The organism is Methanohalophilus levihalophilus (assembly GCF_017874375.1).
GTDB lineage: Archaea > Halobacteriota > Methanosarcinia > Methanosarcinales > Methanosarcinaceae > Methanohalophilus > Methanohalophilus levihalophilus.
In genome coordinates this window covers 287499-515484 of record NZ_JAGGLK010000002.1, presented here as the reverse complement: position 1 = coordinate 515484, position 227986 = coordinate 287499, and the positions used below count along the sequence as shown (strand labels likewise).

General features: G+C 43.1%; 254 protein-coding genes, 5 tRNA genes and 2 pseudogenes (2 of these 261 only partly in view). 115 read left to right on the top strand and 146 right to left on the bottom strand.

What is annotated here, in order from left to right; translation table 11 throughout:
- The 19 genes from J2755_RS06405 to J2755_RS06315 form a co-directional block, all read right to left on the bottom strand.
- Positions 1–658: the 5' portion of a hypothetical protein gene (locus tag J2755_RS06405; RefSeq protein ID WP_209681071.1), read on the bottom strand. The gene continues 2 nt to the left of window position 1, outside the view; the window shows 658 of its 660 coding nt (coding positions 1–658); its start codon is at positions 656–658; its stop codon straddles the left edge of the window (only 1 of its three bases is visible, at position 1).
- Positions 655–2106, bottom strand: coding sequence for a hypothetical protein (locus J2755_RS06400; protein ID WP_209681070.1), 1452 nt, complete (start codon positions 2104–2106; stop codon positions 655–657). The genes J2755_RS06405 and J2755_RS06400 overlap by 4 nt, the downstream gene beginning before the upstream one ends.
- Positions 2106–2438 (bottom strand): hypothetical protein, encoded by a 333-nt coding sequence (locus J2755_RS06395; protein ID WP_209681068.1) that lies wholly within the window; start codon positions 2436–2438, stop codon positions 2106–2108. Before J2755_RS06395 ends, J2755_RS06400 begins: the two co-directional genes overlap by 1 nt.
- On the bottom strand, positions 2435–4627 hold the full coding sequence (locus J2755_RS06390) for a phage tail tape measure protein (protein WP_209681065.1): 2193 nt from the start codon (positions 4625–4627) through the stop codon (positions 2435–2437). The genes J2755_RS06395 and J2755_RS06390 overlap by 4 nt, the downstream gene beginning before the upstream one ends.
- A gap of 1 nt (position 4628) precedes the next feature.
- Complete coding sequence (locus tag J2755_RS06385) at positions 4629–4859, bottom strand: hypothetical protein (protein ID WP_209681063.1); 231 nt, start codon at positions 4857–4859, stop codon at positions 4629–4631.
- A gap of 32 nt (positions 4860–4891) precedes the next feature.
- Positions 4892–5251 carry a hypothetical protein gene (locus tag J2755_RS06380; protein WP_209681062.1) on the bottom strand — a complete coding sequence of 120 codons (360 nt, stop codon included), beginning with the start codon at positions 5249–5251 and terminating at the stop codon, positions 4892–4894.
- A gap of 2 nt (positions 5252–5253) precedes the next feature.
- Positions 5254–6048, bottom strand: coding sequence for a hypothetical protein (locus J2755_RS06375; RefSeq protein WP_209681060.1), 795 nt, complete (start codon positions 6046–6048; stop codon positions 5254–5256).
- 4 nt (positions 6049–6052) lie between these two features.
- Complete coding sequence (gp17, locus tag J2755_RS06370; RefSeq protein WP_209681058.1) at positions 6053–6433, bottom strand: tail completion protein gp17; 381 nt, start codon at positions 6431–6433, stop codon at positions 6053–6055.
- Positions 6430–6861 (bottom strand): HK97-gp10 family putative phage morphogenesis protein, encoded by a 432-nt coding sequence (locus J2755_RS06365; protein ID WP_209681056.1) that lies wholly within the window; start codon positions 6859–6861, stop codon positions 6430–6432. Before J2755_RS06365 ends, gp17 begins: the two co-directional genes overlap by 4 nt.
- A 4-nt stretch (positions 6862–6865) precedes the next feature.
- Positions 6866–7138 (bottom strand): hypothetical protein, encoded by a 273-nt coding sequence (locus J2755_RS06360; protein WP_209681054.1) that lies wholly within the window; start codon positions 7136–7138, stop codon positions 6866–6868.
- The gene (locus tag J2755_RS06355; protein ID WP_209681052.1) at positions 7138–7491 is read right to left on the bottom strand and encodes a hypothetical protein; all 354 of its coding nucleotides are present in this window, start codon (positions 7489–7491) and stop codon (positions 7138–7140) included. The genes J2755_RS06360 and J2755_RS06355 overlap by 1 nt, the downstream gene beginning before the upstream one ends.
- Positions 7492–7493: 2 nt before the next feature.
- The gene (locus tag J2755_RS06350) at positions 7494–7856 is read right to left on the bottom strand and encodes a hypothetical protein (protein WP_209681050.1); all 363 of its coding nucleotides are present in this window, start codon (positions 7854–7856) and stop codon (positions 7494–7496) included.
- A gap of 18 nt (positions 7857–7874) precedes the next feature.
- Positions 7875–8051, bottom strand: a complete 177-nt coding sequence (locus J2755_RS06345; RefSeq protein ID WP_209681048.1) for a hypothetical protein — start codon at positions 8049–8051, stop codon at positions 7875–7877.
- Between the two features lie 9 nt (positions 8052–8060).
- Positions 8061–8927: an encapsulin gene (locus J2755_RS06340; RefSeq protein WP_209681046.1), complete on the bottom strand. Its 867-nt coding sequence runs from the start codon at positions 8925–8927 to the stop codon at positions 8061–8063.
- A 10-nt stretch (positions 8928–8937) separates the two neighbouring features.
- The gene (locus J2755_RS06335) at positions 8938–9393 is read right to left on the bottom strand and encodes a gp53 minor capsid family protein (RefSeq protein ID WP_209681044.1); all 456 of its coding nucleotides are present in this window, start codon (positions 9391–9393) and stop codon (positions 8938–8940) included.
- Positions 9393–10379 (bottom strand): hypothetical protein, encoded by a 987-nt coding sequence (locus tag J2755_RS06330; RefSeq protein WP_209681042.1) that lies wholly within the window; start codon positions 10377–10379, stop codon positions 9393–9395. Before J2755_RS06330 ends, J2755_RS06335 begins: the two co-directional genes overlap by 1 nt.
- Positions 10380–10592: 213 nt before the next feature.
- On the bottom strand, positions 10593–11318 hold the full coding sequence (locus tag J2755_RS06325) for a hypothetical protein (RefSeq protein ID WP_209681041.1): 726 nt from the start codon (positions 11316–11318) through the stop codon (positions 10593–10595).
- A gap of 15 nt (positions 11319–11333) precedes the next feature.
- Positions 11334–11873, bottom strand: a complete 540-nt coding sequence (locus tag J2755_RS06320; RefSeq protein ID WP_209681039.1) for an NYN domain-containing protein — start codon at positions 11871–11873, stop codon at positions 11334–11336.
- Between the two features lie 6 nt (positions 11874–11879).
- Positions 11880–13262 (bottom strand): hypothetical protein, encoded by a 1383-nt coding sequence (locus tag J2755_RS06315; protein WP_209681037.1) that lies wholly within the window; start codon positions 13260–13262, stop codon positions 11880–11882.
- Between the two features lie 212 nt (positions 13263–13474).
- On the opposite strand from J2755_RS06315, the gene J2755_RS06310 reads away from it, so the two are divergent.
- Positions 13475–13702: a hypothetical protein gene (locus J2755_RS06310; protein WP_209681035.1), complete on the top strand. Its 228-nt coding sequence runs from the start codon at positions 13475–13477 to the stop codon at positions 13700–13702.
- Positions 13703–13828: 126 nt separating this feature from the next.
- Here the strand turns inward: J2755_RS06310 and J2755_RS06305 are convergent, their stop codons facing one another.
- The 4 genes from J2755_RS06305 to J2755_RS06290 all read right to left on the bottom strand — a co-directional run bounded on the left by J2755_RS06305 (position 13829) and on the right by J2755_RS06290 (position 16539).
- Positions 13829–14704 carry a minor capsid protein gene (locus tag J2755_RS06305; protein WP_209681033.1) on the bottom strand — a complete coding sequence of 292 codons (876 nt, stop codon included), beginning with the start codon at positions 14702–14704 and terminating at the stop codon, positions 13829–13831.
- Between the two features lie 12 nt (positions 14705–14716).
- Complete coding sequence (locus J2755_RS06300) at positions 14717–15943, bottom strand: hypothetical protein (RefSeq protein WP_209681031.1); 1227 nt, start codon at positions 15941–15943, stop codon at positions 14717–14719.
- Positions 15944–15949: 6 nt separating this feature from the next.
- Positions 15950–16147 carry an SHOCT-like domain-containing protein gene (locus J2755_RS06295; RefSeq protein WP_209681030.1) on the bottom strand — a complete coding sequence of 66 codons (198 nt, stop codon included), beginning with the start codon at positions 16145–16147 and terminating at the stop codon, positions 15950–15952.
- A gap of 212 nt (positions 16148–16359) precedes the next feature.
- A complete protein-coding gene (locus J2755_RS06290; protein ID WP_209681028.1) occupies positions 16360–16539 on the bottom strand; it encodes a hypothetical protein in 180 nt (59 codons plus the stop codon).
- A gap of 300 nt (positions 16540–16839) precedes the next feature.
- Here J2755_RS06290 and J2755_RS06285 point away from each other — a divergent pair, with 300 nt between their 5' ends.
- The 6 genes from J2755_RS06285 (at position 16840) to J2755_RS06260 (ending at position 21419) form a co-directional block, all read left to right on the top strand.
- Positions 16840–17346, top strand: coding sequence for a DUF2115 family protein (locus J2755_RS06285; RefSeq protein WP_209681448.1), 507 nt, complete (start codon positions 16840–16842; stop codon positions 17344–17346).
- 83 nt (positions 17347–17429) lie between these two features.
- Complete coding sequence (locus J2755_RS06280; RefSeq protein ID WP_209681026.1) at positions 17430–18008, top strand: TetR/AcrR family transcriptional regulator; 579 nt, start codon at positions 17430–17432, stop codon at positions 18006–18008.
- Positions 18009–18123: 115 nt separating this feature from the next.
- Entirely contained in the window at positions 18124–18927 is an 804-nt protein-coding gene (locus J2755_RS06275) for a DUF1638 domain-containing protein (protein WP_209681024.1), read from the top strand.
- Positions 18928–18965: 38 nt separating this feature from the next.
- Entirely contained in the window at positions 18966–19805 is an 840-nt protein-coding gene (locus J2755_RS06270; RefSeq protein WP_209681022.1) for a DUF1638 domain-containing protein, read from the top strand.
- 30 nt (positions 19806–19835) lie between these two features.
- Entirely contained in the window at positions 19836–20810 is a 975-nt protein-coding gene (locus J2755_RS06265) for a radical SAM protein (protein ID WP_209681020.1), read from the top strand.
- A 129-nt stretch (positions 20811–20939) separates the two neighbouring features.
- Positions 20940–21419 carry a DUF2115 family protein gene (locus J2755_RS06260; RefSeq protein ID WP_209681018.1) on the top strand — a complete coding sequence of 160 codons (480 nt, stop codon included), beginning with the start codon at positions 20940–20942 and terminating at the stop codon, positions 21417–21419.
- 90 nt (positions 21420–21509) lie between these two features.
- Here J2755_RS06260 and J2755_RS06255 read toward each other — a convergent pair whose 3' ends face one another.
- The 3 genes from J2755_RS06255 to J2755_RS06245 form a co-directional block, all read right to left on the bottom strand.
- Positions 21510–22367, bottom strand: coding sequence for a DUF1638 domain-containing protein (locus J2755_RS06255; RefSeq protein WP_209681016.1), 858 nt, complete (start codon positions 22365–22367; stop codon positions 21510–21512).
- A gap of 160 nt (positions 22368–22527) precedes the next feature.
- Positions 22528–22785 carry a nitrate/nitrite transporter NrtS gene (gene nrtS, locus J2755_RS06250; RefSeq protein WP_209681015.1) on the bottom strand — a complete coding sequence of 86 codons (258 nt, stop codon included), beginning with the start codon at positions 22783–22785 and terminating at the stop codon, positions 22528–22530.
- Positions 22786–22828: 43 nt separating this feature from the next.
- Complete coding sequence (locus tag J2755_RS06245) at positions 22829–23590, bottom strand: winged helix-turn-helix domain-containing protein (protein WP_209681013.1); 762 nt, start codon at positions 23588–23590, stop codon at positions 22829–22831.
- Between the two features lie 192 nt (positions 23591–23782).
- Here J2755_RS06245 and J2755_RS06240 point away from each other — a divergent pair, with 192 nt between their 5' ends.
- The 5 genes from J2755_RS06240 (at position 23783) to J2755_RS06220 (ending at position 26904) form a co-directional block, all read left to right on the top strand.
- Positions 23783–24493 carry a flavodoxin family protein gene (locus J2755_RS06240; RefSeq protein ID WP_209681011.1) on the top strand — a complete coding sequence of 237 codons (711 nt, stop codon included), beginning with the start codon at positions 23783–23785 and terminating at the stop codon, positions 24491–24493.
- Between the two features lie 71 nt (positions 24494–24564).
- Positions 24565–24759: a hypothetical protein gene (locus J2755_RS06235; RefSeq protein WP_209681009.1), complete on the top strand. Its 195-nt coding sequence runs from the start codon at positions 24565–24567 to the stop codon at positions 24757–24759.
- Between the two features lie 39 nt (positions 24760–24798).
- The gene (locus tag J2755_RS06230) at positions 24799–24972 is read left to right on the top strand and encodes a hypothetical protein (RefSeq protein ID WP_209681007.1); all 174 of its coding nucleotides are present in this window, start codon (positions 24799–24801) and stop codon (positions 24970–24972) included.
- A 15-nt stretch (positions 24973–24987) separates the two neighbouring features.
- Positions 24988–26202 (top strand): bifunctional 3,4-dihydroxy-2-butanone-4-phosphate synthase/GTP cyclohydrolase II, encoded by a 1215-nt coding sequence (locus tag J2755_RS06225; protein ID WP_209681005.1) that lies wholly within the window; start codon positions 24988–24990, stop codon positions 26200–26202.
- A gap of 204 nt (positions 26203–26406) precedes the next feature.
- Positions 26407–26904: a flavodoxin family protein gene (locus tag J2755_RS06220; protein ID WP_209681003.1), complete on the top strand. Its 498-nt coding sequence runs from the start codon at positions 26407–26409 to the stop codon at positions 26902–26904.
- A gap of 219 nt (positions 26905–27123) precedes the next feature.
- On the opposite strand, the gene J2755_RS06215 is transcribed toward J2755_RS06220, so the two are convergent.
- The 13 genes from J2755_RS06215 to J2755_RS06155 all read right to left on the bottom strand — a co-directional run bounded on the left by J2755_RS06215 (position 27124) and on the right by J2755_RS06155 (position 36239).
- Positions 27124–27330 carry a hypothetical protein gene (locus J2755_RS06215; protein ID WP_209681001.1) on the bottom strand — a complete coding sequence of 69 codons (207 nt, stop codon included), beginning with the start codon at positions 27328–27330 and terminating at the stop codon, positions 27124–27126.
- 2 nt (positions 27331–27332) lie between these two features.
- Entirely contained in the window at positions 27333–28637 is a 1305-nt protein-coding gene (locus J2755_RS06210; RefSeq protein WP_245312739.1) for a DNA-packaging protein, read from the bottom strand.
- Positions 28582–29016: a hypothetical protein gene (locus tag J2755_RS06205; protein ID WP_209680999.1), complete on the bottom strand. Its 435-nt coding sequence runs from the start codon at positions 29014–29016 to the stop codon at positions 28582–28584. Before J2755_RS06205 ends, J2755_RS06210 begins: the two co-directional genes overlap by 56 nt.
- Positions 28989–30221, bottom strand: a complete 1233-nt coding sequence (locus J2755_RS06200; RefSeq protein WP_209680997.1) for a site-specific DNA-methyltransferase — start codon at positions 30219–30221, stop codon at positions 28989–28991. The genes J2755_RS06205 and J2755_RS06200 overlap by 28 nt, the downstream gene beginning before the upstream one ends.
- Before the next feature lie 31 nt (positions 30222–30252).
- Positions 30253–30429 (bottom strand): hypothetical protein, encoded by a 177-nt coding sequence (locus J2755_RS06195; protein WP_209680995.1) that lies wholly within the window; start codon positions 30427–30429, stop codon positions 30253–30255.
- Complete coding sequence (locus J2755_RS06190) at positions 30426–33326, bottom strand: TOTE conflict system archaeo-eukaryotic primase domain-containing protein (RefSeq protein WP_209680993.1); 2901 nt, start codon at positions 33324–33326, stop codon at positions 30426–30428. Before J2755_RS06190 ends, J2755_RS06195 begins: the two co-directional genes overlap by 4 nt.
- A 42-nt stretch (positions 33327–33368) precedes the next feature.
- Positions 33369–33761, bottom strand: a complete 393-nt coding sequence (locus tag J2755_RS06185; protein WP_209680992.1) for a hypothetical protein — start codon at positions 33759–33761, stop codon at positions 33369–33371.
- Positions 33758–34762, bottom strand: coding sequence for an ATP-binding protein (locus J2755_RS06180; RefSeq protein WP_209680990.1), 1005 nt, complete (start codon positions 34760–34762; stop codon positions 33758–33760). The genes J2755_RS06185 and J2755_RS06180 overlap by 4 nt, the downstream gene beginning before the upstream one ends.
- Before the next feature lie 2 nt (positions 34763–34764).
- On the bottom strand, positions 34765–34992 hold the full coding sequence (locus J2755_RS06175) for a hypothetical protein (protein WP_209680988.1): 228 nt from the start codon (positions 34990–34992) through the stop codon (positions 34765–34767).
- A complete protein-coding gene (locus tag J2755_RS06170; RefSeq protein ID WP_209680986.1) occupies positions 34992–35291 on the bottom strand; it encodes a hypothetical protein in 300 nt (99 codons plus the stop codon). Before J2755_RS06170 ends, J2755_RS06175 begins: the two co-directional genes overlap by 1 nt.
- A gap of 115 nt (positions 35292–35406) precedes the next feature.
- On the bottom strand, positions 35407–35553 hold the full coding sequence (locus J2755_RS06165) for a hypothetical protein (RefSeq protein ID WP_209680984.1): 147 nt from the start codon (positions 35551–35553) through the stop codon (positions 35407–35409).
- Positions 35550–35888 (bottom strand): hypothetical protein, encoded by a 339-nt coding sequence (locus tag J2755_RS06160; protein ID WP_209680982.1) that lies wholly within the window; start codon positions 35886–35888, stop codon positions 35550–35552. The genes J2755_RS06165 and J2755_RS06160 overlap by 4 nt, the downstream gene beginning before the upstream one ends.
- A 192-nt stretch (positions 35889–36080) precedes the next feature.
- Positions 36081–36239 carry a hypothetical protein gene (locus J2755_RS06155; RefSeq protein WP_209680980.1) on the bottom strand — a complete coding sequence of 53 codons (159 nt, stop codon included), beginning with the start codon at positions 36237–36239 and terminating at the stop codon, positions 36081–36083.
- A gap of 131 nt (positions 36240–36370) precedes the next feature.
- Here J2755_RS06155 and J2755_RS06150 point away from each other — a divergent pair, with 131 nt between their 5' ends.
- Positions 36371–36718, top strand: coding sequence for a hypothetical protein (locus J2755_RS06150; RefSeq protein ID WP_209680978.1), 348 nt, complete (start codon positions 36371–36373; stop codon positions 36716–36718).
- A gap of 57 nt (positions 36719–36775) precedes the next feature.
- Complete coding sequence (locus J2755_RS06145; protein ID WP_209680976.1) at positions 36776–37105, top strand: hypothetical protein; 330 nt, start codon at positions 36776–36778, stop codon at positions 37103–37105.
- A 71-nt stretch (positions 37106–37176) separates the two neighbouring features.
- Here the strand turns inward: J2755_RS06145 and J2755_RS06140 are convergent, their stop codons facing one another.
- From J2755_RS06140 to J2755_RS06120, 5 genes are all read right to left on the bottom strand, one after another.
- Complete coding sequence (locus tag J2755_RS06140) at positions 37177–40248, bottom strand: type III restriction-modification system endonuclease (RefSeq protein ID WP_209680974.1); 3072 nt, start codon at positions 40246–40248, stop codon at positions 37177–37179.
- Positions 40249–40259: 11 nt separating this feature from the next.
- Positions 40260–42131, bottom strand: a complete 1872-nt coding sequence (locus J2755_RS06135) for a site-specific DNA-methyltransferase (RefSeq protein WP_209680972.1) — start codon at positions 42129–42131, stop codon at positions 40260–40262.
- 29 nt (positions 42132–42160) lie between these two features.
- Positions 42161–42823: a DUF4391 domain-containing protein gene (locus J2755_RS06130; RefSeq protein ID WP_209680970.1), complete on the bottom strand. Its 663-nt coding sequence runs from the start codon at positions 42821–42823 to the stop codon at positions 42161–42163.
- Positions 42820–46092: a helicase-related protein gene (locus tag J2755_RS06125; RefSeq protein ID WP_209680968.1), complete on the bottom strand. Its 3273-nt coding sequence runs from the start codon at positions 46090–46092 to the stop codon at positions 42820–42822. The genes J2755_RS06130 and J2755_RS06125 overlap by 4 nt, the downstream gene beginning before the upstream one ends.
- Positions 46093–46171: 79 nt before the next feature.
- The gene (locus J2755_RS06120) at positions 46172–49231 is read right to left on the bottom strand and encodes an ATP-dependent helicase (RefSeq protein ID WP_209680965.1); all 3060 of its coding nucleotides are present in this window, start codon (positions 49229–49231) and stop codon (positions 46172–46174) included.
- Positions 49232–49472: 241 nt separating this feature from the next.
- On the opposite strand from J2755_RS06120, the gene J2755_RS06115 reads away from it, so the two are divergent.
- Positions 49473–49877 (top strand): hypothetical protein, encoded by a 405-nt coding sequence (locus J2755_RS06115; RefSeq protein WP_209680963.1) that lies wholly within the window; start codon positions 49473–49475, stop codon positions 49875–49877.
- A gap of 20 nt (positions 49878–49897) precedes the next feature.
- On the top strand, positions 49898–50590 hold the full coding sequence (locus tag J2755_RS06110; RefSeq protein WP_209680961.1) for a hypothetical protein: 693 nt from the start codon (positions 49898–49900) through the stop codon (positions 50588–50590).
- Positions 50591–51659: 1069 nt separating this feature from the next.
- On the opposite strand, the gene J2755_RS06105 is transcribed toward J2755_RS06110, so the two are convergent.
- The 5 genes from J2755_RS06105 to J2755_RS06085 form a co-directional block, all read right to left on the bottom strand.
- Positions 51660–52280, bottom strand: coding sequence for a GbsR/MarR family transcriptional regulator (locus tag J2755_RS06105; RefSeq protein ID WP_209680959.1), 621 nt, complete (start codon positions 52278–52280; stop codon positions 51660–51662).
- A 68-nt stretch (positions 52281–52348) separates the two neighbouring features.
- Positions 52349–52615 (bottom strand): carboxymuconolactone decarboxylase family protein, encoded by a 267-nt coding sequence (locus J2755_RS06100; RefSeq protein ID WP_209680957.1) that lies wholly within the window; start codon positions 52613–52615, stop codon positions 52349–52351.
- Positions 52608–52958, bottom strand: coding sequence for a winged helix-turn-helix domain-containing protein (locus tag J2755_RS06095; protein ID WP_245312737.1), 351 nt, complete (start codon positions 52956–52958; stop codon positions 52608–52610). Before J2755_RS06095 ends, J2755_RS06100 begins: the two co-directional genes overlap by 8 nt.
- A 404-nt stretch (positions 52959–53362) precedes the next feature.
- The gene (locus tag J2755_RS06090) at positions 53363–53593 is read right to left on the bottom strand and encodes a hypothetical protein (RefSeq protein WP_209680955.1); all 231 of its coding nucleotides are present in this window, start codon (positions 53591–53593) and stop codon (positions 53363–53365) included.
- 51 nt (positions 53594–53644) lie between these two features.
- A complete protein-coding gene (locus tag J2755_RS06085) occupies positions 53645–53956 on the bottom strand; it encodes a GNAT family N-acetyltransferase (protein WP_209680953.1) in 312 nt (103 codons plus the stop codon).
- A 232-nt stretch (positions 53957–54188) separates the two neighbouring features.
- Between J2755_RS06085 and J2755_RS06080 the strand changes: the two genes are divergently transcribed.
- Complete coding sequence (locus J2755_RS06080) at positions 54189–54668, top strand: GyrI-like domain-containing protein (RefSeq protein ID WP_280954382.1); 480 nt, start codon at positions 54189–54191, stop codon at positions 54666–54668.
- 86 nt (positions 54669–54754) lie between these two features.
- A pseudogene (locus tag J2755_RS11345) lies at positions 54755–55690 on the top strand (DNA adenine methylase).
- A gap of 58 nt (positions 55691–55748) precedes the next feature.
- Here the strand turns inward: J2755_RS11345 and J2755_RS06065 are convergent.
- On the bottom strand, positions 55749–56114 hold the full coding sequence (locus J2755_RS06065) for a DUF1641 domain-containing protein (protein WP_209680938.1): 366 nt from the start codon (positions 56112–56114) through the stop codon (positions 55749–55751).
- A gap of 10 nt (positions 56115–56124) precedes the next feature.
- Positions 56125–57312, bottom strand: coding sequence for an NAD(P)/FAD-dependent oxidoreductase (locus J2755_RS06060; RefSeq protein WP_209680936.1), 1188 nt, complete (start codon positions 57310–57312; stop codon positions 56125–56127).
- 192 nt (positions 57313–57504) lie between these two features.
- Here J2755_RS06060 and J2755_RS06055 point away from each other — a divergent pair, with 192 nt between their 5' ends.
- Positions 57505–57702 (top strand): hypothetical protein, encoded by a 198-nt coding sequence (locus tag J2755_RS06055; protein WP_209680934.1) that lies wholly within the window; start codon positions 57505–57507, stop codon positions 57700–57702.
- Here J2755_RS06055 and J2755_RS06050 read toward each other — a convergent pair.
- From J2755_RS06050 to J2755_RS06035, 4 genes are all read right to left on the bottom strand, one after another.
- Entirely contained in the window at positions 57694–57900 is a 207-nt protein-coding gene (locus J2755_RS06050; RefSeq protein ID WP_209680932.1) for a hypothetical protein, read from the bottom strand. The two genes, J2755_RS06055 and J2755_RS06050, sit on opposite strands and share 9 nt — an antisense overlap.
- A 14-nt stretch (positions 57901–57914) precedes the next feature.
- Positions 57915–59156 (bottom strand): 3-isopropylmalate dehydratase large subunit, encoded by a 1242-nt coding sequence (locus tag J2755_RS06045; protein WP_209680930.1) that lies wholly within the window; start codon positions 59154–59156, stop codon positions 57915–57917.
- A gap of 181 nt (positions 59157–59337) precedes the next feature.
- Positions 59338–59715, bottom strand: coding sequence for a transcriptional regulator (locus J2755_RS06040; RefSeq protein WP_245312735.1), 378 nt, complete (start codon positions 59713–59715; stop codon positions 59338–59340).
- Between the two features lie 130 nt (positions 59716–59845).
- A tRNA-Ile gene (locus J2755_RS06035) sits at positions 59846–59922 on the bottom strand.
- Positions 59923–60081: 159 nt separating this feature from the next.
- On the opposite strand from J2755_RS06035, the gene J2755_RS06030 reads away from it, so the two are divergent.
- Both J2755_RS06030 and J2755_RS06025 read left to right on the top strand, forming a co-directional pair.
- Positions 60082–60153, top strand: a tRNA-Ala gene (locus J2755_RS06030).
- A 137-nt stretch (positions 60154–60290) separates the two neighbouring features.
- The gene (locus J2755_RS06025; protein ID WP_245312733.1) at positions 60291–60998 is read left to right on the top strand and encodes a hypothetical protein; all 708 of its coding nucleotides are present in this window, start codon (positions 60291–60293) and stop codon (positions 60996–60998) included.
- Between the two features lie 114 nt (positions 60999–61112).
- Here the strand turns inward: J2755_RS06025 and J2755_RS06020 are convergent, their stop codons facing one another.
- The 3 genes and pseudogenes from J2755_RS06020 to J2755_RS06010 form a co-directional block, all read right to left on the bottom strand.
- Positions 61113–61547 carry a flavodoxin domain-containing protein gene (locus tag J2755_RS06020; protein ID WP_209680928.1) on the bottom strand — a complete coding sequence of 145 codons (435 nt, stop codon included), beginning with the start codon at positions 61545–61547 and terminating at the stop codon, positions 61113–61115.
- A 98-nt stretch (positions 61548–61645) separates the two neighbouring features.
- Positions 61646–61774, bottom strand: a pseudogene (locus J2755_RS11590) (type II toxin-antitoxin system HicA family toxin); the annotation flags it as partial.
- Positions 61775–61856: 82 nt separating this feature from the next.
- The gene (locus tag J2755_RS06010; protein ID WP_245312731.1) at positions 61857–62033 is read right to left on the bottom strand and encodes a type II toxin-antitoxin system HicB family antitoxin; all 177 of its coding nucleotides are present in this window, start codon (positions 62031–62033) and stop codon (positions 61857–61859) included.
- Positions 62034–62162: 129 nt separating this feature from the next.
- Between J2755_RS06010 and J2755_RS06005 the strand changes: the two genes are divergently transcribed.
- The 4 genes from J2755_RS06005 to J2755_RS05990 all read left to right on the top strand — a co-directional run bounded on the left by J2755_RS06005 (position 62163) and on the right by J2755_RS05990 (position 65407).
- Entirely contained in the window at positions 62163–63065 is a 903-nt protein-coding gene (locus J2755_RS06005) for a Fic family protein (RefSeq protein ID WP_342591060.1), read from the top strand.
- A 137-nt stretch (positions 63066–63202) separates the two neighbouring features.
- Positions 63203–63775 carry a hypothetical protein gene (locus tag J2755_RS06000; RefSeq protein WP_209680924.1) on the top strand — a complete coding sequence of 191 codons (573 nt, stop codon included), beginning with the start codon at positions 63203–63205 and terminating at the stop codon, positions 63773–63775.
- A 39-nt stretch (positions 63776–63814) separates the two neighbouring features.
- The gene (locus tag J2755_RS05995) at positions 63815–64207 is read left to right on the top strand and encodes an OB-fold nucleic acid binding domain-containing protein (RefSeq protein ID WP_209680922.1); all 393 of its coding nucleotides are present in this window, start codon (positions 63815–63817) and stop codon (positions 64205–64207) included.
- Between the two features lie 39 nt (positions 64208–64246).
- Positions 64247–65407 (top strand): nucleotidyltransferase family protein, encoded by a 1161-nt coding sequence (locus J2755_RS05990; RefSeq protein ID WP_209680920.1) that lies wholly within the window; start codon positions 64247–64249, stop codon positions 65405–65407.
- Positions 65408–65412: 5 nt separating this feature from the next.
- Here J2755_RS05990 and J2755_RS05985 read toward each other — a convergent pair whose 3' ends face one another.
- Positions 65413–67101 (bottom strand): radical SAM protein, encoded by a 1689-nt coding sequence (locus J2755_RS05985; protein WP_209680918.1) that lies wholly within the window; start codon positions 67099–67101, stop codon positions 65413–65415.
- Positions 67102–67372: 271 nt separating this feature from the next.
- A complete protein-coding gene (locus tag J2755_RS05980) occupies positions 67373–67756 on the bottom strand; it encodes a nuclear transport factor 2 family protein (protein ID WP_209680916.1) in 384 nt (127 codons plus the stop codon).
- A gap of 100 nt (positions 67757–67856) precedes the next feature.
- Between J2755_RS05980 and ilvD the strand changes: the two genes are divergently transcribed.
- Positions 67857–69518, top strand: coding sequence for a dihydroxy-acid dehydratase (gene ilvD / locus J2755_RS05975; protein ID WP_209680915.1), 1662 nt, complete (start codon positions 67857–67859; stop codon positions 69516–69518).
- A 221-nt stretch (positions 69519–69739) separates the two neighbouring features.
- Here the strand turns inward: ilvD and J2755_RS05970 are convergent, their stop codons facing one another.
- From J2755_RS05970 to J2755_RS05965, 3 genes are all read right to left on the bottom strand, one after another.
- Positions 69740–70132 carry a DUF2283 domain-containing protein gene (locus J2755_RS05970; RefSeq protein ID WP_209680914.1) on the bottom strand — a complete coding sequence of 131 codons (393 nt, stop codon included), beginning with the start codon at positions 70130–70132 and terminating at the stop codon, positions 69740–69742.
- Between the two features lie 193 nt (positions 70133–70325).
- Positions 70326–70454 carry a hypothetical protein gene (locus tag J2755_RS11455; protein ID WP_280954381.1) on the bottom strand — a complete coding sequence of 43 codons (129 nt, stop codon included), beginning with the start codon at positions 70452–70454 and terminating at the stop codon, positions 70326–70328.
- Between the two features lie 326 nt (positions 70455–70780).
- The gene (locus tag J2755_RS05965) at positions 70781–71902 is read right to left on the bottom strand and encodes a hypothetical protein (RefSeq protein ID WP_209680913.1); all 1122 of its coding nucleotides are present in this window, start codon (positions 71900–71902) and stop codon (positions 70781–70783) included.
- 167 nt (positions 71903–72069) lie between these two features.
- Between J2755_RS05965 and J2755_RS05960 the strand changes: the two genes are divergently transcribed.
- Positions 72070–72666: a methyltransferase family protein gene (locus J2755_RS05960; RefSeq protein ID WP_342591059.1), complete on the top strand. Its 597-nt coding sequence runs from the start codon at positions 72070–72072 to the stop codon at positions 72664–72666.
- Between the two features lie 14 nt (positions 72667–72680).
- On the opposite strand, the gene J2755_RS05955 is transcribed toward J2755_RS05960, so the two are convergent.
- From J2755_RS05955 to mtxX, 5 genes are all read right to left on the bottom strand, one after another.
- A complete protein-coding gene (locus J2755_RS05955; RefSeq protein ID WP_209680911.1) occupies positions 72681–74390 on the bottom strand; it encodes an ATP-binding protein in 1710 nt (569 codons plus the stop codon).
- A gap of 176 nt (positions 74391–74566) precedes the next feature.
- Positions 74567–75121 (bottom strand): hypothetical protein, encoded by a 555-nt coding sequence (locus J2755_RS05950; protein WP_209680910.1) that lies wholly within the window; start codon positions 75119–75121, stop codon positions 74567–74569.
- Positions 75122–75196: 75 nt separating this feature from the next.
- Positions 75197–76129 (bottom strand): tetrahydromethanopterin S-methyltransferase subunit H, encoded by a 933-nt coding sequence (mtrH, locus tag J2755_RS05945; protein WP_209680909.1) that lies wholly within the window; start codon positions 76127–76129, stop codon positions 75197–75199.
- Positions 76130–76143: 14 nt separating this feature from the next.
- Positions 76144–76731 carry a tetrahydromethanopterin S-methyltransferase subunit A gene (locus tag J2755_RS05940; RefSeq protein WP_209680907.1) on the bottom strand — a complete coding sequence of 196 codons (588 nt, stop codon included), beginning with the start codon at positions 76729–76731 and terminating at the stop codon, positions 76144–76146.
- A gap of 3 nt (positions 76732–76734) precedes the next feature.
- Entirely contained in the window at positions 76735–77574 is an 840-nt protein-coding gene (gene mtxX / locus J2755_RS05935; protein ID WP_209680905.1) for a methanogenesis marker protein Mmp4/MtxX, read from the bottom strand.
- Positions 77575–77659: 85 nt separating this feature from the next.
- Between mtxX and J2755_RS05930 the strand changes: the two genes are divergently transcribed.
- From J2755_RS05930 to J2755_RS05905, 6 genes are all read left to right on the top strand, one after another.
- The gene (locus tag J2755_RS05930) at positions 77660–79111 is read left to right on the top strand and encodes a replication factor C large subunit (RefSeq protein ID WP_209680903.1); all 1452 of its coding nucleotides are present in this window, start codon (positions 77660–77662) and stop codon (positions 79109–79111) included.
- A 92-nt stretch (positions 79112–79203) separates the two neighbouring features.
- On the top strand, positions 79204–80550 hold the full coding sequence (locus J2755_RS05925) for a dihydrolipoyl dehydrogenase family protein (protein ID WP_209680901.1): 1347 nt from the start codon (positions 79204–79206) through the stop codon (positions 80548–80550).
- A 193-nt stretch (positions 80551–80743) separates the two neighbouring features.
- Positions 80744–81205, top strand: coding sequence for a PepSY domain-containing protein (locus J2755_RS05920; protein WP_209680899.1), 462 nt, complete (start codon positions 80744–80746; stop codon positions 81203–81205).
- A 117-nt stretch (positions 81206–81322) separates the two neighbouring features.
- Positions 81323–81541, top strand: a complete 219-nt coding sequence (locus J2755_RS05915; protein ID WP_209680897.1) for a hypothetical protein — start codon at positions 81323–81325, stop codon at positions 81539–81541.
- A 70-nt stretch (positions 81542–81611) separates the two neighbouring features.
- Positions 81612–81821, top strand: a complete 210-nt coding sequence (locus tag J2755_RS05910) for a hypothetical protein (RefSeq protein WP_209680895.1) — start codon at positions 81612–81614, stop codon at positions 81819–81821.
- A gap of 42 nt (positions 81822–81863) precedes the next feature.
- Positions 81864–82157 (top strand): ArsR/SmtB family transcription factor, encoded by a 294-nt coding sequence (locus J2755_RS05905; protein ID WP_209680893.1) that lies wholly within the window; start codon positions 81864–81866, stop codon positions 82155–82157.
- A 42-nt stretch (positions 82158–82199) separates the two neighbouring features.
- Here J2755_RS05905 and J2755_RS05900 read toward each other — a convergent pair whose 3' ends face one another.
- Complete coding sequence (locus J2755_RS05900; protein ID WP_209680891.1) at positions 82200–82607, bottom strand: ArsR family transcriptional regulator; 408 nt, start codon at positions 82605–82607, stop codon at positions 82200–82202.
- A gap of 242 nt (positions 82608–82849) precedes the next feature.
- Between J2755_RS05900 and clpB the strand changes: the two genes are divergently transcribed.
- From clpB to J2755_RS05885, 3 genes are all read left to right on the top strand, one after another.
- Entirely contained in the window at positions 82850–85522 is a 2673-nt protein-coding gene (gene clpB, locus J2755_RS05895) for an ATP-dependent chaperone ClpB (RefSeq protein WP_209680888.1), read from the top strand.
- 773 nt (positions 85523–86295) lie between these two features.
- The gene (locus J2755_RS05890) at positions 86296–86769 is read left to right on the top strand and encodes a hypothetical protein (RefSeq protein WP_209680886.1); all 474 of its coding nucleotides are present in this window, start codon (positions 86296–86298) and stop codon (positions 86767–86769) included.
- A 13-nt stretch (positions 86770–86782) separates the two neighbouring features.
- Positions 86783–86872: transfer RNA gene (locus tag J2755_RS05885), tRNA-Leu, on the top strand.
- Between the two features lie 200 nt (positions 86873–87072).
- On the opposite strand, the gene J2755_RS05880 is transcribed toward J2755_RS05885, so the two are convergent.
- From J2755_RS05880 to artA, 3 genes are read right to left on the bottom strand one after another with little or no spacing between them, the layout of a single operon-like run.
- Positions 87073–87756: an archaetidylserine synthase gene (locus tag J2755_RS05880; protein WP_209680884.1), complete on the bottom strand. Its 684-nt coding sequence runs from the start codon at positions 87754–87756 to the stop codon at positions 87073–87075.
- A gap of 4 nt (positions 87757–87760) precedes the next feature.
- Complete coding sequence (locus J2755_RS05875) at positions 87761–88384, bottom strand: phosphatidylserine decarboxylase (RefSeq protein ID WP_209680875.1); 624 nt, start codon at positions 88382–88384, stop codon at positions 87761–87763.
- Positions 88385–89203, bottom strand: coding sequence for an archaeosortase A (gene artA / locus J2755_RS05870; RefSeq protein WP_209680873.1), 819 nt, complete (start codon positions 89201–89203; stop codon positions 88385–88387). It abuts the gene before it with no gap.
- Positions 89204–89268: 65 nt separating this feature from the next.
- Between artA and J2755_RS05865 the strand changes: the two genes are divergently transcribed.
- The 5 genes from J2755_RS05865 (at position 89269) to J2755_RS05845 (ending at position 93654) form a co-directional block, all read left to right on the top strand.
- On the top strand, positions 89269–89685 hold the full coding sequence (locus tag J2755_RS05865; protein ID WP_209680871.1) for an NUDIX domain-containing protein: 417 nt from the start codon (positions 89269–89271) through the stop codon (positions 89683–89685).
- Complete coding sequence (locus tag J2755_RS05860) at positions 89663–89977, top strand: transcription factor S (RefSeq protein ID WP_209680869.1); 315 nt, start codon at positions 89663–89665, stop codon at positions 89975–89977. The genes J2755_RS05865 and J2755_RS05860 overlap by 23 nt, the downstream gene beginning before the upstream one ends.
- A 69-nt stretch (positions 89978–90046) precedes the next feature.
- Complete coding sequence (locus J2755_RS05855) at positions 90047–90784, top strand: DNA polymerase sliding clamp (protein ID WP_209680867.1); 738 nt, start codon at positions 90047–90049, stop codon at positions 90782–90784.
- Between the two features lie 4 nt (positions 90785–90788).
- Positions 90789–91868: a DNA primase regulatory subunit PriL gene (gene priL / locus J2755_RS05850; protein WP_209680865.1), complete on the top strand. Its 1080-nt coding sequence runs from the start codon at positions 90789–90791 to the stop codon at positions 91866–91868.
- Between the two features lie 217 nt (positions 91869–92085).
- Positions 92086–93654 (top strand): hypothetical protein, encoded by a 1569-nt coding sequence (locus J2755_RS05845; protein WP_209680863.1) that lies wholly within the window; start codon positions 92086–92088, stop codon positions 93652–93654.
- A 415-nt stretch (positions 93655–94069) separates the two neighbouring features.
- On the opposite strand, the gene J2755_RS05840 is transcribed toward J2755_RS05845, so the two are convergent.
- From J2755_RS05840 to J2755_RS05825, 4 genes are all read right to left on the bottom strand, one after another.
- Positions 94070–94852, bottom strand: a complete 783-nt coding sequence (locus J2755_RS05840; protein ID WP_209680861.1) for a sulfide-dependent adenosine diphosphate thiazole synthase — start codon at positions 94850–94852, stop codon at positions 94070–94072.
- Between the two features lie 55 nt (positions 94853–94907).
- Positions 94908–96359, bottom strand: coding sequence for a homoserine O-acetyltransferase MetX (metX, locus tag J2755_RS05835; RefSeq protein ID WP_209680859.1), 1452 nt, complete (start codon positions 96357–96359; stop codon positions 94908–94910).
- Complete coding sequence (locus J2755_RS05830) at positions 96356–97660, bottom strand: O-acetylhomoserine aminocarboxypropyltransferase/cysteine synthase family protein (RefSeq protein ID WP_209680857.1); 1305 nt, start codon at positions 97658–97660, stop codon at positions 96356–96358. The genes metX and J2755_RS05830 overlap by 4 nt, the downstream gene beginning before the upstream one ends.
- Positions 97661–97956: 296 nt before the next feature.
- Positions 97957–98283: a transcriptional regulator gene (locus J2755_RS05825; protein WP_209680855.1), complete on the bottom strand. Its 327-nt coding sequence runs from the start codon at positions 98281–98283 to the stop codon at positions 97957–97959.
- A gap of 210 nt (positions 98284–98493) precedes the next feature.
- Here J2755_RS05825 and J2755_RS05820 point away from each other — a divergent pair, with 210 nt between their 5' ends.
- Together J2755_RS05820 and larE are read left to right on the top strand one after the other, a co-directional pair.
- Positions 98494–99228, top strand: a complete 735-nt coding sequence (locus J2755_RS05820; protein ID WP_209680853.1) for a HesA/MoeB/ThiF family protein — start codon at positions 98494–98496, stop codon at positions 99226–99228.
- Positions 99225–100031 (top strand): ATP-dependent sacrificial sulfur transferase LarE, encoded by an 807-nt coding sequence (gene larE, locus J2755_RS05815; RefSeq protein ID WP_209680851.1) that lies wholly within the window; start codon positions 99225–99227, stop codon positions 100029–100031. Before J2755_RS05820 ends, larE begins: the two co-directional genes overlap by 4 nt.
- A gap of 7 nt (positions 100032–100038) precedes the next feature.
- On the opposite strand, the gene J2755_RS05810 is transcribed toward larE, so the two are convergent.
- Positions 100039–101358, bottom strand: a complete 1320-nt coding sequence (locus tag J2755_RS05810) for a cobyrinate a,c-diamide synthase (protein ID WP_209680849.1) — start codon at positions 101356–101358, stop codon at positions 100039–100041.
- Between the two features lie 70 nt (positions 101359–101428).
- Between J2755_RS05810 and moaA the strand changes: the two genes are divergently transcribed.
- On the top strand, positions 101429–102340 hold the full coding sequence (gene moaA / locus J2755_RS05805) for a GTP 3',8-cyclase MoaA (RefSeq protein WP_209680846.1): 912 nt from the start codon (positions 101429–101431) through the stop codon (positions 102338–102340).
- Entirely contained in the window at positions 102340–102489 is a 150-nt protein-coding gene (locus tag J2755_RS05800) for a hypothetical protein (RefSeq protein WP_209680844.1), read from the top strand. Before moaA ends, J2755_RS05800 begins: the two co-directional genes overlap by 1 nt.
- 2 nt (positions 102490–102491) lie before the next feature.
- On the opposite strand, the gene surE is transcribed toward J2755_RS05800, so the two are convergent.
- Both surE and J2755_RS05790 read right to left on the bottom strand, forming a co-directional pair.
- On the bottom strand, positions 102492–103280 hold the full coding sequence (gene surE / locus J2755_RS05795; protein ID WP_209680842.1) for a 5'/3'-nucleotidase SurE: 789 nt from the start codon (positions 103278–103280) through the stop codon (positions 102492–102494).
- Positions 103281–103444: 164 nt separating this feature from the next.
- On the bottom strand, positions 103445–103717 hold the full coding sequence (locus J2755_RS05790; RefSeq protein ID WP_209680840.1) for a hypothetical protein: 273 nt from the start codon (positions 103715–103717) through the stop codon (positions 103445–103447).
- Positions 103718–103960: 243 nt separating this feature from the next.
- On the opposite strand from J2755_RS05790, the gene alaS reads away from it, so the two are divergent.
- The 3 genes from alaS (at position 103961) to J2755_RS05775 (ending at position 108294) form a co-directional block, all read left to right on the top strand.
- A complete protein-coding gene (alaS, locus tag J2755_RS05785) occupies positions 103961–106744 on the top strand; it encodes an alanine--tRNA ligase (protein ID WP_209680839.1) in 2784 nt (927 codons plus the stop codon).
- Positions 106745–106825: 81 nt separating this feature from the next.
- Positions 106826–107893: a response regulator transcription factor gene (locus tag J2755_RS05780; RefSeq protein WP_209680838.1), complete on the top strand. Its 1068-nt coding sequence runs from the start codon at positions 106826–106828 to the stop codon at positions 107891–107893.
- Between the two features lie 170 nt (positions 107894–108063).
- Positions 108064–108294 (top strand): ferredoxin, encoded by a 231-nt coding sequence (locus J2755_RS05775; protein WP_209680837.1) that lies wholly within the window; start codon positions 108064–108066, stop codon positions 108292–108294.
- Between the two features lie 57 nt (positions 108295–108351).
- Here the strand turns inward: J2755_RS05775 and J2755_RS05770 are convergent, their stop codons facing one another.
- Together J2755_RS05770 and J2755_RS05765 are read right to left on the bottom strand one after the other, a co-directional pair.
- On the bottom strand, positions 108352–108720 hold the full coding sequence (locus J2755_RS05770; protein ID WP_209680836.1) for a carboxymuconolactone decarboxylase family protein: 369 nt from the start codon (positions 108718–108720) through the stop codon (positions 108352–108354).
- A 206-nt stretch (positions 108721–108926) separates the two neighbouring features.
- Positions 108927–109580: a peroxiredoxin gene (locus J2755_RS05765; RefSeq protein ID WP_209681438.1), complete on the bottom strand. Its 654-nt coding sequence runs from the start codon at positions 109578–109580 to the stop codon at positions 108927–108929.
- Between the two features lie 354 nt (positions 109581–109934).
- On the opposite strand from J2755_RS05765, the gene J2755_RS05760 reads away from it, so the two are divergent.
- A complete protein-coding gene (locus J2755_RS05760) occupies positions 109935–112526 on the top strand; it encodes a valine--tRNA ligase (protein WP_209680835.1) in 2592 nt (863 codons plus the stop codon).
- Between the two features lie 18 nt (positions 112527–112544).
- On the opposite strand, the gene J2755_RS05755 is transcribed toward J2755_RS05760, so the two are convergent.
- From J2755_RS05755 to thiD, 3 genes are all read right to left on the bottom strand, one after another.
- A complete protein-coding gene (locus J2755_RS05755; RefSeq protein ID WP_209680834.1) occupies positions 112545–113180 on the bottom strand; it encodes a MarC family protein in 636 nt (211 codons plus the stop codon).
- A 41-nt stretch (positions 113181–113221) separates the two neighbouring features.
- Positions 113222–114301 carry a mechanosensitive ion channel family protein gene (locus J2755_RS05750; RefSeq protein WP_209680833.1) on the bottom strand — a complete coding sequence of 360 codons (1080 nt, stop codon included), beginning with the start codon at positions 114299–114301 and terminating at the stop codon, positions 113222–113224.
- Between the two features lie 252 nt (positions 114302–114553).
- Positions 114554–115882, bottom strand: coding sequence for a bifunctional hydroxymethylpyrimidine kinase/phosphomethylpyrimidine kinase (gene thiD, locus J2755_RS05745; RefSeq protein WP_209680831.1), 1329 nt, complete (start codon positions 115880–115882; stop codon positions 114554–114556).
- Positions 115883–116043: 161 nt separating this feature from the next.
- Between thiD and J2755_RS05740 the strand changes: the two genes are divergently transcribed.
- The 6 genes from J2755_RS05740 to J2755_RS05715 all read left to right on the top strand — a co-directional run bounded on the left by J2755_RS05740 (position 116044) and on the right by J2755_RS05715 (position 119269).
- Positions 116044–116262 carry an LSm family protein gene (locus J2755_RS05740; RefSeq protein ID WP_209680829.1) on the top strand — a complete coding sequence of 73 codons (219 nt, stop codon included), beginning with the start codon at positions 116044–116046 and terminating at the stop codon, positions 116260–116262.
- A gap of 80 nt (positions 116263–116342) precedes the next feature.
- Positions 116343–116513 carry a 50S ribosomal protein L37e gene (locus J2755_RS05735; protein ID WP_209680827.1) on the top strand — a complete coding sequence of 57 codons (171 nt, stop codon included), beginning with the start codon at positions 116343–116345 and terminating at the stop codon, positions 116511–116513.
- Between the two features lie 24 nt (positions 116514–116537).
- Positions 116538–117947 (top strand): amidophosphoribosyltransferase, encoded by a 1410-nt coding sequence (gene purF / locus J2755_RS05730; RefSeq protein ID WP_209680825.1) that lies wholly within the window; start codon positions 116538–116540, stop codon positions 117945–117947.
- A gap of 40 nt (positions 117948–117987) precedes the next feature.
- Complete coding sequence (locus J2755_RS05725) at positions 117988–118536, top strand: M23 family metallopeptidase (RefSeq protein WP_209680823.1); 549 nt, start codon at positions 117988–117990, stop codon at positions 118534–118536.
- 65 nt (positions 118537–118601) lie between these two features.
- Positions 118602–118760, top strand: coding sequence for a hypothetical protein (locus tag J2755_RS05720; RefSeq protein WP_209680821.1), 159 nt, complete (start codon positions 118602–118604; stop codon positions 118758–118760).
- Between the two features lie 50 nt (positions 118761–118810).
- Complete coding sequence (locus J2755_RS05715) at positions 118811–119269, top strand: bifunctional nuclease family protein (RefSeq protein WP_209680820.1); 459 nt, start codon at positions 118811–118813, stop codon at positions 119267–119269.
- 8 nt (positions 119270–119277) lie between these two features.
- Here J2755_RS05715 and dinB read toward each other — a convergent pair whose 3' ends face one another.
- Complete coding sequence (dinB, locus tag J2755_RS05710; RefSeq protein WP_342591058.1) at positions 119278–120441, bottom strand: DNA polymerase IV; 1164 nt, start codon at positions 120439–120441, stop codon at positions 119278–119280.
- A gap of 54 nt (positions 120442–120495) precedes the next feature.
- Between dinB and J2755_RS05705 the strand changes: the two genes are divergently transcribed.
- Positions 120496–123060: a TIR domain-containing protein gene (locus J2755_RS05705; protein WP_209680817.1), complete on the top strand. Its 2565-nt coding sequence runs from the start codon at positions 120496–120498 to the stop codon at positions 123058–123060.
- A 197-nt stretch (positions 123061–123257) separates the two neighbouring features.
- On the opposite strand, the gene J2755_RS05700 is transcribed toward J2755_RS05705, so the two are convergent.
- On the bottom strand, positions 123258–123398 hold the full coding sequence (locus tag J2755_RS05700; protein ID WP_209680815.1) for a zinc ribbon-containing protein: 141 nt from the start codon (positions 123396–123398) through the stop codon (positions 123258–123260).
- A gap of 103 nt (positions 123399–123501) precedes the next feature.
- The gene (locus J2755_RS11540; RefSeq protein WP_209680813.1) at positions 123502–124875 is read right to left on the bottom strand and encodes a cryptochrome/photolyase family protein; all 1374 of its coding nucleotides are present in this window, start codon (positions 124873–124875) and stop codon (positions 123502–123504) included.
- A gap of 93 nt (positions 124876–124968) precedes the next feature.
- Between J2755_RS11540 and J2755_RS05690 the strand changes: the two genes are divergently transcribed.
- The gene (locus J2755_RS05690) at positions 124969–125787 is read left to right on the top strand and encodes a tryptophan-rich sensory protein (RefSeq protein WP_209680812.1); all 819 of its coding nucleotides are present in this window, start codon (positions 124969–124971) and stop codon (positions 125785–125787) included.
- Here J2755_RS05690 and J2755_RS05685 read toward each other — a convergent pair.
- Positions 125776–126909 (bottom strand): DUF4367 domain-containing protein, encoded by a 1134-nt coding sequence (locus J2755_RS05685; protein ID WP_209680810.1) that lies wholly within the window; start codon positions 126907–126909, stop codon positions 125776–125778. The genes J2755_RS05690 and J2755_RS05685 overlap by 12 nt on opposite strands.
- Positions 126910–127017: 108 nt before the next feature.
- Positions 127018–127680 (bottom strand): endonuclease III, encoded by a 663-nt coding sequence (nth, locus tag J2755_RS05680; RefSeq protein WP_245312728.1) that lies wholly within the window; start codon positions 127678–127680, stop codon positions 127018–127020.
- Between the two features lie 83 nt (positions 127681–127763).
- Here nth and J2755_RS05675 point away from each other — a divergent pair, with 83 nt between their 5' ends.
- The 3 genes from J2755_RS05675 (at position 127764) to J2755_RS05665 (ending at position 130720) form a co-directional block, all read left to right on the top strand.
- Positions 127764–129200 (top strand): dicarboxylate/amino acid:cation symporter, encoded by a 1437-nt coding sequence (locus tag J2755_RS05675; RefSeq protein WP_394357558.1) that lies wholly within the window; start codon positions 127764–127766, stop codon positions 129198–129200.
- A gap of 84 nt (positions 129201–129284) precedes the next feature.
- Positions 129285–130187, top strand: coding sequence for a mechanosensitive ion channel family protein (locus J2755_RS05670; protein WP_209680806.1), 903 nt, complete (start codon positions 129285–129287; stop codon positions 130185–130187).
- A 239-nt stretch (positions 130188–130426) separates the two neighbouring features.
- On the top strand, positions 130427–130720 hold the full coding sequence (locus J2755_RS05665) for a hypothetical protein (RefSeq protein WP_209680804.1): 294 nt from the start codon (positions 130427–130429) through the stop codon (positions 130718–130720).
- 143 nt (positions 130721–130863) lie between these two features.
- Here J2755_RS05665 and porB read toward each other — a convergent pair whose 3' ends face one another.
- The 6 genes from porB to J2755_RS05635 all read right to left on the bottom strand — a co-directional run bounded on the left by porB (position 130864) and on the right by J2755_RS05635 (position 135852).
- Positions 130864–131742 carry a pyruvate synthase subunit PorB gene (gene porB, locus J2755_RS05660; protein ID WP_209680803.1) on the bottom strand — a complete coding sequence of 293 codons (879 nt, stop codon included), beginning with the start codon at positions 131740–131742 and terminating at the stop codon, positions 130864–130866.
- On the bottom strand, positions 131739–132953 hold the full coding sequence (porA, locus tag J2755_RS05655; protein ID WP_209680802.1) for a pyruvate synthase subunit PorA: 1215 nt from the start codon (positions 132951–132953) through the stop codon (positions 131739–131741). The genes porB and porA overlap by 4 nt, the downstream gene beginning before the upstream one ends.
- On the bottom strand, positions 132953–133213 hold the full coding sequence (gene porD / locus J2755_RS05650) for a pyruvate synthase subunit PorD (RefSeq protein WP_209681424.1): 261 nt from the start codon (positions 133211–133213) through the stop codon (positions 132953–132955). Before porD ends, porA begins: the two co-directional genes overlap by 1 nt.
- Positions 133213–133758, bottom strand: a complete 546-nt coding sequence (locus tag J2755_RS05645) for a pyruvate ferredoxin oxidoreductase subunit gamma (RefSeq protein ID WP_209680801.1) — start codon at positions 133756–133758, stop codon at positions 133213–133215. Before J2755_RS05645 ends, porD begins: the two co-directional genes overlap by 1 nt.
- Positions 133759–134451: 693 nt before the next feature.
- A complete protein-coding gene (locus J2755_RS05640; protein WP_245312726.1) occupies positions 134452–135360 on the bottom strand; it encodes a tRNA dihydrouridine synthase in 909 nt (302 codons plus the stop codon).
- Between the two features lie 72 nt (positions 135361–135432).
- Entirely contained in the window at positions 135433–135852 is a 420-nt protein-coding gene (locus tag J2755_RS05635; RefSeq protein ID WP_209680799.1) for a DUF1284 domain-containing protein, read from the bottom strand.
- Positions 135853–136051: 199 nt separating this feature from the next.
- On the opposite strand from J2755_RS05635, the gene J2755_RS05630 reads away from it, so the two are divergent.
- From J2755_RS05630 to J2755_RS05615, 4 genes are all read left to right on the top strand, one after another.
- Positions 136052–136264, top strand: a complete 213-nt coding sequence (locus J2755_RS05630; RefSeq protein WP_209680798.1) for a hypothetical protein — start codon at positions 136052–136054, stop codon at positions 136262–136264.
- A gap of 130 nt (positions 136265–136394) precedes the next feature.
- Positions 136395–136949 carry an AAA family ATPase gene (locus J2755_RS05625; RefSeq protein WP_209680797.1) on the top strand — a complete coding sequence of 185 codons (555 nt, stop codon included), beginning with the start codon at positions 136395–136397 and terminating at the stop codon, positions 136947–136949.
- Positions 136936–137361, top strand: coding sequence for an RNA-binding domain-containing protein (locus J2755_RS05620; RefSeq protein ID WP_209680796.1), 426 nt, complete (start codon positions 136936–136938; stop codon positions 137359–137361). Before J2755_RS05625 ends, J2755_RS05620 begins: the two co-directional genes overlap by 14 nt.
- Positions 137362–137372: 11 nt before the next feature.
- On the top strand, positions 137373–138140 hold the full coding sequence (locus J2755_RS05615; RefSeq protein WP_209680795.1) for a sugar phosphate isomerase/epimerase family protein: 768 nt from the start codon (positions 137373–137375) through the stop codon (positions 138138–138140).
- A 25-nt stretch (positions 138141–138165) separates the two neighbouring features.
- Here J2755_RS05615 and J2755_RS05610 read toward each other — a convergent pair whose 3' ends face one another.
- From J2755_RS05610 to J2755_RS05580, 7 genes are all read right to left on the bottom strand, one after another.
- Positions 138166–138762 (bottom strand): DUF4352 domain-containing protein, encoded by a 597-nt coding sequence (locus tag J2755_RS05610; RefSeq protein ID WP_209680794.1) that lies wholly within the window; start codon positions 138760–138762, stop codon positions 138166–138168.
- Positions 138763–138829: 67 nt separating this feature from the next.
- Positions 138830–139000 carry a ribbon-helix-helix domain-containing protein gene (locus J2755_RS05605; protein WP_209680793.1) on the bottom strand — a complete coding sequence of 57 codons (171 nt, stop codon included), beginning with the start codon at positions 138998–139000 and terminating at the stop codon, positions 138830–138832.
- Between the two features lie 96 nt (positions 139001–139096).
- Positions 139097–139363: a DUF3303 domain-containing protein gene (locus tag J2755_RS05600; RefSeq protein ID WP_209680792.1), complete on the bottom strand. Its 267-nt coding sequence runs from the start codon at positions 139361–139363 to the stop codon at positions 139097–139099.
- 109 nt (positions 139364–139472) lie between these two features.
- Positions 139473–139546, bottom strand: a tRNA-Lys gene (locus J2755_RS05595).
- Between the two features lie 77 nt (positions 139547–139623).
- A complete protein-coding gene (locus J2755_RS05590; protein WP_209680791.1) occupies positions 139624–140100 on the bottom strand; it encodes a DUF4184 family protein in 477 nt (158 codons plus the stop codon).
- A gap of 11 nt (positions 140101–140111) precedes the next feature.
- Positions 140112–141938, bottom strand: coding sequence for an ATP-binding protein (locus J2755_RS05585; RefSeq protein ID WP_209680790.1), 1827 nt, complete (start codon positions 141936–141938; stop codon positions 140112–140114).
- On the bottom strand, positions 141928–143181 hold the full coding sequence (locus J2755_RS05580; RefSeq protein ID WP_209680789.1) for a DNA double-strand break repair nuclease NurA: 1254 nt from the start codon (positions 143179–143181) through the stop codon (positions 141928–141930). The genes J2755_RS05585 and J2755_RS05580 overlap by 11 nt, the downstream gene beginning before the upstream one ends.
- A 177-nt stretch (positions 143182–143358) precedes the next feature.
- Here J2755_RS05580 and J2755_RS05575 point away from each other — a divergent pair, with 177 nt between their 5' ends.
- Both J2755_RS05575 and thsA read left to right on the top strand, forming a co-directional pair.
- Positions 143359–143532 (top strand): DUF5350 domain-containing protein, encoded by a 174-nt coding sequence (locus J2755_RS05575; protein ID WP_209680787.1) that lies wholly within the window; start codon positions 143359–143361, stop codon positions 143530–143532.
- A gap of 174 nt (positions 143533–143706) precedes the next feature.
- Entirely contained in the window at positions 143707–145344 is a 1638-nt protein-coding gene (gene thsA / locus J2755_RS05570; RefSeq protein ID WP_209680786.1) for a thermosome subunit alpha, read from the top strand.
- Between the two features lie 198 nt (positions 145345–145542).
- Here thsA and J2755_RS05565 read toward each other — a convergent pair whose 3' ends face one another.
- The 4 genes from J2755_RS05565 to J2755_RS05550 all read right to left on the bottom strand — a co-directional run bounded on the left by J2755_RS05565 (position 145543) and on the right by J2755_RS05550 (position 148550).
- Entirely contained in the window at positions 145543–146010 is a 468-nt protein-coding gene (locus J2755_RS05565; RefSeq protein WP_209680784.1) for a putative immunity protein, read from the bottom strand.
- A 98-nt stretch (positions 146011–146108) separates the two neighbouring features.
- Positions 146109–146882, bottom strand: coding sequence for an exodeoxyribonuclease III (locus J2755_RS05560; protein ID WP_209680782.1), 774 nt, complete (start codon positions 146880–146882; stop codon positions 146109–146111).
- Positions 146875–147429 (bottom strand): TOBE domain-containing protein, encoded by a 555-nt coding sequence (locus J2755_RS05555; RefSeq protein ID WP_209680780.1) that lies wholly within the window; start codon positions 147427–147429, stop codon positions 146875–146877. The genes J2755_RS05560 and J2755_RS05555 overlap by 8 nt, the downstream gene beginning before the upstream one ends.
- 5 nt (positions 147430–147434) lie before the next feature.
- Entirely contained in the window at positions 147435–148550 is a 1116-nt protein-coding gene (locus J2755_RS05550) for an ORC1-type DNA replication protein (RefSeq protein WP_209680778.1), read from the bottom strand.
- 144 nt (positions 148551–148694) lie between these two features.
- Here J2755_RS05550 and J2755_RS05545 point away from each other — a divergent pair, with 144 nt between their 5' ends.
- From J2755_RS05545 to J2755_RS05525, 5 genes are read left to right on the top strand one after another with little or no spacing between them, the layout of a single operon-like run.
- Positions 148695–149021 carry a DUF134 domain-containing protein gene (locus J2755_RS05545; protein ID WP_245312723.1) on the top strand — a complete coding sequence of 109 codons (327 nt, stop codon included), beginning with the start codon at positions 148695–148697 and terminating at the stop codon, positions 149019–149021.
- A complete protein-coding gene (locus J2755_RS05540; protein WP_209680776.1) occupies positions 149018–149857 on the top strand; it encodes an Mrp/NBP35 family ATP-binding protein in 840 nt (279 codons plus the stop codon). Before J2755_RS05545 ends, J2755_RS05540 begins: the two co-directional genes overlap by 4 nt.
- Before the next feature lie 23 nt (positions 149858–149880).
- A complete protein-coding gene (locus J2755_RS05535; protein ID WP_209680775.1) occupies positions 149881–150579 on the top strand; it encodes a DUF169 domain-containing protein in 699 nt (232 codons plus the stop codon).
- On the top strand, positions 150576–151298 hold the full coding sequence (locus J2755_RS05530; RefSeq protein WP_209680774.1) for a prenyltransferase/squalene oxidase repeat-containing protein: 723 nt from the start codon (positions 150576–150578) through the stop codon (positions 151296–151298). Before J2755_RS05535 ends, J2755_RS05530 begins: the two co-directional genes overlap by 4 nt.
- A gap of 59 nt (positions 151299–151357) precedes the next feature.
- Positions 151358–151789: a polymer-forming cytoskeletal protein gene (locus J2755_RS05525; protein ID WP_209680773.1), complete on the top strand. Its 432-nt coding sequence runs from the start codon at positions 151358–151360 to the stop codon at positions 151787–151789.
- 8 nt (positions 151790–151797) lie between these two features.
- Here J2755_RS05525 and J2755_RS05520 read toward each other — a convergent pair whose 3' ends face one another.
- The 3 genes from J2755_RS05520 to J2755_RS05510 form a co-directional block, all read right to left on the bottom strand.
- Positions 151798–152556: an ABC transporter ATP-binding protein gene (locus J2755_RS05520; protein WP_209680772.1), complete on the bottom strand. Its 759-nt coding sequence runs from the start codon at positions 152554–152556 to the stop codon at positions 151798–151800.
- Entirely contained in the window at positions 152556–153341 is a 786-nt protein-coding gene (locus J2755_RS05515) for an ABC transporter permease (RefSeq protein WP_209680771.1), read from the bottom strand. The genes J2755_RS05520 and J2755_RS05515 overlap by 1 nt, the downstream gene beginning before the upstream one ends.
- Positions 153342–153417: 76 nt before the next feature.
- Complete coding sequence (locus J2755_RS05510; protein WP_209680770.1) at positions 153418–154419, bottom strand: ABC transporter substrate-binding protein; 1002 nt, start codon at positions 154417–154419, stop codon at positions 153418–153420.
- A gap of 169 nt (positions 154420–154588) precedes the next feature.
- Between J2755_RS05510 and J2755_RS05505 the strand changes: the two genes are divergently transcribed.
- A complete protein-coding gene (locus J2755_RS05505; protein WP_209680769.1) occupies positions 154589–155119 on the top strand; it encodes a helix-turn-helix domain-containing protein in 531 nt (176 codons plus the stop codon).
- 50 nt (positions 155120–155169) lie between these two features.
- On the opposite strand, the gene J2755_RS05500 is transcribed toward J2755_RS05505, so the two are convergent.
- The 6 genes from J2755_RS05500 to J2755_RS05475 form a co-directional block, all read right to left on the bottom strand.
- Complete coding sequence (locus tag J2755_RS05500; RefSeq protein ID WP_209680767.1) at positions 155170–158718, bottom strand: S-layer protein domain-containing protein; 3549 nt, start codon at positions 158716–158718, stop codon at positions 155170–155172.
- A gap of 22 nt (positions 158719–158740) precedes the next feature.
- Positions 158741–159733, bottom strand: coding sequence for a thiamine-phosphate kinase (gene thiL, locus J2755_RS05495; protein WP_209680765.1), 993 nt, complete (start codon positions 159731–159733; stop codon positions 158741–158743).
- Between the two features lie 17 nt (positions 159734–159750).
- Positions 159751–160638 carry a DUF4349 domain-containing protein gene (locus tag J2755_RS05490; RefSeq protein ID WP_209680763.1) on the bottom strand — a complete coding sequence of 296 codons (888 nt, stop codon included), beginning with the start codon at positions 160636–160638 and terminating at the stop codon, positions 159751–159753.
- A gap of 57 nt (positions 160639–160695) precedes the next feature.
- Positions 160696–161508, bottom strand: a complete 813-nt coding sequence (locus tag J2755_RS05485) for an anaerobic ribonucleoside-triphosphate reductase activating protein (protein ID WP_209680762.1) — start codon at positions 161506–161508, stop codon at positions 160696–160698.
- A complete protein-coding gene (gene nrdD / locus J2755_RS05480; protein ID WP_394357561.1) occupies positions 161486–163714 on the bottom strand; it encodes an anaerobic ribonucleoside-triphosphate reductase in 2229 nt (742 codons plus the stop codon). The genes J2755_RS05485 and nrdD overlap by 23 nt, the downstream gene beginning before the upstream one ends.
- Positions 163715–163882: 168 nt before the next feature.
- A complete protein-coding gene (locus J2755_RS05475; RefSeq protein ID WP_209680757.1) occupies positions 163883–164134 on the bottom strand; it encodes a glutaredoxin family protein in 252 nt (83 codons plus the stop codon).
- A gap of 258 nt (positions 164135–164392) precedes the next feature.
- On the opposite strand from J2755_RS05475, the gene radB reads away from it, so the two are divergent.
- The gene (radB, locus tag J2755_RS05470; RefSeq protein ID WP_209680755.1) at positions 164393–165112 is read left to right on the top strand and encodes a DNA repair and recombination protein RadB; all 720 of its coding nucleotides are present in this window, start codon (positions 164393–164395) and stop codon (positions 165110–165112) included.
- A 12-nt stretch (positions 165113–165124) separates the two neighbouring features.
- Here the strand turns inward: radB and J2755_RS05465 are convergent, their stop codons facing one another.
- The 10 genes from J2755_RS05465 to J2755_RS11340 all read right to left on the bottom strand — a co-directional run bounded on the left by J2755_RS05465 (position 165125) and on the right by J2755_RS11340 (position 173578).
- Positions 165125–165853: an RAD55 family ATPase gene (locus J2755_RS05465; protein ID WP_209680753.1), complete on the bottom strand. Its 729-nt coding sequence runs from the start codon at positions 165851–165853 to the stop codon at positions 165125–165127.
- Between the two features lie 106 nt (positions 165854–165959).
- Complete coding sequence (locus J2755_RS05460; protein WP_209680751.1) at positions 165960–166355, bottom strand: hypothetical protein; 396 nt, start codon at positions 166353–166355, stop codon at positions 165960–165962.
- Positions 166355–166990, bottom strand: coding sequence for an NTP transferase domain-containing protein (locus J2755_RS05455; RefSeq protein ID WP_209680748.1), 636 nt, complete (start codon positions 166988–166990; stop codon positions 166355–166357). Before J2755_RS05455 ends, J2755_RS05460 begins: the two co-directional genes overlap by 1 nt.
- Positions 166975–167796: an adenosylcobinamide-GDP ribazoletransferase gene (gene cobS / locus J2755_RS05450; RefSeq protein WP_209680746.1), complete on the bottom strand. Its 822-nt coding sequence runs from the start codon at positions 167794–167796 to the stop codon at positions 166975–166977. The genes J2755_RS05455 and cobS overlap by 16 nt, the downstream gene beginning before the upstream one ends.
- On the bottom strand, positions 167793–168371 hold the full coding sequence (gene cobZ / locus J2755_RS05445) for an alpha-ribazole phosphatase CobZ (protein ID WP_209680744.1): 579 nt from the start codon (positions 168369–168371) through the stop codon (positions 167793–167795). The genes cobS and cobZ overlap by 4 nt, the downstream gene beginning before the upstream one ends.
- Before the next feature lie 10 nt (positions 168372–168381).
- Entirely contained in the window at positions 168382–169380 is a 999-nt protein-coding gene (locus J2755_RS05440) for a cobalamin biosynthesis protein (RefSeq protein WP_209680742.1), read from the bottom strand.
- Positions 169377–170834: an aminotransferase class I/II-fold pyridoxal phosphate-dependent enzyme gene (locus tag J2755_RS05435; RefSeq protein ID WP_209680740.1), complete on the bottom strand. Its 1458-nt coding sequence runs from the start codon at positions 170832–170834 to the stop codon at positions 169377–169379. Before J2755_RS05435 ends, J2755_RS05440 begins: the two co-directional genes overlap by 4 nt.
- A 150-nt stretch (positions 170835–170984) precedes the next feature.
- A complete protein-coding gene (locus J2755_RS05430) occupies positions 170985–171740 on the bottom strand; it encodes a tRNA (adenine-N1)-methyltransferase (RefSeq protein ID WP_245312717.1) in 756 nt (251 codons plus the stop codon).
- Entirely contained in the window at positions 171740–172972 is a 1233-nt protein-coding gene (locus tag J2755_RS05425) for a hypothetical protein (protein WP_245312715.1), read from the bottom strand. The genes J2755_RS05430 and J2755_RS05425 overlap by 1 nt, the downstream gene beginning before the upstream one ends.
- Before the next feature lie 171 nt (positions 172973–173143).
- Complete coding sequence (locus J2755_RS11340) at positions 173144–173578, bottom strand: HD domain-containing protein (RefSeq protein WP_245312714.1); 435 nt, start codon at positions 173576–173578, stop codon at positions 173144–173146.
- Positions 173579–173669: 91 nt separating this feature from the next.
- Here J2755_RS11340 and J2755_RS05420 point away from each other — a divergent pair, with 91 nt between their 5' ends.
- Together J2755_RS05420 and J2755_RS05415 are read left to right on the top strand one after the other, a co-directional pair.
- A complete protein-coding gene (locus J2755_RS05420) occupies positions 173670–174689 on the top strand; it encodes an S-methyl-5-thioribose-1-phosphate isomerase (RefSeq protein WP_209680730.1) in 1020 nt (339 codons plus the stop codon).
- A gap of 84 nt (positions 174690–174773) precedes the next feature.
- Complete coding sequence (locus tag J2755_RS05415; RefSeq protein ID WP_209680728.1) at positions 174774–174947, top strand: preprotein translocase subunit Sec61beta; 174 nt, start codon at positions 174774–174776, stop codon at positions 174945–174947.
- A 9-nt stretch (positions 174948–174956) separates the two neighbouring features.
- Here the strand turns inward: J2755_RS05415 and J2755_RS05410 are convergent, their stop codons facing one another.
- Positions 174957–175244, bottom strand: coding sequence for a signal recognition particle protein Srp19 (locus J2755_RS05410; RefSeq protein ID WP_209681418.1), 288 nt, complete (start codon positions 175242–175244; stop codon positions 174957–174959).
- A gap of 109 nt (positions 175245–175353) precedes the next feature.
- Here J2755_RS05410 and glmM point away from each other — a divergent pair, with 109 nt between their 5' ends.
- Entirely contained in the window at positions 175354–176697 is a 1344-nt protein-coding gene (gene glmM, locus J2755_RS05405) for a phosphoglucosamine mutase (protein ID WP_209680726.1), read from the top strand.
- Between the two features lie 2 nt (positions 176698–176699).
- Here glmM and J2755_RS05400 read toward each other — a convergent pair whose 3' ends face one another.
- Positions 176700–177272, bottom strand: coding sequence for an endonuclease dU (locus J2755_RS05400; protein WP_209680724.1), 573 nt, complete (start codon positions 177270–177272; stop codon positions 176700–176702).
- A 33-nt stretch (positions 177273–177305) separates the two neighbouring features.
- Positions 177306–178589, bottom strand: coding sequence for a proteasome-activating nucleotidase (locus tag J2755_RS05395; protein WP_280954379.1), 1284 nt, complete (start codon positions 178587–178589; stop codon positions 177306–177308).
- Positions 178590–178674: 85 nt separating this feature from the next.
- Here J2755_RS05395 and J2755_RS05390 point away from each other — a divergent pair, with 85 nt between their 5' ends.
- The 3 genes from J2755_RS05390 to J2755_RS05380 are packed head-to-tail and all read left to right on the top strand — an operon-like array spanning position 178675 to position 180433.
- Positions 178675–179163, top strand: a complete 489-nt coding sequence (locus J2755_RS05390; RefSeq protein WP_209680721.1) for a multiprotein bridging factor aMBF1 — start codon at positions 178675–178677, stop codon at positions 179161–179163.
- Positions 179164–179176: 13 nt separating this feature from the next.
- Positions 179177–179989, top strand: coding sequence for a pyrroline-5-carboxylate reductase (proC, locus tag J2755_RS05385; protein ID WP_209680719.1), 813 nt, complete (start codon positions 179177–179179; stop codon positions 179987–179989).
- A 54-nt stretch (positions 179990–180043) separates the two neighbouring features.
- Positions 180044–180433 carry a DUF356 domain-containing protein gene (locus tag J2755_RS05380; RefSeq protein ID WP_342591069.1) on the top strand — a complete coding sequence of 130 codons (390 nt, stop codon included), beginning with the start codon at positions 180044–180046 and terminating at the stop codon, positions 180431–180433.
- A gap of 54 nt (positions 180434–180487) precedes the next feature.
- Here the strand turns inward: J2755_RS05380 and J2755_RS05375 are convergent.
- The 4 genes from J2755_RS05375 to J2755_RS05360 form a co-directional block, all read right to left on the bottom strand.
- Positions 180488–180562: transfer RNA gene (locus tag J2755_RS05375), tRNA-His, on the bottom strand.
- A gap of 69 nt (positions 180563–180631) precedes the next feature.
- Positions 180632–181405, bottom strand: a complete 774-nt coding sequence (locus J2755_RS05370; protein ID WP_209680718.1) for a sulfide-dependent adenosine diphosphate thiazole synthase — start codon at positions 181403–181405, stop codon at positions 180632–180634.
- 73 nt (positions 181406–181478) lie between these two features.
- The gene (locus tag J2755_RS05365) at positions 181479–182951 is read right to left on the bottom strand and encodes a sensor histidine kinase (protein WP_209680715.1); all 1473 of its coding nucleotides are present in this window, start codon (positions 182949–182951) and stop codon (positions 181479–181481) included.
- Positions 182952–182991: 40 nt separating this feature from the next.
- The gene (locus J2755_RS05360) at positions 182992–183360 is read right to left on the bottom strand and encodes a response regulator (protein ID WP_209680713.1); all 369 of its coding nucleotides are present in this window, start codon (positions 183358–183360) and stop codon (positions 182992–182994) included.
- A 235-nt stretch (positions 183361–183595) separates the two neighbouring features.
- Here J2755_RS05360 and J2755_RS05355 point away from each other — a divergent pair, with 235 nt between their 5' ends.
- Together J2755_RS05355 and J2755_RS05350 are read left to right on the top strand one after the other, a co-directional pair.
- Complete coding sequence (locus tag J2755_RS05355) at positions 183596–184702, top strand: AAA family ATPase (RefSeq protein ID WP_209680711.1); 1107 nt, start codon at positions 183596–183598, stop codon at positions 184700–184702.
- Positions 184703–184723: 21 nt separating this feature from the next.
- The gene (locus J2755_RS05350) at positions 184724–185023 is read left to right on the top strand and encodes a hypothetical protein (RefSeq protein ID WP_245312712.1); all 300 of its coding nucleotides are present in this window, start codon (positions 184724–184726) and stop codon (positions 185021–185023) included.
- Here the strand turns inward: J2755_RS05350 and J2755_RS05345 are convergent, their stop codons facing one another.
- Together J2755_RS05345 and rnz are read right to left on the bottom strand one after the other, a co-directional pair.
- Positions 185024–185746, bottom strand: coding sequence for a hypothetical protein (locus J2755_RS05345; RefSeq protein WP_209680709.1), 723 nt, complete (start codon positions 185744–185746; stop codon positions 185024–185026).
- 55 nt (positions 185747–185801) lie between these two features.
- On the bottom strand, positions 185802–186722 hold the full coding sequence (gene rnz, locus J2755_RS05340; protein ID WP_209680707.1) for a ribonuclease Z: 921 nt from the start codon (positions 186720–186722) through the stop codon (positions 185802–185804).
- Positions 186723–186868: 146 nt separating this feature from the next.
- On the opposite strand from rnz, the gene J2755_RS05335 reads away from it, so the two are divergent.
- Genes J2755_RS05335 through J2755_RS05325 form a run of 3 tightly spaced genes read left to right on the top strand, consistent with a single transcriptional unit; the run spans position 186869 to position 188956 of the window.
- Positions 186869–187246 (top strand): 30S ribosomal protein S8e, encoded by a 378-nt coding sequence (locus J2755_RS05335; RefSeq protein WP_209680705.1) that lies wholly within the window; start codon positions 186869–186871, stop codon positions 187244–187246.
- 28 nt (positions 187247–187274) lie between these two features.
- Positions 187275–187766: an Lrp/AsnC family transcriptional regulator gene (locus J2755_RS05330; RefSeq protein ID WP_209680703.1), complete on the top strand. Its 492-nt coding sequence runs from the start codon at positions 187275–187277 to the stop codon at positions 187764–187766.
- A gap of 17 nt (positions 187767–187783) precedes the next feature.
- A complete protein-coding gene (locus J2755_RS05325) occupies positions 187784–188956 on the top strand; it encodes an aminotransferase class I/II-fold pyridoxal phosphate-dependent enzyme (RefSeq protein WP_245312710.1) in 1173 nt (390 codons plus the stop codon).
- A 3-nt stretch (positions 188957–188959) separates the two neighbouring features.
- Here J2755_RS05325 and J2755_RS05320 read toward each other — a convergent pair whose 3' ends face one another.
- Positions 188960–189334: a helix-turn-helix domain-containing protein gene (locus J2755_RS05320; protein WP_209680701.1), complete on the bottom strand. Its 375-nt coding sequence runs from the start codon at positions 189332–189334 to the stop codon at positions 188960–188962.
- A 118-nt stretch (positions 189335–189452) separates the two neighbouring features.
- On the opposite strand from J2755_RS05320, the gene J2755_RS05315 reads away from it, so the two are divergent.
- A complete protein-coding gene (locus J2755_RS05315; protein ID WP_209680699.1) occupies positions 189453–190136 on the top strand; it encodes a DUF5591 domain-containing protein in 684 nt (227 codons plus the stop codon).
- A 2-nt stretch (positions 190137–190138) separates the two neighbouring features.
- Here the strand turns inward: J2755_RS05315 and cobD are convergent, their stop codons facing one another.
- Positions 190139–191614 (bottom strand): threonine-phosphate decarboxylase CobD, encoded by a 1476-nt coding sequence (cobD, locus tag J2755_RS05310; protein ID WP_209680697.1) that lies wholly within the window; start codon positions 191612–191614, stop codon positions 190139–190141.
- A gap of 341 nt (positions 191615–191955) precedes the next feature.
- Between cobD and pylS the strand changes: the two genes are divergently transcribed.
- The 5 genes from pylS to mtbA all read left to right on the top strand — a co-directional run bounded on the left by pylS (position 191956) and on the right by mtbA (position 197263).
- Positions 191956–193182, top strand: coding sequence for a pyrrolysine--tRNA(Pyl) ligase (gene pylS, locus J2755_RS05305; RefSeq protein ID WP_209680695.1), 1227 nt, complete (start codon positions 191956–191958; stop codon positions 193180–193182).
- A 4-nt stretch (positions 193183–193186) separates the two neighbouring features.
- Positions 193187–194242, top strand: coding sequence for a methylornithine synthase PylB (gene pylB / locus J2755_RS05300; RefSeq protein WP_209680692.1), 1056 nt, complete (start codon positions 193187–193189; stop codon positions 194240–194242).
- A gap of 1 nt (position 194243) precedes the next feature.
- Positions 194244–195323, top strand: a complete 1080-nt coding sequence (pylC, locus tag J2755_RS05295; protein ID WP_209680690.1) for a 3-methylornithine--L-lysine ligase PylC — start codon at positions 194244–194246, stop codon at positions 195321–195323.
- Between the two features lie 13 nt (positions 195324–195336).
- Positions 195337–196116 (top strand): 3-methylornithyl-N6-L-lysine dehydrogenase PylD, encoded by a 780-nt coding sequence (gene pylD / locus J2755_RS05290; protein ID WP_209680688.1) that lies wholly within the window; start codon positions 195337–195339, stop codon positions 196114–196116.
- Positions 196117–196234: 118 nt separating this feature from the next.
- Positions 196235–197263, top strand: a complete 1029-nt coding sequence (mtbA, locus tag J2755_RS05285) for a methylcobamide:CoM methyltransferase MtbA (protein ID WP_209680686.1) — start codon at positions 196235–196237, stop codon at positions 197261–197263.
- Between the two features lie 44 nt (positions 197264–197307).
- On the opposite strand, the gene J2755_RS05280 is transcribed toward mtbA, so the two are convergent.
- Positions 197308–198105 (bottom strand): undecaprenyl-diphosphate phosphatase, encoded by a 798-nt coding sequence (locus J2755_RS05280; protein ID WP_209680684.1) that lies wholly within the window; start codon positions 198103–198105, stop codon positions 197308–197310.
- A 130-nt stretch (positions 198106–198235) separates the two neighbouring features.
- Here J2755_RS05280 and J2755_RS05275 point away from each other — a divergent pair, with 130 nt between their 5' ends.
- The 6 genes from J2755_RS05275 to J2755_RS05250 are packed head-to-tail and all read left to right on the top strand — an operon-like array spanning position 198236 to position 201946.
- Positions 198236–198655, top strand: coding sequence for a NifB/NifX family molybdenum-iron cluster-binding protein (locus tag J2755_RS05275; RefSeq protein WP_209680682.1), 420 nt, complete (start codon positions 198236–198238; stop codon positions 198653–198655).
- A gap of 1 nt (position 198656) precedes the next feature.
- Positions 198657–199019, top strand: coding sequence for a NifB/NifX family molybdenum-iron cluster-binding protein (locus J2755_RS05270; protein WP_209680680.1), 363 nt, complete (start codon positions 198657–198659; stop codon positions 199017–199019).
- A gap of 8 nt (positions 199020–199027) precedes the next feature.
- A complete protein-coding gene (locus J2755_RS05265) occupies positions 199028–199858 on the top strand; it encodes an ATP-binding protein (RefSeq protein WP_209680678.1) in 831 nt (276 codons plus the stop codon).
- Positions 199855–200718, top strand: coding sequence for an ATP-binding protein (locus tag J2755_RS05260; protein WP_209680676.1), 864 nt, complete (start codon positions 199855–199857; stop codon positions 200716–200718). Before J2755_RS05265 ends, J2755_RS05260 begins: the two co-directional genes overlap by 4 nt.
- The gene (locus J2755_RS05255; protein WP_209680674.1) at positions 200715–201287 is read left to right on the top strand and encodes a DUF1847 domain-containing protein; all 573 of its coding nucleotides are present in this window, start codon (positions 200715–200717) and stop codon (positions 201285–201287) included. The genes J2755_RS05260 and J2755_RS05255 overlap by 4 nt, the downstream gene beginning before the upstream one ends.
- Positions 201287–201946, top strand: coding sequence for an MBL fold metallo-hydrolase (locus J2755_RS05250; protein ID WP_209680672.1), 660 nt, complete (start codon positions 201287–201289; stop codon positions 201944–201946). The genes J2755_RS05255 and J2755_RS05250 overlap by 1 nt, the downstream gene beginning before the upstream one ends.
- Before the next feature lies 1 nt (position 201947).
- Here the strand turns inward: J2755_RS05250 and J2755_RS05245 are convergent, their stop codons facing one another.
- Positions 201948–203360, bottom strand: a complete 1413-nt coding sequence (locus J2755_RS05245; RefSeq protein WP_209680670.1) for an MBL fold metallo-hydrolase — start codon at positions 203358–203360, stop codon at positions 201948–201950.
- 110 nt (positions 203361–203470) lie between these two features.
- Between J2755_RS05245 and J2755_RS05240 the strand changes: the two genes are divergently transcribed.
- The 3 genes from J2755_RS05240 to J2755_RS05230 all read left to right on the top strand — a co-directional run bounded on the left by J2755_RS05240 (position 203471) and on the right by J2755_RS05230 (position 205547).
- The gene (locus J2755_RS05240) at positions 203471–203755 is read left to right on the top strand and encodes a ferritin family protein (protein ID WP_209680668.1); all 285 of its coding nucleotides are present in this window, start codon (positions 203471–203473) and stop codon (positions 203753–203755) included.
- 100 nt (positions 203756–203855) lie between these two features.
- Positions 203856–205079: an MgtC/SapB family protein gene (locus tag J2755_RS05235; RefSeq protein WP_209680666.1), complete on the top strand. Its 1224-nt coding sequence runs from the start codon at positions 203856–203858 to the stop codon at positions 205077–205079.
- 42 nt (positions 205080–205121) lie between these two features.
- Positions 205122–205547, top strand: a complete 426-nt coding sequence (locus J2755_RS05230) for a metal-dependent transcriptional regulator (RefSeq protein WP_209680664.1) — start codon at positions 205122–205124, stop codon at positions 205545–205547.
- Between the two features lie 2 nt (positions 205548–205549).
- On the opposite strand, the gene J2755_RS05225 is transcribed toward J2755_RS05230, so the two are convergent.
- Positions 205550–206203, bottom strand: coding sequence for a TfuA-related McrA-glycine thioamidation protein (locus tag J2755_RS05225; RefSeq protein ID WP_209681410.1), 654 nt, complete (start codon positions 206201–206203; stop codon positions 205550–205552).
- Positions 206204–206223: 20 nt separating this feature from the next.
- The gene (locus tag J2755_RS05220; RefSeq protein ID WP_209680662.1) at positions 206224–207504 is read right to left on the bottom strand and encodes a YcaO-related McrA-glycine thioamidation protein; all 1281 of its coding nucleotides are present in this window, start codon (positions 207502–207504) and stop codon (positions 206224–206226) included.
- A gap of 178 nt (positions 207505–207682) precedes the next feature.
- Here J2755_RS05220 and J2755_RS05215 point away from each other — a divergent pair, with 178 nt between their 5' ends.
- Both J2755_RS05215 and J2755_RS05210 read left to right on the top strand, forming a co-directional pair.
- Positions 207683–207829 carry a hypothetical protein gene (locus J2755_RS05215; protein ID WP_209680660.1) on the top strand — a complete coding sequence of 49 codons (147 nt, stop codon included), beginning with the start codon at positions 207683–207685 and terminating at the stop codon, positions 207827–207829.
- 42 nt (positions 207830–207871) lie between these two features.
- On the top strand, positions 207872–209050 hold the full coding sequence (locus J2755_RS05210) for a cysteine desulfurase (protein WP_209680658.1): 1179 nt from the start codon (positions 207872–207874) through the stop codon (positions 209048–209050).
- 7 nt (positions 209051–209057) lie between these two features.
- Here the strand turns inward: J2755_RS05210 and purL are convergent, their stop codons facing one another.
- Together purL and J2755_RS05200 are read right to left on the bottom strand one after the other, a co-directional pair.
- Positions 209058–211205, bottom strand: coding sequence for a phosphoribosylformylglycinamidine synthase subunit PurL (gene purL, locus J2755_RS05205; protein WP_209680656.1), 2148 nt, complete (start codon positions 211203–211205; stop codon positions 209058–209060).
- Between the two features lie 77 nt (positions 211206–211282).
- The gene (locus J2755_RS05200; RefSeq protein WP_209680655.1) at positions 211283–211633 is read right to left on the bottom strand and encodes a DUF192 domain-containing protein; all 351 of its coding nucleotides are present in this window, start codon (positions 211631–211633) and stop codon (positions 211283–211285) included.
- 79 nt (positions 211634–211712) lie between these two features.
- On the opposite strand from J2755_RS05200, the gene yciH reads away from it, so the two are divergent.
- The 5 genes from yciH (at position 211713) to J2755_RS05175 (ending at position 215584) form a co-directional block, all read left to right on the top strand.
- Entirely contained in the window at positions 211713–212021 is a 309-nt protein-coding gene (gene yciH, locus J2755_RS05195) for a stress response translation initiation inhibitor YciH (protein ID WP_209680654.1), read from the top strand.
- Between the two features lie 164 nt (positions 212022–212185).
- A complete protein-coding gene (locus J2755_RS05190; protein WP_209680653.1) occupies positions 212186–212545 on the top strand; it encodes a transcriptional regulator in 360 nt (119 codons plus the stop codon).
- Positions 212542–213759: an Nre family DNA repair protein gene (locus J2755_RS05185; protein ID WP_209680652.1), complete on the top strand. Its 1218-nt coding sequence runs from the start codon at positions 212542–212544 to the stop codon at positions 213757–213759. Before J2755_RS05190 ends, J2755_RS05185 begins: the two co-directional genes overlap by 4 nt.
- Before the next feature lie 98 nt (positions 213760–213857).
- On the top strand, positions 213858–214895 hold the full coding sequence (locus tag J2755_RS05180; protein WP_209680651.1) for an inorganic phosphate transporter: 1038 nt from the start codon (positions 213858–213860) through the stop codon (positions 214893–214895).
- On the top strand, positions 214892–215584 hold the full coding sequence (locus J2755_RS05175) for a TIGR00153 family protein (protein ID WP_209680650.1): 693 nt from the start codon (positions 214892–214894) through the stop codon (positions 215582–215584). Before J2755_RS05180 ends, J2755_RS05175 begins: the two co-directional genes overlap by 4 nt.
- Positions 215585–215590: 6 nt before the next feature.
- Here J2755_RS05175 and J2755_RS05170 read toward each other — a convergent pair whose 3' ends face one another.
- Together J2755_RS05170 and purC are read right to left on the bottom strand one after the other, a co-directional pair.
- Complete coding sequence (locus tag J2755_RS05170; RefSeq protein WP_209680649.1) at positions 215591–217036, bottom strand: phytoene desaturase family protein; 1446 nt, start codon at positions 217034–217036, stop codon at positions 215591–215593.
- 85 nt (positions 217037–217121) lie between these two features.
- Positions 217122–217847, bottom strand: coding sequence for a phosphoribosylaminoimidazolesuccinocarboxamide synthase (gene purC / locus J2755_RS05165; protein ID WP_209680648.1), 726 nt, complete (start codon positions 217845–217847; stop codon positions 217122–217124).
- 156 nt (positions 217848–218003) lie between these two features.
- On the opposite strand from purC, the gene J2755_RS05160 reads away from it, so the two are divergent.
- The 4 genes from J2755_RS05160 to J2755_RS05145 all read left to right on the top strand — a co-directional run bounded on the left by J2755_RS05160 (position 218004) and on the right by J2755_RS05145 (position 221436).
- Positions 218004–218258, top strand: coding sequence for a DUF2164 family protein (locus tag J2755_RS05160; RefSeq protein ID WP_209680646.1), 255 nt, complete (start codon positions 218004–218006; stop codon positions 218256–218258).
- A 188-nt stretch (positions 218259–218446) separates the two neighbouring features.
- Complete coding sequence (gene nikR / locus J2755_RS05155) at positions 218447–218869, top strand: nickel-responsive transcriptional regulator NikR (RefSeq protein ID WP_209680644.1); 423 nt, start codon at positions 218447–218449, stop codon at positions 218867–218869.
- Between the two features lie 338 nt (positions 218870–219207).
- The gene (locus tag J2755_RS05150) at positions 219208–220338 is read left to right on the top strand and encodes a UDP-N-acetylglucosamine--N-acetylmuramyl-(pentapeptide) pyrophosphoryl-undecaprenol N-acetylglucosamine transferase (RefSeq protein WP_209680642.1); all 1131 of its coding nucleotides are present in this window, start codon (positions 219208–219210) and stop codon (positions 220336–220338) included.
- 69 nt (positions 220339–220407) lie between these two features.
- Complete coding sequence (locus J2755_RS05145; RefSeq protein ID WP_209680640.1) at positions 220408–221436, top strand: lysylphosphatidylglycerol synthase transmembrane domain-containing protein; 1029 nt, start codon at positions 220408–220410, stop codon at positions 221434–221436.
- Here J2755_RS05145 and J2755_RS05140 read toward each other — a convergent pair.
- Positions 221429–222403: a phosphatase PAP2 family protein gene (locus tag J2755_RS05140; RefSeq protein ID WP_209680639.1), complete on the bottom strand. Its 975-nt coding sequence runs from the start codon at positions 222401–222403 to the stop codon at positions 221429–221431. The two genes, J2755_RS05145 and J2755_RS05140, sit on opposite strands and share 8 nt — an antisense overlap.
- Positions 222404–222633: 230 nt before the next feature.
- On the opposite strand from J2755_RS05140, the gene J2755_RS05135 reads away from it, so the two are divergent.
- The 4 genes from J2755_RS05135 (at position 222634) to J2755_RS05120 (ending at position 226238) form a co-directional block, all read left to right on the top strand.
- Positions 222634–223566 carry a UDP-N-acetylglucosamine 3-dehydrogenase gene (locus J2755_RS05135; protein WP_209680638.1) on the top strand — a complete coding sequence of 311 codons (933 nt, stop codon included), beginning with the start codon at positions 222634–222636 and terminating at the stop codon, positions 223564–223566.
- A 34-nt stretch (positions 223567–223600) separates the two neighbouring features.
- Complete coding sequence (locus tag J2755_RS05130) at positions 223601–225031, top strand: nucleotide sugar dehydrogenase (RefSeq protein ID WP_209680637.1); 1431 nt, start codon at positions 223601–223603, stop codon at positions 225029–225031.
- A gap of 16 nt (positions 225032–225047) precedes the next feature.
- Positions 225048–225944, top strand: a complete 897-nt coding sequence (locus J2755_RS05125; RefSeq protein ID WP_209680636.1) for an NAD-dependent epimerase/dehydratase family protein — start codon at positions 225048–225050, stop codon at positions 225942–225944.
- Positions 225945–226058: 114 nt separating this feature from the next.
- Positions 226059–226238, top strand: a complete 180-nt coding sequence (locus tag J2755_RS05120; protein WP_209681409.1) for an MM0924 family protein — start codon at positions 226059–226061, stop codon at positions 226236–226238.
- A gap of 47 nt (positions 226239–226285) precedes the next feature.
- Here J2755_RS05120 and J2755_RS05115 read toward each other — a convergent pair whose 3' ends face one another.
- Positions 226286–226489: a TRAM domain-containing protein gene (locus J2755_RS05115; protein ID WP_209680635.1), complete on the bottom strand. Its 204-nt coding sequence runs from the start codon at positions 226487–226489 to the stop codon at positions 226286–226288.
- A 242-nt stretch (positions 226490–226731) separates the two neighbouring features.
- Between J2755_RS05115 and J2755_RS05110 the strand changes: the two genes are divergently transcribed.
- Positions 226732–227986: the 5' portion of a CDC48 family AAA ATPase gene (locus tag J2755_RS05110; RefSeq protein WP_209680634.1), read on the top strand. Its footprint extends 974 nt past the window's final position; 1255 of the gene's 2229 nt are visible here — the first part of the coding sequence; the start codon lies at positions 226732–226734; the stop codon falls past the right edge of the window.

Genomic DNA, 227986 nt, shown 5'->3' with positions numbered 1-227986 from the left:
AATCATCCACCTCCATGAACCATGATCCATTCAAAATCGTTCCTCCATTGTTCAATTCATCACCCTCACGTGATATGTTCCCTACTACTGTTCCCGTGTTTATCTGCCCTAATGGAGAACCTGATTTTACCGTGGTCATCCCACTGTCCACCGTATCTCCTGTCATCGCTACTTGCCTTTCTACTTCTGTGTCTTCGCAGTACACGATCTTACTCATAAACGACTTGCTGGACAGCACACTTCCATCCTCGTAAGCCCCGCTAAAAGTAGAACCATCGTAGGTCTTGAGCCTGAATGTTGGATCATTGCTGCTCCATATCTCCAGTTCCCAGTAGTAGCTGCCTGGTGTCATTGGGTCAAATATCCAGTGAAGCACCTCTTCCTGGTCAACTTCCTTGAAGATAGTCTCGACATATTTCACTCCCTTTGCCGGAGAATCGTAGAGCCTTGCTACTAAATTCTTCCCACCTGCATCGTGTACCACTATTTTGATGCGACCAAAATAGTGTTCTGCCGTGAACGCTTGGCCAAAGCTGGTTGTGGTTTCGTCCCATGCTGCTGTACCGCCTGTCCTTGTCTCTAGTTCCACTCCTGTCTCTGGTCTGACCTTGACATATGCCAAGTCTTGCTGTGAGCTTGTTATCTTGCCTACGCTCATTCTTCAGTGCTCCTTGTGAAAACTATCTTCTGTCCAGTTGGTACTTCGAATATCAGATCCTTGCCTGTGCTGGATGTCTTTACCTTAAACCCATTCATGTCCAGATCCTCTTCGGCAGGGTTACTGAAACCACCACCTCCCCCGGATACAATTACACGTTCATTGTTGATGGGGAGAACAATACTCTCACCAGAACCAAGCACTTTTGCAGTGATCGTACCTCCTCTGTTTAATGCAACAGATGCCGAGGATCCAGATTCAGGGAGTGTAGCCACACCGATCTCTGTGGATGCTTGCGATGCCAGCACGTCCATGACAATAGATTCTGTAATGTCCACGCTATTGGGTGACACCGAGTAGCCTTTCAGCCTGCTGTGGCTCAGGTCCCTGTCTGGAACACAAACAATGTGCACTTCAGAGGATGTGGCGGTTTTTAGGTGAGAAATCTCAACTATCCTTACCCAGTTGACCCCGGTCATACCTACTGTGTAAAGTACATCTGTATATTCGGTCCAGCCATCGAACTTGACAAGCTGATACAGTTCAAGATCATGTCTTTTTGTAAGGGTTGCAGAGATCCTCTTTACAGGAAAATTGAATAAAGCGTAAAGCTCAGAAGCACGTTGGTCTGCACTGGCCTGGCTGGTGACGTATGGAGATGGGTATTCCATGTACTCTCTGGGCTTTGCTGTCCCGTTTGTGACATTGGAACTTTCCACTACACCAGTATACCAATTGCCGGAGGAATCACACCCTTTGGCGATAATCCTATTGTACTTGTCGTCGGAGGAGTTAGCCACCGTGATCTCAAGAATATCATTGTCCGTTTTCTCAAGTACTGCAGGCAATGGCAGGTCCAGACCATCTGTATCATCATCGATCTCTCCTGACCTGATGAAATATGCACTGGTAATCCAATTTGGTGATTGTTCGGTTCCTGCATTTCGCCACTTGACCTCGAAAATACAATTATAGTATTCTGCAATCTCTGCGATGGCATCAAGTTTTGAAGTATCTGGATTGAAGATGAATTCCTTTTTTGTAATAGCAGAATCGGGAGAACGTATCTTGTATGGTTCCACGCCTGTCACTGTGGCCCAGCTGCTTCCACCAAGCAAGTCCTCGATATAGACGATGATACTATCTGTATCGGCCAGTACCAGTTGTGACTCGGGCACAAACTGGCGAGATAAGAACCAGCGGAGGTCATAGGCATATATGTCAACTGCTTCTTCCACCAGTTTCAGATCATATGATTCATCCGGGGCCGTGATGCCACAAAACACTGCTTTGTTGTTCCCGGATTGGTCTTCCAGCTCAATAAGCACATCTGAATAGTTGACAGGGATGGAAACATCTACTATATGTGATTCAAGTTGCCAGAAAGCGTCCTTGATGGTTTTTGAAACCTTTAGAGATTCAAGCGGATATGCGTTCAAATCAACCATTATGCAGTATGCCTCCCAAAACTGATTGTGTACGTATACTTTCCACTGCCCATGATCAGTTCCTTATACTTGAGCGGAGGAACAATGTAGCAGCTAGTGTACGAATCGGAGTCAATTACCAGTGTACCTGGTGAGCCGAGTTTTCCAAGCAGCGTGGATATCTCGGAAAAGTCTTCTGTGTAGCACTCAAAGGTCCTGGCGAACTTCTGCTCAGGAGATGCCTGGATGTACGTTTTCCCGGAAAGCAAGGTCGTTTCCTTGAAAGGCGAATCAACCGAAATTTCCGTATCCCTTATCACAGATACAGGTGAACCATCGAAAGTAACGATCATATGCCATACCCCCGTTGAACACGTTTTTGCCTGTTGTATTTCTCCAGGTCACGGACAAACTTCTCGAAGGGGTAATCTGCAGAGAGGTTGACATTCTGGACCACGAACTCATCTCCTGCATATGTATTATTAGTGGTACTTGTGCTTGTAGAGAAAGATCCAGCTACATTGGTTAAACCCGAGGCCAGCACTCCATCCATATTTCCAATGGACTTTTTGAGAGGAGATACAAAGAACGCATCCCAGTTTGGTAACTCGGATAATGGCCCAACTTCTGCAGGACTATGAGGGAGGTATCTGGAAATGCCTGAAAATACGTCTGAGACCGTAAATGTCAACGGATTTACCATCGACTTTATTCCGTTGATGAAGTTCTGTATCAGGTCCTTTCCTGAACGATAGAAGCTGCTACCAGCGGATGAGAATATTGAAAGTATAGGCTCAAATGCACTCGATATTATGGAGTACAAGAAATCCAGACTATTCTTGGCAATATTCTGCAATGTCTGCCATGCACCTGACCAATCTCCCGTGAGTATTTGTGCAAATAATAGAATTAGGTTGAGTATCTGGCCAAGCACGTATTCAAACGTTTTCAGAACCAGAGGCATCCAGACCATTACATTATCGACTACATGGTCTGCAATGTATGAGACCAATGTCCCGAGAGCAGATACTATAACAGCCACCGCAGATGTGATCGTATCTCCATTCTCTGTCCACCAATCACTTATTTTGTTCATGGCATTGGACACAAAGTCCTGTACGATGGAAATGAGCGGCTCAACCGCAGTACGGATGTTTGCCAGTGTATCCATGACCACTGGAGATACTTTGTCCCAGCTCTTCCATATCAGAATAGCACCCAGTGCAAGAGCAGCGATCGCTATTCCTACTGGACCTGTTATAATCGCAACTATACTACTCAAAGCCCCAGCCAGACCGGCACCACCGAGGAAGGTTGTTATTGTTCCGATAGCACCAATAGCAGAACCTGCTACAATCAGCACTGGTCCAATGGCTGCAGCTATAGCTGCTACTGCTACAATGACCTTGAGTATTGGTTTTGGAATTCCAGATATAATGTTGAGTATCTCAATGAAGGCACTGACCAGTGGCATGAGCCCTTCGGCAACTACATCACCGAAAGTTATCATCACGTCTTGAAGTGCGGATTTGAGCTCACGTATAGCTCCTCCTGGTCCACCTTCCATTTCCTCTGCCATTTTAGCTGCAGCACCAGCGGAGTTCTCGAGCAATCTTGTTTGATTATGAATGGCATCTGACCCTACCGATAACAATGCAATCATACCAGGTCCTGCTTCCTGACCAAACAGTGCCATTGCATCTGCTGTGGACAGACCAACATTGCTCAGTCTGGAAATAATATCCGTGAATGACTGTGTGGTGGGATTCACATCTGCAAGGGTTAGCTGGTATTTCTCCAGCACTCCGGCAACTTCAGTGGTTGGATCTGCAAGTCTTGTCAATGCACCTCGTAGTGCAGTACCTGCACGACTTCCCTGAACACCTGCATCTGACATCTTTCCGATGATGGCAGCAGTTTCCTCCATGGATATCCCCATGGCTGCTGCAAGGGGAGCAACATAGGACATTGCCTGTCCAAGTTGAGTAATATCGGTGTTAGAGGAAGCAGACGCTTTGGCAAGGACATCTGCCACCCTTCCAGCTTCACTTGCTTGCAGGTTAAAGCCAGTAAGCACATTTGATGCGATATCTGAAGCAGTACCAAGGTCTATAGCTCCTGCTGCAGCAAGGCTAAGCATATCGTCGATGGATTCCATTACCTCTGAAGTGGAGAAACCCGCCATCGCAAGATACTGCATACCTTCGGCAGCTTCACTTGCAGAGAAACGGGTCGTTCGGCCAAGTTCCCTTGCAAGATCAGTCATCTGCTTGAACTCATCACCAGTAGCTCCAGATATGGCTTTGACCTTTCTCATGGAATCATCGAAAGAGGAAGCTGTATGGAAAGCCACGGCTCCAAGCCCAAGGACAGGAGCAGTAACATATGTGGAGAGTGTTTTTCCGGCAGAGGTCATTTGCTTACCAGTTTCTTGGAACTTCTTTCCCATCTGGCTGGCCTGTGAACTCACCTCATCAAATGCCTTCTTGATCTGGCTCACATCTCCGATGATCGAAACAATGAGTTCACCGATGGAAGTCATATCAACCTCTTTTTATCTTGTTACCGTATAGCTCGTAGAATCGTTTCAGGTCTGGTCTATCACCAGAATCCGTTTCTGAGACTTTTTCCTGTCCATTCAAAGCATCTCCAAGCACACCCCAGAAAACCCTGGCCTGCATCTCAACTGCATGGATTCCTTTTTCGTAATAGAGCATGACCTGGTCCGTGGACATGTGGTCCAGAAGATGGCTAGGGGTGGCCCATGAATACATGATCCCCATCTGGGCAAAGATGTCCCCGATGGTCACTGACAGTTTTTTTCTGTATCCTCTGCAGGCTTAATCTCCTCCAGTTTCTGGATGATCGGTTCCAGGACGAACTTTGAGAACTCAACAAGGGTGAACATATCCACATTATCCATGAGCCAGTCAGCGGTTATCTTTGGATTCGAACGCTGACAGGCAGTTGCAACCACCTCGACAAAAATCTCGATGTTCTTGCCGTTCTCGAGATTTTGTATCTTCTCAGGAGAGTCAGTCATATCGATGAGCTTCAGGGTTGCACGTGTTGAGAATACTGAAACATCAACTTCCTCTCCTCCTATCCTTGCAACCCGCTTCACCGGTGCAATAGTATCGAAGTCCTTCATGATATCAGAGCTCATGTTCAGACCCCCTGCTCATCGTAGATCTCATACAGTTGGTCACCTGCTGTTCTGCTAACATCCAGCACTCCTTTCATCTTCAGATGTGGCATTGCAGGATCATCGCCGTCGTCTGCAGGGAATTCAATGTTCTGACCTTCATTGACCGTGGCCTTGTAGAGTGTGATGCGGAAGATCTTATCGTTCTCATCGGTGTTGGTGATGCGAACCACACGGTCTGATATCGAGGTCTTACCACCGCTTGTAAGAGTGGCAGCAGAGCTGGGAGTATAGGAATAATCTACCTTGATACCTTCACCGTCAGAGATGACGGTAGAATCTGATATCCTGGCAATGCAAGTGTGCCCATCACTGTCGACTGCTATCACGTAATCAGTGTTCCTGACAGCTGGATTGTCGGATGCATCCGTGACTACAATGGAACTAACCTCTGTTCCATCGCCGTTCCTATGATCTAGCCTTATAAAACCGGTGTCTTCGAGGATGTGCACTTCATCGATCACGGATATAGGAGTCCCTGCAACGGTTGCATATGCATCCAGGTTACCTCTTATGGTGTTCAAGTTCTCCAAGTTAACTTCCATCATATCGCATTCGATATATGCGACATGTTCTTTGATGCCAACCTTCACAATACCGGCGTTATCGGATTTGACCTCGACATCCTCCCATTCTTCCTTGAATACTGCATTGCGAATGGCGCCGATATTGATAAGCGATCCTATGGATGTGCCTATCTCCAGTTTTCCGGATCCGAACCGGATGGAATTCGAGTTCTGTACGGTTGTTTGTGCCATGTTATTACCTCATGTGTATAATCTTGAAATCTATTGGAACGTGAAAAATACCGGAAACATCTTCTATGGCATCATGAGACTCCAGGTACGCTATTTGTTTGATGGGATTTCCATCGGCCACTCCTTTGTACCTGTTCAGATAATTGATGATGGCATCTGAGAGTTGCTGAACCTGAGCATAAGTCCCGGACCAGCAGGAGATCTGATATCTTGGAGTGGCAAACCCGGTTACATGATCAATTGGATTGCTAATCTTGTGGATTGATATCGCTGGCATTTGACAATCAAGCGGTAATCTCAGCGGGTAGATCCTGTTGCTGACAAGATCAGCCACTGAAGTATCCTGCAATACAAGATTTCGAAGAGCGCCATGAATAGATGTCATTTGTACTTCCTGATAACCTGCTGAAGCTTGAGGTTGATCGCCTTTTCAATCTCGTCGGTGTTCTCATCCAGAGCAGGCCTGAGGAACGGTCGTGGTTGCTGATGGTATCTCCGTCCAAGGGAATCGGTATCATTGAATCCCTTCTCAAGACGCATTGCATAGTTCATGGTGGAGCCGATCATCACCTCACATCGTTCGTTCGACTTTTCAACAGACACAGGGTTGACCTCTGCAAGGTTGCGGAACAGGTTACCTGTTATCCTGTGTGGGAAATCATCCCCTCCCTTTCTGGAATTCTCCTGGGCAGCCCTCACAACAACATCTCCCCCTGCAAGCACACTTTCCTCTAGGACGTCGGCAATGTCCTTGCCCAGCTCCTGCAGGTTCTTCTGCAGCTTTTCCATTCCTTTAACCTTGAACTGGAACATGTCATCACCAGATTATCTGTACAATTATCCCTGCCAGCTGCAGGATCACAACCACCGCCAGTCCGAGGAAAGCATTCCTTCCCAGCCAGCGGTTCTGACGTTCTTCCAGCACACGGATACGTTCTTCATGATCCTCGATGGAGCACTTCTCAAGAACTTGGATTCTCTTCTCGTGGTCATCGAGCTGACAGCTCATCTTGTCAATGCCTGCACGAACGTGCTTGACATCGTTGTGTGTCTCAATTATCTTGTCATAGGTGTCAGAATCGATCTCCATTATTCCACCGCCTTGAGCTTGCATTCGTAATGATGAACAGTAGAGTTGAACAGCCGGGTGATCGGTGTGACAGACAATATCTCATAAGAATGGGAATAACCAGGAACCGTGCTGCTGATGGTATCGCCTGTTTCCACAACAACACCAGAAGGCAGTATCACAGAAACCTCTGAAACACTATGCTCCCCACTTTCAAGCACATCTATTCGGCTAGGATCAGCGGAGACCAGAAAACGACACGAAGATAATGTACTATTCTCTGCATATACAGGAGAACCGTATTCGTCTGTCCCCATCTGGGTCCTTGAAATAATGGTGCATTCGTGGATCAGACCAATGTTATGGATGGTCATTCCTATTCCTCGCTGTTCACCGTTTTGATACCACTTCTGCCATATGGGATTGAGAAAGCCCGGTGCTTGTATCTGTTGATGTATGAAGTAGCCTTCTCACGATGAATCTGTATATCTGCATCAACATCGTTCGACTGCTGTTCGGACCCCAGTTTGACCTGCTTTGCAAGTTCACCGGTGTACTTCATTCGTTCCAGAACAGTTGCAGCTGACAGATGTACGCAGGCTATGTTCAGTGCAGGTTCCGTGCTCTCCGTACTCACACCGGTTTCAAGAGATATCTCTGCCGATGTGTGAGTTATGATGGCAAGTATATCATCATCCGTTACGGATTCCGGAGAGACAATTGTTTTAACTTCTGACACCGAGCATAGCATCTAGCTTCACTTTCCAGCTGTTTTTCTCTTAGGAGTTCTTTCGTCTTCGAGTACCACAAGGGTATTACCCATCATTTCAGCTCTCTCTGCAGGGATCTCGAACATATCTCCCTGCCTGAACTTCATCTCCTTTCCATCGAGATCGATGGCAAGATTTTTCACGTTGACTTGGACCTTGACCATGTTCTCACCTCAGATAGCACTGGTCTTGCAGATAGCTACGTCCTGTTTTATTCTCAGGATACCTGCACTGTAGACACGACCGTTGAGATCACCAGTGTCTGGGTGCTTTGAATCCACACCATGCTCTGTCTTGAAATCGGATGTCATGTAAAAATCGACATAGGGCTCTCCGACGTTCTCTGTGGGACTGACAAGTCCTGTACCTGCGGTCAGTGTGTTGGTACCGAATACCTGGCCGCCGTTGAGCATGTCCAGGATGTCTGGCATTTCCTTGATACCGTTTGCACTACGGCTGGCCATTAGCTGCCTGCGCTGTGTGGTTGCAAGTACCCAGTTGAATGAAAGACTGTCAACAGGAATGCCATCATCGTCCATGAGCTCATAGACACCTGCCAGTGCATCGGTGGCATTTCCATAGGTTCCAAAGTCCTTGCTTACTGCATAATCGTTGCCAGCTCCCTGGTAAAGTCCATTCATATCATAATTTGTACCGTCATTGCTGACACCCATCATGATAGCCGCATTTTCTGCCTTTGCCGCCTTGTACGCTGCAGAGATGGAAGATGCTTTATCGACATCCACTCCGCTTCTAAGCCAGCTCTCATAAATGCGCCTGTCAACCGTGTAGTCCTTCCAGTAAACAGGTATCTTTGAGTTGGTTAGGGACACTTCGATCTTATCTTCGTTCCCGTCCCGGAAACCATATGATACGTATCCGTCACTGACGTCTGTTATTCTACCCCAATCAACAGAAGTTATACCAAATCCCTTCTCCGAGGTCACATGTACCAGTTTCCTTCCAATAAGTGCGTTCCTGAGAGCAGGGACAAGGGAGGAGTCTATTTCTTTTGAGAATGTTGCGAGTGCGTTTGTCATGTTTTTCACCTCATATGAGACTCAGTACCACGATATCTGCAGCAGCTGAGCTTGCATCCACTGATTCCTCAGCGATTGCCACGATCTCGTCTGTTCCAACAATACCTGCTGCAAGTTCTCCATTTGCAGCTGCCTTAAGACGTGCACTTTTGGTTACGTTCTGGCCCGATGCAAGTCTGCCAACAATCAGGAAACCGCCTCCATAGAGAACAGCGGCCATGTCATCCTGTACGTAGACGGTATCCACATCTGTGGGCATGAATACCGGATTGGTCTGCTCGTATCCGAGCCATCCCAGTGTAGCACCAGCTGCGGTATTGACAATCATATCATCATCGTTGGTACCTTTCTTGACCAGACGACCTGGGTACATGTTTGTGGCAGTTTCGATTTTAAGCTCCTGTTCCAGAGGCTTACCACCGGCTACTATTTTGTTTGCCGGTTTCACAACACCTGAGTATGCCATTATTCCACCACCCATTCATTCTTGGTGCTGTCCCATCTGCCGACAGTACCCATGCCTGTTGAACTTGGGTACTTGATGTTCTCTGCCGTTGCTCCAAGCTTTATACTTCCCAGGTCCTCTGCAAGCTTCTCGATATCGGATGCTGTCAGATGCTGGTAGTCCTCGTCTTTTGTCTCGAGGTTCAGATCCTTCCTGGCAGCAGTGAGACTATCCATTGCATTGGCTCTCCTCTGCTCTTCCTTGTATGCTACAATCTTGGCAGTGGCTATCTCATCGGCTTTGCTTGCCACCAGTTCCTGCACTTTTTCCAGGGGAATGGATGTGGCCTTATCCTTTTCATAGGAGGCCACCACTTTTTCGAGGTCATCTACCTTCGTTTCAACTTCTGCTTTAGCAGCTTTCAAATCCTCGATATCTTTATCTTTGGCTGCATTGTCCTTTTCGAGCTCAGCAAGTTTTTCATCTGGTGAAGGGTCTCCACCGTTGTTAGGATCGTTTTTGTTATCTGTCACAGGATCACCTGATGCAATGATTTTGAATTGATGAATGTTACGTACTGCTACCTTTCCTTCCTCGGCAGCTGCAATGTTCCAGGTTGCCTGCTCCCACGCAGGATTCTGGACAAGAGTCAGGGACCTGGCCTGGACTCCACTGGCCCAGTTATCATCGATAGAATCTGCCAGAGAATAGATACTCCACGCGTTTTCCCAGGTCCCATCCTGAATCTTTCTCTCTGCCACCGAATCGGTTACTGCTGCTCTTGCTTTGATCTCAGATCCTTCACGCCAGGCATCGACAACCCTGCCAATCTCAGCATTCGGATCCTCAGAAAAGTCACATTCGTGTGGAGCATCCCGTGGGCAAATCCGAAGCACAGAACCTTTGAGAGAAGAGATGGCATTCTCTGCTTCCGAAAGAGGAATACCCCATCCGTTTTTGTTTATCTCACCGAGTGGAAATGCAGTACCTTCAATAGTGATAGCCATCGGAATTAAAGTACAAATACAACGGGTATAAAAAGATTATACAATACTAGCGACACAAAGATACTATAATAATTGGTTTAATAGGGTTATTAACTGGACAGGAATGTGTTTCTTTTTGATTAGGAGAGTCTCATTGGAGCAGAAAAAAGAATGATGATGATATTGCACTCAATAGGTTTAATTGGGAACTGTTCCCACGTTTGAACCTCTAGATTATGCATCCATAAAGAATTGCTGATACCATTTTTCATTGTTTTCATAATATCCAATACATACAGATTCCAGAGAATCCATTTCTATGTCTTCAAACATCTTGCTTATTTGTGGAAGATAGACTTCTGTCTGCTTATCGTACAGAAATATAATTCTAGGCAGTACATCAGGATTCTGATAATTTTTTCTGACCATTTCGGAGAAAGAGCGTTTAAATCTCTCTACCTTATCTACAATTATTTCAGGAGCTGTTTTTGTTTCAAACTCAATGATATTAGTAACAGTATATGATGAGTTTGTACTATTGTCCTTTTTACAATATATTATATCAGGTAGTATCAGCCTTGTATCCCTATTACATGGATATGGCAAGCTATTACTGCCTATGGCTTTTTTCCAATCTATTTGCTTGGATTTTTTTGCGACTGTATATCTAATATTTTTAAGAACATCGTTATGCGAAAGCTGGTTTGTTACGCCGTTGCAATCACCGATTTTTCCATTAAGAGTAACTGTAGCTTTGTAAGGAAGGCATTCCCTTTTTAGTGAGTGGGGAAGGTTGTGCTTCCTGCACCAGAAGTACTGTGGGGTTTCAGAGTTTGTTTGATCTAGGTCGATGTACTGCTTATGATCTCTCCATGTTTGTGTCTTTGGTCTATGCCACACTACTTTGTTCTCTGTGCTGCACAACGAGCAAGCATAGTACATTTTCTCATTGAGTTCCATGTTATTGTTCTCCTTTTATTTATTATCAAAATACTCTTCTCTGCGATGCATTATTACATAATCCAGATATTCTGCATTATCAGAGTTTGAACATTCGTCGATCATAAACTGTGCTGTAGTATCCTGAATCCCAATCACCACAATTTTCTTTTGGGAACTATGCTGAGATATATGTCTGATGACTGGCACATAATCCTTATCACCGCTTACCAGGATGAACGTATCAACTTCAGGCTTCTCATAAAGTGTTTTCATCATATCGCAGATAATCATGGGATCAGCAAGACTTTTTTTGTTGCCATCGGGAAAACCAAAAGATGGTGAATATACCGTTTCCATCCTCATGTTATACAACCTGTATGGAATTCGCTGATTTTCACTTCGGGTAATGTCCAAGTATATTTTACTTGACACGATGTGGCCATACTTTTTGCATTCATCCATTAATATGCCAAAATCATAATGACAATTTAGGGCCTCAAAGCAGCCGATATTTATGTTATCGTGATCTATAAATACGGCAATGTTTCGGTGTTTTGTTATGACATCGCTCATCACAGATCACTCACGTGTACTTTCAAAATAATTCAGACAGATTTCAGAGATAAAGGCCTTGTTTGATCTCTTATCTTTAGCCAAGTCAATAATCATTGAAACCGCCTTGGGCATGGATACTGTAATTACTTCAGAGTCATTTTCCTTTATCTTGAGCATCTCGGCCAGAGATTTAGATACGCAATCGATTATTTCATATATTTCTAGTTCTTGAGAGTATTTTGATGCACTTTCATAATCGTCGTCCGAAAGAGCTTCCCTGAGAATTTTTGATTTTTCATCTACATCAAATGAAAGTGGAAGTAGCTCGCTTTCAGAAATCAAAGTTCTATAGAGTATCTCTCTTGTGGCTTCAACATTTTCCAATTCCACACCATTGAACAGTAATTTATTTTTGTTGAAATCAACTTCATATATACCCAAACTTACTGTAGCACCTTTTCCAAGAATATCATTAACTATATTTTGAAACTTGCCAAAGTCTTTCGAAACAACTGTCCAATTGCCATTTTTTTCGATAGGTGTGATATTGATAATTTCGTCAAAAAATTCTTCCATTACATCTTTACTAGAATAAAGATATTCATTATTCTCTTTAATTGAATTAGCCACATCGAGTGAGCCTTCGTACATAAGATTTAGAACTTCTTCCCTATCCGATAGGCTCTCTATTAATGAATAAAGAATATTATATTCTATTTCACATTTTATTACTTCAGAGTCAAAGTTAAATGTGCATGTTATGAACGGATCAATATAAGGTTCCACATGGATTTTTATAAATTTATCAGTAATGCTCAAAGCATACTCCTCATTGAGCTGTTCCTCAGAGCATTTCTTTAGAATTATTTCTCTAAAATATTTAAGGATATAATCATGGTGCCGAGTTCTATCAACTCCTGATACATGCAAATCAAAAAATGTATTGAATGCCCTGCTGGATGTTTTTGCTTTGTTCCAATCCAAAACCAGTTTTTTCAATGATTCGTTTTTATTTTTTTCAATCTCAGGGAATGATTGCAATTCAGCAAGTGTTGAATTAATGGATGGAACCAATATTTTCTTTAAAATATCGGAAATCGTTTCATCGTTCCTTGCTGCAATAGATATTATCCGTAGATACATTGGGAAAGGAACCCTATATGACTTCGATATAATGTTGGCATCAATTGAAGACTCTTTTAGAAGAATCTTTGCTGATTTTATGAGTTCATTTGCATCCATGAATTTCTGCTCTTTAAGGAGTTGATCGATATGTTCCTTCAAGTTGTGATCGTTTGTCAGGATAATCTTTCCATTTGAATGCTTTAGGGAGGAATTTGTCAGGAAAGCCATCAATGCTGCAAGGTCTTGCTCTAAGGTTTCATATTCCCTTCTTATGTTTATCATATAATCACCTACAAATCATTACAAATGTCTAATTTCACATGTTAGTTACATATCTTAATTACAAAATTTAATTACATGCTTATAGTATATAATGTTTTTGTAAAAAACGGTTGGGAAATTGAGTTAGATAAAAAATGTAGAGAGAGTATAAAGTAATTATTATATGTTACATGAACTAATACCTTTAAATTACAGAGTAAGATAGTATTCTCATGATTGTAAAACATGGACGTGTAAATACGAAAAATAAAGTTGACATGGAAATCCCTCCTGAAATAAAAAGAAAAGCAAGGGAATTGGGTTGCCATCAAGGTGTAACCTATGTACACAAGGAAATTTCCACCCGCTGTCCATCTGGTACGGAAGTATCTCTAAGTTCAAAGTTCTGTCATTCGTGTGGAGATAAATTGATTGACACGTTTCCAACTGAAGTATTTTAAAATTAATCGACTTTGTATAAATCTTCAAGGGCCGAAATCTAACTTTTTGTATCAATCTATTGATTTATTCATACATACTAACTTGCCGAATATGTATCACAGAACTTTTTAAGTACATAAGTATCGCTAAATAATTATATATAGACCATTTTCAATCAGAATTCTCTTTTCAATATCCTTGTCCAGGATGAACTGGGATATCCGGTATTTATCATTGAACTGGTCAATGTTCTCGAAAGCCTTCTCTACAACTTTCTCATCAGTCAATTCCTTAAGGAACTCCCCTTCTTGATTCATCTGATGAAGAAAGTCGCGGTTTTCGAATTCTGCGTCAGGATCAATTTCTCGAGTAACTGGAACTAATTTTAGTCCTGATCGGCAGTGGTGATGCAATGGAGGTCTGTACTTTTCTAGAGAATCAGATGCCGTTGAGAATATCGTACCATGTAAAATCCTGCACCGAACACTTGTCCTGTCATCAAGTTCAGCATCGAACTCAACATATTCAACTCCACGTTGACGATATCGGTACACCGTTGTATGGGTGGCGACATCTGCAGTGAAGGTCCTGGCAAATCTAACTGCCTTGTATCGCTCCCCTTCCCAGAGGTCTACTATCCTTTTGGCCAGCTGGTTGGGATGCATCGTATAGATTGCTTCATCTTTGAGCATCTGGACGATAGATTCTACAACATTATCTGCCAGATTTGTGGATATCCTTACAGCTTCTTCTGTCAACACATATGAATCTTCAAGTGCAGCTGCAGAGATTTGTTTCAGTTGATTGTCAGCATACAGCAATGATTGTTTGATGATCTCGGTGATGATATTATCCAGTTGCTTTACATAGGTCTTTGATCCAAATTCCCTACGGACATTGTGGACAAGCTCTCGCTTATAGTCCATGGTCCTTAATCTGAATACTCTCTCCATGGTGCGTTCTAAAAGCGAGATAAGCTGAATCTCGACTCGGATTAGTTCTGGAGATTTCAGGAGTGACATCCTTTCACCTGATTATTCCCCGTCCACCGGGAATCCTCCCCACTTGAGAATCTGCTCTCTTGTGAGGACTCCACTATTGTACCATTCTATCACATCACGGGATTCCAGCTGTGGTCGGCTAAGCTCCTCGAACTCTATCCATACAGAATCTTCATTCTTGTTCATGAGTCGAAGACGCATATTGATGGCACTGTTGGCTATATTCCGGACAATATGTTGTAGACCTTCCAGGACAACCATACGGTCTTCTTCGGACACATATCCGGCAGCATAGGTTGATCCTTTTGTATCGCCCATACTTAGAGGGGATTGCAGTAGGCCTATCTGGATATCTGTTTCCAGTGATTTCTTGAATGACATGACGTCTAGGGATCCCTTTGCATCAACAGGAATTATATCCAGACCCACTGCAGCGATATCTTCGTTCTCCGAGAGGTACTTGTGCTCATCAAGCCAAGCGTCTATGACCTTCTGAGCATCCTCAATGCTGACAATCTCCTGCTCAACCAGTTTCTCCAAAAGCTTGAAGTCAATAAGATACCTGCCATTGCCATATTTCTTCACAAATGAAACATATCCGTGGTTGATGTTCAGCAGGTTCCGGATACTGAGTTCAATGGGTTCCATCATGGAAGCACCGTAAATGCCGTATGTATCTCGCTTGAGAGGATCTTTTTGAACAGTATCCCAGGCATTATAAGATCCGCAAACCACATCGCTGATCTTCAAGATCTTCCTTTTGGCCTTGTCACTTTCATTGATAACAACAAACCCGGTGGGAGGAGTGAGAATCTCCTTTGGATTCATTTCTCCAACAGTAAAATCCTCCGGGAGGATAGTTGTGTTCTGCATAAGCAGGGGTATCAGGGAGAAAGTCTCTGCATTCCCGTTGGGTAGTGCCACATATATTCCATCCCTGCAGAGAAGCCTGGCAAGTGTCTGCACCTGCTCAAGGAAGTTGACCTTGGTGGACCATCGCTCAAAATCTTTAATGATCTTGGAACCGGTTCCATCAAACTGCATACCTTTTACCAGGGAAAGTGCCAGTTTGTTCAGAGATGTGGAAACATGTGGAGTGCAGGTTGAAAGCTGCTGGTAGTACTTGAAACGGTTATCAGTATCGAAGTTCTGATAGCCTCCGAACTTGGTAGATTTGTCTGTTCTTTTGATACCTGCAGAGGCCATGAGGGTGATTGGCTTAGTATTTGGGCCATTAATTGTGGCATTCAGAAGGACCATGATACCTCACAGATGGTTCTTGATCAGAGTCTTTGCTTCTGCAGCAGTGATCTTACCATCTTCCAGTGACTGCAGAATCTCGTAGACGAAGCATTTCCGCTCTTCTGCGGTCTTGTTTTTCCACCAGATTTTTGCCCTTATGGCTATGCCGGTTCCGATTCCTATCAGGAAGGTAGCTGCTTCAGTTAAATATGATTCTATCATGGTTTTCTGCTCCTAGGTTCATGTTGGCCACACCACTCATCGGAGGGAACTACCGGAAAACCAAGCTTCGCAACTGGAGACTCTCGTCTGCAAAAACCATATGTAATTGTCGTTGGTTTGAAAAATGTGCATGTAGAACAGGTCTCACTCATGCAGTAGAATCAGAATGCTGCAACTATATAAATTTAATACACTTTCCACAGGTGGGGAACTTACATATCTTCGTTCTCTATGAGTTCAGAATAGTTAGGATCGACCACAAACAGAGAACCACATGTTTTGCAATAGTATGATTTTCTCCCAGAAGGAAGGCGGATAAGATTGGGATGATTGTATTCGCATCTTGCAAAGAGTTTCTCGCCTTCAATTTCTACGGTTGCAATCCAGGTCATTTTGTGTTTCTCCTGAGCATATCTTCTCAGTAAAAACAGTACGCTTCGACCTTATATATATTGTATGATGCGTATTTTCTTATACCCCAACATAATAAATAACGTGGAAGAGAAAGATTGGAAACGTGGAAGAGGCTTGTCGCAGACGGCTGATTTTATTATCTTTATAACTATCCTTTTTGTCGTATTCAATGGAAATTCAGGAGACAAATATAGGCGATAGATAAGAGACAGGACAGACAGACACAACGGACAAATTAAAGAACAAACTAAACGAAACTATAGCTTGAAAGATATTTCATATGCATAATTGGGAGGGAATTTCATATAAATTCATGTGAACTATTATTTTTATTACAAAAAGAAGCTTCCAATCTATCTTCGGGGTATTTAGCAACGGTTAATGAAAAAGAAACAGGAGGTATTCAGAGTCCACGTGTGAGTCTTCAGTATAATATTGAATGTCTTGCAAGGTATAACCGTAAGAAATTTTCTGAGCTAAAAGAAAGAGATTGTTCAGAAATATCTGAGGAGATTGACATTGGAAAGCTTAAAGAGTTTAGTTTCAGGATCAACAAGTATATGGATGGGTATGCTCCCAATCAAAGGGATTTGAAGGAATATATTCGTATTATTTCCACATATCTGACTTTTATAGCGAAAGAACCACTCCACCCACCGGGAATGTACGTAAACGAAAATCAGACAATCTTTGAAAATGGTGGCGTTTATTACTGTCCTGCAAAGAGTAAGCATATATTAGAGGAAATGTCCCTGTGCAAATACTGTGTTTGCAGGGCAATCTAACATTGCCTACCTATACGTAGGTAGATATTTAATATATGAGTATTATTCAATTATTATACGAATAAGGATAAATGTGGATTTATATGACTGATCTTAACCCTACTAACCAACAGATACTCCATTATGCAAGACACTTTTTGCAATGCAGAGGCTATAATGGATTTAGTTACAAGGATATTTCCCAGAAGCTTGGCATAAAAAATGCTTCAATTCACCATTATTATCCTAAAAAAGAAGATTTGGTTGCTGCCTTGCTTGAAGAAAGGAGAAAGAGCTTAGCCGTATCCATTGCGCAAATGAAGGAATCTGAAAAATCTGCCCGTGAGCAGCTTCAATATTATTTTGATTATGCATTGCAGGAATTTGATGAAGGCAAATGTATCTGTCCTCCTGGCTCTGTGATAATAGATTTCCACGAACTCCCGGAGAAAGTTAAAAAGCAAGATATGTTGCTACTTGATGATATACTTGACTGGCTCAACAATGTTCTCAGAACTGGCCTGGAACAAGGAGAATTTGAGTTTTCAGATCCAGTCGATACACATGCAGAAATGGTAGTTGAAACTTTAATGGGTGCCAGACTGGTATCCAGCATTAAAGGAAGAAAGACACTTGTCAGAGCAATTTCTTCTATCAAATCATGTCTTGGATGGAGGGATTGATTTTTTATTTAATTTTTGCCTATCTACATGTAGGTAGATAGTTTATAATATCATATTATTTTTGCTCGAAAAAAACGAAACAAATAAAAATACATAAAATTGGAGGAGATTGGTAATGTCCGTTATGAGTATAATCTCATGTGAGATAATGCAAGATGAAATTGTCTGGCTTTTTAGCAATGATCCTGAAGTTGATAAGATCATAATCGTAGAAAATAATAACATTTCAGAATTTGCAGCAAAACTTAATGAACAGAATGTCTCTTATGAAATGGTTCCTTTTGAAAAGCTACCAGATTTTCTAGGATACATTGAAACAAATGAATCAATAGTAGTAGTTAATATTCTGGAACTTGGACTTCACGCAGTGCCAAAAACCTTGAAATCCGAGGTTTACCATAGTATTGAGGAAATGATTCCTTTCTCCGATGGCATACTTCTTTTTTACGGCCTTTGTGGTAATGTTCTGGGAAAGGTCGAAGAGGATTTCTGCCTTGAAAAAGATGGTTGCGTCGTGCGAATACTAAGGGATGAAGAAAGAATTGTGGATGACTGCATCGGAGCTGCAGTCGGCGGTGGAGCAAATTATCTGAAGCTGCTTAAAACCCACAGTAAAGAACCTGCTTTTTTCTTTACACCCATGTATGCCAATTCGTGGAGAGAACTTTTGAACATCGACAAATATAATTCTGATCCTGGAAAAGCGCTCAAGATGGCAAAAATGGTCAACGACATGGCAGGATATTCAAGGGTTGCAAAGGTCAATACGGGCCTGACATATGTAAAAGATGTTGATGCAAAGATCGAGGAATATGCCAATTTGTTTGGATATAGCACCTTTGAGGTCAGCGGTAATCAGGAGATATTCGAGAAATGCTATTCTGCAATAAAGGATGAAATAAAGAACAAAAACATGTAAAAATAATCATGCCTCTGTTAAGTATACTTGCCTGCGAAATGCTCGAAGATGAACTGGTTTATGTTCTCTCAAAAGACCTTGAAATTAAAAACTTATTTGTGGTAGAGAACAAAAACAGCTTAAGGTTTGTACAAAAACTAAAGTCTGAAAATCTAAAGCCTTTTGTGTTTTCATCTGATCGATTGTATCCAATTGTATTAGAAAACAATAGAAGATCATCTGGCAGGTTCATAAAGCTGTTTTCAGATATTCCAATCTTAAGGCAAATATATGATTCGTTTAATAGGAAGAAACAACAGGAATTAACGGTTGTTGTAAATCTTCTGAGAAAAGACCTGCATTCTGATATTGATCATTTGCAATCTGAAGTATATCTGAATGCCAGAGAAATCTCAAAAATATCAGATGGTATCCTTCTTTTCTATGGGAAATGTGGTTATAGTTCTAAAAAAGTACAGGACGATCTGCAGGGGCTTGATTGCCCTGTTTATTTTCTGAGAGACAATGAAAGAAATCTTGTTGATGACTGTATTAGCGTAGCACTTGGTGGTAACGATGCGTACGGGAATAGCAAGGAACTAGGAAAAGGCAAAGGTGTCTTCTATGCAACCCCAATGTGGCTTTCCGATATGAATAAAGAGAACTTCAGATCTACGCAATCTTATAAGGAACACGCTAGATATCTAAGAAACCCTGATTATGCTTTTCTTGTCAAGATCAACAATCAAATTTATAAAGATAATACTTACCATGAGAATGCTTCTGAATTTGCAAAAGAGTTTGACATGGAGATTATTAACACTAATGGAACGATGGATATAGCCAGTAATTCATATATGGAAACTAAAACAAGTATTTCCGAGAGTGGAAACTGTTAACGAAAGAAGAAACAATCCAGGATAATCCCCATGACCAAATACTCACCCCTCATTGCAGCAAAGGCTATCTGGCAGATGCGAATAAAAAAACAACCCTTTGTATTATCTCACGCCATCAATTCCAGATGCAACATGAAATGCTCTTTTTGCGAATACTGGAAAACAGAGGGAGAGGAGATGGAGCTCACGGGTATATTTAAACTCCTTGATCAGGCAAGGGCTTTCGGGATACTTGTCTATAATGCATGGACCGTAGAACCCCTTTTGAGAGAAGACCTGCCTGAGATACTGGCCTATGCGAAGCAGCTGGGAATGGTGACCTCGCTCATCACCAATGGCCTGCTACTTGAAAAAAGGATAGGTGAACTGAATGACCTTGACTACCTCTCAGTTTCTGTGGATGGGACATCCAGCTACAAGGACATAAGAGGCATCAGTCTTGACAGGATCATGCCAGGTATCCTGAAAGCCAGAGATATGATCAGGAAACCTCTTCTGTTGAACTGTGTCATCAGTGGTAAAAACCTAGATGATATTGAAGAACTCATAACCATGGCTAAGGAGCTTGATGTCAAAATCTCATTCGAGCCCATGTACGAATTTAAGGGAATAGATAGGGATACCTGGGAAAACATGGGGATAAGGGATACCGAGAAGTACCGCAAGACTGTGGGCAGGATAATGGAAATGAAAAAAGAAGGTTATCCTATCATCAATTCCTACACATACCTAGAAATGATCCGTGACCTCAGGACGGATTTCATCTGTCATGCCAATGACATAATACTGAACGTAACTGCAGACGGAACTATCGAGAACTGCAGAGTTCATCGAGCACCAATTGGTCATATCGATGACGGGATTGCAAATGTATGGAAGAATACAAGGGAATTCAGGAAGGACATGGCATACAAATGTAAGAAATGCCTTTTTTCTGGTTACGTTGAGAACAGCCTTATGTACAATTTTAATCTGGAAGTTGCGCAACACTATGAATTGATGTAGAACTGACATTTTTCATCAGGCAACATATTCGAGAAGTGCTATAATTCCATAAAGACTGAAATAAAGAACAAATAAACGAAACTATAGCTTGAAAGATGTTTCATTTACATAATATGGAGGAGATTTCATATGAATTCATGTGAACTATTATTTTTATTACAAAAAGAAGCTTCCAATCTTTCTTCTGGATATTTAGCAAAGATCAATGAAAAAGAATCCGGCGATATTCAGACTCCTCCCGGAAGTTTTCAGTATAACATGGAATGTCTTGCAAGGTATAACAGCAAGAAGTTTTCTGAGCTAAAAGAAAGAGATTGTTCTGAAATATCTGAGGAGATTGACACTGGGAAGCTTGAAGATTTTAGTTTCAGGATCAACATGTATATGGATGAGTATGCTCCCGGTCAAAAAGATTTGAAGGAATATACTCGTATTATTTCCACATATCTGACTTTTATAGTGAAAGAACCACTCCATGCACCGGGAATGTACATGAATGAAGATCAGACGATTTTTGAAAATGATGGCGTTTATTACTGCCCTGCAAAGAGTGAGCATATATTAGAGGAAATGTCCCTGTGCAAATACTGTATTTGCAGAGCAACATAACTATTGCCTGCCTATAGGTAGATATTTAGTATACTTAATCTGCACTATGCTTAATGCACTTGGGTAACTCCAACTATATTAAAAACAATATCAATCTGGGTCTTTACATACCGCAAGTTTCGCATTCATATAGGAATCAGTTGCTATTTTCATAGTGCCGTTAATATTGATGATATCCATGTCAAAGGTTTTTGCGAACTCCGATGCGTTCCTGGAAAAGTCGGCATTGTCGGAATCCGGTCGGTTTACCTTAAAGAGCAGGCTGTAATTTGGATCATTAAGATATTTGTAATCATTGGATGATCTACCCGGCTTTATCTCCTCTTTCATGTAATTAATCCACATCGGGGTTACGTAGAAGACACCTTTACCTTTTCCCAGTTTATCGGCTTTCGTGTACGCATCGTTGCCACCAAGTGCGGTACTGATGCAATCCTCCACAACCTCACTGTTATTGTCTTTCAGGAAATAAACAGGACAATCAAGTGACTTTAACTTGGTCTTGGATTCATAACTGTAAGCGCATTTCCCGTAGAAAAGCAGGATTCCATCCGAAAACTTTGCCATATCTCTGGCATTGCGGTATACTTCAGAATGCAGGCGATCCGTATCAGCATGCAGGTCTTTTGGAAGGAGATTCACTACAATAATGAGATGATCACATTTTCCTGCTTTAAGAGCATAGTGTATCTTCTTGAAAATAGAAAACTTTGGAAAACGCAAAATGATTTCAGAGAACAGATCACGACTATTTTTCATAACAATAGCAGATAACCTGTCAAAAGGAAATATGAAAGGTCGCATGCCTCTGGACTTCAGTTTCCTCGCCAATCTGAAACTGTTCGTGTTTTCAACTAAATACAATTGTTTGATGTCATTATCAATTGAGAGAACATGTACAAGTTCATCTTCAAGCATTTCACATGCAACTATACTCAGAACAGGCATGATTAGATCAGTTTCATTAATTGTTGCTACTTATTTAATTCTTCAGGATCTAGACAAGTTCATCCTAGAGTATTTTACAGGCCAATACACTTAATGCAGACATATTTTTCTCCGAATTTATTTATGCAATTCTCTGTTACTTTTATGAAATTCCACACTATCAATAAGTTATTGGGGTTTTTGACCGACACGCTATAAGATATCCATAGCTGGAAACACAAAATGGTATTACAAAGTTCATCCCGACTTTGAACCATGTAAAAGTAGTTGCCGCTCCACTTGCAATGACATCACCTTGATTGATGGTTGACAAAAGTAATCCGACAACAAGTGCTACCGGGATGCAGGAGCGCAGAGTTTCTCCATTAAAAAATAGTCGAAATGCTTCGATCCATGTTTTCCATTCGGTACCTTTCAAAAAATCCTCCAATAGAGCTTGCTAACTTCGATCTCATAAAAATTTATACCCTAAAAGACATTGCTTTTGTAACCTCTATTAGGGAATTCATGAGATTATGACCTTGCAAACTGATCTGATATTCACCTCGTTCTTCACGTTGGCGTATCAATCCTTTGCTTTGTAATTTATCAAGATGGAATAGTAGATTTCCACCACGAAGTTTTGTGAGTTTTGAAAGTGCAGTGAATGATTTAGCATCATCATGTAATGCTTTAAGGATCTGGACTCTGGCGGCACTACTCAATGCATCTCCTATTAAAATGGAGATTTGGTCTTCGGGAAGATCTTTAACTTGTATATCCCCGTTATCGGGTTTACAAAAACCCATTTCTTGCAACATTTCGATCTGGGTCTCTAAACATGTTTCAGCATGTTGGAAGCAATTCAAACACTTTTTGGTTTCCTTTGATTCCCCTGCACGTTCCTTCATTTGGACAAGTTTGCTCCTTAGACTTGAAACGTTAGCATCTGATAGCTCCCCTTTTATCGCAAAACCAGATAAACTGTCAAAGTACTCAGTGAAAACAGGTTCGCAATTGTCCCACATCGTACACTCATGTGACTCATTCTTGATGCTGTTTAAGTTATTTCCAAGAGAAGCATTAAGAAAATCTCCAGCGCATTGATTCTTGAACTCGTTGAGCAATGAATATGTTTTACCCGTTGTAACTTCATTTCTGAATTCATTAAGCTCCAGGCGAAGAGCACGAACTTCTTTTTCCAATGAAGAAGTGCTTGATGATTCCGATATTAGTTCATTCATAACAATTCCTCTTTTTACGGTAGTTTGATTTACAGTTATAAAAAGGTATGTGTAGTATAGTTTTATGACTAAAAATATGCTTGTATACTTTTGTGACAGATTGGTATATATTCATGTACGTATAAGTATCTTATATTGACAAAACCGAAAACCAAAAGTTTCAGAAATCAACAACATGAAGGAGTTTAAAAAATGAAAATACTCGGAATATCAGGAAGCCCAAGGACAGAATTACGTTCAGGCTCTATTAAAGTTGTACAGAAAATCCTGGAGAATACAGGATGTGAATATGAACTTATTTCACTGCACGGTAAAAACATAGGTGGCTGTATCGGTTGTATGGCATGTGCTGGTGACAATGTTTGCAAAGTTAATGATGACATGAAAACCATGCGTGACAAAATTGTTGAAGCAGATGCCTATGTTTTAAGCGGTGTCAACTACTTCAACACATTGAACGCAGTGATGCACTCCTTCATGGAAAGGTGGTATCAATTCAGGCATCGTGAAGCTGATATCCTCTGGGGAAAACTTGCAGTTACCGTAAGTCTTGGAGGTGTAGATCCTGCGCCACCTTCTGAGCATCTAAATACATTCTGCATAATGAATATGATCAAAGTTGTAGACAACGTTCAGGGAATTGGTGCCCCTGGGTGCAGCTATTGTGGATATGGTGAAACATGTAAGGTGGGTGTACACTACTTTAAATACGGACCAGGTGTCCCTGTCACTGAGGATACAATCCCTAATGTCACAAAGGATGATGAATTAATGCTTGCAGCCGAGCAGGCAGGCAAAAAGCTTGGTGAACAACTGCGCTCTGCCGATTACAGCCGTGAGGAAACAACACAGGAAATGATGAAGATAATTGCAGCTATGGGAGAAGCGATGCAAGGACATTAACAACTGGATGCAAAAAGATACTAAAGAAGATATTTTGGAATTAATAAAACTTCAACAGGAGGACATAACAAATGGCAGCCCAAAAAAAAGCTCCAATATTCTGTGAAAAGCTTTGTATTATCTGTAGAGGTGCACGTGCTGGCAACAGTCTGTGTAAAACACTACAGAACATCGAGCTGAAGATAACAGGTCCAAATGGTTGTCCGTTTGGTAAGGCAAGAACTAATTACTATGGTGTCACGCCTGACCAGCCAATTCCAAAGTAACTGCTGAAAAATAAACTAAGCTAAAGAGGAGATTGAACCATGTTTGACTACGAAGAAACTTTCTATTACGAAAAAGAAGTTAGAGTTCCTGCGAAGAAAGCCTGGGATATTCTTTCCATGCCAGGCCATCTCACATTGTTTCATCCCTTCATGGAAGAGCACACAGCTGAGAGTTGGGATGGCATTGGCAATGATTTAACAGGATTACTATAAGGAGTGAATACGAATATGTCTAAAATAAGCATTGAGCAGGCCATTAAGGACATCAAGGCCGGACGTATGGTCATTCTTGTGGATGATGAAGATCGGGAGAATGAAGGGGATCTGACCATGGCAGCAGAGGCGGTGACCCCTGAAGCCATTAATTTTATGGCGAAGTATGGTCGTGGTCTGATCTGCCTTTCCATGACCGGTGAAACAGCTGACCGTTTGGACCTTCCCATGATGGTGGAGAATAATACATCTTTATATGAAACCGGATTTACCGTTTCAATTGAGGCAAAGAATGGAGTGACCACCGGTATTTCTGCTGCAGACAGGGCCACCACCATTCAGACTGCCATTGCCGATGGTGCAACTGCGGAAGACCTTGTTCGACCTGGCCATATTTTCCCCCTGAGAGCCAGAGACAATGGTGTCATGGTTCGTGTCGGCCAGACAGAAGGATCTGTGGATCTGGCACGTCTTGCCGGATGCAAGCCTGCCGGTGTCATCTGTGAGATAATGGATGATGATGGTACCATGGCTCGAATGCCCTCCCTGGAAAAATTCAGCGAAAAGCATGACATAGGTATCTGTACAGTGGCGGATCTTGTGAAGTATCGGTTGAAGACAGAATCTTTTGTCAGAAAAGCAGCTGAAACCGTTATTCCCACGAAATATGGCGGCGAGTTTAATTTGATCGCCTATGAAAATGACCTGGATAAGCTTACCCACATCGCAATGGTCAAAGGTGAAATCGATCCTGAAAAGGATATCCTCGTAAGGGTTCATTCAGAATGTATGACAGGAGATATCTTCGGCTCCATGAGATGTGACTGCGGCGAACAACTCCATAAAGCCATGGCCATGGTGGAGAAAGAGGGAACTGGTGTTATTCTTTATCTCAGGCAGGAAGGCCGGGGGATTGGCCTGGTCAATAAACTCAAGGCTTACGAACTCCAGTGCCGGGGATACGACACGGTTGATGCCAATCTTGAGTTGGGATTTGATGCCGATATGAGGGATTACGCTGTTGGAGCCCAGATTCTTAAGGACCTGGGGGTTCGAAAAATGCGTCTGATGACTAACAATCCAACAAAGATAATGGGTCTTGAAGAATATGGATTAACTGTGGTGGAACGGGTGCCTATTGAAGTAATACCCAATGAGCTAAATAATGACTATCTCAATTGTAAGCAATTGAAAATGGGACATCTTTTAAAAATGGATAGTCAATTATAATTTGTGATCAATGATTGGTCTGCTTTTCTTTTTCAATCAACGATTGTTGGGGAGAAGTTATTTTACAAACTTGAATAGGTTATTTTTCTGTACTCAGGCGATATCAGTGCATGATTATAACGCTAAAGTATATAACCATGTACTGCCGATTATTAATTACAATCATTTACGGAAATGACAGAAACCATTGGAGGAACATTAAATATGAAAACATTAGTAACATATTTGTCACAGACAGGAAACACAAAGAAGATAGCTGAAGCGATTTATGATGTAATTACTGGCGAAAAGGACATTAAAGAAATCAAAGATGTAAGCGATTTTGAAGGCTACGATCTTGTATTTGTGGGTTCACCGGTAATGGAATTTAATATACCTAAAAAAGTTACAAATTTTATTTCAAAGAATGTAGCTGGTAAGAACATGGCATTCTTCATGACCCATGCTGCTCCTGAAGGATTTGAAGCCATACATTCATGGACCAGCACCATCGAGGATTTTGCAGCTAGCGGTAATTTCCTTGGTACATTCGAATGTCAGGGAGAGCTTGCACAGCCTGTTATGGAGATGCTCGAAAAGTCCGATGACCCAGAGATGAGAGGTTTTGCTGCAATGGTAGCTCCTGGTAAAGGACAACCTGACGAAGCTCATGTACAGAAGGCAAGGGAATTCGCAAAGGAAATTCAGGCAAAGGTCCAATGACAAAAATACCCCTTTTCTCTTTTTCCTCTTTTTCCATTGCCCTGCAGAAAGAACTTGTGTCTTTCATGCAGTTTAATAACTGTAGTAACTTCCAATTACACAAAATAAGTCCTGCTGAATTTCAATCAGTGTTGTGAGTTTTTATTCACAAAAAGATTTGATCTGCTTTTCAGGATACCTATTACCCAAGTAAAAGTGTGAAGTCTCTAATTCGAGCCTCTACACCAACTTCTTCTCTCTTAATTTCTCAATCACAAGCTCTGTAGTTTCTTCAACTTGCTTCGCCCTTAGATTGTTCTGCATTCTTGAATAATAATCTGCAATAAAGTCCACAGCCTGACTCTTGTTACAATCCTGTTCCTTCATCACCCGGTGAAGTACTGCGGTCGTATTCTTGCTCACGGTTGCATAGAGTTTTGGTCTCATAATTACCTCGGTCTTGTTTTGATAAGTGCTGACATGTTCAGTTTCTGCGGTCCGTACCTTGATTTGCTAAGCTCTGACAACGCCCATACAAGTGCATCCACCCTATCCGGACTACTTCCTTCTCCTGGAACCCAGTCACACATCTGGTCCTCGAGAGCTGGAAAGGATCCTACGTGGTGCACTTTGCCTTGCTCGTAGAGAGCACTGATAGGCTCGGCCCTGGTCTGCTTTCCCCTGCTAGCCCTTACTGATCTATAGGAAACATTGGGATCGATCGTCCGGAGAGTATACTCTACGAGCTCACCTCCGTTGTTCACTTCTCCGATGACCCTGTCTGCAGAGTGCTTGTAGTAAGCTGCAATGATCTCCTGTGCCCATTTCTTTGGTGTCGCATGGATAGTGTAATCCCCCAGGACATAGTACTCTCCGCGTTCATCCACGGCTGCAACAACAATGCCGGTGTCAGCTGAAGCTTCATTGGATGTGACTGCTGGATCCACACCAACCACGATACGCAGAAGATTGGGAACTTTCGCCACCCTGGCATCCTCTATTATCTGTCGGGTCCAGAGTGCATCCGGGTTATCGTCCAGTATCTCTGCGTTGAGCTCCTGCCTTCCTAATCTGGTCCCTTCGTACCTGCTAATGATCACATCGATGAAGGCAGGTGCCAGGTTGGACAGGTTCTCGTAGGTGGATCCTCTTGTTACGTGGGTACTGGTATCGTTCAGGATGTTCTTGACAAGCGGGATAGGTCTGGGTGTTGTAGTGATGGCTGCTCTGGGATCATCTCCAAGCCTTAAACCGAACTGCAGCATGTCCCAGGTTTTTTCCGGGTACTTCCAGGCTGCAATTTCATCACACCAGGCAGTGTCGTGCTGGGGACCTCTCAACCTGTCCGGCTCTTCAGCGCTGAAAAGCAGAGCAATGGCACCGTTGGGCCAGGTGATTCTGCGTTTGGATGGCTCGTAGACAGGTCGATTCCATGGAGGGCAGACCGACAGTATGCCAGATTCTCCTTCCACCATGGTATCCCTGGCATCGGCTGCAGTAGGTGCTACAAGAGCTATCCTGCGGGCCTTGCCTGACTCTACCCTTTCCCGGATCCATTCACCCCCGCAGCGACTTTTACCGAACCCTCTCCCAGCGAGCAAAAGCCAGTACCGCCAGTCATCTTCAGGAGCGAGCTGGTTGGGCCGGGCCCAGAACTTCCAGTCGTATTCCAGCTGCTGGATCTCGTCATCGCTAAGATCACTCAGGATCTTCTGCCGCTCTGACTCTGGCAGCAATGCTATTGATTCTGCCATTGATCTTGTCTCGTGTTTCATCTATGTTTATCTCGACGTTGTTCTGGGTCATATTGATCTCAACCTCCCGCTTGGCAAACTCAGCAGGACAACTGCGTTCAAGCCACCATGCTGCAGCCTGCCAGGTATGAGCAGCTGCTTTCTGAATGATAGCAACGTTCCTGGCAACGGCCTCTGCTCTGGCTTTCTTCACCGAATGGTAGAACTCGAAATACTGGCCTGACTTTGCAGTCTCTCCTTTCTTCATCCAGTCGTAATAGGTGACAGATGCTATTCCCACAGCATCACAGGCATGGATCACAGGGACCCCGGACTTAAGGAGTTTGATCAGCGGGTCGGATATTTCTACCATCATTTTGCTTCCCTTTTTTCTTCCCATGTGAAGTCCTCTCCATTTCGTTTTAGTTCATGGTTGCCGGTCAAGTTGACATATCTTTGAACAATTACATCGCAGTAGCGAGGATCAAGTTCAACTCCGTAACAGACGCGATTGAGCTGATGTGACGCAATTAGTGTCGTACCGGAGCCACCGAACAGGTCCAGCACAATCCCCTTTTGTCGGGTAGAGTTGCTGATGGCATTTGCAACAAGGGCCACCGGCTTTGTGGTCGGGTGAAGCTCGGATGCGGATGGCCTTTCAAACTCCCAGAGATCGGACTGTTTTCTGTCCTCTACCTGGCACAACCGTGGAGCTCCGTCCTTCCAGCCGTACCATATGGGCTCGTACTGGGTGTGGTAGTCCTTCCTCGAGAGAACAAGTCTGTCCTTGGCCCAGATGATCGTGCTGCTCCAATGATAGTTGTTCTCTTTGAGGGATAGCATCATGTTTCCCCATTCCTGGGCCGACATCACAACGTAGGTCGGACATCCATCCTTTGAGAACTGGTTCATGCAACTGAAACTTGCCATCATGAACTCTTTGAAGTCCTCTGTTCCCATTGCATCGTTGAGAATGCTACGCTGTTTCCAAGAAGGATGCTTTGTTGCTCCGTAGTTCACGTTCCAGGGCGGGTCAGTGAATACCAAATCGGCTCTATCCTCACCCATGAGCTTGGCCACCTGTTCCGGGTCGGTGCTGTCTCCACAGAGTAATTTGTGGGTGCCCAGCTCCCAGATATCCCCGAGAACCGTCACAGCCTCCTCAGGGACTTCCGGTGGCTCATCCTCCGTGAACTCAACAGGTGTTATCGACTCAAGCAGACCGTCCACATCATCCAACGTGTAACCGATGGCCTCGAAGTCAAAGTCCGGGATCTCTGCTATTTCCTGCAGCAGTTTTGCCAATGTTTCAGTATCTGTCTCTGCCAGCTCAGCCAGCCTGTTATCGGCGATGACGTAGGCCACAGCCTTCTCGTATGGAAGGTCGAGGGTTATTACGGGAACCTCGGTAAAGCCCAGCTCAAGGGCAGCCTGAAGCCTTGCGTGGCCTGCTACGACCATCTTGTCAGCTGTGACGAGGATGGGGTTCGTCCATCCGAACTCGGAAAGTGACTTTTTAAGTGCTAACATCTGATTTTCAGGGTGTCGTTTCGGGTTGTCGGCAAAAGGTTTCAATTCGCCGACGGGAATAGTAATGACTTGCATTTTTCGTACCTTTTTTGGATGTTAGAAATATCTATCTTTTTTTGTCTGTTTTTTCTGCCACAGGTATCCGGGATAGCTTGATCTTCTTTCCCATGACCACTTTCATAACCTCACCACATTTGGGGCAGGTGACCTCATCAACCGGTTCTGTGATGAAGATCCTCCCCTTACAATTGATGCATAAACGGGATACTGGAGTGAATGTCATTGTGCCTCCTTACAATCGAACCTATCGCAGTTCTCACAGTTCATGTACTTAGGACATCTTTCAAGCAGGGTCTCCCTTGGCCAGACATTGAACTCTCTTTCGATGATTTTGGTGACATGATACTCTGTCTTTCCATGATTGAAATCTGCTTGACCTTTGAACAGATCGACGAGTTGTTCCTTGTCTGTCATACCAAAATTGTAGAACTCCCGAACTATGGCCACTCGCATCTTATTGCCCTGATCACCGGACAGGTCCTTTTCAAGAGCTGCCAGGATGCATGGCCTTACTCCGTTGAGCTTTACGTTAACAGGTTTCACTGACCTGCTTCTGTTCTTTCGTGTCTTGGGGATCTGAATATCTGAAATATCATAGACAGCAATGTCCATGGTCTCACCTTCCCATCCATGAATAGAGGAGAATACGTTGTGTTTTCTGTGTAATGCAAAAGGCAACTTCACAAGGTTGCCATACTGATTATTTCTGTTCCAGGTCCTTTGTTTGGGATTCACCTCTCCATCGAAACCTGCCTCCTTGGCAATTGCATTGGCAAAGTAGTAGGCCTTCTCAACCTCCACCTCTTTTATGAACAACCACACATGGTACGAATGAGGAGAACCAGACGATTCTACCAGGTATTTTAGCTGCATACGGTCCAGGAAGGATGTCAGGTTCTGCAGGTCATCCTCGGCCTTTATCTCCTTTTGAATTACGTCCTCTTCTGTATCATCCTTTTTCCTGTGGGCATCAACATCGAAACATATCCACTTACAAGTTCCTTCCTTGCTTGTGGAATAAGCACCAATGGTGATCTTGCCTGCAATATGATTCTCGATGATCTTGTCAGTTATTGGAACAGCAACCCGGAAGTATTGTGTTCCGTTAACATTCTGTTCTGCAAAAGTATCGAAGCGGTTGATAAGATGGTTCTTGATCAACTCGGACTTCGAACAGTCTAAAACCAGTCCAACTTTTTGCCATAAACCCCCTATAATATAATTAATAGGGGCTTTTTGGCAAGATTCTGGATTCAATTTTAAGGTTGTAGAAGATTTTTTAAAAGGTTTGTGCCTTTTTGCTGTTTCCAGCATTTTCTCAAAGGTTCTACACAATATGATCTTTGGAAATGTTATCGCGTTTCTATCTGCCACTACCTTGACCTTTTTCTTTTGTCCGTTCTTACCAGGTCTTATCTCAACCGTTCTTCCAAACCCCCATGTGACAACGTTCGCACATTGTTCAGCACTGCAACCAAGGGCAAACACCAGACTCGGAACCTTGCCTGCAGGATCTTTGACCCGAGACCACGCCTGCCAGGTGTCACAGTGCATGGCCTCCTCTCGCAGGATGAGGGACTCTTCCTTTGTTTTGCATATCGCATCAAAGGAATTGCTCGGCTTATCAGCCACACCTACAGCGATCATTACCCTGGAATCGGATGAAACACCCATCATTTCAGGAGCCTTGTAATAGGTCACCTCATGTGGATGTCCGAAAGCCTCCAGATCTTTCTTAAGCTCCATAGCCTCGGCTATGCTCAGCGTAATGATGGTGCAGTCCTCATCCCCGTACAGAGCAAGCAGGGTGCTTATCCTGTCCAATATCTCGTGTTTCTTGTTGTACCGGGAGTTCCTGCCGATAGACCCATACTTCTTCGAATCCGCAAGGATAAGCATCTTCGAGTTGGTTTCCATGGGGTCCCCTCCCGTTCCGAAGGTGATGTCGTGCGGACGTGTCTTACCCATGAAATATTGGTCATAATCATGACTGCAGATGGTGGCCGACGTTAACAGTGTGCGTTCGGCTTTGTTCTGAATGCTCATGATAAAGGACCGGAGCATGTCAGTGAACAGCCGGTCCACTGCAACCATCATTATCTTGATGGCTCCCCGGTCACGTATTCCATGTATCACCACCTGTTCGCTCATGACGATGTTCATTACCTTGTACAGGTCAAGCACGTCGAGCATGGACAGATCATAATCTTTCCTGGTGATAGTAAGCTTGATGATATCGCTATACACTGCCATGATGAACTTTGTACCATTCTCGCCCCCCATGTCACAATAGCAGTTCTTCAGGGTCTTGCTCAACTTGTGCCTGAAATAATTATCATCAGCTGAATTATTGTACGTCTGCATCACAGCGTTCTGAACATCTGCCTCCCCCATCAGCATTCCAAAAGCAACTACCGTCTTGCGGATATGCTCGAAGTCCTCCATGAGTGGAAGATACCTCGCAGTGTCCAGCCATTTTCCTTCCTTTCTGGCATCGTTGTAGATGGTCATGCCCGTGGACCTGCCGTACTGGATCTCATGGATCTCATCGAAAACAGCGTTGTGAATGCGGGATATGTTCCGCAGTACCTGCTCAGCTGTGGTATTCGGTCTGCTGCTGGATGCCATCATCAGAGCCACAAGCTTCTGATATGTCAGTGCGATACCATCACAGGACATGTGCTCGTGAAGTATCTGCGTAACAGGACAGGAGTAGTAGTTCTCGCATTCCGGACAACTCTCAGCAACAGGCAGGATCGGTAACTTGTTAAGATCCGGATATTGCTCGCAGAGCTCCTGGTTCTTCAGACAGGCGTGGTTGGAGGGTATCCGAATAACATTGCATGTATCCCGGTCAGAGTATTTGATGGAGTCCTCTGTGACTGTCTTATCGGCAATCTTATTAGTCGGGACAACGACTAGAAAACGTTCCTCCCGATTCAGAGATTCGGCTACCAACGCTGTCGTACAACCGGCACGAGTGGTCTTATGCACCAGATACGATCCTTCCTGATATGCGTTCAGCAGATTGTATGCTGTTGCGATGCGCTTGTCCTGATTTGTGCGGGGAACGACAAGAGGGGTCTGGAACGGTGATGTCCGGGTGGTGCTTGACATCATGTTCTGCCCCCTTGCGATCGTTTACGTTTTATTGATATCACCTCACCGGTGGGGAACAAATTCACCGTTCACGAGATAATTTCTAACTGCCTGTGCTACCTTATTGTAGCGGGCTTCATTGTCACTATCCTTTGGTGCTTCAAGGATATGGAATGCAAAACCTTCACTGTTGTCAACCTTGAACGCTTGAAGGACCGTAACCGTCCTGTCGTCGGTTTCTTTGAACATCTTCCTGAACCCGGGAGTCTTCTTGCAGAAGGCAACAGTTGGCAGGAATCCAAGTAACTCAAATCCAGCATTTGCATTTGTTCCTGGTTTGTACAAACTGTATTCCACAAATTTGAATACATCCGGGTGGCCGTACAACACAGCCCACCCCGTTTTCAGTTTATCAAGTGCCACATCTACGATCTGGTCTGTTCCTAGCAGGATCATGCTTTCAGCTCCACGCCATTGCTACTGATCTTCATGTTCGTGATCTTGGTCCTGTGGCCAACGCTTCTGCTGCGGAAGGCACTGATGCGGATGTTGGTATATGCAGGTTTGCGGTCCACGATCTCCGTCTTCCATATCTCCTTGGCTGCGAACTGACTTTTATCTCCAAAGGGCCTGAGTACGTGGTTTGGAGCTTTGTTGAACTCGCTCTCCGGCTGGTTCGTGACGACAACAATACCATTGTTCTTGTAGGCCCAGTTCTTCAGGTCACCGAATATGGCGATGAGCTTCAGCAAAGCATCCCCTTTCTGTTTGACACTGAGCCTTGCATATGATGTGAGGATTGGGAAACCGATGGAATCCACAATGACCACATCCACCGCAGGAAGCTTCTGGCATATGGAATCGATCTCCTCGATCACCGGGGTGTATTTGTATTCACAGCCCTTGAGACCTGCAATATCCGCTTCTGTCAGATTCCTCTCAGTGTCAAGGTAGAATACCTTCTTTCCTGAATTAATGGCCTCTTTTGCAACGGTCAAAGCGAACTTTGATTTTCCACTGCCTGTGTCCCCAAATACCTCAAGGACATCGTTCCCTACATATCCGTGGATAAGGTCCCGTATCTGTGATGAGTTGTTTTCTTGGCTATCGTTATTTTCATAAGTGGGGAATGCGTTTTCTTCTTTGGTGGATCCTTCCTGACAATCCTCTCTGCTTTGGTCGGCGATAGGTTCGTCTGAACGAGGTTCACCACCTTGTTCATTTAAATTTTCTACAAGTATTTTGAGTTCCATGAAAACAGGGTCTTCAGGTACATCGTATTCCCGGTGGTCTTCTACCCATTTGAATATCTCATTTTTCTTGAAATCAACTCCCCAGAATACGAACTCATCGAGATTCTCACTGGCTTTTTTCCAGACATCAGTGCCGGGAATGGTACTGTATCCCATCATTTCAAGGATAGGTACAAGTTTGTCCTTGTCAAGTTTCACTTCCATGATCACACCTCGTCTCCGCCCAACATCTCGTACACTGTCTGTTGCACTTTGTCCATACACTCGTGTACATCATCGGAAATGATCGCAAAAACATCACAATCCGATTCCAGCTTCCTTTTGATGGTGATCTCAGCATGGGGTTTCACATTACCCTTGGAATCAACATCTGCACCGACTTTCGTTGAGATCTCGATGGGCTCGGCATAGGTGATTGTTTGGGTCTGCTCCATCAGGTATTCCTCCTGAGATCCTTCACAACAATTGGCACCATCCCGGCCTGGGACCATCCTATCCGGGTGACGTTCTTGCATGCTGCCAACTCTGCAGTTGCTACCATGTTAACGAATCGGGATGCTTTACCGGTTATGACCGCGAACACCTCGTTCTCCCCAGAGACCTTGCTGCGGATCCACTGCTGGATTCTGGCAACATCCGAATCGCCGATATGTTTGAGTGGGTCGTCCTTCGTGCGACCTATGCCGTTTGGCACTCGGTCAAAATCGATGTACACTTCTACTTCTCCTGTCATTGCTTTCACTTCCTTTCAGTTGTATAGAAGAAGCCTGCAGTTATTTTGCAGGCCAATGCTCCGGCCGGGGCTTGAACCCGAAAATGACCCTGCTGTCCCGGAGTAGAGGTTGCCTTTATGGTCTGACCTCCTCATTACATTCCGGGCAGTAGATCGGTAGGTTCTTGGACTGCCAGTCTACATCGAAAATATGCTCGCAGTGGTCGCATATGCACTCGGCCACGATCCTTGTCCGTGCACGGGGCATGTTGTCAATGGTCATGCGGTGGCCTCCGAAGCTCTGGACTCGATCATCTTTTTGAGATCTTCTGAGTAGTACTCAGCCATCTTCTCTGGAGATATCGACTTGGTGAAATGGTGACCACATTCACATTTCCACCAGGATCTTGCACCCAGGGCCTTTGTGACACCTGCGTTGGTGCATTTTGCAGTTTGATTATTGCATATGGGGCATTTTGTGATCTGGTCAATAGTTAGCTTGCAGAAGTCCATGGCATGGTTGAACCTGCGTTCCTGGTGGCCCTCGCTTAGCCAATAGCGGTCCTTTGTGGATCCAACTGGTCGGCCTGTATAGCCTCCGCTCTTAGACCGACCCATGCACAAGCCCCGCAAGGAATTTAACGCTCAACGCCAATTCTCCCATGGCACCAGGGATTTGCGCCAACTCATCCCATTGTTTAGGTGCATGGTTGTAGACGGCCAATGCCTTCTCGCGTGCAAAGTCAGATGGCATTGGTTATCACTCCAGTTCAGCCATTGTTATGGCTGCAGTTGCTAGATTTTTCATTTTCATATTCCTCTTTCTTCTTTGATTGCTTGGATTCCCCTGCGCATTGCGCCTCTCCCTGCATCACTGACGTTTGTGAAAATGCCATTTTTCACCAGTTCGCAGAGATCCTCTTTGTCAGCACGTGCCAGACGGAAACTCGTGGGATAATTTTCAGTCATAATCATACTCCGTACTTTAGTACTACTATTGCACCACTAAGTAAGAATTGCATGATATTTATATGTTCTTGTTTTTGTCCTACTATTGCCTCATAAAAAGATATATATGCGGTTACTACTAAGTAACTACCATGGTAGTTAAGAGAAACAAAGAAAAAGTATCAATAGCCATGAGTTCCTATCTTGTGAATAGGGCAAAAGCGATGGTCGATGCTGAAGAATTTGGTTCGGTGTCTGATGTCATCTCGACCGCAATGTCCCAGTTCATTTTAATGTACGATCAAGCAAAGCGCGATGGTGACATGCAATTCCTATCGACACGTGAATATGTTGAAGATGCTGGTGACCAGATCGAAGGTGTGATAGAGGAATATCTGAAAAGCCCAGATGGCAAGGCTCTCATAAAATCAATTATTGGGGAGTCGCTTTCGTCGCCAGAAAACAACAAAACCTTGATATTTACAGAAAGTGGACGGTAATATTTTTCCATGATTCAGGTAATAAGACAAAAGTAAATGAATTTGGGTGAATGAAAAATGTACATCAAAACAGCATGCACAAAATGTGGAAATCCCGATTTCCATGATATTCACTGGTGGATAATCGGTGAAATCAAAAAAGGCCAGACCACTGCAAGAGTAGATGAGATGGAAGTCTATGACAGTGTGTCCGAAGAAGAACTCGCCACGCAAATCGTTTGTGAACTTAGGGGATTCATGTACAACGGAATAACTGTAGACGAGTTCTGTAGAATACTCAAAAAGTACTATGGTGTTGCATCAAAGTACTGCTGTGATCTGATTCAGAGGATGAAAAAGGAATTGGATATGTACTGTCCGGACAGGCAGCATTTGTATTATGTTTAGAACAGATAATACTTGAATCCCTGTTTCAACGCAATATCCGGACAGAAGTCATCCATAGTTTACATCATATCTTATTGTCTGACAATTTCCATAAGCTTTCCATAACTGTCTACAACATCATACTTCACTTTGTCAGGATCGATTTTGCGGTTGATTTCATCGAAGAATTTTCTGGCACATTCTATTTTTGTTTCCTCAATTCTTCTCAATTGCATTGAACTCATTGAACCCTTTGTTTCAGCTACGAAATAAATATGCTTCAAAGTTCCTTCTTTAAATGCAATCGCCCAATCAGGGTTGTAATTACCAACTGGAGTAGGAATTGAGAATCCTTTAGGAAGCTTTGCGTACACAACCACTTCAGAGCTTGTGTCCAATTCAGTGGCAAATTTACGTTCTATTTCAGAATCGGTTATGACATAATCATAGATATGTCGTTTAAGAGGATCTCCTGCCTTACTGAAATCCTGATTGCTTTGGTTATCCGTAAAGATATCAATATCATGCATTTCTGTAATTGTATCGTAGCTTAAGCGCTCAATTATAATAGTGGCTTTTTGTTCACTTATCAAGCGGATTGTTTCGGAAATGAAACTTTCAGGATTGGTCTTAAACTTCTCAAAAACAGATTTTTCAATGCTGCTCAGAATACCAGTTACAGTTTTTCTGGTCAGCTGAACACTTTCAGCAATTTTTCCAATTAGATCGTATTTTACCACAGAGTGAATGGATTTGGTACCGTAGTCATCTTTAGATGTTTCAATAATCTCAAAGCCATTCCCGGATTTCATCTGTTCATAATCAATGTCATCAGCCTGTACGCCACGTTGCACAGTGTATTCGAGAGGAGTTACATGTAATTCTTTGTTCAGAGTTTCCACGCATTTATCAATAAGTTCGGAACTGTCAAATTTCACACTATAAACTGCTTTCCGATTAATCCGGTTCCACAGTTCTTTGAACTCCTGTTTTTCAAAATTATCATTCAATGGATTTGTTTTAGCTCCACGATCATTTGCAATTTCCAGTGCTCTAGCATCACTATAGACACTTTCTATCAACTGAAAAACCTGCTCTTTATATGGTTCTAAATCTTCAGGTAGAGGGGCAAGTGTTTCATTTTTAACAGCTTCATGATACTCTTGGACAATATGGTCATTATCATCTGTGTAGTCATTTTTTAGAAGATATCTGTAGATCTGCTTAGCCATTTGTGGAGTAACTTCAACATTTCCGCCATCTACTGGCAAGACTTTTCCAGTGAAATAAGCTTCATTGGCCACACGTGGTCTTTCTGATAGGGATTCACTGATATCACTTTGCAAAGCAGCCACAAAATCCTTATAGCTTTCACTGGCAACTACCGTCAGGACATTTGTCTGATGGACGGTTGCAGGATTATCCTGCCTTTCACCAAGATGATTCACAGCAATGCGAAGTCCACGTCCAACTTCCTGTCTGCGTGAAATTGTGCTATCACTGTGCTTCAGTGTACAGATAACAAAGACGTTTGGATTGTCCCATCCTTCACGAAGTGCAGAGTGAGAGAATATAAAACGTGTAGGTTCTTTTAAAGAAAGAAGACGCTCCTTGTCTTTCAGGATCAGGTCGTATGCATCGACATCATCAGTTTCGGATGATGTCCTTTTTGTGACGGGATCGATCATCCTTTTGCTCTTTTTATCGATGGAAAAATATCCGTTGTGAGTGAGATCAACAGAGATGTTTTCCAGGTACTTTTTATAATCATCTTTTGTAGACGAATCCTTTATTAACTCATTTATAGCATCCCGATATTCTTCTTCAAAGATCTGGGCATATTCCCCGCCTTCTTCACCTTCATCGCTATAAACACGATATTTGGCAACTTCATCAATGAAGAAAAGAGTCAGTACTTTTATTCCCTGATGGAAAAGAACCTGCTCTTTTTCAAAGTGTGCTTTGATCGCTTCTCTAATCTGAATACGCCTCAGAGCTGCTTCGTTAACGTCTCCTGTAGCCTCTCCGGCCTGTAACTGGATACCATTCTTAAATTCAACCGTATCAGTTACAGCATTAATATCGGAAATTACAAACCCTTTGTATTGATCCAGTTCATTGGATAGATCGTAAAGATTGTCGCCTTTTCCGAGTTTACGGATTATCCTTTTTATTCCCTTATTTTGCTTAACCTCAAGTTCGATTCTGGCAACAGGAGCCTGTCTGGACACTTCAATGGACTCCAGATAGAGATAGGCATTGGTTCCTGACAGACCTTTAACAGAAATACCTCTTACAGCTATTTTTTTGACAAGTTTCTGATTATATGCATCCAGAGCATCAAGCCTGTGAACTTTATTGTGCTGTGTTTTATGGGTTGCTGAATATCTCAGAATAAAGAGAGGATTGAATTCTTTGAGTGAATCCAACGTTTTTTTGCCTTCCATTTTTTGTGGCTCGTCAAGAATTAGTATGGGGCGATTAGCTTTTATCACATCGATTGGACGACGACTCTGAAAATCATCAAGTTCTTCATAAATACGGCGATTATCCTTGCCTCTGGCATTAAATGCCTGAACATTGATCACCATTACGTTGATACCTGCATCGGATGAAAAGCTCTCCAGATTGTGAAGCTGCTTGGAATTGTATATAAAGAACTTAGCTTTCTTACCATAGCTTTCCTGAAAATGTTCCGCTGTAATTTCAAGTGATTTGTAGACACCTTCACGAATGGCGATACTGGGAACTACAACAATGAATTTTGTCCAGCCAAATCGCTTGTTCATCTCAAAAATACTCTTGATGTAACAATATGTCTTACCTGTCCCGGTTTCCATCTCCACATCCAGATTAAGCGATGAAACATTTGTCTTTACAAGACTGCTGGATTGTGGAAGATTCTGAATACGCTGAACCTCCTGTATGTTCTCAAGAAGTTGCTGTTCGGAGAGTGAAAGGTCACTGTTCTTAAAACCCGATATTTCATCTACCCATCCTTTTCGCAAAAAGGTTTCCTGGTAAAGTTTTCCTTCTCTGGCTTTCTCAATACCCGGATCGATACGATAACCGATTCCTGCAGTATTGGGTTGCCCTTTGAAACAGTCCACCACCGCTTCAACGGCACGTGTCTGATAGGCCTGATTTTTGAACTTTAGTTTCATCAGCACCCTCCTTAGATCGTTTTCACGTCCGTATGAGGACTCATGAGTTTGAAGATCTGTTCCACATTGATCTTCACACTGTCATCTGCAAATCCGGAATCCCGGAATACCACACGCAATGGTTCCCTTTTTGCCAGCTCTTTACAGAAATCTTCAGAAATTCCACCATCCTTCACAAAACAGGCAGCAAGGGCATTTCCATCAACAAAATAAACTTCTCTGTCAAGAATTACTTCTTTTGAAATAGGAAGTGTAAGATCTACACCCCAGTCCAGTAGCACCTGGAAAAGCAGATCTTCAGAAGTACGGTCCTTTTTGATGTTGTCAGTATTATTGAAAAGAACCGTCTGTTTTGTGTCATCAGGGGTATAATAGACATCCTCCATGTTGCTGCTGTCTACTTTAAGAACACGGAAACCAATGTCGAGATTTTTGGTTTTTTCTGGATTCTCTTCTTTGATCTTCTTTCCTGCACGACGGATACGTTCTTTGCTTATTTCAGCAATGGTTTTGTAACCAAGCTTGAAAGCATTAGACTTTTCATCACATTTTTCATCTAACTGTACCATAATGAATTTGCGCTTTCCATTGTCTTTGGCATTAACACTCATTGTTGCATGGGCAGTTGTTGAAGTTCCAGCAAAAAAGTCTAATATAATATCATCGGATTTTGTTGATATTTGAATAATTCTATCAAGCAAATCTACTGGCTTCGGATAATCAAAATCTATATCTCCTAATAAATTTTGCAAATATGAAGATGCAGATTGTGAACTTTTTAGTTTTTCGAATAACGATGATTGAACAGATTCAACAGGTTCATTTTGAAATATTTTTTTACGTGGTACACCTTTTCCATCATCTGCAAAGAATATTCTTTGATCATTTAGTAATTCATAAAATTCATCTTCAGTTACTGACCAGTTACGATCAAAACTTATTCCTGCTGGATTGGTTATTACGTATGATTTACTTCCACCAGTCCCTTTGCCTGCACCTCTACTAATATTTGCAGACATCCATGGCCCTCGAGGATCATTATCCGCATTACTCCACTCATTGTTATCTATATATTTGAATGAGGAATATTTAGAAAATCTTTTTAGTGTTTCTTGCTTGAAAGCTGCAATAATATACTCGTGTTCTTTTCGAACTGTTTTCTTTGCAGTTTTTGGCATTGTTCCATCTTCACGAACATCCCAAATGTATTGTTCTACAGATTTTCCACCAAAAATCTCTTCACATATTTTCACAAGATTATGCACTTCACTTTCATCAATACTAATAAAAATTACACCATCCTCTTTGAGGAGATTCCTTGCCATTTTTAGACGAGAATACATCATGGAAAGCCAGTCTGAGTGAAAACGTCCGTTCGAATCTGGATTTGGAACAAGACGGTTACCTTCTTCATCTTTCTGCCCAGATTCTAATAAGTAATTATCAATAGACTCAGCAAAGTTATCAGCGTAGATAAAATCCTTACCTTTGTTATAAGGAGGATCAATATAGATCATCTTCACTTTGCCAAGATAATTTTCCAGAAGTAGCTTTAGAGCATCAAGATTGTCGCCTTCAATAAAAAGATTCTCTGTAGTATCAAAATCAATGCTTTCCTCATGACATGGCCGGAGAGTCTTAGCAATAGGGGCATTGGCTGTGAGTAAAGCTTCCCGTTTACCTGGCCAGTTAAGTTGATAACGTTCCTGTGGACCATCCACTATATGTGTTGAGAGTTCCTGCTTTAAGAGGTCAAAATCAATTGATTTTTTCAGATTACCATTTTCATCCTTTGACTCGGTAACACAATTTGGGAACATTGCCTCAAGTTTTGCAATATTTCCTTCAGCAAAGTTTGGGCTATGCATTTTCAATTTATCCATTATAAGACTCCTTTATCCATCAGCAATGATTAACACTTTAAATCTTGAATTTCCTGTTTCAATTCGTTGAGTGAACTGTTTAATTCAACCCTGCGATTAAATTGTTTTTCTTTTTTTATGCGGGATTCTATTTTTGCTGCTTCACGTTCTTTGGTGCGTAATTCATCCATTCTTTTAACCAGCTCTTCCAGAGTTTCACTTTTCCTGAAAGGAAGAGATACAATATCTTTGATAAGAGCCTGGTAGAGTGCACCCATGTTCAAAACAACAGGTAGTGAAGTTTTTTCAGAATTATCGTCCATCCATTCAGTTTCGAAGTAACTGCTGACAACCCACTTACTTCTGTCGGCTTCACTGGGCCGTTTGTAAGCTGCCATATATCTGCTTCTTTTCCTGTAATCGAGGTGGAAAATGATAGGCGAAGGTATGGCTTTATCGATTGTCCGTAAAACCTCTTCAGAGATAGTTTCAGTCCTGAGAATAATAGTAAATATCTGTATTTCAGTAACTTCATCACTTACAGGAAGATTGATCGTTGACGAAGAAAGCTTATGTGTCCACGTGATCTTTTCCACTTCTTTGACAAACATATCCTTTACTCTGGAAGTCGGATTGGCATGCTCATATATCTTACTCTTTGAAAGCACACGTCCAAATTTTGCCTGTTCAGGGAAATCATAAAGGACACTCATGAAGGATTCTCCTGTATTACAAGGAAAGAAATTAGCTCAAAATCATCCAATCCTTTAATTGTATCAACCAAAGCCGTAGTATTGACGCTGGAGAAAAGACTGTCAATATCCTTGTCTTCTTTCACCTCTATCATTGATCGAATTGCCTGGTCAAGTAGATCAGAATAATGATTCATTTCCCGCCCATCATTGGTGTTAGAATTAAACTGTTTGCATATATCATAGACCGGACTATCAAGCCCTTTACAGCTGCTTCTTAGACGGTCTAACAATGATTTTACTTCCGTATGATCCGTAATAATTTCTCCGTCATCATTAATATAGACAAGATAGTATGGATGCAGGCGATTATGCTGATTAATATTTACACCTGAATTGTGGTTACGGAGGGTAAAAATAACTCCTGGTAACAATCCTGCTTCCTCATTGGATGGTATCAAGGCATGTAAGCCGTTGGGTAAATGGTCCATATCTCCATTTTCTTTAATATAGTTCAGCAGGTCCATCCGGAAATCGTTCAATCCAAGGTCAGTAATGTTGACACCTGTTTTAAGATCCTCAAGTTCAATTACTTCATCCTGTAGACGACGGAGTTGTTCCTTCCTATATGCTACGTCATTAGCATGCGCTGAGAGAACATTATCATCCCCGGTTCCAGTAATGTCCACTATATGCATTCGATTTTCCACGCGCTCTTTTAGATTGATATATTCATCTAACGAAATATCCGGCCAATAGTTGACCAGTTGAATATATTCATTAGGAGAACCAATCCTGTCTATACGACCGAAACGTTGAATGATACGAACCGGATTCCAGTGAATGTCATAATTAACGAGATAATCACAATCCTGAAGGTTTTGCCCCTCAGATATACAATCAGTTGCAATTAAAATATCAATTTCATTCGGGTCCTCTGGAAGTATGAGAGTTTTTTCTTTTGAAATTGGAGAAAATATTGTCAACAAAGATTGAAAATCATAGCCCTTATTCACTGTGGTTTTTGGAGAATCTTTTCCTGTTACTTTACCTGTGTGAATAGACATATCAAAAAATTCCCTGGACAGGTTTGCATAAAGGTAATCAGCCGTATCTGCAAATGCGGTGAATACGATTACTTTTTTATTGCCGGGATTTAACGGGTTCTGAATTTTATCCAGTATGTGCTTTTTGATATGCTGAAGTTTTAAATCCTCCTCTGGAGTGATCTTTTCCATTTCGGCTAGAAGTTGCGATATAATAGTAAGGTCTGCTTTTAGGTCATATTCCCATGATTGCAGGTCCATGTCAGCAAGATCGATCTGAACTTTTCCTTTTGTCGTAAAGTCATCCAAGCCAGTAAGATCGTCATCCTCAGCTTCTAATTCCTCCAGAGAATCAGTAAGATCATGAATGGAAAGGTCTGATCCAAAACGCTTGAATTCTGCTATTTTAGCAAGCATGTTCTTATTATTATCCTGCAAAGACCTAAGAGTCAGTCTGAAAGATTCAACTGAACTTTCAAGACGCTTCAGGAGGTTTGTTGTCATAAGGGACTGGAGACTTTTTTCACGATCAGCCTGTCGAAGTTTACCCTTTCCACCTTCAACAGCGGTATCATAGATTTCTTCATATATTTTCAGGCGGCTCGGAAGAATGTAGTTGACAGGAGCATAAACAGAAAGTTTGAGCAAAGATAACTGCTCATAAATTTCATTGAAACCCATTACATCGGAGCGTTCCGTTAAAGCACAGCGAAATGATAAGGGTTTAAGTCTTTGTGGAAACTTTCCTATCTCACTAGTATCGTAAAAAGTCTCAATATGCTTTCTGGAACGAGCAATGGTAACACTGTCCAGTAATTCAAAAAAATCAAAATCAAGAGCATCCAGAATTGTTTTTGCTGTTCGATTTTCAGGGGATAATTTAGACCAGTGATTAAAAGCGGTCTGTGCATTTCGAAATATTTCTTCAATGCTTTTACCTGTCTTTAGCTTTTCACTTAAATTTTCAGATTCTCCTTCATAAGCAAGAGCAAGTTGGTTTCGAAGGTCATTGAATCTATTATTCACCGGTGTAGCGGAAAGCATCAATATTTTTGTTTTAACTCCAGCACGAATAACAGAGTTCATTAATTTCTGGTATCTGGTTTCTTTATCTTTATAAGCATCATTGTTACGGAAATTATGAGATTCATCTATGACTACAAGGTCATAGTTACCCCAGTTGATCTTTTTTAAATCCAAGCCCGAAGACTTTCCTGATTTACGTGAAAGATCAGTGTGAAAGAGCAGATCATAATTTAAACGATCTTTTGCCAGTATGTTTGTTTTGTAATTATTTCTATAAGTTTGCCAGTTATCTTCAAGTTTCTTTGGACAAAGTACAAGTACAGAACGATTGCGAAGCTCATAATATTTTATGACTGCCAATGCAGTAAACGTTTTACCGAGTCCAACACTGTCAGCCAGAATGCATCCATTGAATTGCTCCAGTCGATTAATGATTCCTGTAGCTGCATCTTTTTGGAAATTGAAAAGTTTATTCCATACAACACTATCCTTGTAGCCAGTCAGATCATTGGGGAGTACATCCTCATTTATGTCTTCAAGGAATTCATTAAAAATGTTGTAAAGCATCAGGAAATAGATTTTTTCAGGAGAATTTTCCTTATAAACCGATTCAATATGAGTGCATATATTGTCTGTAACATTCTGCAGCTTGGAATCATCTTCCCATATTTGATTGAAAAGCTCCAGCCACGTTTTAGTTGATGCAGTATCTTCAAATTTGTTGATGAAATTTGAAACTGCATCTCCCTGGCTATATCCGAGATCAACGGCAGTAAAACCATGCAAAGGCATGTAAACAACACTTTCGTCATCTGAACTCAGACAAGCAAACTGTTGCATTGGAGCTTTTGTAGAATTAGAACAAAAAGTTGCTTTTCTCCTGATCCAATCTGCACACTCTTTAGCAATCGCTCTTTGAGTAAGTTTGTTTTTGAGTTGAATTTCAAAGTCACTTCCGTACAGATCTCTTTCACGTTTCTGCTTAGGAATATGAAATTCTCTGCGCTCTTTAGAAAACTTGTCTGTAACCGCATTTGCTACAAAAGTAGGAGAAGTAAAAATGAATTCCAGAGATTCAATCTTTTCTAACTCATTTTTTAAAGCTTCATATGCATAAATAGAAAAACAGGAGGCGGCAATTTTAAGTTTTGTATTAGACTTAAATGATGTTTTAAGATCATCGCCCCAAAGATCAGTTACATTGTTTAGTATTTGCATCTTTTCAACCGCCTATTTTTCCAGCACTAAAAGATTTATTATATCTATTTCATGAGATAAAGTGTTAAAACTTTATCATTTATTTCCCATTAACCCAATCACACACTGCCCCATAGTCACAATACCTGCACTCAGGTTTCTCAACAACTTCAAAGTCCTCACTCAAAATCCCTGAAACCACATCTTTCACCTTCTCTACTACAGCATCAACCTCATCTTCAACAACATCAACCAATACCATTTTGGCCTTATCAGGATGCACATAGAAGTGTCCTGCCTGCACAGGCAACTTTCCATACTTTTCTTTCACTGCCAAGCAATAAAGAGCCAGTTGTACATCCTCTTTCATCTTCTTCTTACTGAGAGTACTCTTCCCAGTTTTGTAGTCGACGATGATGTACTCTTCATCAGGAGTTTTGTCGATGCGGTCAATTGAACCCACAAAATGATTGCTGTCCAATTCCAAATCGAACCGCTGTTCAACATCAATCGTTTCGTTGGAATTACTCTGCTCGTAGTCAAACCAAATGTCGAGCATCTTGTCCATCTTGTTCTTATCCTGTTTTTCATGAATCACTGAAGTGTAAGCCGAACCATCCCATGTGTCATTGAGCATTGTCCTGGCATCAGCAACCGTGGGATTTTTACCCTGCATCTTCTGCTTTACCATTTCCTCATAAACTGCATGCAAAGTAGTACCTACATTGAAATGTCCTTTCTGTGGAGTAGGGATTCGAAGCACGGAATTGTATTTGAATTTTAACGGACAGTCCATGTACTCTTTTATCCTAGAAGCAGAAAAACGCATATTCTGGTCCACAAGCGGAGGGACCTTTCCATCCACAAGGCCATCCAGTTCTGTAGGTTCCAGCGGGGAGACCTTCAGGAAAGTATCAAGGTCAAAGGCTGAAAGATTACCATTCTTTTCCAGTTCCTTCAGCTGTGCCAGCATGACAATGGACTCAAGGGCCTGATCCAGCTGTCCCTGTCTGGCATACATGCTCACAAGGTTCTCATACTCTTCTTTTTTCCTTTGTAGAAGGGAAACACTAACAGATTCATGGTGAACTTCTGCTTTAGCTGCTTCAATGAGTTCTATCAACGGATTTTCATCATAGTTTATCTCATCAAGGAACTGGCTTGGTTTGGAAGGCTTCACATTAGCAGCATATTTCTCAGGGAAGACTAGATACAGCTTTTCCTTTGCACGTGTCATGGCAACATATGCAAGCCTGCGCTCCTCTTCCAGATGCAGCTCTTTCTCATCAGCATTCCTCTGAACACCTTTTGCCATATCCAATGGTACTGTGAACGGTTTTCTCCTGTGCTGTAAAGGAAGGTGCCTAGCTGCAAGGTCACACACAAAGACAACCTTCGCCTCCTTTCCCTTGGATTGATGGATTGTCATTACTTTTACAGTATTGTCCTCACTGGCCTCTCCCTCATCTATATCCATGTTGAACACAAGGGCCAGATGTTCCATGACATCCTCAAATTCCGAACCTCCATCCACAAGCTCAAAATCAGCCACCATCTGGACGAGTGAATTCAGCAACTTGATGTTACGTCTGGAATGTTCATCATTCCTGGCAAGCTGAGAGCGATACAGGTCTGTTTTTTGAGTCAAAAGGTACTTCACTGTATCAGAAGGAAGATGGTTCTTCTTGTAGCTTATGACCTCTTCAATACGCAAAAGGGTGGATTTTACAAGCTCTGCCTGCGTTATATCAATATTATCTAAATCGTTCAGAAGAACAGAATATATCCCATCACCTTGAGTGGGATCTGCCTTCTTCACCTGAAGTGCCTGTATATTTATTTTCTGCAGGTTATGTTCTGTAATACCTTCCCTGAAAAGAACCTTTGCGAAAGAAACCCCATTATTGAAAGGGGCCGCCAGCAGTTTCATATAAGCTAGAGCATCCTGAATAACCGGAAAATCACTTAACTGCAATGAGCCAACATATTCCACGGGAATCATCAATGCTTTTAAAGCATCACTGAATTTTTCTCCATCTGCACGCTTCCTAGTGAGTATGTAGATGTCCTGATACTCTACTCCTTCTTCATTAGAAAGTCGCTTAATCTCATTGGCCACCCACTTAGCTTCACTGTCGTCGTCCGGGGCCTTCACGACCTTAACAAGTTCTCCGTTACCATTATGAGACTTGAAGTCTTTGACCTCCCTTTCTGGATTGCAGGATACCAGCTGTTTGGATAGCTCGACTATCTGATTGGTAGAGCGGTAATTCACTTCCAGAGCTACTTTCTCAAGGTCAGAATAGTGGTCATTCAGTTGCTTGATATTGGAAAGGTATGCGCCTCTGAAACGATATATACACTGATCATCGTCTGCCACGCATGTCAGATTTCCACCATCGGCAAGCAGGTGTACAAGATGCAATTGTGCATAATTTGTATCCTGAAACTCATCTACCAGAATGTAATCGTATCTGCTCTTCACTTCATTCCTGATGACATCATTCTTTTCAAGAAGAGAGCAGGCCATGGCGATCATATCATCGTAATCAACAAAATTATTGTTCCATTTATACTCCTGATAATGCCTGTAGAACCTTTCAAGGTCAGCCATTTTCAGAAGCTTATCCTTCTCTTCATCATCAATAGAAGGATCTGAAAGTCTCTTATCAACATAATCTTTAAGCTCATCGGGGTCTATCAGATGGTCCTGGAATTGAGATACACCTTCCATCAGACTTGTTATCAGGTCATATGGAACCGGTGGTATGATAAGATTCTCAAATTCAAAGATATCGATGTTTCTGATTCCCCATACATGAGAATGCTCTTTTGAGATAAGCCTAGTCCCATAACTGATTCCCATGTCCAGTGGGAACTGTCGTATAAGTTCATTGCAGAATGAATGGAAAGTAGAGACGTTAATGCCACTGCCAATACCTATCTGTCTCTCAATTCTCTCCTGCATCTCACCGGCTGCCTTCTCTGAGAATGTCAGTGCCAGTATTCTCTCCGCAGAGATAGCATTGGCAATAAGGTCAACAACTTTTTCGGTTATGGTAAGTGTCTTTCCGGATCCCGGGCCTGCAAGGATAAGGAGCGGTCCTTCTGTGTAAGTCACTGCTTTTAGTTGTCTATCGTTAAGAGTGCCTGCAACCATTTTCTCCACCAACACACCTGAATTACTAGTGTAAACGCGATTATTATATTTATGTACTTCTGTAATTTTTAAAATTAAATCCTAATTATTCTGGTTGGTTATTTTGCGCAACCGATTGCTATTTTAAAAATGATGAAAGTTACTTTTGTTTAAACGTAGTTTTAATAGTAAACTCATAAGGTCTCACAGTTTACACAGGAAACTTTATATTATCACAGAATATACAGTAATCTGTGAGAACATGGTTAAGAACATAACAGTTGGAATTTCGGATGAACTGTCAAGTAGAATGGATGAGTTTAAAGAGGTTAATTGGTCCGCAATCACGAGGATTTGTATTGAAAAATACATGAATCAGAGATCATCAGATCAATTTGAAAAAGCAATATCAGAGGTTCAATCCAAAAAGGATATTGAATTTAAGAATGGGTTTAATTTTCTCCTCTATAATATTAAAAAAGTCAGTTTAGATGACCTTGAATTTGTTGCAAACTTTGAGGTCACCGATCCAGATGAACAAGATACTCTTCACAGAAATTTAACAAAAATTGCTAATGAAATATATCCAGGAATAGATGAGCCAATAAATACATCATTCCTTTACGGCATGCAGTCTTCAGCAAAAGAAGTTCTCAAGAGGGCTTGATAATACGTAAGAACAAAAAGTTGAGTGATGATATGATCAAAAACCCTTGGAAAAGCAAAGAATGGTTGCAGAAAAGAGATCAAGTTTTAAAAAATGCAAAATGTGAATTATGTGGTTCAACTGAAAAACTGTGCGTTCATCATCCAGAACATCTTTTTGAGAGTCCAACAAGAGTAAAAAATAGAATGTATAGCACTTTTTTCAATGAGTTTAGAGTCTCGTTTGTTGCAATGCAGAAAAAGAATCCCATAGAAACAGGCAATCATCGCCATAAATCCCACCCTTATTGGCATCCCGTAGGTCGCAAGCATAAGTATGAGGTAGATGAGTCTGAACTAGAAATTCAATATAATTATCAAAAACCAACACCAGATGAGAAAAAGGTGTTCAAAAAGGAGTATAACAAATGGTTAAAATCAATAGATGCAAAGAGCCTTATAGATGCTGAAATTGAAAAAGAAAGGCTTTCATATATGTCCTTTGAAAATGTGCAAATATTGTGTGATAGATGTCACATTGCCCACCATAAAGGTATGAATTTATGTCCAGTCTGTAAGAAAAATTACAAAAAAGTTCTCCATGAAACTTGCTGGGGTTGTATTCCTGAAGAAAAGAAAAAGAAAATAGAAGAAAGAAAATCTGGTTTCGAAAAGTGGCTTAAAGAAATTCAGGAATTGGCTGATGAAGCTTGTTGGGATGATGATGATTTTTAGAATGGGCTAGCCTTTAGTAATCTCTTTACAGCAGGAGTAACCCTATTCAACTCTCCTGTTTCCCCTATCCTTTTTTTAATACCCTGAAATGTACTCCTTCCTACTCCTCTAGATTCAGCTTCCTTTCTTATTTCTATGGTATCTTTTAGAAAAGAAAACTATTTCTTTGTAAATACCAATACATACGCAGGTGATACGGTGGATAAGAGCCTAGTGCCAGACATTAACGGATTCAACGAAAAAGCTCCTCGACACTTTTTTTCCTGCCCCAATTGTAGAAGTACAGAGCATTTCATCATGGAAAGCATTTGTGTAGACACGGTTAATGGATCAGTTGAATGTTACCCCGATGAAATAATAAAGAATTCTAATTTAGAAAATCTATTAAATCCAGATGAAATGATTGTATCAATCAGATTTTTATGTCACGTATGTGACAATAACATCTTATATCGTTTGAAATCAGAGGACAAAAGTGTACAATTAGAGTTAGATTCAATTTCTCAAAAAGCTCTTGACGACATGGACAACTTGCCTTAATCATTTTGTACATTTGAAGATGATTATTTTTGTTTTTTTAAAGATCGAGATTAGTGTGTTTGAATTATTTTCGGTCCTCTGAAATCCAAGCTAATACTCTTTCCCTGACATGAGCATTAAGAGTAAATGGTTTATCGGCTTCAGCATTCTTCTTCATTTAATGGAGAGTACCTTTTGTGACAGAAAGCATCTGTATTTTGTCGAAGGGAACAAGCAGATTGTTTAATCCACAACTCATATATAAGTACAAACCAATTTTCTATTGTGGACTTTTATAATCATCTTGTCAGCCCACAACGCATATATAAAGAAAAATCCTGTTTTACTATGTAGGCTTTTAACTATATTGCCGGCCCCCAACCTCGGCATTTTCCTGGTGAATAGAAGCCTATTTGAGAATCACAATTACTAATTCTGCAATTAAATATATGTGCTATGAGGTCTTAATGTAATACAGTGAACGTGTAGGCATTGCACTGAGTGCATTAAGCCCGCCCGGGGCTCATTTCTATCGTTTTCTAAAAAAGACTCATTCGCCTAGATTTAACTCCCCTTCCACTTCTTCCATGGCATCAAGAAAATCCTTTATGAGCTTTTCGTATTTCTGGAGTTGGAGATAATACATCTGGATTATTTCCAGTTCCTCTCTGGAATTTTCCGAATCTTCAAACTTATATTTTTCAATAATTTCAGGCAAGACCCTTTTTGAAGGGGCAATTACCTTTTCATACTTTGTTTTCAGGATCTGGATGCCTGCAGAAATGATGTTCTTATCAAGATAAAAAAAGACCTTCCTTGAGCCGGGTTTCTTTATTCGTTTGACCACATGCAACCCATCCAGCCCTTTCATTGCCGTACTTACTGCGGACAGACTATAACCCGTCTTTTGGGAAAGTTCTTCAAGGGATATTTCCCGAGGTTCAATGAAAAGGACGGCCACAATTTTTGATGATATCGAATCAAAACCCCGAGTCAGCATGTTTTGCATAATGAGATTTAGGAACTCATCCCGAGGGGTTGTTTTAGTGCGAGAGAGTTTTTTGCTCAGTTTCTCCGGTGTCGGATAACCCAGAAGGCTTCCTTTGCCCGCCCCCTCCCCGCCGATTCGGGAAGGAATTATATGTGCGACTTTGTCATTTTTTTCGCTCATTGGTGTCCTCAGAAACAATCTATGGGAGTCCTGACAGATAAAGACACTCAAAAGGATGTATTGGGACCTTAGTCAAAGGTCCGCATGTACTTAAACCCTGAACCAAATCTAATCAGTGCACCTACCTGTATGGCCTCCTGAATTTCCTCATCAGTAATTCCTATATTTTTGGCAAACTCTTTTTGGGCCTCGAAGCAGTTGTCACAACCCACTGCAACAGCACTTGCTACAGCAAGAAGTTTCTTTGTCCTCCGATCTATTGCTCCATCTGCCATTATGTTCTTTTTGAGGTCAACAAAACCAATTTGTTCAGCAATGGATTCAGAATCATTCATTTTTTCCACCTACCCTAACATTTTTAAGAAAACCAGCCCCTCGAGGCGATAATTGATAGATTGTCTGCCCATCAATTGCTACTTTATCGACATAGAGTGCATTCTCAAGCATATCTATATGGAATTTAGCTTCCGATTTACTTAGATCCAACTCATTCTGGATAAAATCCAGACTTAGAGGCCCAGTACTCAGCAATCTTGCAAGATTCCTTCGGATTGGATTTTGAAGTGTTTTGAGTCCAACATCATGATCCTCAGTCGGATTACTCTTTGCCCGCCCTTCTGCTTCTATTCTTTTGATCCACTCTTCTTTGTTCTCTGAAGAACCATTTTCAGCCATCATTGCATTCCTCCATATAAAATCTAACTTAAAGCACATAATAATTTTAACTTTCTGAAATTACAGAAAGTTCCAATTTTACTTAATCCTTTTGGAAGATTGGAATTGGCAAAAAAGAGTTGATAGAACATGTATCCCTCCACATAGTCCAATTTCGGCCACTGAAGAGCTATTATTCTTTTATTCAATTCCTTTACTAAAAATTACATTATAAATTTTAGTCACTTTAAAATATACCACACCATTTGGGTTATATTCTAAACTTACCTATAGTTATTGGGGATTGGGAAGCCTTAAATCAAGCTTTCAACCCTTTAGCGCCGGAAATCGGGGGACTTCCGGCTGATTTGGTGGAGCGTGGGGTACGTAATGGGGCGAGGGTATGCTAGAGGAAAACATACCCTCAATCACTTTCTTTTTTCCTTTTTCAGTATTGCTTTCCTGAGTCTTCCCACAACATGAGGCTCATTGCGTTGAGGGAAAAAAAGAACATTGAGCATTGATGCACCAATAATAAAATAGTCCTGCAAACCGTATGAAGAACTTAAGGGGACTGACTCAGGGTCGCTACACTCATTGAAAGGAGCACTTTTAACATCCAGTCGGTAATAAGTTTGCAGCTCATCAGAGCCAATCATCTGGAACCCACATGAAACATAAAATTGTCCGGCAGGATAACTAAAAGGAGACTACGGAGAAGTTGTTACGTAGATTTTATCATAACCCATTTCTCTTGCATATTCGATAATACACTTGATGAGCCTGCTCCCGTCACCCCTGTGCTTGATACGGCTGAAAATCAGCAGGATGTACACAGCATCTTCTGCTTCATAGGCATATGCTACTGAAGACCCACCTGAAAAACGCTTTGAAGCCAGCGCAAACCTGCAGTCATTGAGATACTGCAACAATGACGGATGCACACATATTTCTCTTGCAGCCTCAATCGCTTCCTTACATCTGGCCATTTTTTCACTGAGAGTCATGCCAGAATTAACCATGTTTCAAAACCTCACCGGAAGATAACCGGAACTTTTTGATTGGTGGTATATATGTGTTGGCATTCACTCACCTACAAGCAATGTAATTCAAACCTACAGTGCACTCTCTCCACTCATTAAAAAGCACAACAAGGATGTTATCAAACCCTCAGGCCCGAATTTAGTCAAAATGGTTCTTTTCTATCCGCTTCAAAAAAGAATTATTTATAATCTTAGCCTGTAACTTTATTCTATGGATACCAGAATCGAAACGTTGCCTGAAAGGAAATTCATTGGAAAAAGGTTAACAATGTCATTTTCTGAAAACAGGACGTACGAGCTCTGGACAAATTTTATGCCAAGACGGAAGGAAATTCTAAACACAATTGGAAAGAATATCTACTCAATTGAGGTTTATCCCAAATCATTTTTTAGCAATTTTAGTCCTGATGCAACTTTCGAAAAATGGGCGGCTATCGAAGTGACAGACTTTGATCATATTCCAAATGGAATGGAAAACATTGTATCCAAAAAAGGACTTTATGCAGTTTTCCTGCACAAAGGACCAGCAAGTTCTGTCCCAAAAACCTATCAATATATTCTCGAAGAATGGTTGCCAAACTCTGAGTTCCTGCTAGATGAAAAACCCTATTTTGCAATAATGGGGGAGAAGTACAAAAATGAAGAACCAGAATCTGAAGAAGAGTTATGCATACCAATAAAGAGTAAGTAATTTTGGAAAACGAAAAGACATTTCAAACTCACAAAAAACAGACTTTTATTGAACTGAAAAATATACGAAATTAACTTAGCGTAATTATGGAAATCAGTGCAAGACCTTTCCTGAAATGGGCTGGCGGGAAAAAACAACTTCTCGGAGAATTCGACAAACGCTTTCCCCCTGAGATTGAAAGTGGGAAAATTCAGAGATACATCGAACCATTTGTTGGGGGAGGGGCTGTTTTCTTCCATGTAATGAACAAATTTGATTTTGAAGAGGCACATATATGCGATGTTAATGAAGAGCTTATTGTGGCCTATTCTTCAATTAAAAATGATGTTGACAAATTAGTCGATAAGCTGGATTCGCTCCAGATAGCATATTCAGGAACTGAGGGGCAGGAAAAAGAGAATTTCTACTATGAAATCCGCACTGAGTTGAATGAAGATAAGGACTCTTTCAACTACGAAAAATACTCCAGAAAATGGATTGAAAGGGCTTCAAAGCTTATTTTCCTGAACCGGACATGCTACAATGGATTGTTCCGGGTAAATTCGAAGGGGTACTTCAATGTCCCGTTTGGAAGATATAAAAATCCAAAAATATTAGATGCTGCAAACCTGGAAAGAGTATCTGAAACACTTCAGAACACAGAAATTCACAGGGGAGACTTTACAATCTGTGAACCTCTGGCTGATTAGAAAAGCTTCGTGTATCTGGACCCACCATATAGGCCATTAAACAGGACATCTACTTTTACATCATACTCAAAGAATTCGTTCAATGATAATGAACAGCATCGTCTGGCAGGGTTCTACAGGAGTATGGATTCAAAGGGAGCAAAGCTTATGCTCAGCAATTCCGATCCGAAAAATGAGAATCCAAAGGATCATTTCTTTGATGAAATGTACAAAGGATATAACATCGAGCGTGTGTTAGCCCGAAGAAGCATTAATTCAAAAGCTCACAAGCGCGGACCTGTGCGTGAGATTATTGTTACAAATTACCCATCGGTTCCAAAAACTCCGAAATAATATCAACCCTCAAGAGAGGGGGGCAGGGGTAATCCTGCCCGGAGGAAAAATATACGCATTACTTTCCAACTTCTTCGGAAGCTCGTCCGAGAGCTTTCAGGAGTTCAAGAGCTATACCGATCCCCTTCTGGAGATCTTCATCACCCATCTCCTTAATCAATCCGTACAGGCCAACCCTTGGAGGTGAGATAAGAGCACGATCAAGATCAGGATCTTGCAAGCCTCTTTCCAGCACATCAACAAGATCCGTGCTTGCAATACTATTCACCAGTTTCAGCATTGGGTTCATTATTCCTGCAACGCCGTGGATTGTTTCATCGTTGAGGTAGTCCTGCATTATGCGCATAGTTCTGACAACATCAACCACAGATTCAACATCTGAAGCAGATATTCCAGCATTTGTTATTTCACTTTCAACTGTCATCAAAATCATCTCACAGAATTGCTTTTATGCTCGCATCCCAATGGATATAGTAATACATACGATACATATACCACCCAAGTTTTGTCGTATCAAACTCATCCGGCGGCAGATTGTAGCTCCATGTGGCAATGTATGCTTTCCCATCCTTTGACGGAGCAGCCATATCCGTAATAATGGGGCAACCCGTCTCCCCGTTATAGGAAACCTTGATACCATTCCCGTTAATATCGTTGGCAAGATTGTGTGCCACAACCATCGCCTGGTAATGAGCTCCTATTCCTGTTTTCAGGACATCCATGGGACCAGTATCCCCAAGGACATACACGTTGTCGTGATTACCGGCACTTCCCCGATACTGCAAAGTTGATTTGTCAAAGGGAATCCACCCGGATTCATCGCTGAGACCGGAATCAAGAATAACCTGTTGGACTTTGTGCGGAGGTACAGTTACCAGAAGATCGTATTTTTCCTTCTCGCCTTCGGTGGACTCAATAACCTTGTTGGAAGCATCCACCTTGCCAAGTTTGAAGTTGCGGAATACTTCAATTCCTTTTTCTTCAAACTTACCTGTAACCATTTTGTTAAATTCAGGAGGACCTATCGGTTCCATTGGCCAGAAAAGACTGATAGTTACATCATCTCTCTTCAAAACATTTTTGAAATAGCTGTCCAGCAGGAAAGAGAATTTCACAGGTGCACCGGGGCATGGAATTGGCATCCTTGAAACCGACACCACAATCCTGTTACCGTCAAAATTCCGTATTTTTTCTCCCAGTTTGAGGGAATCTTCAACCGAAGTATAAAATGTATTCAAGTCGTCCGTAAGGCCTTCAACCCCGTTGACATCAGCCCTTGCACCAAGAGCAATCACGAGATAATCATAGTTATAAGTACTTCCGCCTTTAACTTCTACCTGTTGTTTATCCAGATCAATAGAAGTAACCTCGCCTTCTGAACCCAATTTGAGATTGACCCGCGGACTCAGTAGTTCCCGCTTGGATCTGATTAGATCTTCAGGAGTGTATAAGCTAAATGGAAGGAACGTAAATCCGCCCTGGTTTACAGCCATTTCACTCTTGTCAAGTACTGTAATCTCAACATCTCCTTTTGCTATACTGCGCCTGAACTCGCGTGCTAACTTATTTGCAACTACCGCACCGGCATAGCCGGCACCCAGAATCAAGATTTTATCCGTCATGGAAATCACCAGTTGTCATATTATCCCGGTACTGATCTAAAATGCCAGTTGTATATAAGTTAAAAAGAAGTACTGACCTGACAAACTATTTAATTTCCGTAACGGTGTGAACCTTTCGTTGGAGGGCAGATAATTTAAAAGAATGAATGCATAATTATACCTGCCTGAAAAATATGTAAACCTGTGGCCGATATGGCAATAGAAAAAAACAAATTCCAGTTAATAAGCCTAGCTTCATTCCTGCTTGCATACCTGATATTAGGAAATGCATGGCTTTACCTGAGCGGGAACTTCACGCCAGTGTACCTGCCCGGAACCCTTATAATCGGGCTTGCAGGCTATTTTGCAGGCGGTCTTGTATACGACCGCCTATACAGGAATTCAGAGTAAATCCCTTGCTTTTTCAAGCAAGGATGTGCACTCTTCCATTTTTTCCGAAGCTTCAAGTATTGCATCTGCAACTTCAGAAAAGTCGGCTTCCTTTAATCTTTCAGCCCACTGCTCAAAGCTCTCATTGTGGCTCTGATTGTGTTCGATCCAGTGACCCAGCAAATGCTGGATCTTATCCCTACTGATTTCTTCTGTCATTATTAGCCCCCTAATTACAATTCACGAGGATCGCTTATCTCACCTGTAATTGCGGATGCCGCTGCAGTTGCAGGAGAAGCAAGGTAAATGTAACCTCCCACGCCCATCCTGCCGCGGAAGTTCCTGTTTGCAGTAGAAATGCAAACTTCACCTTCAGCAATGACACCCATATGACCACCCAGGCACGGACCGCAACCTGGTGTCGCAAATGTAGCACCCGCTTCCAGAAGAGTCGCAATTGTGCCGTTCTCCACGGCTTCCTGCATGATTGTCTTTGAAGCCGGGATGATGATTGTCCTGACAGCCACCTGTTCACCCTTCAGGACATTTGCTGCTGCCTCAAGATCCTCAAGCCTGCCGTTGGTACAGGTTCCGATAAACACCTGATCCACCTTTGTACCCACAACTTCGGAAACACCACAAACATTGTCAACCTCATGCGGTTTTGCAATCTGCGGTTCAAGAGCGGAGGCATCAATCTCATACTCTGCGAAATATTCTGTATCTTCATCCGAATAAACCGGCTCGAAATCTTCCACAGCCCTTCCTTCAAGGTAATCAAAAGTAGTTTTATCCGGCGGAACAATGCCGGCCTTAGCGCCCATTTCAATGGCCATATTTGAAAGGGTCATGCGTCCGGACATTGAAAGATCTTCAATTGCGCTTCCATAGAACTCCACTGCCTTGTAAGTAGCACCCGGTGCGCCCACCGTACCTATAATTTTGAGAGTCAGATCTTTTGCATAGACATGCTTTCCAAGCTTGCTATTAGCAGTCACTTTTATTGATTCAGGAACTTTGAACCAGAGCCTGCCTGAAGCGAAAATCTCAGCCATATCGGTGGCCCCCACACCGGTCCCGAAAGCACCGAAAGCACCATAGGTACATGAATGTGAATCAGCCCCAACAATCAGCTTCCCGGGCATTGCAAAACCATGCTCCGGCAAAACCTGATGGCAGATACCATTGCCTATGTCGTAGAAATTTCTGATACCCTGCTCATGTATCCAACCCCGGATATCTTTCTGTAGAGCAGCAGTTGTATCACTGTTTGCAGGCGCAAGGTGGTCAAAGGGAATTACAATCCTGTCAGGATTCCAGACTTTGTCCACTTCCATCTGTCTGAAAGCCCTTACTGCAAGTATGCTTGTCCCGTCATGGGCCATTGCGTAATCGATATCAGCCATAACAAAATCATTGGCTTTTGCGTCCCTTCCCGATGCCCTGCTGAATATCTTCTCACTGATGGTACTCAAAATAAAACACCTGTCTACGATTGATATGATAGAATGATACGTTTTTACCCCGTATAGGTATTGTGCACAAAAATACACGTCATAGTATTACTTCTTTTTGAAACGGGAAATTAAAACTTAAAAAAAGAAGTTGTAGCCAGATGCTGCCATCTGGCAAAAAGTTCAAAAAACAACAACCATATCAGGAATATGATTTAAGACGAACGATGTTTTCCATAAGCATCTCGTTCTCTTCAACTATTTCACGCTCAAGGGTATCTACAATGTCTCCAAGAGGAAGCGCAAGGCGGTAAAGTTTAACCGGGCGGCCTTTACCCTCGTTTTTCTTAACCTCTTCACAGAGTATCCACCCACGTTTCTTACGCAAGTAGTTCATTGCAATACTAACCTCAGGTTGCCTTAGCCTGGATTTCATTTCAATATCCCTTGAAGTGATTTCATCATCACATGAAAGGCATGCAAGAGTTCTTGCAATAGGTTTCGATAAGTTTAATCTCCTGAGAAGATTGGCGATCTCCATCTCTCTTTCACTCATACCGGGAACAGCTGCTTCATTCATTAGATCACCACTAAAATCCGAATCTAAATTCACTTAGTCAGCTTATATATTTTAGAAGATATATATAATATTTGCCTCTGAATATTAAAATGAAATTGCCATATTGTAGTGAAACAAAAAAGAGAAAACTTGGTGGGCCCGCTGCGATTCGAACGCAGGACCTCACGGTTATCAGCCGTGCGCTCCACCTAGCTAAGCTACGGGCCCAATCAGTCACGATTTAACATCGCGCGAGCTACCAGATAAACATCCAACTACTTTAATATTTCGCTTATCCCCTTTCCACAGTACATTTTTCCAGATAAAAGAGAGTCCCGATTATCGATAAGTTTATCTTTGATGATTACAAGTGTGATGTGTCCTTTTGGGCCGGTAGATCAGGGGTAGATCGCTACCTTGGCATGGTAGAGGCCTCGGGTTCAATTCCCGACCGGTCCACATCAAAATCTTTTTTGAAATATTCAACTGCCATAGCAGTAACGGATTTCCAAAAATTAAAAGTAATATTTCAAGGATTCAAATCACTACAATACTTTTAAAAGTTTGAAATGCTTTGTTATTGCCGAGGTATGGCTATGTTTTCCTTTAACTTTAAATTGAGAAATAACAAGGATGCTATTGCAGGCATCCAGGCAATTGCAGTGATCGGGGCTGTTATCATAATAGGACTTCTGACAGTCGTTGCCGCATCCGGAATGATACATGTCCCAGTATTAACCAGCCTGCTTGGAACCGATGAGGCGAGGGATCTTGGAGTTGAAATCGACTATGCTTTGTTTGATGAGATGCTAGAAGATCAGGGAATAGTCCTCAATGACGAAATTTCCGATTTCACTTTAACCAGTGAAATCCTGTATTCAGATGCTGCACCCATGGATTTGAGTCTCACGAGTTCCCAGTTGAGCTCTTACCTGCAGGCTACCAACAACGAAGGTCCGCTAAAGGATATACAGGTGAAGCTCGGAACAGATAATCAGGCCGAAATGGCAGCATATGTTGATCTTGCAGATCTGGGATATGATTTCAAGGGTCCGGTCTATGCATCCGGAACTTTTGAGAAGGCCAGTGATTCCAGCATTAATATTGAGATAGATGATGCAAAGGTTGGTCTCCTTCCCCTCCCCGGAGGAACTGCAGAGCAGGCAGAGGAAGAGCTGGAGAATCTGATAAACGATCATCTTGCAAAGATGCCGGGACTCCAGATCGATGAACTCGAAGTTGTTGATGGCAACTTAAATTTTGAAGGCGATTTCCCAACTACATTTGATTCCGTGGAAGAATAAGAGAGAATATATGAAAAATGCTCCCTGGAAAAGGAGCATTCTCTTTTTTAAGACCTTGATATTAGAACAGGTTGTAATTGCAAGTTAGACTGCATTCATCCTTAAAACGCAGTCTCACTTCTTTTTCAGCTTTTCAGCCAGATCCTTGCCAAGTCTGTTGCATTCCAGAAGATCTTTTTCATTCGGAATATACTGGATTCTCAGAACCGGATCAATAACATCCATACCGGCTTCACGGAGTTTCTTTGCAATATGAACCGGCGCTTCGCCGCTCCAGCCATAAGAACCGAATGCTGCACCCACCTTTCCTTCCACACCGGCATCTATCATCTTATCGATAAACTTCGCAATAGGAGGATGCATTGTATAGTTAAAAGTGGAAGAACCGACGGCAATCCCATCTGCAGACGCAGCCTCTTCAGGATCCCACTCAAAGAAATTATCAACACTCACTTCAACATGTCTTTCCCTTGCACCTTCCGCGATTGCTTCAGCCATCATTTTGGTGCTTCCCTGAGTACTCAGGTATACTACTGCGAGTTTTGGCATTGTTTCCACTCTCCAAACTTGTGTATAAAAAGATCTGATTTCAGGAGGTTTAAGCCTTTTGCCAGAGGCGAGGTGGGGAAGTCCAATCGTGTCCCAAATCACTTCAAATGCTGCAAAAACTCCTCCAAAGCAACATTGCTCTGTTTGAGTATGCTTTTCAATGTGGCTTTTTTAACCGGATCATGCAATGGAAATGTTACCGTATCAGTTCCGCGCTGTAGAAATACATGACTGCCTCTTTACCTTACTACAACAAACCCCATCTTCGTGAGAGTCTTAATGATTTTCTGACCGGTCGTTGAAGGCAGTTTAGGCACTTGCTACATCCACCTTTTCAATTTCGCCTAATACCTGCGCCTGCTCCTTTGTCACCTCAAGTACAAGCTCAATGGCTTCCTTGATATTCTCAAGCGCCTCTTCCCTGGTATCCCCTTCACTAATTGCAGCTGGAAGTTCAAGACAATGAGCCGAGTACCCCCCCTTCATCGGACTTTTCAAGAGTTATAGTATACTGCATAGTTACCACTTCGCTTTATTGTTATTTCAGGTTTTGAGATTTAGTTCCTAAAGGTGACCACCAAAACCTACATGAAAGGTGGACACCTATTTATTGATGTGTACATAGAGAAGCGAAAACAGAAAGATAATACCAAGTTCTATCTTACCCACTCCTACAAAGTCAGGGGGAAAACCAGGAAGATTCGCCGCTATCTCGGCCTGAATCTTAGTGACACTGAAATCAAGGCACGCAGAGAGAAGGCGGAAGAATCCATTCTTGAGGAACTGGATAGCCGGAAAGACCTGCTTAAGTTCTCCCTTACGAAAAAAGAAATTCTCAAACTCAATGAATACGACAGTGACATCCACATAGAACATCTCGACCCCCTGCAATGGAAAGCGTTCACTGAAACCTTTGTTTACAATACAAATGCAATTGAAGGCTCAACTGTCTCCTTCAGCGAAGTTCATGACATCCTTGAAGACAACTCCCGAGCCCGCACAGGGGATGAGCTGGAGTCTATAGGTGTTGCTGAAGCCGTAGACTACATCAGGCAGACGGATGAGGAATTGTCACTTTCACTCATACTCAAACTCCATGAAATGTGTTTTAAGGGGAGCAAGGATTTTGCAGGCAAGCTGCGGGATGTGGAAGTTATCATCCGGGATGGCCGGGGAAACATTGTGCATCAGGGAATCCCAAGCGGTGAAATTGAAAGAGAGCTCAATGAGCTAACCTCCTGGTATCGGGAAAACAGGGAGGAAATGAAACCGTTGCTGCTTGCAGCACTCCTGCATAACCAGTTTGAATATATCCACCCATTTGAAGACGGTAACGGCAGGGTTGGAAGGCTGCTTTTAAACTACGCCCTGCTGCAAAGGGGATATCCGCCCATAAACATACTCCTCGAAGACAGAGGCGAGTATTACGAGTGCCTTCGCCTATACTCACAGGAAGACAATCTGGAAAACACCCTCGAGTTTTTAGTCAATCAATATTCTAAAGGGCTGGACAGGTGACCACCTGCTAATCGAAATAAAGTGGACACCTTCTATCTAGCATCATCCAGAGCAAAACAACTATTGAATTAAAAATGCCTGTTGCCCAATGTTAATAACTAGAAAACTAGATATATCGCAGATGTTTTATTGAATACATGGCACTTTACGCATTAGAAGCAAAGGAGATACTAACGCTAACGGCTATTTTAGTGCCTTCATTGGCAACTATATGGGTCATTTTTCTTCAAAGAGATTTAAATGATAAAATCCAGAACTTTAAGAAAAATCTAAAGGACTACCGAAGGGATCGAGCGCTTGAGCTATTCGAAGATATTAAAGATTTTTGCAAAACACCAGATGTCGGAAGTGAAGAGGAATCATTAGAAATAATAATGGATTACACTGATGATTGGCAGCAGAAAGATGAAGCCATTTCTAAGCTCCTATCAGATGAAAAGATGATATATAAAATAGGAAAATTTGTATTGTCTGGTTTGCTAATTGTTTTTCTCTTTGGACTGTACACAACATCCAATCCAAATGATCTCGTTATTTGGAATTATTCAAGATTACACCTCACACAGAGTTTTTTTGTAGTAGAAATATTCCTCATTTTCTTCTGGTTTTGGAGAATATACAGCTATGCAATCATACTAAATACAGTTCAATCAGGGGATTTTGACGACATTGAGGAATTAATCGAAGAAACCATTGAAAATTTAAACTGATTGTGGTTTAACATCTATAAGTATCCCTAAGGCGATAATTTGGAAAAAGAAGAAAAGATCGTAGTGATTCTCCTCCTCATGGCAGTGCTTTCCCTGATGACTGCTTATCTCACAATTTATCCCAATTCAATCAATGGAAAAACAGGGCAATTACTTTCTGAAGAAACCGAAATTGGAACTGTCGTAACCATCGAAGGTGTTGTTTACGAAAAAGCACTTACAAGAACAGGAGAACACCTTATCCTGACAGTTGATTACGATTCGTGGTTAATCAAAGTATTTGTTCCAGAAAACGCCGGTGCCGGGGAAATTGATAATATTATAAATGAGGGAGATGTGCTGCAAATTACCGGGAAACTGGATGAATACAAGGGAGAAAAAGAAATTATACTCGAAAATAAAAACGATATTATTCTCCTTCAAAACACTTGATCGGTATTATTTTAAAGAATTACAAACATCATCAAAAACATGAAAGCCTGTATAATGTGCGGCGGGGAGGGGACACGTCTCAGGCCCTTAACTTTTGACAGACCAAAACCAAATATTCCTATTACCAACAAACCTTCACTTGTTCACCTTATAGAACACCTATCAAAAGAAGGTTTTAACGATATCGTAATCACTGTGGGATATATGGCCGAGAAAATTGAGGAGCAACTCGGCGACGGCAGTATGTTCGGGGTACACATAGACTACGTTTACGAAGACGAGAAACTTGGTACTGCAGGCGGTGTGAAAAACGCCGAAAAATACCTGAAAGGTGAACCGTTCATAGTTGTCGGCGGGGATCACGTAATGGATCTGGAACTCCGGAACATGTTTCGCTTCCACGAGAGCAATAATGCAATGATAACCATAGGATTACTCTCCATTGACGATCCAAGGGAATTTGGTATCGCTGACATGGATGTTTGTAACCGAATCAGTCGATTTCTTGAAAAACCCGGGCCTGGTGAGATATTCAGCAACCTCGCCAGTACTGGTATCTATATGTGCCAGCCTGAAATTTTTGACTGGATTCCTGAAGGAAAACAGTTTGACTTTGCAAAGGACCTGTTCCCGAAATTCCTTGAGGAAAATATCCGGATTAACGGGCTTCTGGTGAGAGGCCACTGGACCGATGTGGGCAACCCACAGGCTTACCGGCAGGCCCAGCGCTGGATGCTTGAAACCATGCCCGGAACTTCAATTGAAGGACATTTCAATGCCAAGAATGCACGTATTGTCGGCCCTCTTAAGATTAGCAATAATGTGGTGATTGGTTCCAACAGTGCGGTTGTGGGCCCTGTAGTTCTCGGGGAAAACACTACCATAGGAGACAATGTACTCATAGGCCCATACACCACAATCGCTGCCAACTGTGTAATAAAAGACGGATGCAGGATATTATCCTCGTACATTTACAGTGATGTTACCATCGGTAAGAACTGTAATGTTTCAGGATCGGTAATTGACAGCAATACTGTTGTCGGCCAGAATTGCAGCCTGGAAAACGGGACTGTAATCGGACCCCGTGTGAACATCGGAAATGATGTTACGGTCCATTCAGACGTGAAGATCTGGCCTGAAGTTGCGATTAAAAGTGGAGCCAAGGTGCAGGAAACACTTTTTAACCCTGACTACAAGTGAATCAATTACAAAACCGTAACAAATGATTTCTTCCCGGAGATTCCGGGAACTTTTTCCATTGCATCGACCTTGTTTTTGAAAGGTCGGAGCCTCAGGATTGCAGCTATTTCAGAGGGCAGAATCCCGGCTTCTTTCATCAGTCTGCCGGATGCAGTATTGATGTCAAGGGGATACGGAACCCCGGCAATTGAACGGAAACCATGGCCTGTAACCATCACATCGAGAAACTGCCAGAGAGGTAGTTTTTCGGGAATCTGTATCAGGAGGGGATAAGTCCCCATCTGCCTTCCTGAAGTCCAGAAACTTCCCTTTCCTTCATTCACAACTTCGCACAGGATATCTTTCAGAACTGTTCCTTTTGGTACGACTTTCCTGAGCATCGGCAGATCAATTTCCTTACGGACTTTTTCCCTGTATTTTGAAAACTGTTTCGGATATGAGGGAAGCTCCATATTTTCCAGAGGGGTTGAAGGGAATGCCATCACCTGCCTGATGTTTATCCTGCGCAGCAGCAGGTCGCTGTACAACACGTTTTTCAGGAAATCGTAGTTCAGCTTGAAGGTATTCTTACTTTCGCCGGGAAGCCCGTGGACGAAATTAAGGCCGGGAAGCAGTTCGGGTAAACCGGAAGAACCTCGCTTTGCCCCGATTTCATTCATAATTTTGATGGCTTCGAAAACCTGATCCGGATATGCTTTCAGATTGTTAGCCTTGATTACCGCAGGGTCAGCACTTTCCATACCCATTGCCGCAATGTCACCACTGGTGTGATATTTCACGATGGTTTTCATGATTTCCCGACATTCGTCCGGATAGGTTGCAATTGTGAGAGGGTTGGCATTGTCCATGTGCAATACTTTAAGATCAGGTGCAACTGACCTGATGCCACTGTAAAGCAATTTCAGTGCTTCAACATCCGGTTTCCTGACTGAATCGCCAATGTCCATTGACTGGTAGGAAAAGAGGTCAGGTTGCCTGCCGATTCTGAAGAATCTTGCACCGAAGGAATAAAGTTGTTCGACTTCTGAGATTACATCCCTGACGTTCCTGTAATCCGAACTTCCGTAGGAGCTTTCGGTGCAGAAAGTGCAGTGGACATCCCTGCCACAACCCCTGTAAGTTTCCATTTCACACATGACATTGGGAAAATCAGGATGTTGCTCAATTATGAATGCCCCTTTTTGAGACCATTTTGCAATTTCGTCGGTTGTCCTGAATCTTGAGTCAATTGAATCGGGAGAGACAAGTTTTCCGGATTCATCAAACAGATCGCTGACAAAGGCTTCAATGTCCCCGGAAGCAAGGTATGTGTTGTCCTGAAGGGTGAGACCTGTAGCTTTCTGGCCGCCTTCCTTGCTGTAGCCAAGCCGGACAGGTCCTCCCAGAATTTTGATTCCCTTTGAGTTCTTGCAAAGATAATCAATTTCAGAAGGAGTTATTGGCGTTGACCGGAGATACTTGCCGGGAACCGTCATACCGGCCAGTATGATTACAAGATCGGCTTCCCTGATGACTGAGAAATCCGATGAACCGGGAAGACGTAGCTGGTCGATTGTGAAGTAGAATATGTCGTCAGTCTTTTGCCCGGATTCCACCAGTGCCCCAGCGATATAGCGAATGTATGGTGAAATGTAGGGGGGTACACCGAAACAGGCCGGCTCGTCAACATAGCCGTCTACGATCACAGTTCTCATAAGGAATAGAACTGGGGATTCACTATAAATAAATCTCCTGAAAATCAGACTCTAGAAATCCTCGTGAGAACAAACATGAATAAATAAAACCACAGAGGACACAGAGAGCACAAAGAAAGTGTAATACTCTGCGAACTCTGTGCTCTCTGTGGTTTATAGTGATGTACATAGTACGGTGAAAATCAGCTATTTCTAACTATATAATGGCATCCAATTTCAGAAATAATATGGAGAGCGAACAGACAGTTTCTGTGTTAGTTGAAAAGTTGTTTCAGTACATGGTATTTCCATTCTTGGTAGTTTCCGGTATTTGCTGTACTGCGTCCCAGTGTTCCACAATCTTGCCATTGTCGTCAAACCTGAAGAAATCCATGGTTACGTATTCCTCATCATCCGGCCAGATTTGATGCGTGTGAAGCGATACCAGATTGCCTTCTGCAACCGCACGGACAAATTCAATACTTTTATCGGGATATTCTTTTGCCATTTGTTTGAAATATTCGATAAATGCCTCTTTGCCGTTCCCCACCAGAGGGTTATGCTGGATGTAGTCGTCACCGACATATTTTTCTACGGCTTCCATTGGATTTCCCATGTATGCTGTCCTGTAAAATGCGATTGCATTTTCCTTGTTTGTTTCCAGATCAATTGCCATGTTTTCCGTACCTCCCATTGGTAAGAAAATAATTTGTCATAGCGTACTTATAGTTTAATCGTATAGGATATTACGTCGTGGAGTTTTTTGAGGTTATCATATGAGAAGTGACATGATCAAAAAAGGTGATGAGAGAGCACCGAACAGGTCTCTCCTGAAGGCTACCGGTGTTACAGACTCTGAGATGGACAAGCCGTTCATCGCTGTAGTGAACTCCTGGACAGAGATTGTTCCCGGACATATCCACCTTGACAAAATAGCACGAGCGGTCAAAGACGGCATCAGGAATGCCGGGGGAGTTCCTTTTGAATTTAACACAATTGGAATCTGTGACGGTATTGCAATGGGACATGCAGGGATGAAGTATTCCCTCCCAAGCCGTGAAGCAATCGAGGATTCCATTGAACTTATGATTGAAGGCCATCAGCTTGACGGGATGGTTATGATTACTGCCTGTGACAAGATTACACCTGGCCATATTATGGCAGCCGGAAGACTTGATCTTCCGACTATCGTGGTTACCGGAGGACCTATGCTCCCCGGATATGCAGATGATGAACCACGTGATCTGGTTTCCGTTTTTGAGGGAATCGGGGAGAAGAGAACAGGCAAGGCAACTGCCGCGGATCTTAAGATACTGGAGGATGTTTCCTGTGCAGGTGCAGGCTCCTGTGCCGGAATGTTTACTGCCAACACCATGGCATGCATGAGCGAGGCCCTTGGACTGAGCCTTCCGGGCTGTGCAACCGGTCATGCTGTGGATGCAAGGAAGATTCACATTGCAAAAGCGTCCGGTGAGAGAATTGTCGGGCTTGTCAAGGAAGGTACGACTTCAAGGGAAATCGTTACCGACAAATCCCTCGAGAATGCCATCATGGTTGACATGGCAATCGGTGGAAGTACAAACACTACCCTTCACCTGCCGGCAATTGCACACGCTTTCGGCCTTGAGCTGACCCTTGAGACCTTCGATGAGCTCAGCAAGACCACTCCGCACCTGATTAACCTGAGACCGGGCGGCGACAAGCACATGCTGGATTTCGACCGTGCGGGTGGCGTGCAGGCGATCCTGCAGCGTCTCAAACCAAAGCTTAACCTTAATGAGAAGACAGTCACCGGAAAAACCATCGGGGAAAACCTTGATGCATTTGTCATTGTCAATCCGGAGACCAATAAGAACGTTATCGCAACCCTTGAGAACCCGCTGCATGAGGAAGGCGGAATCGCAGTACTCAAGGGCACTCTTGCACCGGACGGAGCGGTTATCAAGCAGTCCGCAGTGGACCCGAAGATGCTCAAGCACAGCGGGCCTGCAAGGGTTTTCGAAAGCGAGGAAGATGCCATGGAGGCCATCCTTGCAGAGAGAATCGTACCCGGCGACGTTGTGGTTATCCGCTACGAGGGACCAAAGGGAGGCCCCGGTATGCGTGAGATGCTCTCACCAACCTCGGCAATCGCAGGCATGGGACTTGCGGATTCCGTTGCCCTTGTAACCGACGGCAGGTTCTCAGGCGGTACACGCGGACCATGTATCGGCCACATTTCCCCTGAAGCCATCGAAGGAGGCCCTATCGGACTGGTCGAGGAAGGCGACATCATCGAGATTGATATCCCCGGAAGAAAACTGGACCTTGCAATCTCCGACGAAGAATTCGAGGAAAGAAGCAAGGACTTCAAGCCACTTGTCAAACAGGTTAAGGGCTATCTCGCACGTTACAGGCTGACAGTAAGCTCAGCCAACAAAGGCGCTATCAGGGATTGAGTCCCTGATTTTGCTTTCTTTTTTTGTGATTTTTAGAAAAGCTGTACTTCACATATTAACCACAGAATTCACACAGGATCTTCACCTTCTCTGTGAACTCCGTGTTCTCTGTGGTTTCATAATGTATTCATATGAGAATTTCTACAGATGAACCTGCATCTGTTCACTTCTAAAGAATTTAGAACCTGAAAGAAAACCTGAGCCAAAAACAAAAAAATGACTCAGGCAGTAACAGCTCGTACCTGAGATGCCACAGCCAGGTTAAGATCATTGGCTCCGGATGCTAAAGCCGTTCTGGTAATTGGTTTGTTACGCATAATAAGGGCAAAACTCAGTTTGACTTCAATTGTTTCCTTAGAAACGTCGATTTCAATTTTCATATTTGCAGGATGCTGGATATTGCTTTTGGGAACGTTCAACTTCTTTGATATATCCAGAATCTCAACTCCCAGTACGGAATTGTCCGATCCGACATCAAGTATGATTCCATCGAAGTCGATAGATGTAACATATTCCACTCCTTCAGGAACCTCTTTGGGATATGAAAAGAAACTATCGTTTACAAAATCATAGTCCCATGATTCCTCTTTCCTGTGAGTGCTATTCACATCCATTTCATTTCTCCCTCCTTGTTGCCTGCTGTAAGAAAGCAGTTACCAGCACAATCCTTGTCCTGCTGGATTTGACAGCGAAAACCACAATCAGATCGTATTTGGAGTTTAATCGATAATATACTTTAAACTTTTCATTCCCCTGATCTATGACGCCAACCGCTTTCCTGTTTGTCAGTATTTCGCAAATGCATCCCTAATCAGGAAAATGTGAACTTGTATTTCTGGAATCGTGCCTTATCTGGAAATGCTTTGTGGGAGTTATGTCCTCTTTATCCAGACTTCGCAAAAAAGGCAGAATTGCTTCAATATCAAATTCATCCATAAAGATCACTTCAAACCGGCACATACCTATGCCGGCTCAACCCCATGTACTACCGAATGCAGACAAAATAAAGTCCAATACATTAAATAATTTTTTATTTTGCTTGTTGAACTTATTTTTGAAGAACTGGACGGACGAGCGAAAGAAGCAAGGACTTCAAGCCCCTTGTCAAACAGGTCAAGGGCTATCTCGCACGTTACAGGCTGACAGTTAGCTCAGCCAACAAAGGCGCTATCAGGGATTAATCCCTGATTTTGCTTTCTTTTTTTGATTCGAGACTCCTGTGTCGCATCCTCAACTAAACAAATTCGCATAAAATTTTTTGATTAGACAATTCTGTCCAATCTTGGATCAAAACTGCCGATCTCTTCATAAGCACTTCTATTTCGATTAATTGTCTTAGTAAAATTGTCGAGAAAATCTTCGTCCTCAGAGTCAATTGTGATGAATAAAAGTTTCCTTACCCATGAAGGAGACATCTTATTTGGCCAATCGGATTGTAGAGTAAATTTCACATTTTCATCGCCTGTTAAGATAATGATTTCTCCAAATTGTAGAACCAAATCATACAGTGCTTTACCAACTTCCTCCTGACCCTCAATGGATACTTCGTCAAATTTTAGTCGATGAATTGGATACATATATTTCGTTTTTAAGCCAAGTAAATCAGCTAGAGAACTTTGAATCAAGTCATTTGTTACAAAATATTTTGGCATATCAATTTTCAAAGATTTAGCTTCCTGCAATATGTTCCAATCTGCAACTTCATTCTTTCCTTCATCGGTTTCAATCATTTTTATTCTTAGTTTTCTCTGGTCTCTATACTCGACTAATTCTGCAAGTGTCCTCAAAGCAATTCTTGCTTTTCTTTTTTCATCAGCAAACTTTTTCAATCGTTCTTCATTTCCATTTTCATTGCCTTTTAGCTGCTTTTGCCTCCCCATTGCATGTTTCTGTAATTCTTTGATTACAGTTGGAGACAGATAAAAAAATAGGTCTGTATTGTCTTCATCAAAATCTTCATCTTCAATTAGTCTGGTAATTAAGCCATCCATCAATGAAGATGTATCTGGGATGATTGCAACTTCTCTTTCCAAATAAGAATCCCACAATATTTCTCGTTCATTTGGAATGTCAGAGCCAAATATATCGTCTATTTTAAAAATTTCTAAATTTGCTCTATAAAGTGCCTGTATGGCTCCTTGATGTACTGAATTTAACCATTTTTTCTCAGATTCACTTTTGGTTTCATAGTCGATATAATCAGGAGATAGCTTTTGTAAAACGAGTCTTTTTGTATTTGATTTCGCACCAAAAATCTTAACAGGGTCGTATTCAACTCCATAATCTTTTGCAAGTATCTCTTTTACTTCAATCGAGTTAATAAGGCGATTCAAAAATACTTGTCCTATCTCATCTAAGCCTTCTGTTACGATTTTCTCTTGCAAAATAATTCCCCCAGTATTTTGGTAAAAAAGAACAATAAAATCCAATACCTTAAATAACTTTTTCAGTTATACTCAGAACTTATTTACAATGGTATTTTTGCAACGAACATTTCACACCCGATCCCCAAAAACCACAAATACCCCGCCCGCCAAAATAAAGAGAGGGAGTGGAACAGTTGGTATTGTCAATAATCATCTTCGTTTTAATAGCATTTGCAGTCATCCACAGCATCATGGCGAGCCTGCCTTTCAAGCGCATGGTACGGCGTGTAGTGGGGGTAAAGGCTGACAAATATTACAGGCACATCTACAACATCGTCACGGTGATAATCCTCTCACCGCTGGCCTACCTGCTCTACAACAATCCGGGGCCGTATCTCTACGTTGTGGAATCCCCGTGGCGCTGGCTGATGGTCGGGGTGCAGCTCATTGGTGCGTACATCGGGGCAAGGGCTTTGATGGATGCCCGCAATCGCTTTGAGTTTCGGGGGCAGCTTGCCTCACCCGGCACGCCGGATGCGGGGCACATGGATGTGGTAGGGGTTTACAAGTGGATACGGGACCCCTTCCTGCTCTCGGGTCTGATGATAATCTGGTTTACCCCCTTCATGACCACCAACTTGCTTGCACTGTTCCTTGTAACCACCGTGTACCTGATATTTGGATCAGTGCACACGGAAATGAGGCTGGTATCGCAGTTTGGTGACGAGTACCGGGATTACCAGAAAAGAGTAAGGCGGATAATTCCGACCTTCGGAAATTAACAGTTAAGCAACTTTCAGGATGCTGTCGGTTTTGCATCGATTGGAATCGTAAATGTAAAAGTGCTGCCCTTACCCACTTCACTCTCAACCTGGATTTCACCGCCGTGCAGTTCGACCAGTTCCTTCACAATGTAGAGACCAAGCCCTGATCCACCATGTCTCCGGGTTGCAAATTCTGCAAGCTGCTTAAACGGCAGGAAGATATTCTCAAATTCTTCCTCCGGGATGCCGGCTCCCGTATCTATAACGGAAATCCGGAGCATGTTCCCTTCATCCGATGCAACAAGCCTCACGGAACCGCCCTCTTCCGTAAACTTAATGGCATTGTTGATAAGATTGTAAAGAATCTGCTTGATTCTCTGCTCATCTGCCACCATATAATCTGCATTGCTGTTGTTTTCAACCTTGAGAGATATGCATTTGCTGGCAGCTATGGGGTACAGGAGACTGGTAGCCTCATCAAGGAGATCAACCAGATTAAACCTAGAATATTCCAGTTCTGTAGTTCCCGACTCCACCCTTGAAATGTCCAGCACCGAATTGATAATCTGAAGAAGATGGGTGCCGCTTTTGGAAATATTACCTAAATAGTGCTTCTGTTTTGAATTCAGCGAGCCAAAATTTTCCGCGTCAAGTATCTGGGAAAAACCCAGTATGGAATTAAGGGGTGTGCGCAATTCATGACTCATAGTTGAAAGGAAATCACTTTTCGCACGGTTACCAGCCTCTGCATCTATTTTTGCATTCAGAAGTTCAGTTTCCGCCTGCTTGCGCACGACGATTTCAGCCTTGAGCTGCCTATTGTTTTCAGAAAGCTCAGCTGTTTTTCTCCTGACCTGGTAATTCAGGGATACACTTGCAATTACGAAAAACAGTAACAATCCGCCTCCGATTCCTGCAACCATCTTAACCCATCCGGGAATTCCAGGATCGGATTCAGTTTCAAACCATTTCGCTTCTGCCTGATAGTAAACAGACTCACTGTCGCCTTTCAGCAAAACCATGTGCTCATCCAGAGTCTTGAGAATGTCTTGGTTCGTACCATTTGGAACTGCGAAATACATCTGGAATGGAGAGAAAACTATGGAAGTTTCATGAATATGATATTCATCCTTGTGTTCAGGATTGTAGCGTTTTCCCACAATACCCGCATCTGCGGATTTGCCTTCAATAGCCTCAAATAACCGATCATAGTCAGCAACTTCAACATACGTACAGTTTACCCCGAAATTGGCGGCATAACTCCGGAAATTGGCATAGAACAAATCGCCCTGAACTGCAACAACGGTTTTTTTATCCAGATCAAAAACAGAATGGATTGCCGAGTCGTGGTGAGTGTAGACCTGACCCCATTCCAGAATGACAAACTCACTTGAATAATCGAATATTTTATCGCGTTCCTCGCTGTATACGACGTCTGTGAGCAGATCAATCTCACCACTTTCAAGCCTTTCAAGGCTTTCAGCCCAGGACCCGGGAACATACTCGATGGCCCAGTTCTCCTGTGCAGCAATGTGCTCAAGCACATCAACGGTAAATCCGCTTGCTTCCCCTGTATCATCTATGAAAATTACCGGTTCATACTGGGCAACGCCTACTTTTATTGTCTCACCTTGTGCACCAACCGGACAAACTGATGCGGACAAAAAGAGAGCTGCAAGGATAAAACAAAATAATACTTTTTTGAATCCGGAAAGGTTGTAGGAAACTGGATCTTCTGGCATATAATACTCCAAAATTCAGTATGATGGCAACCTGTTGCTCATAATAATTAACTCTCAAATAATATTAATATTTATCCATTAAGTGGTTTTTGATATAGCGAAAGCGTCATGAAAAGCCTCCGTTCAAAAAAAGTAAAACTTTCTCTTTTCCGGCATTCAGAAAACAGAAGTAATGCTTATTCCCTGCTCACGCAGGAGTCTTCACCAGCCTTTGACTCGCAGAGTTTTCCGGCAGTGACCATTTGCCGGATTTTGTTATCGATGTCTTCCTCAGGGAAGCGAATGGACAACAAACTTTTAAGAATGTTTTTCTTAAGCTCGATTCCCGGAGCCACATACATCAGGATATTGCGCTCAAGGGCATCCGGAAAGCCACTCTCCGGTTCACCATTGCCATCAACAGCAATTCCGTTTATAACCGCCAGCTTCCGATAAAAACTGCTGGTGTCAGGGAGATAGGCAGGAGAAGAAACATCAGCTTTTTCAGGGATTGCGGACTTCTCCGCATTTGATACACCCGTCTTTTTGACACCAAGGCCCTCCTCAATGGCAGTAAGTCGGGAATTGATAAACTCAAGGGTCGTCTTCACCTCTGAAAGCTTTTCCGAGTCATCTGTCTTATCCCCGAGAAGATCATCCTCTATCAGGGAAACAATGTATCTCTCGGATTGGGGAACCAATAGCAACTTCCCATATAATTCGTCGGAAACATAAATGGTAAGCTCTTTCATTTTTAATCCCCTGTTGGTAACAGTTTAGAACTAACGATCCTATGCAATTTCCTGTTTAAATACCCATTCCTTTGCTCATATGAGTTTGTGGAAAGGATGATCAGGTGAAGAAGTAACGTTTTCAAAAGGTGCAGACTCGGTCAGAATGATATCCGACATCGCACACAATGGGAATACAAGTGGCGCATTCTCAATGGGGCCGTAAAGCACGAAATTCCCACCTGCGGCCTGCTGAAGAACCGCCGAGCCCACATCACACATCTTGTAGGCAAGTGGATCGATTTTCCTCTTCTCCTTAATCCATTTCCAGGAAGAAGGAGCATTGTGAATTCCAGAGCCTACAGGAAGACCCCATTTTGCCTTGGTTGCAAGACTTACCCTCAGGCTTATCCCTGAACCATTGCCCATAGGAGTAATCCCGGGATCAATCAGCCGATTGGTAATTCCGCATTCAATTGCAATTTCAAGCAGACCCTTATCAAGCAGGTTTCCGCCATTCTCAAGCATGGCCATCCTGCCTTCAAAGGAAGAATCAACTGCATTAAAACCGAGGATTATCGCACTATCAATATCTGACTGCGCAAGGAAATCGCGTTCTTCCGGAGTAATGCTCATGTTAATGGAATTGTAAACAGCCCTGTCCGCAAGGCCGATTTCTTCCATATACCCGGCCACCTGCATCCTTGCAGCAGCATCCGGAGAATCAATAATCAATGGGGCATCCGTTATTTCGGAAACAAAATCAACGTAATTTGTAAGAGCAGTGGCAGTATTGCCGAAAATATGAACCATATGAGGATTGCCGGTTTCATCCGAAGCTGATGCCTGTCCGTTGATTAGATCTTCGGCACCTGCACGGTTAAAAATTCCCTTGTTTTCATCCTCCACAATAATGTGCCCTTCATAAAAAATAGTACCAGCGAGAGCTGTTGCAAGTTCCCCGGGATTTCCTCCGATCTTCACTCCTGCAATATTGGCAATTTCCTGCTTGTTTTTGAACCTGAACATTTCTAAAATCTCCCTCAATCAACCTCATATATCAATCCGCATGACGTATCCATAAACACGTTTTCCGCAACAATAACATCCGCATCAACTTCATCCAGCGAAAACGGACATCTTCTGGAGGGCTGCTGGAACATCATCGGCTCTTCCGGGAAAGCGTCGCCTTTATCCTTGTATTCCTCAACAATTCTGAAGATTTCATCGAGATCAGTGAGCCCGATATTTTCAATAAAAGTGACCTGCCTCTGGAACCTTTCAATCATGGTTCCGTCAATATTCTCAATAAACGGAATAGCACCCTCTGAACCTATTATCCTGCCATTCTCATCAATACCATTATTGTAAAGTGAAAGCAGCGTTTGTCCTGCGAGATGCCCACGTGATTCAGCACCACAAAGCAAAATATAGCGGATATTGGAATTGGAAATTACATTCGCAATCACTTTCTCGGCCCCGAGATTCTCCGTCTTGCAGCTTCCCCAAATGGCTGCGTTCTCATCGGGTTCCATATGGCTTGCAAGGGTAACCACGGCAATCCGGGAACCGGGATCACCTGAAGCACAATCTCCTTTTACCACAGGCCAGTTGGCAGTTGTATTCTCCATTTTTCAAACCTCTTCCCTTGTTTTTACAAGAGCGCTGGCAAGCATAATGGCAAGCGTGTAGTGCCCGCCAACTCTTGAAGTATCAACAAAAACATAATCATCCATCAAAACCGGTGCACCGATTCCATCCCCTCCCCCAAGAAATACAAGACTACGGAACATCAAATTCCCTGTAATCCCATCGGGTGCAAGAATAAAATTAGATTCTGAAATCGCATCTTCTATGAGGATGGTATAGTGCTTGGCCTTGATACCCATCTCCTGCAACCTGTTTGCGATAAAATCACCCTCTGCAAGAGTCCGGTCAACCTCCCGGTCTCTTCCAAGATCGCCCATCCTGCCACCGGAAAGTACACCGACTGAAGGCTCAACTCCGAACCTGCGGATGTAATCGGCGCTTCTTCTCACAAGTTCAATTTTGTCAGATATGGAACCTCCTTCATCGATTCCCACAGGAGCCAGAAAAAAAGGAGTGCCATCTGCGGTTAACAGGAAAGCCACACGATATAGCTTGTCAATTCCTGTCACCTTTTTCAGATGCGATAATGTACCCGACGCTTTGGCAGTCCCTCTTACAACTGCGTCGAATTCCCCGGATGCAAGCAGGGTTCCAAGTGCGGTTTCCGGATCAAGAGTATCAATAATTTCAAGTGAAGTACCTATTTCGGAAATCTCACGGGCATTGCCCACCAGCACGACTTCAGCATAGCCCTCCTTCATGGCATCCTCAGCACTCCGAATTAGTTTCGGAGTGGGATTACGCACTCCCAGAGCAACACGGGCCTTTGTAGCAAGTGCTTTGTTTCTTATGATATCCAGAAGCTTTTCAGTGCCTTCCTGCATAGGTATTACCCTTCAAAATAATAGTAAAATGAAGACAACACAAACATTAATTAGTTTTCCCCTTTTATGTTATCCGGGATTAGCGATGACAGCACCTACGGATTGGGCCGAGAAATACAGACCGCAAACTCTTGCGGATGTAATTGGAAACAAATCTGCCGTGGAATTTCTCTGGAAATGGGTCGGTGACTGGGAACACAAAACACCGGAAAAAAAGGCAGTAATACTTTATGGACCACCAGGCGTAGGAAAGACATCAGCAGCCCTTGCTCTTGCATCACAAATCGGCTGGGAAACAATCGAGATGAATGCAAGTGATCAGAGAACAGCCTCAGCTCTTGAAAGAGTCGCAGGATCCGCGTCACAAATGGGTACACTTACCGGTGGCTACAGGCGCCTTATTATTCTCGATGAAGCAGACAACATGCACGGCTCTTCAGACAGAGGAGGGGCTCGCGCCATGGCTGCAATAATCAAGAAGACAGACCAGCCAATTGTACTTATTGCAAATGATCTCTACGGGATGTCCTCCTCAATTCGTTCTCTTTGCGAAGAAGTGAAATTTAATTCCATGCAGCAGCGCTCCATTATTGTCGCACTCAAGAAGATCTGCCAGGATGAGAAAATTATGTGCGGCACAGGAGTCCTCGAAAAAATCGCATCAATGGCAGGTGGGGATCTTCGTAGCGCCGTGAGAGATCTTCAGGCAGTGGCTACAGGAAAATCTGAAATTCATCCTGAAGATATTGCAACCGCTGAAAGGGACACCAAAGAATCTATTTTCAAAGTCCTCTCCAAAGTGTTTCAGGAAAGTGATCCTGTTGCGGCCCACAGGGCGACCTTTGATCTTGACGAAACCCCCGAAGACTTGATCCAGTGGGTGGACGAAAACCTTCCGGAGCAGTATCTTGACAAAGGGGAAACAATGAACGATGATGTTGCCAATGCATACCGCAATCTTTCACATGCAGACAGGTATCTTGGCAGGGTAAGGCTGCGACAGAATTACGGCCTCTGGAGATATGCCGGATTTCTGTTAAGCGGTGGAACTGCTGCCTCAAAAGTGCACCCTCATTCAGGATTCAGGAAACTGCAGCCACCTTCCCTCTGGAGAAGAATGGGGCAGATGCGTGCCAAAAGGGATATGCGAGACAACATTGCTGCAAAAGTCTCAGGTCATTGCCATGAACCAATAAGAGACTCACGTGGAGATTCCATGAGACTCTACAGCAGGATTATCGAAGATGATGAGAGGGCTGTGGATGTTGCTACAATCCTGAAACTCGATGCCGATGAGATAGCATACCTTAAAGGAAAGAAAGTCGGCAAGAAAATCCAGAAGATTTACGAGGAATCCCTGAAGAGGATGGGTGAGAAGGAATCCGAGGACATTGATATTTTCATCCAAGAGAAGAAGGAAGTGAAACAGGCAACCCGCTCCCTTGACAGTTTTGTTGCCACTCCTGAACCGGAAGACCCCCCCAAAGCAGAGAAAGCTCCTCAGAAAAAGCCACAGAAGACTCTGTTTGATTTCTGATTTTTTGAAGGAAACCTATATTTAGACACCTACCCAACATTTATGCATAAACGGGGTTTTGGAAAATCTTTGGTTAATCAGGAGTTGTGGATATGGAAGCAGAGTACGATGTTATTGTTATTGGAACCGGTGTTGCCGGCCCGGTATGTGCCAATAAACTTGCCAGATACGACATGAAAGTTGCAATTGTGGATTCAAGAGAATACGGCGGAACATGTGCCCTTCGTGGATGTGTCCCGAAAAAGGTTCTTGTGGGAGTGGCAGAGCTTGTTGAAAGAACCGAAAAGTTCCATGCAGTTGGTGCCGTGGATTGTGCAGCATCAATCAACTGGAAAAAACTCATTGAATTGAAAGAGACTTTTGTTGATTTCCAGCCTGCCCAAAAAGAAGCCGAATATGGACAGAAGGGCATTGACACTTATCACGGACAGGCAAGATTTCTCAGTCCCGATACAATTACCATCGGCGACAAACAGCTTAAGGCAAAATACATTTTCATCGCAACCGGAGGAATCCCAAAACCCCTTGAATTCAAGGGACATGAGCATCTTGTAACAAGCGAAGATTTCCTTGAGCTTGAAACTCTGCCAAAAAGGATTCTTTTTGCAGGAGGAGGCTATATTTCCTTCGAATTTGCACACGTTGCTGCAAGGGCAGGGGCCGAAGTCACAATCCTCCAGAGAGGAAAACATATTCTCAAACATTTTGACTCTGACATGACAGACCTGCTTACAAAAGCAAGTGAGGAAGCAGGCATAAAAATCCATACTGAGCATGTTGTAATAGCTGTGGATAAAGTGGGGAATGAATATGTTGTAACTGCCGCCACACCCGCGGGGGAGGAAACGTTCATCTGTGACCTCGTGGTTCACGGATCGGGCAGGATTCCGGCACTCGAGGGAATGGATCTGGAAAAAGGAAATGTGGAACTTGAAAACGGTGGTATTGCAGTTAACGAATTCATGCAAAGCGTTTCGAACCCGAAGGTCTATGCCGGTGGCGATTGTGTCAAAATCGGTGCACCTCTGACACCCATTGCAAGTCTTCAGGGAACGGTTGCTGCGTCAAATATCCTTTCAGGAAATACCAAAACTGTTGACTACAACGGCGTTCCTTCAGCTGTTTTCACAATCCCAACCCTTGCAAGCGTGGGAATATCCCTTGAAAAGGCTGATGAAAAATACGACGTGTACTTCCACGATACAAGTGACTGGTACACTTCAAGAAGACTGCAGGAGAATATTTCGGCAACCAAAGTCATTGTGGAAAAGGAAACAGGCAAAATTGCCGGGGCACACCTACTTGGATCGGAAGCTGCTGAAGTTATCAATATTTTTGCCATGGCAATGCGCCTGGGAATAACCCTTGATGAATTCAAAAAGGTAGTTTACGTATTCCCGACAATGGCTTCAGACATCCAGCATATGATCCGGAAGTAAAGCATAAATCGTGTCTATGCATATTCTTTTTCTTTTTGAATAACAGTAGCTCTCTACTTTGATCAATATCTCCGAAATCTGGTTGTGTGTAGTTTGATCACAATCTTTATATCCTTGCAAGTACATGTGTAACATGTAGGCTACATATATTGAATGAAACTAACATAAGTTAACTGGTGAGAAGGTGAGCAATATGAAAAAGACGCTAAACATGCTATTGGTTGGAGCAGTACTTCTTGCAGGTGCAGGAATGGTTGCCCTCACATTGCAAACTGAAGAAGTTCAGGCTGCATATGGATACGGTCCAATGTCCGGAATTGGAGGTTGCCCTGTATACAACCAGATAACAGGCACAGCCACCAATTATGATCTGGCCGTTGAAACTCTCGATGATGCTCTTGAAATAGCGCAGGATCAGATTGATCCTGATGTAAAAGAGGACAACATCTACCAGATGGGCAGATGGTGGGTTGTGTATTACACAAACGATGACGGTGTCGTAATGCAGAGCTACATTGACGCTTTCACTGGAGAAGTTGTTGATAGCACAAGCCAGACATATAATTATGCTCCTGCAAGACGCGGATACGGATACGGCATGATGCATGGTTACGGCTATGGTCCGGGAATGGGCTATGGCGGTGTGTATCGCTAACGATAAAATGGTGTGAAGTCCCTGTCATTTCAAAAGATATTGACTACCACCACCACAGATGGCAGGGACTTCCACAAACTTACTCTTTGTCTTATTTTTTGATACCGGGATGATACCATGATGGGATACGGATTTTATGGAGGATATGGGAGTTTTGGAGTCTTTAGCATGATATTCAATCTGATAATATTGCTTGTCCTGATCTGGGCAATATCTTCATATTTCAATAACAGAACATGTAACAATAATAACCCGGATGAGCGCCTGTCACGCATTGAAAGGCAGGTAGAGAGCAATCGGGAAACTTTGGACAGGATACTGAAAAAACTGGAATAAACCCATGATATTTACCAGAATAAGAATTGGTAAAGATTAATATGAAAATAAAAACATATTACGAAGAACCATGATGCACTATTACAATACCTTTGGAGTTCTGGATTATATTGTGCAAATCCTTTTCATATTACTGATTTTGGGGATAGCCATCGCATTCCTCAGTCGATCCGGCCTCATGAATACAGGAAACAATGAGAAGTTGGTTGCAATGGAAAAGGATATTGTTGAAATTAAAAAGACTGTCGAGGAAATCAAGGAAAAGCTGGAAGAGATCTAAGATTATTCAAGCTTCCTATATCTGACCATTAAACTGACCACTATGGCAAAAACAATGCAGCAGATAGTATCGATAGGAGAAGCTATTTCCCATCCCCTTAGGCTTAAGCTCTTGTGCATGCTTTCAGAAAGAGAGTGGTATGTATACGAACTTGCAAAAGAGCTGAACGTTTCACGTCAGGTACTATACCTGCACCTGAAAAGGCTTGAAAAAGCCGGTTTTGTAGAAAGCGATCTCCGTCTTGAAGACGATGATATGCGAGCAAAGAAATTCTTCCGGCTGAAAGATTTTGATGTATCCATCAATATTGAAGATTTGAAAAAGTTCTTTGATTGATTTTTTATTAGTTCCTTTTTTCCCGACCAGCAACATATCAGATTACCTGTTCCGAATCCCCATTTCCTGATCTATTTCCGCAGCTATAGCCTCGAGTTCATCGAACATGCGCTGTGAATCTTTCCGCATTTCCTGAACTGCAGCCTTGAGACTTCCTCCACGGAGGTACAGTTTTCGTTTTTCCCGGTAAACAAGACCGGAATTAATGAGGTTTCTTAAGTGATGATTCACCCTTGAAGGATTGACACCAAGGGAATCTGCAATCATTTCGGAAGAAATACGTTCTTTCTCAGAAATGTTATCAAGCAGGCTCATGACTATACGAGTAGCCATGTTATCCACATCTCTTCCTGACGATAAGCCGAAACTGTCACAAAGCCAATAGACATCCTTTTCAAGGGTTTTTTCCCGGGGTTTATCCAGGTTTACCAGGACTATCTGTCTAGCCATGGAAGAAGGTTGGAAGTAATGCTATATATACCTTATTCTGAATTGTCGATATCATATCTATAAAACATATATTAACTGAATGATTTGCATAACGTTTATATATAATAAAATCTGATTAGATGTGCAAATACTAATTTAATGAAAAGTTAAACATTGCTACTATCAAATTCGACTTGTCTTGCTGCTGATCGGGGAAACAGCAAGCAGACAGGCAAATATTCTACCAAATGGGGAACAAGATTATGGATATTAACCAATTTACACAAAAGGCACAGGAAGCAATCCAGGCTTCAAGAACAATTGCTGCAAGGTATTACAACCAGCAGATTGATTCTGAACACCTGTTTCTTGCATTATTGGAACAGAGCGGGGGATTGGTACCTTCATTACTGGAAAAGGTGGGTGCTGAGCCTTCCGACTTGCAGGACAAACTGGAAGACAAACTCTCACAATTACCACAGGTTTCAGGACCTGGAAGCGAGAACGTTTACTATACCCAGCGTGCCATTCGTGTACTCGACAATGCTACATCCTTAGCTAAGAAGATGAAAGACGAGTACACCAGTGTTGAGCACATCCTCCTTGCGCTCGTAAAGGAGAAAGAAGGAGAAAGCAAGCGCTTACTTGATGAAGCAGGCGTGAATGAAGCAGCACTTCTTGAAGCCATCAAGGAAATCAGGGGAAATCGTCGCGTGACATCCGAGAATCCAGAAGATACATACAAACCGTTGGAAAAATACGGAATCGACTTCACAGAACGTGCTTCACAGGGTAAGCTTGATCCGGTTATCGGCAGGGATCATGAGATCCGACGTTCCATTGAAATCCTTTCAAGACGCAGGAAAAACAACCCAGTCCTCATCGGTGAAGCCGGCGTGGGTAAAACTGCTATCGTAGAGGGATTAGCCCAGCGTATTGCAAAGAAGGATGTCCCTGATGCGATGAAAAACAAGAGGATTGTTGCCCTTGACATGGGAGCACTTATTGCAGGTGCAAAATTCCGCGGGGAATTCGAGGAAAGGCTCAAAGCAGTCCTCAACGAAGTAGCCGAATCCGCAGGCCAAATTATTCTGTTCATTGATGAATTGCATACAATTGTAGGTGCAGGTGCCACAGAAGGCGCAATGGATGCGGGAAACCTCCTCAAACCAATGCTTGCACGTGGTGAATTGCACTGTATCGGTGCAACCACCCTTGATGAATACCGCAAATATATCGAAAAGGACGCTGCCCTTGAGCGCAGGTTCATGCCTGTGACAGTGGAAGCTCCTGACGTGGAAGCAACCATCTCCATCCTCAGGGGACTGAAAGAAAAGTACGAAGTACATCACGGTGTCCGTCTGAAAGACAGTGCACTCGTAGCTTCCGCAGTATTAAGTGACCGTTACATTTCCGACAGGTTCCTGCCTGACAAGGCAATCGACCTGCTGGACGAAGCTGCTTCCAAGGTGAAGACAGCAATCGACAGCAAACCTGCTGATCTCGATGAAGCGGACAGGAAACTCCTCCAGCTTGAGATTGAGAAGGAAGCCCTGAAAGCCGAAAAAGACGCTGCATCAAAGGAAAGGCTGCAGAACCTTGAGAAGGAAATTGCGGAAATCAGGGCTGAATCCGATGCAATGCGTACCCGCTGGGAGAATGAAAAGCAGAGCATTGCGCACCTGAATACTCTCAAAGAGCAGATCGATGAAACTAAAACAAAACTTGAACTTGCCGAGAATGAAGGTGATTTCGAACTTGCATCCCGCCTGAAATACGGTGAACTGGTACCTCTCCAGCGTGACTATGCGGAAGAGGAGGCAAGGCTGCAGGAAAAGCAGACCACTATGCTACTCAAGGAAGAAGTCGACGAAGAAGATATCGCAAATGTTGTCAGTGAGTGGACTAAAATCCCGATTACCAAACTCATGGAAGGTGAAAGGGAGAAGCTCATCCACCTCGAAGATAACCTTCACAAGCGGGTCATCGGACAGGATGAAGCTGTAAAGGCAGTTGCTGATGCAGTTATTCGTGCACATGCAGGCATCAAGGATCCACGCAGGCCAATCGGAAGTTTTATTTTCCTCGGCCCAACCGGCGTGGGTAAGACTGAACTTGCAAAGGCTCTTGCAATGGAACTCTTTGATAGCGAGGATCGCATGATCCGCATCGACATGTCAGAGTACATGGAGAAGCACACCGTTGCGAGGATGATAGGTGCACCGCCAGGGTACATTGGGCACGATGAAGGCGGACAGCTCACAGAAGCAGTCCGGAGAAATCCGTATTCAGTAGTCCTGTTTGATGAGATTGAGAAGGCACACCACGACGTGTTCAACATCATGCTGCAGATGCTGGATGACGGCCGCCTCACCGATTCAAAAGGAAGAACTGTGGATTTCAAGAACACAATTGTCATCATGACTTCCAACATCTGTGTGGAATACCTGACCCGGAAACTCGGAGAGGGTGAAACCACACCTCATGATGTGGCCGACCCCTTCGATGCAGCTCATGGAAAAGGAGAAAAGGTGGAAGACTATGGCAAGATGCAGGAAATCGCCCTGAACGAACTCAGCAAGTACTTCCGTCCCGAATTCCTTAACCGTGTGGATGAGATTGCCATATTCCGTGCTCTTACAAAAGAGCAGCTCACTCACATCGTGGATATCAAGGCAGCAGATCTTGTCCAGAGGCTCAAGGAGCGCAGAATAGATCTTGAGATCACTCCAGAAGCCAAGAAATATCTCGGCGATGCCGGCTACAGCCCGACATACGGTGCAAGGCCTCTTAAGAGAGTGATCCAGAATGAGCTGGAAACCGCAATTGGAAAACTCATCGTCAGTGGAGAAGTTATGGAATCAGACACCGTCGTCGTTGATGTCGATGATCGCGGAGTTACTTTTGAAGTCAAAAAGGGAGAAGAGCATATCTGATCTCTCTTTTTGCTTTTACTGTTTTTAATTTTCGTGTATATTTTGTGTAACTTTTTCGCGTATATTTTGTGTAACTTTTTCGTGTATATTTTGTGTAACTTTTTCGTGTATATTTTGTGTAACTTTTTCGTGTATATTTTGTGTAACTTTTTCGTGTATATTTTGTGTAGCTTTTTTGTGTAGCTTTTTTGTGTATATTTTGTGTAACTTATCCTGCACATGATTTCTTATAATTTTTACGCGAATTTCTTGAATCGCCTTTTGGTATGTATTTTGTGTATTTTTCTCGCATGTATTTCATATAACCTTTTCAAAGAATGATTTGTATAACCTTTTCGTGTATATTTCGTGTAACTTTTTCGCGCATATTTTGTATAATTTTCTCACATATTTTTTGTGCAAATATTTCATAAATACAATTAGAACCTTTATTGCATACGTTTCTGAAGAGTTTTCACTCATATATATTGTATAACCTTTTTCGTGTACATCTTGGAAAAATTCTACCCACCGTCCCAGATGCTTTTTTTGTATATTTTGTGCAAATTATGCGCACCATTTCGAACATCATTTTGCAGATTCTTTCGCATAATCAACGACACACCGGCAATAACAATAGCCATTGATTGCGTTTTTCTGGATACATACCGATGCCGCCCCACAGAATGTATTTTCATACGAATCATACAAATTCAAACCACCAATGAAAACCTATTAATACATCAAAGATCTATCTTTAAATGCAAATGACATTATTTTGAGAGGTCATGAGAATGATTAAAGTGCAGTACAAACCAGGTTGCATAACAATAACATATGGAAATGAAGACTCTGCCCCCGAAATGACATATGATGAAAATGGAATCACCATTTCCGTATCCAAAAATCAAATTGGAAAATCTGGGAAACAGTATGCACTACCAACAGAAAGTGTCAGTGAAAAAGATGAACAAGATATAATAATTCCTGAAATTGATGAAATTATCAAGTTCATTGTTAGTAAAAATGATTTTTTGCACGATAATGCTGCAATACACAACCACTTTTTTGGGAGACCTCTTAGTTCACGGAATGACAAGGAAATATATCAACAAACAATCTCCCTAATACGTCAAGCTAGAGAATTCATTGCGGATAAGTATAATGGAGTATGGGTAGAAGAAAAGAAGAAAACTGGAAATCGACGTTTTAAGGCATACAGATTTAAAAAGAACACAAGCAACAATAATCCAGTTATTACGTTTTGAAATAAATCATAACGGCCGGGTAGCTCAGTGGTCTAAAGCGGCTGGCTTAAGACCAGTTATAATGTCCTCCAGGCATTCATGGGTTCAAATCCCATCCCGGCCGCATTTTTATGATTTATTGCAACTTGTATAAAACACGCCAAATGCAACAAGTTACACCTAGTTAATGGTGTAATATTATTATTCATATACTTTTCCATAAAGATAGGGCTTTTTTTTATTAATTCTGCTGCATAGCACATTTTAATTGTATTAGAAAATGACTTGGCATATTGGATTTAACTGAATTTTTTGAAGAGAAACTCACTCCTCATAATACTGCCGTGGAATCTTCATAATCGGGGATTCAAGATAAAGCATCAGTGAAAGGAACAGCATTGTAGAAAACACGTGCAGGAAAATCTCAGGCAGCAGGTAGGAAACAATCGTTGCCGAGAAAAGAACGGTGACAAATGCCAATGCCCTTGTACCTCTGAGCTTTGGATACGGATGATCGCTGATCATAAGGTATGCGAGGAGTAGCATCATGCTGAAAAGGAAATATGGGTATACATATCGCGGGAAAAGCAGCATATAAGATGAAATAACAACTGCCGATGCGGTTATTGGAAGCCCCTCAAAATCCGGAATACTTTTTTGTTTTGTACTGAAGCGGGCAAGCCTCAGGATGCCACCTGAAAGGTAGATCACCGCTATCAATGCGGCCGGAATGCACAACTCGCCGCAGTACAGGAAATACACAACACAGGCAGGAGCGACACCAAATGAGATGACATCTGCAAGGGAATCAAGGTATTCCCCAAGCGGACTGCTGCAATTCATGCGGGCAAGATAACCATCTACCCCGTCTGCGACCGCAGCCATTAGGATCAGGACAAAGGCAAGAGAGAAGTAACCTTCATGGGCTGCAAAAATCGCAGATAATCCCAGTGAAGCGTTGATTAATGTAGCAACATCTGGAATACCAACTGTCCTGAAAATTTTCATTCGTTCATTCCTTCGAATAGTCTTTTGCTATGGCAAGACGGCTCTGGCCTGCAAGAACCTTGTCGCCAATCTTACGGCTGATTTCAAAGTCATCCGGGACTGTTACATCCACTCTTGAACCAAGACGAATCATTCCAATCCTCTGGCCCTGTATAACTTCATCACCTTCCTTTACATAAGAAACTATCCTTCTGGCAAGCATTCCTGCAATCTGGGTAACCTTAATATCCCCAATTGCCGTGCTCATAGCAATTTCGGTGCGCTCATTGCGCCACGAATCCTTTGAAAAAGCGGGTAAGAGACTTCCGTTTTTGTGCTCCACCGAAACAATAGTACCGTTAAACGGAGCCCTGTTAACGTGCACATTATGCACATTCATGAAAATGCAAATAGTGTTACCCCTGATATCCACTACTTTTCCGTCTGCTGGGGACAAGATGCAGTTTTTACAAACCTTAACATCCCTTACAGGGTCCCTGAAAAAAATTATGAAAAATACTGTAACAAGTGAAAAGAAACCTGTAGGGTAAAGCAGAGCAGTCAATTGGGTGTAAAGATACAGGAAAAAAGGGGCCAACGCACAAACTGCAGGGCTGAGTATCCACAAATAGGAGCCTTTTGCAAGCATTTATCTTATCCCTGAAAGCTTTTCGGTGACACTTCTCATCCAGGTTGTCACCAGTTCAAATACACCGTCTATTAAATCAAAGAGCTCCGGAAGAATCTTCAAGACAGCATATCCGATTACAAACAAAGCAATAAGTGAGCCAAATTTTGCAATCCCGTGGTGGGCAATCTCAAAACTTGAGACTCCAAACCACTGTTCTGCATAGGCTACGATTACAAAAGCATCCCGAAGAACATTCAGGAAATAAATTACCGGTACAGATACCATGAATGCGGATACAACTTTTTTCATGGGTGCTTTCACAGAGGTGATTAAACCCATAAACAGGGCAATGCTCTCAATTGCAGTACATGCAAGGATGATTTCCACAGTGTAACCGTAAAGTGAGATAGTGTTCCAGGTTGAAGTAACCGAATAACCAAGGGTTTGGAGAGTAAAAACCGTATTGGAAGTTACCGTCGATATTATCCAGTGGTTAAGTGACTCCATTTGCAGGAACGGGAAATAGAAAAGTGAACCTATGGCAGCCACCCCAGTAACCATTGAAGTTACGTCTATTGATTCAAGAGTGAAATCCCGCCTCCTGTATTCATCCACCATCGTATATGCGAGGAAGAAACAGAAAATAGCGACCAGTATCGTAAGAATCACATTGAAATAATCATGGATCTCAAGATAATGGATGGGCTGGTATGCCCAGTGTATGCCAAAAAACACCCACCCCAGGGCACCAATCGGCTTTCTGAAAAAACGGGAGCTTGGTATGACAGCCGAAAGAGCCATCAATCCCAATGCGAACCATAAAGCGTATTCTATCATTTTGGAAACACCTTAATAAGTATCCGTATATAATATAAAGGCTATCATATTAAGGTTTTATCGACATGGAACCAATAACACCTAAGCTTACAGTTGATGCCGTAATTGTCTTAAACAGGGAGCTCGTACTTATAAGGAGAAAAAACGAACCCTACAAAGGTGGATATGCTCTCCCCGGAGGTTTTGTTGAAATTGGCGAAACAACCGAGGAGGCGGTGAAAAGGGAAGCAAAAGAGGAGACTGGCCTCTCCATTAAAATAATTGATCTGGTGGGCGTTTATTCTGATCCTTCCAGGGATCCGAGAGGTCACACTGTTTCAATTGTTTATCTTGCTACAGGAGAAGGCACCCCCAAGGCGGACACTGACGCAGAAGATGTCCGTTTGTTTTCACTGGAGAATTTACCCGAACTCGCCTTTGACCACGAGAAAATCATACGAGATGCAGGAGATAAAATTAATGGAATTCTGTCCGAAATGTAAGAGCATGATGTTTCCAGGCGCAGGGAATATAGAATGCAGGAAATGTGGATACACAAAAGAGCAGGGAGCTGCAACCGAAGATATGGTTTCAAAAGCCAAGCAGGATGACAGGGAAGTAACAATTCTTGAGGAAAACTTTGATCAGGGACTTCCGACAACTGCAGCCCGATGCCCGGAATGCGGCCATAATGTTGCTTACTGGTGGCTGCGCCAGCTAAGATCAGCTGATGAATCTGAAACCCGTTTTTTCAAATGTGTAAAATGCGCAGCTACCTGGAGAGAATACGATTAACATTATGAAAACCTATATAAGCCCCTTAGCATAATCTAATTCAGTTAAATAATCAGGCGGAGCAACAAAATGTTTGAGGCAACAATAGATGCAACTCTTTTGAAGGATTCCATTGAATCACTTTCAGTACTGGTAGACGAAGCCAGAATAAGGCTTTCCCCTGAGGGACTTACCGTCCGGGCTGTAGATCCGGCAAATGTAGCAATGGTAAGCTTTGAACTGGAAGCAGCTGCATTCGAGGAGTTCAGTGCAGAGGAAGGGGAAATCGGATTGGATCTCTCCCGCGTCGCAGATGTCCTTGGTGTTGCAGAAAAATCCGATCAGGTCAAAATGCAGCTCAACGAGGAATCCCGCAAACTTGCTATCCAGATTGGCGGAATTTCCTATACTCTGAGCCTCCTTGACCCATCCACAATTCGTGCAGAACCAAGAATCCCACAACTGGAGTTGCCCACAGAAGTTGCACTCAACGGCAAGGATCTTATGAAATCTGTCAAAGCTGCCGAGAAAATCAGCGACCACATTTCCCTTGGAGTAGACGGTGAGACATTCTTCATGGAAGCAGAAGGGGATACCGATCGCATGAGACAGGAAATGGGGCGCGAAGAACTTATTAATATTCGCCCCGGTACAACTCGTTCCCTATTCTCACTTGACTATCTTTCCGACATCGTCAAGCCCGCATCCAAAGCAAGCGAAGTCACGCTCCAGCTTGGAAACGACTTCCCTGTGAAAATTGGATTCTCAATTGCAGGCGGAAACGGAAAGATCGGATACCTGCTTGCTCCACGTATTGAATCAGATTAATACTATGGAAGAATCAGCCCTTGCACTCTATCCATTTGTACCCCAGGCAGCAACTTATGTGCAGGAAATGGGGTTTAGCCTTGAGAGGCTAATTGAGTCGAGGGCTTTTGAAGCTGCCCGGAAAAGAGGTCAGGAAAGGGTTATTCAATCCATCAACGGGATAATTGAGAAGCCTTCCCTCACAAGCTCCGATGAGGGGAAAGTCCTGACTGAACTTCTTTCCTATCCTTATGCAAGAATTCTTGTATCCTGTTTTAACGATCCCTATCTTACCCGCAAATACGCCCACGCCGAAGCGGAGGCTGCGCATTCTACCCTGAAGAAAGAGGATAATAGTTTCCTCCGGGAATTCGGGGCTGAGTTTGAAATCAATGCAATTTTTGAGGATAATGCAGCTCAGATGCATTTCACGGATTTCCTGAAGTATGCCACTACCCTGAAAGCCCTTGAGTGGAAGCTCATTAACCAGAGGATCGAGCACGGACAGGTCTTTATTCCACGAGAGGGTTTCAACCGTCTTCTGCAGGAAGCTGTCAAGAAACATATTCTTGGCTCCCTTCCACTAAAAGTACCTGAAGCAATTTGCACGACCTGTACGCCGCAGCTTACGGAGATTCGTGAAGTATTGCAGGAGAAGAAAGGAGATTACGATGGAAATGAATTCGGAGAAGTTAGTGTAGAACAATTCCCGCCCTGCATCAAATACGCAATTGCAAATGTCAGGGGAGGAATCAACCTTGCTCATTCAATGCGTTTCGCGATGACTTCCTTTCTGCTGGCTGCCGGAATGACAGTTGATGAAATTATTGATCTTTTTAACGTCTCACCTGATTTTGACGAGGAAAAAACGCGTTACCAGATTGAGCACATCGCAGGTTCCTCGGGAGACCAGTATACCCCCCCGTCATGCAGTACAATGAAAACTTACGGAAACTGCCACGGTGCTGATGATCTCTGCAAGCGGATTAACCATCCTTTGAACTACTATCGTCGGAAGATGTGGTTTATGAAACAGAGAAACCGTAGTTCAGAGAAAAAAGAAGAAGTGGTGAAAGATTCCGGGGATGGAAAGACAGAAGAATGATATCTTTTCTTTTTTTTATCCACAAGAGTTCTGCTAATCCAGAAATGGGGCGTTGGAAGTGGCTGGTTTTTTATGAGCCACTGCGTTTTTTTGGATATCCCTTAGACACAGACCGGTTCGAATTTAATCCCTTACATAATCTTTTGGATAAATACAACGTAAAAATCCAGTTTAAAAAAATCGATATAGATTTAATGTTTTAAATTGGTATATTGCCATGGAATTTTTAGAGAGTATCGAATTTTCCCAGCATGAATTTGCAAACGATTTTGTCTCCAATCCATGGGGTGCACGAGAAGGAGTAGCAATTATTGATGTAGAAACCGATTTTGGTGATATTCGTTCCATGAAGTCTAAAAGGGAAAGAAAATTCCGCTGTGGCGTTATTTATAGTTATGATCAGAAAAACATGCAGGTGTTTAAAAAACCAACCGATTTTGTCAGTGAAATAAAAAAACACAAGCACATTGTTTCCTATAATGGTGAAGGGTTTGACTTTTTTGTTCTAGAAAAATATGGACTAGAATTAGTAAAAAAATCTCATAAAAAGAAATTGAAAATTCCAGAAAAGGAACTTCTCGAAAATAGTCTATTGAGATTAAATTTAGACAGAAAAGGATGTAGAAAACCTGTTGATTTTGATTCATATGATCTCTTATCAGCGATTGTTGCTCTTAGACCCTATGGTAACAATAAAAAGTGGCCATCGCTAGAAGAAATGATGCAGACTCATTATAATTGCAAGAAAGAAAACATCAATTTAAAGCGGGCTACCCTCAAGCAATTGATTAAACATTGCATCGAAGATGTAGAATACCTTAAGCGGCTATATGAAGAAAAAACGTGGATAGTTCCCGTAATCCCTCGTTGGGGCTTACCTTTGTTTACAGATCCAACGATACTTAATGATCCAACTCTTCCAAAACCATTGCATGGTTTGAATCCAAGAACTGTAAAAGGTAAAGAATGGTGGGATAAAAAAAGAAGACTTGCATATATTGAAAATAATCAGTGCTGTTGGGCATGTGGTATTTCAAGATATGAAGTATTGGGGGAAAATAAATGGCTAGAAGCACATGAAATTTTTGATATTGATTATGCTGAAGGCAGGGGTGAATTAAAAAAAATTGTTGCATTATGCCCATATTGTCACAACTACATACATTCAGGTCGCTTACAAATGCTTGTAGAGGATGGAAAAGTAGCTGAAGAGTCTGCTGAAAAAATAATCAGTTACGGAAATTCAGTTCTTAAAAAAGCCGGCTTTGAAATATTATCTGATGGAGAAAAAATATTGAGAAAAATGGGAATAGCGGAATATGTACTAGAATCAGCACATCCTTATGAAATTGATGACCCTATAAACATAGGTGATTGGGAATGGCTAACAAAATTTGCGGGAAACGATATTGATTCATACCTTATTAAAAATTGGGCCGAAGAACAAAAATATGAATTGGATGGTTCAAACATAATAACGAACACAAATGGAGATAAATATTTATTACCAATTCGTTGTCAGGCTTTTGAATCAGTTTGTAAGCTAAGTACCAGAAAACATTATGTAGTTCCTCCAAGGAAGAAAGTGATTGATGGTAAAAACTACTGGAGGTTTGGTTCTCAACCCTTCAACGGTTATTTCATATACACCTCTCAAAAAATAGAAAGCGCTGAATGGAAGCTCTGGCATATAGTAATTGATGGTCAGGTTTATCGTACAGCATTTAAAAACTATGAAGATTGGAAAAAACACTACTCTGATAATAGCTCTGAAACAGACAGATAATTCTGCTATCAATTGATTTTTATTCAATAACAGGAACTTCATTTCCTCAGTTTTTCCTTAAATAGGATTTCGACTAAATCATATAATGCCAAAACCTTTTGAAAGAAGGATTGATAAACTCAATAGCGTTCCTCTTTCCAACAAGATTATGAGCTAACTCTCTGGATTTCAACAACAAAACATAACTCCAAGAACTATTCTTGTTTCTGTATTCGGTTTGGCTTTATAGAAAAGCTAGACATCACATATAAACCACAAAGTTCACAGAGAACACAGAGAAAAGTGAAAATCCTCTGTGAACTCTGTGTCCTCTGTGGTTACATTATTCTTGTGAGCAGTTCTACAGAGCTTTTGCTATTCACCATATTAAAATAAGCTAAAAAACAGGTAAAAAGAAAGGAGAAAAAGGGGACTCTCATCCCTTAACAATTTCCTCAGCAATCTTTGCAGCCCTGCGGCCTGATTCAAGCATTGAACCAAAGGTTGGGCCCATTCTTGGAAGACCGTATGCGGTTGCTACTGCCATTCCTGTAAGTACGAGACCCGGGAAAACTTCAGAGGTTTTCTCAACAACAAGGTCTTCGGAGGTTGGAACATCCATTGGTCCGAAGCCTTCAAGCTCGAGCATGTTTCTGGATCTGAGAGTGTTTGCAACCACTGCATCGTGGCCGGTAGCGTCAATGACACATTTGGTTTCAAGTGCTACAGGGTCCACACAGGTAATTGCACGTGGCAATGCGGAAACAGGTGTCCAGTTAGTTACAACACCGGCAACCCTTCCGTTCCTTGTAACCACATCATCAAATTTATTCATGTTCAGCATGAAAGCACCTGCATCACATGCTGCGGAAATCAATTTGGAACATGCGGATGGTGCACTTGCAACATAAAGACCTTCGGAATATTCCTTGTATGGAACACCGAGTTCATCGAAAAACTTCTGGCCCGGAGCACGTACAGTAGCCTTGTTCATGAGGTAACCGCCCAACCAGAATCCACCACCGAAGTAGTTGTTGCTTTCAAGGACAACTGTCCTTATTCCGTTGCTGGCAAGATCGCGGGCTGCTGTCAGGCCACTGGGGCCTCCTCCCACGATAATTACATCAGATTCCACATAGGAAAGGAATTCGGTAGTAAATTCTTCAACAATCGAGCGAGTGATGTCTTTTTCAGACGCTTTTGCAAAATATTCCTGCATTTGAGTTCCTCACAAACAATCCATTTTTTTCGAATAAATCAGGAAAGAAAAGCTGTCAATCGGCTTTCTTTCCCACCAAAGCACTAATAATGTCACTTGAAAGGATTCCTACAAGGCAACCCTTCCCATCAACAACCGGCAGTGCAGAAACACCATATTGTTCCATAGTCTGCGCAGCCAGGAAAAGAGCCTCATCAGGCATTGTCGTCACGATATCCCGGGAAACAATATCATCAAGGGAAGATATCCTGCTGGCGACAGCCCGGGTTATATCCCATGATGTTACAATACCTGTAATCCTCCCGCTGGGGGATAGTATGGGAAGATGGGTGGCATTTTCGGAAATCATTAACTCAGCTGCCCTTTCAAGCGTACAACCTTCATTAATAGTCGGCACTTCCGTCGACATAACATCCCTGACAGTCAGATGTTCAAGGAATGAAGAGATATGATAATTGAGCTGGCCTTTTTCAAGGAGAAACGCATCATGTCCATAGTGAGACACAATCTCATGATACTGCACCTTGACATCATTTGAACCAAGAGCCTGAACAAGTTCCTTCGCCTGATAGGATGGATACAGCCAATCCGAAGACACGGATATCACAAGGAAATCCGATTTCACATCTTTCAGACCTGCTTCCAATGACCCGCCTTTGCTCAGATCAAAGAGATCAACCGCCTTGGTTACGTAGAGATAGGAATTCGGATCAAAGCGCTGTGTAAAACTATCTCCCTGATAATGCAGGTAGCTCTCCACCTGGAAGGTACTTTCATCTTTGACATCCCTTCCAAACTTGGTGTGCATAGACTCGTCACTCAAATAGGTAATATGACCAATCATACGCGCAAGAGAAAGACCCTGACACGGGAGCCCGCCTTTATAGTAATCTCCTCCCTTCCAGCTTGGGTCCCTCATTATTGCCTGTCTTGCAACTTCATTGAAGGCAATCTGCTGTGGAGAGGACACGGCAGTGGAAGCAAGAACAATCACTTTTTTTGCCATTTCCGGGTAGGAAACCGACCACTGGAGAACCTGCATACCTCCCATGGAACCGCCTGCAACAGCATACAGACGGGAAATCCCGAGATGCTGTAAAAGTGCATGCTGCAGATTTACCATGTCTTCAATGGTAATCTGCGGAAAAGACAGGCCATAGGGTTCCCCCGTAGAGGGATTTATACTGGATGGACCGGTAGTTCCCTGGCAACCGCCCAGCACATTAGAACAAATAACAAAATAGCGATCCGTATCAAAAGCCTTACCCGGACCAATAACAATGTCCCACCATCCGGGATCATCTCCTCCGGAGTAATGCCCGGCAGCATGTGCATCCCCTGTAAGGGCATGGCATATCAGGATAGCATTTGTCTTTTCATCGTTTAGTTTACCATAAGTCTCATAGGCTATGGTTACCTCATCCAGTTTGTCCCCACCTTTGAGGACAAAGGGTTCTTTAAGAATATGGGATTTGGATTTCACATAACCTATAGACCTTTCACTCATATATTAACTCCATCCAGTGCCTGCTCAAGATCTGCTATCAGGTCGTCCACATCTTCAATACCAACAGAAAGCCTGATGTAATCAGGAGTCACGCTTGTACTTGCCTGTTCTTCAGGGGTAAGCTGCTGATGGGTTGTTGATGCCGGGTGAACAACCAGACTCTTGGCATCACCAATGTTGGCAAGATGGGAAAACAAATCGAGACTCTCGATAAACTGCTTTCCTGCTTCAAGGCCACCCTTGATACCAAATCCTACTATCGGGCCAAAGCCTTTATTGAGATATTTTTTGGCCTTTTCGTGGCTCTCGTGTCCTTCAAGTCCGGGATAATTTACCCATGCTACCTTTGGATGGCTATAGAGATAATTAGCAATAGCAAGAGCATTCTCCGAATGTTTCCTGACCCTTAGGAGCAGTGTTTCCAGTCCCTGAAGGAAAAGGAAAGAATTGAACGGGCTAAGTGCCGGTCCGATATCACGGAGCCATTCCACACGGGCTTTTAACACAAAGGCTATGTTTCCAAGTCCCGGTATATCGCCAAATGCATCCCAGTAAACCAATCCGTGATAACTGGGATCCGGTTCGGTGAATTCAGGGAATTTGCCACTGTTCCAGGCGAAGTTGCCTGAATCTACGATTACACCGCCTATTGATGTTCCGTGACCACAAACATACTTGGTTGCGGACAGCACAACTATGTCTGCGCCGTGTTCAATCGGACGAACAAGTCCTACACCTACCGTATTATCAACAACTAAAGGAATACCTGCTTCATGGGCAATCTCGGCTATCTTCTCAAAGTCCGGAATATCCAGCTTTGGGTTGCCGATAGATTCGACATAAATAGCCCTTGTATTCTCGGTTATGGCATCCTTGAAACCTTCAGGATTGGATGAATCAACAAATACCGTTTTTCTTCCAAGCTTTGGTAAAGTGTGATTGAAAAGCTGGTAAGTTCCACCATAAAGGTTGTCGGCAGCTACGATTTCATCACCTACACGGGTGATGGTGAGCAGCGCAAGGGAAATGGCAGCCATTCCTGATGCTACACCAAGAGCACCGGTTCCGCCTTCAAGAGCAGCCATTCGTTTTTCAAAAACATCCGTTGTCGGATTCATAAGGCGAGTGTAAATATTGCCAAATTCTTTCAAAGCGAACAGGTTTGCTGCATGTTCTGTGTCATTAAACACATATGCAGTCGTCTGGTAAATCGGTACAGCACGGGATCCAGTAGCCGGATCAGGCTCCTGTCCTGCGTGTATGGATAACGTTTCCAGACCGGGTATTTTATTTTGGGTCATTTATTTACACCTCAGTTGACATTGAGTTCATATGTCTTTACAATTTATTTTGTAGTTGAGGAAAGATAATGATTTTCCTTCCGGTTCAATTCCGAAAGTAACCTCTGGTTTTGCTGTTAGGTTTGGATCATATCTTCCTGAATAGGCGGGGCTGAATCGAGCATTAACAATCCGTTGCTGTGAACCGATGTAGAATACTCGCCACCCTGCCAGTGAAATTCACTATTGTGAATTCACAATTGTGAATATAGGCTTATAGTATAAAAAAACTATGTAACAGGTAAAAAAGAAAGGCTTCAAATTTCGCCATCTGCCGGACATCTTTCGCCTTCAGAGCGAAGTTGTCTGCAAATCTGGCAAAACCTTAAAGGAATGTCAACATCCTTTCCTTCCTTAATCTCGCCTGAAAGCTCGGCTATAGCATCTTTGATTTCATCGTCAAATTCAATTTTATAGCCTCTTTTTTTAGTAAGGTACTGAGAAACCGCTGAGGGAGCCATTCCAAAAAGAGTTGCTACATTCTGCTGCGAAACTCCGGATTGCACAAGTTCAGCTGCGAGTGCCGCACGGATAGCAGGGAGGATTTCCCAAACCACTACTTCACAAGGTGTTTTTACTTTCATAGAGATTCCAGATAAACTTCATTTTGTTAGGCTATGAACATCCCTGAATAAATAGTTCACTATCGTGAATAACAATTTGCTCATTTGGAAATCCCATCAAAAACATTAAAAGCATGGAATATGTCTTACTATTCACAATTGTGAATATTCGATTTACATTCAACAAGAATAAAAAGAAGAAAACGATTCTTGACAAGAGGATTAAAACCAATGCTTTCCGATGAAGAGAAGGAGTTGTACAGTCGCCAGATTATGATGATCGGTGAAGAGGGGCAAAATCGCCTGAAAAGCTCAAAAGCGGTTATTGCAGGATGCGGAGGGTTAGGTTCCCCCATAGTTACATATCTTGCAGTTGCAGGTGTCGGAAACATCCGGGTTATAGATATGGATAGTGTGGAAATAAGTAACCTGAACCGTCAAATCCTTCACTGGCATACTGATATCGAGAAGGACAAAGTCCGCTCTGCCGGGGAAAAACTCGAAAAAATAAATCCCTACATAACCGTCGAGACAATTGCGACAAAGATCACCGAAGATAATGCAGAGGAACTGCTCAGTGACGCAGATATCATAATAGATGCACTGGACAACTATGAAGCACGATTTTTGCTCAACAGGGTTGCCGTCAGGAACAAGATTGCCCTTATTCATGGTGCTGTCCATGGTTTCCATGGACAAATGACAACAATCGTTCCCGGAAAAACACCATGTCTTGAGTGCCTTTTCAAAAGAAAACCTCCCAAGGAACTCTTCCCTATAATCGGAGCCAGTGCCGGAGTTGTGGGAACTATGCAGGCAAACGAAGCAATCAAGTACCTGCTTGGCGAAGATAACCTGTATACAGGCAGACTGGTTGTTTGGGACGGAAAAAACGGTACTACCGAAGAGCTCAAAGTATGTCGCAATCCCTCCTGTGAAATCTGCGGGAGTTGTGACGAAAAATGAGTTTGCCTGAAGATAAACTCAATGACCTCAAGGCTTTCATTGCTGCACAGGATTCGATGCTCATAGCCTATTCCGGCGGCACGGATAGTTCACTGCTATCTGTTATTTCCAAGGAAATCCTTGGTGACAAGCTTCTCTGTGTGTTAATTGATTCGCCCCTTGTGCCACGCAGGGATGTTGAGCGTGCCCATGAACTTGCAAACAGGTTCAGCATAAACCTGAAAGTGGTAAACTTTGATCCTTTCCAGATCCCGGAAATCGGAAATAACCCTGAAGACAGGTGTTATCACTGCAAAAAGAAGATCTGTCACACATTGAAGCAGATTGCTGAAAGCAAGGGAATTAAAACCATTGTTGACGGCACAAACCTCTCTGATCTTGGAGAGTATAGACCCGGTAATAAGGCCACCGAAGAAGAAGGAATTTTACACCCCTTTGTTGAAGCCGGTATCAACAAGGAAGATGTACGCCGGATTGCAAAGGAAATGGATCTGGAATTCTGGAACGTTCCTTCTTCGGCATGCCTCGCATCAAGGATTCCATATAATGAAAAACTCGATCTAGATAAGCTTTCCATCATTGAAGCCGGCGAAATCATTCTTTATAGAGAGGGATTCCGGCAATGCAGAATGCGCCTGCATAACGAGGGAAAAATTGCACGCATTGAAATACCCAAAAACGACATTCCGGATCTTGTTTCAAAAATGGACAGGATTATGCCAGAACTCCGCAAACTGGATGTGTCTTACATAACCCTTGATCTGGAAGGCTACCGTACAGGCAGCTTTGACAAGAAAGAATGATTTTGGATTAGCTGCGATTGTACTTGCGGCACATTTCCACAAATTCCTTGACCGGGAAAGTGGCCGGATGTGCATGCATGTAACTTGCAAGGGAATTATGTTCGTAGATTCCGTCCCTTCCATCAACTATTCCTTTACCGCGCTGCATCGTATATGCAAGCCTGCTGTCTGGTGCACAATCAGTAAGTGAGTAGTGGAACTCATGCCCACGAACCTCACCCTTAAACAACGGACTGTCCGCATGCCCTCTGGTATAACCAAGTGCCTGCAATCTTTTTGTCTGGACAGTTTCCGATGAGAACAGATCTGCCATTTTATAGACCTTATCATCTATCTCGTAAGATTTACCCAGATACTGCAGACCACCGCATTCACCGTAGATTGGCATTCCGTCAGCAGAGAATTCCTTGAGTTTGTGAGTGGTTTTTGATTTTTCAAGCTCGGATATATGCAGTTCTGGATAACCGCCTCCAAAATAGAGGCCATCAACTTCAGGAACTTCGCCTTCAAGAGGACTGAAGAACTTCACTTCCGCTCCCGCACGCCTGAATGCATCAAACATGTCCTGATAGTAGAAACAGAATGCATGATCCAGGGCCATTCCGATGGTTACATCCGCCTCAATTGGGGAATCATCTACCCCTATTGTATCAGGAATTTTTGGCTCCTGAGCAATTTCCAGTACTGCATCCAGATCAATATTTTCCTCGATAAAATCCGCGAGCATGTCGACATCATAATCCTGCTCTTCAGCCATGTGAAGACCAAGATGACGTGAAGGAACAGAAATATCCTGATTCCGCGGAAGAGCTCCTACCACTGGAATATCCCCCAGCGAATCAACGATCATGGATTTGTGCCTGGGGCTTCCAATGCGGTTGAGGACAACACCGGCAACATTTACACCGCTGTCAAATTCAGAGTAACCTTTGACCATTGCCGCTGCACTTCGGGACATGCCATGGACATTAACAACCAGCAAAACAGGGATGTCCATGCATTTTGCCACATGGGCAGAACTTGCGATTTCAGTGGCTTCCATACCATCAAAGAGACCCATTACGCCTTCAACAACAGCAATGTCAGCATCCCCATAGGTGCATTTCATGCTGTTCTGCACGCCCTCTTCACCCATCATGAATGTGTCAAGATTGCGTGAAGGGCGTCCGCAGATTGCCCTGTGATGGGAAGGATCGATATAATCCGGGCCTACTTTATATGGCTGCACATTAAGGCCTCTCCGCCTCAAAGCCGCCATAATACCCATTGAAACCGTGGTTTTACCTACTCCACTGTGGGTGCCTGCGATAAGTATGGAACGTTTCATGGGGAGCAATTGAGTTTATTTTATATATAGCAATTACCATCAATTTTCCCACAAACCATTCCTGAAACCCATGCAGCCTATTATCAAACTCAAGGACTCTTACGGCAGACCTGTAACAAGCCTGCGCATATCTATTACAGAAAGATGTAATCTGGATTGTATTTATTGCCATAACGAAGGGAGCGAAGGCAGTCCTAATGAAATGACTCCTGAAGAAGTAGCCAACATTGTAAAGGTTGGTGCAGAATACGGAGTCAGAAAGGTTAAATTTTCAGGTGGTGAACCACTTGTGAGAGAGGATTTCGAGGAAATCCTGAAAGCGCTTCCTCCACTTAAGGATGTTTCAGTTACAACAAATGCAATCTATCTCAGGGACAGGGCAAAAAGCCTGAAGGAAGCAGGGCTTGACAGAGTGAACATCAGCCTGGACAGCCTTGATCCTGAGTGCTATGGAAAGATTACCGGAAGAAGCCCTGATCTGCACAGGAAAGTCCTTGAAGGAATCGATGCAGCAGTGGAAGCGGGACTTACTCCGGTGAAACTCAACATGGTCTTACTGAAAGGAGTTAATGACGACCAGATTGACGATATGCTGGAATTTACCCGGCAATATGATGGCACTGTAGTCCTTCAGTTAATACAATTAATGGACTTCAACGATACGTCCGGTTTCCAGGTGGATGCTGAAAGCATCGAAAAAATGCTTGAGGAGAAGGCAAATGAAGTGAGAGTCCGAAAGATGCACAGGAGACGCAAGTACATAATTGACGGCGCGGAAGTGGAAATGGTTCGCCCGGTTGATAACACTGAGTTTTGTGCCAGCTGTAATCGATTAAGAGTTACCGCCGACGGAAAACTAAAACCCTGTCTGCTCACCAATGAGAATCTTGTGGACACAAAGGGCGCATCTATTGAAGAGTTGCGTGAACTTTTTAAGGAAGCAGTGCAGAAAAGGGTACCCTACAACAGGAGGAAAGACTAATGGAAGTAGTTCTCACAGTTGACGGGAAAGACATTGAACTGAATGATTTTGTCCAGAAAATTCTTGGAAATCTTGTTAGTGCATCCGCTGAAAGCCTTCACGGAGTCGAAGAAGACTGGGCCAGGATGGAAGTCAGCCTTAAAAAGTGACTTCAAACCAGCTTTTCCAATTCCGAAAAATCTATTCTAGCAGTTGAATCCAGTGTTAGGGGAGTTATGGATACATTCCCTTTCTGTGCCACAACATGCACATCCGTACCTTCTTCCCCAAAAGGTACCAGATCGCCGGCAATCCAGTAATATGGCCTGCCTCTGGGATCATGACGCTCTTCCACGTCTGTTCTGAAAAGTTTTCTTGAAAGCCTTGTGAACTCTATTTCCGGATCGTCTTCAACATCATGTGGAATGTTAACATTGAGTACATCCACATTTTCAGGCAAACCGTATTTCAGGACTTTATCTGCAATATTTCTTACAACCTTTATGGCCACATCAAAATCATGCTCATGGTGCCTGAGGTCATCAAACTTCAGGCCTTCTTCTGTGACCTGTATAGACGCCGCAATTGCCGGAATGCCATGGCTTGCCCCTTCAAGTGCTGCACCCACAGTGCCGGATGTGGTAACAGTATCCGTGCTTATATTCTCACCGATGTTAAAACCCGAAACAAGCAGGTCGGGTTTTTCTTTCAGTATTGCAAAAATACCAAGGATAACTGAATCAGTAGGAGTTCCCCCTACAGCATAAGCATCCACGCCTTCAACTATTGTTTTGTGAATGCGAAGTGGCTCAAAAATGGAAATTGACCTTCCAACACCGCTTTGCTGGATTGCAGGAGCTGCGATAGTCACGTCTCCCAGAGGACTTACACTCCTGTAAGCAGCACGTATCCCGGCGGCGTAAACACCATCATCATTGGTCAGAAGAATTTTTTTTGACATCTAAGAACCTACTTAATTTCTAACAAGCCTTAAACATATGGTATAGCTTAAGCTCAAAACCAAATTAAAAAAAGAAAAAAGAACGGAGGAGATTGAGGGGATGGAGGAGGGAGGTAATTCCGTAAAGGAATTACCCGAAGGTGTACGGGATGCAAGTTCGTTTTTTAGTCTTCTATAGTAGCCTGCAGTGGCTTGTTGGGTTTAACGCTCTGGAATTCCGGACCTTTGAAAATTCCTTCTGAGAACTGACCACCATTCACTTCGCAGTTGTTCATGGTAGTATCTTCTTCAAATTCCGGATCATCAATAATGGGATCACAAAGGTATATTTGTAAATCTCCTGACCCATCCATGAAAACGGAAGGGTGAACACCTGTTTTTTCGTAATCTTCAACAGCGCCTCTAAAGACCAATGACATGTAGGTTATATCTTGCATCCTTATTCACCTTTACAATTAGTCGTTAGTTATGGACACCGATAAAAGTCCCATGAACACAAAAGCTCCAAAGATCGTCTCAATCATGTACACGTGGGAAATGAGAGATGCCGAAAAGGTTTTAAGATACAGCATGTTTGGACACACATCTGCCTTTAGGAAATGTTTTTATGGCTTGCTACTTTACGTGATAGAATACTGATTTACCAAAACTCATATTAATAAAACTCAACTGGGATAATTATGCTGGAAGAGGAATATCAAATTGATTTTTTCAAGGAAAACGGATTTACCCGTAAACAATGTCCAAAATGTGGGAAATTTTTCTGGACAAGGGACATGGAAAGAGAAACATGCGGTGACGCTCCATGTGACCCGTACACATTCATCGGAAATCCTATTTTCAAGAAGAGCCACGATCTGGCTGACATGAGGGAACTTTTCCTGTCATTTTTCGAGGAAAACGACCATACACGTATCGAACGCTACCCTGTAATTGCACGCTGGAGAGATGATATATATCTTACAATTGCATCAATTGCAGATTTCCAGCCTTTTGTGACATCAGGACAGGTCCCCCCACCAGCAAACCCCCTTACAATTTCACAGCCGTGCATAAGGCTTCCTGACCTTGATGCTGTGGGCCGTAGCGGCAGGCACCTCACAACCTTTGAGATGATGGCTCATCACGCATTCAACACCAGGGATCATGAGATTTACTGGAAAGAGCACACCCTTGAACTCTGTGATGGTTTCCTTAATAAGCTGGGCGCAGACCCTTATGAAGTAACTTATAAGGAAGAACCATGGGCAGGTGGAGGCAACGCTGGCCCTTGTGTGGAAACCCTTATTGGCGGACTGGAGGTTGCAACTCTTGTGTTCATGGATCTCCAGCAGCACAAAACCGGAGACATAACTATTAAAGGCGACCAATACCGAAAAATGGACAACTATATAGTTGACACCGGTTATGGGCTGGAAAGATTTGTGTGGGCTTCAAAGGGCTCGCCTACCATTTATGATGCTGTTTTCCCCAACGTTGTTGAGGAATTGATGGAACTTGCAGGCGTTGAACATCGCCTTGAAGACGAAGAATACTCAAATATCCTCTCCCAGAACGCAAGGCTTGCAGGACTCATGGACATCAGTGAGAAAGCAAATCTCTTCGAACTTCGAAAGCAAGTAGCTTCAGATATTGGAATCACAGTTGACAAACTGGCTACTATCATGGAACCTGTGGAAGATGTATACGCAATCGCCGACCACAGCCGTTGCCTGACTTTCATGCTTGGAGACGGTATTATCCCATCCAATGTGAAAGCAGGCTACCTTGCACGTCTTGTTATCAGGAGAACCCTGAAAATGATGCAGGATCGTGACATCCGCATTCCGCTTTCTGAAATTGTACAGATGCACATTCGCAACCTTCCGGAATATCCCGAATTTGAAGAGCGTTTTGATGTGATTCAGGAAATCCTTGAAGGCGAAGAAAAGAAGTTTCAGGAAACGCTGGATCGCGGAAGGAAAATGATCCAGAAGTCAGCAAAACACTACAAGAAAAACAATGAGAAAATGCCCCTTGATGCTATCATCGAAATGTATGATAGCCACGGGATTCCACCGGAAATCTCAAAAGATGCTGCTTCAGAAGTTGGTGTGGAAGTGGATCTTCCTGACAATTTTTACTCCCTTGTAGCTGATAAGCACAGCAAGAGTACAAAGGAAGAAAAAGAAGAATCGCCTTTTGCTGACAGGATCCGCAATTTGCCGGAAACCAAGCGCCTTTTCTACGACGAACCTCACAGGCTTGATTTTGAAGCGGTTGTTCTTGACATGTTTGAAAATAATATTGTCCTTGACAACACTCTTTTCTATCCAGAGGGTGGCGGACAACCTGCGGATCATGGAACACTCACAGTGGAAGACGCCTTACTCAATGTCGTGGATGTCCAGATGATCAATGGGATTGTAATCCACACCATCGACAAAATCGAGGACGAACTCCATATCAGGAAAGGAGATCTGGTCCACGGTAAAGTTGATGATGAAAGAAGGTGGGCACACGCAAGGCACCACACTGCAACACATGTCGTAAATGACGCTGCGAGGGAAGTGCTTGGCGATCACATCTGGCAGGCTGGAGCCCAGAAATTCACCGACCGTGCAAGACTTGATCTTTCACACTACAAGCGCATTTCCCAGGAAGAGATTGAGCAGATCGAAATCCTTGCAAACCGTATGGTAATGGAGAACAAAAGAGTTCTCAGCGAGTGGATGGACAGGACTGAAGCCGAACAGAAATACGGCTTTGGACTGTATCAGGGAGGCGTGCCACCTGGACAGAAAATCAGGGTTTTACATGTCGGAAATGACATCGAAGCATGTGCTGGTACTCACTGCACTTACACCGGTCAGATAGGGCCGATTAAGATTCTCAAGACCGAAAGGATTCAGGATGGTGTTGAAAGGATAGAATACGCTGCGGGAGAAGCAGCTGTCCTGGCAATGCAGCAAATGGATAACCTGATCAGGAAATCCGCAGACACACTACGTGTTCCAGCAGAACAGCTTCCTGCAACCACAGAACGATTCTTTGAGGAATGGAAAGACCTGAGGAAAGAGAACGAAAAACTCAAGGAAGAACTTGCTGCTTCAAGAGTTAGCCAGCTGGTAGATGGAGCTGAAGATGTTTCCGGAGTCAGGATGATTACAGAATTCATTCCCGGTGCAGACGCTGAAGGTCTTGCAAAAATGGTAAAACAGCTTTCCGCTGAAAATGGCAATCTTGTTACCCTCCTGCTTAGCGACAATGGCGGCGTGAAAGTCGCAGCTTCAGCAGGCAAAGATGCAATACAAAAGGGTGCTAATGCCGGTCTTATTGTCCGTGAAGTTACCGCTATTGTTGGAGGAGGAGGCGGTGGCAAACCGGATCTTGCACAGGGTGGAGGAACCGATCCGTCTAAGATCGAAGAAGCACTCGATGCAGGAAAGAAAACACTCGCTTCACAAATACAGGGGAAAGCTTAAGCTACCCCTTTCTTTTTTCTCCCCAAACATTAATATTATTAGAAAACAAATAGAGCAGGTAGCGATCAGGAAGGGGATCCGATGCCTGGGGAACAAACTGAAGAAATACTTGCAACACTGCGCAGGGAACTTGAAGGAAAGAATGTATTGTTATTTGCGCCTGCAAATGTCTTCAGTGAACGCATCATTCATTTTTACACTTCTTCAGTACTTGAAAACATCGATGATAAGAAAATCATCTGGCTTTGCCTTAAAGACCCACGGGAAAAAGTACTCTCCAGATTCAGCGAATATGGTCTCGATGTCGAATCATTCCTGGATAGAATGTGGTTTATTGATGTCGAGAAACCTGGCGTTGAACCGGCAAAAAACACACTCTATTGCAGTTCACAGACCGACTACATTAAAATAGGCTCCTATGTTGGAAAACTATTCACCGACTATCCGGACTCCCTGCTTATAATAGATGATCTGAATGTGCTTTCGAAAGACAGCCTGCAGGTTGTGGAAAATTTCGGAAAATTCCTGACACGCAGTGCAAGAGAACATTCAGGAAGCATTATTTCCATGCTTAATGTGGGCGGTTCATCTGAAGTGGAAAATGCTATGAAATCTTTTTTTGACGTTATAATCAATATTGACGAAGCCGGTGAGATGCATACTGAAATCGGATTGAAAACACTTGATTTCCGGTATAGTGTTGACAAGGGCGAAATCGAACTGGAATACATACAGAAGAAAGTCAAAAAAGACAGGCTTAAAATCCTTGTAGTGGATGATGAACCTGATATTCCCGATCTTATCAAGCTCTCTCTTGCAACCGAACCATATGATTTCCTGGTAGCATACAGCGGGAAAGAAGCTGTTGAAACAGCCACCAAAGAACTGCCAGATCTTCTTTTATTGGACATCATGATGCCCGACATGGATGGATATGAGGTTGTCGAGAAGCTGAAAACAGTCAGGGAAACAAGTGATATTGCCATTATCATGGTTTCAGCCAAAACCAATGTCGAAGACAAATTGAAGGGCATGGAACTTGGAATAGATGATTACATTTCCAAACCCTTTGATAAAAGGGAAATCAATGCCCGTATTAAAATGGTCATGAAGAGATTTGGGTGGAACCCACCTGAAACTTCTGAATAATAAAGGATAGTTTTCAACACCGAAATGTTAGAACTATTTGCTTCTTTTCCTGATTTGTTGAATAGTTTTAAATATGTTTTAACATCTTCGTTAATACGGGGAATTACTTGCGGTTTTACAACTAAAGAGTTGTACGCATGTAGCTCAAAATCGTATTTGGAGGATGACTAATGGCAGATAAGGATAACAAAGTACCTGAAAATGTTCCCGGGGAGTATTATGTAGACGATGAATGCATAGCATGCCGCCTTTGCACTTCCGACGCTCCGGACAATTTCAAAATGACAGATAATAATTCAACGGCATATGTATACAAACAACCTGAAAATGATTCAGAGATAGCGGCATGTGAGGCTGCGCTGGACAATTGTCCTGTGGAAGCCATTGGTAACAATGGATAAGAAAAATCGGTTTTTGTAAAAAGAAAAGAATAAGGGCATTTTTGCCCTCCACTTTAATTATTGATCCTTGAGAAGTTTCAATGCATCCCTGCATGCTGCAACGGCAGGTGCACCGGAAGTTATGGAAATCACTTCCATGGTTTCCATGATTTCTTCTTTTGTGGCCCCATTCTTAAGAGCACTCTGCATTTGCACCACAGTGCATCTTTCACACTGCTTGGATGCAACAACTGCCAAAGCCATCAAAATCTTCATTTTTGCCGGAAGGGCACCGTCTGTAAGAAGTTTGCCGTTACAACGGTTGTACTTCTTCAGGAAATGTGGATCCAATTCCCCAAGTGTCTTGAGAATCTGTGGTGTGAAGCCCAGTTTCTCGCTCATACTCTCTATCAATTCTTCGTGTTCAAGCTCTTCATGTTTTGACATTAAAATACCCCACTTCAATGAACATACAACATTTGTTTGTATGATATTTAGATTAATCCCTATCTTAAAACTAAGCTGTAATTCATAAATTGAATATGAATGCAAAAGCCGTTGTTTACAGTAAAGGCAGCAATCAGATTGCAATGCATCAGCAATTATGAAACATTACTTGTAATAAAAAAGAAGAGCAGGTAAAGGCCTGCTCATCAAGTTTCTTTCTTGAAGCAGATAAACCAGTCAAGGCAATATTTTCCTTCTTCCACAGTTTCAACCCTTTCTTTGGCAGTCCCACAGGAACCGGGTGGTGGAATGATAACATCATCTCCGGGTTGCCAGTTTGCAGGAGTTGCTATCTGTTCTGCATCGGATTTCTGCATGGCAAGCAGGATACGCTTGACTTCATCCATATTGCGACCGTTGCTCAACGGATAATAAAGAATACAACGGACCTTTGCTTTCGGATCGATTATGAAAACTGCACGTACTGCCTGTGTATTGGAGGCATTTGGCTGCAGCATTCCGAACTTCTTTGCCACTTCCATCGTAAGGTCTTCAATGACAGGGAAATTAACCTCAATATCCTTCAGGCCTTTGTACTCGATTTTTTCCTTGATGGTACGAAGCCATGCAATGTGAGCATAGATACTATCGATTGACAGACCAATCAATTCTGTGTTCAATTCCCTGAATTCGTCCTGCATGCTTGCAAAGGTCATGAATTCAGTCGTACAAACGGGAGTGAAATCAGCCGGATGACTGAAAAGGATTACCCATTTCCCTTTGTAATCATCAGGGAATTTTATTTCACCCTGTGTGGTTTTGGCTGTAAAAGCCGGTGCATCATCGCCTATTAACGGCATAGTTGGGTTTTCATCTTCCATACAAATTCACCTCTTGTGGATCCAGCATAAACCATTATGCTCCAGGATTTATGATGGTCAATTATAATCTAATCAAAATGTAGTTGTACCTTTTGGTGACCTGCCCTATAACCGGACTATTCTGGCAAGGCGCACGGCTTCTTTGCAAAAAGCCAAAGCTTCCGGGAATGAACAGAAAAATTAGCATGAGTTCAAGATTCCATTCAACTTATATAGGATTAGATAAGATGTTGTTCAAATTTCGCTGCAAATACAATGCAGTATCCTTGTTACCCAGCATCTGGAACCGGGTTCCAGCTGCATATTATCCATCATCATAACCGGAGTACCCCGATGACAATTCCAAAAGAATACAACCCCAGCGAGCTTGAGGAAAGATGGCAGAATACATGGGATTTATCCATGTACCATTTTGACTGGGAAGATAATACTCGTCCACAGTACATTATTGACACGCCACCACCATACCCTACCGGTAATTTCCATATCGGTAATGCTCTTAACTGGTGTTACATTGATTTTGAGGCTCGCTACAGGCGCATGAGGGGTTACAATGTCATGTTCCCGCAGGGCTGGGATTGCCATGGCCTTCCTACTGAAGTAAAAGTAGAAGAGATTCACGGAATTACAAAGAACCAGATCCCGAGGATGGAATTCAGGAAGCTTTGTGAGGAACTTACTGCCGGTAATATCGACAAGATGAGGAAAACCATGCTTCGCCTTGGTTTCTCAACTGACTGGAGTAACGAGTTCATCACAATGAACCCGGATTACTACGTCAAGACCCAGCGCTCTTTTGTGAAAATGAAAGACATGGACAGGATTTACCAGGCAGACCATCCGGTTAACTGGTGTCCACGCTGCGAAACCGCAATTGCATTTGCTGAAGTGGAATATGAGGGAAGGGATTCCAGCCTCAATTTTGTACATTTTGATAAAGTAGACATTGCCACCACAAGGCCTGAACTCATTGCAGCCTGTGTGGCAGTTGCAATTCACCCTGATGATGAGAGATACAACAAGAATGTGGGTGAAAAATTAAAAGTTCCTATTTTCGGCCACGAAGTAACAATTATTGCTGACAAGGAAGTTGATCCTGAATTTGGTACAGGTGTAGTCATGATCTGTACTTTCGGTGACAAGCAGGATGTCAGATGGTGGGTTGAACACAACCTGCCACTAAGAAAAGCCTTTGACCGCAATGGAAAGATGACTGCAATTGCCGGCAAGTACGAGGGCATGTCCGCTTCCGAATGCAAGCAAGCAATTATTGAGGACCTTAAAGCAGAAGGCTACATGTACGACCAGAAGCCCCTCGAGCAGAATGTAGGTGCATGCTGGAGATGTAAGACACCAATCGAGATTCTTTCAGAACGCCAATGGTTCGTAAAAATTGAAAATAATGAAATCCTCGAGACCGCTGACGAAATCGAGTGGATTCCCGAATACATGAAAATCCGTCTCCAGAACTGGACAAACACCATGGAATGGGACTGGTGTATTTCAAGGCAGAGGATTTTCGCAACCCCTATTCCGGTCTGGTACTGCAAGAAGTGCGGGGAAACAAAGGTTGCAAAAGAAGAATGGTTACCTCTTGATCCTACGCAGACCCAGCCACCGGAAGCATGTGTATGTGGTGCCACAGACTTTGAAGCAGAGGAAGATGTCCTTGACACATGGATGGATTCATCACTGACAGCCCTCCACGTATCCGGATGGCTCAGCGATCATGAAATGAGACTTCCAACACAGCTTCGTCCACAGGGTCACGATATCATTCGTACCTGGTCATTCTACAGTATTCTCAGGGCAAAAGCACTTCAGGACAGCAAGCCATGGGAATCAATTCTCATCAACGGAATGGTGCTGGGAGAAGATGGACACAAAATGAGCAAGTCCAGAGGAAACATCATCTCACCTGAAGAAGTTACAAAGGAATACAGTGCTGATGCATTCAGGCAATGGGCTGCAATCGGTGGTTCACCTGGTTCAGATGTTATGTTCAGGTGGAAGGATGTAGTCTCAGGTTCCAGATTTTTCAACAAGATGTGGAGTATTTTCCGCTTTTCAATGAACCATCTGGAAGGTTCACTTGATGACATTACCAAACCTGCTGAACTTGGAGCAGTTGACCTGTGGCTGCTCAGCAAACTGAATCGTCTTATCGATGATGTTACAGACAGCATGGACAAGCATCAGTTTGATGAAGCCTACAAGGCAATACGCGGATTTGCATGGGAAACTCTTGCTGACAACTATATCGAGCTGGCAAAGTCAAGATTGTATGGCGATGATGAAGCTGGTAAAAAGGCTGCAAAGTACTCACTTTATGTTACACTCGATGCCATTACCAGAATGCTTGCGCCCTTTGCTCCGTTCTTTGCTGAGGAAGTTTATTCACACATCGGAAACGGAAGCGTGCATGTTCAGGACTGGCCAGTGGCAGATGAAGCCATGGTAAGTGATGAAGCTGAGATGCAGGGTGAACTCATCAAGGAGATTGCAAGCAGTATTCGCCGCTACAAATCCGATCACGGAATTGCGCTTAATGCACCACTGTCAAAGCTTGAGATCTATGGCGGTTTCGGGGACATCACTGATCTTGCAGGCGTCACAAACTCACCAATAGAGGTAATTGAAGGCAAACCTGAATTCGAGCATGTGGCAAAAGAAGTCAAGCCAAACATGGGAGTGATCGGACCGAAGTACAGGAAACAGGCCGGTCAGATTATCGGTGCACTCAAAGCCCTTGATCCTGCTGAAGTTGCTGACATGATTGAAGCAGGGAAAGTTACTGTTGCAGTTGGTGATGAGACGTTTGAACTCGAATCCGATGCTGTGGAAGTTGAAAGAGAAGTAACCTCAGCCGGAAGAGCAGTAGACGTCCTTGAATTTGGAAAAGTGCTTGTTGTAATTGTACGGTAAAACAAGATTCGCAGGGGTTCAAAGCAAGAACCCTGTGTAAATATTCCATACCCCTTTTGTAATGAAATCTACAGCCAGGGCTGCCAAAAACAATCCAAGTAACCTGCTTACCACAAGTGTTCCAGAATATCCAATGAATTTGTAAATCCTTCTGGAAAAATACAGTGTAAAAAGGCATATCACGAAGGTCAGCAGGATTGCAAGTATTACCACCATTTGATGAAGAATTGACTCTGAACTTCCTGAAAGAAGGATTACGGTTGTAATAGTACCCGGGCCGGTCATCATTGGCATTGCAATCGGGAATATCCAGATGTCTTCACGATCCATGGATTCGCTGATTTCCCCTTCAGTGATACTTTCACGGGAAACGTGAGCCAGCATCATATCAAAAGCAATTTTGAAAAGAAGAATGCCTCCGGCAACCCTGAGAGTATCCACGCCTATTCCAAAGAAATCCAGGATACTATCACCCGTTACAGCAAAAAACAGGGCTATCACACATGCCAGCACAACAGCACGTTTTGCGATATGGTTTTTCTCCTGCAGAGTCATGTTGCTGGTTAACGATATGAATGTTATGAGTACTCCAATGGGACTAACAATAACAAAAAGAGAAACAAGGGAATAGATGAAATAACTCAATAAATCCATGTTACTGACTCCCTTAAAATCAAAGTCTCATACCACCTGATTCACTCAAGTCGCTTTGAATCTGCCTCATTGTCCGAATCTGACTCGTCAGACTCCTCAAGAAGACATAATTTGCCAACATCATCACACAGAATTGTGAATTCAGAATTTACCGACTCTACAATCGACCTCAAATGTTCAAGTGCTTTTAAGCGTATTATTCCCTCAGACTTGGTTAACTTTTCAGGATGAGACGTCTCCTTGATAGCATCAAGCATTTTTTCAATATCTTTTTCTTTCTTTTTCAGAATTTCAATTTCCTGTTTTTTCTCAAGAAGGATATCTTCCGGCAGACCGGATAATTTTTCCTCCAGATCTTTGATCTGATCCCCAAAATCCAATACCAGTTTCTGGGCTTTGTCTATAACTTCGGCCTCTGTCGCAAGATCGAAGATAACATCTTCAGGACTTTTCTTAATCATGTAGTCCTCTTCCGGAGTATGGATCTCAATTTCTTTCATGACAGGGGGGACAAAAAGGCGTTCCTCCGAAAGAACCCTTTGATTCATAAATGTGGGAGACACGATCTCAATCTGTGATTCATGAAGACTGTCCAGAATTAACCGGTTGAAGTTTGATTTGTCCGTGAGAAGGGAAGCTATGTTCTTCAGCAATCCTCCTACCTTATAGGTTACAGAAAAATCACCTAGCTCGAGAACATGGACAAAAGGGTCTTCTAATCCAGCCTTTTTAGCTGCATCGAGAAGAGCTTGCTCTATGCTCTCGTGAGGTATATCATATCCAAGTGAAACATTGGTGGAAATAATAGTACCGGAAGACAATATCGTTGTAAGAGGGGTTGACATAAGTTTCAGGTTAGGTATTGTTACTATATCCCTGTCTATGGATTGTATCTCTGTATAAAGGAGGTTTGTCCTTGAAACCCTTCCAAAGACATCACCACTGCGTATGTAGTCACCCACACTGAAAGGATGAGCAAGCCTTAGCATAATACCTGACATACCATTGGATACAAATGTTGTTGAAGAAAGAGCTACGGTGGCACCTACCACAATACCAATTGCACTGATAATAACCTGCTTTGATTCACCTGATATCGGGAGAGCAAACAGTACAAACAAAAATCCTATGAATCCAATTAATATAAGTACTGTATTCCTTACAAGAGAATATGATTTTAAAAAAGAAATTCTCCTGAAAAGGCGCTGAAGAAAAAGAACAAGAACTACCGTAAACACAAAAATTGCAACACTCGTATAGAACAACTCTATTTGCAAGATGCCTAAAACCCCCGTCGGATTGAGAGAAGCAGTTTGCTCCTCTAATACAGATTTGTTTCCTACGGTATTTAAACTTAGATGTAGTGGAGAAGGTTACTTGAGCCTGCCCGCAATCTCCAGCGCAATGGAAGCTACAGCTGTTGCATCCCTGCCGAGGATACGGATCATAGGTTCTTTCCCAATACCTCCCTCGTCATAGATTATTTCGGGAACACGCCCGTATTTTTCAATGGAATAGGATACACCCCAATCCATGGTATGGGTTTCTTCGGGTTCTTCTTCCCTATCAAAGGAAGATACTCCAAGCCCCATCTGGCTACACACTGTCAGGACTTCCCTACAATACTTGATATTCATAGCCGCCCGGAAGCGTGGATCCTGCTCCATTGCAGCAAGGATTATTCGTGCCACATGGCTGCTTGCTTCGAAATCCACATAACCGGCCATTTCCGGTTTGTTGCCTGAGCGCACTATGCGACCCGTAATACCCGCAACATCAGAAACAGTCGAGGCGCCTGGAATAGCCATGGCAATATTGGTACCAACTTCCGGAATCAGTTTTGTAAAAGAGTTTTCTGAAACCAGCATTTCTGAAGCATTCATGACTTCCTTTAGCGCATTGTAGCGATGTGCAGAAGTCCTGAGGGATGCCAGAGGATCTACCGGGGATTTGCCACTGCCAACATGTGGACTTCCGGAAATTGCATTTTCGACAAAACGCTTTGCGCATCTTGCGGCTTCCGCCATATCCAGATCCCTTGCAAGATATGCAAGCAGTGCAGAGGAATAAGTACATCCGGAACCATGGGTTCCACCTTTTACAAATCTGCCGGGAATCGTAGTAAAGCGATCACTCTCAGCCTCATAAACCAGATCGGAGGCATCAAGATGGCCACCTGTTATTATTACATTATTGATTCCACAATCTGCAATCCTGCGGGCAGCTTTTTTCCCTTCTTTCCATGATTTTATGGAAACACCGGAAAGTGCTTCTGCTTCCATTATATTTGGAGTTGTAACCAGACATTCCGGAAGCAGGATGTCACGCATTACGTCAACTGCGTCTTCTTTGAGAAGTTTACCACCAGATTCGGCAACCATAACCGGATCTGCCACAACTTTCAACCCTTGTCTTTTTATGGTTTCTGCAACTGATTCTACGATTTCATTGTTCGAAAGCATGCCAGTTTTTGCCCACCTGACGCGCATATCAGTGCATACTGCATCTATTTGCGAAGTAATGTGAGAGACCGGAATGTCAAATGTGTCCAGTACACCTGTAGTGTTCTGGGAAGTGACTGAAGTGATTGCGCACGAAGGGTGATACCCCAGAGCTGCAAATGTCCTTATGTCCGCTTCAATGCCCGCACCCCCGCCGGAATCCGAGCCTGCAATTGTCAGTAAAACCTTTGATCCAACCATTAATTACACCTGCAATAATCAGAATAATGCACTTTATCTTCGATAGTTTTATATATAGTATTTGCAACAAAAGAGAGTTACACCAATGGCTTTTATGCCTATGGATGATTATTGATTATACTACAATCTATTACACAATTTTAAATTCGGGGTAATATATTATGGGAAACAGGCCTCTGGACATATTAAACAACGCATTGAATGCATCCGTCATCGTCAGACTCAAAGGAGCCAGGGAATTCCGCGGAACACTACAGGGTTACGACGTACACATGAATCTTGTACTTGAAGAAGCTGAAGAACTCAAAGATGGGGAAATCGTTCGTAAGATAGGTAGTGTAGTCATAAGAGGAGACAATGTTGTCTACGTGTCTCCGTAACCTATATGAATAATAGGAACATCAAGGCTGATCCCTCACTATTATATCACAATTATAGAGATACAGAAGGTGACTAAGAGATGTCAAAAGGTACTCCCTCAAGGGGAAAGAGACAGAAGCGTACCCATGCTAAATGCAGGCGCTGTGGAAGCGTATCACTTAACATTCACACAAAGCAGTGCACATCCTGTGGATTCGGCAGGACTCCCAGAATGAGAAGTTACAAATGGCAATTGAAGTGCAAATACTAAACTCCTTTTTTTGCTGAGGTGCAAATGAAAGAAGAATGTGGTGTCGTGGGCGTTCTGATGAACGAGGAACCCCAGAGCGATACTGCTGCACTTCAGATATATTATGCCCTCTACGCCTTGCAGCACAGGGGGCAGGAATCTACCGGCATAACGATCCATGATGGTAAGAGCGTTCGCTCTATCAAAGGCATGGGTCTTGTTCCTGAAGTCTATTCCAGGGAGGACATAATCAACCTCAAGGGAAAAGTCGGCATCGGTCATGTTCGTTATTCCACAACCGGCGATTCAAGGATTGAGAATTGCCAGCCTTTGATTGTAAACTACAAAAGCGGAACTGTGGCAATTGCCCATAACGGTAACCTCGTAAACGGAAAAGAGCTCAGGAACAGGTTCGAAGCAGAAGGAAGAATCTTCATAACTGACTCCGACACAGAGGTTATAGCCCATCTGCTTGTAAAAGAACTGTTGCATCACGACCCTATTGAGGCCATAAAAAACGTAATGGGAAGACTCGTAGGATCGTATTCACTGGCAATAATGATTGATGACCAGTTAATAGCTGTAAGAGATCCCCTTGGATTTAAGCCGCTATGTATTGGAAGAATCGACGGCGGTCTTGTAGTGGCCTCTGAAAGTGTGGCAATTGATACCCTTAACGGGGAACTCATCCGTGATGTAAAACCCGGCGAAGTTATTATTTTCAAAGACGGGGAGTTTGAAAGCCACCAGATTTACAAAAATTCACGCTCATCCCACTGTGTTTTTGAATATATCTATTTTGCAAGACCTGACTCTATTATCGATGGCAGGCTTGTCTACAAAGTCAGGGAAAGAATCGGAAGGGAGCTTTCAAAAGAACATCCCGTAGATGCTGATGTAGTATCCCCGGTACCCGACTCGGGAATTACTTCAGCAATTGGTTATTCATATGAGTCAGGTCTTCGATATGAAGAAGGGTTGATGAAAAACAGGTATATTGGCAGGACTTTTATCCTCCCCGGACAGGCAATGCGTGAAACCGCAGTTCGTCTTAAGATGAATACGATTGCTCAGAATATCAAAGGCAAAAAAGTAATCCTTATTGACGACAGCATTGTCAGGGGAACAACATCACGCAAAATCATAAACATGGTCCGAAAAGCCGGTGCTTCCGAAGTACATGCAAGAATCGGAAGCCCTCCAATAATTGCACCATGTTACATGGGAATTGACATGGCTACCCGCGAAGAACTTATCGCAGCCGGTGAAGAAATCAAAACCGTCAAAAACACAATCAACGCAGATTCCCTTGGATACCTGAGTATTGATGGCCTTGTTAAGGCAATTGGCATTGATCGTGAAGAGTTGTGTCTTGGCTGTCTTACAAGTATTTATCCCATAGAGGTGCCTGGTGAAGAATGTCACTGCAGGCAGCTTACTATGAACGATTTCTGAATATTTGGTGTCTGGAGTTTATCATCCCGGGATCATATACATGAAAGACAATAAGTGTACCTTGTTTCCGGATCACAAAGTTTGCCTGCCGGAAAAAGGTGAAAGTGGATCTTTTCTTGAAGACCGGAAGGACAGGATACACTGCGGCATTGATATTTACGCTCCGGCAGGGACCGAAGTACTGGCAATTGAAGAGGGCATTGTTGTTGATATCGGAATCATGACCTCTCCAGACATCCTTTCTTACTGGAATGAGACCCATTACGTTATAGTGAAAACTGCGAGCGGCATGTTTTGCAAGTATGCGGAACTTGGGGAGACTTCAGTCAGAATTCAAGAGGAAGTAAAGGAAGGAGATCTCATCGGGAAGGTGGGAATGGTGCTGAATCCTGAAAAAATCGATGAGACTGCCCCCTTATACATACAGGATCTGAAAAACAGAAATCCGAGTATGCTGCATTTTGAATTGTGGAATAAAGAGCCTTGTACATCTCCTCCTGATTATCTTGGAGGCAACTGGTTTGAAGAAGGAGTTCCGGATGGATTACTGGATCCTGGACCTTATATCACTGCCAGGATGCAAGAATAACCCCAGAGACAGAAGATTTTAATTCAGGCTTTTTCATATATAAATCAGAAAACGGAGGCATTCAATTGAGTATGGATGAAATAACTGAAAAAACGCAGGACGAAAATTCCGAACAAGACACTCCCAAGTGCAGCATACTGGCCCCGGGGGGATGCAAATACACCAAATACCTGTTTATATTTGCGATTATTCTCCTGATCATCGGGATATGGACATCCTTTTAATCGATAGTCCATAAGTAGCTATTAATAGAATACCTCCTAAAAAATAAAACATGGAGGGATGCGAGGGTATTTGTGAACTCTCTGTAAAGGGAGTTTACCTTGTTGAAGTTACAGAGGGCGTGGCTACGGCAATCATTCTTGAAAGCAAGAGTGGAAACCTCGTTCCTATTTATGTTGGGCATCTGGAAGCCCTCTCAATTAACCAGGCATTCAATAACCAGATGGCTCCCCGCCCCTTAACCCATGATCTCCTGATGAATATCCTCCAGAGAAATGAGATCAGTGTCGAGAACGTCATCATTGACGAAATGATAGACGGAATCTTTTACGCAAGCATCACTATCCGGAAGAACGGAGTGAATATGGAATTTGACGCCCGCCCAAGTGATTGTATTGCAGTTGCCCTCAGGGCGAAGATACCAATCTACATGAGTGAGGAAATTCTGGAGGCGGAAGCAATCAACCCCGAAAGACTCGAAGGTGCGGAAGTCTTTGACACTCTTCTTTAATTCGATTTTCAGAAGTAGCTTGAGAGAGTTGTCTGGGATGACATTTCCTGCAAACCTGAGACCATGACCCCGACCCTGCGGACTTCAACATTGTTTTCTTCAAGAAATTGTGAAAACAGCGAGCGTGCGGTGGTAATGATTATTTCTTTTTCCGAGGACGGCAGGTTTAGTGTTTTGTTCCTGCTATAGGTTTTAAAATGTGACGTGATGATGGTTATTGAAACCTGTTTGTACGAAAGTTTACGCTCATGAAGCCTTTCAATCACATCGTTTGAGAGCTTTTCAATTTCCTGCATGATTTCCCCGACATCCGACGAATTGCGGGATAATGTTGCAATCCTGCCGATCTGGTCCGTTCCTCCACGTGGATTCACCGGGGATTCATCAATGCCCTGCGCCGAAGCCTTAAGCCATGCACCCCGGTTCTTACCAAAAGCTGAAACCAGTTCCACAGCATCATATTTTGCCAGCTCACCAACGGAGCTGATATTCATTTCCTCAAGCTTTGAAGCGGTGACCTTCCCCACACCCCATAACTTTCCCACAGGTTTATCGTTCAGGAAGTCAGCAACTGCATCCGGCGTGATAACAGTCAAGCCGTCAGGCTTCTGCTCCGAGGAGGCCATTTTGGCAATGAGCTTGTTGGGACCAATACCCACAGAACATGTCAGTTTTTCATGCTCCAGAACTTCCTGCTTGATCTGCTGTGCAATCTCCTCGGCACAGCCAAAATCGCCGTTGCAGTGTTCCGAAATCTCAATGAAAGCCTCGTCAATGCTTACCTGCTCAAAAAAATCCGGCGAATCCGCATGGCTTTCGATTATCCCCATAATCCTGTCGGAAACTTCCGTGTAGAATTCCTTGCGCACCGGGAGGTAAACAGCATCGGAATTGAGTTGCCTGGCACGCGAGCAGGGCATCCCGGAATGTATCCCGAATTCCCGGGCCACATAGTTGCTGGTGCTCACCGAGCCGCCCTCACCCCTGCCGGAATACATGCAGACCACCACGGGTTTGCCACGCAGGGAAGGGTCTTCCCGCTCCTCAACGGCTGCGTAAAAGTAATCCATGTCAACATGAGCAACGATGCGGGACATTGCAAAAGAGATGGTTTGCAGGGGTTTTATCGTTTGTGGATCTGGTATTTTGGAGAGATGTTTTGATTCGAGCATTGTGCAGGTTTAATTCTATTTTTAAAAACTCAAGATAATGAAGAGGTTCGCACAATGCAAAATAATAATGGATTGAAGGTTTTCCTTAGCTATTCGCACAAAGACAATGAACCCAATTCTCCACATATTGACAATTTCCTAAACCATATCGCTCCCCTCAAAGCAGAAGGGCTAATAGATGAATGGTATGATGGAAATATATTATCTGGCGAGTACCAACAACAAATTGATCAAAAATTGGAGAATGCAGATATTATTTGTTTATTTGTGTCGGCGAATTTTCTGAGCTCTGAAAATTGCAGAATCGAAAAAGAAAAAGCTCTCGAGTTAAGATGCAAAAGGATGGTTTCGGTACTTCCAATCATTTTATCCCCATGTGGATGGCTAGATAACAAAGGGATTTCAGATTTATTAGCAACTCCTAAAGATGGAAAACCGGTTTCAGATTTTTCAAACTCAGATCAGGCATGGCATGAAGTGTACACTCGATTAAAAAATATAGCTATGAATGAACTGAAAATAAAGCATCTTGCATTAAAAGATGATTTCAAAAATTTCTTGCAAGATACTGAGATGCTAACAAAAGCAAACTCAAAAAAGGAAAAACTCTTCTTGGATGATATTTTTGTTCCAGTTGAATTAGAAAAGTATGTTGATTATAAGGTAGATGAAAAAGTTAGTTCTGATTTATTAGTAGACAACCTATTAGAATGCAAAAGGATCATCATATCTGGAGAAGCCCAATCAGGCAAGACAACTTTGTGTAAGAAAATATACTCAGATCTTAGGGATTTGAACCTTATTCCTGTTTATATTTCTGACAAAAGGAATAGATTTGTAGGTAAAATCGAAAATTTCATCTCCGCTTCATTAGATGAACAATATGAGAATTTTGAGAATATTGAAATTGACAAGAATAGAATAATTCCAATAGTAGATGATTTTCACTATGCCAAAAACAAGGAAAAACATATTGATAATTTATTGAATTATACACACTCCATCCTAGTTGTCGACGATATTTTCGGATTGAACATTGAAGATGAAACGCTGATTTCCTCATTTGCAAACTTTAGGATAAAAGAATTAAAACCTTCTCTGAGATATGGATTGGTCAAAAAATGGGTAAGTTTGTCAGATAACGATATTGTTACCGATTATCAAAGTATTGACAAGCACACGGGACTTATCAATTCCACCTTAGGCAAAAACATTGGAAAAGGAATCATGCCTGCATACCCTTTCTTCATACTATCAACTATACTTGCATACGAAACATTTTCAATTTCTCTTGACCAAGAAATAACCTCGCAAGGTTACTGCTATCAAGCGTTTATATATTTCTATTTAAGAAGAAATGGTGTGAAAAACGATGAAATTGATATTTATATTAATTTTTTAACCGAGCTGGCATACCACATTCACGAAGAAAATAAAGAAGAACTAAGTCCTGAAGACTTTGCTCAGTTTATGGTTTCATATCAAGAAACTTATAATCTTCCAATAAAAGAAGAGATTGTACTTTCCAACCTAAGCGAAATTGTGTCAATTGATAGTTTCAGAAATTATTCATTTAGATACCCATATTTCTATTATTACTTTGTTGCCAAATATCTTTCAGATCACATCGATGATACAAAGGTGATAGAAGAAATTAAAAGAATACTAAACAATCTCCATCAAAACAAAAATGCATACATATCTATTTTTCTAACCCACCACTCCAAAAATAATAGAATATTTGAGGAAATAGAAGGTGTGGCACTTTCGCTATTTAAAAAATATAGGCCTGCAACATTAACAAAAAAAGAGACCAAATTTTTCGATGCTCAAGCACATAATATCGTAAAAGCAGTCTTACCACCATCTAATAATAATCCCGAAAAGGAAAGAATGGAGCTGCTAACCCTTCAGGACGAACTCGAACAATCCAATGAAAGCGTAGAACAGAGTGATGAATTCCCTGAAAATGATAATTTCGCTATCGAATTAAGGAGAGCTGTAAAAACAGTAGAAGTGATGGGATGTATCATAAAAAATAGGGCGGGTTCACTGAAAAAAGCAGAGCTAGAGAAATTATTTGAAGACGGAATGGATATCCACTTGAGAGTTTTATCAGCTTTCTTTGATTTAATTAAAGACGAGACAAATCAAAATGAAATTGTGGATTTTATAGCTGAGCGGATGGATCATCTAGAAGAAATCAAGGATACGCACAACAAACCAAATCTAGAAGAAAAAAAGGAGATGGCTAATAAACTATTTTGGAACATTAACTATTTTGTTGTATGTGGATTTATTGAAAAAATAATTCATTCACTAGGATCTGACAAATTGCTTGAAATTGTTAAAAAGGTTTGCGATGAAGTTGATACACCTGCATCATTTCTGGTAAAACATGGCATCTTAATGGAATACAACAAAAATGTAAGAATCTCCGAAATTGCAGGGAAAAACAATGAAGATAGTTTTTCAGCTATAGCAAAAAAAGCTATTCGACTAATGGTTATTAACTACTGCACTTTGAATAGAATAACATACGCAGATAGACAACGTCTGAATAGTCAACTAGGAATTTCTTCAAAAATTACGATTCCAGAACAAACACATGAAGGATAATTGTGTAGCTTGAAAAATCCACATGTGAGAAGAACATATCGTCTTTCAAAAGCCAACCACTTAATAACTCAAAAGTGATTACCATCACATTTTCAGGAATCTCAAATACCGAATCTTCAATCCCGGTGATCCAATATTTGAAATCAAATCCCCCCTGAGAAATAGAATTGGGAAGGAAAAACCTGCCCAAAAGCAAATTATTCCTTTTTGTATTCACAATTTCCACATGTCGGGCATGGTGGCAAAACATCATCATCGTCATCAAGCGTTACTTTTGTGCCACACACCAAACAGATATATGTTCCTTTTCCGGGTTTTTCCCCGCATTTGTAAACCATCTTTTACCTCCTGAAATCTATTTCAAATAAATATTTGTTAGATGGTTTATCAATTTTACCTCAGTAACCGGATTCAGGAAATATCTTCAGGATTCAACCCATATTATGCTGATTTAAACATGAATAAGGACTGTTCCCTCTCCCTGCTGTGATCAACAATCGGTGCCGGATAATCCGGAATGCGATGTTTTTCATCATGCCCAAGCCTGTGAATACGCTTTGGATCAACATCCGCCAGTTCAGGAACCCATGTTTTGATGTATTCACAATCTTTATCGAACTTTGTTTGCTGCAGCCATGGATTGAAAATTCGGAAGTATGGCTGGGAATCCGCACCTGTGGATGCTGCCCATTGCCAGTTGCCGTTGTTTACGCAGGGATCGTAATCAACAAGATGTTGGGCAAAATAGCGCTCCCCCCACCTCCAGTCGATGTGCAAGTCCTTTACAAGAAAAGATGCTGCAATCATCCTTACCCGGTTGTGCATGTAGCCGGTGGTGTTCAACTGCCTCATTCCGGCATCAACTATCGGGAAACCCGTTTTTCCTTCACACCATTTCCTGAAGCTGTCCTTATCATCAATCCATTTCAATGAATCGTATTTTTTCCTGAACGAATGGCCGAACACATGCGGATTGTTGTAAGCAAGGTGGGTGAAAAAATCACGCCAGTAGAGCTGGGTAATCAGTGGATGATTTTTACCAAACTCATCAGCTAGGCAATGATAGACTTCCCTGATAGAAACCGTGCCGAATTTATTGTGAGCCGAAAGCCCGGTGGTAGCGTCAAGTGCAGGATAATCTCTTTCATCCTGATAGTTTTCAAAACGCTTCGGATTGTCGAGGATCTCTAATCCGTTTTCCCGGCCACCCTTTGAGTAAAGGTTTTCATTACGATCTTTCAGAATGTGTTTCAGGATACCTCGATCCTCACCTTTTATATTGCCTTTGAAAAAGTTTCCTGATTCCACCATGGAAGGATACTCAACAGGAAAGCTGCGTGATGCTTTGAAGAAAGGAGTGAAAACAGAATACTTTTTTCCGTCTTTAGTCGCTATGTCTTCAGGTTCATTGAGAAGAATATCGGGACTCGCAAAAAAGCCTACCTGATGCTTATTGCACACTTCTTCAATCAGAGAATCTCTTTTGCTACTGAAAGGAGTATAGTCCCTGTTTACAAATACGGCTTCTATTTGCTGATTTTCAATCAGTTGTCCAATGACATCATGTGCCTTCCCCTGAAAAATGTGTAATTTGCCTTCCCTGCTTTCAAGTTGAACCTCAAGATCCAGCAGTGATTCCCCCATGAACTGGAATGCATTCCTGCTGAAATATCGGTTCTTTTCAGTCTGTCCCGGATCAAATATGAAGCATGGAATTACTTCCTCTGAATTTTGCAGGGCACTTATCAAACCGGTATTATCATCCACACGGAAGTCGCGCCTGAAAACAAAAAGTGATTTCGCATATTTCCCCACTTCCACACCTCGCTAGTTGTGTATATAATGAAGTAATAGATTAAACAATAATTGTATTCGCATTGACTGGGGAGAAATAGGGGAGATGATGGAATGAACACAGATCAGAGAAAAATTATTCAAATTGTCACGTTAGCCACCTTTTTAATAATGGTTTTCGTCAATTTCCTGGCCAACGCCCTCCCGATTAATGGCGTCACTGCTGGACAGGTATCAGACTCGTATCAAAATCTTTTTGCTCCAGCAGGAGCGACTTTTGCCATCTGGGGGCTTATATACCTGTTACTGGCAGGTTACACGCTCTACCAGCTTGGAATTTTTCAGGGAAAAACAAACACCTACAAAACTGAGCTCATTAATAAAATTGGAATCCTGTTCTCTGTATCTTCCATTGCCAATGCATCATGGATATTCGCATGGCATTACGAAATAATCCCATTATCCATGTTGCTGATGATTGTGATTCTGGTTTGCCTTATACTGATAAATCAGCTTACAGGAAAAGAACAGTTTTCAAAAATGGAATATTTCTTTGTTAGATTGCCTTTTAGCGTTTACTTCGGATGGATAACAGTAGCAACCATTGCAAATGCAACCATTCTTCTTGTCAGTCTAGGATGGAAAGATTTTATCCTGAGTGATGTCTTGTGGGCTATTATAGTAATTTTCCTGGGAATTGTGATCGCAATTGCAACCATGCTTAAAAACAAGGATATTGCCTACGGGCTTGTTATTGTTTGGGCATACTCAGGAATATTGCTAAAGCATATTTCACCGGAAGGATTTGGCTATCAATATCCTGCAATAATCAATACAACAATTGTTTGTATCGCATTATTGCTTCTCGCTGTGGCTTATCTGGTGATCTCAAAAAGGAAAGGAAGAGTGAAAGAAAAGACATCACTCCATTGATCTGGCAATTTTGAGAATCTCATCTGAGCCAATCTGGCCACTGATTATGATCATTGCATTCCCGTCAACCCAGAAAAGAGATACAGATCCATCTTCTTCATCCACCTTAAGTTTTCCAGTCGCTCCATTGATATCAACTTCCGCTCCCTCATATTCAATTTCAAAACCTATTTCATTTTCAAAGAATTGTTCATGTATTGAGATAAATGCAGAGCCATTACTATATCTAAGGAACGTGATTTCCTGAATGCTGCCGGACGAAAAAGTATCTGCAGAAGCGCTATAGAACTCAAATCCTTCTGGAATGTATGAAGGCACTTGAATATCATTTTCAATCAGTTCCTGTGCTTCATCAATAGTTGGCCCCTGTGGGGCTGCATTGACATATTCATCAAAGGCTATGACTTCAACCCCTTCCGGAATTTCAAACTCAAACTCAGAATCCGGGATTCCTGTGTTAAGTTCCAGATCCCTGTATTCGATAATCGTGTCAAATGATGACTCTGTACCATGCATTTCAAACCTTAGTGGCATCCACGTTTCTGTGTCAATCCATGCTTTCATTTCGATGGGGTAATCGTCTTTAGGACTTCCGTGAATTACGTAAGTTTCTCTACCATCGATGCTGGAAGTTCCTTCAAGAGTGAAATCATTCTCATCAATTAACAATTCAACTAATTCAAACGAGTCCACACGATATCCATAATAAATAGCCATTGGGTCTGCTTCTCCAACAATTACAGCATTCTGCCCCTGATCAAATATCCACATGGTTTCCCCATTGGAAGCAACAACCGAACCTTCATTTTGCCATGAATTATAAAAAAAAGTGAAAGTGTCTGCTGAAAGTTGTTCAGGTTCTTTTTCAGTATAAGAGAACTCCTTGATCGTTTCTCTTACCTTGCCAGGGTTTTTGTAGATTATTTCGCTTACAGACACCATTTCCTGCGTAGCCGTAGATGCCGTAACATGAACTGTAGCAGAATAGTCCTCTATCTCAGACTGTCTTTGTTCATATTCCTCAGCAATTTGCTCAGCAGTGCTATCTTCGCCGACGCATCCCGCGGAAAAAAGAAGGACGGCTGTGATCAATAAAATTAGCGTTAAATTTTGTATATTCATACTTCCACTCCGTAAGTAATGGAGTAGAAGTGCTTACATTATAAAAATATAATCTTTATAGTGCAAATGTAGTAAATGTGATTTGGTTTGTAGTACATGCGTAGCTATTCAAACCAGACTCGAAGGACAAAGCTCACTAATCTTACAAATATCGCACTTCGGCTTGCGGGCATCGCAGACATTGCGCCCGTGCAGGATTAGGGTCATGGAAAGATCATCCCATTCTTCCCGCCTCGTGAGTTGCATCAGGTCTTGCTCGATTTTCACAGGATCTTTGTTTTTGCTAAATCCAAGCCTCCCTGAGAGACGTTTAACATGAGTATCAACTGCCACACCATCAACAACCCCAAAACCCCGTGCAAGCACAATATTAGCAGTCTTGCGGGCAACTCCCGGAAGTTTCAGCAAGTCTTCCATGGTGTTTGGGACCTCACTGCCGAATTCCGTGATGATGAGTTGTGCACTTTCCCTGACATGTTTCGCCTTGTTGCGGTAAAAACCGGTGGAATAGATTTCCTTTTCAAGGGTTTCCTGATCGGCATTCGCGAAATCCTCTACAGACCTGTACTTTTTGAAAAGCTTCTCTGTAACCATGTTCACCTGCGCATCGGTGCACTGGGCGGACAGAATGGTTGCAACAAGTAACTCAAGAGGATTGTTAAAATGAAGTGCAGGTTGGGGATTAGGGTATTCATTTTGCAGGATCTCCCAGATAGCGGGAAAATTGGATCGGTTGTCGGAGACCATGTTATTACATACTTCGCATGCCATAATAAAGATATGGGATTTTGTTACAACTATTCAAAGAATAGCTAACGAAGGTAATAGTTAAAACTCCTCAGGATATAGGTTAAATGAAAATGAATCGAAAAATCTTCCACCCCCTGGAGGTAATACACCCACGTTCCCTCAAAAACCTAAGCTATCAGCTTCAAGCCCTTATCAAGGAGAGACTATGGCTTAAGATATTGTTGGGGATGTTTCTGGGAATTATCGCCGGCCTGTTGCTGGGACCGTCGGCTGGATTTATAGCGCCAGACACAGCAAACATAATAGGGGAGTGGATAGCCATCCCTGGTTACATATTCCTGGCATTGCTACAAATGATCGTTGTTCCTCTTGTTTTTGCATCCATTATCCGTGGAATTGCATCCGGTGAGAATATGGAGCAATTGCGTAAGATGGGACTTAGAACCGTAGCATTTTTCCTGGCAACCACCGCAATCGCCATCATCATAGGTCTTGGCATAGCAACACTTGTGCAGCCGGGCATGTTTCTGAGCGGTGACATACTCCAGTCAACTATGGAAAATTCAGCATATGTCACTCCGCAGAATGAAATGGATATGCCATCGCTTTCCGATGTTCAGGGACTTGTTGGAACGCTGCTTCCGACTAATCCGTTAAGTGCCCTTGTGACAGGACAAATGCTGCAGGTTGTCATGTTCTCAGTAATTATAGGGATCGCACTTGTTTCCATGGCACCTGCAAGCTCCAAACCACTCCTGGAACTGCTGGGTTCAGTACAGGAAGTCACCATGACAGTTGTAAAATGGAGCATGCTATTGGCACCGTTTGCTGTATTTGGCCTGTTGACAAAATTCACGATTAATCTGGGAATTGACACCCTTCTGGGCATGACTGTGTATGTGGGAACAGTGCTTGCCGGCCTGCTGATTATGATGCTGATTTACCTGATCATTGTTTTTGTCTTAACAAAAATGAATCCTATGAAGTTTTTACAATCAGTACGTGACTTGCTCCTGCTGGCATTTTCCACATCAAGTTCTGCTGCAGTCATGCCCCTCTCAATTAAAACTGCGGAAGAGAAACTTAACGTCAGGCCTTCTGTGTCCCAGTTTGTCATCCCGCTGGGAGCAACTATCAACATGAACGGAACAGCACTGTACCAGAGCGTTGCTGCCGTATTCCTTGCTCAGGTTTTTGGTGTGGATCTGGGAATTGGGGAACTCGCCATAATCATGATAACCGTAGTGGGAGCATCCATCGGAACCCCGGCAACTCCGGGGGTGGGAATTGTAATCCTTGCCATGATATTAAACAGCGTAGGCATTCCGGCAAGTGGTATTGCTCTCATAATAGGCGTAGACCGTATTCTGGATATGAGCCGCACTTCCGTCAATGTGACAGGAGATATTGTGGCATGCACGGTTGTTGACAGGTGGGTTGGAGGAGAAAAAACCGCAGAAGAAGAGCGTCTGGAATCTAATCTGAGAGAAAGGGAAAGAAGGATGAAGAGAGAAGACGTTGTCGTGAATTCCCACTCCTGAATCCTGCTCTGAAGAGAAGAATACGCTAGTTTTTAAACTAGAACTGCTATTAAGGGTCATTTCAAGAAAAGAAGGCAAATGGAAATGGATTCAACGAACCCCTCCGAGAAGAAAACGTTCCGGAGAAAATTCAAAAAAGAGCATGTGAAAACTAAAATTTCCAATAAATTGCTAAATCATATCATAATTATATTCCTGTTTTTCATCCTCCCCATATCTATTGTTCTTATTGCCGATAGTCAATTGTGGGTAACAATTCCGGATATTATTCTTGATTTCCTGAAATTGGTGGACATTGTATTGATTTCCTATGCATTAGCCACCATATTCCTCAAATTCACCGTGAATATCATTCCAAACTGGTTTGAGAGCGTGGGAAAAAGGGAAGAAAAAATACTACTCAGCAAGATATACATTGCCTTTGTTTATGTACTGGCAACTGTCATTATTTTCTGGCAGGTTGGAATAAGCTCACAAAACATCGTGATATTCCTGGGTCTTATTGCTACCGGATTTGCTTTTGCCATAAGGGACGTCATCCTTTCATATTTTATCTGGTTCATACTGCTAACAAAAAAACCGTTTAAAATTGGGGATTACATAAATGTGGGAGAGGAAGAGGGGCAGGTAAAACATATCGGCCTTTTTTACGTAGTAATATATCCATCCAGGCACGGAGGATATTACAAAATACCAAACAAAGTATTCCTGGAAAAACCCATTAAAAACTATGGTGTAAGCGCTTTTGAATCAACTTTTGATTATTATCTGGAAGAAATCCCCAAGGATCTCAAAACAAGGATTACCAGTGTTGTTGAGAAAGCCAGAGAAGTTGAGAACATAAACATGAAACTGGTGCTGGATTCCGATAGTGACGGACTAAAACTGACAGCTTACTACAGATCAACTTTTGATGAAAGGGAAACAGTGCGTCACAAGATACTTGGCATGATTCTGGAAGAAATGGATTTTCTAAAGGCGAAGTAATCGTTTTTTCTAATACGGAGTATACGTCTCCAAAACCACCTGTATAGCCGCAATTGGAACGGTTGCCGGGAACAATGTGAAAATACCTCCCTTTGCCCATGAAAACATGAGCGAATAAACTCCATTGATTACCTTAGGAGATATAGTCCGGATGGGACAAATTTTGCCAATTCTTTTACTATGAATAGGTTAATATATTTTATTTGTATTTTAATTAGAGTAGTCAGGAGGTACGAAAAATGACAGCTGTATCTATTAAAAAAATCGGTGCTCTTTCCCTTGCGAAGATTTTAGGAATAATCCATGGCATCCTGGGTGTTATAGTCGGAATTTACATGACCATTATGTCATTTCCGATTGGTTTTGGCATTGGCCCCGAAACCACGGCGGCTGGAACAATGCCGGGAATTGGATCACTTCTCCTGCTTCCACTTATTTACGGAGTGATGGGGTTCGCTGCTGGTATAATTACTGCCCCAATATATAACGGTGTAGCCGGGAAATTAGGTGGCATTGAGATAGAAGTCGAATAATTAAATTATACTACGGGACAACAAATCATTTGTCCCAAAATCTTCACTTTCATCCTTTTTTTGCAAAAAACAACAACTCAGATATTTCCAGAGCCAGAGCTCAATTAAATCTGGAAAAAGAAAAAAGAAGAGAAGAGTCGGGTTTATTCTAACCCGAACTTAACAATATTTTCGTCGGCAAGTGCCTGGATCTTCTTAAGTTCCTCGTCACCGCCTTCTTTTGTGAACAGGTGTTTGAACCTGCGCTGCATCTTCAGGTAATCCTCAACAGGCTTTTTCTGCTTGCCTATTTTCTTCACTGAAGTAATTTCACCGTCTTCCATTTCATACAGTGGCCAGAGACCGGTCTGGACTGCCAGCTTGGCAATTTCCACGGTCTTGGAAGTATCGAATCCCCATCCTGTTGTACATGGTGCATGTGCATGGATATAGGTTGGACCTTCAACTTCAAGGGCCTTCTTGACCTTCTTGATCAAGTCCTTTGGATAACCAAGTGAACATGTTGCAATATACGGAGAACCATGTGCGGCCATAATAGCAGGCATGTCCTTCTTTGGACGTGGGTTTCCGAAAGATTCGGAACCTGCAGGACTGGTGGTTGTGGATGCGTCAAATGGTGTTGCACCACTTCTCTGGACACCGGTGTTCATGTATGCCTCGTTGTCAATACAGACATAGGTCATATCATGGCCTCTTTCGAATGCACCGGAAATACCACGCATTCCGATATCAAGAGTCGCGCCGTCACCGCCCATTGCGATAACTTTTGTCTTCTCGAACTTGCCCAGTGCCTTAAGTCCGGCTTCAACACCTGAAGCAACTGAACCGGCATTCTCAAACAATGAATGAATCCATGGAACGCCCCATGAGGATTCAGGGTAAGGAGTGGTCATAACCTCAAGACATCCCGTCGGGGATATGACAATACAGTCCTCGCCTGCAGCCATCAGGACAAACTTGGCTACCATTGCGTCACAGCAGCCTGCACATCCTCTGTGCCCTGCTTCAAAAAGGAAACTCATAGCAATTCCTCCTTCAAATCAGCATACTGGCTCTCGACCGATATACCTGATTTCATAACGTTTGCTGCTTCATCAACAATCTTCTCAATGGTGCTTACCGGAATGTCACGGCCACCATGACCAATCATACGGCCGATAACCGGCACATCAATACTGGTGTTGTAGAGACTTGCCTTGGTTTCGGTGAAAAGGGCACCTTCATTGAGACCAAGAGAAATATTCTTGTCAATTGCAACAACGACTTTTGCGTTTTTGATAACATTGTGGATAGCTTCAACCGGGAAAGGCCTGAAAGATCTTACCTTAAGAAGACCTACCTTCACACCTTTTGCTCTGAGAGCATCAATTGTATCCTTGATTGTTCCGATAACTGAACCCATTGCCATCAGGATAATTTCGGCATCTTCGGTTTCATACTCGTCAACAAGTCCGCCATAGTAACGGCCAAAGACCTTCTGGAAGTCGCTTGCAGCTTCCTCAATCTTGGCAAGAGCATTGTTCATCGCCTTCTGCTGGAGATACCTGAATTCAGTGTAGCTCTCCGGATCAGCAAATGCTCCGAAAGTCATTGGGTTCTTTGAATCAAGTGTTAATTCAGGATTGTATGGAGGAAGATATTCATCCACGAGATCCTGCTCAAGAAGCACCAGAGGTTCATAAACGTGAGAAAGAATGAAACCATCCATGCAGACCATTGCCGGAAGCATGACGTCCTTGTCCTCAGCTATCTTATATGCCTGTGCAGTCATGTCAGAAGCTTCCTGAAGATCTTCAGCATAAAGCTGTATCCAGCCGGTATCCCTCTGGGAGATTGAATCCTGCTGGTCATTCCAGATATTGATTGGAGCACTAACAGCCCTGTTGGCAATTGTCATGACGATTGGAAGCCTCATACCGGATACATTGAAAAGTATCTCATGCATGAGTTCCAGACCCTGTGATGTGGTAGCAGAGTAACATCTTGCACCTACTGCCGCGGAACCAACCAGAGCGGAGAGTGCAGAGAATTCGGACTCTACCATGATATATTCACAGTTTGGTATTTCACCGTCGGCCATGAATTGTGACAGGTCTTCCACAATGTGAGTTTGTGGAGTGATTGGATATGCTGAGATTACATTTGGTTTACACACTTTTACAGAGTGAGCAACCGCATAGGAACCTTCCACAACATCCATTTTATCCTTGTTAAGATCACGAATAACTGCCATTATTTCTCCTCCAGTACCATGGAGATTGCATCTTTTGGACATTCATTTGCACAAATGCCGCATCCTTTGCAGAAATCATAGTCGAATTGGAAATAACCGTCTTCCCATTCAAGTACTGACATGTCAGGGCATAACAGTTCACACAATTTGCATTTGATGCACTTGTCATAATCATACACGGGTCTGAATGTTCTCCATCCACCGGTCTTGTTTACGCGGGTAGAACCTGGTTCGCAAACTCCGCCAAGCCTGATACTCATCATGCATCACCTCTGATCTGGTTGTAAGCTTCAAGTAAAGCCTCTGCGTTTTTGTCCCCGATCTTGCCCGGGAACCTTTCCTTGACTGCACGCACAATGGAATCCGGCTGGATTTCACCGGTTGCACCTGCGAATGCACCGAGCAAAACAGTGTTAACAATTGGTCTGCCAATAATGTCAAGAGCGACTTTTGTAGCGTTTACAGTCATGACTTTTGCTTTTGTATTAAGGTCAAATTCCTCTGGGTCAAAGTCACTGTTGATGATGATAACACCAGTATCTTTGGCACCGCTTGCAATGTCCACGACTTCAAGCAGAGTTGGATCCTGTACAATTACGTAATCTGGTTCGTAAACCTGACTCCTGAGCCTGATAGGAACATCACTTATACGAGTGAAGGCCTGAACCGGAGCACCACGCCTCTCCACACCGAAGGCTGGGAAGGCCTGGCTGAACTGGCCATCTTCAAAAGCAGCAACGGCCAATAACTCAGCAGCAGTTACCGAGCCCTGTCCTCCTCTTCCGTGTATCCGAATTTCTTTCATGTTAACTCTCCACAATAATAACGGAAATTAGATTGATAATATTACATCAGAGCCTCGCCACATGTCAAAAAATGTTAGGGACTCCTATCTGCAATGTTTAATGGTGTACAATCATTATTACTATTTAGTCTTTCGGTGATGACAACGTTCGAATATTTTGAATTGGTAAGATTAATCTACCATATACATCAAACTGAAATAGGAATCGGGATAGATTCCTTGCCAACTAAAAAAGATGATTTGTGCGGAGGAGGGCTTTGAAGCCCTCTTGCTCCACCGAAGTGGGCGTCGAACGTGGCTTGTCACAATTAATACCTAGCATAAAGAATGAATAGGGAGGTTTTATACCTCCGCGCCGACGCCCCTACTCAATTCAGAAACCAATTTTGCAATCATTCTTATTCCTCCATGTACGTTTTGAAGTTTGAACTTAAAATGAGACAAAAACCTCGAAATCAAGTTCATAAGAAGACTTAAAATGCTGATCTCTATGCCGATACTAAATGTAACCTCCACACAATGATAACATTGATCAATAAATAGGTGACTGAATAAATATATTTCGGGGACTTGCTATAACCCCCATAATTTCAATAGAAAGCTTCAATGAATTAAACCAAGGCAAAATACACACAATTGAGAATTGTGATCTAAGAACAGATGATAAACACTCCTATCATTTCAGACTGTCGTTTAGACACCTTCAGAGCATATCCTTCTAAGATTCTCCAGAATTATTTCCGGGTCTCGTACACCCTGCAAAGATGAACGCATTTTCCTCGCACCTTTGAGCCCCTTCAAAAACCATCCCGAATGTGCCTGCAGATTCACATGGGAGACAAGATCAAACTCCTCAAGCAACTTGAGGTACTCTGAAAGGCAGGTCAATTTATCCTCACAAGCAGGGGCCTGAACAATTTCACCATTCTCAAGATAAGAGCCGATTCGATGGAAAATATCAGGATCTCCCATGGCAGCCCTCCCGATCATCAATGCCTGACAACCTGTATATTCAAGTACCTCTGCAGCTTTCGGACCATCCACAATATCCCCGTTTGCAATAACAGGAATTGAAACTTCCTCACATATCCGGCGGGTAAACTCATGATTCGCAACTCCCGAGTAACCCATTTTTGCAGTCCGGCCATGAACGGCCAGTGCACATGCACCGGAAGATTCGATTTTTCTGGCAATTTCCAGCGTATCATCGATATTGTCAAGAATTCGTATTTTCGCAGTTATCGGAATCTCGGTAGCTTCTGAAACAGATTCTACAATAGAATAGATTTTATCCGGAGACCCCAGAAGAGCCGAGCCTGCACCACAACTCATTATAGCGGAAGACGGGCAGCCGAAATTGATGTCAATACTTGAAGGCATGAATTTCTCAGTTAGAATTGCAGCGGCCTCCCCCATTGTTTCCGGATTGCTGCCAAACAGCTGTATTCCGTAGGGGCCTTCTTCGTCAGCGGATTCCGCCCTGCCAAGTGCTCCGGAATCAGCATGCAAAATGGCATCTGCATTCACCATTTCCGTAATGCAATAGTCGGCTCCATACCTTTTGCAGAGGATCCTGTAAGCCCGGTTTGTAACATCAGCCATAGGGGCGAGAATTAACTTCCCCTGAAAAAAAGTGTTCTTGGATTGCATTTTGCCAGAATTCCCGAATGAATCTCAGGTATCTTTAAGCCCCTTTAAGCCCAGATTTTCCAGATACCATAGGCACTTACTTTTCCAGGAACATCCTCCGCATATTTCAAAAATATCATCACTGCTAAGCTGATTTTTCATATAATCGACCAGATGATTGTAAGTTCCGCTATATCCCTCTTCAAATCCAAGCTTTTTTAGGATTAATAAGTCCGTATCCCGGATTTGCACACCATTATCCCCGGTTTTCTGGCAGATACTATCAACGTTGTGAGGACAACAGGTGCATATATCATCACAGCAAGCTACAAGCTCTATCTCTTCATCCGGTTTGAATTTCATTATTGCAAGAATGGTCTTCATCCTTTCAATAAAAGTCGGACTATAGCCGTGTCCGTGGAAACCCTGCATGCAAAGCAAGTGGTGAGCTCGTATTTTTCTCATATTTGGCTGCCTTTAGTTTGCGCTTTATTTGATAAGGTTTGTCCATCTTCACATTTCAATTCTGCGGGTCTCCCTTAAAACCTGAATGTAAAAGTAGAAAATGCCGAAATATAAAAAGATAAAAAGCTGTATGTATTATCTACATAAACTTGAAATCAAAACTGAAAATCGAATATGGAACGATTTTTGAGGGTTTAAAATGGAAATCAGCAAGATAGAAAAAATCCTGCCCTGCCCTTCAGATCCCAATAAATTCAGGGTAATTGCTTATCTTGACGAGAAACCTGATTATTCCGTACTTTATGATAAACTGAAAAACAGGGAAGAATTGGTCACATCATATTCAAAAATGCTGGACATGATGATGATTACCCATAAAAACGTAGAAATGAAGTTTTTCAAAAGCGGATAGGTAATTGCCAGAAGAGTGGATGATGTGGAAGAAGCAAAAGAAATTCTTTCAGAACTTCTGAAAATGGCTTCTGAAGCCCTGAATGAGTAATTTATTAACTGAATTCAAACGTTTGAAGGTTAGGAAAAACATGAAAATAATAGCATTTGTCGGCATGCCGGCTTCCGGTAAATCCGAAGCATCAAAAGTAGTACGTGAAATGGGAATCGATGTCATCAACATGGGAGATGTAATCCGGGAAGAAGTCAAACGCCGGGGCCTTGAGCCAACCGATGCAAACACCGGTGCCGTGGCAAATGATCTTCGCGCCAAAGAAGGTATGAACGCAGTGGCAATTCGTTGCATCCCTAAAATTAGACAAGCCGGTGATGGAGTCGTAGTGGTTGACGGAGTCAGGGGAATTGCCGAAGTGAAGTTATTCAAAGAAGAATTTGGTGACGAATTCTCCCTCATATTCCTCAATACGCCTCTGGAAATGCGTTTTGAGCGTGTACGTCAAAGGAAACGCAGCGATGATGATATGAATAGTCCTGAAGACCTGAAGCGCAGGGACGAGAGGGAACTGAAATGGGGACTGCCTGAAGCCATTGAAGCTGCAGACATCACAATTGATAATACTTCCACCCTTTCTGATTTGAGGGACAAGATCAGAACTACCCTGGAGAGCCTGAATGGTAACCGTTGAAGTATGGGCTGAGCTTTTTCCAACAGAAGATATGGAAAAGGTAAAGAAAGCCATTGGAAATGTCCTGACAATAGATCTGGAAATTCTGGACGACAATATCAGGGGAGAAGGAAAGCTTGATTCCCTGCTCAAATTACACAAAATGCTGCGCAAAGAGAAAATTCTTGACAGTGCCAGAATTCCAATGTCAGCAAACCTTGAGGATAATAAGACTTCATTCACATTCAGGTTGAACAAGCAGGCAGCTTATGCAGGAAAAGCCAGCTTCCCGGCAGATGCGGGAGTGCTGGGAACAATTCATGTTCGCGTTATCGATGATTCAAAAGCAAAGCTTGAAGAAGTAATTGACTGGCTTGCGCCACCTACCGAAGAAGGCAATCCACTTTTTGAAAACCCCATGCCTCAAAACTAAAAGGTGTTGTTATGCGACTAAGTTTCTCAAGCCGGGCTTCGTGCAAAGAAGTTTTTGATTGGGCATACCATCTGGAGGATATCGGGTATGAAGGATGGGAAATTGTCCATGAAGGTGAGCAAGAGCTTACTCCTGAGAACATCCGGATTGTGAAAGATATCGCAGATACAACAAATCTTGGAATTTCACTACACCTTCCTTTTTCCGACATGAATCTTGCGGGCCTCAACAAGAATCTGCATCATGAAGTCCTGAGACAGATGAAATTAGCACTAGAAAATGCTGCAGGGATAGCAGAACTTGCAGTTGTGCATCCCGGATACCTTTCACCCTACGGGGCGCAGGTTCCCGAAAAAGCGCGTATTGCATGCGTCCAGTCTTTGAAAGAGCTCGCAGAAACCGGTGAAGAATATGGAATTCTTATTGCCGTGGAAAATATGCCGGAATTCCCAATGGTTTTCGGAAGAACTCCGGAAGATATGCGCTCACTTATCGAGGAAGCAGGAAATGAGAACCTGAAAATGACCCTGGACATCGGCCATGCAAACACCACCAGACTTGTTGATGAATTTCTTGATAATTGCAAAGACATAATTGCACATTGCCATATCCACGATAACAAGGGTAAACACGATGAGCATTTGCCTGTTGGCGAGGGTGATATAGACTGGAAAACGGTTCTTGGAAAATTAGCTGATTTTGACGGGTTTATGGTTACTGAAATGAAGGATCTTGGTGAAGGACGAAAATGCGTGGATTTCCTGAAAAGTATCCAGTAATCCCCAATAGGAAAAAATCCTCTGCTCAGGCACCTGTATCTATATAACAGCTTTTTGAAGGCAGTTCAACTGGGTTGAATTCCAGCAAAACAGTTTTGTTTTGGGGAATCAGGTATACAAGCCAGCCATGCTTCTTTCCATCAGAAGCTATCCCGCCTTTTGAGAATTTCTGCATGTCATCAGGTAATAGCGCATAGGACAGATTGCATTCAACTCCTTCACAGAATGCTTTGAAATCCTTGCTGCTCATGATAACGGAATTTTCACCGTTCCCGTATTTCACGCTCACATTTACCAAAAAATACTCATACCCCTCGGGAGCCAGATCATTAAACTCGCTTCCGGAAAGTACTATGTCATTTGCTTCAACTCCCCGGATGACATCGGTCGCCGAAACAAAATATGTAGCAAGCGGAGAAGTACATTTGGCAGCTTCGCCCAGAATTACCGGATCCTCATAAGTGCCTGCGTGAGAAGTAACAGCTACCTCAGGTAAGTCTTCCTGAGCATCGGTTGTTTGGGAATACCCGCTGGCAATTTCCTGAATATCGGAATAATTCATATATCCAACTAAAGCAAAAGCAAGTACAACAAGCAGCAAGAATACAATTTTTAGACCCATGCAAACCCCCATTACATCTTTCCAGCTTAACAAAAGAAGGTATTTGAATTATTATATATAATTGTATTTATTCTTTTAGCCTACCGTGTCTTCGATCCACATCATCCATCATGTCAAGGAGTTTGCGGACAGCAGTCCTGATTGCATCTGCCTGGCTAATGAATTTTTTATCCACACCTACATGTGCATTCAAGTCATCCAGAAGCTCCTGGGGAATATCCACACTTACCTTAGGCATTAAAACATCTCCTGTGTTTACCAGATTTAGGTAATACAAGATATATAATACATAGAGAAGAAGAAAAAGAAAAAAATCCTGCATAGTGCAGGCCAATCAATGTTTGGTCATCATCAACTTGATGAACTCTTTTGATTCCATAACGGGAACAGTATCGATATAGCAGATGTCAGACCAGGGGAGATTGAAAGCTCCGAAAGTCTCTGCGTCATCACATTCGTAAAGCATGAAATAGCGACAACCAGTGAGATCAATCCACTGATTCACGACTTTGATGCCTGATGGCATTTTTAATTTCTTGAAATGTTCGACTACCTTATCCCTGTTTTCAGGTTCCCAAGTACTAATTTCCATAAATAGCATTTTCTAACCCCCAATACCGTGAAACAGGACTTTCAGTTACCCCATTCCACAAGATCATATTGCATAAAATGCTATAAAAGGATTACAGAAACAAGAAAAAGAGAGATAGCGGGCCGGAAGGGATTTGAACCCTCGGCCGATGGATTAAGAGTCCATCGCTCTGCCTGACTAAGCTACCGGCCCATACTATTGGAACTGGCTCTCATACGTATTTTCATGATATATATGTTTCGGATGGATGATGATAAAAAAGAAACTATTCAGCGATGGAGTTCATAAAAACAAATCGAACTGCCAAAAATAAAACAAGCAATACATAATGAATAAACTGCACTCGAGATTAACAAGCCGTAAAATGGATTCAAGGCCATCGGCCAAAAAGGAACAATGTCTGTATACAGGAAAGAGTCTAGTAAAACATGGCTCCATGTTCCAATTAACGCACCAAAAATAATGGAATACAGAGAGTAGTCTTGTTTCATTCTCAAACGAGAAGTGACTTTTTCTAGACTATACCTTTCACCATAAATTCCAATAACAACTAAAAAGGCCAGAAAAGTCGCTCCTAAATAAGTATGCAATGGCCCATGAATGGGCTGACAGCCTGTGAAAAAACAATAGGATGCCCTAGCATCAACAATGATGCTGCCAAGCATAATTGCTGCCATATTTACCCGTTTTTCAAAGACCTCCCCCAAAAGAAGGGCCGGACCAAGGTGAAAAGGAGTAAAAGGCATTCAATTCTGCCTCAAACATGCTTGACAACACAAGTTGAAAGTCCTGTAATTTCCACGGTATCACTGTTATCCGGACTGTGAACAATCATCTGCCCCTTCTTAAGATACGGGATTCTCTTCTCATGGGAAAGTGGGACATTAAGAGCTTTTATCGCAGCATCGTTGGAGAGGTTCAGGATTACACGCGTATTAATCTGCTTGAGAACAGTTGAGTCGATGTCCTGTGGATCCTGTGTAATCAGGAATAGACCCAGTGCTTCCTTTCGTCCCTGACGTGCAGCATCTGCAAACCTTGAGATAATTCTTCTAGAATGTGCCGAGGTTGCATCCGAAAGGTACCTGTGGGCTTCGTCAAGAGCCAATATTACCGGAGTATTCTTTACTGCCACATCACCTGAAGTGCTTAGCTTATTATCTACCGTAATTGTCATCAGTGCAAGAGTTATGAGATCACGGATACGGACATTGTTCACATATTCAGTCGGGAACACGCTAATCCTGCCGGGTTTGAAAACCTCATCCAGTATTTCAGTCACAGGCGTTGCAGCCTGATCAAAAACAGCCGCAAATGATCGATTATTGATTTTCCTCGCAATGGCATCATATGAAGATTCATGGAGTTTGCCGCTGTCAACATACTCTGCCCTATTCATCGGATCTTCTACGAATTCAACAAATCCGTGGTATGTGTGCGCACCCAGTTCCCTGAAATAATCATCAAGAAGCCTTTCAATTCCCATCTGCTGGTTCTCGGTCAGCTCGGCTGCAGCTATGAGCCAGGAATTGTGCCTTACCATTTCAAACGGAATTGTGAATTCCATCTGTGTTGCCCTTGATTTACCGCTGTATGGGTGTCCGTCAACCTTCGCAATGAAAGTACGGGTATCCTGATAAGCACCATATTCAACATCTTCGGACTGGAATACGAATTCATCTTCAGAGGAAAGGTCACCATTCTCCTCAAACAACTGCGAATATTCATCCTGCGGATCCATTACCACAAGACACGGTAATTTGCCTTTGGTTCCCTGCCCGATTTCATCCCTGACAACATAGCGGTTGCTTTCTTTCAGGAATTGGCGCAGGATATTTTTTGTCAGGAAAGTCTTACCAGTTCCCGTACTTCCGCATACCAGCATGTGTCTGAAAATGAGTGGGTCACCCATCAGGTAGTCGTTTCGCATGTAGTAGGCCACTGACGGTGGAGAAGCATGCGTGCGGACAAGCTCACCTCCAACACTTAGATGACCGAGGAAAATACCCTCAGTTGGCATGTTGAGTCCGGTCTGGATTTTCATCTTGTCATCCACCGGGAGGATTAGCGTGTTCGGACGGGGAAGCCTGTCGGTCATCCTCCGCATGAGTTTGCCCTCTTTTGAATAGAGGATGCAAATTGGATCAAGGTAAGCAAGGAACTTGTAATCCACCTCATCAGTTGTGTTGCTTTTCAGCATCCGTCGGGAATGAAGTTCAGTAGCATCATCAACCTCGAATTCCTGCATATACTGGAGTTTCCAGACCCTTGCAAACAAATCTTCGTTACCATATGGAACAATCACATACGTTCCCAACCTGACAGCGGATCTGCGTGCTGAGGTTATATAACCCGTAATCCGTGCTCCTGATTCGGTAATCTCAATTGGCTCCAGGCCTGAAATGATTGTTCCGAAAGCAGAATCGACTGCATCCACAGATGAAGAATTAGCTGTATCTTCAGGGTTGTATTCTTCAAAACGGGAACTTTCGGAAGGTGAAGTTACATCTTCATTGGTTTCACGTTTCTCTTCACCATATTTTTCCCCTACCTTTAACAGATCATCAAAATCATCAAGACTCATTCATATCACTCCACCGCAACTCATTGTAGGTAGTATCAGGATCCAGTTTCCTGAATTGTTTCAATATCTGTGCCCTTTCTGTTTTCCGAATTTTTCCCAGACTATCTGCCTTGGAAAGACTTATAGGCAAGCCGTTTACAGAAATATCATAAAGCACTTTTTTTGTGATTAGGGATCGCATTTTCTCGTCTTTTGTAAGACCATAAGGCGCCTCTACTTTAAACAATACATTCATTGAGGGAACAAAAACCACAAAGAAGGTTAATGCATAATCTTCCGCCTCAAAAACATGTTGTAGGGATTCATCCATTAATGGAGTAGTCGTATCCAGCATACTTTCATAGAATTGATTGGGATGCATGAACCAATTGGTGTAAGTAATGCAATTCCTGGCTTCTTTCTCCGGTGGCCTGAGAATGGATTTGAAAAGCTGGGCATCTGCCATCCACGGGATGTCAAGATCAGTTTCCTGCTTCCGCAATGCCTGAACTACCTGTTTGTCTTCGGGATTTTTGACAAATCCTATCACAGGAATTTGCTGCTTCATGAAATGATCAACGATGTCAATGTAGTTCTGTAATATTTTCTTTGCATGAGGATCATAGCGAATCTGGACTTCGCCTGACGGAACGACCATCCAGTACATTAGCTGTTTTGGATAAAGAGGACCATCCATCATGAAAATATCATTTGTTGAAGGAATATCCTTAAGCCATAGCATGTGTTCGGATTCCGCAAGGTAAAGGGCAACATTGTGCACCATGCGTTTTTCTCTTGTTTGCAGGAGCCCGGGTTTTATGCGGACTATTTTTGATCTGCCTTCCTCATTATCAAAAGATGTCCAGCCTTCAGTAGTATTAATGGAGCATTTCCAGGAAGGGGAATATGTAGCTGCGACAATAGTACGTTTTGCATGGACATCAAGATCAGAAGGAGTGCATGCAAGGGCACAATGGCAGAAATCAACCGTTACCCCTGCTTCAAAATTACGTGGATTGGTACTTCCGCTGTCACATGCAAAAGTCCGTGAGACAGGATCGTTGCAGGAAGCCATTTGTTCAATATTAACCTTACCTCTGAATACCCTACCCAGCGCTTTCAGGACGATTTTCGACTCATGTTTCAATTCCTGCAGGAGGGGGAGAATATCATCCACCTCGCTTTCTTCCGGTGTTTCAAAGTCCGCATCTATACGGCTTGCAAGATCTGCTATTGCCCTGATGTGAACCGGTTCGAGAGTCATTTCGATAATACTCTTGTTTTTTGTGGATATAATATTTGTTCAGGGGGTTGGCGAGTTTAATTGATTCTCTTTTCCTAAACGGTTACAATTTCCGCAACCTTTAATAAGTAGCATCACATGTATGGGAAACCACATTAGCTTAATTTAAAAATCATACTTATCAAGTGAGGACTCATAATGGGCAAAACCGGAAGTATTGAATGGGTAAAAGTCAAAGGAAGGAAAGGAAACGTTATTAAGGTTAAAAAAGCAGATGCAGAGAAGGCACATAGTGCACCTGGCCAGCGCTACAGTTCATCCGGAACAAAAAGGCGCTTTAAACACAGGTCACCAAAGTCCATTGCAAAATGAACTTTGTTCTGAATTCTTTTTTTAACTAGCAGCAGCCGTTAACGGTTGTTGCTTCCATTACCTTTTAGTTCTTTTCCATAAGGTAACTTTTATATAGAACCACAAACATGTACAAACGACCTGTATTGCAGGTCAGCATCAAATTAACATATAATTTAATAAGGAGAAATATACATGGCAGGACAGATGGCTGGACAGCCAATCTTTATTTTAAGGGATGGTAACCAGAGAACAAAGGGCAGGGACGCCCAGAGCAATAACATCATGGCAGCAAAAGCAGTTGCTGAAGCTGTAAGGACAACCCTTGGTCCAAAAGGAATGGACAAGATGCTCGTGGACTCCCTCGGTGACGTTGTAATTACCAACGATGGTGCAACTATTCTTAAGGAAATGGACATTGAACACCCTGCTGCAAAGATGATTGTAGAGGTTTCCAAGACTCAGGACGATGAAGTCGGAGACGGAACCACAACTGCAGCTATCATCACCGGCGAACTCCTCAAAAAGGCAGAAGAACTGATCAATCAGGATGTACACCCAACAATTATCGCCGCAGGTTACAGACTGGCTGCTGACAAGGCAAGCGAAATCCTCAAAGGTCTTGCAAAAGACGTCACAGTCGACAACCGTGAAACACTTATCAACATTTCCGGTACCGCAATGACAGGTAAGGGCGCAGAAGCTTCCAAGGAAGTACTCAGCGACATTACAGTCAACGCAGTTACCAGCATTGCCGAGAAAGGCGACGGAGAATCCATCGACATCGAGAACATTAAAATAGAGAAGAAAGTCGGCGGAACCATCGAAGACAGCGAGCTTATCGAAGGCATGATTCTTGACAAGGAACGTGTACACTCCAACATGCCAAAGAAAGTAGAAGGAGCAAAAATCGCACTCCTCAACAGCGCAATCGAACTCAAGGAAACCGAAGTGGATGCAGAAATCTCAATCACTTCCCCGGACCAGCTCCAGTCCTTCCTCGATCAGGAAGAAAAGATGCTTCGCGGCCTTGTAGAGAAAATCGAAAACAGTGGTGCAAATGTTGTCTTCTGCCAGAAAGGTATCGATGACATGGCACAGCACTTCCTCGCAAAAGCAGGCATCCTCGCAGTCAGGCGTGTCAAGAAGAGCGACATGGAAAAACTCGTACGCTCTACCGGTGCAAAACTCATCACCAACATTGACGAAATGACCGCAGAAGATCTCGGTGCAGCTGACAAGGTCGAAGAGAGGAAGATCGCAGGCGACAGCATGATTTTCATCACCGGTTGCGTAAATCCAAAATCCGTTTCAATCCTCCTCCGCGGTGGTACCGAACACGTTATTGACAACATCGAAAGGGCACTCAACGATGCACTTCGTGTAGTCGCAGTAGCTATCGAAGACGAGAAACTCGTAGCTGGCGGCGGAGCACCTGAAGTTGAAGTTGCATTGCAGCTCCAGGATTACGCAGCATCCCTCAGCGGCAGGGAACAGCTCGCAGTCAAAGCATTCGCAGAAGCTCTTGAAGTAATTCCAAGAACTCTCGCAGAAAATGCTGGTCTTGACCCAATTGACATGCTTGTTGAACTGAGATCCCACCACGAGAAAGGCACAAAGACCGCTGGTCTGAATGTATACCTTGGTGAAGTCATTGACATGTGGGAAGCTGGCGTTGTCGAACCACTCAGGATTAAGACACAGGCAATCAATGCCGGTGCAGAAGCATCCGTTATGATCCTGAGAATTGACGACATCATCGCATCAACCCGTGCACCTGACATGCCACCTGGAGGCATGGATGGAATGGGCGGCATGCCACCAATGATGTAATTTCAAGAAAATAGATATTTCGTGCACAGCTTTAGGGCTGTGCAACAACTTCTTTTTTTGGCTTAATTTGGTTCTGTTAGATAATTGCGTGCTATTCAATGAAAAAGAGATTTCTGCTATGGGATCGATAGAACGAATCTTTTCATGAAAATATAGATGATTAATAATTTGAAAAAAGTGGCTTTTAAGTGTAGAATATTATTTCATGTTTTTAAGAGTTTTTAATTGCCAATCCCTTTCTTCTGTTATGGCTTTAATATCATTATTGCTTATTAATCCAATAAACTTCACAGCATAATCTGAAGCAACCATACCGTGTTCCTTCATGTGACCAGTACTTATAGCATGCCCGATTGCTCGCAAAGCGCTTGTATCAATATCACTGTCTGCCTCTCTGGCTAAACTGTGGATTTTTAATCCGACCTGTCTGACATCATGCATTCTGGCTTTTCCCTCACGCCATTGGGCGTTGATATCAATACCTTCCTGGACGATGGCTTTTTTCGATTCGTCCAGGTTGATTTTTCCATAAATGTGTTCAACTAGCTTCATTGCCCATTCATTAACACTGGTGTGTGATGAAGATTCGTACAAGGTATAAAGTTCGTATCTAATACTATCATTATCAAGAATTCGCAGTGTTAGTTTACTCATGTCTTTAGCCATAGATACTCCAAAATTCCATACCGTGTAAAACCATTTGTTTAATTTTTTTAAATAACAATACTGGTATTAAACAGAACCTTAATTTTTAATTCGAAGACTTAGTCTTCAAGAGTGATACCAATCGGACAGTGATCAGAACCCATGACATCACTGAGCATGAATGAATCTTTCACATTATCCCTGAACTCTTCATTCACAAAGAAGTAATCAATTCTCCAGCCTACATTCCGATCCCTTGAGCGGGTTTTCATGTCCCACCAACTGTAATGGCCACCTTCCTCAGTAAACATACGGAAAGTGTCAATATAACCATGGGAAAGAAATTCGTCGATCCATGCACGTTCTTCAGGAAGGAAACCGGATCGTTTCTCATTCTGTTTGGGCCTTGCAAGATCAATTTCCTTGTGAGCTGTGTTTACATCACCGCAAACAACTACATTGTAACCTTCATCCCTGACCCCGTCAACATACTCAAGGAAAGCGTCATAGAAGTCCATCTTGTAATCGAGTCTCTCCTGCGAAGAATTGCCATTTGGATAGTATATGTTGAAAAGTACAAAATTCTCGTACCACGCGATCAGTATCCTACCTTCGTGATCAAATCTGGGATCTCCAAACCCATATTCAACACGTTCCGGTGCCACCTTGCTGTAGATAGCAACCCCGCTGTAGCCTTTCCTCTCAGCAGCCGCAAAGTAGGAATAGTAGCCTTCGATATGTTTTAGTGCCCTTGTCAGCTGGTTGGGATTTGCTTTAGTCTCCTGAATGCAAAGGATGTCCGGAGAATCTTTCTGAAGCCATTCCACAAAACCTTTTTTGACCATTGAACGAAGCCCGTTCACGTTCCATGAGAGTATACGAAGATCACTCATTCTTACTTCCTCCTGAAGGTTTACCCACAAGCACCTCGGTGGATTTGATTATTGCAAACACTTCATCCCCTTCTGTGAGATCAAGGCTTTCAACCGCTTCAGCCGTAATCAGGGAAGTTAGTATTGAAGGCTCCACTTCAATTTTGAGCTTACAGGCAACATCCCCTTTCTCGATTTCCACGATTTTACCCAGAAGGCGGTTTCTGGCAGAGAGCTTTATACCAAGATTTTCCCATGAAACTTCATCAGCCATCAATTCATCCACATAATTCCGATTTTTTTCATATTCCACAATAAGCTTTCTTCCGTATTCAGTCAGGAAAGTTCCTTGCTTCTTGCCACCCCGGACCGTTCTTACAACATCCTCACCCAATCTTTCATTGATGCTTTTAATGATGTTCCAGGCATGTTTGTAAGAAATATCAAGCTTCTTGCAGGCTTTTTGTAGAGAGCCTTCTTCATCAATGGCAAGCAAAAGTTCAGCTTTACCTGCACCAAGAACCGGTTTGCCTTCGTGTGAGAGCCATACTTTGGCTTTCCTTTCCACCCACCTCACCTCTTGAGACACTTAAGCACGTCTTCGGAAGGAGAAGCTAAGCCTATCAGGCGAGTGCGACCACGAGTACCCTCACCTGAAAAGGCAGTATCAAGGTGCTGTGATTCTGCAAGTTTATTAACAATTTCATAGAAACGTGTGTATCCAAGGCCTGTCATTTCATGGAAATTCTCATAAATGTCACCAGCTTTAGACTGGCCCATTTCAGCTATAATACCAAGCAGTTTTTTCTCATCTGCGGAAAGGCTCATTATGTTTCTTTTGAGATTAAGAAGCCGGGAAGACTCGTACGCTTTTTCCACGTCTTCTGTTTCAACCGTTTTGTTAGCCCTTTTTTCCGCATTGAGGCCGGATCGTTTCAGGAGATCAATTCCCACACGCAAGTCCCCGGTACTGTCAACGTAATTCGCCACAACTTCCTGCACTTTCTCGGGGAATACGTCCGGATAAAATGCCAGTTGAACCCTTGAAGCTATGATATCTTTTATTTCATCATAATCGTAACGTAAGAATTCGATTTCCTCAGGAAGGAAAACAGAACTGACTTTTGGATCAAACCTGTAAAGTTTACCGGTATCACTTACTACTGCAATCACACCGATTTTTGCACCCGGGAAGAGCTCGTGAGCCCGGAGAATGGAATACATAACCTCGTCAGCGTGCCCTTCGTGGAAGAGATAGTTGATATCGTCAAGACATACAATCATCACTTTGTCTTTGTCAATAAGTCTCTGGACGATCTTTTCAAAAAGTTTCCTGAAAGCAACACCTGAAGAAGGAGGTTCCACATTGAACAATTTCCTGTATATCCTGGAAGCCACTGCGAACCTTGTGGAATCTATCTGGCAATTAATCTTGAGCATCACTACGTCATCTGAATGCTTTTCCACTTCCTCAAACATCTTGAGAACAGCAGAGGTCTTTCCAGTGCCCGGCGGGCCTGTAAGCAAGCAATTTACCGGCCTCATACCCCTTAACGCTGGCCTCATGCTGTAGGCAAGCGATTGCATCTGGTTTTCACGATGAAGTAGATCTTCAGGAACATAATCAATTTCAAGTGCCTGAGGATCACGGAAAAGAGTCTCATCCCACAAAAGCATATCACGGCTCATCAAACCAATCTCCACATTTTCAGCCGATATAAAACTCTTGCAAAACTATAATAGCTTTTTCACATGTCCGGGAAGCCCGGAAGCGAAAACCTGAACACCAGATGGGAATCTTTTATATATTTATTCGCCTATGGGTGATTGATTATGGGATATAGAGGAAGACCCAAAACACCCCGGAGAATCAGTTGCAAACCACGCATAATGTGCTTCAAACCATGCGGCATCCCCATGAAGGAAATTGAGGCTGTTGAGCTTGCACTGGAGGAGCTTGAAGCTCTACGACTTGTAGATGTTGAGGGGCTTCATCAGGAAGAAGCAGCCAACCAGATGGGAATTTCGCGGAGAGCTTTCTGGAAAGACCTTCAAAATGCAAGAGCAAAAGTGGCATTTGCCCTTTCTACCGGAAAAGGGATCGAAATCCTTGATACAACTAACAATTATACAGAAAATGCTGAGGAAGAGAAAGCATGAGTTCAAATATACTATCATCCGAGAGCCTTAAGAGCGCTAAACCCGAAGAACCGAAAATTGTCACAAACCTGCGTGGAATAAGGAGCAAAATAATGGTTATGAGTGGCAAGGGAGGAGTCGGGAAAAGCACGGTTTCCGCTAATCTGGCTGCATTCCTTGCAAGGAAAGGCAAAAAGGTGGGTCTTCTGGATGGAGATATTCACGGACCTACAATCCCAACGATGTTTGGCATTGAAGATCAGCGTCCAACGGTCGGTGAGAAGGGAATTGAGCCGGTAAAGGTCTCTGAAAACCTGAAAGTGATGTCCATTGGCCTCCTCCTTGATAATCAGGATTCGCCAATCGTATGGAGAGGACCTGCCAAGATGGCAGCAATCAAACAATTCCTTGAAGAAGTTGACTGGGGAGTACTGGATTACCTGATTATTGATCTTCCACCGGGAACCGGAGATGAACCACTGAGTATAGTCCAGCTTATAGGAAAAGTTGATGGATCTGTTGTAGTCACAACCCCACAGGACGTTGCTCTCACAAGCGTGCGCAAATCTCTCAAATTTGCAGACATGCTCAATGTCCCTGTTATAGGCCTTGTTGAAAATATGAGTGGTGTTATTTGCCCCGATTGTGGAAAAGAAATTGATATTTTCGGACGTGGAAGCATTGAAAAAGCTGCTGAAGATTTTAACATAAAGATTCTTGCGGCACTTCCAATTGAGCCTGAAATATCAGCAACCAGCGATGCCGGGAAGGTCTATGTTGAAGAAATGGACTCCAAATGGAGTAAGGGCTTTGATGACATTGTCGATGCTGTTGAGAATTTCACCAATAAAAAGTGAGTCTTTTAATGGGGGTTAGTTAAGTGGATAACAAGCAAATCAGTAACAAGCTTAAGGATATACTTGACTTAAGGTATGAACCAGTAGCTGTGAAGTTAATACACAAAGGAGAAAGAATTCCGGATTTGTTTGATATCCCGTCTCAAAAACTCAGGCACTGCCAATCCATAATGCGAGCTCGCAAGGGAGAAGGATTTGTTATCCCGGCAGAAATGCATGCCTGTGTTGTCGGTGGTTCCAGCCTCGGACTACTGCCAACCCCTGAAAAAGTAAGGAAGGGAACGTTCCACTACAATCTCGGAATGTTCAAAAGTGAGACAGCAGCTTCAAAGACCATGGAAGAACGTGTCGAGCTTGAAGAAGGCTCAGTGATTGCAACAATTGTTTCCCCCCTAAAGACGGCCGACTTTGAACCTGATGTCGTCATCATTGTAGACGAGCCTGAAACCCTTTATTGGCTGATTCCTGCAACTACTTATGAAAACGGAGGACGCGTAGAAATGAGTACGGCTCCGTTCCAGGCAACATGTGTTGATGCGACCCTGATACCCCTTGTGACAGGTAAGATAAATCTGTCAATGGGATGCTTTGGATGCCGCAAAGCCACAGACATACAAACTGATGAGATGTTAGCCGGAATTCCATTCAAGGAATTGCCAGAAGTTGTGAAAAACCTGGAAGAAATGCATAAAGGACCTATGGAAAAAGCTCGCGGAAAATGAGATGGACAATTGTGACCGAAATTGAAGACGCTGCAAAAAAAGGGTTCATCTGGCTGGAGCAGCAGCATCCTGATGATCTAAAAGAGATCAGTCGCTTCTCCCTTGCATATACGCTCTGGAAAAAAGAGAATAAATGGATTGATTTCCTGAACAATGTTTTGCAGGAGCCTCTGAAGCAAAATGTCAGGGATATCGCAAGGGTACTTACTTCTGCATCCATTGCAGGGACTAAATTTTCAGAATCCGAAATCTGGATAAAAGAGCAGCAAAACCAGAATGGATCATGGGGGACAGATGACATCTACGACACGGCATATGCCCTCACAGCTCTTGCGAATGCTGGCTACTATAATCCCATAGGATGTAATTGGCTTCTGGACAATTTTTCTTCCGGGTGGGAACATCCCGGAACTATTTCTTTGATAATCACAGCCCTTGTAAAACAGGGAAAAACAGGAAATACCAACATTTACAACGATTTTATCAGCCAGCGGGTTCAATGGTTGCTTGACAATGAAGATGTCAAAGGCGGATGGAAATACATTGCCACAACAACTATTGTCATTGATGCGCTTATCAACTCAGGGCATAATGATGCAATAAACCCTTCCGCAGAATGGCTGGTTGGAAGGCAAAATCCTGATGGTTCATGGGGCAAAGGGGAAAAGAGAAAAAACACAACTGCAATGGTTCTTGCTTGCTTTGCAAAAATACAATAACAATACCTAATAGCAGTTTTTATAAAGGAAATCGGAATATGTTATAAGTGAGGGGAATAATGGAAGACAATTTCCTGAAATATCATCCTGAATCAAATACGTATATTGCAGAGAAGAGATCCTATTTTAAAGATGAAATCAGGGTGGATGGAAACCTGATTGCAGGAGCGTTATCCAATTTCTGGAAGTCTCTGAGCGCTACAGGCACAGTTGAACTTGGGAAAAGAACAATTGTCCGTGGGGATTTAAAAGCAACGCGCATTCTTCTCGGCCCAGGGAGTGAAATCACCGGGAATCTGCACGCAGAGGATGAGGCTATTTTGCTTGATGGAGCCATTATTGGAGGATCTGCGACCTGTGGAGGCCAGATGAAAATCAGGCCCGGATGCAAAATAAAATTTGCAAAAGCTGACAGGGAACTTGAACTTGTCGGCAAAGTCCACATCGGGGAAATTGAATCCGGAACCCGCGTAGTGGTTCGATCCGATTAAATCAGAAATCATTTTTTGCGCTCTTCTGCAAGCTTCCCAAGAAGGGAATTGCGAAGTTCATTAGCTTGGCGGCTTGTGCGATCCCGGGGTCTTGGAAGATCTACTTTTACCATTTCCTTAACCCTTCCAGGTCTTGCTGACATAACCACAATCCTGTCTGCAAGATAAACAGCTTCATCTACGCTGTGAGTTACAAAAAGAATTGTTATTTTCTTTTTCTCCCATATCTGGAGTAATTCCTGCTGTGAGGTATTCCGCGTCTGGGCATCAAGTGCACCAAAAGGTTCGTCCATGAGTAAGACGGAAGGATCATTTGCAAGTGCCCTTACAATAGCAACCCTTTGCCGCATCCCACCTGACAATTCATAAGGATAACTATCCCTGAATTGTTCAAGACCAACCATCTTAAGGTATTCTTCTGCAGTTCTGGATATTTCTTCCTTTGGAGCACCCTGCAGTTCCATTCCGAAAGTAATGTTTTCAATAACTGTTTTCCATGGAAAAAGCGAATATTCCTGAAAAACCATCCCCCTTCGAGGATCAGGAACCGTGATTTCATCGCCGTCAAGGGTTACACGACCAGAGTCAGGTATGTCAAGCCCTGCTATAATACGCAGCAAAGTGGTTTTTCCACATCCAGAAGGCCCTATAAGACAAATAAATTCCCTGTCTTTTATCTCAAGATTTACGTCTTCAAGGGCATTGGTGGATTCACCACTGTCTTTCTCAAATGACTGCGAAATGTGTTCGATTGAAAGCTGGCCCATCAGACAACAACTCCTTTACGCCATTTCAGGATTTTACCATCGACATACCATCTGAAAATACGGTCAATCACCAGTCCGAGGAAACCAAGTATCAGCATGTAGACAAGCACATAGTCCATCTGGTGGAGATAATAGTGCCACCAGATTTTGTATCCCAGACCGCTGCTGCTCACACCGAACATCTCTGCAGCCACAAGACACATCCATCCGACACCCATTGCAATCCTGATACCAGCAGCAATTGAAGGGAAGGAGGATGGCAATGCAACATGACGGATCAAGGATCTGTCATTCATACATCCCAGCACTCTTGCAGCTTCCACATAAACTTTTGGAACTCCTTTGAAACCGGAAACCGTGTTGATAACTATTGGAAATACAGCTCCTACAAAGATAACAAAACCTGCAGATATATTTGTAAGCCCAAACCAGACAATGGCAAAGGGAATCCATGCAAGCGGTGGAATCGGACGCACAATTTCAATAAGGGGATCAATCGCCTTGTCAACGTATTTGAACCAGCCCATTGCAACTCCAATCGGAATGCCAATGAGCAGGGCCGCAAATAAACCGATTCCGAAATGTAGCAGACTCGTGAGTAAATCCGTAAAGAAAACACCACTCTGAATTATATCAACAAAAGCGATGAAAACATCAGTAAAACTTGGAAGAATGAGCTTTCGCTGAATTACGAAATCCGCAATTAATTGCCAGATTGCAATTGCTACGAAAAGAGATATTATCTCAATTCCTTTGCCTTCGAAACGACTCTTCGGGGATTTCATAAATTCCTCCCGAAAGCGGACAAATTTTCCCCGCTTCCGGGTCTTATTATGTATAGCTCATTAATGTATGTTGCCATCATTCTTCAGTTGCAGCTTCATAAAAACTCAGGTCAAAGATGTCATCCTGAGTCAACTCAACTTCAATGTAGCCCAGCTCATGCTGTACTTCTGCATAATCCACAGTTGATTCCACAATGATGTTTGGATCTGCAATCCACTGTCCATCCCACTCGTCAAGGGAAGCGCGAACAATATTGACATCCCAGCCTTGTTTGTCAGCGAATATCTGGGCTGCTTCTTCCTTGTTCTCAAGGTTGAAGTCATTTGCCTTGATATGTGTTTTCACAATCTGTGTGACCATTTCAGGATTGTTGCGAATCAGGTCACCACTTACAACCATCACACAACAGGCATGCTCTGGCATTATCACTCCGGAAGCAACGACAGATCTGCCAGTACCCTCTGCTTCAATAAGCGCAGGTGCAGGGTGTGGAAGGAATGCCCCATCAATCTGGGCTGCGGAGATTGCAGCAATAGCATCGCCCGGACCCATGGATTTTATGATAACATCAGCATCAGGTTCCAAGCCGTTCTCAATCAGCCAGTTGCGCAGAATGGTATCCTGAATTGTCCCCGGAGGGAAAGTTGCAATTGTGAGCCCTTTAAGATCTTCAGGAGATTCATAAGGGATATCAGTCAACAGCACAAGATCAGAGCCCTGAGAATTTACCCCGGCAACAACCTTAGCATCAAGACCGCTGCCCAATGCCGCGATAAATGGTGCAGCTCCGACATATGCTATATCAAGATCTCCTGCAAGCATGGACTGCATCTCAGGAGCACCTGTGGGGAATTCAAATTCATTAATGGTAGTTACACCAAAGGGTGCAAGATCCTCAGCCCACCATCCTTTTTCGTAGGCAGTCATGTATGCAATCTGGTGAGTGCTTGGCTGGTAACCAAAATTGATCTCTTCAACTACCGATTCTTCGCCTTCTTCCGGGGAAACGCAACCGGAAATCAATACAATACCAGCGATTACGAATGAAATGAGTAAAATTAATTGAAGTTTCTTCATATTCATACCTCCAAAACATATGAATTCTATATAGATTATAGATATCAATTTGCAATCTGGAAGCATTAAATTTATACTTTGCCGTAAAACATAATTATTTAACCCAATAGTGATAATTTGTAATATAATATTTCCTTGTAGTAAACTATATCAAAGGAGATTGTACAAAATGAGTACTTCAAACAAGGTTATTGAAGCTGCATTTGAGTCAGATGAAGCCTTCCAGCAAACCTTACTCAAAGTTATCAAAGAGGATCTGGGCCTTACAGCAATCGAATTTTCAGAGCATTCAGGAATTCCTCCAAGTACCCTGTACAAACTCATGTCCGGAAACAGGGAACCAAATCTGCGTACGATAAGGCAAATTGTGAAGACTATACGCAAAATCGAAGGACAGGAAAAAGGAGATTTTATAGCCGTAATCGCTGCCAGACCCGTGCTTGACAACATAAATGAAACAAAAAAGAAAATCTGCGGCAATCTCTGTACAATCCGGGAATATTCAGCTACGACAATGGAAGAAGCAATAATAGCAGCTGTGAGGGCAGAACGGGAAGGCGCAAAGGCACTTGTTTGTGCTCCAATCGTAAGCCCAACCGTCGAAAAAATACTGCGTATTCCTGTTTCAACAATTATGCCAAAAAACAGTCTTGTGGAAGCTATTGAAAACGTAGCCCGCAAGGTTGAAATTGAAGAATAAAAAAGAATTTGTTGTGCCCTTTCGGGCACAAGCTTTTGTTTCTGTATAGTTTATTTTCTCAGTCCGCTGATCATTTCCTTAATGGATTCAATTGCTCCATTAAGTCCTGCAGCACCGCCACCCTGAGTAAAGAGATAGATTGCACCTCCGGCAAGGGCAAGGGCACCTGCACCAGCTGCATACCAGATAAGACCAATTCCTTTCTCAACTTCAAGGGTTTCGGAGAAACCACCTGCTTCAACGAAGTAAGTACCTTCTGCCTCAGGAGTAAAGGTCAATTCAATCTCTGTAGAATCGTTTACTGCAAGAGTGATTTCCTCACTGTCCAGGACTTCATTGTTAACAGAAAGCTCCACTGTGTAGCTGCCCTCAGCATAGCCGTCATTCACAGCATTCAGAGAAATCGTTACTTCCTTGTTAACCTTTGCAGGGTTGGAAGAGAACTCAAACTCACTGAACACGAAGTTTGCAGCAAGTTCCTGAACCTGAATGTTCAGCTCGGAATCAAGCAGACCTGAGATTGTGGCCTTTATCTTATGCATTCCGGGCTCTTTTGGATTGTAGCTGATAGTTCCGTCATCGTCGGTTTCACCAAGAAGCTTGCTGTCAAAGTAGACTTCCGCACCCTCAATTGGCTCAGAACCAATCGCCTTGAGGACTGAGATGGTTATTGGAGTACCCTCAAAGATTTCCTCAGGAGAAACTTCAATAGTTATCTTCTTGCTTTCATCCTCTGGTGAAATGACCTCTACTTTACCTTCATCTGAAGTAAAGCCTTCCTTTTCAGCAGTAATTGTGTATGTGCCTTCATCATCGAATTCGTATTCGAATGTTCCTTCCCTGTCAGTGTCACCAACTTCAACGCCATCCACAAGAATAATTGCATCCCTTACAGAAGAACCACGGGAAGTTACTGTGAAGAGAACTTCGTCATCTTCAAGTACTGTTGTAGGTTCAATGTCGAGATTAAGAGATTCAGATGGTTTGGTTTCCACTTCAACGAATGGGTAGTATCTCAAAGTGTTGTCGTCGGCAACTTTGATCTGTATATCACCCATAAGTTCAATGGTGTCCCCATCATCAAGTTCGATGTCGTCATCAAGTTCCATCTCTATGCTACTTGGACCAACATCATCAATAGTCATTTTACCGTAATCATCGCCCTTCTCAATTTCAACGAAGTCATCTGAAATCTGGAAAATACCTTCAACAAATACAGCACTTGTTTCAGTACCACTGAATACCTCGTCAAAGTGTACGACTATCAATGGAACATCGTCAACACCACTGACATCATCAACATAGACAAAATCATCATTTGCAGAGATGATTTTTTCCTCAACTTCATCGCCATCTTTGGTCAACTCGAGCCATACACTGTCACCGTTTACATTGACCTCCTTGATGTTGAGAGTATACCCTTCTTCAAGAATAAGGGAAGAACCGGTGTATACCGATCTGTCATCATCGTCATCGATAAGAACTTTAGAAAGCTGCCCTTCCTGCATAAGACTAATGGCATCATCGTCCCAGTCATTAGAAGGATCATCAACGAATGCTGCAAAGTATTTCTCGGCCATGAAACCGATTACCTTATAATCACCCCATTGGGAATGTTCAAATTCGACAGTTACAGGCACTGCTGTGTAAGTAACATCATCACCTTCAAGATTTCGACCACCAGAAGCATCTATTTTCAATGTTTCACTTCTTAGACCTTCATCTATGTCATAATAGAAACCCTCAAAATTCAACGGAGTCCAAGTAAATTCCCCATCATTTTCAGTAGCAATGGTACCTCTCAATTCGTAAGTACCCGGTTCGGACATATCCACAAATGGAGCAAAACGAAGAACGCTGTCATCAGCAACTATAATGTTAAGTTTGCCCATAATCTCAATTATGTCGCCTTCATCGAGATCAATGTCATCTTCATTTTCCATTTCAATTATATCGTCATCTACATCAGTAATTTCCATCTTTCCAAACTCATCACCGCGATCAATTTCGGTGTATTCATCGGATATCTGGAAAATACCATCCACAAATACTGCATTAGTTTCAGTACCACTGAATACTTCATCAAAATGCACAGCAATTATAGGAACATCATCAACGCCACCCATATCTTTCGTGTAAACGTAAGTCTCACCTGCGGACAAGATGTCGTCATCTATTTCATCGCCATCTTTGGTAAGGCTCATCCAAACACTATCCCCATTAACATCAACTTGCTGAATGTTAAGGGCATAACCATCTTCAAGTATGAGAGAAGAACCGGAATAAATTGACTCATCATCGTCCGTGTCAATAAGGACTTTGGCAAGGATACCTTCTTCCATGAGACTTAGGTCGGAATCGATTATAGACGTGTCTGTATTGTTATAGCCTGCAAAATATTTCTCGGCCATGAAACCGATCACATCATAATCATCCCAGCCACTGTATTCAAACTCTGTTGTAATTGGGATTGCAGTGTAAACAAGGTCCCCATCCTTAATTTCACGACCGGAAACATCAATTGTAATAGTCATACTTTCGGATGTGTCACCTGTATCAAGATCATAGAAGAATCCTGAGAAACTTTTAGCGTCCCAAGTATAAGGATTTGACAAACCTTCGTTTTCATCCCAGATACGATTACCCCATGATGAAAGGGTTGTGAAACTGGCAATTGTAGAATTGCTATAGACACTGTTGTTACTGGCGTTATAAGCGAAAACACTGTAATAGTAGGTAGTTTCCCCACTTAGACTGGAAAGAGAAACTGTACGAGAACTTCCTGAAGTAACATTTGCAGTCCAGCTTGGAGATGAAAGGTTTGAAGATGTACTGTAAGCGACCTGAGTCTTAGCATCACTCTGATTTACATCAAATTCAATAGTCGCACTGGTACCTTCAACATTCTTATCTTCAACATTTTCAATAAGAGGTGCAGTTGGAGTCACAGTCTGAAAACTAAGAATTGTCGTGTTATCTGACAAACTTGAGTTAAAAGTGTTGTTAGAGGAAATCTGATAATAGTAAGTTGTACCTTCAGTCAAACCTGTGAGAGAAACACTTTGGCTACCTGTGCCGTTATCCCATTTTGCAGGGAACGGAGCAGACAGATCAGAATTTTCGCTGTAAACAACCTTGTTGTCTGCATCTGGATTCGCACTTATATCAAATTCAACGTCAGCAGTTGTAGCAGTAATATCTACAACTGAAACACTTGAAATAGTTGGAGCTGTAGGAGTTAAAGTGTCAAAATTGTCGATCGTTGAATTTGTAAATTCACTTACATTAGAAGTATTATAGGCATAGATCGAATAATAATATGTAGTATCCTCGGTTAAACCTGGAAGTAAAACACTACGATCGTTTCCTCCAGAGGTAGTATTTGTAGTCCAAGTAGCTGAGGAAAGATCCGAATTGATACTATAAGCTACCTGAGTAGTAGCATTGTTTTGGTCTACAGTGAACTCAATGGTGGCACTGTTGAAATCAACATCCGAGTCGTCAATGCCTGAAATTATTGGAGCAGCTGCCGTAGCCACCCCACAACCAAATCCGACAATTAGTAAAAAAATCAATGCTTTTTGCAAATTAGAATTCATACTATAATCTCCATTAATCCGTTCATATTTCACCAGATGATTTCATGTGTAAATAACCTTTTCGATTTATAGCAAGGTTTTCATTGTTTCCAGTAATAAGGGATACTCCCCTTTCATAACCTACAACTTCACCTACAACAGTTAAATAAGATTCGCCATGTAACGATTTGACTCTCTCCGGGTTAACGGTGAAAAGGAGTTCAAAGTCTCCACCAGAGTAGAGTGCAAGTTCAAGTTCATCGGAAGAATTGGAAGCAATCTGCTTCACACGTTCATCAATAGGTAAACTGGATTCATAAATTTTAAACCCCACATTACTGGTTTCAGCCAGATCGTAGAGGGACATCGCCAGGCCATCACTTGTATCCATCGCAGAAGTCACAAAGCCACTTTCTGCAAGTTTTCGCCCTTCCGCTATTCGTGGAATCGGCTCAAATAGGGCTTTCAGGAATTCGGAATCAACGTTCATATCCTCCAACAATGCCTGTAAAGCTGCACCTGCACCCCCAAGGGTTCCGGTAACGCATACAAGATCACCTTCCTTTGCACCACTGCGACGCAGGAGTTGCACTCCGTCGGATTTTCCAAAGGCAGTTCCTGTAATTGTCAGTTCGTCATGGATATCTACGTCACCACCAATCACAGAAGTCCCGCAAAAGGAAGCGCAATCCCGCATTCCCTTTGATATTTCTGCGGCTTCTTTGTAGGGCATATCAGGAGGATAACCCACTGCTGCAAGCAGTCCAATGGGCTTAGCCCCCATTGCAGCGATATCGCTGAAATTCACCGCAGCAGCCATCCAGCCAATCTGCCGGGCAGACATACCTGGCGGAAAATCTGTTTTCCTGTGAAGCATGTCCGTGGTCACAACAAGAGATTCATCACCGATTTCAAGGATAGCACAGTCATCTTTCCCTGCACCGACAACGACACCTTTGTCGTCACTCCCAAGTATCCCAACAAGTCGCTTGATGAATTCCCTCTCATCAATGTCCCTGATCAACTCTTCACCCATATAATACTCCTGAAAGCTTATTTTTTCTTCCTGCGAGCCGCCAGTATGATAGCTCCACCTGCAATTGAAAGCACAATTATAATCGGGAGAGCATAACCTACGAAGACTATTATTCCCCTGACAGACAGTATGAATCCCTGAACTGCATCCGAGATTGCATCCCTGATTCCAAGGGAGCCCCCTATTGGAGCAGGCTCTGTAAGGAACACGTTTACTGTCGCCATGTCAATCCTGCTGTTCAGGTAATTCAATCTTCCCTGAAGACTTTCGATGTCACCCCTCACACGTCCAAGCTCTTTCTCAACCTCCAGAACATCCTGAACGGACGAGGCCATGTCAAGGATTTCCAGCAACCTTGTTTCCTGCTTTTCAAGGTTTGAAAGCCTTGCATTCAGATCGATGTATTCTTCAGTAACATCCTGTGCGGAACTGCTCTCAGATTGGATTTCCCCAAGAACCTTTATTTCATCAAGCGCGTCGTCGAGTTTATCTGCGGGAATGCGAAGATTGACGTATCCCTGTTTGCGCACATCGCTTTCATAATAATAGCTATCGTAAACAGAAGAAGATGAAACATAACCATCATATGAAGCAGCAATATCCCCAAGTGCTTCCGCGGCACTACTGGCATTGTCAACCTGTAAAGACATATCTACGGTTTTTATGACCTGCCTTTCAGTGGTTTTGGTTTCTGAAGACTCAATATCCTCAAATTCAACCGCCACTCCGGAGGACGTATCAAAGGCAACTGCTTCCTCATAAGCAAGATCATTCCTGTAGTCCGGAACCCCAACAATCTGCTTCTCTGACAAAGAATAAGAATCTTCATCCAGAGAGAGACATCCCGCTGACATTATTGAAAATACCAACAGTAAAAAGACAAGAGTTATACTATTGTATTTCATTGTATACACCTACATACAGGTGTATGTTTCCAAACATATAAAGTCATTGCTTAAACTTCAAATGGTTTCGAAGCTAATCCGCTCAGAACCTTTCTCCCGAGTACGAACATATATTTCTACACCGACATCAAGAGAGGGCTTGGACAGCATCAGCAACGATTCTCTTGAAAGAGGAGACAGTTCTTTCAATATCCTGTCACCGGTATTACCGGGAAGACCCTGTTGTACAACATAGGGAACTTTTGAGATTTCCAGAAAAGGAGCAATGGAATATACAATCGATCTGATCTCCTCAGGAGAATCCATGTGCTGAGGTAAAACAGTGGTTCTCAATTCTTCCAATACACCATATTTTACTGCTATTTCAATGGATTCCCGAACCTTTTCCGTCACTTCATCCGGAAGGATAGTTACTGAAGGTTTTTCCGAACCTATCATCCTCCCATACGACTCAGGATCATTAAGAGGGGCTTTAACATCTATGAATACGCCATCCACAAGCTTTCGTTTGCAAAGTTCTTCAAGCACATCCGGATAAGCCCCATTGGTATGAATCCCAACATCCAGACCCAGATCTTTTACAAGGGAGCATAATGCAAGAATTGCATCCTTTTGCTGAAGGGGTTCGCCTCCTGAAAAAATAACCGTACTTACAAAAAGCCTTGAAGATTCAATAAGCTGCTCAATCCGGCTGAAATCAACCGGATCAGAACCACTTAATATCGAATAGTTCTGGCAGTAAGGGCAGCGATAAGGGCATCCACGGAGGAAGAATACCACCGACGCCCGCCCCGGCCAGTCTAAAGTAGAAAGGGGAATAGAATCCCCGAAATTTACAGTTGTGCAATCATTGCATGTCAGGGGATCCATAGCGCATCCGATCCGCAAGTTCCTGTTGCTTTGCAGCATTCCAACCGCTTACAGATTGTATGTATCCAGTCACACGGGAAAGTTGCTCGATATTGGCAGAACCACAATTATCGCAGCAACCCTTCAGCCCTGACATCATATGGAAGTCATTCAGGCAAACCGTCATATCCTTGGTAAAGGCAAAATAACCGGTTTGCGTGTTGCGTGAAAGGTTCATGGCAAATTCCTTAAGACCTTTTGCATCAGGAGCTCCTTCACCAAGCCATATGTGCATGATATTTCCACCATCTACAATCGGGAAGAATACATGCTCATACTTGATCCTTTCAGTCAGTGGGATATTGGCTCCCGGCGGCACATGAGTGCCGTTTGTGTAGTATACCGGAAGATTGCGGGATTTCTTTATATCCCTCAAAGCAACCTCAATGTCCCCCTTAAGCACAGCTTTTGCCTGCTCACGGTATTCCTCATGCAGAAGATCAGAAACACCAAATCTTTGTCCTGTGGTTTCAGCAGGAGTTCTTGCGAGGGCAATTTCAACACCATGTTTCTGTGAAAGTTCTCTTGCATACATTTCCATTTCAGTCATGGCGCGTACTGCAACCTTGAAAGAGTCCTTGGACTCATGAATCTGAGAGCCGGTATGATACTGGACCATTTCACTGATTCCGACAACACCAATAGTGAACACAAGACTGTCGAGATCAACTGCTACAGCACCTTTGTCACCTGTCAAAGGATCTTTGGGTTGCTGTGTTGCAAAAGGCATCCTACCGGATTCGATGATAGGAGTCATCCATTTTACCTTGGTATGGTAAACTTCCACTGCCATATCCATCAGGTGTTTGAGCCTTCCGTAGAGTTCCTCGTCATCACCTTTAGCTTCATAGGCGGCTCTGGGGCAGTTCAGTGAAACGACCTGCCATGATCCCATGGAAAAGTGTGCACCGTCTTTGAAGTATAGTTTGTCGTCAAAGTGATCATCGTCATCCTCGTTTGCGGAGAACTGATAGGCACAGCACTGGTAACATGAAATTCCGTTACCTGCTCCACGGTATGCCGGAAGCTGGTTGTCAAAGTACGGAGTTCCGTACTTGGCAGCCAGTTCAAATGTGAGAGTATAAAGTTCATCGTATGTTGGAAGTTCGGGGTGAGCCCGGTTGAACATCTCGTCCTCTTCCATGAAATCCGGTTCAATGGAAATCTCGGGTTTGGGGAAATTGAACGGTTTGCCCCAGTAGTCACCTTCAAGCATGACATTCATAAGAGCCTTGAATCCGAGGCGTACTTCACGCTCAAAATCGCCGTAAACTCTTTTCTCGCTTCCATCGGTTCCATCCCAGATCTTTCCGCGGTAAACCACAGGTTTGTCTTTCCAGAGTTTTGGTACGCCTGGAGACAACTGGACTGAAGAGAACACAAGCTGTCCGCCACGAGCTACCATCATCTGGGTCATCTCATAGACAAACATCTGCATGAGCTGTTCAATCTCTTTGTAAGGCTTACCTTCAAAGTGAGGAGCGAGGAATGTAAGGAAATTATAGAAACCCTGCCCGCCTGCAAAGTTAGTCTGGGCACTACCAAGGGCTTTCACAGCATGGAGAACTGCAACCTCAGCTTTCATGGCCGGACCTGCAACACTTGCCTTGGAACCTGAACCATCAGGCATGAGTCCGTAATAAAGGAAATATCTCAAATCCCAATCCTGACAGAAAGCTCGTGTTCCCATGTATTCAAGATCGTGGATGTGGAAATCACCATTAAGGTGAAGATCAGCAAGCTTTGGTGGAAGCAGTAATAGATACTGTTCTTTTGAAATCTTATCGGCTTTTTTCTTGTGGGAAGTCTCGGCGTTTTCCTGAAGGTTTGCGTTTTCATTTGCTTCAAACCCGGTACCGAGATCAATTTCACATGAATCATAAACCGGCGTACCTACCCTTGTAGAAACATTACGCCATTCTATCTTGTTTTTCTCAAGAAGAATCATGTTTACAAGTTCACGGATAAGAGGACCTGAAAGGAACTTGAGGTTCATACTGCGTATACGCCTCTCAGTTTCTTTTGCAATTTCAAGAGCTTCCGCTTTTGTAATAGCTGGAATGTCATGGAACCTCTCGCTCAGCATAGTTTCCTTTATGAGCTGGTTTACCACGATATTCCGATCCCAATCTACCATATGGCCATCAGTGGTTCGCACCTTTGGCATTGTGGAAATAAATCCACCATCCAGCGTCTGCTGGAGAGGACCGTGGCTTAATTGAGTCTCAACTGACAGGGTTTCCTCTGAAACGCTTTCTTCCGGAGAAAGTTCGGCAGCGGCATTTACTTCTTCAACAGATTCCTTGGTCATCGCATCCATAAACAATTCACCTCCTCAAAACAGATCTCCGAAAGCTTCGGTATTCACATCATTGCCGCTAAAGAGATCATCACCTGTAAGAAATGTATCATCAATCTGGAGCACCGGGGCTTCATTGGTGAAAACACCATTGATACGAAGCTCGGTCAGGGATTCCGGCGTAGACATGTCCGCCTCATTATACACTATATTGTTTTCACCAAGTAATTTCTTAAGGCGAACACAACGTGGGCAGGTTTGTGTGGTATAAACAGTGATATCAGGCATTGTAGCTCCATCCTCCAAATCCCAAAATCAGTTAATACAGAAAGAAAAGCACAGCTAAAAGCGTAGCAATTCCCCCTGATCAACAGTTACATAATGGGTAAACCTAACATATCTGCACCTTCCTTTATAACGCTTTTTCAGCACATATTTGTATACATAACAAGTGCAAAGATGATCCAATCTGATAACAAAGAAAGATAGTATGATCAGATCTGGATAAACTGGTGCTTTTTGCTAAGAATTCCAAAACTTTATTACATGAACAATCCCAATTACCCCTCAGCCCAAACGCCAGAGGTGTCGATAATAGAAAACAAACTCTTGAAATCAGGTTGTTTGCCCCTTGATGAAATGCTAGGGGGAGGTTTTGAAGAAGGGATTGTAACACAGGTATTCGGAGAAGCCGGTAGCGGAAAAACAAACCTGTGCCTCCAGCTTGCAGTAAACTGCGTAAAGAGAGGAAAAAGGGCGATTTACGTAGACACCGAAGCAATTTCACCTGAAAGATTCAGGCAGATTGCTGGCGAAAATGCAAAAAAAATTGCACAAAATATTATTATTTATGAGCCTCACAGCTTTGAGGAACAATACTCTGCAATAAGGGAAATTGAGAAAATAAGTGCCGAAAACATCGGCCTTATCATCGTGGACTCTGCGACCTCATACTACCGATTCGGTCTTGAAGATCAGGAAAACAGCATCCGAAATCGCCGGGAACTGGCAAACCAAATAGGATATCTGCACAGCCTTGCACGGAAAAGGGGAATCGTAGTAGTAATTACAAACCAGGTTTATTCCGACATACAGAGCGGAGAGTTGAAACCCATCGGTGGCAGCACCATAGGCCACATGTCAAAAACAATAATTGAATTCAAACGTGAGGACAAAAACAAACGAAGCGCCATACTCCGGAAGCACCGCTCAAGACCTGAAGGAATTGGCTGCGAGTTTTCACTTACAGAAGAAGGAATAAAATAAAAAAGGGAAAGCTTACTCCAGATACGGAGACTGGGCAAGCACAGACATTCCACTATCGGATATGTTCAAAACCCTTACTTCATTGATTGTTCCTGATCCCCTCATTTTCATTACATAAATGGAGCGCTGGAGCGTATTTCCTGTGCGAACGCGCTCAAGCTTGACAACCGAATCAGCACCATATTCCACCATTTCATTAAGCCCGAAAAGCTTACCCACAGTGATAACTGAAGTTACATTTTGCTTGCGCAAAACCCCGAAAACATCATCAATGTGAGTGCGAAGTTTGTAATTTGATTCTATTGCAAGGAACAGTGCTTCAATTGAATCGATAAATACACGGTCTGGTTTCAATTCCTCAATCTTGCTTTCAACAAGCTTCTTGAAGCTCTTTATCAATTCAGAAGGAGCGATTTCCACACTTTTCTGGAGCCTCAGGGCCGGATCAGTAATATCTACAAAAGTGATTATACCTTTTTCTTCAAGTTCCGCAAAATCCCATCCGAAAGAAGTTTTCATCTCCTGTACAATTGAATGGGATTCTTCAGAAGTAATTACACACATTACCTTTTCGCCTTTTTGTGCACCTTCATACAGGAACTGGGAACCAAAAATAGTCTTCCCCGTACCTGAACCTCCTGAAACAACATTAACGGCTCCTTTAAAGTAACCACCATGCAACATCTCATCAAGACCGCTTATACCGGTTGGAACACGCTCTGGAATATTTGTTTCTTCCATTTTGGAACACCTTATAAAATTAAAGTAATATATAAAAGAGGGCAGTAGACGCCTTTTTCGCTCTCAGAACCCCTTATTGAAAATAGGTCAGTACTGATATAAAAAATCATGTATCTTTTTCAGGAAGGAAAACCAGCCCCTCACCATCAGCCCCCTGCTCCTCCATTGATAAAGTAAGGAACAGCTCACTGAATATGATTTTTTCAATAATTCGTGCAACATAAGCTCTCTGCTGATGCTTCTGTATATCCTCACCAAGCCTTAAATCTGAATCTACCTGCACCCTCATAAGAGACAAACGGAAATCATCCGGCTCGGGAAGATCAATAGAATAAAAATCTGCCAACAGGAAAGGAAGAGTAGAGGGATTATCCACGGCTTCACACAAAAGGAGGTATTCCGGATTTATTTCATTCTCCACATCAAAATCCTGATCACCCAGAATTAGTTGTAAAGTAGAAACATCGTATTTTTTCCCATTTTTTTCTATAACAGAATTCATCAGAATTCACCCGGAGAATTATTTTTTTGCTTTTCACAGAGAATATCGGAACAGTATTTTAGATCTTCGGCAGTATTGATATTAATAGCAATCTGCGGATCATCCAGCAGGAAATTATGATATTCCTGTTCTTCCCTGATATCTTTCCCATCCAGAATATTAATTCCTGCAGGAACTATTAACTCTCCCTCCCAGTTAAACACAGTGTCCGGACGTAGTCCAACTTTCTTACAAAGGGACAACGGAATGAAAACCGACATAGACGGTTTTCCGCAATCATAATATGCTCTGACAATCTGATCAATAAGAGAAGGAGTAATCAAAGGTAGATCTGACATGATGATCATGACAGGTTTTTCTATTCCCACAGATTCCACTGCAAAAATCATGTCACCTACATAGTTATCTCCACCTGTTTCAATGGTCTTGATTCTTCCTTCATATCGCTCCCCCACAACTTTTTCAGTGGTCGGGGTAAACGGAGAAACAGTCACGTAGATTTTGCCAATTTCTTCCGCCCCTTCAAGGCTGTCAATGACGTAACTGATAAGTGGTTTTCCAAGCAGATCCACAACGGGTTTTTCACCCATCCCCAGACGTAGCCCCTGGCCACCAGCCATTACAACAGCATCCATAAAACTCCTCCGTAGCTGGCCTGGGCAAAATTTAGAGCAACGATAGTAGCAATCAATGAAGCAATTCTTCCCACTTCATTAGCAGTCCCGATACAATCACCGTTTATTCCAGTGAAATGTTTATTGGAAACATAAAGCACCCAGAACGCAGAAACAATTGCAGCGGCAAAAGCTATCAAACCAACTAACCCAAGGGCGAGTCCACATGCAATTCCACCAATCAACACACCGATAAGGAATGTCCCTGAAGTTGTAACATTGATTACCATAGATCCAAGCCCTTCGTGAATAGCCTCCCCAAATGCTGAAATCGTAACCATTGCCTGTTTCGCGCCTATTTCCGCTACGAAAATAGACAATGGGAGATATAGCCACATGGCACCAACAGAACTTGTTGACTGAATTACGCCCTGCAGTGAAACGATTGCAGCGTAGAGAATCAAAAGTGATATTACACAGAAAGCAACGCCTCCGATTCCAAGAGACATGTCTTTTAGTGCCTTGATTTTCTTCTCAAGGGAACCATGTGCTGTGAAACCGTCACCGAAATCGGATAAACCGTCAAGATGGTTAAAACCTGTAAGATAATAGACAAAAGCGACAATCAGTGCAGCACTCAGGTCGGAAGGGAATACATATTCGGTAGCAATAGTAAATATCCCCATAAGAATTCCAAGCACTGCTCCGGTGAAAACAAAGAGGTAACTTCTCTTTGAAAGCTCATCAAGACCCTCCATTGTTATTCCAACCGGAATGGTTGAAAGGAAACCAAAACCGGTTCTTACTGCAAGCAGGAATCCACTCATCCGGCGATCACATCACTGACAGTTTTTGTTTTTTCATTCTTCTCTTCCGCTTCTGCCATGCCTCTCGTATACATATTGGCAGAAACCCCTCCAATCAATCCACCTACAATATCATCCATGAAGGGACCTAGCTCGGCAAGGATGCCTGGTTTTTGTTTGTCAAAACGAACAAACTCAAACATTCCTTTGTCCCCACTGATATACTTGGAGATGCTCATGCCAAGCACTTCATCCGCAATTATGAAAGTCAGATCACGTTCGTAGGAATCAGGACTTATGTTTGGAAGCTGGCCTGCACGACCCTCTCTTTCGAGTAAGATTCCTGCGTATATCAGCATGCAGAGATTGGGATCGGAAACTGCTATTTTTAGTTCCCTTAAAAACAGGTTTTCAGCAATTTCACGGGTTTCCAGTCCCGGATGAGGAGTATAAAGTGATAGTGCCGAATCCACCATAGCCTCAACTGTGACACCCTCCTTTTTGAGAATTTCCAGAATATCCCGGGTATTATCTTTTTTAGCCGTTTCCGGTTGATTTTCTTTAAGATTCTTGGATTTGATATCTGATAATTTCATTGTAACCACTTTAGCCGATTAGATTAATAATAACATCAGGAACCGTAAGAATAAGCAATGAAAGAGCTGCAACAGATAAGAGTGCAGTTGCAAGGATTAGCTGTGAAGCCCTTCCAATGTCTTCCACGTCAGGAAGAGAATATTCCTGTCCCAGAACATACGTCCCTGGTTTTTCCAATTTGATTTTAAGTGCACCCGCAAATGCTGCCATGGGATAGCCTGAATTGGGGGAAGACGGCACACGACAGTCCCTGAAGGCACATGCACTTGCTTCAGAGGCATAATAAACTGAACGTTTGAGAACATTAAGAATCAAAGACGCTGCAACTATGAAGACCACTGAAAGCCTTGCAGTAGGCCAGTTTAAGACATCATCAAGCCTTGCTGAGAACTTACCCATCTTTATGTGCTCTTCATCCTTGTAGCCCACCATTGAATCAAGTGTACTTACCGCCTTGTACGCATACGCTGCAACCAACCCAAGCGGACCGAAAATAGCATAATAGAACAGCGGCGTGAGAATGGAATCCACAAAGTTCTCAGACATGGTTTCAATCGCTGCAGATGAAACAGAACCTTCGTTCAGTTTTGAAGTGTCCCTGCTGACATACATGGAAAGCTTCTGGCGTGCTGCATCCAGTCCTTCATCACGAAGTGCCATATCTATTTCATCGCCCGCATACAGGAGACGTTTGATTGCAAATGTGCATTTCAGGAAAAAGGCTTCGATGAAAATGGCACCTATTTCAGGCATCCATGAGGCGCTTGCAATCCACAATACGATTAAAGCAATTGCCGAAGCAAATGCCATACAGCTAACTCCGATGAAGACACCATACGCAAGCCGACATGACGCTGGAGCATTCCTCTTGAAGAAGTAAATAAGATTACCTATCCACACTACAGGATGTAGTTTTGTGGGAGGTTCACCAATAGTCAGGTCTATTAATACTGCCATCAGCAGCACATTCAACAAATGAAGACTGGAGAGTAATTCAAAATCAATCATAGAAGCGGATCCACCACCTTTTTCCACGCTTTCTTAAGTTTCTCTTCCATCGGAGAATCCCCTTTTAGCTCAAAAACCAGTTTTTCTGCTGTTTCAAGATGATGCACAATATCGCATTTTTCGCAACTCCAGACCTTTCCTCCACTGGAGCGTTCAACCCATTTACCACCTGTTCTTTCATCCCCGCATGGGTAAAATGGGCAGAAGCAGAATGTACAGTCCTGACCCTGGAAATGACATGGATAATAAGGGCATTCCTTGTTGGGACCTGTAGCTGAAAAATCCGGAGATAACAAAGAAGCTTCAAGTTCCCTCATGGCTTTGTCACGTGCAGAATCCACTACTGCAACACCAATTTCCCTGACAAGACTGTCAGTATCTTCTTTTGAACGAACTGAAACACGGATAAAATCCTTCCCCATTGAATAAAAACAGGAACAATCCATTACTTTTATTCCAGCATTAAGGAGGCGGTTTGTGAGTTCCGTCGAATCTATTGAAGAAGCACTCACATCCACAAGCACGTAGTGAGCATCTCCCGGCAACACGTTAAATTTGCGAATCTTGTCGAGCCGGGTTGCAAGATATTCCCGATTCTCGGAAATGTATTCCCGGGATTTTGCAAGGTAATTATTGGAAAGATCATCTCTTTTCATTAGTGAAATAGCAGCTTTTTCAGATACAACACCCAGATTCCACGAAAGCCTTGCAGAATTAAGTTTTTCAGCCATTTTTGGAGATGTTAAGCCAAATCCAATCCTGATTCCCGGAATTGCAAACACTGTTTCAAAGGAGCGAAGCACAAAAAGATGATTACTGGAATTAGTAAGTGAGATTACGCTTGCAGAATTATCAGCAAAATCAATGCAGCTCTCATTTACGAAAAGAAGAGTGCCGTTTTGACTGCATAATTCCGAGAGTTTGTTGAGTTTAGCAGTTTCCATCAATTTTCCGGAAACATCAGAGGGGTTGGAAAGAAACACGATCTTTGTATCTTTAAGGAGAGAATCATTGATGTCCCGGAGATCTTCGCCCATCAGGTGCATGATCTCTGCCCCGTGGATACTGCAATATTTTTCAAATAAATCCATTGCAGGTTGGACAATCACAACTTTGTCACCCTCATCCACAGTACATTCGAGGACCAGCTTCAGGAGTTCACAGGAACCGTTCCCCGGAATCACCTGCTCCGGAATAATTGTATTTCCTAAAAAAGAAGCAATCGAAGCCCTTAACTCGCTGTAGCGGTTGTCGGGGTACTGAGTAAGCCGCTCAAAAACATTTTTTGTAGCCTTTGAAAGATCTATTCCCGAATCGGACAAATCAAAAGGATTCCCCAGAGGATTTGTCAGCATACTGAAATCAAGGTCAGGCTCTATTCGATGTGACTCTGAAGAGAGGGAAGTCGGATCTTCGCATAAAAAAGATTCAAGATCCCGGATCCTTTTTTTCAATATGTTCTCTGGCAAGTTAATCGAGGTAGTGTATGAACAGCAGCTATATTAAATTAATCAAATAGACTTTCTTTTGGGCCGAATAAGAATGACACACCCCACATCTCTTTTACCAATAAGAACCAGATAAAGTTGTTCTGAAACAGCAAATTATTTCCTTGCAAAAGTCAGGTATCCTGTGTGCCCCACAGGAATTGTAGAGGGCCGGGTTCCTCTGGATGAAAATGAAATTTCACGCTCAAAGCACTCGTATGTCCTGCAATCAAAGAAATCCAGTTTGTCAATTTCTTCCCGGATTTGTGCAGCCTGCTCCAGGAACGGGGAATAAGTTACAAGGAATCCACCTTTTTTCAGTTTTTCAAAGCATCCACTGACAGCCTTTTCCGAGCCACCCATATCAAGGATGATGACATCAAATTCTTCCGATAGCGAAGGAAGCGCTTCCACAAGGTCTCCACAACGGACTTCAACGTTTGAAAGACCTGCTTTCTCGATGTTATTCCGGGCAACTTTGGTAAACTCTTCCCGCACCTCATAACTAAGAACTCTTTTCGCCACAAAGCCAAGATAAATAGCCAGTGATCCTGAACCGGTCCCTGCTTCAAGTACATTATCCGATGAACAAACACCGGCATGAGCCATTATCAACCCAATATCCTTGGGAATCATAGGAGCCCCTGTGCGTTTTGAGTGACGGAAAAAATCAGGAGACCGCGGGGATACCACAGAGAACTCCTGCCCCATGTGGGAAGTGACGGCATCCAGATTTTCGTCCTCCAAAAGAACACTCAGATCAGTGACTCCGAATTCTGAATGATGAGGAGCATTCGAAACCGGTGCAAGAAACTCTTTTGTCTTCCCTTTGTGTCGAGTCCTGAGAAGAACTAACCTATTATCATCCATCATCAAGGCTCCAGTCCGGTTTCGCGTAAATATCTCTTGAGGGGCAGTGTTACAATATCCCTTGGTATCGAATGTTTTTCCATTTTCAACATATTAATAATCTCTCTGAATTCATATTGATAAGGCCCTACAAGATTTTTTCCATAGGTCACCCCGTGCTCGGTAAGCACATATTCATAGCGTTGGTGATAACGACCTGCCTTTTCGTAGTAACGAAGATCTTCATCCACAATTCCCATAGCAACAAGCACCTGTATATCTTCGTAAACCCGATAGCTATAGGGAAAACCATACTTTTCATGGAATTTGTAGTCAAAAAGGTACTTCAATTTTTCATGCTGTCCAAAATTCCGAACAGTTTTGTAAAGCCAGGTGATGTTTCTTATCCGGGGAATAGAAACAAAATCCTTTCCTTTTTCCTCGAACAGGCTGTGAACTGCGTAGAAGAGAAGCATTATTCCTTCGATGGGAAGATATTGGCCCTGCCTTATGAAACCAAGCAAACGCGGAGATAATTCATCGACAGTATCTTTCATCATCATCCGGGCTTCCTCACCATCCCTGCAAGTGGCCACATCCCTGTGAGCAAAAGCTGTAAGAGAAAGTTGTCGGGAAATGGCCCTGACAAGTCCACCTGCGAGTGCGGATTCATCATAAAAGAAACTATCCCCCTCACCCACAAAGACTCGGGTGGTTTTGGGAACTCCTGATGCAACATCCAGGTTTACAAATACATCACCAAGACGTTTTTCCAATTCGGTTTCAAACATTTTGCAGGCAACACCATGCCTTGCAATTGTAGAAAGCGTCATTCTTGTAGACGGGGACAGGGTTTTCTGGTTAAACCGGAAAACGGGTTCGTAAACATTCCCTTCAAGGAGTGAATCAATGAGTTTGGAAGATTTTGCATCCCCCCATTTCCGAACAAAGGCTAGAAGATCCGCATCCCTGTAGGAAATAAAAAACTCCTCTATACTGGAGATTACATTGTCATCCCCTTCTGCCTTAGCCATATTCTGAAGGGCATTCTCAAGACAGCGCAAAAGCATTGTCCGTGCGGACTGGAGATGAGGATGATGAATAATAGCATTATAGTGATGAGAGCGGGCAATGAGCATTGATTCTGCAGCAGTTAAAGCCATATCCTCGTCATAACTACATCCGTCACCAAAACCAAGCACAATATTGCCATCTTTGATGCTAAGACTCTGCAAAATCTGATCAAGATCAATCAACCCCAGGGAAATACCCGTATGATAAGAATCACGCAGAAGAAAATCAATTCGGTCTGCATCAATATCCCCAGAGATTAGTTGTGCAAGATATGGTTTATCGAGACCTTCAGTCTGGCCTACAGCTATTTTTGAGATTGCTGCAAAAAATGCGTGTGGATCTGCCCCTATTTCCTATTTCACAAGTCTTGAAATTTCACCAATTTCGGGAAGTATGTTTTTGATTATATGGGAAGTGAATGCCTCATGCCTGCCCATTTGCGTCCCCTGCAGTTCGGGCTGGAAAGCCGGATTGCGCTGTAAAACCCCCTCAACAGCATGTGAGAAGGCGGAATGCCCAACGTCATGGAGAAGACCGGCAATTTCCACCATTACTTTTTCATCCGGAGGAAGAGCAAGCACATTTGCAAAAAGGGATGCTGTATGCATCGTACCCAGACTATGCTCAAAACGGGTATGGTTTGCCCCGGGATAGACGACATCTGCAAGCCCCAATTGCTGGATTCCCCTGAGCCTCTGGAGATGAGGAGTCTCGAGCAATCCCTGTTGCAGGGGCGTGATTACTATTGTCTTGTGAACAGGATCATGAACCACAAAGGGACTGGCCATGCGAAAGTATTAGAGTGGAAGATATATATAAAGTTGCGAAATATCTTGAATGCCTGTATTAAGACAATATATTCCTGTTTAAGTGATTACAATGAGAACCATAGAATGGAATGATGAGCGGGGGAGCATCATGATGATTGACCAGACCCTGTTACCTACAGAGTACAAGGTCATCGAATGTGACAATCTGGCCTCCCTTTGTGAAGCTATCAAATCCCTTCGTGTAAGGGGAGCACCGGCACTGGCAGCTGCAGGAGCATTCGGTATTGCACTTGCTTCTAAACTGAGCAGTGCGCAAACAATGGAAAAGCTGCTTGAAGACCTTAAGGGAGCAGGCAAGATTATCAAGTCGACCCGTCCAACTGCGATTAATCTTGAATGGGGAATGTACCGGGTTATAAAAGCCACTTCTGAGGCCTATGATCTGGACGGAATGCATGATATTGCGCTTTCCGAAGCAAAAAGAATTGCAGATGAAGATGTGGAAATCAATAAAAGACTTGGGAAATATGGTGCATCCCTTCTTAAAGACGGGGACACCGTGATGACACATTGCAATGCCGGAAAGCTTGCGTGCGTGGACTGGGGAACTGCCCTTGGAGTAATCAGATCTGCAGTGCAGGAAGGAAAGGACATCAAGGTAATTGCATGTGAAACCCGGCCCCTGAACCAGGGAGGACGATTAACCACATGGGAGCTCATGCAGGACAACATCCCGGTGACGCTGATCGCAGATTCCATGAGTGGCCATGTGATGCGCAATGAAATGGTAGACAAGGTTATTGTAGGAGCAGATCGCATTACAGAAGACGCTGTTTTTAACAAGATTGGCACATACAATCATGCAATTATTGCCCGAGAACATGAAATTCCGTTTTTTGTAGCAGCACCTATTTCAACATTTGATTTCAACGGCTGGGAAGGTAGTGTCAAAATTGAACAGAGAAATCCTGACGAGCTGAGATATTTCCGCGGACAGCAAATAGCTCCTGAAGATGTGCCGGTTTACAATCCGGCGTTTGATGCCACGCCAATGGAATACATTGACGCGGTAATTACAGAAAGAGGTATTTTCAAACCACCTTTCCTGCTGGATGAAGTCAGATCCTGAGAGTAAAATCAAGGATTATTCAGGGCAAAATCTTTAAACCATGGGAATACATGAAGGTATCAGAAACACAAAGGAGTACTTAATATGGCAAAAAAGAACCAGGGCGGCAGTGGATTGATGTCATCTGCCGGTCTTATGCGTTATTATGATGCTGATAAGAGGGCAATTCATCTCGATCCTAAAGCAATAATTGGATTCGGATTACTTTGCGGCATTGCTGTGCTTTTGCTCAGCGCCAATTTTGGAACATGGCCTTGATAAATAAGGTCAGTTTCCACGATCTTTTTTAATTGTTTTGGCGATATTTCTTGCAATTGTATTTTTGGAAGCAGTTTTATCGACCATTACCCTTCCACTTTTTTCCCACCATGAACGAGGGTATGCTTTATCATCCTCTACACGGGGGTTTAAACCAAGGGACTGTGCAGCTTTGCTAATCTCATCCAGTTTGGGGTCCTGAACAGAACTCTTGCGGGAAATAATGCGACCCTCATGGCGGGTTCTTGCACGATCAATGCTTGCAGGCCATATTACAAGCTTTCCTTCATCTCGCATCATCATGTTTTACGAGTTAGGTTTCATACGATATTAAACTTTGGCGATGTTGTATGAAAAGGCTAAAAAGGTATAGAACACATCAGTACCAGAGAAGGGAGATATGAAAATGGGTCTTTTCGGAACAAATGGAGTACGTGGTCCGGCTAACGAAAAAATTACACCACAACTTGCAATGGATATTGCCAGAAGTCTGGGCAAATACATGGGAGGAGAGGGAACTGTTGCCATAGGCAAGGATACCCGCATATCCGGTGAAATGCTAAAATCCGCAGCTATTGCCGGAGCACTTTCAGCAGGACTGGAAGTAATAGACATCGGAACCGCCCCTACACCTTCAGTCCAATATTATGTCCGGGATAACGCCGATGCCGGTATTGTAATAACCGCATCCCACAACCCCCGGGAAGACAACGGAGTTAAGCTCATTGCAGGTGATGGAACTGAATTCTCCCGTGAAGGTGAAGCGGAAGTTGAAAAGATTTATTTTGCGAAGAACTTTGTCCCGGCTGAATGGCAAAAAACCGGAGACCTCAGGGAAGATTTTTCTGCAAATGACTATTACATCAGAGGAATAATAAAAGCGGTAGATTCCGAAAGCATCAAACAAAAGAAATTCAGGGTTGCAGTTGACACAGGATGTGGGGCCGGTTCCCTCACATTACCTCTTTTACTGAGACGCCTTGGATGTGAAGTAATAACAATCAACGCACAACCAGATGGCACGTTCCCCTGGAGGAACCCCGAACCAACACCCGATGTGCTTGGCGAGCTTACGGACATCGTCAGGAATTATGAGGCCAATATGGGTGTCGCACAGGACGGTGATGCAGACCGGGCAGTTTTCATTGACGAAAATGGAACATTTATTGACGAGGAGATCCTGCTTGCAATGGTGGGAAAACACATTCTTGAAAACAAGAAAGGCCCCATTGTGACACCTGTAAGTTCTTCCAAACGATTGCTTGATATCGCCGAGGAAAATGGCGTAGAACTTGTCTGGACAGCCGTGGGCTCCATAAATGTTGCCCGGAAAATGATGGAAATTGATGCCGTTTATGGCGGAGAGGGAAATGGCGGACTGATTTTCCCTGAACACCAATACTGTCGTGACGGAGCAATGGTATGTGCCAAGCTTCTTGAAATAATGGCATCAGGAATCAAGCTCTCAGAAATGGCAGCGGATGTTCCTAAATACAGTAACTCCAAGACGAAGGTTCGTTGCAAGGATCTTGCAGGAACAATGGAATCTGTGAAAAAAGAGATCCTGAAAACAGAAAACAACGTCGACACAACTGATGGCCTGAAAGTCTGGCGTGAAGATGGTTGGGTACTCATACGCCCTTCGGGAACCGAGCCCATTATCAGGATTTTTGCAGAAGCAGAAAAAGATGAACGTGCCCTCCAGCTTATGAAAGAAGGGGAAGAACTGGTCAACCGGTTCAACAAGTAATCTCAAACCCTTCCGCAGGATTCACCACATACTATGCCGGTGGCGATTATGTGAGCCACCCGCAATGGTTCCGGAATATTGCTATGGGTGGCAGTTAATTTCACTATTTCAATTGCTTTCTCCATATCAATTCCTGCACACTGAATAAATACGGGATTTTCAGACTCTTTTGAAACTACTTCCTGTATTTCACCCGCCTTCAGGATTAAATTCATTCGTTCTTCCGGAAACGGCAAATGTGATGCAGCAGCTCCCATGCGTTCAAGATCCGGCAAAGACCTCATCAGCACAATTACCCCAGAATCGGTTTTTTGGCTTAATTCAACTATGTCCACAGGATTAAAGCCACCGTAAGTAACACCGTCAAGCATGATTACCCGAATTTGATCATGGTGTTTACTATCCATTATTAGCTGGATCAGGGAATCAGTAGCATCCATACCATCACGAGTTATATATCCGGACACAACTCCATCAAGCCACTCGCCACCCCTGAAAAATGCACCTACAACAAGAACCCGGTCACCGATAAGTGCAGAGTCGTCTATACCAAGGACACGAATTTGTGGCTTCACGTGAAAAGAAGAGGAAAAGGAGGAACACCTCCCTCAGCCAAACATAAAGAAAGGTTGTTCATCCCTGGATTCACCTACTTTTGTAATTTTGTCAAGTGCATCAAGGAAATCTTTCATAGTCACAGAGCTTCGATCTTCACGAACTGCAAGCATTCCGGCTTCCATTGCTATTGCCCGGAGATCTGCACCGCTTGACCCTTCGGAAAGGGAAGCGAGTTTATCGAAATCAACATCCTTTGAAACAGAAATACCCTTTGTGTGTATGCGCAGGATTGTTTTCCTCGAAAGTTCATTCGGAAGGGGAACCTCAACTGCCCTGTCAAACCTGCCGGGCCTGATGATTGCTGGATCAAGGACATCCGGCCGATTGGTGGCACCGATTATACGGATTTCGCCACGGTTACTAAAGCCATCCATTTCAGCAAGTAGTTGCATAAGGGTTCGCTGGACTTCGCGATCAGCCCCGTTAGTATCATTTAGTCTTGTTGCGGCAATCGCATCCAGCTCATCAATGAATATTATACTTGGAGCTTTACGTCTTGCCATTTCAAAGACTTCTTTTACGAGTTTGGAACCTTCACCAATGTATTTCTGGACAAGTTCAGATCCAACTACCCTTATAAACGTAGCATCAGTCTTATGGGCTACAGCTTTTGCAAGAAGGGTCTTTCCCGTACCCGGTGGACCATAAAGCAAAACACCTTTAGGAGGAGAAATGCCTATTTTTTCAAAAGATTCAGGCCTTGTGAGTGGCAATTCCACACATTCTACAAGTTCCTGTATCTGAGGTTCAAGACCGCCAATATCGTCATAGCTGACATCCTGGGCATCCTGTACTTCAAGTGCCATTACGTCGGGCTCATCAGAGGAAGGAAGTACATCAACAATAGCCAGTGTTTGCTGGTTCAATGCAACCCTGACACCCGGAACGAGCTGGTTATTCTCAATAAACTGGGAAACACCAACCATGAAGTGAGGACCGGTACTACTCCTAATCAGCACCTTATTGTCATCAACAATATCCAGTACATTGGCAACTATGAGAGGTACAGTTTTCAGGCGATCAATTTCAGATTTAAGCTTTCGAACTTCACGTTCATATTTGAGTTTCTGGTTTTCAACGTATCGTTTTTCGGATTCTATCTGGTCGCACTGCTCTCTAAGCTGCGTATTCCGGGATTCGAGTTGTTTCATCCTGTCAAGCAAATACTTGGAAAATTCGGCATCCTGCCCCATTTCCTGAACATCATATGGATCCGACAGATGCTTAAACCCATAATTCCCCCGCTCTGCCGTCTCTTCCTTACTGTCGCTCATGTCGCTCCGAATAATATTTAAGCCCATAGGTATATAGCACTTTCGAGAAGAGGCGTAGCACGCCGGCATCAGGGAGGATCATATTATGCAATGTGAAATCTGCGGCACAGACATCAGGGGCAAGCCTTTCAAAGTTACCGTTGAAGGAAGTGAACTAAACGTATGTGGGCGTTGTTCACAACATGGAACTGCCATCAAGGCAAGAACACCGGTATCAAGAAAAAATGCTCCCGTGGCAGCCAAACCCCAGAGAACTTCCCGACCAAGGCCAAAAAGAGACCCTTTTGCAGAATTAAGTGACGAACTTGTGGATGGTTATGAGCACATCATAAAGGAAGCAAGGGAAAAACGTGGCTGGACACATGAAGTGCTTGCAGCAAAAATAAAGGAAAAGGCATCTCTCATAAAGAAAATTGAGAGAGGGGAAATTGTTCCGGAAGATTCCGTCCGAAAGAAACTGGAGCAAACTCTTAGCATAACACTTATGGAGAGAGTTAGTGGAGACGACTGGCAGGCAGATGGGTTCCAGCGTAATACAACTCTCGGAGACATCGTTACTATCAAAAAGAAATAAAGCAGGTAATTCAATGCACCTCAATAACAAGAAAATAGGGATAATAGGTACAGGAAAAATGGGAGGTAGCCTGCTTAAAGGAATCCTGAAAGCAGGAATTGCCAATTCCGAAGACGTCTATGCAAGTGATGTTTACGAACCGGGCCTAAACTCCCTTCGTGACGAACTGGGAATCAACGTTTCCACAGACAATTTTGAAACCGTATCCAATTGTGAAATCCTGATTATTGCAGTTAAACCCCAGATTATCAAAACTGTCTTGAGGGATATTAATCCGCAGCTTGAAAACAAACTCGTGATATCTATTGCTGCCGGCATAACAACAGAAGCAATTGAAGCAGAGCTAGACGAAGGACGACATGTCATCAGGGTAATGCCAAACATTGCAGCGACTGTAGGGGAAGCTGCATCTGCAATCAGTACCGGAAGGAATGCATCTGTGGAAGATGCCGAAATTGCAATGGAGATCTTTAACAGTGTGGGAGTTGCCACTCTTGTCCCGGAGCATTTGATGAATGCAGTCACCGGACTTTCCGGCAGCGGTCCTGCATATATTTTCCCGGTAATTGAAGCCCTTGCAGACGGTGCAGTTTATGAGGGGCTTGACAGGGAAAATGCACTCAAACTGGCAGCTCAGACAGTGTTAGGTGCTGCAAAACTGGTTCTAGAGACAGGAATGCACCCCGGAGAACTCAAAGACATGGTTACATCCCCGGCCGGAACAACGATTCGTGCTATGCATACTCTTGAACAGAATGGCATTCGATCTGCCTTCATGGATGCAGTAATTAAATCATCCGAACGGTCTAAGGAACTTGGAAAATAAACTACATTTTACTTTTTTTTGCAAAACTTGATATAGTGAAAAAGAGTATAGGTCATTGTATATATTAAAAACAGGGGTGGAATTCTGAAATCTTTTGCTGTTGTCAGGGGAGAAGATAGGACAAAAGTTAAAATTGCGTTGCATGATCTGGAACATTACGGGAGCATGCGGTTCAGTTCAAACCCGAGACGCATCGAGCCAACATACGCAGACAACCTGCTTGTAAGAGTGGTAGGGGTACCACTACGTGCACCATGCAAAGTTGCTGCTCTTGTAGGACTGGAAAACAATGCTGGTGCAGCTATTAGCAAATTAAGGAAAATTCATCCACCTGCACATATCGTCATTGTTAGCCCAAGACATGCGCCTTACAATGAATTAATGGATTGTGTGGAAATTTATCCAGAATTTGAAATGGAGCCTGAACTGGAAATTTCAGCTTGAGTCTAAAAAATCTCTTCTACTTCAAAAACGAAACCTAAAATTAAAAGAAAAATATGGGGCCGGGACCGAGAATCGAACTCGGATCGTAGCCTCCACAGGGCTACAGGATAACCGCTACCCTACCCCGGCACAATGTATGGCGCCTCCTGCTGGAAGCACCTTATAGATACATTGCTGTGATATAAAGATATCCCTTGTTTATTTTAGTTTGGAAATCGCCAGCTCTGCTGCTTTTTCACCGGACAGCAGCATACCACCAAATACAGGCCCCATTCGGGGGGAGCCCGCAAAAGCATTTGCAGCCATACCTGTGACAATAAGCCCAGGATAAACTTCTTTTGTGTTTTCCACAACAAGGCGTTCCCCACTTTCAGCACAGAGAGGTTTTTCACCAACAACTTTCTGCCCATTAAATGCAGTCGGGATTTTACGCTGCACAGTATCACATACCGCTGCCTCATGCCCGGTACCATCAATAACGACTTTTGCCTTTATAGTTAAAGGATCAACATGGAATCCCCCGATAGAAACAGGAGTCCAGTTAATAACAAGACCACAGACACTGTCATCATCCCTGATCATAACGTCCTCGGCACTCACAAGATTGAAAAATTCAGCCCCTGCGGATGTTGCACCACTGATCAGTTTCCCTACTGATTCGACTGAATTTGCAACATAATATCCTTCTTGGTATTCACGGTAAGAAATCCCGAAATCATCCAAAATGTGTTTGGCTTCTTCCTGAATAACAATTCTGGGGAACATCATTCCGCCTCCCCACATTCCACCGCCTACAGACAGTTTTTTCTCAAAAAGAGCGGTTTTTATGCCTTTTTCAGCAAGATGCTTGGCAGCTACGAGGTTAGCCGGGCCTCCGCCTACCAAAGCAACATCGACTTCAGAATACTCAAGAAATGCCTGAGTAAATTCTTCAACAATAGCTTTTGTAATTATAACTTCATCAAGTCCCATTATTTCACCCTGAATGGATTAGAATACATGCTGATAGGGTATACGCCATTAAAAGTATTTGGGAACAGGCAAATCAGGCTTTGGGAATGGTCGCCCAGAAAACACTTCCCTTGCCTTCGGGATTATCAGTTACCCCTACTTCACCGCCATGAAGATCGACTATACGCTTGACAATTGCGAGACCGACCCCCATACCTTTCACATTCACCTTATTAACCCGACTAAATCTCTCGAAAACCCGGATCTTATCTTCACTTTCGATTCCCTCGCCCCTGTCAGTTACCGTGAACTTCCAGAAATCACCTGCATCCTTGATATCAATGGATACCTGTTCTCCTTCGGGGCTGTACTTGATGGCATTAGAGATATAATTTAGGAAGACTTCACCCACAATAGGGTTTGCAATTGCAAGACAACGCTGAGGTGCAATATTTACTACATTCACACCTTTTTCTTCAATCTCTTCGCCCATACTATCCAGAACATCACGAAGAATGTCAGATAGATTTACCGGACACAAGTCAACCTTTTCAAGAGACTCGACCTTGGCGAACTTGGAAGCCTGGTTAATCAGGTCAATCATCTTTTCATTATTCTTTAGCAGGGTCTCGATAACATGTTTTTGTTTGTCGTCTTTTGGATCTTTTAAAAGGACGGAAGCAAAGCCTTTCACAAGACCAGCTGAATTCAAAAGATCATGTCTCATAATATCAATGAAAAGATCTTTCAGGTCGTTTGAGTGCTGAAGTTCTGACATATACATTCGAAGAGCTGCCTCAGCTTTCTTCTTTTCAGTAATATCTTCACCTGAAGAGAGAATACCGTAGATTTGGCCATTATCATCAATCAAAGAGCTATTTTGCCAGCTTATGATACGTTCGGAACCGTCCTTGCATGCAATCGGGTTCTCATAATATTCATCAAGATGCATTTCCCCGGACATTATCTTGCGGAAAACATCACGTAAATCCCCGGATACCCCCTCCGGAAGGAAATACTCAAACCAGTTCCGTCCAATAACCTCTTCTTCCTCATAGCCAAGAGTTTCTAAGCCTTTCTTATTAATGAGCACTACGTCCCCATTTTCGTCAAGTACAACTATGAGAACACCTGCAATTTCGAGATAGTTTTGACATTGCTTTTTTTCGGCGATTAGACAATCACTAAGCTTCTTTGTGCGAAGAAGTGTACGAATCCTTGTTTCAAGCTCTATTTGTTCAACGGGTTTACTCAGGAACTCGTCTGCACCAGCAGCAAGCGCTTCCTGACGATCCTTGTCCTCAAAAAGAGCGGTAATCATGATAATTGGTATATGCCGTGTTTCCTCGTTGTTCTTGAGGATACTGCAAACCTCATAGCCACTAAGCCCCGGCATCATAATATCAAGCAAAATAAGATCGACGCCTTCACCTGCAAGTCGCAGTCCTTCTTCTCCATCATATGCTTTAATAACTTCATAATCAGGAGTCAAATACGCTTCAATTAGATCAACATTGTAGATTTCATCGTCCACAATCAGAATTCGGGGAAGTTTAGCTTCACTCATGGGGAACACAGGACCTTGATTGAGACTTAGTTTACCGACATTACTTGTTGCTTACATAACCTGCCACTGTTTTCCTGAATTCGTGTATATCAATTGGTTTTGAGATGTAACCATTGCATCCGGCATTGATGAACTTGCCCTCATCTCCACGCATGGAATGGGCAGTCAGTGCAACTACCGGAACATCTTTGGTTTCTTCGGAGTTTTTGAGACGAGAGAGAACTTCAAGACCATCCATTTTTGGAAGCTGCATGTCCAGCAAAATAAGATCAACCTTTTTGTCCTTAATAAGGCTCAATGCCATTGGGCCATCTTCGGCCTGCTCAACATCATAGCCATCTGCTTCAAGGAGATCCACAGTGAGTTCCATATTCATAGGGTTGTCTTCAACAACCAGTATAGTTACCATTCTCGTGTACCTCTTATTTCTATTATACCTAACTTATTAGTTGCGTCTTATTAAATTAACCTTTGCAAAATATAGGAATCCTGATGGAAGAATTCCAACATTTTTTCGCCGTTAAGGTCATATATGGAAAGTATGTTTAATTGCTCTGCATCTTTCTATAATTATAGTTCAAGAAGAGCAAAGTATTATTATCTTCAACAACCCACTTTTTAACAAAACAAAGCGGTAACCACAAATGATTCGATCGGCTCAGCGCTTAAATCCCCAGAAAAAAAGAGAAACGCAATCCGAAACCGAAGGCGTTTCTGCAGAACTTGTAGTAATCAAACCCGCCGGGTATCCAATGTGTGGAATTATAGATGATTTTCCACAGGTAGAAAACCCGGAAGTTTTTGAATGCTATGCGAGACAACAATGGAACGGATATATTGCAAGAGCTGGAGACTATCTTTTCGATCATCGCATGTATCCTGATTTTGCATATAGGATAATTGATGCCCAGCCACCTGAATCAATCATTGGCCAGTTTACATCATTCATTGTAAATGAGGAACTACCCGAACCTCAAAAAATCGAGTACAATACGGATGTAACCTTTGAAGATGTTATAGGACAGAAACTGGCAAGACAAAAATGCAAGCTTATTGAGAAATATCTCGAAAAACCAGGGATATTTGGAAAATGGGCACCGAGGAACGTACTCTTTTTTGGACCATCGGGAACAGGGAAAACCATGCTTTCTAAGGCATTGGCAAACCATTCTAAAGTCCCCATAATACCGATTAAGGCAACCCAGCTTATCGGCGAGTTTGTAGGAGAAGGGTCCAGGCAGATTCACCAGCTTTATGAAAAGGCAGCAGATCTTGCTCCATGCATTATATTCATCGACGAGCTTGATGCAGTGGCACTTGATCGCAGGCATCAGGAATTAAGAGGAGATGTGGCAGAAGTCGTTAATGCCCTCCTTACGGAAATGGACGGAATCGATGAACGAAAAGGTGTTTGTACTATTTGTGCTACAAATCGCCCCGAAGTTCTTGATGTTGCTGTCAGAAGCCGGTTTGAAGAGGAAATTGAATTCATCCTTCCGGAAAAGGAAGAAAGGGTAGCAATTATTACTAAAAACCTGGCTACGTTCCCATTGCCTGCAAACCCGGATATCGGAGCATTGGCCACGAAAACCCAGGGTTTTTCTGGAAGGGATCTTGTTGAGAAAGTGCTCAAAAATGCTCTGCACAGAGCAATAATGGATGATCTGGAAGAAGTACCAGAGAGCTTCTTCGAAGAAGCCATTTCAAAAGTTCTGCCAAAGCAGGAAAAAGACAGCCGAATGTATGTTTAATCAAAAATGGAGATTGGAATAATGGAAATTGATCCATCAGACCGTTTTGAATGCAAAGTCATTGAAATCATCGATAATCTCAAATGGAAAGGTGTTATGGTGCAGGAAAGCGTAACCAATGGCATCGTTTATTTTGCAAGGGTGGCTCCGGAGAATAATCTGGAACTTGGTGATACCCTATACCTTAAAGTTCAGGAACTTGCCCACGAACTGGATGAAATGGGAGCTGAAATTCAGCTTATGGACGAAAATGATAACAAAATTGACTGGACTTACATTTCAAGAGGGGTACAGCCACAGCAGAATATGAATACTTATTGATTAACCGTAAATCCACTCAATTTCATATTCGTAGCTTTTCTCACCGTTGCCGCAATGGAAGTGGGATTTTCTTGCTTCCAGAAGCACATCAAAACAGCGTGTATCAAATACATTGATGGGACCGGGATAACTCTCCCTTACTTTGTCCATATCGAAAACATCCCTGACATTAATAACTCCGGAATTTGTTGAGTAACTGAAGCTCGGGGGAAGGACTTCCGGTTCTATCCTGTAAACGGGTTCCGTGGAAAGCTCATACCATTCCCTGTTTACTATCAAATTCCACCTGTTTTCAGAATTTTCCTGAAGATAGAGAGCTTCAATAGCAAGATCGACATTGATCCCAATTTTCTTGACCTGAGGCAGAATGCGTGGAACCAATTCTTTTTTCCGGTTGCTCTCATAAGGGAATGTTTCAGGATATCTGAAAGCAAGGGACATATTCATTTTTTCTGCAATAATCCGGCTCAGATCCTCCTTGACAATGGAGGGGTCTGCAAAATTAAGGGAAATCGCTTGATCAATCCTGTTTAGCGGACTTTCCCCATTATCCCTGGCAAGTTTCACTGCTGTGTTACAAACCTTCGGGGTAAGCCTATCAATGCCATTGCTCAACTGTTGATTGCGATCTTTTAGTGACGCCACTTTTTCGATAAGCGTATTAAATTCATTGATATGATAAGGATCTACTACATGTTCTCTTCGGGGCAATTCCGAATCCATGATACCACGCACCGAAGATAATTAGGTGATAGATGTTTAAATATATTCTGGAGAATCAATATTTATCTACAAAAGGTAGTTCCAGCTCGAAAAAATCTGAAGCTATTTCTACATTTTCAAACACTGATTTCGCTTCTTCAAGGAGAATAGAAGGATCATCGCCATACCTTGAACTTATGTGCGTCAGGATCAGCCGGGATACGTGTGCTTCCAATGCAACCTCTGATGCCTCCTTTGCTGTTGAATGCAGAGACTCTTTTGCCCATTCCAGTTTCTCTTCTGCAAGAGTCCCGTCATGGATAAGCAGATCAGCGTTGCGGCTTAACTCAACGACTTCTTCGCAGGGACGGGTATCCCCACTGTAGACTATTTTTCTTCCGGGGCGCGACTTACCCACAACATCTTCAGGTTGGATAATCCTTCCTTCAACTTCCACGGGTTCACCATTGTGCAATTTTGAAAACATGGGACCTATAGGAACACCCAACTCCACTGCTTTTTCCTTGTTGAACCGCCCCGGCCGGGGTTTTTCTACAAAAGCATATGCAAGAGAGGGGACACTGTGCTCACTTTTTGCAGTTACTATGCAGTAATCATCTTTTTCCACAATTTCTCCAGGAATCAATGCATGAGCACGGACTTCAAATTTTAATTTACAATATCCAAGAGCCATCACAAGACGCGTGAAATCCTCCACCCACATCGGACCATAAATATCAAGTGGCTCTTCTCTCCCGTGGAAAGAAAGCGTCTGCAAAAGTCCCGGGATCCCGAGGACATGATCCGCATGGAAATGCGTGATGAAAATTGAGGAAATAGCCATCATTCCGGTTTTTGCCCGCATCATTTGCTGCTGGGCACCTTCCCCGCAATCAAAAAGCAGCAGCTCACCATTCCGATTTAGCATTATTGAAGACGGGTTTCGGGTCGTAGTGGGGATTGCGCCACCGGTTCCGAGAAAGGTTACACGAAGCATGCTTTGAGAATATGTATGAAACTTATTTATTGATTATCCATCCCTAAGGGCACTGGTTATTCGAAAGGTTCTTATACAATCCTATATGTAAAGAAGTCCCCATATAAACTAGATTATATCACAATTATCACTAAGAGGATTAAATAATGCAGTATCAGGGAAAATCAAGAAGGACCGCAACCGGTGGAAAGAGAACAAGCTTCCGTGGAAAACTTAAATGCCACATCGGAAGGGAAGCTGCAGATCCACACGTTGCAGATACCAAGAGAAAGAGCATCAAGACACGCGGAGGAAACCGCAAAGTCAAACTTCTCCAGTGTAACACAGTAAACGTTACAGACCCTGCAACCGGCAAAACAACAGTTGCATCTATTGAAAATGTCATCGAGAATAAGGCTAGCGTCAACTACGTAAGGCGTAACATTCTCAGCAAGGGTTCTGTAATCCAGACAAGTGTAGGTAATGCAAAAATCACCAGCCGCCCTGGACAGGATGGTGTGGTTAACGCAGTCCTCACCGAGTAAATAATCAAGCTGTAAGGTCGCACAGGACATGGACAGCAAGACCCGGGATATTCTGGAAATACTGGAAAAAGATGCAAGGGCGACACCGGAAGAAATTTCAGCCCTTGTAGATATGCCTGCAGAAGAAGTGCAGTCTGCGATTCAACACCTTGAAAAGGTTGGAATCATCCGCAGGTATAAGACAGTAATTGACTGGGAACTTGCCGGGGAAGACTATGTCTATGCGATTATTGAGCTAAAAGTCAGTCTCGAGCGCAGGCAGGGTTATGATGCCATTGCCGAGAGACTGTACAAATTTCCCGAAGTTCGTTCGGTAAGACTTCTGTCCGGCGAACATGATATTTCCCTCACAATTCGTGGAAACACCATGAAACAGGTAGCTTTCTTTGTAGCTGAGAAGATTGCTACCCTCGAGCAGGTACAGAGTACCTCCACTCATTTTGTTCTTAAGACATACAAGGAAGATGGCCTCATCCTCGAAGAACCGGAACATGTAAAAAGACTGCCGGTTTCTCCATAACGTGAGGAGGATACGTTATGGAAAGTATGGAAAACTGCCGCTTTGTTGCAGAAAAAGTCAAAAAGGTACCACCTTCCGGTATTCGCCGCTTTTTTGACATGGTTTCCGGGGATGGCGATGTTATTTCGCTTGGAGTAGGAGAACCGGATTATGTTTCGCCCTGGCATATCAGGGAAGCCTGTATACACTCCCTTGAACACGGAGAGACCTCTTATACTTCCAATTCCGGACTCCTGGAACTACGTGAAGAGATTTCACGCAATTATACCCGGAGACAGGATGTTTACTACAATCCTGAATCCGAAATCCTGATTACAAGCGGAGTCAGTGAGGCTCTTGACCTTGCAATTCGTTCTGTTGTTGATATCGGTGATGAGGTACTGGTCACCGAACCAACGTATGTTGCCTATATACCCTCAATCGTCCTTGCTGGAGGCAAAGCAGTACCCATTCCCACAAGGAGAGATGATGAGTTCAGGGTAAAAGCAGAAGAGATTGAAAAACGAATTACTGATCGTACCAAAGCGATTATTCTCAATTATCCAAACAATCCCACCGGCGCCACCATGCCCCGGGAGGAACTCGAAGCCATCGCAGAAGTTGCTGAAAAACACGACCTTGTGGTAATCACGGATGAAGTCTATGAAAGACTCACTTACTCAGGAAAACATTGCTGTATTGCATCCTTTGATGGAATGAGAGAGAGAACGATTGTTCTCAACGGGTTCTCTAAGGCTTACTCCATGACAGGTTTCCGGCTTGGCTATATCCTCGCGCCAAAGCCCCTTCTGGATGCAATGATGAGGATTCACCAGTACACAATGTTGTGCGCCCCGGTAACCGCACAGGTAGGAGCTATCGAAGCTCTCCAAAACGGTGAAACCGAAGTACAGGCAATGGTCAACGAGTACAACCGTCGTCGCAGGCTCATTGTCAAAGGTTTCAACAATATCGGACTTGACTGTTTTAACCCGGGCGGCGCATTCTATGCATTCCCATCCATTGTCACAACAGGCCTGACATCAGAGCAGTTTGCCGAGCGACTGCTTGAGGAACAAAAAGTCGTGGCAATTCCCGGAGATGTTTTCGGGCAGGCAGGAGAAGGCCACCTGAGATGCGCTTACGCTGCTTCACGGGAAGACATCAAGGAAGCCCTTGAAAGAATTGGGGCTTTTGTTAATAGCTTGTAAAAATCAGTTCTTCACAAATTCCTTGTCCATATCCTGAACAAGAGTGCTAACCTTCTGATACCACTTGTCAATGTTTTCCTGAACCATTTTCTTGACTTCGGACGGGTGGACAGCCACATACTCATAGTAGTAGCCACCGGCTTCAATGGTTTTTGTTTCACGGAAAACAAGCCCGCAGGAAATCAGGTTTTGGAGAGAACGATAAGCAGTGCTCCTCTCTCTGGCTAAATGCTGCCCCAGAACTTCAGCAGTCATTGAACCGTTTGCCAGCAGAGTCTTGTAAGCCTGAAGATCAAGAGCTTTTAACCCCAGAATACATTTTGTGACGTCCTCACACTCACAATTAGCCCTGAGCATTTCTGAAATTGAAGCATTCATGGAAATTCTCCGTTTTGTCAGAATCGTTATTAAAATTATGCTGTAGTGCACAGTTTCCGCAAAACCATAGTAATCTATTCGTTAATTATATATATAATTTGCCAGAACCTCGCAGCAGATGCCAACAATAATTCCGGAAGATGAGCGCTCAAACGAACCCATGGATACAGAGAGGGTGATCTACCATCCGGACATGATTAAAGCAAATGAATGGGTGCTTTCCGAATATGAAGCACCGAACAGGAAAGTAGCGGTTTTTGTCCCATGCGCCAAAAGAAAACCCTACCATACAAGCCCATCCCACAAAATGTATGACAGAATAATTTTTGGCATCCTCAAACCTGAAGATGTTCACGTTGTTGTGTTCGGAACCTGCGGGATAACACCGCGTGAAATCGACACTGAGTATCCTTTTACTGCCTACAAATTCATACTCGGGAAATGCAATGTTGCCAGTATCAAAAGGGATTTCATAAAAATGGAAAGTGAAAGACTCGTAAGGTATCTGGAAAAAACAAGGGATAATTACGAACACCGGATAGCCTATTGTGTGGGAGATTTCAGGACAGCAATGGAAAAGGCTGTTGAAATGGTTGACATCGACGTAACCATAGTTCCAAAACCTGAAACCCTTGAGAAAAACATCCGCCCCAACAAGCGTTTTATCTATGGAAGCCTGAGCCAGCTGGATTACCTTCAGGATTTCTCTGATGCCATAACCAATGCATTGGATCTGCCAAAAAGGGAAGTCGGGTTTAACCCTGAACTCTCAGAAAATGATAATGACTGGTATCTTCTTTGAGATCAGAGGATTGGAACAATAATTTCGTCCCATGCTTTCTTCAGGCTTTCTTCCGAACCGCCGTCATCCATTAATATCTCGAGCATTTGCTGGGATAATTCCGGTTTGTGTATAATAGTGCAACCTTCACAACTCCAGACTTCGCTACCTGTAGTGCTTTCAATCCATTTACCCCCGGTTTTTGTGTTCTCACAGGGATAGAACGGACAGAAGCAGAATGTACAATCCTGCCCGTGGAAATGACATGGATAATAATCGCAGGTGTTTCTTGCAGCTTTTTTCCCGGATACAGCGGACTGGATATTCTCCCGGAGTTGTTCGGCACCATAATCTATACCGGATTCGGTTAACACTTCCCCTATCGCATAAACCAGTCTGTCGGTTTCCTCAGGTGGCCTCACTGCTATACGGATATAATCTTTTTCCATCGTGGGGAATGAACTGCAATCGCGTATGAGAACACCGTGTGAAGCTAACCTTGTACTCAATTCTGTGGAATCCATGAGAAGGTTGGAAATGTTCACAAGCACATAATTCACTTCACTGGGAAGTGGAATAAAACCGTAAATATCCGAAAGCCGGTCTGCAAGATAGGTGCGGGCCATATCCACAAATGCCCTTGAACGCATGAGATAAGGACTTTTAAGGCCTCCCTCCATCCTCAGAAGAGCACAACTCATTTCTTCTGCCACAGCTCCCATATTCCAGGACAATCGTGCAGCGTTGAGTAAATCCGCCATTTCCTTTGAAGCAACCCCGAAACCCATGCGAATGCCGGGAATTGCAAAACACTTGGTAAGGGAACGCATCACAAAAAGATAATTTGATTTTGGCACTTCCCCTACAACCGTTTGTGAAATATCAGACAGCTCAATAAAGGCTTCATCGACGTATAGAAGAGTTTCATTTGCCTCGCATCTGGAAGCAAGCTCAAGTATCTTTTCAGAAGGAATCAGTTTCCCGGTGGGATTGTTAGGATTACAGACGAAGATAATCTTAGCTTCGGCAAGCATTTCATCGGGAATGTTAAGAATATCATCAACTGGATAAGAGAGCACTTTTGCCCCGGTAATACTGCATTGCTGCCCATATTCCGCAAACGTGGGCTGTGGAATAATAACAGAATCTTCCGGTCCAAGAATGCATTCTGCAACCAATCTTATGATTTCAGTTGACCCATTTCCAGGGATAATGCAATCCTTTGTGACACCATTGCCTACAAATTCTGCAGCAGCTTCCCTGAATTCAATGTAGCGGTTATCAGGGTACTGCCCTATTCTTTCAAATGCTGCTGCGAGAATGGAATCAAGATCCATACCATACTCAGCGTGATCAAAGGGAGTACCTAAAGGATTGAGACTCGCGCTCATGTCCAGGATTTCATCTTCAGGAATTGAGTATAACTGGGAAGCGTGGCGTATGAGTCCACCGTGTGACGGAGGGGTAAGAGCAAGTATATTTTCTTTAAGAGGGAGCATAAGCAAATCCTTATTCGTTTTATTGGCCCTTGTTTTAAACCAGAGTTGATCGTTGTTAAAGTAACTTTTAGTTGATCTCCTTATGATTAATATAGATTATGTATTTTGATCTAATCGATCTGACAATTCAAAACCCATAATGTTAAATAGGTCTTTCAAGATAGACCACAGGTCAAGTGGAGACCTGATCAGGTAGATCAAATGGACTCTAGATCCATTCAGCCGGGTTAGATTCCCGGGGTTTCCGCCAGAAAATTGAGACGGTCTGAAAATGACACAGAAATAGACACCCGGAAACTTGTAGCTGGAAAACTTGCCACCTATAGCCGGAGCAATCAATTATGGAAAGAAAAACCCTGGATGCACTGATAAAAGACAATGGAGTGTGGCTATCACGCAATGGCCTACTGCATGGTGTCAGGGATTTCAAAGTGTCTACGAAGTTCATTCATATCACAACTGATTGTGGAAAAGCATTTACCGTCCGGAATTCACGCAGGAGCCGCGGTGCAAGAATGCTCCGCTACAATAAGTATCGTAAGGCTTGCAAGCACTGCAAACCTTCTGACGAACTTATCACTCGTTTTGTCAAAAAGGAATTTAACAAAAAGAGCGAAGCTCGTGTCATTTCTTCAACTCCTGCACCAAAGAAGAAACCAAAACCTGCTTCAACAGTCGTCAAGTCTGTTGTTAATACAAATGCAGAACCTTCTGTGAGTGCACCCGCTCCGGAAAAGAAACCCGAAGAGCAAAAAGGTGTTTCTTACACAGATTCACAAAAAGAGAGGATTAAAGCCCTTCTGACTCCAGCAGATGATATGTCATTCCCCGAAGGACTTCCTGAATTTAAGGAACTTGAATCCATGCTTGTGAAAAAGCGAAGGGAAGAACTCAGGAAAATGTATGAAGAAAACAGGGAACATGGCCTTGCCCGGCTTGAGCGCAAAATTAGCATGTTCTTTGTAGAACGTGGATTTGCGGAAGTCAGGACATCCATACTCATCCCGCAGGAGTATATTGAAAGGATGGGAATTACGGAAGAAGACCCCCTCTCGAAACAGATTTTCCGTGTCGATAACAAAACCTGCCTGCGCCCAATGCTGGCACCCGGATTATACAACTACCTGCGCAAATTCGATAAAGTACTGCCCGATCCAATACGGATATTTGAAATTGGCACATGCTACCGCAAAGAATCCGATGGTAGCGCACACCTGGAAGAATTTACGATGCTAAACTTTTGCCAGATGGGATCTGGATGTAATCGTGAGAACCTTATTAAAATCATTGATGAATTACTTGATTTCCTCGGAATCGAATATGAAATCGAAGGAGACAGTTGCATGGTTTATGGCGATACCATTGACATCATGCATGGTGACCTTGAACTTTCATCTGCTGTTGTGGGCCCAATCGATCAGGACATTGACTGGGGCGTAAACAAGCCCTGGATGGGAGCAGGATTCGGACTGGAACGGTTGCTTAAAGTCAAGCACAAGTACAGCAACATCAAACGTGGAAGCAGGTCTGAGACATACTATAATGGAATTAACCTGAACCTGAGGTAATAAAATGTTAAAGGATATGAGCCGGGAAGAACTTGACAACTTTGCAGAATCCATCATAAACGGGCAAAAGCTGTCAGATGACAACCTGCGCAACCTCCTTAATATTGAAGATGATGAAAACCTCGAGAAACTCTATTCCGTTGCAAGAGCAATAAGGGATCATAATTTTGGGAACAAGGTTTTCCTGTACAGTTTTGTCTATTTTTCCACTTACTGCAAAAACAATTGCGCATTCTGCTACTATAATTGCAAAAACGATATTGATAGATATCGCCTCACGCCAGATGAAATAGAAAAGGTGTGCGAAGCACTCAAGGATGATCCTATCCACATGGTTGACCTTACCATGGGAGAAGACCCTTACTACCACAACCATCCTGAAAGGCTCGTTGAAGCCGTCAGAAGGGTAAAAGAAATAGTCGGCCTTCCGATAATGGTTTCCCCGGGAGTTGTTGAGAATGATGTGCTTGAAGAATTGAGGGAGAATGGCGCGGATTTCCTTGCCCTGTATCAGGAAACCTATGACCCTGAACTTTACGCTAAACTCAGGGTTGGTCAATCCTATAAAAAACGTATTGATTGCCGAAATCATGCCCGGAAAACCGGAATGTGTATTGAGGACGGCATCCTGACAGAAGTTGAACCTGACAACGAATCCACATTCAAATCCCTAAGAGGTTTGGAGAACACTAATCCGGACATGGTCAGGGTAATGACTTTTGTACCGCAGGAAGGGACACCCCTTGAGGAAAAAGTTCCGGGCTCGAGCAAATCCGAACTGAAGATTATAGCCATTTTAAGACTTATGTTCCCGGACCGTCTGATTCCCGCATCGCTTGATCTGGAAGGAATCGATGGAATGGTTCACCGCCTCAATGCCGGAGCAAACGTTGTTACTTCTATCATACCCTCAGGATCATCCCTTGAGGGTGTTGTTAACTACGACAGGGATTTGGCCGAGAGAGACAGGGACGCCCACAGCGTTGTTAAAAGACTTGAATCCATGGGAATGGAGCCTGCGAAACAGGAAGATTTCAACATGATACTGATGAGTCGGTAGAATGAATACAATATGCCTGATAGGGGGCAAGTTGCAAGGCTTCGAAGTAGCCTATCTTGCTCACAAAGCCGGGATGGAAGTTGTCCTGGTGGACAAAAATCCCAGAGCATTGATACGTAACGTCGTAGACCAGACATTCTGTTTTGATATAACAAAGCAACCTGAGAAACTCGTTGACCTTTCCCGGGAATTTTCTGCAATTATTCCCACGAACGAGAACCTCGATAGCATCCTTTTCCTGAAAAAAATTGCTTCAGAACTTCACTGCCCCTTGCTTTTTGATTTTGATGCATATCACGTCAGCATGGACAAAAAACGATCAAAGGAATATTTCTCATCCATAGATGTACCAACACCCTTTGACAAACCTTCGAAACCCCCATATTTTGTAAAACCTCCTTGCATGAGTAGCAGCATTGGAGCAAGGATCGTTGAAACCGAAGAAGAGCTGGCAGAGATTGATCCAGACATGCTAGTTGAGGAATATGTAACCGGCCCGGTAATTTCCCTTGAAGTCGTGGGAAACGGGCAGGATTATGCAGTCGGCCAGCAGACACAGGTACACATTGATGATGTATATGACTGCCACAAAGTAACCCCGATGGAGACTGATGGGAATTTCAGGGAAATCAGCTACCAGCTTGCCAAAAACCTGAACCTGAAAGGCATAATGGATGTGGAAGCAATCGCTTCACAATCAGGCATCAGGGTAATTGAAATTGATGCGAGATTCCCCAGCCAGACACCAACAGTTGTCTACCACAGCAGTGGCATTAACCTGCTTACCTGGCTGATGGACGCATTCTGCAAAGAAGTCCCTGACGTTAAACCTCAAACTCTCAAACATTGCGTTTACGAACATCTGATGATTGACGACGGTAACCTGACACCCACAGGGGAACATTTGTTTTCGGAAGGTGAGGACTACTTCCGCCTTTTTGAGGATGAAGAAATTGAGATCTTCAAGTCAACCGGCAAATACACTATTTACACTTTGATTTGCACAGGCGAGTCTCCAGACAAAGTCGAAAATAATCACAACAAAGCTATTGAGATCATCAGGAAAGACATGGAAAAGTAAAGGAGGAAAAGACATGGCATTACTTACACCGGAGGATCTTGAAGATCTTCTGGATAAACTCAACCACAACAATGATATCATCAGGAAGGATACTGGCATGGATATTGCGGAAATCTGCCATGCTATTTACGGAACAAATCCCGGGAATGAGAGAGTTGGAATCATACCAATTACAGCTGGAAACGGGATTATTAGCACTTTTTCAGCATCATTGCTGGCTATTACTGAATACTTTGGAATGGATGGATTCATCACCGAACATGCGGACATTACCGGATACCATGAAGCAATCAAGGGAAATGCCGACATAATTCTCATGGCTGATGATCATATTTTCATTGCCCACAACCTTCGCAACGGGAAGATTGCCACAAACCACGTTTGCACAGGAGTGGTTTATGCGGAAATTGCCTCGCAATACCTCCACGCAGACTCAAAAGAAATACTTGTAATCGGCATGGGAAGGGTTGGATATGCAGGAGCCGAGCATCTGGTAAACAAGGGATTCACAGTCTATGCATGCGATCCGGACAGGAAAATCATGGAAAAAGCGAAGGAAGAACTTGGGGTAATACCGTACAACTGCAATGGTACGAAAAAATTCTCAATGGTTCTTGAAGCAACACCAAATCCAAATACAATTTCTGAAGGAATGGTTGCAGAAAGGTGTCTTGTATCCACCCCGGGTATTCCCTGTGGGCTTCCAGAGGATATTGGAAGCCGGGATCACGTTGATCTTGTAATGGAACCCCTGGTTATAGGGGTAGCTGCAATGCTCTATTCAGTTCTCTGATAACGGCATTGGAAGACGGTGCCGGTTATGCATTTTCAATATGAAAAGGTATATATATGCTAAATGCATAGCCAGAATACCTTTTAGAATTGAACTTATACTAAAGGAGTTTAAGGTTATGGTTGAATACACACCAAAAGAGAGATTAGCACGCGTATTTGCACGTGAAGAAGTTGACAGGATGCCTGCAATCTGTGTCACACAGACAGGTACAGTCGAGCAGATGGATGCATGTGGTGCAGCATGGCCAGAAGCACACGAAGACCCAGAACTTATGGCAAAACTTGCAGAAGCAGGTCACACAGTTGTAGGTTGGGAAGCAGTACGTGTTCCTTTCGACATCACTGCTGAAGCAGAATTCTTCGGCTGTGGCATCAAGCCAAGTACAAGAGTACAACAGCCATCCGTTATCAGCCACGTTATCAACAGCGCAGATGACCTTGAAAGCCACAAGGACTACGATGTAACAACCGGCAGGATCGGAGAAGTTCTCAAAGCAGTCAAGATCCTCGCTGACAAATATGGAGAAGAACTTCCAATCATTGGCAGTATGATCGGTCCTTTCTCCCTCGCACAGCACCTCACCGGGGACTCCTGGTTCATGAGCATCATGACCGACGAGGAATTCGGTCTGGCTGTCATGGACTTCACAACCGAATTCAGCATCAAATACGCACTTGCACAGGTCGAGAACGGCGCAGACACCTTCGTAATCATTGACCCAACCGCAAGTTACTCACTTATCGGTGCAGATTTCTACAAGAAATTTGTCGTACCTTTCCACGCAAAGCTTATTGACGCACTCCACGAGAAGGGTGTACCATCCGTACTCCACATCTGTGGTGACACAACCCCTGGTCTTTCCCTCATGGAAACCTGTGGTGTCGATGCAATCAGTGTTGACCAGAATGTCGATATGGCAGCAGCTGTAGCAAACGTTGAGAAAGCACTTATCGTTGGTAACCTCGACCCTGTAAGCATGCTCTGGAACTCCGGTGAAGAGAATGTTGCTGCAATCAGGGAAGAATCAAAGAAAGTTCTGGAAGCTGGCGTTGCTCTCCTCGGCCCAGGCTGTGGAACTGTAAGCCAGACCCCAACAGTCAACCTTCAGGCAATGATTGAAGAAACAAAGAACTGGACCTACTAAGGTCCCTTCTTTTCTTTCTTTTTTTATTCTTTTTTCCTTATTACTTATACCCCGGCAGCCAGTATGCTGAGGAGACCTAAAGCAATACAAAACGTAGAGAAATCTATTTTCGCTGCCAGTTTCAGGAACAGGCTTATTGTAATATACCCGGAAACAAAAGCACATAATAGAGCTACAAGCGCACCCTGATCCACTTCGATGCTACCAGTAGCCATGATGCCCACCATGGCAATCATTACTGCAGGAATACTCATCAGGAAGCTTAGCTCAATTGCTGTGGATGCGGAATATCCTCGAAGCAGGAGAGCAGAGATGGTAAATCCGGACCTGCTGACACCTGGAAGGGCTGCAAGTCCCTGAGCAACACCTGCAATAACGCCATCATCAAACTTTGGATCATGTCTGCCACCCAATCCATTTTTTGCTTTTCTCTGGAGTAAGCCGGTAATTATCAGGAGAATACCGATAACTCCGGTCATTATTGAACCTGAAAATGAAGACAAGCCAGATACATATAGAAGCAGTGGAGCACCGATTGCTCCTGAAATGACAGTTGCAACTGCCAGGAAGTCAATAAGCGGATCTTTCTTTTCCTTCATGAAAAGAGCTTTGAAATAGGGCGGAATTCCGGGCAGGATTCGCATAAGTTCTGTACGGAAATACACCGTAGCAGCTGCCAGCGTGCCACCATGAAGCCATATTGAAAGGGATATTGCTTCTCCGGGAGATCTGCCAAAGACATTGATGAGAACAAGAGATACCAAGCCTTCACTGCTTACAGGAAGCCATTCAGCCATTCCTTGAATGAGACCGACAACAATAGCTTCCATGAGACTTAGCATAGCATGAGATAGGCATTCCAGGTATATAAACAAAAGTAAAATTTGTTTTATCTCATAAGAGCTTAATTATAATAGTGTTTTGGAAACTTTTATATACATTAACTCTTATGAGGTAAATTTGGTGAATTGTATGAATATATGTATACCATCATCAGGAGAGGAACTTACCTCAAATGTTGATCTACGCTTTGGGAGGTGCAATTATTTTGTAATTGTAGATTCCGAGAATATGAATGCCAGAGCTTTCAGAAACCCGGCAATTTCAGCAACCGGTGGTGCCGGGATTCAGGCAGCACAGGAAATTGTGAGACAGAATGCAAACGTACTGCTTACGGGAAACATTGGACCAAACGCACATCAGGTCTTGTCAACCGCCGGGATCAATGTGTTTGAACTAGAAGGAAACACAGTTGAAGAAGCCGTGAAAATGTACAATGCAGGAGAACTCCAGGTACTTTCAGAACCAAATTCAGCAGCTCATGCCGGAATGGGACGTGGAATGGGCCAGGGTAGACAGAATCGAGGCAATGACATGCAAGGGAGGCAATAAAATGAGATTATGCATACCCTCAAGTGGACAGGAAGGACTTGAAGCTGCAGTCGGACAACATTTCGGGAAAGTACCCTACTTTACAATCGTAAACAGTGAAACCGGGGAAGTCGAAATCGTCCCGAATACCAGCGAGCATATGGGCGGGGTAGGCGTTCCTCCTGAACAACTCTCAAAACAAGGTGTGGACATCATGCTTTGTGGAGGACTTGGAAGGAAAGCAATACAGCTTTTTGAAAGCTACGGAATTGAAGTTTATGCCGGCGCAACTGGATCTGTCGCTGATACTGTTAATGCCTGGAAAGATGGTAAGCTCGAAAAGGCCAGCATGAATAATGCCTGCCAGGGACATGACCACAACTGAGTTCCAACATGAAGATTGCTGTTGCAAGCGGAAAAGGTGGCACCGGGAAAACCACAATTGCTGTGAATCTTGCACTATCAATGCAGGAAATACAGCTTTTTGACTGTGATGTTGAGGAGCCAAACGCCAACCTTTTCCTGCAGTACCCGCTGGAAAAATTAGAAGACGCCATCATTTTGATACCGGAAATTAATGAGGACGCCTGTACTCATTGTAATGCATGTGCCGAATTTTGTAAGTTCAACGCACTTGCATCCCTTCCGGAGAAAATATTGTTCTTCCCATCCCTGTGCCATGGTTGCGGTGGATGTAAACTCGTGTGCCCTGAAGATGCAATTGTTGAAAAGAGACGAAGCATTGGCATTGTTGAAAGTGCGGCATCGAATACCATGGATTTCTACCAGGGAACACTTTCCATAGGCGAGTCGATGGCATCACCCCTTATAAGGCAACTAAAAACTCATGCCAAAGATGAAGATGTAATTCTCGACGCGCCCCCGGGAACGGCATGCCCGTTGATATCAACCCTCGAAAATGTAGATTATTGCGTTCTTGTCGCTGAGCCAACTCCATTCGGACTCCATGATCTCAGGCTAACGACAGAAGTCACAAAAGAATTGAAGATCCCAACAGGAGTTATTATCAACAGGGAATCAGGCGGATATAAGGAAATTGAAATATTCTGCCAAAGCCAAGACATCCCCATATTGCTACGGATACCTTATGATCGCAGGATTGCCGAACTTTATTCCAGAGGTATACCTTTCGTCGAGGAAATGCCGGAATGGAAAAAGAAATTTCAGGAAATGCATGATCAAATCCGGGAGGTGGTTTGTTGAAACAACTGGCCGTCATTAGCGGGAAAGGTGGAACTGGTAAAACTACCATTGCCGCCGCCTTTGTATCACTGGCAAAGAAGGCGATTATTGCGGATTGCGATGTTGATGCCAGCAATATGCACCTTGTCCTTAAACCTGAAATCCTGAAGAAACACGATTTTTATGCCCTTCCAACAGCATCCATTGAACCCACGCTGTGCATGAAATGCAACCTATGCAGGGAAAGCTGCCGTTTCGGAGCCATTGAGGAAAATTTCACCGTCGAAGGTTACAGATGTGAAGGATGCGGGGTTTGTGAATATGTTTGCCCGGTCAATGCAATTAAAATGCAAATTGAAAAAGCCGGAGAAGCATATGAGTCCGGAACAAGATTTGGACCGATGGCACACGCAAAACTGGGAATCGGTGAAGAAGCCAGCGGAAAACTGGTAACAATGGTGCGGGAACTGGCAATCAGGATGGCAGAAGAAGATGATTCGGATCTGATAATCATAGACGGTCCACCGGGAACCGGCTGTTCCGTGATAGCAACACTCACAGGAGCGGATGCTGCATTTGTAGTTACGGAGCCCACAATATCAGGCATTCATGATCTTGGAAGGGTGCTGGAAGTTGCCTCACATTTCAGGATACCTGCTTTTGTTTGCATTAATAAATCCGATCTAAACGAAGCGAACGTAAGGAAAATCGAAGAGAAATGCGACTTGTGCGGTGCCACCGTTGTGGGAAAACTGCCATTTGATAAAACCCCGACTGAAGCAATGATTGAGGGAAAGACCGTCGTTGAATATGCTTCAAATACTTTCTCTTCCAATATTAAACAGATCTGGAATACGATAAAAGAGGAAGCCGGATTATGAAATGCGCTTCATGTATCAAAAAGGAATGCAGGAACGGAAAAGATTGTACCAACATCATCGAAACACTTGGTTATCAGGATGATGAACTGAAAATCATGAAAATTGCATCTGCAATTGAAGCGCGCTATTACATGAAAAAAAACCGAATTGAAGAACTACTGATTTTTGCCAAAGAGATGGGTTACAGACGAATAGGACTTGCATTCTGTGTTGGCCTCTCTGAAGAAGCCGGAATTATAGCAAAGGTACTCGAAAAGGATTTTGACATATTCTCCGTGTGCTGCAAAGTATGCGGAATTCCGAAAGAGGAGTATAATCTTGAAAAGATGAAATCGGAAAATTTTGAAGCAACCTGCAACCCAAAGGCTCAGGCAATGCTCCTCAATGAAAAACAAACAGATCTAAACATTATTGTAGGACTTTGCATGGGTCATGACATCATATTTACCCGAAACAGTGAGGCTCCGGTTACCACCTTGATAGTGAAAGACAGGGTGCTTGCACATAACCCGGCAGGTGCAATTTACTCCGGATATTACCGAAAGAAAAAATTCGGGCTGGAGGATTAATGCCCCGGTTAACCGTTGTTTACGACAACAAAACAAATGGAAGCCTGCAGAGCGGGTGGGGGTTTTCCTGTCTGGTTGAACAGGAAGACAAAAAAGTACTTTTTGACACTGGGTGGGATGGACAGGCAGTGCTGGATAATCTTGGCCAACTGGAAATCGACCCTGAAACCATCGACATTCTTGTATTGTCCCACCATCACTGGGATCACATTGGTGGTTTATCCCACATCCTTCATGCTGCCAGGAACCTGAAAGTTTATGTCCCTTCGTCCTTTCCACAGAATTTGAAGTCTGAAATATCCAGATATGCTGAAGTTGTTGAAATTACGGATTCCTGCGAAATAATGCAGGGAATTTACAGCAGTGGAGAACTTGGGATAAAACCTCCCGAACAATCCCTGATAGTAAGAGGAAATACGGGATTTTTTGTTGTAACCGGATGTGCTCATCCCGGAATCGGGCCGATTCTGGAGAATGCTTCTTCTTATGGAAAAGTTATTGGAATTATCGGCGGATTGCACTCACTGGAAGAAATGGAAATGCTTGAGGATATCCAGTACATTGCTGCCGGCCATTGCACCCGGAGAATGGAAGAATTGCAAGCTCTTTATGGTGACAGGTACATTCCTATTTTTTCCGGATACTCCATCGATTTCTGATTCATTTCCCCAACCGTGAAGACCATGGAAGTGCACACATGCTGCATTCCGGCCCGAAACCTCTTGCATTATAGCCAGTCATTCCTCCTGCAACATTGTACACATCGGAAAAACCATGTTGCATCAGTATGCTTGCACCCATGCCTGAACGCTGTCCACTCCCGCAAATAAGAACTGTCGGACTTTCGGGATCCAGTTCAGCACAGCGGGATCTAAGATCCGGGAGATGGATATTGATTGAGGTCTCAATATGGAACGATGAGTATTCCGTCGGGTCACGTACATCCACAAGCACAAATTCCCCGGCTTCTCTGGACATTGAATGGAGTTCTTCCGCACTGAGCATCGTTACGTGAGAGCATGGAAAACCTGCCATGGACCATGCAAACATGCCACCCTTGAGATATCCCCTGATCCGGTCAAGCCCGACCCTATGTAATAAAACCGAAGCTTCAGTAATCTGATTATAGTCATCTGCTACCAGAAGAATATCCCTGTCCGGAGGCAGGAGCCAGCCGGCCCACATGGAAAAATTGCTTGCCAGATCAATATTGAACGCACCGGGGATGTGTTCTCCGCCAAATGCTCCAAAACTGCGGACATCCAGCACGATTGTGGAAGAGTCTAGGGATAATTCACGGAATTGTTTCGGATTGAGACTTTCGACATCCGGATAAGCAGAGAGGGCTGCTGGCCCGTTCCGGTTTATCTCGCTACACCGGCTGAAATGATCAGGAGCATCAGGCATACCTTTTGTCAACGATTCTATGAAAGACTCTTTGTCCAGATTTAGGGCATAGTTGTATTTCTTCTCGTAACCGATTGTGCTCGTACGTTTTGAAGCCATAGCCCTCCCGCAAAGGGAACCTGCTCCATGAGCCGGATATACTTCGCAGAAATCGGGCAATTTCATGAGTTTGTCATGAAGACTTGAGTAAAGTTTTCCTGCGAGTTCCTCTGCACGACCGGGAAATAAATCCGGCCTGCCTACATCTCCCACAAAAAGGGTATCACCACAAAAAACTCCCACAGGATCACTGCCTCTGGAAGTATCCGTAACAATGTAGCTGATGTGTTCCGGAGTATGTCCCGGAGTTTCAATTATTCTCAGGGTCATGTCATCAATATGGATTTCGTCGCCTTCGGAAAGTGCAACATACTCAAAATCACAGTTTGCAGAAGCCGGAGCATAAATTTGGGCACCGGTTTTTTCCACCAGATCCATATGCCCGGAAATAAAGTCAGCATGGAGATGAGTTTCAAGGATGTGGGTTATATTCAACCCCTCTTCCTCAGCCAGCGAGATGTAAATATCTGCATCCCTTCGAGGATCGACGATAGCACAGTTTGTCGTACCTCCAAGTAAATAGGAACTATGAGCCAGTCCTTTTGTGAATACCTGCTCGATAATCATACAAATTACCCCTTATTGAGATAGATTTTGTTTGGTAAAAGGATTGCTGCAACAAACCGGAAAAAGAATATATCCCAGCAATTTCATATTTTTAAGTCGGAGGGTACTACATGTTATCTAAAATACCTATAAACCTTGCCAGTGTCAGCAAAGAAAACATTGATAAGGAGATATTACGTGCAGGTGTAATTGCTGAGCTTGATGCCATCAACCTTTATGAGCAGATGGCAGAGCTGTCATCCAGTGATGAAATTAAAGCCGTCTTGCTGGATATTGCAAAAGAAGAAAAGACCCATGTCGGCGAATTCCAGACAATGCTTCTTCGCATGGATGAAGAACAGGTAGAGGAACTGGAAGCCGGGAAGAAGGAAGTTGAAGAAGATATTCTCAGTTGAGATGGTCCTTTTCCTTTAAGGAGTTGGAAAAACGGAAAGTCTACTGTCGGGAATTGACCCGATACTTTCAGATTTTTTACAGAAATTAGTCCTGTCTCTCATGATAGGAATACTGATAGGTGTTGAGCGAGAGCACCGGAAAGCTGATCATGAGGTTTTTGCAGGAGTCCGGACATTTGCCATTGCCTGTGTCAGCGGAATGCTTGCAACATTTGTGGGAACTATTATAGGTTTTAATATACTCCTGATTGCAGCAGTCCTCATCGTCCTCTGCGGAGTAGCTTTAATCTACCGTACCTACACCCTTCGGGGAAGACTTGGACTGACAAATGTAATTGCTCTCTACTGTACATTCCTGCTGGGTATTCTCGTGGCTAATAGTTACTACCTTTTTGCCATTATTACCGGAGTAATTATTACATTCCTGCTCGTCGAAAAACGTCCATTGCACTCCTTTGCGCAAAAGCTTACTGACGATGAATTACTGAGTGCATTGCGATTTCTTGCAGTTGCATTCATCCTGTATCCTCTTGTTCCGTCCGAACCTGTTTGGGGAATCATAAACCTGAAATCAACCATCTTTATCATCGTTCTGGTGATGTTCATTGGTTTTGTCAGCTATCTTTCGCTAAGGCGCGTAGGAACCGAAGGCGGAATTGCTTACTCCGGACTTTTGGGAGGATTTGTCAGCAGTGATGCAACAGTCGCTGCACTTTCAGGGCTTGCAAAGGAAAAAACAGGTCTTATAAACTCTTTTTACAAGGGAGTATTGCTTGCCACCCTTTCAATGCTCATAAGCAATCTTGTCATTGCATTTATTGTTGACACAAGCGGCAGAACTGCATATTTCATGGCACCTCCACATATCCTTATGGGAATTGCTCTGGCAGCACTTTTTATTCTGGGAAACAACAAGGATGGGAATGTCACCGAGCAGCTGGAACTTAAATCACCCTTTGCCCTGAAGCCTGCCTTTGAATTCGGCATTATTTTCCTGGGACTTCAGCTAATAGGCACTTTCGCAAGTGAGTACGCTGGAATTTATGGCGTATATGCCCTTGCCATCGGCGGAGTCGTCAGCAGTTCAGCAGTTACAGCTTCACTGGCAGCATTGGCGGTAAACGGAAGTCTCTCCTACGCTACCGCGGCGCAGATCGCAGTTATTGCAGGAATTATCAGCATACTAAACAAGATAGTTCTTATCCGCATGGTGGGAACCCCGGAACTTGAAAGAAAAAGCAGATTGGGGTTGCTTATCCTTGCAGCTGTGGGAATCGCAGCGCTTTTTGCATGGATGTCTTTTGCAGGAAATATAAGCTTCTGATTTTCAAAAGCCTTAAATAAACACCTGCATCTACTCTCCTGCATGGAAGAGATAACAGGGCTTGAGCTTTCACCAAGGAAAATAGATTATGTCAAGTACCTTTACCAGAAAGACGCAAGAGTTCGCACCAATGAAATCTCCGAGCACTTCAAAGTCGATCCTTCCACAATTACCAAAACAATAGCTGAACTTTCATCTTCAGGATATGCGGATCATACCCCTTACCGCGGAGTCAGGCTTACAGAAAGAGGAAAAGAGTACGCCACCTTCCTGATACACAGGCATCGCATTTTAAGCCTGATGCTTAAGCAGCACGGACTCGATGATGAAAATGCATGCACGGAGGCCTCACGTTTTGAAGGATACGTATCAAAAGAGGCGGTCGACAGGATATGCAGCTCCATGGGACACCCCACAATGGGAGTCTGCGGTGAAATTGAACATGGAAGTTGTGATTTGAATCACTGAGATTACTCATTCAGCAATTCACCAATTTTCCGGATTACTGAAATTGCATCTTCCCTTTTGACATCAACTTCATTGTTCTTGCAGAAATCAAGCAATTTTTCAGCCCTCTGCGAATCCAGAATACCTTCCTTTTCGGCTGATTTGAGGATACCAAGATAGCTTCGCAGGGAATAATGTAGCGATTTGGCAATTTTCATTAGTGCTGCACATTCATTTTCATCAACCAGTCCCGCATTCTGCGCCGCCAGAAAAGTTTGCCGGATATTTACAAGTGGCAATGAAACCGGCTCGAATGTATCAGGATTTGTTAATACCGCAACCTCGTCATCATCCTCGATAACGCCATCACGATACCATCCGTAGACGCTTCCAACCCCGATCATCCCATGAACATCAAGTTCGGAAGCACGTAATGCTCCCATGCTGCAGCCGCCTACAACAACTTTCCCCTTCTTCATGACTTCAAGGATTTCCCTGTGCCCCACTGCAGCCCGGTCAAAAAAAATGCCATCAATGATGCCGATTACATCATATTTTGCAGCTACTTTACCCAGATCCCCCCTGCGCACAGGTGGCAGGTAATCCACGTCCAGGATTGCCTTTGCATCCTCAAATGAAATGCTGGTCCCTGCAAAAATAACGGCCTTTTTTCCCATATCCTTACCCACACTTTCGCTCAAATTTTTGGCCTGCGTTTCCAGGGTTTGTCTTCAACCAGACCTTTCCTTTTTCCTACCAACCGTATCCGTTTGCCAACCCTTTCCCTGTCAAGGGTATACTGCTCGAAACCGGGAATAATAATTCTGACTACAGGAACCGGAATACTTTCCCTGCTCAAATCCACTGCAATTACCCTGTCCGTGATTTTCCGTAGGTGATTGAGAACGGTCTCAATGTTCTGTGCCGGAGTAGAGGCAGATAAATCATCCAACTTTTTCAGGGTTATTGTTTCATAACCATCCTCATACCAGAACCCGTTCATTCTTTTCATGCGATCGTAACCAATCTGCCTGACAAATTCTTCCCTGGCGGTGTCCTCACGGGCACCATGAATCTGCACCACACGGGACTGGGCAGCTTCGGAGAGTGCTCTGCGAACTGCAATCGCCGGATCAAGATGCGCACCGGCCCCCATTACAAGCAATGCGGGATCCCTTAGCTCAATATCATCCGTAGCAACAACTACTGTTGTAATCGGGCTGTCATGAGTAACCACCCAGAGCTTTACGTCTACACCAGCTTCCCTGAACTTTGAAAGGAGCTCGTAGTTTACACCGTCTTCCCCGGACAATTGAAGTTCTTTTCCGGGATTGCGGTTAAACTCGGCCATGCTGAGAGCATCCCTTTCGATTACTTCCAGGATACCGTGCAAAAGAGCCTCTTCCATGACATTACCTGCCGCAAGTCCATTGGTATTACTCCTGAAAAGCTTTGAGGAACGTCCCGGGGAATTATAAGGGTGATAAACCGCATTGGAAGGTACAAAAACTTCTTCATTTGAAAGAAGATCAAATCCCTGAGTCCATTCGACAAGGGAACCCGGACCCAAGGGTTCAGCCAGTAAAAGAGAGGCTGGATCTATTATCCGATGCTCTTCACTGGCAACTTCCGGCGATTCGATGAATTCCTCACCCGCAATGTTTTCGGAAATATTTGCGTTGAATCCTACGCGCTCTGCAAGACAGCGTTCATAGCTCTCCATAATGGCCGAAATACGAGCTTGCTCAGAACTTGCTCCTTTTCCGGAATAAACCGAAATTGCACCATCTGCCGCACTTGGCCTGATGGTTGAAAAAACAGGAATTCCAACCCTGTCCAGATCGGTGATATTGGCAACCCGGGTAACTCCTATGTTGTCAAGGCCTGACTGGACGAGTTCAAGAGTTTTCCCCCCGTCCATTACCCTCTGGGTGCCTTTGATGTATGAAAGTGAAGGATCAATCAAGATAGGTGACATGTGGAGGAAGTTTCCTGCATCCATTATAACCTTTACGACAATCAAATTTGCAAAAGCTATAAATAATATAAATACATCATATAGTGTTCAACGCAGTGTCGAAATGCATCCGGTCTGAGGGGACTTGAATGAACTAGATATTGTTTTTTAACTGTTGAAGAGACAGGAGGCTAAATAAATGAGAAACATCCTTAAAAAATACGAGATGAGCGGAAACGCAACTCCATCATACCACCTTGTGGTTGATGGGAAAATAGAAGATGAACTTAATGAGGACGAAAAAGAACTCTATCAGTTCATCGTAGGTGGAATGCAGGCAAAATAACCTGCAAAAACCTTTTTTATTCTTTGAACCGTACTGTTTTCCATGTATGATATTGAACTCATAAGGGAAGACTTTCCGGTTCTTAAAGACGTTATTTATTTTGACAATGGTGCTACCACCCAGACTCCTGTGCAGGCAGTCCGGGCAATGGAAGACTATTTTTTTAAATATGCTGCCAACCACGGCAGGGGAGCACACGGGCTTGCACGCCAGACAACTGAGCATTATGAAAATGCAAGGGAAACTGTTGCAAGATTCCTGAATGCTCCTGAGGAGAACACAGTATTCACCCGAAACACCACAGAAAGCATCAATCTTGTAGCACAGGGACTGCAATGGGAAAAAGGGGACCATGTAATCACAACTCTTGTTGAGCATCACTCAAACCTGCTTCCCTGGATGAGATTACGAGAGCAGGGTGTTGAAATGACCGTGGTTGAACCTGATGACTATGGAATCGTTGATCCTGCCAAAATTGAAGAAGCAATTACCAACAGGACAAAAGTCATCGCTGTAACCCATATTTCCAATGTTTTCGGATCTGTTCAGGACGTGGAATCTATTTGTAAACTTGCAGGAGAAAACGGAATTCTGTCAGTTATAGATGGAGCCCAGTCTGCTGGCCATACACCTGTGGATTTTGAGAAAATCGGATGCGATTTTTTTGCGGCACCCGGACACAAAGCACTGTTGGGGCCACAGGGAACAGGAATACTTTGCATGAAAGATCCATCTATTGTCAAACCGCTTAACATCGGCGGAGGCGCAGTTACATCTGTCACCACTACAAGTTATGAGCTTGATAGGTCACCTTCCCGCTTTGAAGCTGGAACCCCGAACATACCCGGAGTAATTGGACTCGGAAGAGCCGTGGAATACGTGGAAGAGCTGGGTGTTGAAAACATAGAATCTCATGAGAAAAAGCTTGCTAAAAAGGCTGCAAAGGGGCTTGCCGCAATAGATGGAATTAAGATTTACGGTCCCGAAGACAGGGCACCTGTAGTCCCGTTCAACCTCAACGGAATGCATCCCCATGATGTTGCACTGATTCTGGATGAAACCCGCAGGATTTGTGTCCGCAGCGGATATCACTGTGCAATGCCCGGAATCGTACACATGGGACTTGAAGGTACTGTAAGGGCCTCTTTTGGACCTTACAATACATCAGAAGAAGTAGAACTTTTAATCGAGACCATGGAGGAAATCGCCCTCCTGATCTAATTCTTTTTTATTCCATCATCATTTTTGTAAGGCTCTGTAATGAGTCATTGATTTCCTGAATACCCAGAGAAATGGTTTTTCCAGAAAGCTCAATTTCAAGGGATTCCCCACCTACCTTGCCTATAACTGCATAGGGAATACCATCCAGCATTTCCCCGACTTCTTCGGGTTCGGATGTTGTAAGAAGGGCACGGGCATAGGATTCTGAGAACAGTAATTCATCTGCCCTCAAACCGTCTGAAATTCCCGTAAGATCAACATTTGCACCCATACCAGAGCACATCTTACTGAGCGCAATTGCCAGGCCACCAAGAGACAGATCCCTTGAAGCATTGACAAGTCCTGAGCGGGTTGCGGAAATCAATTTTGAAACGATTGAAGTTGTGTTCTCGGGAATTATTGGAGACACACCTACATCCATACAATCAAGAAGAACGTGGTATTCAGAAGCACCCATCTCAGCCTTTGTGGCCCCCACAAGAATGATTGAATCTCCTTCATTCTGGAATATTGAAGGAGGTGCCATTGATACATCAGGAGTGTAACCAATTACCCCTAGAGATGGAGTCGGGAGAATTGCCATATTGAATTCCCCACTTTCATTATAGAGTGATACATTCCCGCCTACTACCGGAATTGAAAGATCCCTGGCAGCATCTGCCAGACCGAGGATTCCATGTTTGAACTGCCAATAGATGTCAGGCCTCTCGGGGTTTCCGAAGTTGAGGCAATTAACAAGAGCAATGCCTTCTGAACCCTTGATTGCAAGGTTCATAGCATTTTCCACAAGTGTACCCCTGCTTCCTTCATAAGGATCCAGTTGGGTGTGGCGAGGGTTGCATCCGCAGGAAAGGCCAAGTCCCTGTTCGCCGGAAATTCGCAGAATACCTGCATCAGCACCGGGTTTGACAACTGTACGCACCTGTACTTCGTGGTCGTACTGGCGATAGATCCAGTCCCTTGACGCAACGTTGTGTGAAGAAAGAATATCGAGAATTATCTGTTTGAGATCTTCTGGCATCTCAGGAGATGTTCCAACGTCACGTTTTTCCGGAGGGGTTGAAGGACGCTCAAAGGTAGGAGCACCTTCAGTAAGGAGTAAAATTGGCATATCTGCAGCAACTTCACCTTCAAATTCAACTGTGAAGAAAAGACGTTCGGTGAGTTCACCGATTACCGCAGATTTCAAATCATATTTATCGGCGATTGCAAGGACCGCATCAACATTTTCAGGCTCGACTTCTACGAGCATGCGTTCCTGAGATTCTGCAATCATTATTTCAAAAGCGGTCATGTTTTCCTCACGCAGAGGAACATTATCTGCAATCAGGCGAATGCCGAGTCTTCCCTTGGAAGCCATTTCGGATGATGCACCTGCCAATCCGGCAGCACCAAGGTCCCTGCAGGATTTCACATAGCCTTTGTTGACTGCTTCAAGAGTTGCTTCAATAACCAGTTTTTCAGTGAATGGATCGCCTACCTGTATGCTCGGGCGATCTTCAGCTTCCGAGTCTTCGGATAAGTCCCGGGATGCAAAGGATGCACCACCAAGTCCGTCACGGCCGGTGGTTGATCCCATAAGAATAATTTTGTTACCGGCTTTTTGGGCGGTAGCTGTCACGAGTTTGTCTTCTTCAACAAGCCCTACGCAGACAACATTGACCAATGGGTTACCGCTGTAGCTTTCATCAAAGAAAGTTTCACCGCGGACAACGGGGACACCGATACAATTTCCGTAACTTGAGATGCCTTCTACAATGTGCTCAAAAAGATAGAGATTCTTGGGAGTATTCAGTGGACCAAAATAAAGAGGGTCCATCAGGGCGATTGGACGTGCACCCATTGACACAATATCCCTCACAATTCCCCCGACACCCGTGGAAGACCCGTTGAAAGGATCCACATAGGAAGGGTGGTTGTGGCTCTCCATACCTATGGCAAGAGCAAGCCCGTCTCCAAAACGCACAATTGCTGCGTCGTCTCCGGGACCAATGATTACTTTGTCGCCTTCGGTTGTGAAACGTTTCAATAAGGGTGCACTGGAGCGGTAAGAACAATGTTCACTCCAGAGGTTCAGGAAACAACCCTGTTCAACAAGGTTTGGTTCTCTTCCCATCTCTTCTGTTATGATTTTCAGGTCATGGTCAGGTAACATTTGGGCGCCTCTTGTTAGCTGGAATCTGTCCTCACATAAACCGGACATGTAGATAAATATTTCTGGAATTCTCCTGATTAGTCAACGAGAGATAGCTGCTGACCTATCTTTAGTTTGTGTCTGGCAATTGAACCCGCAGGCATCTCAACCACATAGCTAACTTTGGTTTTACTGTTTAGCAGACCAATCCACGCTTTCAGATATCGTGTTTCCAGAATTCTCATGCCCGTATCCAGAAGCAGGACATCAATGGGAAACGGAACAAAAACCATGTGGAGACTTACCTTCTCAGGTTTCTTGAAAGTAAAAAGCATTGCATAATCTTCAGGGATGCTTCTCCTGAACATCAATCCCCGGCTTTTTGCAAGGAAACTGCTAGCTACCTCCACCTTTGAGGCTACTGCATTACCATTAGATATTAATAGCATCGAAGTTAATGCTTAGCATCTGTATATATAAAAATACAGGTGCTTAGCAATCATAATATATCGGAGGAAATACCCGAAAATGAGTTCAGAAATGTGTGCTGTATGCGGATTGCCAAAAGAACTTTGCATCTGCGAAGAAGTGGCAAAAGAACAGCAAAGAATTACCGTAAAGGTTAACAGGCGAAGGTATGGAAAAGAAGTGACTGTTGTCGAAGGCTTTGATGCCAACGAAATTGATCTTCACGAACTTTCAACGTACCTGAAATCCAAATTCGCCTGCGGTGGAACTGTAAAAGGCAGTGCTGTTGAATTACAAGGCAATCATCTTGGCCGCATGAAGCAGGTACTTATTGAAAAGGGCTTCTCTCCCGACCAGATAAAGGACTGAAAATCTTGATTTTCAGGCCTATTCTGTAAAATCTTAAACAAATACTATTTAAAAAATAGAAAGCAACCATATCCATTAAAAAGTGGATTGAAGGCGATTAATTTTTCTGGTAATCGCCTCCTTGCTAACAACAAAACTCTAAATCGTTAGCCAGAGGTAGTTAAATGCGACCTACATGCGAAATTATGGTCCAGAGGGTATTACCCGCAATACGCGCAGAAGTTGCCCGCACAATGATGATTGAATTTGGGTGTACGCAACAACGTGTTGCAGAAGTCCTCGGGCTTTCAAGGGCTGCAGTGTCTCAATACGTCAGTGAGAAAAGGGGAGCTGACGTTGGTTTTTCAGTGGAAACTCTCGCCCAGATACAGATTTTTGCGGAAGAGCTGCTTGAAGATCTGACCCCCCGGGAAAAAGTTGCAAAAATGTGTGAGGTCTGCAAGCAGGTCCAGAAATCTGGCTGGCTCTACAAAAACGCACCCGGAGCAGAGTACTGCTTCCTGTGCGGCGAGGAAGATGCTTGAGTAACAGGTGTATTCAGTGCAAGGGCAAAGGCCTATGTGGAAGACCCAGATGCCCGATTCTTGAAAAGCTTAAAACTACTTCTAATCTGTCTTTTTTACAGGAAGGAAAAAAAGATGTTTTTGGAGCATCCCCTCCTGCGGTTTTTGTCGGAAGATACGGCTACCCACAGGTAAAAGCCGGGCCCATGATACCTCCGGAAGTATCAGGAGACGATGCATGGGATCTTGAAGATCCGAAGAAACTCCTGAAAATGGGTATTGAGGATATCATTCACCAAAGATGCAGCCTTGTACGTGCCAGTACACTTGCCGATGTAAAGCAACCCCTCAACAATCAGCTAATAGAAAAAGCTCAGGAACTGGCCCTCTCCAGCCAGCCTGTTGATGCAGAAGCACGTTTTAACAAAACTCTGAAAGCAACGACCAGCTTTGATGGCGTGATGACGCCCATGGGTCCTGCCGGAAACGTGGAAAAATTCGACCTGGCGGAAAACCCGAAAGTCCCCGGAAAAGTGGATTACCTGACATATGACACCGATGCCCTTGCTAAAGACGCAGCCCTCGAATTATTCGATTCTGACATTGAAACCGAACACATTACCCGCCTCCTTTCAATCGGATTGCTTGGGCAAAAGCGCAAGCTTGTCCCTACCAGATGGGCGATAACCGCCACAGACGATATGGTGGGAAAAGAGCTGGCAAGACAAGCACTTGATTACCCCGAAGTAAGGGACATACAGGTTTTCAGCGGAGGTTGTCTTGGGAATCACTTTGAAATCCTGCTTTATCCCAGGGCCTATTCTTTTGAATTGCTTGAAATCTGGATGAAAAGAACCGTCTGGTCCGGTGCAAACTCCTGGGTAGGACATGACATGGAAGGTGCGACCGGAAAAAAGGGATACTCAAATCTGGCAGGAGGTTACTATGCCGCAAGATTACCGGTTCTTGAATATTTCCAGAAAACAAGACGACAGGCTGCCATATTTGCAATCCGGGAGATTACACCGGAATACTGGGCACCTCTTGGCGTATGGGTAGTCAGGGAAGCTGCAAGAGATGCAATGGCCACAAAACCGCAGACATTTGAGACCCTTGAAAGCGCACTTCTGGATATGGAAAAGAGAATTCATACAAGCCGGAGTGAATGGCAATCTCAGTCCAAATTGTTGCCATATCTCCAAAAACAAACATCTTTGTCACAGTTCTTGAATTAACCTGTAATCTATATTGATCTATATAGCAATATGAAACTATATAGGTAACATATATTTGCAAAAGATAGCTCTAATCCTCAGAGATATGGAGTTATACAATGGATATTTTTGACCCATTTATCATTATTTTAGTTCTTGCCGGTTTATACATGGCTTGGAACATAGGTGCCAATGACCTGGCGAATGCCATGGGAACCTCAGTTGGCAGTGGTGCGCTGACCCTGAAGCAGGTTATTATAATTGCAGCAATTTTTGAATTTATCGGAGCGGTTTTTTTTGGAAACCGCGTTACAACAACAATTGCCAAAGGAATTGTTCCCCTTGATGCAATAAAAGCAATTGATCCTCATCTGGTAGTACTTGGAATGCTCGCTGCAATCCTCGCTGCAGGATTCTGGATCACCTTTGCAACATTCTACAATCTGCCGGTCTCAACAACCCATTCTATCGTTGGTGCAGTACTTGGTTTTGGAATTGTGGCCTCATTCATGGACATCATTGTACTGAGTGAAATCAAGTGGGCCGTCATGGCAAAAATTGTAGGAAGCTGGCTCTTTTCCCCGGTCCTTGGAGCAATACTTGCTTACGCGCTATTCTCACTTATACGATTCTTATTTCTGCAAAGAGCGGATAACCCACATACTATAGAGAAAAAATTTGTCTACCTGCAAATCATAGCTGCCTGTTACATAGCATTTGCACATGGATCTAACGATGTTGCAAATGCTGTTGGGCCTATATACGCAGGACTTAATGCCCTTGCTGCCGCCGAAGGTGCCGTTCCAATATGGGTTCTCGCAGTCGGCGGAGCTGGAATGGTACTGGGACTTGGAACATGGGGATACCGCGTGATTGAAACCATCGGAACAAGGATAACTGAACTAACTCCCACAAGAGGATTCGCAGCACAGTTTGCAACAGCTTCTGTGGTGATTTTACACAGCTACAGTTCCCTTCCGATTTCCACCACACATACCCTTGTAGGTTCTGTGATAGGGGTCGGGCTTGCAGGCGGTCTTGCAGCTGTTGACCTTAGTGTCATAGGCAAAATTATAGCATCATGGATAATTACAGTACCTGTAGCTGCACTTACTTCCGCAGCTATATTCGCACTATTACTGGGGGTTGGAATATGAAAAGATTTGATTATATTCGTACAGTTCTGGATGTTTTTGCAAAGTCGCCTTTCAAGCCGATTGCAATGCATGCCAGCAAAGGCGTGGAAGCAACCCATGCAGTCCAGAAGGCATATGAAGCATATTGTGAAGGAAACATGGATGCAGTAGTTGAATACAGCAACCAGATTGATTCCATCGAGCATGAGGCAGATGTCATTAAACAAACCATCAGGAGTGAAATATCCTCATCCATAATGCTTCCGGTAAAAGCAGAAGATCTGCTTAATTTCCTCAAACCACAGGATTCAATTGCAGACGTTGCTCAGGAAGTCGGATTCTGGCTGACTTTAAGGGAATGTGAAATGCCCCAGGATCTAAAGGAAGAATTCGGAAGATTTGTAGAAAAAACAGTTGAAGCTGTTGACACGTATAAACTTCTTGTAGATGAGCTCGGAGATATGCTGGAATCATCCTTCGGTAAAAAAGACGTCAAAGAAGCCCTTGCCCTCGTCCCAAGAGTAGAAGAACTTGAGCACGAAGTTGACATCATCGAGAAAGACTTGATGACTAAAATCTTCAACTCTGAAGACGAACTTGGTGGAGCTGCCGTATATCACCTTACGGAGCTTGTAAAACTCACTGGCGACATTGCTGACAAAGCAGAACATGCAGCAGATCGCCTCAGAACAATGATTTTGAGAAGGTAAGGACCATCAATGAAGATTCGAATCTTCATTTAATATTCTTAACAGCTCAATTATGGAATAAGCCGCACGTGTAATACCCATACTGCGGCTATCCGTATCCGTGCCTGCCACATAAAGATTTGTGACAGGAGTTCTTATTTCTGCAAATTTGCCGTTAATAGTGACTGCAGCTTTTTCCGGGATTGTAATCTGCTCATGCTGCATTTCCACATGGTCCTCGGCATTTGGAACAGCCCTGAAAACGGTTTCATATGCCTTTTTAATTTCCGTATCTGCAGAGGAGTTTTCATCTATGGCAAAAGCAAACCCCACAAGCTGTTTTCCTTTTGGAGCAAGGGAAGCATCATAATTGCTTATGGGCATTGCCCAATAAGCATGATCCTTAAACCAGATTTCAGAGCCTATGTAGTCAAACTCTTTCAGCACCTTATCAAATCCTACCCACAATGTAAGACTCCTGCTGTGAACTATTCCATTTAGTTCATCCACATATGAAGTGGGCAGCTCTTCCACAAGAGAGGGTAAAGTACTTGCAAAACCTGTGTGGATGACCACGTCAGCAAGATACGTTTCATCTGCTTCCACACCTATAACCTTACCATCCTTCACCAGTATGCTACTGACTTTACATTCAGTCCTGATCTCAACTGAGTTAGGAAGGGAAAACAGGAGTGCATTTAGCAGGGCTTTGAGGCCTTTTCGAGGATACCCCTGTGAAGAGCTGGCTTTGTTAGTTGCAAGCCTGCCAAGAGATGAAAACTGGTTTGATACGCTATTAATGCGCCCCTGCAAGGATGCATGATATCCAGCAGGAATAATAGACTGGAGAATTGACTCGACTGCAGGCTTCTCAGGTTTGCCAACAATACTGTCAAACTGCTCCTGAGTCACACTATCCCTTACAAAGCTACTTCCGGTCAGTATCCTGTGCACAGAAGTTTCTTTCATTGATCTGCCGGAAAGGAAATGGGAGATGGAATCAACGAAGTCGTAGGTATCCTTTGATAGGTTTTTAGGCAAGGCATCGTAAACGGATTGCTTTGAAAGATCAAAGCCGAATGTTGAAAGCGTGAGTTCCTTTGTAAGAGCCTGGGCAATAACCAGCCTGTCTTTCTTTGGAAGGGGATCAAATACGGCAAACTCTTTCAGGTTGGAAGGAACCTTGACAAAACTCCGTTCTGTCCTGACGAAGTAATCTCCATAATCCTCAAAAATCGGGAGGTAGTCAAAATAGTTCTCCATCAGTATTTTTAGGGGGCCGGCCGCAAGATGGGAAATCGCATGAGGACCTGTGTCAACCTGAAAACCGTCGACAGTATAACTATTGCAGTTCCCACCTACATGGGGCTGTTTTTCAAGAACAAGCACTTTTTTCCCGTGTTTTGAAAGCGTAAGTGCCGCCAAAAGGCCACTTGCTCCTGCACCTATGATTACAACATCATATTTTTCCATTTCAATCCCCCGTTTTTTAGTCAAAAATAAGACAAAGGGGAATCCTGCCACAAAAAAGGCAGGAATCCATAGTTTCCTTTAAAAATTATTCAAAGATCTCCGGGACAATGCGGCGGGCAACCTTTTCATAGGTGCCTGTAACGTCGCCTTTGTCAAACCTGAAAACATCCTTATCAAGGGATTCACCGGTTCCTGCATCCCAGAAGCGGCAGGTGTCACATGAGATTTCATCTGCAAGCACAATTTCACCGTTTCTGCGACCGAATTCCAGTTTGAAATCAACAAGAAGCAATCCCTGCTTCTCCAGATAGGTTGTTAACAGCTCATTGATCTTCAATGCAAGTTCTTTGACTTTTGCAATTTCTTCCCTTGTTGCGACACCAAGTGCTACTGCAATGTCGTCATTAAGCATTGGATCACCGTGTTCATCACTCTTGTAATCCATCACAACAACAGGCTCCTTAAAGCGGAAACCTTCTTCAAATGGGTATTTGCGGGTGATGGAACCGGCAGCGATGTTCCTTGGAATCACTTCAATAAGAATAATTTCGACTCTCTGGACCAGCATGCGCTCATCATCCAGCATACCAAGATAGTGAGTCTTTATCCCGGCATCTTCAAGCATCTCAAAGAGCTTCTTTGAAATCTGGGCGTTATAGTAACCCTTCTTCTCAGCTTCACTCTTCTTCTTACCATCAAACGCGGTCAGGCTATCCCTGAAGTGGGAAACCATAACATCCGGATCATTTGTGTTGTAAATTGTCTTAGCTTTTCCAGAATACAACTCATCTTTAATTTCTATCTCTGGCATGGCAATCTCCGATACCAAATAAGCTATTTTCAATAATAAATTTACGCAAGGAAATGTCCGGTCTCCCACAAGAGAAGTATACATAAAAAGACAGATATATAGCTTTTACATTCATACCAAATAATTCTCTCTGAAAAATTTGCTATTGGTGGAAATATGACGGCTGTTAGAAGATCATATGACGTCCTTTCTGAGGAGAAAAGGAAAAAATGCATTCAAGAGATAATATCCTTGTTTAAAGATGAGCGTGATGAAGATATTGGCATCATTGCTGCTGAAGATCTTCTAAACAGCTTTTTGCAGATTGTAGGATTTGATTTGTACAATAAAGGCATAGATGATGCCAAGGACTTTTTGAAAAATCGTCTTGAAGATGCGGAGATAGACATTGACGCTTTACTAAAAAAGTGAACTTCCTTCCACCAGCCACTCAATATCGTTAGCATTTGGATTTTTCACTACCAGAATCTTTTTTGACCCAATGACGTCAGTGATTAGCTTTCATCATCAATGCTTATGCTATTAGTAGCCAATTTCAAATGTATACGTAACACAAAATGTTATTAAGAAAAAAATCCAATGATATGGAGGTGAGTAAAATGGATCCGGAACTTATGAGAATTGGCGTATCGTTGCCTGATAACCTCTTGAACAAATTTGATTCCATTATAATGGAAAGAGGATACTCTTCCAGATCCGAAGGAATAAGAGATGCCATTCGAAGTTATATCAATTATTACGAATGGATGAACGACATCAGTGGAAGGAGAGTAGGTACAATAACCCTGATCTATGATCATACCAAGAGAGGGCTTTCAAATGCTGTTGCCGACGTCCAGCATGACTACTCGGATCTGATAAAATCCTCCATCCACATCCATCTTGACAAGGAAAACTGCCTCGAAGTAATTATTTTTGACGGGGATGGGAAAGATGTTAAAGGGCTTGACGAAGGACTCATGGCATTGAAGGGTGTTAAATACGTCAAATTGAACACCACCCCACCGGCAGAAAAACTCTAAATTTAGCGCAGGACTTATATATTTCTGCCACCATAGATATAATTGATATTGGCTTGGTGGTACAATGCGATATTCAGAAAGAAGATGCCCTATTTGCGGAAATCACTTTTCAGTAGTCGAAAATGTGTCCCGCGAAAGAACGTTCTGTACATTAGCCTGCTATATGAAATCAGAGAAGCAGGCACTTGCACAGTAAAAACAAGAGACACTGTTGAAATCCAAAAATGCCTTTGCAGGCAATCACAGTAGGAGCATGAGTTCCTACTGCAACTTTTTTATTTGAATTCAAAGACAACTTATTAAAACAGGTAAACCCTCTCCGAAGGCAGAGGCTTGTTATGAAAGTATTCATATTTGTCTGCGGAGAAGGATTGGGCCATACAGCACGCAGCATGTCTGTAGGAAAAGAACTCGAAAAAGCAGGCCATGAGGTTCTTTTTGGTGCCTATGGGTATTCCGCGGAAATAATCCAAAAAAATGGATTTATGGTTAATGCCATACCTCCAGAAATCCGGCTTGTGGGAGATGGCGGATCACTGGACATGAGCACTTCTGTTAAGGAAAGCTTGAAGCTAAGACAGATTCGCGGCCTTTTCCGGGTTATGAAAATGGTTAAGCGCGAAAAACCTGATGTAATTCTTTCTGACAGCTACTACCTTGGAACCCTGTCTGCCTTAAGATACCATATCCCTGTTGTTCTGATGGTCAACCAATCAAACATGGAAGAGTTCTTCAAAGACGGATTTGTCTTCCGCATGCTTGGAAAAGCTGCCAGGACATTTTACAGAACCGTTTTTCGAAAAGTTGATAATATAGTCGTTCCGGATTTCCCAAAGCCCAATACAATATGTCAGCTAAACCTGGATTTTGAAAGCCAAATTGAGGAAAAAACAATTTACAGTGGGCCCCTTCCTGCAAAGAAACCGGATACTGTAAACGCGGAAGAACTAGCAAAACCTCATGTACTTTCCCTTGTGGGAGGATTCGGCTATCGAAAACCCATTTTCCTGAGTATAATTGAAGCTGCAAAAAAAGATTCCAGTATCAATTATACGATGCTCACCGGACCGGGAATCAAGACAGAGGATTTCGATGATTTACCTGAAAATGTTAATATGATGCCATTTGTTCCTGACCAGTATCCATTCCTAAAAGGCTCGGATGTGGTGATTGCACCTGGAGGACATACCACCATGATGGAAGCCCTTGCATTTGGAATACCGGTAATTTCCTTTCCAGACATAGGGCATGCTGAGCAACAGAATAACGCAAAAGGATTGGAAACACAAAATTGCGGATTCCGCATGGAGTATAACAGCAGTGCAGATGACATTATGAATCGTGTAAAGGAATGCATTTCCGGAAAACTCACATCCCCAAAAAACCTTTCTGCGCTTGCTCTGGAATTAGAGGGTGCCTCTGAAATACGAAAAATTATGGAAACTCTAGCGGGAGACAAAAGAATATAAGTGTATAGCCATCTATTCCTAACATACAACCTATAAGTTTCGTAATGAAGCATTCCCAAAAAAGATACCATGAAGAAAACAACCAAATGGATAGCATTATCTTTTCTGATAAGTCTGGTCGTAATGGCCGCAGTTCTGGTTTATACTATCGATGCCAATACCCTTGAAAGTATACGCAACATAAAACCTGCCTACATAGTGCTTGCAATACTCCTGCATCTCACTTCATTTTTAGTATGGGGATTGCGGACTAGTGTCCTTTCAAAAGCCCTCGGATATGAGATTGAACTTACAAAAGCAGTCCAGATAGTAATATCCAGTACATTCCTGGCTTCTATAACTCCATCCTCAATTGGAGGAGAACCTCTTCGCATTCATTTGCTCAATAGCAATGAAATGCCAGTCGGAAGCGCTACAGCGGTAGTCTTGGGGGAGAGAGTTCTGGATGCTATATTCATTCTAATGGCTGCACCCGTTGCACTATATCTTTTCAGGGACATCACAACATACCATCGGATTGACACTATTCTGGTATTAGGCGAAATATTCCTGCTTTTCATACTTGGTCTTTTACTCTACGCCATATGGAAGCCAAAACATACCAGAAAAGCGATCCAATGGATTGTCAAGGGATGTGAAAGCAGAGTTGGTAAAAAAAGAAAAGTATTTTTTTGCACCCTTTCTGAGAAAATTGACGCCGAAGTGGAAGAATTCCATGACAGCATATATTATATCCTGAGCAAGGGAAGAAAAGGACTCTTTAAGGGTATTATATGCACACTATTTTTCTGGTTTGTAGAATTTTCCATGCTTCCAGTAATCCTTATCGGATTAAACATTGAGCCTGCAGGATTAGTAGTCTATGCAGCTCAGGTGCTATTGATGATAGTTGTAGTTATACCAACCACACCAGGCTCCAGCGGCGTGGCAGAAATTGGAGCCACAACGCTTTTTTCCATATTTGTACCCACGTACGTTCTTGGAATTGTCGTTGTTTCGTGGCGTGCTTTCACCTACTATCTGAACCTGCTTGTCGGGGGATTTGTGAGCTTCAAAATCCTTCGGGATACCGTACTGGTAAACCGGATGCTTAAGTAAAAAATTTCCTGAATCTTTCAACAAAAGATGACATTTTCATGGTGCTTCCATAGCTCATCCCACAATTTGGACAGGAAAGATCCGATTTCATTTTTATCCTTGAATTGCAGTTGACACATGGAACACTTGGTTTTCGCAGATAATATGAAATTCTGGCAATCAGAGACCTATAGGAACCAAACAGTGAATCGCTATACCGGAAAGCTACAAAGCAGCATATTACTGCCAGAAGAATACCCCCAACAAGATCAGTAATCCAGTGGATTCCAAGATAAAGAATGGTAAAGAGAATGGTGGCAGTTGTGACTATTGAGAAAATCCTATAGCGCCGGGATTCCACATTATGCAGCACTACCAACATAGCCATCATGGACAGGGCCGCATGGAGACTGGGGAAACAGTTGTTAAGGGTTGGATCAACAATGCGGACTCCATGAGCTATAATTGGGCTCAGGTTATAAAGCAGGGGAGTTACGCACGCAAGAGTATAGCCCGTCACATGGACCGGAAAAAGGACAAAGAAAGGAAATGCAAACATGTAGATGAGTATAAATGCTACAACAAATTCCTGAGTTGCCCTGTATCGTTGCAAGTATAGCAAGAGAAGGAAGGTAAACACAATCAAAAACGGGAACATCAGCAAATAAAAGAACCCGCTTACATAAGTGAGCAAAGGGGTAGCTAGTTCCTGTATAAGGCTTACAGAATCGCCCTCAAGTATCATTATGTAACGGGCATAATTCTGTCCTGCGGGAATGCCAACCGCACTTGCTGCAATGTCCTGAAGATGCACCAGTGCATAAACCACCAGCATTGGTATGGTGTACAGCAAAATATCAGTCAGGAAGTGAGCCCAGCGTTTCAAACGGCGGATATTCTTCCTGCTGTTGCGAACATCAGCTGGTACAAAGATATAGTACCCTGCAATGACCATCAGTAATAAAGCAGGAATTAAAAGCAAGGTCATTAAGTAAAGTAACAACACCCCTCGAAACCTCCGGTTTTATGCCGTTAGTTCCCAAATAGTCACGTTTGCTATATATAGTTTAATATTTTTGGATGCAGTTAGAAAAAAATAATAAGTAAAAATAGCTTGGTATGAATTAAGACAGAGTTTGTACCCAACATATTATCAATATAATTAAATAAAATAGGATTATAAAATATTGTGCCACATAAAAAGAGGTGAATTAAGAAATGCGAGTTGGAGTGATAGGAACAGGCGCAATGGGCCAGAACCACGTTCGAATTTACAGCGAGATGGACAACGTCGAACTTGTGGGTATCGCAGATGTAGACAAGGAACGGGTTGCTCTACTTGCATCAGAATATAATACACAGGGTTTCACAGACTACAGGGAACTACTGAGAATGGAACTTGATGCAGTAAGCATAGTAGTTCCGACAAAACTCCATAAGCAGGTCGCTCTTGATGTAATCGAAAGCGGAGCAAATCTTCTTGTTGAAAAACCGATTGCAGATTCAACTGAAAATGCAGACGCAATTATCGAAGCCGCAAAAAAGAATGATAAAGTTCTCATGATAGGCCACATTGAGAGGTTCAATCCTGCAGTAGCCAGATTAAAAGAGATTATTGATTCAGGCATTCTCGGGAAAATTGTCTCAATTTCCACCAGAAGAGTCGGACCATACAACCCGAGGATAAGGGATGTAGGGGTTATTCTTGATATCGGGGTCCATGATATCGATATTATTTCATACCTTTATGGTGCACAGGCAAATGAAGTATATGCGGTTGCAGGCGCAAATATTCACCCATTTGAAGATCATGCAACCATCCACATGCGCCTTAATCACGAGCTTTCGGGCCTCGTCGAAGTAAACTGGCTCACCCCGCACAAAATACGGAAATTAACTGTGGTGGGACTCGAAGGAGTTGCCTACCTTGATTACATGGATCAGACCGTCGAGATCCACGACAAAGACTGGATTCGAAAAGCCAAAGTGGAAAAAGGAGAGCCACTTCGCAGGGAGCTGGAACATTTCATTCATTGTATTGAAAACGGAGAAGAAGCGCAGCCATCCGGATCAGAAGGAAAGCATGCGCTGGAAGTTTCTCTTGCAGCCATTCAGTCATATAACGATGAGAAATTAATCAAAATCGAATAATAGTCATTTTATAACAATATCTAGAGGGAACAATATGAGCGGAAAATTACAATCAATTCTTGAGGAAAGAGGACCTATCAAAAAAATCGGAGTCATTGGCATGGGTTACGTAGGCATCCCTGCAGCGGCATTGTTTGCAGATTCGCCTAAGTTTGACCATGTTCTTGGTTTCCAGCGAAATTCACCTACTTCAGGATATAAAATTGACATGCTGAATAATGGTGAAAGCCCCCTCAAAGGAGAAGAACCCGGACTTGAAGACTTGCTTGGAAGGGTTGTAAATGCCGGAAAATTCGAATGCACCCCGGATTTTTCCCGGATTTCAGAACTTGATGCAGTTGCACTTGCAATACAAACCCCATTTAAAGATCCAAAGGATCTTTTGCCTGATTTTGGAGCACTTATAGACGGAATCAGAAATGCAGGCAAATATATGAAACCCGGAACTCTGGTGGTTCTGGAATCCACAATTACACCCGGTACAACCGCAGGCATGGCAAAAGAGATACTTGAAGAAGAGTCAGGTTTTGTTGCAGGAGAAGATTTTGCACTTGCCCATGCCCCGGAGAGAGTAATGGTGGGGAGATTATTGAAAAACATACAGGAACACGACCGTATCGTAGGAGGAATTGACGAACCCAGTACCAAACGGGCAGTGGAATTGTATGAACCCGTACTCACAAAAGGAAAAGTCATACCAATGACCGCCACGGCAGCCGAAGTTACAAAAACGGCTGAAAATACTTTCCGCGATCTTCAGATAGCAGCTGCAAACCAGCTTGCACTTTATTGCGAGGCAATGGGCATCAATGTGTATGATGTTCGTGCGGGAATTGACAGTCTGAAAGGCGAAGGAATCACACGGGCCATACTCTGGCCGGGAGCCGGTGTAGGAGGGCATTGCCTGACAAAGGATACCTACCATCTGGAACGAGGGATACAGATAGCAGGACAGCAGCCTCTGGATTTCCCACAGGATGTTAGGTCACTTTACGTCACTGCCCGCCACGTCAATGATTTCATGCCCACACATATGTATCATCTGACCGAACAAGCTTTAGATCGCACAGGAAAGTCTGTGAAAGGTTCAAAGGTAGCAATCCTTGGCTGGGCATTTATTAACGATTCGGATGATGCAAGAAATACTCCTTCTGAAATCTACCGGGACATCGTTATGAACGCAGGATCAAAAGTTGAAATCCATGACCCCCATGTACTGAATTATCCTGGAGTGGAGATTTCACAGGATCTGGAAAGTGTCGTAAAGGATGCAGATGTCGTGGCGATTTTCGCAGGCCACAAGCAATACTTTGGACTTGATGCAGAAAAGTTGAAAGAATTAACTGGAATTGATAAACCTGTGGTAGTAGATGGAAGGAACGTTATCGATCCTGACAATTTCATCGAAGCTGGTTTTGTGTATAAAGGTATTGGAAGAGGAGACAAAAATAATCATTTGATGTAATTGGTTTGTGACAGCAATGGAATCAATACTCATAACCGGTGGTCTGGGCCAGGTAGGAAGCTACCTGACTGATTATTTTGAAAAAGAAAACAACGTCACCGTACTGGACAATGGAAGCTTCCCGTGCAGAGAAACTGTACCGGAAGGTGTTGAGCTTGTGTGGGGAGACATCAATGACAAAATTGTCTCCAAACTTATTTCAAATACAGACATCATCATACATACCGCTGCACAGGTCAGCGTCCCGAATTCCATGAAAGAACCTGCTTTTGATGCTACAAACAACATTCTTGGAACACTGAATCTTCTTGAAGCATCACGTAGAGCGAAAATAAAGCGATTCATCTACTTTAGTTCAGCTGCAGTCTATGGAAACCCTGTAGAGTTGCCCATTGGAGAAACGCATCCACAAAACCCGGAATCACCTTACGGAGTCAGCAAACTTGCAGGAGAAAAGTATGCAATGATGTATCACCGTTCATATGGTTTGCCGGTTGTTTCCATTCGCCCATTTAACATTTACAGTCCCAGACAGGATCCATCCAATCCATACTCAGGAGTCATATCCAAATTCATGGATTGTGCAAGAGAAGAAAAAGCACCTCTAATTTTTGGAACTGGTGAACAGACCCGCGATTTCATATCAGTGCATGATATTGTCCGGATAGTTGATTTGGCAATCCAAAAAGATGAAGCGGTGGGAAAAGTTCTTAATGCAGGATCAGGCAGTTCCACAACCGTAAATGAACTGGCTTCTATTATAAGGGAGTTGTTCAAGTCAGACATCCAGCCGCAATATGAGGAAGAAAGGACAGGTGATATTTTGCATAGTGTGGCAAATATTACTGAAGCGTCCAGACTTGGGTTTGAGCCGAAAATGTCTCTCAAAGAGGGACTGGCAGAATTCCTTTGATTGTGTGCACCACATATTGAATTGACTTATTGCTGGAATTAAACCAAAAGGAAATAGATATTAACTTTCTGCAACATAATTTCATTCGCAGCAAAGAAAAGGAGGTGAAATTTGTTGCAGTCTTTTATTGTAGAGCATTACCTGCAGAAAGAAATAGATGCATACTGCGGGGGCCCGGACACTTTTTCCGGGAAAGTTGAAGCATGCGCAGACGGCGTATTGACTCTCAAAAAGGATGGAAAGTACACCCATATTGCCATTAACAAAATAGTTGCAATATGGGAAGAAAAATAAGAAATAAGGCATATTGCCGGCAAAGCCGGCATTAGCCGTTTTTTAAATTACTCGACTTCTGCAAATGCAAATTTGCGCATTACTTTAGTGACTTTTACTGTAAGTTCATCACCGACTTCTGTGCCGGGTACAAAAATTACAAAGCCCTCAATGCGGGCAATTCCGTCGCCTTTCTTGGCAATATCTTCAATTACAACGTCGTAGGTTTCTCCAGCTTCGACTGGAGCAGTAGGTTCATCACGTTCGAACAATTAAGTACACTTCCTTAAATAATTAATACCGTCCGGATACAGCAAAACAGACACAAAAGAAGTACCATGAAGATCCTTCTTAGACACTGAAAAACTATACCTTACGATAGCGATATACATGCACCTTTTACTATATCAACCCTTTGCACAAGAAAAAAAGGGCCAGCACCATAATTATTTATGCTCTGGAAATTTAATAGATACAGATAACAGGATAAGCAATTTTTAAGGATGTCAGCTGAATGGAAGAGCTACAGATCAAAGTTGAGAAAGCACATCCCATTGATTTTGGAAGGGGAATTATCCGTCTGGATCCAAGTACACTTTTAAGCCTTCAACTCTCACCCGGAGACATTGTTCAGATTGAAGGGAAGCGTACCACCGCTGCAAAAGTGTGGCGTGCCGACAGGCAGGATTGGGGACAGGGAATTGCAAGAATCGATGGTTATACCAGACAAAATGCTGGCGTTGGAATCGGAGAACGTGTTACAATTCGTAAAGTAGAAGCAACACCTGCTGAAAAAGTGCTTCTTGCACCCCCCGAAGGAGTAGTAATGGAATTTGGAGAAAATACCGGAGCTATTATTAAACACAACATACTCAAAAGACCACTCCTGAAGGAAGATATTGTACCCATTGTGAGTTCCATGGGACAGACCACCCCCGGAAGCCAGGCCATCCCTCTTATTGCAATTGAAACCCAGCCTGAAGAAGGCGTCCTAATCATCACTGATACGACCGACATCCAGCTTCAGGAAAAGCCTGTTATCGGATATGAAGATGCAACTCGTGGTATCGCTTATGAGGACATTGGCGGCCTCAGGGACGAGATCCAGCGCGTAAGGGAAATGATAGAGCTCCCACTGAAGCATCATGAGCTTTTCCAGAGACTTAATATCGAGCCACCAAAAGGAGTCATCCTGTACGGACCTCCGGGAACCGGAAAGACCCTGATTGCAAAGGCTGTTGCAAATGAATCCAGAGCACATTTCCTGTATATTGCCGGCCCTGAGATTATGGGTAAGTTCTACGGGGAGAGTGAAGAAAGACTGCGCAGGATATTTGAAGAAGCTGATGAGAACACACCATCTATCATTTTTATTGACGAAATCGATTCCATTGCTCCAAAGCGTGAAAACGCAACCGGGGAAGTAGAACGCAGGGTCGTTGCACAATTGCTTACGCTAATGGATGGAATGGATGAGCGCAAGGAAGTCGTAGTAATCGGTGCAACTAACCGTGTTGATTCCATTGATCCGGCACTTCGTCGCCCGGGAAGATTCGACCGTGAAATCGAAATTGGAGTTCCGGACAGCGATGACAGGCTGGAAATACTCCAGATACACACCCGTGGAATGCCGCTTTCCGAGGAAATCGATGAAAATTATTTCCGTTATCTTGCCGAGTACACACAGGCATTCGTTGGAGCGGACATGCTGGCCCTTGTGCAGGAAGCTTCAATGAGAGCGCTGCGCAGAATACTGCCTGACATAAATC

Bases quoted from the DNA above. Each gene is read 5' to 3' on its own strand.
- J2755_RS06400 (WP_209681070.1), bottom strand. From the start codon at position 2,106: ATGGTTGATTTGAACGCATATCCGCTTGAATCTCTAAAGGTTTCAAAA.
- J2755_RS06395 (WP_209681068.1), bottom strand. From the start codon at position 2,438: ATGATCGTTACTTTCGATGGTTCACCTGTATCTGTGATAAGGGATACG.
- J2755_RS06390 (WP_209681065.1), bottom strand. From the start codon at position 4,627: ATGACTTCCATCGGTGAACTCATTGTTTCGATCATCGGAGATGTGAGC.
- J2755_RS06385 (WP_209681063.1), bottom strand. From the start codon at position 4,859: ATGTATTCATGGGCCACCCCTAGCCATCTTCTGGACCACATGTCCACG.
- J2755_RS06380 (WP_209681062.1), bottom strand. From the start codon at position 5,251: ATGAGCTCTGATATCATGAAGGACTTCGATACTATTGCACCGGTGAAG.
- J2755_RS06375 (WP_209681060.1), bottom strand. From the start codon at position 6,048: ATGGCACAAACAACCGTACAGAACTCGAATTCCATCCGGTTCGGATCC.
- gp17 (WP_209681058.1), bottom strand. From the start codon at position 6,433: ATGACATCTATTCATGGCGCTCTTCGAAATCTTGTATTGCAGGATACT.
- J2755_RS06365 (WP_209681056.1), bottom strand. From the start codon at position 6,861: ATGTTCCAGTTCAAGGTTAAAGGAATGGAAAAGCTGCAGAAGAACCTG.
- J2755_RS06360 (WP_209681054.1), bottom strand. From the start codon at position 7,138: ATGGAGATCGATTCTGACACCTATGACAAGATAATTGAGACACACAAC.
- J2755_RS06355 (WP_209681052.1), bottom strand. From the start codon at position 7,491: ATGACCATCCATAACATTGGTCTGATCCACGAATGCACCATTATTTCA.
- J2755_RS06345 (WP_209681048.1), bottom strand. From the start codon at position 8,051: ATGGTCAAGGTCCAAGTCAACGTGAAAAATCTTGCCATCGATCTCGAT.
- J2755_RS06340 (WP_209681046.1), bottom strand. From the start codon at position 8,927: ATGACAAACGCACTCGCAACATTCTCAAAAGAAATAGACTCCTCCCTT.
- J2755_RS06335 (WP_209681044.1), bottom strand. From the start codon at position 9,393: ATGGCATACTCAGGTGTTGTGAAACCGGCAAACAAAATAGTAGCCGGT.
- J2755_RS06330 (WP_209681042.1), bottom strand. From the start codon at position 10,379: ATGGCTATCACTATTGAAGGTACTGCATTTCCACTCGGTGAGATAAAC.
- J2755_RS06325 (WP_209681041.1), bottom strand. From the start codon at position 11,318: ATGGAACTCAATGAGAAAATGTACTATGCTTGCTCGTTGTGCAGCACA.
- J2755_RS06320 (WP_209681039.1), bottom strand. From the start codon at position 11,873: ATGAGCGATGTCATAACAAAACACCGAAACATTGCCGTATTTATAGAT.
- J2755_RS06315 (WP_209681037.1), bottom strand. From the start codon at position 13,262: ATGATAAACATAAGAAGGGAATATGAAACCTTAGAGCAAGACCTTGCA.
- J2755_RS06310 (WP_209681035.1), top strand. From the start codon at position 13,475: ATGATTGTAAAACATGGACGTGTAAATACGAAAAATAAAGTTGACATG.
- J2755_RS06305 (WP_209681033.1), bottom strand. From the start codon at position 14,704: ATGTCACTCCTGAAATCTCCAGAACTAATCCGAGTCGAGATTCAGCTT.
- J2755_RS06300 (WP_209681031.1), bottom strand. From the start codon at position 15,943: ATGGTCCTTCTGAATGCCACAATTAATGGCCCAAATACTAAGCCAATC.
- J2755_RS06295 (WP_209681030.1), bottom strand. From the start codon at position 16,147: ATGATAGAATCATATTTAACTGAAGCAGCTACCTTCCTGATAGGAATC.
- J2755_RS06290 (WP_209681028.1), bottom strand. From the start codon at position 16,539: ATGACCTGGATTGCAACCGTAGAAATTGAAGGCGAGAAACTCTTTGCA.
- J2755_RS06280 (WP_209681026.1), top strand. From the start codon at position 17,430: ATGACTGATCTTAACCCTACTAACCAACAGATACTCCATTATGCAAGA.
- J2755_RS06275 (WP_209681024.1), top strand. From the start codon at position 18,124: ATGTCCGTTATGAGTATAATCTCATGTGAGATAATGCAAGATGAAATT.
- J2755_RS06270 (WP_209681022.1), top strand. From the start codon at position 18,966: ATGCTCGAAGATGAACTGGTTTATGTTCTCTCAAAAGACCTTGAAATT.
- J2755_RS06265 (WP_209681020.1), top strand. From the start codon at position 19,836: ATGACCAAATACTCACCCCTCATTGCAGCAAAGGCTATCTGGCAGATG.
- J2755_RS06260 (WP_209681018.1), top strand. From the start codon at position 20,940: ATGAATTCATGTGAACTATTATTTTTATTACAAAAAGAAGCTTCCAAT.
- J2755_RS06255 (WP_209681016.1), bottom strand. From the start codon at position 22,367: ATGCCTGTTCTGAGTATAGTTGCATGTGAAATGCTTGAAGATGAACTT.
- J2755_RS06245 (WP_209681013.1), bottom strand. From the start codon at position 23,590: ATGAATGAACTAATATCGGAATCATCAAGCACTTCTTCATTGGAAAAA.
- J2755_RS06240 (WP_209681011.1), top strand. From the start codon at position 23,783: ATGAAAATACTCGGAATATCAGGAAGCCCAAGGACAGAATTACGTTCA.
- J2755_RS06235 (WP_209681009.1), top strand. From the start codon at position 24,565: ATGGCAGCCCAAAAAAAAGCTCCAATATTCTGTGAAAAGCTTTGTATT.
- J2755_RS06230 (WP_209681007.1), top strand. From the start codon at position 24,799: ATGTTTGACTACGAAGAAACTTTCTATTACGAAAAAGAAGTTAGAGTT.
- J2755_RS06225 (WP_209681005.1), top strand. From the start codon at position 24,988: ATGTCTAAAATAAGCATTGAGCAGGCCATTAAGGACATCAAGGCCGGA.
- J2755_RS06220 (WP_209681003.1), top strand. From the start codon at position 26,407: ATGAAAACATTAGTAACATATTTGTCACAGACAGGAAACACAAAGAAG.
- J2755_RS06215 (WP_209681001.1), bottom strand. From the start codon at position 27,330: ATGAGACCAAAACTCTATGCAACCGTGAGCAAGAATACGACCGCAGTA.
- J2755_RS06210 (WP_245312739.1), bottom strand. From the start codon at position 28,637: ATGGCAGAATCAATAGCATTGCTGCCAGAGTCAGAGCGGCAGAAGATC.
- J2755_RS06205 (WP_209680999.1), bottom strand. From the start codon at position 29,016: ATGGGAAGAAAAAAGGGAAGCAAAATGATGGTAGAAATATCCGACCCG.
- J2755_RS06200 (WP_209680997.1), bottom strand. From the start codon at position 30,221: ATGCAAGTCATTACTATTCCCGTCGGCGAATTGAAACCTTTTGCCGAC.
- J2755_RS06195 (WP_209680995.1), bottom strand. From the start codon at position 30,429: ATGACATTCACTCCAGTATCCCGTTTATGCATCAATTGTAAGGGGAGG.
- J2755_RS06190 (WP_209680993.1), bottom strand. From the start codon at position 33,326: ATGATGTCAAGCACCACCCGGACATCACCGTTCCAGACCCCTCTTGTC.
- J2755_RS06185 (WP_209680992.1), bottom strand. From the start codon at position 33,761: ATGATCCTGCTAGGAACAGACCAGATCGTAGATGTGGCACTTGATAAA.
- J2755_RS06180 (WP_209680990.1), bottom strand. From the start codon at position 34,762: ATGGAAGTGAAACTTGACAAGGACAAACTTGTACCTATCCTTGAAATG.
- J2755_RS06175 (WP_209680988.1), bottom strand. From the start codon at position 34,992: ATGGAGCAGACCCAAACAATCACCTATGCCGAGCCCATCGAGATCTCA.
- J2755_RS06170 (WP_209680986.1), bottom strand. From the start codon at position 35,291: ATGACAGGAGAAGTAGAAGTGTACATCGATTTTGACCGAGTGCCAAAC.
- J2755_RS06165 (WP_209680984.1), bottom strand. From the start codon at position 35,553: ATGACCATTGACAACATGCCCCGTGCACGGACAAGGATCGTGGCCGAG.
- J2755_RS06160 (WP_209680982.1), bottom strand. From the start codon at position 35,888: ATGGGTCGGTCTAAGAGCGGAGGCTATACAGGCCGACCAGTTGGATCC.
- J2755_RS06155 (WP_209680980.1), bottom strand. From the start codon at position 36,239: ATGACTGAAAATTATCCCACGAGTTTCCGTCTGGCACGTGCTGACAAA.
- J2755_RS06150 (WP_209680978.1), top strand. From the start codon at position 36,371: ATGGTAGTTAAGAGAAACAAAGAAAAAGTATCAATAGCCATGAGTTCC.
- J2755_RS06145 (WP_209680976.1), top strand. From the start codon at position 36,776: ATGTACATCAAAACAGCATGCACAAAATGTGGAAATCCCGATTTCCAT.
- J2755_RS06140 (WP_209680974.1), bottom strand. From the start codon at position 40,248: ATGAAACTAAAGTTCAAAAATCAGGCCTATCAGACACGTGCCGTTGAA.
- J2755_RS06135 (WP_209680972.1), bottom strand. From the start codon at position 42,131: ATGGATAAATTGAAAATGCATAGCCCAAACTTTGCTGAAGGAAATATT.
- J2755_RS06130 (WP_209680970.1), bottom strand. From the start codon at position 42,823: ATGAGTGTCCTTTATGATTTCCCTGAACAGGCAAAATTTGGACGTGTG.
- J2755_RS06125 (WP_209680968.1), bottom strand. From the start codon at position 46,092: ATGCAAATACTAAACAATGTAACTGATCTTTGGGGCGATGATCTTAAA.
- J2755_RS06120 (WP_209680965.1), bottom strand. From the start codon at position 49,231: ATGGTTGCAGGCACTCTTAACGATAGACAACTAAAAGCAGTGACTTAC.
- J2755_RS06115 (WP_209680963.1), top strand. From the start codon at position 49,473: ATGGTTAAGAACATAACAGTTGGAATTTCGGATGAACTGTCAAGTAGA.
- J2755_RS06105 (WP_209680959.1), bottom strand. From the start codon at position 52,280: ATGAGCGAAAAAAATGACAAAGTCGCACATATAATTCCTTCCCGAATC.
- J2755_RS06100 (WP_209680957.1), bottom strand. From the start codon at position 52,615: ATGAATGATTCTGAATCCATTGCTGAACAAATTGGTTTTGTTGACCTC.
- J2755_RS06095 (WP_245312737.1), bottom strand. From the start codon at position 52,958: ATGATGGCTGAAAATGGTTCTTCAGAGAACAAAGAAGAGTGGATCAAA.
- J2755_RS06090 (WP_209680955.1), bottom strand. From the start codon at position 53,593: ATGATTGGCTCTGATGAGCTGCAAACTTATTACCGACTGGATGTTAAA.
- J2755_RS06085 (WP_209680953.1), bottom strand. From the start codon at position 53,956: ATGGTTAATTCTGGCATGACTCTCAGTGAAAAAATGGCCAGATGTAAG.
- J2755_RS06080 (WP_280954382.1), top strand. From the start codon at position 54,189: ATGGATACCAGAATCGAAACGTTGCCTGAAAGGAAATTCATTGGAAAA.
- J2755_RS06065 (WP_209680938.1), bottom strand. From the start codon at position 56,114: ATGACAGTTGAAAGTGAAATAACAAATGCTGGAATATCTGCTTCAGAT.
- J2755_RS06060 (WP_209680936.1), bottom strand. From the start codon at position 57,312: ATGACGGATAAAATCTTGATTCTGGGTGCCGGCTATGCCGGTGCGGTA.
- J2755_RS06055 (WP_209680934.1), top strand. From the start codon at position 57,505: ATGGCAATAGAAAAAAACAAATTCCAGTTAATAAGCCTAGCTTCATTC.
- J2755_RS06050 (WP_209680932.1), bottom strand. From the start codon at position 57,900: ATGACAGAAGAAATCAGTAGGGATAAGATCCAGCATTTGCTGGGTCAC.
- J2755_RS06040 (WP_245312735.1), bottom strand. From the start codon at position 59,715: ATGAATGAAGCAGCTGTTCCCGGTATGAGTGAAAGAGAGATGGAGATC.
- J2755_RS06025 (WP_245312733.1), top strand. From the start codon at position 60,291: ATGTTTTCCTTTAACTTTAAATTGAGAAATAACAAGGATGCTATTGCA.
- J2755_RS06020 (WP_209680928.1), bottom strand. From the start codon at position 61,547: ATGCCAAAACTCGCAGTAGTATACCTGAGTACTCAGGGAAGCACCAAA.
- J2755_RS06010 (WP_245312731.1), bottom strand. From the start codon at position 62,033: ATGAAGGGGGGGTACTCGGCTCATTGTCTTGAACTTCCAGCTGCAATT.
- J2755_RS06000 (WP_209680924.1), top strand. From the start codon at position 63,203: ATGGCACTTTACGCATTAGAAGCAAAGGAGATACTAACGCTAACGGCT.
- J2755_RS05990 (WP_209680920.1), top strand. From the start codon at position 64,247: ATGAAAGCCTGTATAATGTGCGGCGGGGAGGGGACACGTCTCAGGCCC.
- J2755_RS05985 (WP_209680918.1), bottom strand. From the start codon at position 67,101: ATGAGAACTGTGATCGTAGACGGCTATGTTGACGAGCCGGCCTGTTTC.
- J2755_RS05980 (WP_209680916.1), bottom strand. From the start codon at position 67,756: ATGGCAATTGATCTGGAAACAAACAAGGAAAATGCAATCGCATTTTAC.
- ilvD (WP_209680915.1), top strand. From the start codon at position 67,857: ATGAGAAGTGACATGATCAAAAAAGGTGATGAGAGAGCACCGAACAGG.
- J2755_RS05970 (WP_209680914.1), bottom strand. From the start codon at position 70,132: ATGGATGTGAATAGCACTCACAGGAAAGAGGAATCATGGGACTATGAT.
- J2755_RS11455 (WP_280954381.1), bottom strand. From the start codon at position 70,454: ATGGATGAATTTGATATTGAAGCAATTCTGCCTTTTTTGCGAAGTCTG.
- J2755_RS05955 (WP_209680911.1), bottom strand. From the start codon at position 74,390: ATGCCAGAAGATCCAGTTTCCTACAACCTTTCCGGATTCAAAAAAGTA.
- J2755_RS05950 (WP_209680910.1), bottom strand. From the start codon at position 75,121: ATGAAAGAGCTTACCATTTATGTTTCCGACGAATTATATGGGAAGTTG.
- mtrH (WP_209680909.1), bottom strand. From the start codon at position 76,129: ATGTTCAGGTTCAAAAACAAGCAGGAAATTGCCAATATTGCAGGAGTG.
- J2755_RS05940 (WP_209680907.1), bottom strand. From the start codon at position 76,731: ATGGAGAATACAACTGCCAACTGGCCTGTGGTAAAAGGAGATTGTGCT.
- mtxX (WP_209680905.1), bottom strand. From the start codon at position 77,574: ATGCAGGAAGGCACTGAAAAGCTTCTGGATATCATAAGAAACAAAGCA.
- J2755_RS05930 (WP_209680903.1), top strand. From the start codon at position 77,660: ATGACAGCACCTACGGATTGGGCCGAGAAATACAGACCGCAAACTCTT.
- J2755_RS05925 (WP_209680901.1), top strand. From the start codon at position 79,204: ATGGAAGCAGAGTACGATGTTATTGTTATTGGAACCGGTGTTGCCGGC.
- J2755_RS05920 (WP_209680899.1), top strand. From the start codon at position 80,744: ATGAAAAAGACGCTAAACATGCTATTGGTTGGAGCAGTACTTCTTGCA.
- J2755_RS05915 (WP_209680897.1), top strand. From the start codon at position 81,323: ATGATGGGATACGGATTTTATGGAGGATATGGGAGTTTTGGAGTCTTT.
- J2755_RS05910 (WP_209680895.1), top strand. From the start codon at position 81,612: ATGATGCACTATTACAATACCTTTGGAGTTCTGGATTATATTGTGCAA.
- J2755_RS05905 (WP_209680893.1), top strand. From the start codon at position 81,864: ATGGCAAAAACAATGCAGCAGATAGTATCGATAGGAGAAGCTATTTCC.
- J2755_RS05900 (WP_209680891.1), bottom strand. From the start codon at position 82,607: ATGGCTAGACAGATAGTCCTGGTAAACCTGGATAAACCCCGGGAAAAA.
- clpB (WP_209680888.1), top strand. From the start codon at position 82,850: ATGGATATTAACCAATTTACACAAAAGGCACAGGAAGCAATCCAGGCT.
- J2755_RS05890 (WP_209680886.1), top strand. From the start codon at position 86,296: ATGATTAAAGTGCAGTACAAACCAGGTTGCATAACAATAACATATGGA.
- J2755_RS05880 (WP_209680884.1), bottom strand. From the start codon at position 87,756: ATGAAAATTTTCAGGACAGTTGGTATTCCAGATGTTGCTACATTAATC.
- J2755_RS05875 (WP_209680875.1), bottom strand. From the start codon at position 88,384: ATGCTTGCAAAAGGCTCCTATTTGTGGATACTCAGCCCTGCAGTTTGT.
- artA (WP_209680873.1), bottom strand. From the start codon at position 89,203: ATGATAGAATACGCTTTATGGTTCGCATTGGGATTGATGGCTCTTTCG.
- J2755_RS05865 (WP_209680871.1), top strand. From the start codon at position 89,269: ATGGAACCAATAACACCTAAGCTTACAGTTGATGCCGTAATTGTCTTA.
- J2755_RS05860 (WP_209680869.1), top strand. From the start codon at position 89,663: ATGGAATTCTGTCCGAAATGTAAGAGCATGATGTTTCCAGGCGCAGGG.
- J2755_RS05855 (WP_209680867.1), top strand. From the start codon at position 90,047: ATGTTTGAGGCAACAATAGATGCAACTCTTTTGAAGGATTCCATTGAA.
- priL (WP_209680865.1), top strand. From the start codon at position 90,789: ATGGAAGAATCAGCCCTTGCACTCTATCCATTTGTACCCCAGGCAGCA.
- J2755_RS05845 (WP_209680863.1), top strand. From the start codon at position 92,086: ATGGAATTTTTAGAGAGTATCGAATTTTCCCAGCATGAATTTGCAAAC.
- J2755_RS05840 (WP_209680861.1), bottom strand. From the start codon at position 94,852: ATGCAGGAATATTTTGCAAAAGCGTCTGAAAAAGACATCACTCGCTCG.
- metX (WP_209680859.1), bottom strand. From the start codon at position 96,359: ATGAGTGAAAGGTCTATAGGTTATGTGAAATCCAAATCCCATATTCTT.
- J2755_RS05830 (WP_209680857.1), bottom strand. From the start codon at position 97,660: ATGACCCAAAATAAAATACCCGGTCTGGAAACGTTATCCATACACGCA.
- J2755_RS05825 (WP_209680855.1), bottom strand. From the start codon at position 98,283: ATGAAAGTAAAAACACCTTGTGAAGTAGTGGTTTGGGAAATCCTCCCT.
- J2755_RS05820 (WP_209680853.1), top strand. From the start codon at position 98,494: ATGCTTTCCGATGAAGAGAAGGAGTTGTACAGTCGCCAGATTATGATG.
- larE (WP_209680851.1), top strand. From the start codon at position 99,225: ATGAGTTTGCCTGAAGATAAACTCAATGACCTCAAGGCTTTCATTGCT.
- J2755_RS05810 (WP_209680849.1), bottom strand. From the start codon at position 101,358: ATGAAACGTTCCATACTTATCGCAGGCACCCACAGTGGAGTAGGTAAA.
- moaA (WP_209680846.1), top strand. From the start codon at position 101,429: ATGCAGCCTATTATCAAACTCAAGGACTCTTACGGCAGACCTGTAACA.
- J2755_RS05800 (WP_209680844.1), top strand. From the start codon at position 102,340: ATGGAAGTAGTTCTCACAGTTGACGGGAAAGACATTGAACTGAATGAT.
- surE (WP_209680842.1), bottom strand. From the start codon at position 103,280: ATGTCAAAAAAAATTCTTCTGACCAATGATGATGGTGTTTACGCCGCC.
- J2755_RS05790 (WP_209680840.1), bottom strand. From the start codon at position 103,717: ATGCAAGATATAACCTACATGTCATTGGTCTTTAGAGGCGCTGTTGAA.
- alaS (WP_209680839.1), top strand. From the start codon at position 103,961: ATGCTGGAAGAGGAATATCAAATTGATTTTTTCAAGGAAAACGGATTT.
- J2755_RS05780 (WP_209680838.1), top strand. From the start codon at position 106,826: ATGCCTGGGGAACAAACTGAAGAAATACTTGCAACACTGCGCAGGGAA.
- J2755_RS05775 (WP_209680837.1), top strand. From the start codon at position 108,064: ATGGCAGATAAGGATAACAAAGTACCTGAAAATGTTCCCGGGGAGTAT.
- J2755_RS05770 (WP_209680836.1), bottom strand. From the start codon at position 108,720: ATGTCAAAACATGAAGAGCTTGAACACGAAGAATTGATAGAGAGTATG.
- J2755_RS05765 (WP_209681438.1), bottom strand. From the start codon at position 109,580: ATGCCGTTAATAGGCGATGATGCACCGGCTTTTACAGCCAAAACCACA.
- J2755_RS05760 (WP_209680835.1), top strand. From the start codon at position 109,935: ATGACAATTCCAAAAGAATACAACCCCAGCGAGCTTGAGGAAAGATGG.
- J2755_RS05755 (WP_209680834.1), bottom strand. From the start codon at position 113,180: ATGGATTTATTGAGTTATTTCATCTATTCCCTTGTTTCTCTTTTTGTT.
- thiD (WP_209680831.1), bottom strand. From the start codon at position 115,882: ATGGTTGGATCAAAGGTTTTACTGACAATTGCAGGCTCGGATTCCGGC.
- J2755_RS05740 (WP_209680829.1), top strand. From the start codon at position 116,044: ATGGGAAACAGGCCTCTGGACATATTAAACAACGCATTGAATGCATCC.
- J2755_RS05735 (WP_209680827.1), top strand. From the start codon at position 116,343: ATGTCAAAAGGTACTCCCTCAAGGGGAAAGAGACAGAAGCGTACCCAT.
- purF (WP_209680825.1), top strand. From the start codon at position 116,538: ATGAAAGAAGAATGTGGTGTCGTGGGCGTTCTGATGAACGAGGAACCC.
- J2755_RS05725 (WP_209680823.1), top strand. From the start codon at position 117,988: ATGAAAGACAATAAGTGTACCTTGTTTCCGGATCACAAAGTTTGCCTG.
- J2755_RS05715 (WP_209680820.1), top strand. From the start codon at position 118,811: ATGGAGGGATGCGAGGGTATTTGTGAACTCTCTGTAAAGGGAGTTTAC.
- dinB (WP_342591058.1), bottom strand. From the start codon at position 120,441: ATGCTCGAATCAAAACATCTCTCCAAAATACCAGATCCACAAACGATA.
- J2755_RS05705 (WP_209680817.1), top strand. From the start codon at position 120,496: ATGCAAAATAATAATGGATTGAAGGTTTTCCTTAGCTATTCGCACAAA.
- J2755_RS05700 (WP_209680815.1), bottom strand. From the start codon at position 123,398: ATGGTTTACAAATGCGGGGAAAAACCCGGAAAAGGAACATATATCTGT.
- J2755_RS05690 (WP_209680812.1), top strand. From the start codon at position 124,969: ATGAACACAGATCAGAGAAAAATTATTCAAATTGTCACGTTAGCCACC.
- J2755_RS05685 (WP_209680810.1), bottom strand. From the start codon at position 126,909: ATGAATATACAAAATTTAACGCTAATTTTATTGATCACAGCCGTCCTT.
- nth (WP_245312728.1), bottom strand. From the start codon at position 127,680: ATGGCATGCGAAGTATGTAATAACATGGTCTCCGACAACCGATCCAAT.
- J2755_RS05675 (WP_394357558.1), top strand. From the start codon at position 127,764: ATGAAAATGAATCGAAAAATCTTCCACCCCCTGGAGGTAATACACCCA.
- J2755_RS05670 (WP_209680806.1), top strand. From the start codon at position 129,285: ATGGATTCAACGAACCCCTCCGAGAAGAAAACGTTCCGGAGAAAATTC.
- J2755_RS05665 (WP_209680804.1), top strand. From the start codon at position 130,427: ATGACAGCTGTATCTATTAAAAAAATCGGTGCTCTTTCCCTTGCGAAG.
- porB (WP_209680803.1), bottom strand. From the start codon at position 131,742: ATGAGTTTCCTTTTTGAAGCAGGGCACAGAGGATGTGCAGGCTGCTGT.
- porA (WP_209680802.1), bottom strand. From the start codon at position 132,953: ATGGCAGTTATTCGTGATCTTAACAAGGATAAAATGGATGTTGTGGAA.
- porD (WP_209681424.1), bottom strand. From the start codon at position 133,213: ATGAGTATCAGGCTTGGCGGAGTTTGCGAACCAGGTTCTACCCGCGTA.
- J2755_RS05645 (WP_209680801.1), bottom strand. From the start codon at position 133,758: ATGAAAGAAATTCGGATACACGGAAGAGGAGGACAGGGCTCGGTAACT.
- J2755_RS05640 (WP_245312726.1), bottom strand. From the start codon at position 135,360: ATGGCTGATGTTACAAACCGGGCTTACAGGATCCTCTGCAAAAGGTAT.
- J2755_RS05635 (WP_209680799.1), bottom strand. From the start codon at position 135,852: ATGAGAAAAATACGAGCTCACCACTTGCTTTGCATGCAGGGTTTCCAC.
- J2755_RS05630 (WP_209680798.1), top strand. From the start codon at position 136,052: ATGGAAATCAGCAAGATAGAAAAAATCCTGCCCTGCCCTTCAGATCCC.
- J2755_RS05625 (WP_209680797.1), top strand. From the start codon at position 136,395: ATGAAAATAATAGCATTTGTCGGCATGCCGGCTTCCGGTAAATCCGAA.
- J2755_RS05620 (WP_209680796.1), top strand. From the start codon at position 136,936: ATGGTAACCGTTGAAGTATGGGCTGAGCTTTTTCCAACAGAAGATATG.
- J2755_RS05615 (WP_209680795.1), top strand. From the start codon at position 137,373: ATGCGACTAAGTTTCTCAAGCCGGGCTTCGTGCAAAGAAGTTTTTGAT.
- J2755_RS05610 (WP_209680794.1), bottom strand. From the start codon at position 138,762: ATGGGTCTAAAAATTGTATTCTTGCTGCTTGTTGTACTTGCTTTTGCT.
- J2755_RS05605 (WP_209680793.1), bottom strand. From the start codon at position 139,000: ATGCCTAAGGTAAGTGTGGATATTCCCCAGGAGCTTCTGGATGACTTG.
- J2755_RS05600 (WP_209680792.1), bottom strand. From the start codon at position 139,363: ATGCTATTTATGGAAATTAGTACTTGGGAACCTGAAAACAGGGATAAG.
- J2755_RS05590 (WP_209680791.1), bottom strand. From the start codon at position 140,100: ATGCCTTTTACTCCTTTTCACCTTGGTCCGGCCCTTCTTTTGGGGGAG.
- J2755_RS05585 (WP_209680790.1), bottom strand. From the start codon at position 141,938: ATGAGTCTTGATGATTTTGATGATCTGTTAAAGGTAGGGGAAAAATAT.
- J2755_RS05580 (WP_209680789.1), bottom strand. From the start codon at position 143,181: ATGACTCTCGAACCGGTTCACATCAGGGCAATAGCAGATCTTGCAAGC.
- J2755_RS05575 (WP_209680787.1), top strand. From the start codon at position 143,359: ATGGGCAAAACCGGAAGTATTGAATGGGTAAAAGTCAAAGGAAGGAAA.
- thsA (WP_209680786.1), top strand. From the start codon at position 143,707: ATGGCAGGACAGATGGCTGGACAGCCAATCTTTATTTTAAGGGATGGT.
- J2755_RS05565 (WP_209680784.1), bottom strand. From the start codon at position 146,010: ATGGCTAAAGACATGAGTAAACTAACACTGCGAATTCTTGATAATGAT.
- J2755_RS05560 (WP_209680782.1), bottom strand. From the start codon at position 146,882: ATGAGTGATCTTCGTATACTCTCATGGAACGTGAACGGGCTTCGTTCA.
- J2755_RS05550 (WP_209680778.1), bottom strand. From the start codon at position 148,550: ATGAGCCGTGATATGCTTTTGTGGGATGAGACTCTTTTCCGTGATCCT.
- J2755_RS05545 (WP_245312723.1), top strand. From the start codon at position 148,695: ATGGGATATAGAGGAAGACCCAAAACACCCCGGAGAATCAGTTGCAAA.
- J2755_RS05540 (WP_209680776.1), top strand. From the start codon at position 149,018: ATGAGTTCAAATATACTATCATCCGAGAGCCTTAAGAGCGCTAAACCC.
- J2755_RS05530 (WP_209680774.1), top strand. From the start codon at position 150,576: ATGAGATGGACAATTGTGACCGAAATTGAAGACGCTGCAAAAAAAGGG.
- J2755_RS05525 (WP_209680773.1), top strand. From the start codon at position 151,358: ATGGAAGACAATTTCCTGAAATATCATCCTGAATCAAATACGTATATT.
- J2755_RS05520 (WP_209680772.1), bottom strand. From the start codon at position 152,556: ATGGGCCAGCTTTCAATCGAACACATTTCGCAGTCATTTGAGAAAGAC.
- J2755_RS05515 (WP_209680771.1), bottom strand. From the start codon at position 153,341: ATGAAATCCCCGAAGAGTCGTTTCGAAGGCAAAGGAATTGAGATAATA.
- J2755_RS05510 (WP_209680770.1), bottom strand. From the start codon at position 154,419: ATGAAGAAACTTCAATTAATTTTACTCATTTCATTCGTAATCGCTGGT.
- J2755_RS05505 (WP_209680769.1), top strand. From the start codon at position 154,589: ATGAGTACTTCAAACAAGGTTATTGAAGCTGCATTTGAGTCAGATGAA.
- J2755_RS05500 (WP_209680767.1), bottom strand. From the start codon at position 158,718: ATGAATTCTAATTTGCAAAAAGCATTGATTTTTTTACTAATTGTCGGA.
- thiL (WP_209680765.1), bottom strand. From the start codon at position 159,733: ATGGGTGAAGAGTTGATCAGGGACATTGATGAGAGGGAATTCATCAAG.
- J2755_RS05490 (WP_209680763.1), bottom strand. From the start codon at position 160,638: ATGAAATACAATAGTATAACTCTTGTCTTTTTACTGTTGGTATTTTCA.
- J2755_RS05485 (WP_209680762.1), bottom strand. From the start codon at position 161,508: ATGGATCCCCTGACATGCAATGATTGCACAACTGTAAATTTCGGGGAT.
- nrdD (WP_394357561.1), bottom strand. From the start codon at position 163,714: ATGCCAAAGGTGCGAACCACTGATGGCCATATGGTAGATTGGGATCGG.
- J2755_RS05475 (WP_209680757.1), bottom strand. From the start codon at position 164,134: ATGCCTGATATCACTGTTTATACCACACAAACCTGCCCACGTTGTGTT.
- radB (WP_209680755.1), top strand. From the start codon at position 164,393: ATGAACAATCCCAATTACCCCTCAGCCCAAACGCCAGAGGTGTCGATA.
- J2755_RS05465 (WP_209680753.1), bottom strand. From the start codon at position 165,853: ATGGAAGAAACAAATATTCCAGAGCGTGTTCCAACCGGTATAAGCGGT.
- J2755_RS05460 (WP_209680751.1), bottom strand. From the start codon at position 166,355: ATGAATTCTGTTATAGAAAAAAATGGGAAAAAATACGATGTTTCTACT.
- J2755_RS05455 (WP_209680748.1), bottom strand. From the start codon at position 166,990: ATGGATGCTGTTGTAATGGCTGGTGGCCAGGGGCTACGTCTGGGGATG.
- cobS (WP_209680746.1), bottom strand. From the start codon at position 167,796: ATGAGTGGATTCCTGCTTGCAGTAAGAACCGGTTTTGGTTTCCTTTCA.
- cobZ (WP_209680744.1), bottom strand. From the start codon at position 168,371: ATGAAATTATCAGATATCAAATCCAAGAATCTTAAAGAAAATCAACCG.
- J2755_RS05440 (WP_209680742.1), bottom strand. From the start codon at position 169,380: ATGATTGATTTTGAATTACTCTCCAGTCTTCATTTGTTGAATGTGCTG.
- J2755_RS05430 (WP_245312717.1), bottom strand. From the start codon at position 171,740: ATGATGGATGATAATAGGTTAGTTCTTCTCAGGACTCGACACAAAGGG.
- J2755_RS11340 (WP_245312714.1), bottom strand. From the start codon at position 173,578: ATGGCCAGTCCCTTTGTGGTTCATGATCCTGTTCACAAGACAATAGTA.
- J2755_RS05420 (WP_209680730.1), top strand. From the start codon at position 173,670: ATGAGAACCATAGAATGGAATGATGAGCGGGGGAGCATCATGATGATT.
- J2755_RS05415 (WP_209680728.1), top strand. From the start codon at position 174,774: ATGGCAAAAAAGAACCAGGGCGGCAGTGGATTGATGTCATCTGCCGGT.
- J2755_RS05410 (WP_209681418.1), bottom strand. From the start codon at position 175,244: ATGCGAGATGAAGGAAAGCTTGTAATATGGCCTGCAAGCATTGATCGT.
- glmM (WP_209680726.1), top strand. From the start codon at position 175,354: ATGGGTCTTTTCGGAACAAATGGAGTACGTGGTCCGGCTAACGAAAAA.
- J2755_RS05395 (WP_280954379.1), bottom strand. From the start codon at position 178,589: ATGAGCGACAGTAAGGAAGAGACGGCAGAGCGGGGGAATTATGGGTTT.
- J2755_RS05390 (WP_209680721.1), top strand. From the start codon at position 178,675: ATGCAATGTGAAATCTGCGGCACAGACATCAGGGGCAAGCCTTTCAAA.
- proC (WP_209680719.1), top strand. From the start codon at position 179,177: ATGCACCTCAATAACAAGAAAATAGGGATAATAGGTACAGGAAAAATG.
- J2755_RS05370 (WP_209680718.1), bottom strand. From the start codon at position 181,405: ATGGGACTTGATGAAGTTATAATTACAAAAGCTATTGTTGAAGAATTT.
- J2755_RS05365 (WP_209680715.1), bottom strand. From the start codon at position 182,951: ATGAGTGAAGCTAAACTTCCCCGAATTCTGATTGTGGACGATGAAATC.
- J2755_RS05360 (WP_209680713.1), bottom strand. From the start codon at position 183,360: ATGGTAACTATACTGGTTGTTGAAGACAACCCTATGAATATGGAACTC.
- J2755_RS05355 (WP_209680711.1), top strand. From the start codon at position 183,596: ATGATTCGATCGGCTCAGCGCTTAAATCCCCAGAAAAAAAGAGAAACG.
- J2755_RS05350 (WP_245312712.1), top strand. From the start codon at position 184,724: ATGGAAATTGATCCATCAGACCGTTTTGAATGCAAAGTCATTGAAATC.
- J2755_RS05345 (WP_209680709.1), bottom strand. From the start codon at position 185,746: ATGGATTCGGAATTGCCCCGAAGAGAACATGTAGTAGATCCTTATCAT.
- rnz (WP_209680707.1), bottom strand. From the start codon at position 186,722: ATGCTTCGTGTAACCTTTCTCGGAACCGGTGGCGCAATCCCCACTACG.
- J2755_RS05335 (WP_209680705.1), top strand. From the start codon at position 186,869: ATGCAGTATCAGGGAAAATCAAGAAGGACCGCAACCGGTGGAAAGAGA.
- J2755_RS05330 (WP_209680703.1), top strand. From the start codon at position 187,275: ATGGACAGCAAGACCCGGGATATTCTGGAAATACTGGAAAAAGATGCA.
- J2755_RS05325 (WP_245312710.1), top strand. From the start codon at position 187,784: ATGGAAAGTATGGAAAACTGCCGCTTTGTTGCAGAAAAAGTCAAAAAG.
- J2755_RS05320 (WP_209680701.1), bottom strand. From the start codon at position 189,334: ATGAATGCTTCAATTTCAGAAATGCTCAGGGCTAATTGTGAGTGTGAG.
- J2755_RS05315 (WP_209680699.1), top strand. From the start codon at position 189,453: ATGCCAACAATAATTCCGGAAGATGAGCGCTCAAACGAACCCATGGAT.
- cobD (WP_209680697.1), bottom strand. From the start codon at position 191,614: ATGCTCCCTCTTAAAGAAAATATACTTGCTCTTACCCCTCCGTCACAC.
- pylS (WP_209680695.1), top strand. From the start codon at position 191,956: ATGGAAAGAAAAACCCTGGATGCACTGATAAAAGACAATGGAGTGTGG.
- pylB (WP_209680692.1), top strand. From the start codon at position 193,187: ATGTTAAAGGATATGAGCCGGGAAGAACTTGACAACTTTGCAGAATCC.
- pylC (WP_209680690.1), top strand. From the start codon at position 194,244: ATGAATACAATATGCCTGATAGGGGGCAAGTTGCAAGGCTTCGAAGTA.
- pylD (WP_209680688.1), top strand. From the start codon at position 195,337: ATGGCATTACTTACACCGGAGGATCTTGAAGATCTTCTGGATAAACTC.
- mtbA (WP_209680686.1), top strand. From the start codon at position 196,235: ATGGTTGAATACACACCAAAAGAGAGATTAGCACGCGTATTTGCACGT.
- J2755_RS05280 (WP_209680684.1), bottom strand. From the start codon at position 198,105: ATGCTAAGTCTCATGGAAGCTATTGTTGTCGGTCTCATTCAAGGAATG.
- J2755_RS05275 (WP_209680682.1), top strand. From the start codon at position 198,236: ATGAATATATGTATACCATCATCAGGAGAGGAACTTACCTCAAATGTT.
- J2755_RS05270 (WP_209680680.1), top strand. From the start codon at position 198,657: ATGAGATTATGCATACCCTCAAGTGGACAGGAAGGACTTGAAGCTGCA.
- J2755_RS05265 (WP_209680678.1), top strand. From the start codon at position 199,028: ATGAAGATTGCTGTTGCAAGCGGAAAAGGTGGCACCGGGAAAACCACA.
- J2755_RS05255 (WP_209680674.1), top strand. From the start codon at position 200,715: ATGAAATGCGCTTCATGTATCAAAAAGGAATGCAGGAACGGAAAAGAT.
- J2755_RS05250 (WP_209680672.1), top strand. From the start codon at position 201,287: ATGCCCCGGTTAACCGTTGTTTACGACAACAAAACAAATGGAAGCCTG.
- J2755_RS05245 (WP_209680670.1), bottom strand. From the start codon at position 203,360: ATGATTATCGAGCAGGTATTCACAAAAGGACTGGCTCATAGTTCCTAT.
- J2755_RS05240 (WP_209680668.1), top strand. From the start codon at position 203,471: ATGTTATCTAAAATACCTATAAACCTTGCCAGTGTCAGCAAAGAAAAC.
- J2755_RS05235 (WP_209680666.1), top strand. From the start codon at position 203,856: ATGATAGGAATACTGATAGGTGTTGAGCGAGAGCACCGGAAAGCTGAT.
- J2755_RS05230 (WP_209680664.1), top strand. From the start codon at position 205,122: ATGGAAGAGATAACAGGGCTTGAGCTTTCACCAAGGAAAATAGATTAT.
- J2755_RS05225 (WP_209681410.1), bottom strand. From the start codon at position 206,203: ATGGGAAAAAAGGCCGTTATTTTTGCAGGGACCAGCATTTCATTTGAG.
- J2755_RS05220 (WP_209680662.1), bottom strand. From the start codon at position 207,504: ATGTCACCTATCTTGATTGATCCTTCACTTTCATACATCAAAGGCACC.
- J2755_RS05215 (WP_209680660.1), top strand. From the start codon at position 207,683: ATGAGAAACATCCTTAAAAAATACGAGATGAGCGGAAACGCAACTCCA.
- J2755_RS05210 (WP_209680658.1), top strand. From the start codon at position 207,872: ATGTATGATATTGAACTCATAAGGGAAGACTTTCCGGTTCTTAAAGAC.
- purL (WP_209680656.1), bottom strand. From the start codon at position 211,205: ATGTTACCTGACCATGACCTGAAAATCATAACAGAAGAGATGGGAAGA.
- J2755_RS05200 (WP_209680655.1), bottom strand. From the start codon at position 211,633: ATGCTATTAATATCTAATGGTAATGCAGTAGCCTCAAAGGTGGAGGTA.
- yciH (WP_209680654.1), top strand. From the start codon at position 211,713: ATGAGTTCAGAAATGTGTGCTGTATGCGGATTGCCAAAAGAACTTTGC.
- J2755_RS05190 (WP_209680653.1), top strand. From the start codon at position 212,186: ATGCGACCTACATGCGAAATTATGGTCCAGAGGGTATTACCCGCAATA.
- J2755_RS05180 (WP_209680651.1), top strand. From the start codon at position 213,858: ATGGATATTTTTGACCCATTTATCATTATTTTAGTTCTTGCCGGTTTA.
- J2755_RS05175 (WP_209680650.1), top strand. From the start codon at position 214,892: ATGAAAAGATTTGATTATATTCGTACAGTTCTGGATGTTTTTGCAAAG.
- J2755_RS05170 (WP_209680649.1), bottom strand. From the start codon at position 217,036: ATGGAAAAATATGATGTTGTAATCATAGGTGCAGGAGCAAGTGGCCTT.
- purC (WP_209680648.1), bottom strand. From the start codon at position 217,847: ATGCCAGAGATAGAAATTAAAGATGAGTTGTATTCTGGAAAAGCTAAG.
- J2755_RS05160 (WP_209680646.1), top strand. From the start codon at position 218,004: ATGACGGCTGTTAGAAGATCATATGACGTCCTTTCTGAGGAGAAAAGG.
- nikR (WP_209680644.1), top strand. From the start codon at position 218,447: ATGGATCCGGAACTTATGAGAATTGGCGTATCGTTGCCTGATAACCTC.
- J2755_RS05150 (WP_209680642.1), top strand. From the start codon at position 219,208: ATGAAAGTATTCATATTTGTCTGCGGAGAAGGATTGGGCCATACAGCA.
- J2755_RS05145 (WP_209680640.1), top strand. From the start codon at position 220,408: ATGAAGAAAACAACCAAATGGATAGCATTATCTTTTCTGATAAGTCTG.
- J2755_RS05140 (WP_209680639.1), bottom strand. From the start codon at position 222,403: ATGACCTTGCTTTTAATTCCTGCTTTATTACTGATGGTCATTGCAGGG.
- J2755_RS05135 (WP_209680638.1), top strand. From the start codon at position 222,634: ATGCGAGTTGGAGTGATAGGAACAGGCGCAATGGGCCAGAACCACGTT.
- J2755_RS05130 (WP_209680637.1), top strand. From the start codon at position 223,601: ATGAGCGGAAAATTACAATCAATTCTTGAGGAAAGAGGACCTATCAAA.
- J2755_RS05125 (WP_209680636.1), top strand. From the start codon at position 225,048: ATGGAATCAATACTCATAACCGGTGGTCTGGGCCAGGTAGGAAGCTAC.